Origin of the sequence: Inquilinus sp. Marseille-Q2685, assembly GCF_916619195.1 — a bacterium.
Lineage (GTDB): Bacteria > Pseudomonadota > Alphaproteobacteria > DSM-16000 > Inquilinaceae > Inquilinus.
The window spans coordinates 1,007,005-1,230,406 of sequence record NZ_CAKAKL010000002.1 but is presented as its reverse complement, the minus strand read 5'-3'; the positions used below and the strand labels follow the sequence as shown (position 1 = coordinate 1,230,406).

The window sequence follows — 223,402 nt, the reverse complement described above, 5'->3', positions numbered from 1 at the left end:
CCCGTCGGCCCTGGCGGCCGAGGCCGGGCGGCTGATCCGGCAGCTCGGCGTCCGGCCGCCCGACCCGCGCAAGCGCGTCGGCGATCTGTCCGGCGGCAACCAGCAGAAGGTGGTGATCGGCAAGTGGCTGGCGACGTGCCCGCGGGTGCTGCTGCTGGACGAGCCGACGCGTGGCGTCGATGTCGGCGCCAAGTCGGAGCTGCACGCGCTGATCGCCGAGCTGAAGGCCCAGGGCGCCGGGATCCTGATGGTGTCGAGCGAGCTGCCCGAAGTTCTGGGCGTCGCCGACCGCATCGTGGTGATGCATGAGGGCCGCACCGCCGGCGAGCTGCCGCGCGGGGCGACCGAGACCGAGGTGATGGCGCTGGCCTTCGGCCGCGGCGCCGGGGCGCAACGCCCGACGACACAGGAGAGGGTAGCGGGATGAGCAGGATGAGATTGGCCATCGTCGGCGCCGGCTTCATGGGGCAGTTCCACGCCCAGGCGATCGCCGGGCTGGAGACGGCGACCCTGTCGGCGGTCGTCGACCTGTCGGCGGAGCTCGGACGCAAGACGGCCGACCAGTACGGCGCCCGGCATTTCGCCGACATCGATGCGGCGCTGGCCGCCGATGCCGCCGACGCCTATGTCGTGGCGCTGCCGGACACGTTGCACCAGGACGTCACCTGCGCCTTGCTGGAGGCCGGCAAGCCGGTGCTGGTCGAGAAGCCGATGGCGCACACGCTGGAGGCGGCGCAGGCCATGGCGGCGGCGGAGAAGAAGGGCGGTGGCCGCCTGCTGGTGGCCCATATCCTGCGCTTCGACCCGCGCTACGCTCAGGCGGCGGAGGCGGTGCGGGCCGGCAAGATCGGCGACCCGATCCACGCCAGCTCCGGCCGGTTCACCGTGCGCGACATCGGCACCCGCATGAACGGCTCCTCCAGCGTCTGCTTCTATCTCGGCGTGCACGATGTCGACGCGCTGCAATGGATCAGCGGCGCCGACGTCACCCGGGTCTATTCCCGCGCGGTGTCCAAGCTGATGCCGAGCCTCGGCGTCCGGTCCGAGGACGCGATCTTCACCACCTGCGAGATGTCGAACGGCATGGTCGGCCAGCTCTATTTCGGCTGGTCGCTGCCGAGCGACATCCCGACCGGGATCTGGGCCCGGACCGAGGTGATCGGCACCAAGGGCGTGGTCGATCTCGATGTCCGCGACCACGGCCTCAGGGTGCTGTCGAGCGGCGCCTGGAGCTTGCCGGACGGGCTGCACTGGCCGACCGTCAACGGCCGGATCATGGGCGACCTGTACGAGGAGCTGCGCCACTTCGTGCAGGCGGTGCGCGAAGACAAGCCCTTCGTCATCTCGCTGCCCGAGGCGCTGCGCGCCGTCGCGGTCAACGACGCCATCCGGCGCAGCGTCGCCAGCGGCCAGCCCGAGGCGGTCGCCGACTGGCGCGGCTGACCGGAGCGGTCCGATGGATATCCGCCATCCCTGGCTCCGCCGCGCCCTCGACCTCGCTCCGCTGCTGCTGCTGGTCCTGCTGGTGGCGGCGTTCGGCCTGATCGATGCGCGGGTGGTGACGCCCGACAGCCTGCGCAACGTGCTGGCCCAGGCCACGCCGGTGGCGCTGCTCGGGCTCGGCGCCTTCTTGGTGCTGCTGACCGGGGGCATCGACCTCTCGGCCGGGGTGGCGGTCGCCTTCTGCAGCGTGGTGATGGCCGGGCGGCTGGATGCGGGCGACCCGCTGGCTTTGGCTCTCCTGGCCGGCCTCGCCACCATGGCCCTCCTGGGCCTGCTGAACGGCCTCCTGGTTGGCTATCTCCGCGTGCCGCCCTTCGTCGTCACCCTCGCCACCATGGTGGCGGTGCAGGGGGCGACTTTGTGGGTGGCGCAGAAGGGCGTGCTGATCCTGAAGAGCCCGACCCTGAAGGACATCGGCGTCGGGCAGACCGCCGGGGTGCCGAACTCCGTGCTGCTGGTCGGGCTGATCGCGATCGGCGCCTGGGCACTGATGCGCTGGACCCGCTTCGGCCTGCGCACCTACGCCATCGGCTCCGACCCCGCCGCGGCGCAGCTGGCCGGCGTGCCGCTGCCGCGGCAGCAGCTGCTGACCTATGTCGTCGCCGCCATCTTCACCTTCCTGACCGCGGTGCTGATGATCAGCCGGGTGCCGGTCGTCACCCCCAATCTCGGCGGCACGCCGCTGCTGCTCGACGCCATCGCCGCCGCGGTGCTGGGCGGCACCAGCATCTTCGGCGGCCGCGGCACGGTCGCCGGCGTCGTGATCGGCGCCGTGATCGTCAGCCTCCTGACCAATGCCCTGCGCGTTTTCGGCGTGGACCCCTCCAGCATCGATCTGTTCAAGGGCGCGATCATCGTCCTGGCGCTGATCGCCGATGCCGGGATCCGGATGCTGCGCCTGCGCCTCGATGAAGGACGTATCGGATGACCTCGCCCCCCTTCGCTCCCGGCCCCGGCCGCCTGGCCTGGAGCCCGTCGCCGGAGCTCGGCGAATTCGGCAAGGCCCGCGGCGCCGTGCTGGTGCCGACCGGCGCGGTCGAGCAGCACGGCCCGCACCTCGCCACCGGCGTCGATATCTGGCTGGCGACCGCGGTGGCACTGGGCGTCGCCGGCCGCGACCCGTCGATCCGGGTGGCGGAGCCGATCTCCTACGGCTCCTCGGCCCATCACCTGGCCTTCCCGGGCACGATCAGCCTGCGGCCGTCGACCTTCATCGCCGTGGTGGTCGATGTCTGCCGGTCCCTGGCCCGCGACGGCTTCTTTCCGATCGTGCTGAACGGCCATGGCGGCAACCGCGGCGCGCTGCAGGTGGCGGTGTCGGAGCTGGGCGCCGACGGCGTGCGCAGCGCCGCCTTCTCCTATTTCGACCTGATCCGCGAGGACGCGGCGGCGATCCTGCCGGACGCCGACCAGGGCTGCGGCCATGCCTGCGCGCTGGAGACCTCGCTGATGCTGCACCTGTTCCCGGGCTCGGCCCGGGCGGAGGCGATCCCGGCCGGCGGCACGCCCTCCTGCTGGCCCGATCCGCATCTCTACTCCCCCAGCCCGATCACGGTCTGGCGCGGCTTCGAGGAGATCAATCCGACCGGGGTGATCGGCCGGCCTTCCGATGCCACCTCGGAGGCCGGGGCGAAGCTCTACGAGGCCGCCGTGACCCGTTCGCTGGAGGCGGTGCTGCGCCTCCGCGACGGCTTCGCCAAGGCCTGACCCTCCCCTCCAACCGAGACGAACCCGATGAAGACGATCAAGGGCCTGAAGGTCACCACCGCGCCGTCCGGCGCCCCGGTCAGCCGCATGCGCATCGGCGGGCGGTGGGAGGAGGGTAGCTCCGGCGAGTTCCTGGAGGTCACCAGCCCGGCCACCGGCGCGGTGGTGGGCTTCGTTCCGCTCGGTACCCGCGCCGACGCGCAGCGGGCGATCGCCGCGGCCAATGCGGCCAAGCCGAAGATCGCCGGCCTGTCGGTGTGGGAGCGGGCGAAGCTGTGTTTCGCCGTCGCCGACGTGATCGAGAGCCGGAAGGAGGCGCTGGCCCGCACCCTGTGCCTCGAGCAGGGCAAGCCCTACCACGCCGAGGCGCTGGGCGAGGCCGGCGCCTCGGTCGCCGCCTTCCGCAATGCCGGCGAGCAGATCAAATGGCTGGAGACGGCGTGCTTCCCGGTCGAGGACCGCAACAAGCGCGCCTTCAGCTTCCTGCAGCCCAAGGGGGTGTTCGGCATCGTCACGCCCTGGAATTTCCCGCTGGCGCTGCCGTCGATCTACTACCTCGCCCCCGGCCTGGCCACCGGCAACGCCATGGTCTGGGTGCCGGCGCCGACCACCTCGATTATCGCCGAGAAGCTGATGGAGTGCCTGATCGAGGCCGGCGTGCCGGACGGCGTCGTCAACCTCGTGATCGGCGATGGGCCGGAGGTCGGCGACGAGGTGGTGTCCAATCCCGGCACCGACGCCGTGGCCTTCACCGGCAGCTCGGAGACCGGGCGGATCATCGCGTCCCGCGGCGCCGGCAAGCCGCTGATGGTGGAGCTGGGCGGCAATGGCCCGACCATCGTCCTGGCCGATGCCGATCTCGACACCGCCGCGGCGCGGGCGGCGGCCGGCTGCTTCGCCAATGCCGGCCAGATCTGCACCTCGACCGAGCGCATCCTGGTGGCCGATGCGGTGCATGACGCCTTCGTCGAGAAGCTGGTCGCGGCGGCCCGGGCGGTGCGGATGGGCGACCCGTTCGACCCCGCCACCACCATGGGCCCGCTGAACAACGAGCCGAATGCGCAGAAGGTCGACGCCCATCTGGCCGACGCCCGGCAGCGCGGCGCCTCGATCCTGTTCGGCGGCGGCCGCGCCGAGGGCCTGGCGACGCGGCTGCACTATCAGCCGACCGTGATCACCGACCTGTCGCCCGACAGCCTCTTGAACGTCGACGAGACCTTCGGCCCGGTGGTGCCGGTGCTGCGCTTCCGCGACGAGGAGGAGGCGCACCGCATCGTGACGAAGAGCCGGCTCGGCCTGTCCGCCGCGGTGTTCACCCAGACCATCCGCCACGCCTTCCGCTGGGCCGAGGCGCTGAAGGTCGGCATCGTCAACGTCAACGAGATGAGCCCCTATTGGGAGACGCACATCCCGGCCGGCGGAGCGGCGGGGACCAGCAGCGGCATCGGCCGCACCGGCGGCCGCCACACGCTGCTGGAGATGTCGGATCTGAAGACCGTGACCATCGACATCAGCCGGTGAGGCGGAGGCGGCCAGCCGCCGTCAGCCGGCTGCGGCCCATGCGGTCTTCGTCCAGGCGAGACGCGGCGGGCTTGCCGTTCCGGCCTGCGACGTCACGAGGCTGCCGAGCTCCGCCGCCATCCAGCCCATGCCGGGAAGACCGCCGGAACAGGTCCTGATCCAGCCGAGCATCGCCTGGGCCAGGGCAGGGTGCTGGTCGCGGAGCACGGAGGCGAAGGAGAGCTCGGCCCGCAGCGCCTGCTCGAGGACCGCCACGGCGCGAGCCGGCAGGTCCTGGGTGCAGTCCAGCGCGGTCTCGACGGGCTCGCGGCCCGGGACATGGATCCGCACGCCGCCCGTCGCCGGCGGGGCGTCGAAGATGAAGGCCGCCGGCTGCGGCCCGTCGGGGGCGGTCGCGGCGATCGCTTGGAACCGGCCGCTCACTGTCTCGGTGAACACCGTCAGGCTTGCCGCGGTGTCGTCGCGATAGTCGAGAGCGATGGTGGCGTAACCGTCCGAATGGATCCGGCGGGCCACGATCACCAGCTCGATTTGACGGAGAGGCCAGTCGAACCGGTCCGGGATGTGCAGCACATCGGCGCAGACGGTCACCAGGCGGGGGGCGAGATCGGCCGCCCGAAGCGCCTCCCGGACTGCGTCCAGGTCCAGGTACATGGCGCGGAAGGTGGCTTCGTCCGGTCCGATCGCCCGGCTCGACGCGCCGGGGACGACGCCGCGGGTCTCGATGGTGTCGAACAGTGCCGCCAACCGGTCCGCGGGGGACTCTCCCCCAAGGGCTATCCTGTCATGCATGGAGGCCTCCAGCTGTGTCGGCCGTCGATCGGCCCGTTGCCGTCCGGGCGTCCAGTCATGCGACGATATTCCACCGATTGTCGGGGAATCTGACGCAATATTGCGCGGATCAGCTTATGTTCCTGTATAGTCGCAGCAACGTTCAGTGCTGTGACTGGGATATGAACCACCATTCGCAAAGATGAGGCGGCGAATGACGGGTGCGGCGGCGAGATCCCGGCGGCCGCCGGAAACGACGACGGGCTTCGACCGCATCGATCGAAGCCCGTGTCCATGAAGATCCGAGAGAGGCCCGAAGCCGGGTCAGACCGCGACCTGCCCCCGGGCGCAGCGGCGCCGCAGCAGCACAGCCGAGGCCTGCTGCTGCATGCCGACGGTCAGCAGCACCAGGTTGTCGCGGGCGATCTCGGGATAGCGCGCCGCCAGCGTCACCGGCACCGAGGCCGAGGTCATGTTGGCGTATTCGGGCAGCGTCGTCAGATACTGTCCGGGCCGGATCGCCTTGCCCCAGGTCTCGCTCAGCACCGAGGAGCCCTGATGCGCGATCAGCGTGATCTCGTCGGCCGCCAGGCCGTTGCGGCGCAGCAGCCGGTCGACGATCCGCGGCGGGACCTTGGCGCCGAACTCCTGGAACGCCTTGGCCGCCTCGTCGCCGAAATACATCAGCGGGGTGGTGAAGCTTTCCGCCAGATAGGGCGGCGGCGGATCGATCGTGCCGACCGGCCGGGCGCTCAGATGCATGGCCCCGTAGAAGCCGGTGTCCGTGTCGGTCACCACGTCGACCAGGGCGAAGCGATCCTGGGCCTCGGTCACCGCCATCACCGCCGCGCCGGCGGCGTCGCCGGCGCCGATGCAGGTCGCCTCGTGGTAGCTGACGTGCCGGCTCCAGTTGCAGCCGCACACCACCAGGGCGTTGCGCAGGCCGCGGCCGGTGCGGATCAGCGCCTCGGCCAGCACCAGGCCGTCGTTGAAGATGGTGTATTCGGTGCCCAGCGGCAGCACCTGGCAGCGCGACGGCAGGCCCAGCGTCCGGTGCAGCGCCACCAGCGAATTCGGGGTGATGTAGTCGGAAACCGAGGCGACGCCGATCAGCAGGTCGATCTCGCCGGCGGCCAGCCCGGCATCGGCCAGGGCGCCGGCGGCGGCCTCGGCCATCAGCGCGACCAGGGTCTCGCCCGGCGCCAGCACCCGGCGCTGCTCGAACCCCTTGAACAGGTCGGAATGGGGCGGGTTGTGCGCCTTGATCCAGTCGAAGATCGGCGCGTCGTTGGTCCGGACCTGCTCCGGCACCGCGAAGCCGACGCCCGTGATGCGGGCGGTGTTGTCAACCATTCATGCGTCCTTCCGCGGAACGTCGGTCTGGGCTGCGGTGGGCATTCTCAGGCCTGCGGCGGGGTGCGGTAATAGGGCGGCACCTCCGACCGGTCGATCTCCAGCACGATCACCTGCGGCCGCCGCAGCAGCTCGGCCTGGCCGATCGCCTTGGTCAGGGCGGCGCGCAGCTGCTGCGGGTCGTGCACCGTGTAGGTCGTGGCACCCAGCCCCGTGGCGAAGGCCACCAGGTCCGGCGCACCCAGCTTGTAGTAGTCGGTCCAGGAGGGCTCGGGCGGCTTCGGGAAGAAATGCGCGTTGCCCTGGCTGACCATGGCCAGGTCGTTGTTGTCCATGACGATCCAGATGGCGCCGATGCCGTAGCGCACGGCGGTCGACACCTCGCTGCCATGCATCAGGAAGGCGCCGTCGCCGGTGATCGCGACGCAGGTCCGGTCGGGCGCGCCGAGCTTGCCGCCGACCACCGCGCAGACGCCGAAGCCGAGCGGCCCGGTGTCGAGCGACAGGTGGATCTGGGTCGGCGGGTCGATCGCCAGGTCGTTCAGCGACCAGCCGACGCAGTTGGCGCAGTCGATGAAGATGTGGCTGCCGGCCGGAACCACCTCGTTGATCACCCGCATCGCCGATTGCGGCAGGATCGGGCTGGCCAGGGAATCGCGCTTCTCCGGATCGTACCAGGGGGCGTGGTTGTCCCGGATCCAACGGATGTAGCCCTTCCGCTCCGCCACCGCGGCCTCGTCCGGCTGGCGCTGCTGCGCCAGCTCGCACAGGTCGTCGATGAACTGGCCCAGCTCGCTGACGATGCCGAGCTCGATCGGGAACACGCGGCCGATCACCGACTGGTCGGCATCGACCTGGATGAACGGCCCGTTCCCGTTCGGCAGCAGGGCGGTGTTCCAGTTGCCGGTGGCGAGGTTGCCCAGAACCGACCCCATCACCATCAACGCGTCATAGGCCGGGCCGCCGCCGGCGGCGGAGATGTAGAGGCTGGGCCAGATGCAGCCGGCCATGCCGTAGTTGCGCAGCGACAGCGGATGGTTCTCCGGGAACAGCGCCTTGCCGTCGGGCGAGGTCATCACCGGGATGCCGAAGCGCTCGACGAAGGCGATGAACTTGTCCCGCCGCTCGCCCTGCATGGCGAAGCGGTTGCCGTTGCCGAGCATGATCAGCGGCCGCTTCGCCGCCAGCAGCAGATCCAGCGCCCGGCCGGTGCGGGCACGGTCGCTGGCCTTCGGCACGGTGCGGTAGTTCTCCCAGCTCTTCGGGAACGCCACCGGCTTGCTCGGCGCCTCGTTCGAGACGTCGACCGGCAGGCTGATATGGGTGGCGCGGAACGGGATCGACAGCGCGTCGCGCAGCGCCTGGGTGAACAGGGTGGCGAAATCGTCCGGGCTGGCGATCATGGCGCTGTACTGCACCGAGGCCTGGTACACGGCGTCGACGTTCAGCGTGCCGTCGATGCCCTGCTGCAGATAGCCTTTGCCGAAATAGCTTTCGGCGACCTCGCCGGTGATGGTCAGGACGGCGGAGTGGTCGGCCTGGGCGTTCATCGCCCCGGTCAGGGCGTTGACCGCGCCCGGTCCGGTGGTGGCCAGGACCACGCCCAGCCCCCCGGTGACGCGGTGATACCCGTCCGCCATGTAGGCGGCACCGGTCTCGTGCCGGCAGACGATGTAGGTGAACTCGTCCTCGCGCAGCCGCAGCTCGTTCAGCAGATACATGATGCCGCCGCCGGGAATGCCGAACAGGTAGCGGACATCCTCGAGCTTCAGGTAGTCGAGCAGCAGCTGCGACACCGTCCGGTCGGTGACTGTGCGGTAGTAGGTCGTGGTCTGCTGCAGCATGCGCGGGGGTCTTTCCGGGCTGGGGGCCAGGCGAGGGGCGGTCAGGCGGCGGGGCTGCCGGCCGGGGCGGGGGCCAGGCCGAAATGCCCGGTCAGCATCATCTCGGCGGTCTGCAGCGCGCCTTCGACCCAGCCCTGATAGGTCGAGTAGGATTCGCCGCAGATATAGACCTCCTCGTCGGCGACCGGCTTGACAATGCGGGGCATCACCGCCGCGGTGTCGACGCCGATGTTCCAGGAGTGCCAGCCGCCGCCATAGGGGTCGTCGCCCCAGTCGCGGAACGCGGCGGCATAGGGCTCCGGCGCATCGGTCACGCCGTGCACCTCCAGCAGCTGGCGATGCGCCTCGGCCACCATCAGCGCGCTGACGTCGTAGATGTCGGGCAGCCGCGCCTCCCCGGCGGCGACGAAGGGATTGGGCCGGCCCTCGAAGCGCGGACCGCTGTGGCGGACGCCCTCCCAGAAGTCGACCGAGATGCCATCGGTATAGGCTGCGACCAGCAGCGAGTTCCGGTTGCCCGGGTCGCCGCCGGGCATGTCGCCCTCGGTCTCGAAGTAATAGATCTGGCGCAGCGGCAGGTCGGTGACCGAATCGCCGGACTCCAGATCCAGCGCGTGCCACCAGGGCTGCGGATAGGCCAGGGCGAATTTGTACAGTGCCTGGCCGGTGACGGTGGCCAGGAGGTCGGCCACGCCGGGCTTGGCGAAGAACTCGCTCGGGCCGGCGCGGTCGAGCGGATGCTCGGCGATGCGGTCCAACGACCGGCGCGGCATGGCCAGGACCAAGCGGCGCGCCAGCACGACATGGTCGCGGCCGACGCCGTGGTCGTGGATGGTCAGGGCGTACAGCCCGTCCTCGCGCCGGCTGAAGGCGATCAGCTCCCGCCGCAGATGGACGCGGCCGCCGGCCGCTTCGAACTCGTCGCACAGGCGCCGGGGCAGGGCCTCGTAGCCCTCGGGCAGATGGACATAGGCCGTCTGGTCCGCCGGGATCGACCAGTCCTCCATGTACCAGGGGATGGCCTCGGCCGCGTTCCAGTTGGTCAGCACCGTGTTGAAGCCGCCGCCGGCCAAGGCGAGGTTGTAGGCCTCGATGCTGAGCGCGTTCAGCAGCACCTGCCAGAAGCCGTGCTGGCGCAGCGGGAAGCCGTTCAGCGTGGCGGCGGCACAAGCCTTGCGCAGTTCCTCGTTGCTCATACTGCTGGCGCCGGGGATCACCGTCTCGATCGCCTGCACCACCAGCTTCGACGGCGGCTTGCCGAGCTCCTCCCCGGTCAGCCAGTACGGCACCACCGAGGCGTCGCCATACTGGCCGACCTGGAAGCGGTGGCTGCGCAGATAGGCCAGGTTCTGCTTGCCGCCCATCGGGAACGGCTCGGTCTTGAAGCCCAGTCGCTGGACCAGGCCCATGACCAGCGACTGCGAGGTCATGATCCGCATGCCGCCGAGCTCGGCCGGCACATGAGGCATGCCGGGCAGGCGGACGGTGTCGAGCCGGCCGCCGATCCGGTCGCTCATCTCGAACAGGTGGATGCCGGCCGCCGGGACCTTGGACTCAGGCGCGGTGGCCAGCCGCCAGGCGCTGTACACGCCGCCCATGCCGCCGCCGATGATGGCACAGTCGATGACGCCGTCGATCTCCGCGCCCATGATCATCACTCCTTCTGCGAGAGGTGCCGGCCGTCAGATGCTGACGATCTGGTCGACCGCCTCGAGCGAGGCGATCAGCGCGCCCTGGATCCAGGCCTGGTCGAGCGAGCAGTGCTCGCCGGCGAAGAACACCCGGCCCTCCGGCTTCTTGCCGTCGAGGAAGATCGAGCCGAGCTGGCCGGGCAGCAGGAAGGCGAAGGCCCCCGCCGACCATTTGTGCGACTGCCAGCAGATCGACGCGGAATCGACCACCAGCCTGTCGTCCAGGATCTCCGGATGGTACCGGGCGATGCCGCGCCGCACGGCCTCGACCTGTGCCCCCGGCTCCATCAGCCCGAGGCGCAGCGCGTCCGACCCCCAGCAATAGGCGCCGAGCAGCGCGCCGGGCATCGTGGAATCGGCGTTCGGCGCGGGGCCGGTGCGCTCGTCATGCGCCGGGCCGGTGTGCGGGTTGGACCAGGGCCGCGACGGCAGCGGGCCGCGCTCGACCTGCAGGTGATCCATCGGATAGTAGGTCTGGCGCTGCAGCCCATCCGAGACCGACCCGCCGCCATAGATGCCGTAGCGCGACTGCCAGAACCGCTCGCGGCAGTCGAGGATGACCTTGGTCGAGGCGGCGTAGGCCATCTGGCTGATCGACAGGCGCTTGGCGTAGCTGAAGCCGTCCAGCTGCAGCCGGCGCATGACCCCGAAGGGCAGGGTGCACAGCACATAGTCCGCGGCCAGAATCTGCGGGCCTTCCGGCCCGACATAGCCGATCTCGACGCTGGTCTCGGAGGTCAGGCTGATGCGGGTGACCTCGTGCTGCAGCATCACCGTGCCCGGCCGCAGCATCGCCGCCAGCGTGTCGGGCAGCTGGCTCATGCCGCCATGCAGCGTGGTCAGGTTGTTGCCGGTGCCGACGATGGTGTCGCGGATGAACATCGTCACCGCCTTGTCGAACCAGACGGCGAGGCTGGTATAGGCGCCGACCAGCTGCTTCACCGGCTGCGGCAGCACGGTGTCGAGGAAGGCGCCGAGAGACAGGCTGTCGAGATAGCGCAGCCTGTCGGTCGTCACCTCGCCCTTGAACAGGCTGTCCTGCTCGTACGGGGTCAGGGGCGCGATGGCGTTGGCCAGCACCCAGCCGAAGATGGCACCACCCGGATCCTGCGGATAGGCGCCGTCGGGCGAGGGCGCGGTCTCCGGCAGGCCGTAGCGCGGATAGATCCGGCTGCGGTCCTCTCCCAGCCGGCAGACCACGTCGTGGATGTCGAGGAAGTTCTGGGGGACGCTGTTGACGAACGGGATCAGCCGGCCCGTCAGGCCGGCGCGGTCGATGTAGTAGTGGGTGTAGTCGTGCGAGCCCGGGACGCGCATCGCCCCCAGCTCGTTGTAGCTGCCGTCCTTGAAATGGTGGGTCAGGATGCGGCCGCCGACGCGCTCGCTGCCCTCGAGGATCGTGGCGATGTGGCCGAGCTGCTGCAGCTCGTAGGCCGCCGCCAGGCCGGCGATGCCGGCCCCCAGGATCACCACGTGCTTGGTGCCGTGTCCGGTGTTGTCCTTCCGGATCCGCTGCAGCATCTCGGCGATCGGAACATGCGGGTAGGTGGTCTGCTGCTCGGACATGCTCGCCTCCTCGCCGGTCGAGCGGGGCCGGGCGGACCCACCCCGTTCTCAAGAATTTTAGGAAAAAACTCTCGAATCCTGCTCCGGCCGATGGCTGTTTCCTGCCACCGCGACACGTTCGGATGCCGAATCCTGCCGACTCTGGTAGCATGCCAAGCAGGGTGGGATGTAAACCAGATTTGAACGGCCGTTCGCATTCATCCGCTACGCGCCTCGACAAGGAACGGCTGCGGGGCAGGGCAGGATTTTTGATGAGCATCAGGACGACGGACGGGACAGGCAGCGCCGGACGGCGCGATCGCCTGATCGTGGTGGAGGACGACCCGGTCACGCGCACCATGATCGCGCGCTATTTCGCCGAGGAGGGCTTCGAGGTGGAGGAGGCGGCGACCGGCGCGGAATGCCGGCGGGCCCTGAAGCGCAGCCCGGCCGACCTGCTGTTCATCGACATCCAGCTGCCGGACGGCGACGGCCTCGACCTGGCCCGCGAGATCCGGTCGACCAGCGCGGTCGGCATCATCTTCGTGACCCAGAAGGACAGCGAGGTCGACCGCATCGTCGGGCTGGAGCTGGCGGGCGACGACTACGTGACCAAGCCGGTGAAGCTGCGAGAGCTGCTGGCCCGGTCCCGGGCGCTGCTGCGCCGCCGCGGGCTGGAGCGCGCCGCCGCGCGGCACAATTCCGTGATCACTTTCGACTCCTGGCTCCTGGACCAGACGCGGCGCGAGCTGACGACCCGGGACGGGACCCCGGTGCGGGTGACACGCGGCGAGTTCGACCTGCTGGCGGCGCTGGTGCAGGCCAACGGCCGGCCGCTCAGCCGCGACTACCTGGTCGAGGTGGTCAGCAACCGCGACACCGAGGTCGGCGACCGCACCGTCGACGCGCTGGTCGCCCGGCTGCGGCGCAAGCTGCAGACGCAGGACGGCGGGCCGCCGGTGATCGTCACCGTGACCGGGGTCGGCTACAAGCTGGGCGTCCGCACCGACGCGCGCGGCTGAGCCGCGGACCGCCGTATCTCCGCCATCAGGGCGTCGATCGACAGGCGGCGGAGCGGCACCAGCGCCGCCGCCATGTCCGCCAGGCCGTCGACCGGCACGTCGTCGCCGGCGCAAGCCTCGATCGTGGCCGCATGGCGGGCGAGGCGGACCAGGCCCAACGCGCCGGCCGAGCTGCTCAGGCGATGGGCCAGGCGGGCCAAGCTGCTGCGGTCGCCGCCGTCGGCCGCGGCCCCGATCGCCCGGACCATCGGCCGGGACACCCGGTGGAACATCAGGGCCAGCCGCGCCAGCTCGCGGATGCCCAGGATCTCGTGGCGCTCGTCATAGAACTCGCGGTCCACCAGGGCCGTCGGATCGGCCGACGCCGCCGGCTGCTCGACCGGCGGGCGCGAGTCGGAGATGGCGGCGAGCATGCGCTGCAGCGTGGCCAGCTGCAGCGGCTTGCCCAGGATGCGCTCGATGCCGGCCAGGGCGCAGCGCTGCCGGCTGCCGTCGGTCAGGTCGGCGGTCAACGCCAGGATGTGCGGCGGCTCGCGGTCGCCCGGCAGGGCCCGGATCCGCCGCGTGGCCTCCAGCCCGTCCATGCCTGGCATGTGCAGGTCCATCATCACGACGTCGAAGGTCCCGGCCGCCGCAGCCTCGATCGCGGCCTGGCCGCCATCGGCGAGGGTGACCCGGTGCCCCAGCCGGCCGAGCAGCCCCGCCGCCACGGCCCGGTTGATCGGGTCGTCGTCGACCACCAGCACCGACAGGGCCGGGCCGGCCGCGACCGGCGCCGGGGCCTCCGGCCTGGCCGTGCCCGGCGTCACCGGCACGGCCAGGCGGAAGGTGCTGCCGCGGCCGGGAGCGCTGTCGACCGTCAGCGTGCCGCCCAGCAGGTCGGCGATCCGCCGGCAGATCGCCAGGCCCAGCCCGGTGCCGCCGTAGCGCCGCGCGATCGATGAATCGGCCTGGATGAAGTCGCCGAAGATCCGCTCATGCATGTCGGGGGCGATGCCGATCCCGGTGTCCGTCACCGCCATATGCAGCGTCGACCGCGGCATCGCGCCCGACATCGGGTCGAGGCCGACGGTCACGGCGATGCCGCCCTCCGAGGTGAACTTGACTGCGTTGCTGAGCAGGTTGATCAGCACCCGGCCGAGGCGGCGGGGATCGCTGTGCAGGATCGCCTCCGGCGGCGCATCGATCGACAGGGTCAGGGCCAGACCCTTGGCCGCGGCCTGGGGGCGGATCAGCTCGATGGCGTCGGCCACCAGCCGGTGCAGGTCGAAATCGTGCAGGTCCAGCGCCTCCCGGCTGTTCTCCAGCCGGGCGTAGTCCAGGATGCCATCGATCAGGTCGAGCAGGGACCGGCCCGATTCCTCGGCGATCTCCAGATAGCGGCGCTGTTCCTCGGGCAAGGGGTCGCGATCGAGGATCTGCAGCATCCCGAGCACGCCGTTCATCGGCGTCCGGATCTCATGGCTGACGACCGCCAGGAAGCGGGACTTCGCCTGGTTGGCGACCTCGGCGGCACGCCGGGCCCGGCGCGCCTCGCGCTCCTTGGCGACGGCGCGGTTGCGGGCGGCGTCGAGTTCTGCGGTCCGTTCGCTGACCTTCTGCTCGAGTCCTTCATTGGCCCGCAGCAGCTCGGTGCGCGCGCCGTCGAGGGCGGTGAACAGCCGGGCATTCGCGAGCGCGATCGCCGCCTGCGCCGCGAGGACCTGCACGACCTCGAGCCGCCGGGGGCTGAAGACCCCCGCGGCGAGGTTGTTCTCGAGATAGATCAGGCCGTCGACCTGCCCCCGCTCGTCCAGCGGCGCACACAGGACCGAGGCGACGCGATTGGCGCGGATATAGGGATCCCGCAAGAACTCGGGCGAATGCTGTGCGTTGTCCAGGACCAGGGCCTCGCGGGTGCGCAGCACGTAGGACAGCACCGACTGCGGCAGGGCATCGCTGGCCTCCAGGCGTGCCGTCCCGTCGCCGGCGAGAACCGAGACCTCCCGGTCGCGCCCGACGGCCTCGACATGCAGGCCGTCCTCGCGCCGCAGGACCAGGACGCCGTAGGAGGCGCCGGCGCTTTCCTGGATCGCGCCGAGGACCCGCTGCACCAGGCGGGGCAGGTCGATCTCGCGCGAGATCGAATGCGCGGCGCGGAGCACGGCCCGGAAATCGATATCGTCCTCGCCGGCGGGGCTGCCGGGCTCGCGAAGCGAGGCGCGTCCCGTGCGCGACCGTGCGGCCAGCCGCGGGAACTCCTGCTCCAGGGCCGTCACCTTCGCGGATGCCCCCCAATAGCCGTATAGCGCCGCCGCCTCGCGCAGATGGGCCATGCCGGCGACCTCGTTCCCGAGGCCCAGGCAGCAGCGGCCGGCATATTCGTTGGCCAGCGCGGCGTAGTGGGTCAGCTTGCCGGCTTCGGCCCGGCGGATGGCGTCGCCGTAGAGACGGAGCGCGTCGCCGGCCCGGCCGTCGGCCCGTGCCAGCTCCGCCTCCACCAGGCTGTCCATCGCGCCGAAATTGTGGGGGTTCAGCGTGCTCCAGGCGCGCAGCCGGTCGCGCTGCGCCGCGAAATCCCCACCCCGGTCGCCGCCATCCGCCAACGCCGCCAGAAGCAGGGTGGTGACGCCGTCCGCCTCGATCACATTGGCGTCGACGCCGGGCAGGTTGGCCCTGGTGGGCGCGATCAGCCGCCGGGCGGCGTCGAGGTCCCGGAACAGCAGGGCCAACTGCAGCCGGCGGATCAGATAGCGGCTGCGCTCGGCGAAGCCCAGCGCCCGCAGATGGTCCTCTTCTTCCGCCTCGCTGCGGACCCGGTCGCGCGCCAGGCTGGTCGGCGCCGCGGTCCGGCCCATCAGGGCCGCGGCGAAATCCACCTCCAGCCGGCAATGCACGGCCGCCGTCCGGTTCTGGTCGCCGATCAGGCGCAGATGGTCCTCGCCGGCGCGGACCACCTCCGGCAGTGCTCCGCCATTGCAGGCCAGGTGGATCACATAGGTGGCGGCGTGATAGGCGGCGAACTGGATGTCGCCCATCTCGAAGCCGGCGCGGATGCCGTCGAGATTGAGCTGCAGCGCGTTCTCCAGCGGATGCAGCCAGTGCTGGAGGAAATAGCTGTAGACGAAGGTGACGCTGGCGGTCAGCGGATGGCCCAGCCGTGCGTCGAGGGCGATCGCCGTCCGCCCCAGCGCGTCGGCCGTCACGCTGTCGCCGGTCAGCCCCCGCAGGGTCAGGGCCAGCGTGACGATGATCCCCGGTGCCAGCGCGTCGCTGCCGTGCTGCAGCATCAGGTTGGCGTTGCGCAGCGCCATCAGCGCGAACAGCTCGGGCTGCAGCGTGTCGTGGGCGTCGGGGGCCAGGCGGAACAGGATCTGCATCGCCGCCGCCAGGCGCCGGTCGCGCAGGGGCGGCAGGTCCAGCAGCGCCTCGGCCGGCCGGCCGGCCATCAGCCGCTGGAACTCGGCGAACTCGGCGCCGACGGCTTCGCGTTGCTGCTCAACCGTCGCCGGCAGCTCGATGCCGACCAGGCGCAGCGCCTGGCGTCCGGCCTCGATCGCCTCGTGCCCCATCGAACGCGCATCGAAGGACAGCAGCCGCAGCATGGCCAGCTGCAGCCGATGCTCATCGGTCCTGAGCCGGGCCGCCAGCTCCTCCGCCTCACGGTCGAAGGCGGCGTGGTCCTGGGTCAGCATCCGGCACTCGGCCAGCAGCAGCGCCGCCTCGGCGATATCGGTGTAGCGGGTCTCCCAGAAACCGGGATCGGTCAGGCGCAGCCCGGTCTCGGCATAGTCGCGGGCGGGGGCGAAGGCTGCGGTCGCCCGCGCCTGCCGGGCCGCGATCAGGTTGATCTCGGCGCAGCGCGCCCGCAACGCGGGATCGTGATCCAGGTCGCCCGCGGCGTTCAGGTGCCGGGCGATGGCGAAGGCGGCGCCGGGCAGCTGGGCCTCGCCGGTCCGCTCCAGCAGCAGCAGGGCGATGCGGCGATGCAGGACCGCAGGTTCGGCGGCGAGCCGGTAGGCGGCCTCGCGGATCCGGTCATGGGCGAAGCCGACGCCGCCGTCGCGGACGACCATCAGCCCTTCCGCCACCGCGTCGCCGAGGATTCGCCGCAGATGCGCGTCGTCGAGGCCGAGCACGGCGCCGAGCACCTGCGCGTCGACCTGCATGCCGAGGCAGGCGCTGGTGGTCACCACGCGCTGCAGCTCCGCCGGCAGATGGCCGATGCGGTCGGCCAGGAAGCCGACCACGTTGTCGGTCGCATCCACCGCGGCGATGCGGTCCAGGTCCCAGTTCCCGGAAGGACCGATCGCGCCGGTCTCGCGCAGATGGCCCAGCAGCTGGCGGGCGAACAGCGGGTTGCCCAGGGTCTTGGCATGCACCAGGGCGGCTGCGGCCGTCGCCTGATCCGGCCTGCCGGGATAGGCCGCGGTCAGCATGGCCTCGATATCCTCCGGCGCCAGCGGCTGCAAGTCGATGCGGCGCAGCCCGCCGGGCTGTGCGTCGAGCGCCTCGAGCGTGTCCCGCAGCGCAGGGCCGGGGTCGCCGTCGCGGCAGGTACCGACCAGCAGCAGCCCGCCGCCGGGCGCGGCGGCGCAGATCGGGCCCAGCAGCTCCAGGCTCGCGGCGTCCGCCCATTGCAGATCGTCCAGCAGCAGCACCAGCGGATGGTCCGGCGTGGCGAAGACGGCGACCAGCTCGTGCACCGCCTGCGCCAGCCGGCGCCCGGCCTCGGCCGGGGCCAGAACGGCCGCCGGCGGCTGCGGCCCGATCAGCCGATCGAGTCCGGGCACCAGCTCGGCCAGCACGCTCGCGCTGCGGCCCAGCCGGTCCAGCAGGGCGGTCCGCCAAGCCGCGACCACGGCGTCGGGTTCGGTCAGCACACCGCGGACCAGCCCGGCGAAGGCCTGGACCAGGCCGGAATAGGGCTCGTCGCGCTGCTGCTCGAACTTGCCGGCGGCGAAATGCCCGCCGGCCTCGGCCACGCGGTCGCGCAGCCCGGCGGGCAGCGCGCTCTTGCCGAGGCCGGGGGCGCCGGTGATCAGGACGGCGCCGCCGCGGTCGCCGCGGGCCGTCTCGAACGCCTCCTGCAGCGCGGTCAGGGCAGCGGCGCGGCCGTACAGCTCGTCGCCGAAGCTGTCGCCACCCCTGCCGGCCGTGATGGCGAAGGGGGCGATGCGCCCCCCTGCGACCCCCGCCGGCGCGAAGCCGATGCGGCAGCGTCCCAGATCGGCCACGAGATCGGCGGCGTTGCCGTACCGGGCCGCGGCGTCCTTCATCAGCAGCGCCGCCACGATCTCCGCCAGCACCGGCGGAAACTCCGGCAGCAGCGCGTCCAGCGGCACCGGGCGCTGGGCCAGATGGGCGTGCAGCAGCTCCAGCCGCTCCTCGCCGGCGAAGGGCGGGCGGCCGGCGAACAGCTGGTACAGGACGGCGCCGAGCGAATAGAGGTCGGCACGATGGTCGACAGGCCGGTTCATCCGGCCGGTGCGCTCGGGGGCGACGGCGGTCAGGTCCTCCACGGCCGGCAGGGCCTCGGCCGGAATGGAGGCGCCGCGGTCCAGCGCCACGGCCCCGCCGAAATCGATGTAGTTGACCCGGCGCGTCGCCGGATCGATCACGATGTTGTGGGCGGACAGGTCGCCATGCAGCACGCCGCGCTCATGCACATGGGCCAGGCCAAGCGCCAGAGCCTCCGCGATCGCGATCCGGCCGGCGAGGTCCGGCGGCGCGTCGGCGATCCACTCCGACAGCGCGATCCCGCCGACATCCTCCAGCACCAGGGCCGGCCCCTCCGGGCCGTCGGGCTGCAGCCCGACCGGGCGGACGACGAGGTCGGACTCGAAGCGCGACAGGATCTCGTGCTCGCGCCGCAGCCGGTCCAGCAGGCCGACCGCCGGCTCGCCCAGGCCCTCCTTCAGGATCACGGGGCGGCCGTCCCCGAGCACCGCCCGGGTCACCGTGGTGGTGGGGGTGCGGTGGATCACCTCTCGGCGGCGGGGCTGATAGGGGTCGTCCGGCACGGCTGGCACCTTCCCGGCAGGCGTGGCGCTGCCCTCGATCGACCAACCCTATACCAGTTGCCCCGGCCTGCGTCGCGGGATCCGTGGAGACGCGCGGACGGCCGACCGGGCGATCGGGCAGGGCGCCGATTGTCCAGAATGTCGGACATCGGGCCGTGCCGGCGCGTTGACGGCGAAGCCGGGCGAACCTCATGCTTTCCAAAAATCAGAACCAGGGCACGAGCGTCAGCCACGAGCCCAGGCTGGGAGGAACGCATGCAAATCGGCTTCAACCTGCTGGTGGTGGGAGGGGCGATCTCGCCCGCCGACCGCCCGGTGCTCGAATCCCTGAAGCGCCATGGCTATGACGGCGTCGAAGTGCCGGTCATGGGTGGGACCGAGGCCGATTGCGCCGCCCTGGGCCGCGTGCTGGACGAGCTCGGCCTGGCCCGCACCACCACCAGCATCATCTCCGACCCCGGCTGCAGCCCGCTGAGCGGCGATCCCGCGATCCGCCGCCGTGCCCGCGACCGGCTGGCCTGGGCGATCGATTGCGCCCATGCGCTGGGCGCCACCGTGATCGGCGGCCCGTACCACTCGCCGCTCGGCGTGTTCTCGGGCTCCGGCCCGACCGAGGACGAACTGGCCAACCTGGCCGAAGCGATGCACTGGGCCGCCGGCCGGGCGCAGGAGGCGGGGATCCATCTGTCGATCGAGGCGGTGAACCGCTTCGAATGCTACGCCCTGAACACGATGGAGCAGTGCGAGCGGCTGCGCGCCCGGGTCGGGCACCCGAATTTCGGCTTCATGTACGACACCTTCCACGCCAACATCGAGGAGCGCGACCCGGTCGGCGTGATCGCCGCCCATGCCGCCGGCATCACCCATGTCCATCTGTCGGAGAACGACCGCGGCATCCCCGGCCGCGGCCATGTGCCGTTCGCGGCGACCCTGCGGGCCCTGCGCGGCATCGGCTATGACGGCTGGCTGACGGTCGAGGCCTTCGGCCGGGCGCTGCCGGACCTCGCCGCCGCCACCCGGGTCTGGCGCGACCTGTTCCCGGACCTTGACACGCTGTTCGCGGAGTCCATCGCCCTGATCCGGCGCGAGTGGGAGGCCGCGGCATGACCGGCGCCGCGCCGCGCTTCGAGATGCGCGGCATCCGCAAGGCCTTCCCCGGCGTGGTCGCGCTGGACGGCGTGTCCTTCGCCTGCCGGGCCGGCGAGATCCACGCGCTCTGCGGCGAGAACGGCGCCGGCAAGTCGACCCTGATGAAGGTGCTGGGCGGCGTCTACGCCCCCGATGCCGGCGAGATCCTGGTCGACGGCGCGCCGGCGCGCTTCGCCCACCCCGCCGCCGCCCGCGCCGCCGGCATCAGCATCATCCACCAGGAGCTGAGCCTGCTGCCCGACCGCACGGTGGCGGAGAACATCCATCTCGGCATCGAGCCGGTGCGCCGCTTCCGGCTCGACCGGGCGGCGATGCGGGCCGGCGCCCGATCGCTGCTGTCCCGCCTGGCCTCCGACATCGATCCGGACACGCCGGCGCGGGATCTGACCATCGCCGAGCAGCAGACGGTCGAGATCGCCAAGGCGCTGGCGGTCGACGCCCACATCCTGGTGATGGACGAGCCGACCGCGGCGCTGGACGACGTCGAGGCGGCCCGGCTGCTGCAGCTGGTGCGCGGCCTGAAGGCCGCCGGCGTCGCCGTGGTCTACATCTCGCACCGGATGCCGGAGGTGTTCGCTATCGCCGACACCGTCACCGTGCTGAAGGACGGGCGCCACGTCGCCACCCGGAAGCGGGAGGAGACGGGGCCGGACGAGGTGGTCCGGCTGATGGTCGGCCGGCCGCTCAGCGACTATTACCCGCCGCGGCCGGCGGACCCGCCGGGCGACCCGGTGCTGCGGGTCGAAGGCGGCGGCAACGCGGTGCTGTCCGACATCGACCTGGTGGTACGTCGCGGCGAGATCGTCGCCGTCGCCGGGCTGGAAGGCTCCGGCAAGACAGCGCTGGCGCGGGCCGTGGTCGGGGCCGAGCCGTTCGTCCGTGGCCGGATGTGGATCGGGACGAAGGAAACGAGGCCGGGCTCAGTGCGGGCGGCCCTGTCGCACGGGCTCGGCCTTGTCCCGGAGGATCGCAAGCGCGACGGCTTGGCGCTGATGCAGTCGGTGCGCGACAACGGCCTCCTGGCCCGCCGCGGCCTGGCCTCACTGCTGGCCCGGCCGCAGGGCAAGGCGGTGGGGGCGAGGGAGATCGACGGCATCCTCTCGGCGGTCGATGTCCGGGCGGTGAGCTGGGAACAGGAGGTCCGGCTGCTGTCCGGCGGCAACCAGCAGAAGGCGATCCTGGCGCGCTGGCTGGCCTGCGATCCGCAACTTCTGGTCTTCGCCGAGCCGACCCGCGGCGTCGACGTCGCCGCCAAGGCCGCGATCTACCGGCTGATGCGCGACTTCACCGGCCGCGGCCGGGGCATCCTGGTCGCGACCTCCGACCTGCCGGAAGCGCTGGGCCTGGCCGACCGCATCCTGGTGATGCGCGCCGGCCGCATCGTCGGCGAGCGGCCGGGCGGCGCCACCGAGGAGGAGGTCATGGCGCTGGCCACCGGCCACCGCTTCGACGCCGTCGCGGCGATGGGGGCGGCATGAGCGCGGTCGCCGCTGCCGGGCGGCCGCGCCGCCGCGCCGAGCTGCCGGTGCCGGCGATCCTGATCGCGGCCTCGGCGGTCGGCTTCGCCGCCACCGCGCTGGCCACCGGCCAGTCGGCGCAGCTCTCGGCCGGCGGCGTGATCGCGGTGCTGGAGCGGGTGGTGGCGCTCGGCCTGGTGGCGCTGGGCCAGACCTTCGTCATCCTCGCCCGCTCCATCGACCTCTCGGTCGCCAACCTGGTCAGCGTCGGCGCGGTGATGGCGTCCTGGCTGATGCAGGGCGACCCGGCGATGATGCTGCCGGCTGTGGCGGCGGTGCTCGCCATCTCGGCCGTGGTCGGGGCGGTGAACGGCCTCCTGGTGACGCGGCTCGAGATCAACCCCCTGATCGCCCCGCTCGGCGGCGGGCTGGGGCTGCAGGGGCTGCTCAGCGCCTCGTTCCAGAACTTCGCCGGGGCGGTGCCGGAAAGCTTCCAGGTGCTGGCCTACGGCCAGGTCGGGCCGGTGCCCTACCCGGTGATCGGCCTGTTCGTGCTCACCGGCTGCGCCGCCTTCGTGCTGCGCTCGACCCGCTTCGGCGCCCATCTCTACGCCACCGGGGGCAACCCGGACGGGGCCCGCCTGGCCGGGATCCACACCCACCGGGTGACGCTGGCGGCGCATGTGATCTGCAGCCTCGCCGCCGGGCTGACCGGGCTCTATCTCGCCAGCCGCCTGCGCTCCGGCGCCCCCTGGGTCGGGCGCGACGGCCTCTACGACCTCGAATCCATCGCCGTGGCGGTGATCGGCGGCACGATCCTGGCCGGTGGCCGCGGCGGCGTCTGGGGCACGCTGGCCGGGGTGATCCTGTTCGGCACGCTCGACGCCATCTTCACCATGGTCGGCATCGACGCGTTCGTGAAGCAGGTGCTGCGCGGCGGCATCGTCATCGCCGCGGTCGCGGTCTACGCCTACCGCACCCGGGGGCACGTGGCATGATCGAGACGACGGAGCCGCGCCCGATCAGCCCGCCGCAGGCCGCGCCGTCGCCGCTGCGCCGCCTGGCCGCGATCCGCCCGGCCTATTGGGTGCTGATCGTGCTGCTGGTCGCGATCGCCGTGGCCAGCCCGGCCTTCCTGGAGCCCCAGGGCTACATGAACTTCCTGCGCCGGGCGGCGCCGCTGGTGATCCTCGCGGCCGGGCAGCTCTTCGTCATCGTCGCCGGCGGCTTCGATCTCTCGGTCGGGTCGCTGATCACCCTGGTGGTGATGGCCTCGGCGCTGCTGATCCAGGGCGACCCGGCGCAGACCTGGTGGGTGATCGCCCTCGTCTACGGCATCGGCCTCGCCGTCGGCCTGTTCAACGGCCTCGTCGTCTCCTGGCTCAAGGTGCCGTCGATCATCACCACCCTCGGCATGCTGCTGTCGCTGAAGGGCATCGCGCTGGCCTGGTCCGGCGGGTCGCCGCAGGGCTACCTGCCCGATAATTTCCGTGACTTCGGCCGGCTGACCTGGCGCGGCTTGCCGGTCGTCGACCTGCTGCCGCTGGCGGTCGTGGTCATGGTCGTCGCGGTCGCCCTGCTGTGGTGGCTGATGCACGGCACCGTGCTGGGCCGCCTGCTGCTCGCCATCGGCGACAATCCGCGGGCGGCGGAGCTGGCGGGGACGCGGGTGCGGCTGGTGCGCACCATCGCCTTCGTGATCTCCGCTCTCTCGGCCGTCACCGCCGGCATCCTGCTCGGCGGCTTCGCCGGGGTGTCGACCAATGTCGGCGACGGCTACGAGCTGCAGGCGATCGCCGCCATCGTCATCGGCGGCGCCCAGCTGCTCGGCGGCCGCGGCACGGTGCCGGGCGCCGTGGCCGGGGCGCTCAGCCTCGCCGCCCTGTTCACCCTGCTCAACCTGATCGGCCTGCCCAAGCCGCTGCGCGACGCGGCCCAGGGCCTGATCCTGATCGCCGCCGTCGGCTGGAGCGTCTGGCGCCGCCGCAGGGGAGGGGCCTAGCTCCGTCACCATTCCAAGAACCAGAACGATAGGGGAGGAACGCCCATGCGTATCGGGATGATGATCGGCACCGCAGCCGTGCTGGCCCTGGCGGCCAGCACGGTCCAGGCGCAGAGCTTCGACGACCCCAAGGAGTTCGAGGCCCAGCGGGCGCTGATGTCGGCCAAGGCGGAAGGCCCGGCCGACAAGCCGTGGGAGCAGCACTACGGCAGCCAGATGGTCGACACCGCCAAGTACAAGAAGCCGGGGCCGTACAAGCTGTGCTTCTCCAACGCCGGGGTCGGCAACCCATGGCGCGTGGTCGGCTGGACCACGATGCAGGCCGAGGTCGACCTGCACAAGGATGAGATCGCCTCCTTCACCGTCGCCGATGCCGAGGGCAAGGACGACAAGCAGATCTCCGACATCAAGGCGATGCTGGCCAGCGGCAATTGCGACGCGCTGATCGTCTCGCCCAACACCACCGCGGCGCTGACCCCGGCGGTGGAGGAGGCCTGCAAGCAGGTGCCGGTCATCGTCTTCGACCGCGGCGTGCTGACCGACTGCCCGGTCACCGTGATCAAGCCGATCGGCGGCTACGCCTTCGGCATCGCCGCGGCGGAGTACATCGCCGCCAACGTGCCGAAGGGCGGCAAGGTGCTGGCGCTGCGCATCCTGCCTGGCGTCGACGTGCTGGAGAACCGCTGGGCCGCGGCCAAGCGGATCTTCGACGAGAAGGGCATCGAGGTGGTGGGGGCGGAGTTCACCGACGGCGACCGAGCCAAGACCAAGTCGATCGTCGAGGACACTCTGACCCGCGTCGGCAAGCTCGACGCCGTCTGGATGGACGCCGGGGCCACCAGCGTCGCCGCGATCGAGGCGTTCGAGGACCAGGGCATGGACGTGCCGATCGTCACCGGCGAGGACCAGCAGGACTTCCTGCAGAAATGGAAGCAGTCCGGCATGAAGGCGCTGGCGCCGACCTATCCGACCTATCAGTGGCGCACCCCGGTGATCGCGGCGCTGCGCATCCTGAAGGGCGAGAAGGTGCCGGGCCCGGCCTGGTCGCTGCCGCAGCCGACGATCACGGCCGAGACCCTCGACAAATACGTCAACGAGAAGATGCCGCCGCTGCACTACGCCATGTGCGGCTGCGAAGGGATGCCGGACTACCCGCAGCGGTGGATCGGCAAGTAGTCAACCCGCGGGAGGCGGGCCGGCCCGCCTCCCGCTCAGGGCGGAGGATCCCATGGGCGACTATCACATCACCGGCGCGATGATCTGGGACGGCAGCGGGCGCGACCCCTATCCCGGCCAGGTCGTGGTCCGCGGCGACCGCATCCAGGCCGTGGCCCCGGCTTCGGAGCGGCTGGACGCCGTCGGCTGCGAGGCGGTCGACGGCGGCGGCGCCACGCTGATGCCGGGGCTGGTCGAGGGCCACGCCCATCTCTCCTTCTGCGGTGCCGCCCGCAACACCGATCTCGGCGACATCCCGACCGAGGAGCATGTGCTGGAGACGATGTGGAACGCCGAGCTGCTGCTCGACCACGGCTTCACCAGCTGCTATTCGGCCGCCAGCGCGAAGACCCGGCTGGACGTTGTGATCCGCGACAAGGTCAACCAGGGCCGGCTGAAGGGCCCGCGGATCAAGGCGGCGAGCCCGGAGATCACGGTGACCGGCGGCCTCGGCGACGAGACCCGGCTGCACCTGGCCCGCGCCAGCTTCGGCATGGTCTGCGACGGGCCGGAGGAGGTGCGCCGCGCCGTCCGCATCTGCATCCGCGAGGATGTCGACAACATCAAGATCAACATCTCCGGCGACGATTTCGTCGACCCGGCCAAGGGCGGCATGTCGGTGATGTCGCAGGCCGAAGTCACCGCCGCGGTCGAGGCGGCGCATGATTTCGGCCGGCGGGTGAACTGCCACGCCCGCGCCAGCGAGGCGGTGAAGCGCGCCATCCGCGCCGGGGTCGACGTGATCTATCATTGCGAGCAGGCCGACACCGAGGCGCTGGACATGCTGGAGGCAGTGAAGGACCGGGTGTTCGTCGGCCCCGCCATCGGCCTGATCTACAACACCATCCATGAGGCCGGACCCTGGGGCATCGACGAGGAGAAGGCGCGCAAGCTGGGCATGCATCTGTGCCTGGAGGCCAGCCAGCGCACCTATGCCGAGATGCGCCGCCGCGGCATCCGCGTCGTCATCGGCGGCGATTACGGCTTCGCCTGGACGCCGCAGGGCACCAACGCCCGCGACGTCGAGCACTTCGTCAAGCTGTTCGGCTACACCCCGTCCGAGGCGCTGCAATGCGCCACCAGGATCGGCGGCGAGCTGATGGGCATGGGCGACCGGCTGGGCCAGGTGCGCGAAGGCTTCCTGGCCGACCTGATCCTGGTCGACGGCGACCCGCTGCAGGATGTCAGCCTGATCCACGACCACGGCGCCATCCGCATGGTGATGAAGGACGGCGCCATGCATCGCCTGTCGCCGCGCCGGGCGATGCGGGCGGCGGCCGCCGCCGAGTGACGGTGTGGAAGGCCACCGGCAGTCGGGCGTCGAGATCCTGCTCGGGGTCGTCGACCGGCTGATCGAGGCCCCGGGCGGCGCGGCGGTCGCGACCCTGGCCGAAGGCCTCGCCGTGCCGCGCTCCAGCCTCTACGCCGTGCTGCGGCCGATGCTGGCCGCCGGCTGGCTGGAGGCGCCGCGGCGCGGCATGGTCCGGCTCGGCGCCGCCTGGTTCGACCTGGCGGTGGCGCTGGAGGCCGAGGCGGCGCAGCCGGCCGCGCCGTCCCGGCCGCGGCTGCAGGGCATGACCGGCCCGGCCCGGTCCTTTCTGTGGAATCCCGGCTTCACCGAGCTGGTCGATGCCGCCCCTTTCGCCCGGCCGCCGCCCCATGTCTTCGGCTTCTCCAACGGGTCCCGCGCCAATCTGTGGCGCCAGGGGCTGATCCACGGCGTCCAGTTCGCCGCGGCCGAGCATGCCGACCGCATCGCCGCGCTGCGCATCGCCCATGCCGATGACGACCCGGCGGCCCAGGCGCGCGACATCGACGCCTTCCGGGCCATGGGCGTCGACGCCCTGATCGTCAGCCCGCTGGAGACCGAGGCGCTGCTGCCGGCCCTGGCCCGGGCCCGCGCCGCCGGGCTGCCCGTGATCATGGTCGACCGGCTGCTGGGCGACGCCTCGCATTCGCTGGTCCAGGTCGCCGGGCCGGACACGGCCATCGGCCGGCTGCCGGCGCAATGGCTGGTCGAGACGCTGGGCGGCCGCGGCAGCGTCGTGATGATGGTCGGCGACCCGGAGATCGGGCCGCTGCTGCGCCGCGCCCGGGCGGCGCGCGAGGTGTTCGCCCTGGCGCCCGGCATCCGCATCCTCGAGACCGTGCACACCGAGATGACGGTCGCTTCCGGCCGCCGCGCCATGGCCGGGCTGATCGGGCGCTGGGGCGACGCCATCGACGGCGTCTGGTGCGACAGCGGCCTGCACGGCGCCGGGTCGATCCAGGCCTGGGTCGATGCCGGCTATGACGGCCGCGTGCCGCCGCACACCGGCGGCGACCAGAACGCGGTCTACCAGCTGGCGATCCTGCACGGCGTCAAGCTGGCGGCGATGGACTTCCCGCCGGCCATGGGCATCCGCGCGGTCGAGGCCGGGCTCGACATCCTGGCCGGCCGCACCCTGCCGCGGCGGATCGAGGTGCACACGCCGCTGGTGATCAGCCGCGGCTGCGAGACCGCCTCGGTCCGCGCCGACGTCTTCGTCGAGGACCATGTGCGCTGGGACCGGCCGCCCAGCCTGATCCTGGGCCACGGCATGGGCGAGGACTACGACCCCACCACCTTCGCCGTCGGCAAGGGCGCGGCGGCCGATGGCGGCGCCCGCTCGATCCTGCGCACCCTCGATATCCTGGTCTGGCTCAAGGCGCATGGCGGCGAGGCCGGCATCGCCGACCTCCTGGAGGCGGTGGCGATGCCGCGCTCTTCGCTGCACGACCTGCTGGGGCCGCTGGCCGGGCATGGGCTGCTGCAGCGCGGCGGCCGCGGCCGGATCCTCGCCGGGCCGCGGGCCCGGGCCGCCGGCTTCGCCGCGATCGGCATCGCCGATCTGGCCGCCGCGGCCGAGCCGATGCTGGACCGGCTGGCGCGCACGACCGGCGGGGCCGCCGCGCTGGCGGTGCTGCATGGCGAGCGCTGTACCATCGCCCTCGGCCGCGCCGCGCCCGGGGTGCCGCCGATCGCGGTCGGCGGCCGCACGCCGGTGAACTGGACCCTGGCCGGGCGCCTGCTGGTCGCCGAGTTGCCGGAGCGGCGGCTGCGGTGGCTCCTGGCCGCCCATGCCCGGCCGCGGCGCGACGTCTGCAAGCCGCTGACGCTGCCCGAGCTGGTGGCGGCGATCCGGGCCGAAGGCGGCCAGCGCGTCGCCGCCCTCATCGGCGAGGCCGGGCCAGATCTCGGCGAGGCGGCACGGCCGATCCGCGGCGCCGATGGCCAAGTCCGCGCGGTGCTGCTGCTGCGTGTCGCGGCCGTGGACCTGCCGGCGGCGCGGGCGATGCTCGAAGCCCTCGACCTGCCGGATTCCGCCCCGCCCGTCGTTCCGACCGATCCCCTCACCGAGGCCGCCCTGCCATGACCGATCCCTTCATGATCCGCGCCCATGTGCCGGAGTTCGAAGCCCATCTCGCCGCCTATCGCCGGGCCAGCGAGCGCACCCGTCAGACCCTGCGCGGCGTGCGCGACCTGGCCTATGGCGACCATCCGGACGAGAAGCTCGACCTGTACCTGCCGCCGGGCGGGGAGGGGCCGTTCCCGGTCCATGTCTTCATCCATGGCGGCTACTGGCGCGCCTTCTCCAAGCTCGACTTCGCCTTCGTCGCCGACGCCATCACCGCGCATGGCGCGATCGCCGCGATCATCGACTATTCGCTGATGCCGAAGGCCCGGATGGCGACGCTGGTCGGCCAGGTGCGGCGGGCGGTGGCCTGGCTGGCCGCCCATGCCGACCGCTGGGGCGGCGACCCGGCGGCGCTCAGCGCCAGCGGCGCTTCCGCCGGCGCCCATCTCGCCAGCTTCCTGGCCTGCCGCGGGGCGGGGGAGGCGGCGGCACCGGAGCTGCCGGTACGGTCCCTGCTGCTGGTCAGCGGCATCTACGACCTCGACCCGATCACCGGCAGCTTCCTGCAGCCGGAGATCGGGCTGACGGCGGCGGAGGTGGCGGCCTGGTCGCCGCTGACGGCAGCGCCGATGCCGGGGCCGCTGGTCGACATCGTGGTCGGTGCCGACGAGACGCCGCCCTTCCTGTCCCAGGGCCGGGCCTTCGCCGAGCGACTGGCCGCGGCGGGCGTCGAGAGCCGCTTCGCGACCCTCCCGGGCGAGAACCACATGAGCATCGCCACGGCGCTGGGCACCCCCGGCTCGGCCCTGGCGGAGCGGCTTGGGCGGACGATCGCGGCCTCGCGCCCATCGCGGTAACGGCCAGGTTTCTCCGCGCCGTCGGGAATAGACCGCATCCCGCATTCGTCTCGGTATCGGCGCTCACCCCTCCGAGCGTCCAGCCCGACCCGGGGCCTATCCCCCACCACGCCCCGGGTCGGGCCTTTTCCGCCGAGCGGACATTCCCCAGCAAAGGATTTGACCACCCGGCAGGATCTCATTATTATCGCTGATAATACGTATTATCAAGGGTGAGGCGATGCCGGGAGGAGGTGCACGGCTGACGCAGCGGGACATCGCCCGGCTGGCGGGGGTCAGCCAAGCGACCGTGTCGCTCGTGCTCAACCGGCGCGGCGACGGCTCGGCCCGGATTCCGCAGGAGACGCGCGAGCGGGTGCTGGAGGTGATCCGTGCCACCGGCTATGTCGCCGATCCGGCGGCGCAGAAGCTGGTCGGGCGGCGCAACCAGCTGCTCGGCGTCTTCACCTACGAGCCGGTGTTCCCGACGCTGCAGGCCGATTTCTACACGCCCTTCCTGCTGGGCATCGAGGGGGCGGCGGAGCGGTTCGGCTACGACCTGCTGCTGTTCACCAGCGCGCCGGTGACGGACGGACGCCGCCGGATCTTCCACGAGAACAACCGGCTGCGCCTGGCCGATGGCTGCATCCTGCTGGGCCGGACGCTGGACCGGGACGAGCTGGGCCGGCTGGTCGCCAGCGGCTATCCCTTCGTCGCCGTCGGCCGCCGCGACGATGCCGGCGGACCCGTGCCCTATGTCGGCGCCGACTACGCCGCCGCCACCGCGGCGCTGGTCCGGCAGGCCGTGGCGCTGGGCCACCGCCGCCTCGCCTTCATCGGCCCCGGCTGCGGCGCCGAATCCTCTGACGACCGCTGGGCCGGCTTCCGCATCGCGGTCGAGGAGACGGGGGTGGGCTGGATCCACGAGCCTGCCCAGGACCGTGATCCCGGCGAAATCGTCGACGGGCTGTTGCGCGAAGGCGCGACCGCGGCGCTGGTCGAGGACCAGGCAGACGCGGTGGTGCTGGAGCGGGCGGCGCGCGACCGGGGCGTGGCGGTGCCGGGCGACCTGTCGCTGATCGCGCTGGGCAATCCGACGCGGCCGGTCGCGACCGACATCGCCTTCACCTGCTTCCGCATCCCGCGGGAAGAGATGGGCCGGCAGGCGGTCGAGATCCTGACCCTGGTGATGGGCGGGGAGGAGCAGGGGCGGCAGCGGCTGCTGCCCTGCGAGCTGGCCGAGGGGCAGACCCTCGGCCCGGTGCCGGACAGGATGCCGGACAAGCGGAAGGGACGACGGAATTGACCCGGGAATTCGATGCGGATGTGCTGGTGGTTGGGGGCGGCCTGGGCGGCGTCGCGGCGGCGCTGGCGGCGCTCCGGTCCGGCCGCTCGGTGATTCTGACCGAGGAATACGACTGGCTGGGCGGCCAGCTGACCAGCCAGGCGGTGCCGCCGGACGAGCATTCCTGGGTCGAACGCTTCGGCGTCACCGCCAGCTACCGGGCGCTGCGCGACGGCATCCGCGACCACTATCGCCGCCACTATCCGCTGACCGAGGGCGCGCGGGCCTGGCGCGACCTGAACCCCGGCGCCGGCTGGGTCAGCCGGCTGTGCCACGAGCCGCGGGTCGGCCTGGCGGTGATCGAGGCGATGCTGGCGCCGTGGCGCGGCTCCGGCCGCCTCCGCGTGCTGCAGCCGTACCGCCCGGTGGCCGCGGATGTCGACGGCGACCGGGTGCGCGCCGTCCGCCTGGCCCATCGCGACGGCGGCGCGGACATCGTCGCATCCGGCCGCTACGTGCTGGACGCGACCGAGACCGGCGCGCTGCTGCCGCTGACCGGCACCGAATACGTCACCGGCTTCGAATCCCGCACCGAGACCGGGGAGCCGAGCGCGCCCTGGGCCGCCCAGCCCCTGAACATGCAGGCGGTGTCGGTCTGCTTCGCCATCGACCATGTCGACGGCAACCACGTCATCGACCGGCCGGCGAACTACGCCTTCTGGCGCGACTACCGGCCGGAATTCTGGGGCGGGCCGCTGCTGGGCTGGCGGTCGCCGCATCCGCGCACGCTGGAGATCGTCGAGCGCAGCTTCACCCCGAACCCGGATGACAACCCGCTGGCGGTGAACGCCGACCAGCGGCTGAACCCGGGCGACGGCAACCTCTGGACCTTCCGGCGCATCGCCGCCCGCCGCAACTTCGCCGGCGGCACCTATGCCAGCGACATCACCCTCGTGAACTGGCCGATGATCGACTATTTCGAGGGGCCGGTGTTCGAGGTGCCGGAGGACGAGGCGCGGCGCCACCGGGCCGGCGCCGAGGAGCTGTCGCGTTGCGTGCTGTACTGGCTGCAGACCGAGGCGCCGCGGCCGGACGGCGGCGCGGGATTCCCGGGCCTCAGGCTGCGCAGCGACGTCACCGGCACGCTCGACGGCCTGGCCCAGGCGCCCTACATCCGCGAATCCCGCCGCATCCGCGCCGAGTACACGGTGGTGGAGCAGGACCTGTCCCTGGCGGTGCGCGGCGCCCGCGGGGCCGTGCGCTACCGTGATTCCGTCGGCGTCGGCATGTACCGGATCGACCTGCACCCCTCGACCGGCGGCGACAACTACATCGATGTCGGCTCCTGCCCGTTCGAGATCCCGCTCGGCGCCCTGCTGCCGCGGCGGATGGAGAACCTGCTGCCGGCCGGCAAGGCGATCGGCACCACCCACATCACCAATGGCTGCTACCGGCTGCATCCGGTGGAATGGAACATCGGCGAGGTGGCGGGCCATCTCGCCGCCTGGTGCCTGCAGCACGACCTGCCGCCGCGCGCGGTGCGGGCGCGGCCGGACCGGCTGGCCGCCTTCCAGGCCAGGCTGGAAGGGCAAGGTGTGGAGCTGCGCTGGCCGGATGTCGTCGGCTATTGACCGGCACTGCCGGATCCAACGGAAATAGGGGAGGAGAACGCCATGACGCTCGGACGCCGCATCTTCGCCATCGCCGCGGCCGGCCTGCTGGCTGCGGCGGCCCTCGGGACTCCGGCTCGGGCGGAGGGCATCGCGCTCCGGATGACGGTCTGGACCGGCAACAAGGCGCATCTGCAGTTGCTGGACGAGATCGCCGCCGCGTACCGGAAGGACCACCCGGAGGTGGCGTCGATCACCTTCGAGACGCTGCCCTTCGACGGCTACACCACGGCGCTGACCACCCAGATCGCCGGCGGCAATGCCCCCGACCTGGCCTGGATCTTCGAGAACTCGGCGCCGGACTTCGTCTCTTCCGGCGTGCTGCTGCCGCTGCAGGACATCCTGCGCTCGACGCCGGACTACGGTTATGAGGACCTCCTGCCCAGCGCCACTGCGCTGTGGCGCCGCGACGACGTGCTCTACGCCTATCCGTTCTCGACCTCGCCCTTCGGCGTCTTCGTCAATCTCGACCTGCTGAAGCAGGCCGGGGTGAAGCCGCCGGCCGAGCGGATCGCGGCGGGGGAGTGGACCTGGGACACCGCCATCGCCGACGCCGCCGCGGTGCGGGCCAAGACCGGCAAGGCCGGTCTGGTGGTGCGCGACTTCGACTACAAGCTGTGGGACAACCTCGCCACCATCTGGAATGGCTGGGGGGCGGCGCCCTGGAGCGCGGACGGCAAGGCCTGCGGCTTCGACCAGCCGCCGATGGCCGAGGCGATGCGCTTCCTGCACAAGGCGGTGTTCACCGACCAGGCGATGCCGGGGCCGGGCGCGCCGGCCGATTTCTTCGCCGGCGACGCCGCCATGACCATCACCCAGATCAGCCGGGCGGCCCTGCTGAAGGACGGTGCTTTCGCCTGGGACCTGGTGCCTCTGCCGAAGGGGCCGGCCGGCGAATACGCGGTGATCGGCCAGGCCGGCATCGGCGTGTTCAAGGCCGGGCCGAACGCGCAGGCGGCCGCAGCTTTCCTGGCCTTCCTGACCAATCCGGAGAACTCGGCGAAGCTGGCGCAGTTCTTCCCGCCGCCGCGCAAGAGCCAGCTCGGCGTCGACCTGTTGGCCAAGGCCAACCCGATGCTGAAGCCGGGCCAGATCGAGGCGGTGGTGGTGCGCGGCATCGAGATCGGGGCGGTGAAGCCCAGCCACACCGGCAACGCCCAGATCGCCCAGGTGGTGCGGGCGGGGCTGGACGCGCTGTGGCAGCCCGCCGCCGATATCGACGCGGCGCTGAGGGCGGTGTGCGGCCGGATCCGGCCGCTGCTGGCGCGCTGACGATGACGCGGGCCTCCACCATGCCGGCCGGTCCCGCCGACACCGTGGAGGCCGCCGCTCCGAACCGGCCGTTCTGGACGCTCCGGCGCCGCGACGCCCTGGCCGGCTATCTCTTCGTCGCGCCGCAGCTGCTGGGCGTCGCGCTGTTCGTGCTGATGCCGCTGACGCTGGTGGCCTGGTACAGCCTGCACGAATGGAACGTGCTGGCCGGCAGCTTCGACTACATCGGCGACGCCAACTACCGGCTGCTGCTGGCGGATCCGGAGCTGCCGGGGGTGCTGCGGGCCACCGCCCTGTTCTCGATCGGGCTCGTGGCGCTGAATCTCAGCCTGGCGCTGCTGCTGGCGGTGCTGCTGAACCAGCGCCTGCGCGGCATGACGGTGTTCCGGGCGCTGTTCTTCTCGCCGGTCGTGGTGTCGCTGGTGGCCTGGACCATCGTCTGGGGCTTCCTCCTGCAGAAGGACGGCGGCATCAACGGCATCTTGGCCGTGTTCGGCATCACCGGCCCCAACTGGCTGCGCGGCGAGACCACGGCGATGCTGTCGGTGATCGTGGTCCAGGTGTTCAAGAATGTCGGGCTGAACATGGTGCTGTTCCTGGCGGCGCTGCAGACCGTGCCGCGCGATCTGTACGAGGCGGCGCGGATCGAAGGCGCCGGCCGCTTCGCCCAGTTCCGCCGCATCACACTGCCGCTGATCAGCCCGACCATCCTCCTGACCTCGATCATCACCATCGTCGGGTCGCTGCAGGTCTTCGCCCAGATCGCGGTGCTGACCCAGGGCGGGCCGGGGATCTCGACCACCGTGCTGGTCTATTACCTGTACCAGCAGGCCTTCCAGTTCCACGCCTTCGGCTACGGTTCGGCCCTGGCGGTGCTGCTGTTCGCGATCGTCGCGGTGCTGACCTTCGCGCAGTGGCAGCTGCGCCGGCGGTGGGTGTTCCATGAGGGCTGATCTCTCCCCCCGCGCGCGCTTGGCGATCTACGGGCTGATGTGCGTGCTGGCCATCCCCTTCGTCTTCCCGACCTGGTGGATGGTCACCTCCTCCTTCAAGCCGGTGCAGGAGATCTTCGCCTTCCCGCCGGCGCTGCTGCCGCGCAGCTTCGACCTCGACGCCTACCGCCAGGTGTTCGCGCTGCAGCCCTTCGCCCTGCAGTACTGGAACAGCCTGTACATCGCCGCGGTGGTGACGTTCGGCACCATGGCGGTGGCCTCGCTTGCCGGCTACGCCTTTGCCCGCATCCGCTTCCCGGGCCAGAACGCGGTGTTCATGGTCGTGCTGCTGGCGCTCCTGGTGCCCAGCGAGGTGACGATCGTGCCGCTGTTCCGCTTCTTCCTGGGGCTCGGCCTAGTCAACACCCACTGGCCCCTGATCCTGGTGCCGATCCTCGGCGCGCCCTGCGTGCTGGCGACCTTCATCATGCGCCAGTTCTTCATCACCCTGCCGCCGGAGCTGGAGGAGGCGGGAAGGATCGACGGGCTCGGCCGCTTCGGGCTGTTCTGGCGCATCGCCCTGCCGCTGGCCCGCCCGGCGCTGGGCGCCGTCGCCATCTTCACCTTCCTGCACAGCTGGAACCTGTATCTCGAACCGATTGTCTTCCTGTCCTCGACCGAGAAGTTCACCCTGCCGCAGGCCCTGACCCAGTATGTCGACGCCTATGGCGGGCCGATGTGGAACGTGCAGCTGGCGGCGGTGACCCTGACGGCGCTGCCGGTGCTGATCGTGTTCGTCCTCGCCCAGCGCCAGTTCATCGAGGGCCTGGCCCATACCGGGCTGAAGGGGTGAGCCCTCCGGCGTCCGGCATGGGCGATCGTCACGCCATCAGATGCTCCGGCCGGATCGGCAGCTCGCGCACCCGCACGCCGGCGGCGTGGGATACGGCGTTGGCGATCGCCGCGCCGATGCCGATGGCGCCCAGCTCGCCGATGCCGCGGGCGCCGAGCGGGCTGGCATGCGGGTCGGGCGCCTCGACGAAGGCGACGTCGATCTCGCTGACATCGGCGTTCACCGGCACCAGATAGCCGGCCAGGTTCTTCGACAGGAACCGGCCGAGACGAGGATCCATCTCCGATCTCTCCAACAGCGCCTGGCCGATCCCCCAGATGATGCCGCCGGTCATCTGGCTACGCGCGGTCTTGGGATTGAGGATCCGGCCGGCGTCGTAGACGCCGACGACGCGGCTGACCCTCGGGATCGGGATGTCGCGGTCGACCCGCACCTCGGCGAACACCGCCCCGAAGCTGAAGATCGGCGGGGTCGTCTCATTGTCGGCCGGCGACCACTCGCCTTCGGCGGACAGCCGCTCGACGCCGAGCCGCGCCAGAGCGCCGGCATAGCCCTCGGGCCCGTTGGCGCCGGCCTCGACCAGCTTCTCTCTCAAGGCCGTAGCCGCGGCCTGGACGGCGGAACCGACGCTCATCGAGGTCGAGGAGCCGCCGGTGAACGTGGTCCGGGGCAGGGTGGTGTCGGCGATCGCCAGGTTCACGCGCTCGACCGCCACGCCGAGCGCGTCGGCGGCGATCTGCCGGAGGATGGTGCTCAGCCCCTGGCCGACATCGTGGGTGGCGGTCTCGACCAGCACCCGGCCGTCGCGGTCGATGCCGATCCGCGCCGTGGCCGGAAAGCGGAACGCCCGCAGCACCGCGGTCGCCATGCCCCAGCCGATCAGGTCCCGGCCGTCGCGTATCGACCGCGGCGCCGGCGGCCGGCCGGACCAGCCGAACCGTCGCGCGCCCTCCGCGTAGCACTCCCGCAGCCGCTTGGACGAGAAGGGGCGGCCGTCGGCCGGATAGGCCTCGGCGTAGTTGCGGAGCCGGAGCTCGAGCGGGTCCATGCCGAGGCGGTCGGCGAGCTCGTCCATCGCGATCTCGACCGCGACCAGGCCGACGCCGCCGAAGGGCGACCGCATCGCCGACGGGCTGGCGCGGTCCAGCCGCCGACGGCGATGGCTGATCTTGAAGTTTGGCGTGGCATACATCGCGGGCGTGTCCCAGCCCGCCGCCTCGACGTAGTGGCCGATATGGGAGCCTGCAGCCACGACGTCGTGATGCAGGCCGGTCAAGGTGCCGTCGGCCCGGGCGCTCAGGGCCACGGTCTGGCGGGTCGCCGATTGATAGCCCCAGGCCGTGTAGGACTGGGCCCGGGTCAGAACCAGCTTCACCGGGCGCCCCAGCTCCCGCGCCGCCATGGCTGCCAGCAGCTGGTGCGGCAGGCCCCAGAGCTTGGCGCCGAAGCTGCCGCCGATGAAGTCGTTCCGCACCCGCACGCGCTCCGGGTCGAGTCCGAGCGCCTGGGCCAGCGCGTCGCGCTCCTCCGCCACCCCCTGCGTCGAATCGTGCACGGTGAGCTGCCCGTCCTGCCAGACCGCCAGGATCGCCCCCGGCTCGATCGGGTTGTGGTGCCGATCGGCCGTGACATAGACGGCCTCCACCCCGGCATCGGACTCGTGCCGGGCCGCCGCCACGTCGCCCCAGGCGGTGTCGAGCGGCAGGCCGAAGAACTCGGTCACCAGCTCGGCCCGATCCGGATCGGCGAGGAAATCCGCGTCGAACGGCTCCTCGTCATAATCGACGCGGACGAGGCGTGCCGCCTCAGTCGCTTGCTCCGGCGTCCCGGCGACCACCAGCGCCACCGGCTGGCCTTCGTAGAGGACTCGGTCGCCCTGCAGCGGCGGCAGGTTGTCCTCCGCCAGCACCACGGTCACCTGGCCGAAGCGCGGTGCATTCTCATGGGTGAAGATGCGGATCACGCCGGCCGCGGCCGATGCCCGGCCGAGATCGATCGCCGTGATGCGGGCCCTCGGCCGGGTTGCCGGAACGATCACGGCATGGACGGCGCCGGCCGAGGGCGTGTCGGCGGCGTAGCGTGCCGCGCCGGTGACCTTCGCCGGACCGTCCCGGCGGCTGACCGCCTGCCCGATTTCGCCGCTCATGCCACGCCTCCTACGATCTGCAGCGCCCGGATGACGGCACGTTTGGCCAGCTCCACCTTGAAGCCGTTCCGGCGCAGCGGCCGCGCCTCGGCGAAGCCGGCGTCCAAGGCGCGCCGCAGGGCGGGTTCGTCCGCCTGCATAACGCCCCGCAGGGCTTCTTCCGCTTCTCTCAGGCGCCATGGCTTCGCCGCGACGCCGCCGAGCGCGATCCGCGCCTCGCGGATCACCGGGCCGTCGAGGTCGAGCCCGACAGCTGCCGAGACCAGCGCGAATTCGTAGGATGCCCGTTCGCGCAGCTTGAGGTAGTGCGACCGCCGCGCGGCGGCGGAGGCCGGCACCTCGATCGCGGTGATCAGCTCCCCGGGCTCCAGCACGGACTCTCGGATCAACCCGTGGTCGGGCAGGGGATGAAAGTCCGCGATCGGGATCGCGCGCGGCCCGCCGGGGCCGTCCACATGCACCACGGCATCGAGCGCGGCCAGCGCCACCGCCACGTCCGACGGATGGGTCGCGACGCACTGCTCGGTCCAGCCGAAGATCGCGCCCGACCGGTCCTCGCCCGCCAGCGCCGCGCAGCCGCTGCCCGGCCGGCGCCGGTTGCAGGGCAGCTCGACCTCGGCCCGGAAATAGGGGCAGCGCGTGCGCTGCATCAGGTTGCCGCCGATCGAGGCCATGGTGCGGATCTGGGCGGAAGCGCTCTGCAGCAGCGCCTGCGAGACGGCCGGCCAGTCGCGCCGGATCGCCGGGTGCTCGGCCAGGTCGCTCATCCGGGCCAGCGCCCCGATCCTGAGGCCGCTTGCGTCCGCCGTGACGCTGTCCAGGCCGGGCAGGTGGTTCAGATCGACGAGGCGCCGCGGCGCGGCGATGCCGTCCTTCATCCAGTTCAGCAGCTCGGTGCCGCCGGCGATCACCGCCGTGCCCGGCTCGGCCGCGGCCCCGATCGCTTGTGCGAGGGTCGCTGCCCGCTCATAGGCGAAGCTCTGCATGGGTCAGGCTCCGGTCGTGGCCGCCGCGGCCCGCACCGCGGCGACGATCTGCGGATAGGCGGCGCAGCGGCAGAGATTGCCGCTCATGAACTCACGGATCTCGTCGTCCGAGCCGGCATGCCCCTCGCGGATGCAGGCGACCGCCGACATGATCTGCCCCGGGGTGCAGAAGCCGCACTGGAACGCGTCATGCTCGATGAAGGCGGCCTGCACGGGGTGCAGCCGGTCGCTCTCGGCGAGGCCCTCGATCGTGGTGATCTCGCGGCCCTCGGCCATGACCGCGAGCGTCAGGCACGACAGCGCCCTGCGGCCGTCGATATGCACCGTGCAGGCGCCGCATTCGCCGCGGTCGCAGCCTTTCTTGGCCCCGGTCAAGCCGAGATGGTCCCGCAGCGCGTCGAGGAGCGTGACCCGAGGATCGATCCGGAGACGGCGCGTGCGGCCATTGACCCGCAGGGCCGCCTCCGCTGCCCCATCCTCGGGAGATTCAATGGTGTTGGGTTCGGCGTCCATATGTCTCGCCCTTCCTGCTGCGTCCGAGGCCGGGTTCGGCTCGTTCGGATGTCTGGAAGGTATGGGCTGCTTGATTTTGCTCAAGTACCTACTTAAAAGTCAGGTACTTACCGGAAGGTAAGAATTGCGGCATTGCAAGACCTTGACGCGAGGACATCATGAGGGGAGAGCAGCCCTACAGCTGCGGCCTGGGACCCGCCTTCGAGGTTATCGGCGGCAAATGGAAGGCTCTGATCCTGTGGGAGATCCAGGCCGAGCCCCGCCGGTTCGGTGAGCTGAAGAGGCTGGTGCCGGGGATCAGCGAGAAGATGCTGATCCAGCAGCTGCGGGAGATGGAGGCGGACGGCCTGGTCCACCGCGAGGTGTTCCATGAGGTGCCGCCGCGGGTGGAGTATTCGGTGACTGCGCTCGGCACCTCGCTCAACCAGGCGCTGGGCCCCCTGGCCGATTGGGGCGAGAAGCATGCGGAGGGGATCGGCGCGGTCCGGCAGCGTCGGGAACCGCACGGCATGTCGGAACCGGCATCGTAGGGAGGGGGCCGCCCATGGTGGTCACGGGCCCAAGACCAGGTTCGGCGCGGACAGGTCCGTCGACGGCAAGATGGCCGGCAGCAGTGTGATCAGCGGCAGGGCCCTCCAAGCCCTCGGGACAACGATGGAGGAAACCGGCACGCCGATCCCGCTGTTGGCCCGGCATGCCCGAGACGTTCGACGCTTCGGCCGTCGTCATCCTGGTCCTCGGCGCGCTGGTCCTGCTGTCGGCCTGGCTGCCGCTGGTGGTCCGCCGCCTGCCGCTGTCGCTGCCGATCGTCGCCGTCGGCATCGGCGTCGTCGCGCCGCACGGTCCCTGGATCGATCGCGCCTCCGCCTTCCTGCTCCAGGAGCGGGTGCTGGAACAGGCGGTGGAGTTCATCATCCTGGTGGCGCTGATGGGGGCGGGCCTCCGGGTCGAGCGTCCCTTCGGCTGGCGCCGCTGGCAGGCGACCTGGCGGCTGCTCGGCATCGCCATGCCGCTGACCATCGCCACGATGGCGGCGCTGTGCTGGGCGGCCCTCGGCCTGCCCTGGGCGGCGGCCCTGCTGGTCGCCGCCGCGCTGGCGCCGACCGATCCGGTCCTGGCGTGCGACGTGCAGGCCGGTCCGCCGGGGGAGGAGGAGGGCGGCGAGGTGCGCTTCGCCCTGACCTCCGAGGCCGGCCTCAACGATGGTTTGGCCTTCCCCTTCGTCGTGCTGGCGATGACGCTCGCGGCCACGCCGCTGGAGTCGGCCTGGGTCCATTGGCTGGCGGGCGACGTGATCTGGAGGATCGGCTGCGGCGCGCTGATCGGCTACGCCGCCGGCCGCGTCTTCGGCTGGCTGACCTTCCGGCTGCCGCGCCTGAAGCTGTCGCGCACCGGCGACGGGCTGGTCGCCGTCGGCGTCACCTTGATCTCCTTCGGCGTGACCGAACTCGCCGCCGGCTACGGCTTCGTCGCCGTGTTCATCGCCGCGGTGACGCTGCGGGCCACGGACCGCAGCAGCGACTTCCATGGCGCGATGGCCGAGTTCTCGGAACAGATCGAGCGCGTGCTGATGGTCGTCGTGCTCCTGGTGTTCGGTGCCGCGGTCGGGACCGGCGCGCTGGCCCGGCTGGAATGGAGGGACGTGCTGGTCGGCGCCGCCCTGCTGCTGGTCATCCGCCCGCTGTGCGGCTGGGTCAGCCTGATCGGCACGAAGCTGCCGCGCGCCGCCCGCGGCCTCATGGCCTTCTTCGGCATCCGCGGCCTCGGCACCTTCTACTACATGGCCTATGCGCTGGGCCGGGCGGAGTTTCCGGACGCCGGCCGGCTGTGGGCGATCACGTCCTTCGCGGTCCTCGGGTCGATCGTGATGCACGGCATCGCCTCGACGCCGCTGATGGCCTGGGCCGATCGCCGGCGCAGGGCGGCGGCACGTCCGACGCGGAGCGGACACAGCGAGCGCCGCCGAGCATAGGAGAGGCCGCGGGCGGGCGCTCTTGCAGGAACCGGACTCCCGTCTGACGCTGTTGTCCCCGCATGGCGAAGGACTCCGACAAGAGCGCCGGATGGACGGCGGAACAGGCCTGGGATGCCCTCGGGCGGATTCGCGTGGTGGTCGAGGCCAGCATCCCGCCCCGGCTGATCGGCGGCGGCGACGGGCCGGAGCCGACCCTAGACCGTGAGGTGCTGGCCCTGGTCCAGGCGATCCGCCTGATGGGCGCGCATATGCCCGACCAGCTCGACGAGGCCGTGCTGGCCGAAGCCCGGGCCTGGGGCGCGGATTCCAATGAGCGTGGCACAGCGTCTGTCGACGACGCCGATCCGAGCCCCGGGACGCGCGGGCTGCCGTAGCGGCGTCAGCCGCGCTCCTCGAAGGGCGCGCGGAAACTCGGCAGCCGGTCGGCGACGGCGGGCAGGGGCGGGAAGGGCTTGTGCGGCTCGGCCTGATACCAGAAGGCGGTGCTCGACACCTCGTCGTCGCGCCGGTTGGCGTGGCCGCGCTCGATGGTGACGCGGATCGACCGCTTGAACACCACCGGATCCTCGATGTGGAAGCGGTACAGCGTCACCGGCTCCTGCCAGTTCGGGCCGCCGCCGGCGATGATGCCGTGATAGGGGGCGGAATACTCCTGGTTCGGGCACCAGGCGGTGTTGAAATAGTCTTCGGTGCCGGTGCCGTGCAGCGTCGGCGGCCAGGCGTCGTTGGCGCCGGGCGCGCTCTCCGGCCGTTCGGCGATCACCGGCTGCGGCGCCTCGGCCGCGATCTGCCGCTTGCGGCCGGCATCGGGCACGGAGATGCCGGGCTCGCCGTCGACGAAGATCATGTCGTCGCCCTCGCCGTACCAGTCCCAACTGCGCGACCGGCGCAGCGAATAGACGCTCAGCAGGCAGCCGACATAGTGGCCGTGCCCGGCGGCGTCGAGGATGGTGTGGTTCTTCGCGCTATCGGTGGTGACGCCGCCGAACAGCACCTCCTCGTTGGAAAGGCCGGCCTCGTCGAAGGGCTGCGGCGCGGCCCGGCGCCACTGGGCGTGGAAACGGCCGAGGCCGTCCTCCAGCGCGTCGTGCAGCTCGAGGTCGATGTAGTAGTAGAACAGCAGCTCGTGCTCGGCCTCGTTGGTCACGGCGAAGCGCATGTAGCTGCCGAACGGCATCGGGAAGTAGCAGTTGAAGCCGCGGCCGTCCTGCGGGCTCATCTGCAGCGGCAGGCTGGCGAAGTTCCGGGTTTGGGCGTGGCCCATGCCGAAGAAGTCGCCCAGCGGGCATTCGACGCTGGGCTCGGCCTCGCCGTCCCACCAGGCGCGCAGCACGATCTTGCGCAGGGCATGCCGGCTGGCGCAGTTGATGGTGACCCAGATGTGGGTGACCACGCCCGCACCCGACGTTTCGGCGATCGTCACCGTCTCCCCCGGGGCGATGTGCAGCCGGTCGTCGTTGCCGCCGGTGCGGTCCCAGCTGGAGAAGCGGCGGGTGCGAGCCTGGCGCAGCTTGGCGAGGCCGCGCAGCGGCGACAATCCGGCATTGCTCTGCATGGGGCTTCCTCTCGTCTCGGCGGCTATTTCAGGCCGCCCGTCTTGATCGATTCCACGATCTGCCGCTGGAACAGCATGAACAGCAGCAGGGTCGGCAGCGCCACCACGGTGGAGGCGGCCATGATGTAGTTCCAGGAGGCCGAGTACTGCGCCTGGAAGCTGGCGACCGCGACCTGCACCACCCACAGCTTCGGGTCGGTGGTGATGGTCAGCGGCCACAGGAAGGCGTTCCAGTTGGCCAGGAAGAAGAAGATCGCCAGGGCGGCCAGGATCGGCCGCGACAGCGGCAGCACGATGCTCCAATACACCCGCCAGTGGCCGGCGCCGTCGATGAACGCCGCCTCCTCCAGCTCGCGCGGCACGTTCAGGTAGAACTGGCGCAAGAGGAATATGCCGAAGGCGTTGAAGATCGCCGGGATGATCAGCCCGCCATAGCTGTTCACCAAGCCGAGCTGCCGTACCAGGATGAACAGCGGCACGATGATCACCGGCAGCGAGATCAGGAAGGTCGCGAACATGCCGAGGAAGATCGCCTCCCGCCCCGGGAAGCGCAGCCGGGCCAGGGCGTAGCCGGCCATGGAGTGGAACAGGAGGGCGATCACCGTCACCGATCCGGCCACGACCAAAGTGTTCAGCAGGAAGCGCAGGAAATCGACCTCGGTGAAGACGTAGAGAAAGTTCTCCAGGGTCGGCCGCGCCGGGATCAGCCCGGGGTCGAAGATCTCCTCCGGCCCCTTGAAGGCGATCGACAGCATCCACAGCAGCGGCGCCACGGTCATCAGCGCCAGAATGGCCGAGGCCAGGAACCAGACCGTACCGGCCGGGCGGATGGCGCGGGAGGGGAGGGCGGCGTCAGTCATAGTCGAAGCGCCCGCCGCGCGTGGCCCGGAACAGGAGGGCGGTGAAGGCCAGCAGGATGATCACCAGCACCGAGGCCATCGCGGCCGCGTAGCCGTATTCGCCGAACTGGAAGGCCTGCTCGTAGATGTAATAGATCGCCAGCGAGGTCGAATTGGCGGGGCCGCCCTTGGTCATGACATAGACCAGGTCGAAGGTCTGGGCTCCCGCCACGGCGGCGACGGTCGACACCAGCAGCACGAAGAAGCTGGTCGGGCGCAGCAGCGGCAGGATGATGTGGCGGAAGGATGCCACCGGCCCGGCACCGTCGATCCGCGCCGCGTCGAGATACTCGCGCGGGATGTCCTGCAGCCCGGACAGGAAGATCAGCATGTAGTAGCCCATCAGGAACCAGACGCTGACGCCGACGATGGCGTACAGCGCCAGGCTGGGGTCGCCGAGCCAGGACAGGCCGCCGAGGCCGATTGCGGCCGAGACTCGGCTGACCACGCCGATCTTGTCGATCAGCAGCACCTGCCAGATCAGCCCGACCACCACCAGGCTGACCATGTGCGGCAGGAAGAACATGGTCCGGAACAGGCCGGAGAAGCGGCTGTGCCGATGCACCAGGAGCGCGAGGCCGAGGCCGGTGGCGTAGAGGCTGGGTACCAGCAGCACGACATAGAGCAGGGTGACCTTCAGGCTCTCCAGGAACAGAGGGTCGGCCAGCATCCGGCGGTAGTTGGCCAGGCCGACGAAGCGGTAGCCGCCGAAGCCGGTGACGCCGAAGAAGCCGAGGCTGAGCGACAGCAGCATCGGCCCGCCGACGAAGATCAGCAGGCCCAGCGCGTCGGGCAGCACGAGGAGGTAGCCGGCGATCCACTCCCGGTGCCGGGCCGAGAGGCGGCGGCGCTTGGCCGGCCCCGCCGCATGCGGGATCGCTGCTCGTGAGGCCATGCTCATGTCGCCGGCCATCTGTCTCGGAGCCTCCACTCTCGCGTTGCCTCTCCCGCTTGCGGGGCCGTTTCAGGATGCTGCCGCTCGGGTCGATCTATCCTCTGATCCTCCCCCTCCCCTTGCGGGAGGGGGTAGGGGGAGGGGTATTCGCGCCGACGGAATTGATGTCGAACGTCACCACCGTCCCGTGGAAATCCTGGCCAACTCCACGCCGGCTCTCGCCATCGACAACCCCCTCCCCCTACCCCCTCCCGCGAGGGGAGGGGGAGTGTGGAAAATATGCGTCGGTGGAGGTGGTCGAGTTCCGAAACGGTCCCGCAAGCGGGAGAGGCAACACGCCCTGACGTCGATACCTGTCCAGAAGCGCCATGCATCGCCAGGCTCACAGGATCGGCGCGCCGTCGTAGCCGGCCAGGAAGCTGTCGATCTGCTGCGCCGCCATCTCGGCGCGCTTGCCGGGATCCTCGCCGTTCAGCTGGCAGGCCTGGATCGCGTCGGAGATCGCCTTGTACACCTGGGGCGGCACGCGCGGCTCGCCGCGAGCGGTCGGGAACACCTGCTCGGCGAAGCTCTTCATCGCGCCGCTGCCATAGGCCTGGGCGGCCGTGGCCTCGGCGAAGGCCGATTTGCGCGGCGGCATGTCGCTCTTGGCCTTGGTGCACCAGTCGGCGACGCGCCGCACCGATCCCGGCTCCATCGACCCCAGCGCCCAGGCGCAGAACTTGCCCGACGCCTCGGTGTTGCGGCCGTTGGCGTTGGCGACGAAGGCCCAGCCGCCGGCCACGGTGCGGTCCTGGCCGCCCGGCGGCACCGGCAGCTTGAACACGCCGTAGTCGAAGTTCGGGTCGGCGTTGCGCAGGGCGCTGATGCCCCAGATGCCGACATTCTGCATGGCGCAGAAGCCGGAGCCGAGATTGGCGGCGATGTCGTTGGCGCCATAGCCCAGCGGCTTGCGCGGGGCGACGCCCCGGGCGACCGCGTCCTGCCAGAATTTCAGCGCGGCGCGGGCGGCGTCGGAGTTGAAGCCGCTCTTGCCGTCCGGGCCGACGATCTCCCCGCCGCCCTGCCACAGGAACGGGTACCAGGTGAAGTTCTGGTAATAGCCGGGATTGGTCTCGAACAGGATGCCGAAGCGCCGGTCGTTGGTCAGCGTCTTGGCGACGTCCAGCAGCTGGTCCCAGGTCTTCGGGATGTCGGCCTCGCCGAGGCCGGCCTCCTTGAAGGCCTTGACGCTGTAGTAGATCGCCATCGGCTCGACCTCCATCGGCAGGCCGTAGAGGCCGTCGTCGACCAGCCGGGTGGCGATGGCGGTGTCGTAGTAGTCGGCGCGGGCCTCGGCCGTGACATAGGGGGCGAGGTCCAGCAGCGCGCCGCCATTGTGGTAGCGCAGGAAGTCGCCGGGGCTGATCAGGAAGATGTCGGGCCCTTCGCCGGCGGCGAAGGCGGTCTGCAGCTTGGTGCCGTTGATGTATTGCGAGGTCGGGATGTATTCCAGCTCGACCTTCACCTCCTGGCTGTCGTTCCAGGCCTTGACCGTGTCCTGGAACCACCGCACCTGGCCGGGCACGGCGCCGCCCGGCGCGTAGAACTGCCAGAACTTCAGCGGCCCCTCCTGCGCCTGCGCCCGGGACAGGTAGGGCATCGGTAGCAGGCTGCCCCCGGCCAGGGCGGTGCCGGCGGCCAGGAGCTTGCGGCGTCCGAGCGTGGTGGTGCCGTTGCGGCGGGTCATGGCGGTCCTCCCCTTGTCGCGATGCGTCGGCCTGGGCCCTTGGGGAGCCCGGCGGATCAGGCGATGTCGCAGTCCGGCAGCGCCGCCCCCGATGCTTCGGAATTCAGCTGCTGCCGGCTTGTTTGAAACGTTTCAGAGAAGCTATCATCCGATTCGCGGCTTGGCAACGGCTTCGGGCGTCATGACGACTTTGCGGGATGTGGCGAACCGGGCCGGGGTGTCGATCGGCTCGGTCTCGGCGGTGATCAACCGGACGGCGCCGGTCAGTGCCACGCTGCGCCAGCGGGTGCTGGCGGCGATCGATGAGCTGGGCTACGCCCCGGACGGGGTGGCGCGCAGCCTGAAGACCGGCCGCACCCGCACCATCGGCCTGGTGATCCCGGACATCACCAATCCTCTCTTCGCCGCGCTGGCCGCGACGATCGAGCGGGCCTGCGACGCCGCCGGCTATGCCCTGGTGCTGTGCGCCACCGCCGACGACCCGGAGAAGGAGCTGCGCCACCTGCGGCTGATGCGCACCCAGCGCGCCGACGGGCTGGTCCTGGTGCTGAGCGGGGTCGAGCCCGGCAATGCCGAGGCGATCCGGCGTCTGGTCACCATGCCGGCCGTGCTGGTCGACCGCACGCTGCGGGGCCTCGCCGATTTCGATTCCGTCACCGTCGACAACCGGGCCGCGGCGCGGCTGGCGGTCGAGCACATGATCCGCTGCGGCCACCGCCGCATCGGCATCGTCACCGGCCGGCCGGGAATCTCGATCTCGACCGAGCGCTTCGAAGGCTATCGCGAAGCGGTGGCCGAGGCCGGCCTCACCCTCGACGAGGATCTCGCCGCCTGCGGCGACTTCCATATCGAGACCGCGATGCGGGCCACGGCGACGTTGTTGCAGCGGCAGCCACGGCCGACCGCGATCTTCTCGACCAGCAACCTGACCACGATCGGGGTGATGCGGGCGATCGCGGAGCAGGGCCTGCGCTGCCCGGAGGACGTGTCGGTCGCCGGCATCGACGATTTCGAATGGAGCACCGCCTTCTCGCCGCGGCTGACAGCGGTGGTGCAGCCGGTGCAGGCGATCGGCGAGCGGGCGGTGGAATGCCTGCTGGCGCGCCTCGCCGGCCCGCCGCCGGCCGAGCCGGTCCGCGACGTGTTCGCGCCGCAGCTGGTGGTCCGGGAGTCCTGCCGCGTGATCGGCTGACGCCTCACGTCACCGGCGCCGGGTTGAACAGCGTCAGCGCATTGAACAGGCCCCAGCGGTCGGACCAGGGCTTGGCGCGGCCGCTGGCGACGTCGAGGATCAGACGGAACAGGTCCCAGCCGACCTCTTCGATCGTCGCCTCGCCGCTGGCGATCCGCCCGGCGTCGAGATCGATCAGGTCGGACCAGCGCCGGGCCAGGTCGGTGCGGGTCGACATCTTGATCACTGGCGCCGCCGCCAGGCCGTAGGGCGTGCCGCGGCCGGTGGTGAAGACCTGCAGCGTCATGCCGGAGGCCAACTGCAGCGTGCCGCAGACGAAGTCGCTGGCCGGAGTGGCGGCGAAAACCAAGCCCTTCTTCCGCACCCGCTCGCCGGGCGCCAGCACGTCGACGATCGGGCTCGTGCCCGATTTCACCACCGAGCCGAGCGCCTTCTCGACGACATTGGCCAGGCCGCCCTTCTTGTTGCCGGGCGACGGGTTGGCGCTGCGGTCGGCCTCGCCGCGGGCGAGATAGGCGTCGTACCAGGCCATCTCGCGGATCAGGGCACGGCCGACCTCCTCGGTCGCCGCCCGCGGCGTCAGCAGGTGGATGGCGTCGCGCACCTCGGTGACCTCGGAGAACATCACCGTGGCGCCGGCGCGGACCAGCAGGTCGGCGGCGAAGCCCACCGCCGGATTGGCGGTGACGCCGGAGAAGGCATCGCTGCCGCCGCACTGCACCCCGACCACGAGGTCCGAGGCCGGGCAGGTCTCGCGGCGGCGCCGGTTCAGTACCTCCAGCCGCGCCTCGGCCATCCCCAGGATCGACTCGATCATGGCGCCGAAGCCGGCCTCCTCCTGAAGGCGCACGATGCCCGGAGGCATGCCGTCCGGCATCAGCCGCTCGGGCTGCAGCTTCTCGCAGCCCAGGCCGACGATCATCACCTCGCCGCCGAAATTCGGGTTCAGCGCCAGGTTCTGCAGGGTGCGGATCGGCACCGCCGCCTCGGGCGCGTTGATGGCGACACCGCAGCCGTAGCTGTGGTTCAGCGCCACCACGTCGTCGACGTTCGGGAAGCGGGGCAGCAGCTGCTCCTTGATCCGCTTCACCGCGAAATCCAGCGTGCCGGCCACGCATTGCACGCTGGTGCTGATCGCCAGCACGTTCTTGGTGCCGACCGACCCGTCGGGGTTGCGGAAGCCCTCGAAGGTATAGCCGTCGAGCGGCGGCAGCGGCGTCGCCGGCCGGGTGGCGAGCTCCAGCCGGTCGAGCGCCGGGGCGGCCGGCACCAGCACCGCCGCCTCCTCGACCCAGTCTCCGGCCGCGAGCGGCCGGGCGGCGCGGCCGATCACCTCGCCATAGCGCCGGATCTCGGCGCCCTCGGCGATGTCGGATAGTGCCACCTTGTGCCCCTGCGGCACGAACTGCCGCAGGGTCGGGCCGCCCGGAAGGCGCGTGCCCTCCGGCAGGCCGAAGGAGTTGACCACGATGGCGACGTTGTCGGCCTCGTGCAGCCGGATGGTGCGGGGGGCTTCGGCCGTTCCTGGCTCCGGCATCGTCGCTCTCCCGTTACGCCGCGGCGGCGAAGCTGCTCCGCGCCAGGCCCTGAACCAGGGCCGCCAGCTGCTCGATCCCCGCCTCGGTCAGGTCGTGCAGCGGCGCCCGCCCCGGGCCCGAGTCCCGGCCGATCCCCCGCATCCCGGCCTTGATGATCGAGACCGCATAGCCCTTGCGGCGGTTGCGGATCGCGATCAGCGGCAGGGTGAAGTCGCGCAGCCCCGCCTGGACCGTCTCGCGGTCGCGGCGGCGCACCGCGGCGTAGAACTTGGTCGCGAACTCCGGCACGAAGTTGAACACGGCCGAGGAATAGGTGGTCACGCCCATCTCCAGATAGGGCAGGGCGTAGGTCTCGGCCGTCGGCAGCCCGCCGATATAGGTCAGCCGGTCGCCCATGCGCAGATGGACCCGCGTCATCAGCTCGATGTCGCCGATGCCGTCCTTGTAGCCGACCAGGTTCGGGCAGCGCTCGCACAGCCGGGCCAGGGTGTCCTCGGTCACGATCGCGTTGTCGCGGTTGTAGACGATGACGCCCAGCCTGGTCGACGCGCAGACCGCCTCGACATGGGCCGCCAGCCCCTCCTGCTCGGAATGCACCAGATAGGGCGGCAGCAGCAGGATGCCGTCGGCGCTGGCCTTCTCCGCCGCAGCCGCCATCTGCCTCGCGATCTCGGTGCCGTAGCCGGCGCCGGCGATCACCGGCACCCGGCCGCGGGTCTCCTCGACCGCCGTCCTGACCACGGTCTCGACCTCGGACGGGGCCAGCGAGAAGAACTCCCCGGTGCCGCCGGCGGCGAACAGCCCGGCGACGTCGTAGCCGCACAGCCAGTCGAGGTTGGAGCGGTAGCGCTCCGCATCGAAGGCGTTGTCGCGGTCGAAGGGGGTCACGGGGAAGGACAGCAGGCCGGAGCCGAGCCGCTGCGCCATCTCGTTCGGGGTCATCCTGGCCATCCATCGTCCTCCCACGTCGAAATCAAGATCGACCCCGTTCTAGCGTCCGGATCAATTCCACTCCAACCCGATTGCTGGATCGATCGATGCGCTCTGTGCATCGTTCAGCCGATGCTGCTCCGCCACGTCGCGGGCGATGTCGAGCACCAGCGGCAGCAGCGGGTTGTCGTTGTCCTGCCGCCAGGCGATGTAGAGCTCGGCCGAGCGCGGCGCCGCCAGGTCGAGCGGCCGCAGCGCCACGCCGCGGATCTGCAGTTGCAGCGCCGCTTCGGGCACGATCGAGAGGCCGAGGCCGGAGCGCACCAGGGCCAGGATCGAATGGATCTGGCTGAGATGCTGGACATAGTCCGGCAGCAGGCCGGAGCGGGCGAACAGCTCGATCACCAGGTCGTGGAAGTACCGCGCCTCGTGCGGCGCGTACATGATGAAGGGCGCCGCCGCGAAGTCGCGCAGCGACAGGCTGGGGGCGGCGGCCAATGGGTGGTCCGCCGGCACCGCCGCCATCAGCCGCTCCTCGGCGACGCGGAAATTGGCGGTGCCGGCCTGCACCACCGGCGGCCGCAGCAGCCCGGCGTCGATCTGGCCGGAGGCGAGGGATTCGACCTGGTCGCCCGACACCATCTCGCGCAGCACCAGGGTGACATCGGGCAGCTGCCGGCGGCAGGCGGAGACCAGGTCGGGCAGGAAGCTGTAGGCCGAGGTGGCGGTGAAGCCGATGCCGATCGCCCCGGCCTGGCCGGCGGCGACGCGGCGGGCCAGCAGGGCCGCGCCCTCCGCCTGCTTCAGGATCCGCCGCGCCTCGGCCAGGAAGCTCTGCCCGGCCGGGGTCAGCCGGACCGACCGGCTGGTGCGCTCGAACAGCGCGACGTCGAGGATGCGCTCGAGGATCTGCACCTGCCGGCTCAGGGGCGGCTGGGTCATGTTCAGCCGGGCGGCGGCGCGGCCGAAATGCAGCTCCTCGGCGACGGCGACGAAGCAGCGCAGCTGGTTCAGGTCGAACATCGGTGCGAATCCCGCGGCGGTGAGGGGCGGATACTGCCCCGTCTGCCGTGGCAGGCGAAAGGGGAGGGGGTGGATCGCCCCCTTCACCGCTTCAGCTCGACCCGCCGGATCTCGCCGACGACGAAGAGATAGGCGGCCATGGCGACGAAGGCGTTGAGGCCGACGAAGACCAGCGCGCCGTTGAACGACCCGGTGGCGTGCAGGATGTAGCCGATGATGATCGGCGTGGTGATGCCGGCGGTGTTGCCGAACATGTTGAACAGCCCGCCGCTGAGCCCCGCGATCTCCTTCGGCGAGGTGTCGGAGACCACGGCCCAGCCCAGCGCGCCGATGCCCTTGCCGAAGAAGGCCAGCGCCATCAGCCCGACCACCAGCGCCGGGTCGTCGACATAGTTGCAGCCGATGATCGTCATCGATAGCAGCATGCCGCCGACGATCGGCAGCTTGCGCGCCAGGGTCAGCGATCCAGTTCGGCGGTACAGATGGTCGGAGATGACGCCGCCCAGCACGCCGCCGACGAAGCCGCACAGGGCGGGCAGGGAGGCGACGAAGCCGGCCTGCAGGATCGACATGCCGCGTTCCTTGACCAGGTAGATCGGGAACCAGGTCAGGAAGAAGTAGGTGATCACGTTGATGCAGTGCTGCGCCACATAGATGCCCAGCAGCATGCGGTTGCCCAGCAGCTGCCGGACATCGCTCCAGCGCGCGGCGGTGGCGCCGGTCCTGGCGCCGCTGATCGACATCACGGCGCCGCCCTGCGCGATGTGGTCGAGCTCCGCCCGGTTCACCGACGGATGCTCCTTCGGCCCGTGGATGGTCCGGTTCCACAGGAAGACAATGACGATGCCGAGCAGGCCCATCACGAAGAAGGCCCAGCGCCAGCCGTATTCCTGGACGATCCAGCTGGTCAGCGGGGCGAAGATCACCGGTGCGAAATACTGGGCCGAGTTGAAGATCGCCGAGGCCGTGCCGCGCTCGGCGCCCGGGAACCAGGCGGCGACGATCCGGGCGTTGCCGGGGAAGGACGGCGCCTCGGCCACGCCGACCAGGAGGCGGAAGACGAACAGCAGCACCACCGCGGCCCCGCCGCCGAAGAAGCCGGCCCAGCCCTGCAGGAAGGTGAAGACCGACCAGAACAGGATGCCGATCGCATAGACCCGCTTGGTCTCGAAGCGGTCGAGCAGCCAGCCGCCCGGGATCTGCGCCGCGACATAGGACCAGCTGAAGGCCGAGAAGATGTAGCCCATCGCCACCGGGTCGATGCCGAACTCCTTGGACAGCGGCGCGCCGGCGACGGAGATGATGGCGCGGTCGGCGTAGTTCAGCACCGTCACCACGAACAGCATCAGAAGGATCTGATAGCGGACGCGACTCCTGGCGACACGGTCGACGGCAGCGGTGACGGCCATCGGGTTCCTCCCGGTTTCGGCTCTGCGAGCCTTGATCTCGGGCGGAACCGTAGGAGCCGGTTCGATCCAGTTCTATTTCCGAATGGGCATCGATCGATCCAGGAATGGCATGGAAGGCCGCCTCAGTCCCAGACCGCCAGCATCTCCTTCTGCACATAGTCCAGATGCGCGGCCATGGCCGCCCGGGCGCGGTCGGGGTCGCCGGCGCTGATGGCGCTTGCGATGCCGTCATGGTCGGCCATGATCCGGTCCAAGAGGGCCGGCTGGCGCGACAAATGCTGGTGGAAGGCGGCGCTCAGCCCCTCCTCGCGGCCGCGCCACAGGGTCAGGGCGATCTCCTTCAGCGCCTGGTTGCCGCAATGCTCGGCGATCAGCAGGTGCAGGGCCCGGTCCGAGTCCGGCGCCCATCCCCGCCGCGCCGTCTGGCCGCGCATGGCGGCAACGATGCCGGCCAGCTCGGACCGGCCCTCGGCGGTGATGTGCCGGGCGGCCAGAGCCGCCAGTTCCGGCTCCACCAGCGCCCGGGCCTGCATGATCTCCAGTGCCGAATGGTCGGCCTCGGGAAGGGGGCTGCCGGGCCGGGCTGCAGTGCGGACGAAGGCGCCGACCCCGACCTTGACCTCGACCAGCCCCGCCACCTCCAGCGCGATCAGCGCCTCGCGCACGGTCGGGCGGCTGACGCCCAGCTCCTGCGCCAGATCGCGCTCGGAGGGCAGCTGCCGCCCCGGCTTGAACTCGCCCGACTCGATCAGCGCCGTGATCTGCTCGGCGATCTGGATGTAGAGTTTGCGATTGACGACCGCTTGAAGGGGCATCCTGCCCTGCCGCTCGAGGATCTCACTACCGGCCGGCCGGCGCCCAAAGAATCTTTCTCTAAATCCCATTTGAGCTGGCCTGACCACTTGACACCCTAGCCTGACCCGCCTCCTAATGCCAGGGCCTGCCGCCGAGATCGGCAGGAAAGCCGCCGGAGAAGCGGTTGTGGAACGTCGCTCGGCGCCGCCGCCTTGGCGCGCCGCTCTGGGACGGAGACACCCTTGAAAATCGACCGGATCAGCGTTCTCGACATCCGTTTCCCGACCGCGAAAAGGCTGGACGGGTCGGACGCGATGAATCCCGACCCCGACTATTCCGCCGCCTATGTGATCCTCTCGACTGACAGTGGTCAGGAAGGCCACGGCCTGACCTTCACCATCGGCCGCGGCAACGACATCGTCTGCGCCGCGATCGAGGCGCTGAAGCCGGCGGTGCTGGGCCGGGACCTGGCCGAATTCACCCGCGACATGGGCGCGACCTACCGCCACCTCACCGGCGACAGCCAGCTGCGCTGGCTGGGGCCGGAGAAGGGGGTGATGCAGCTGGCCACCGCGGCGATGCTGAACGCGATCTGGGACCTCTGGGCCAAGGCCGAGGGCAAGCCGCTGTGGCGCCTGCTGGCCGACATGACGCCCGAGGAGACGGTGCGCTGCATCGATTTCCGCTACATCACCGACGCGCTGACGCCGGCCGAGGCGGTGGAGTTGCTGCGCCAGCAGGAGGCCGGCAAGGCGGCGCGGATCGAGCGGCTGCTGGCCGAGGGCTATCCCGCCTACACCACCAGCGCCGGCTGGCTCGGCTACAGCGACGACAAGATCCGCCGCCTGGTGCGCGAAGCGCTGGCCCAGGGCTTCAAGGCGTTCAAGATCAAGGTCGGCGCCGACCGCGAGGCCGACCTGGCCCGCGCCGCTTTGGTGCGCGGCGAGATCGGCGACGACCTGACCTTCATGGTCGACGCCAACCAGGTCTGGGATGTCGGCCAGGCGATCGAGTGGTCGACCGCGCTGCTGCCGTTCAAGCCGCTGTGGGTGGAGGAGCCGACCAGCCCCGACGACATCCTCGGCCACGCCGCGATCGACCGGGTGCTGCGGCGCTACGGCACCCGGGTCGCCACCGGCGAGCATGTCCACAACCGGGTGATGTTCAAGCAGTACCTGCAGGCCGCGGCCATGGGCTTCTGCCAGATCGACGCCGCCCGGGTCGGCGGCGTGAACGAGAACCTCGCCATCATCCTGATGGCGGCCAAGTTCGGCGTGCCGGTCTGCCCCCATGCCGGCGGCGTCGGCCTGTGCGAATATGTGCAGCACCTGTCGATGTGGGACTTCGTCGCCGTCAGCGGCAGCAAGGACGGCCGCTTCATCGAATATGTCGACCATCTGCACGAGCATTTCGTCGACCCGGTGCGGATCGTGGACGGCTGCTACGCCGCGCCGGCCGCGCCCGGCTACTCCATCGCCATGAAGCCCGCCTCGCTCCAGGCCCACCGCTTCCCCGACGGCAGCGCCTGGCGCGACGACCAGGAGGCCGCCCGATGACCGCCGCCACCTTTCTGCCGGAGGAGAAGAAGGCCTGGTTCGTGCACGACCGCTTCGGCATGTTCATCCATTGGGGCCTCTACGCCCTGCCGGCCCGGCATGAATGGGTGAAGAGCCGGGAGGAGATCGGCGACGAGGCCTACCGCGCCTATTTCGAGCATTTCGACCCCGACCTCTACGACCCGCGCGACTGGGCGGCCCGGGCGAAGAAGGCCGGGATGAAATACGTGGTGCTGACCGCCAAGCACCATGAGGGCTTCTGCCTGTGGGACAGCAAGGTCACCGACTACAAGGCGACCAACACCCCTTACGGCCGCGATCTGATCAAGCCCTTCGTCGAAGCGTTCCGGGCCGAAGGATTGAAGGTCGGCTTCTACTACTCGCTGATCGACTGGCACCACCCGGACTTCACCATCGACGTCCACCACCCGCAGCGCAACCACCCGGAGGTCGCGGCGCTGAACCAGGGCCGGGACATGCGCCGCTACGCCGCCTATATGCGCGACCAGGTGCGCGAGCTGCTGACCGGCTACGGCAAGATCGACGTGCTGTGGTTCGACTTCTCCTACCCGGACCGGCCCTATAAGGACCTACCGGGCAAGGGCCACAAGGATTGGGAGAGCGAGCGGCTGCTGGCGCTGGTGCGCGAGCTGCAGCCGGACGCGCTGGTCAACAACCGGCTCGACCTGCTCGAGGTGCTGGGCGTGCCGCCGGACATCACCACGCCGGAGCAGTTCCTGCCGCGTCAGGCGCCGCGGGTGCTGGACCAGGCGGTGACCTGGGAATCCTGCCACACCTTCAGCGGCTCCTGGGGCTATCACCGCGACGAGACCAGCTGGAAGAGCCCGGAGCAGCTGATCCAGTTGCTGGTCGACAACGTCGCCATGGGCGGCAATCTGCTGATGAATGTCGGCCCGACCGGCCGCGGCACCTTTGACGACCGCGCCAAGGCGGCGCTCGAGGTCTATGGAAGCTGGCTGGCGCTGCACGGCCGCAGCATCTATGGCTGCGGCCCGGCAGGGGAGGGTATTTCCGTGCCACGCGACTGCCGGCTGACCCGCAACGGCAGCCGGCTCTACGTCCATCTCTTCGCCTGGCCGTTCCGGCACCTGCATCTCGACGGGCTCGGCGGCAAGGTCGCCTACGCCCAGCTGCTGCACGACGCCAGCGAGGTGAAGCGGCTGGAACCGAGGGATCCGGCGCTCGGCGGCAACACCCATGTGCCGCTGACCGCCGGCACGCTGACGCTGGAGCTGCCGGTGCGCCGGCCCGACGTGACCGTGCCGGTGGTGGAGCTGTTCCTGAAAGACGGCTGAGTCTCGGCCGCACACCCATCAAGCGCCCGCCCGGCAGAAGGCGGCCGCAGCAGGAGGATGAACGCCATGAAGACGCTGAGCACCATCCTGGCCGCGGCGACGGTGGCCGCATCGCTGTCCGCCGCCCCGGCCCGGGCCGAGCCGGTGACCCTGACCTGGCAGATGTGGGCCGGCACCGATGCCGAGATCGAAGCCTGGAAGCATGTCGCCGGGCTGGTCAACGCCCAGCATCCCGACATCAAGGTCGAGCTGCAGACCTCGCCCTGGCGCGACTACTGGACCAAGCTGCCGACGCTGGCGGCCTCGAACACGCTGCCGGACATCGTCAGCATTCAGTCGCTGCGCCTGTCCAACTTCACCACGCTGTTCGAGCCGCTGGACGAGCACGTGAAGGACGGCTTCGACCTCGGCCAGTTCGACAAATCGATCCTTGATGGCCTCAGCTATGGCGGCCATCTCTACGCGCTGCCCTACGATTTCGGGCCGCTGGTCGTCTACTACAACCGCGACCTGTTCGCGAAATACAAGGTCGAGCCGCCCAAGGCCGGCTGGACCCGGGAGGACTTCCTGTCCGCGGCCAAGGCGCTGACCCGGGACGGCAATTACGGTTTCGCCGTCACCGCCAGCGACTGGCTGGAATTCGCGCTGTCGGACGGGGCGAAGTACCTGACCGAGGAGGGCGGGCTGAACTTCAGCGACCCCGAGCTGCAGGCCGCCTTCCAGTCCTATGTCGACCTGGTGACCAAGGAGAAGGTGGCGCCGGTGATCGCCGCCAGCGGCCAGCCCTCCGGCGACATCGCCCGCGGCCGCTTCCTGGCCGGCACCGTCGCCATGTACGTCACCGGCCCGTGGGAGATGATCAACATCCGCAAATCCTCCAACTTCCCGGTCGGGCTGGCGCCGCTGCCCGCCGGCAAGGCCGGCAGCATCACCTTCTCCGCCGGCTCGGGCTTCGGCATCAACAAGGCCGGCCCGCACAAGGACCTGGCGTGGAAGGCGATCCAGGTGCTGACCGGTCCGGAGGCGGAGCAGTACCTGGCATCGCAGGGCCGCGCCTTTCCGGCCCGGATCGCGCAGCAGGGCTACTGGTATGAGGTGGCGGCGCAGGATGTGGCCAACGCGCGCGAGACCATCGACTTCGCGCTGAAGACCGCTCAGCCCTACCGCACCACGGCCAACTGGAACACGGTGTACGAGCTGCTGGAGCAGTATGCGCCGCTGGCCTATAGCGGGTCGCAGACCGGCGCCGAGGTGCTGGACACTGTGCAAGGGCTGGCCGCCGAATGACCGTGCAGGCCCAGGATCTCGGAACGCAGGCGGCGGCTGTCCCGCAAGCCCAGGGGGCTCGGCGGCGTCACCGGGCCTTCCGGGCGGAAGGGCGGGCCGCCTTCTGGTTCCTGCTGCCCAGCCTGCTCGGCTTCCTCGCCTTCCTGCTGTTCCCGCTGGTGGCGTCGCTGGCGCTCAGCTTCACCAACTGGCAGCTGCTGAACCAGCCGAAATTCGTCGGCCTCGCCAACTACACCCGGCTGTTCACGGTCGACCCCAGCTTCTGGCGGGCGCTGGTCAACACCGTCTTCTACACGACCGAGTACCTGGTGCTGAATATCGTACTGGCGGTCGGCATGGCGGTCTGGATCTCCAGCCTGCGGTGGGGCAAGCGGTTCTTCCGGCTGATCTTCTTCCTGCCGACCTTCACCCCGATGATCGGCGCCTCGCTGGTCTGGGTGCTGATCTTCACCCCGGGCGGGCTGATGGACTGGCTGGTGCAGTCGCTCGGCCTGCCGATCCCGAACCTGCTGGTCGACCCGGCCTGGGCGATGCAGGCGATCGTCATCGTCTCGCTGTGGTCGGGCTTCGGCTACAACCTGCTGCTGTTCGGCGCGGCGCTGGAATCGATCCCGCAGACCTATCTCGACGCCGCCCAGATCGACGGCGCCACCGCCTGGCAGCGCTTCTGGCGGATCAAGCTGCCGCTGATCTCGCCGACCCTGTTCTTCGGCACGGTGATGACCGCGATCACCGCGCTGCAGGTGTTCGACCAGGTCTATTCCATGACCCGCGGCGGGCCCGGCGCCGCCACCGCGACGCTCGGCTTCTTCATCTACCAGAACGGCTTCACCACCTACCGGATGGGCTACGCCTCCTCGATCGCCTGGGTGATGTTCGTGATCATCATGGCGCTCACGGCGCTCCAGTTCCGGCTGCAGCGGAAATGGGTGCATTATGACGACTAGGCGGAAGGACACCGGCCCTGTCACCGCCGGCACGCTGGTCTCGCAGGGGGCCATGGCGCTGGTGGCCCTGGCCTTCTTGTTCCCGTTCTTCTGGATGCTGACCAACGCCATCCGGCCGAACGGCGAGGTGCTGGCCCTGCCGCCGCGCCTGCTGCCCAGCGACTGGCAGTGGGGCAACTTCCTCGACGCCTGGGTCTATCTGCCCTTCGGCCGCTTCTTCCTGAACAGCGCGCTGGTTTCCGCCGCCGTCACCGTGATCGTGCTGACCGTCTCCAGCCTCGCCGCCTATGCCTTCGCCCGGCTGCGCTTCGTCGGCCGCGACACGCTGTTCCTGACCTATCTGTCGACGCTGATGATCCCGCAGGCGGTGCTGGTGATCCCGCTGTTCCTCCTCATCAGCAGGCTCGACTGGGTGAACACCTTCCAGGCGCTGATCCTGCCGGTGGCCTTCGGGTCCTTCGGCACCTTCATGCTGCGCCAGTTCTTCAAGACCATCCCGCGCGAGCTGGAGGAGGCGGCGCTGTGCGACGGCGCCTCGCGCCTGCGCATCCTGGTCAGCATCATCCTGCCGATGTCGCTGCCGGTGCTCGGCCTCTTGGCGCTGTTCACCTTCACCGCGCAGTGGAACAGCTTCCTGTGGCCGCTGATCATCGTCAACGGCACCGACCACGCCACCATCCCGCTGGGCCTGACCATGTTCCAGACCCAGCAGGGCGCGCAATGGAACTACCTGATGGCCGGCGCCGCGATCTCGATGATCCCGGGCTTGTGCCTGACCATCCTGCTGCAGCGCTACATCTTCAGCGGCATCGCCATGAATTCCGGGTTCGGCGGGCGGTGACGTTAAAGGGGATTTAGAGGGGCAGGCATATTGCTAAATCCCATTTAGAGTCGCATCATTGACGCACGAGCCATAGGCAGGGAAGGGACCGACCATGGACATGCATGTTCCGGCGCAGGCCGAGGCGCCGCGCCTCCTCACCGACGCGCAGATCCGGCAGTTCCTGGCGAACGGCTATCTGGTGCTGCAGACGGCGCTACCGAAGTCGTTCCACGACCAGATCTTCCAGCGCTTCGACGAGCTGATCGGCGGCGACCGGCACGAGAACCCGGGCAACAACCTGCTGCCGCTGGTGCCGGAGATCAACGCCGTGTTCGAGGACCCGGTGGTGAAGGGCGCCCTGACCAGCGTGCTGGGCCCGGACTACATCATGCACCCGCACCGGGCCCTGCATAAGAACCCGCCCGGCTCGCCGATCCAGCATTGGCACAAGGACAGCTACTGGGGCTACATGCGCCGGGTGCGGAACCACCGGCCGCGCTGGGTCATGATCATGTACTATCCCCAGGACACGCCGGCCGAGCTGGGGCCGACCGGGGTGGTGCCGGGCAGCCATCTGCTCGCCGCCGGGATCCAGGATCCGGACGCGCTGGAGAAGAACGGCTCCGGCCCCGCCGGCTCGGTGCTGATGATCCACTATGACATCTGGCACCGGAAGATGAAGAACCTGACCGCCGGCAAGCGGTTCATGATGAAGTTCGAGTTCATCCGCATGGCGCCAGTCAGCGCGCCGGCCTGGCCGCACGGCGACCCGGCCTGGCGGGCGCCGGAGCAGGTGCCGTCCTTCCCGATGGAGGCGGCGTGGAAGGCGCAGTGGCGCTGGCTGACCGGCGGCACCGCGGCCGGCGGCTCGGCCGATCTCGACGCCCTGCGCACGGCCCTGGCCGGCACCCCGGCGGAGGCGGCGGCCGCGATGTCGACCATCGCCGATCTCGGGCCTGCCGCCGCGGCGCTGGTGCCGGCGCTGCTGCCGCATCTCGATAGCGACGACGAGGCGCTGCAGCTCGACGCCGCCTATGCCCTCGGCGCGATCGGCGAGGCCGCGCTGCCGGCGCTGGTGCAGCGGGTCGAGGCCGACACGCGGCGCGACCCGGAGGACGGCACGCAGAAGAGCGATGCCGGCCGGCTGACGGGGAAGGACTGCATCGCCCTGTCCTCCATCTACGGGTTGGTCGAGATCGGCGCGCCGGCCGTGCCGGAGCTGCTGCGCCTGCTGCGCGGCGGCGCCGGCCGGTCGCGCAAGCTGGCCGCCTTCGCCCTGGGCGAGATCGCCGGGACGGGGCCGGAGGCGCGCGACGCGCTGATCGCCGCCACCCGCGACGCCGACCCGCATCTGCGCATCGCCGCGGTCGAGGCGCTGGGGCTGAAGCCGGCCGATGACGCGATCGTCGCCGCGCTGGCCCAGGCCCTCGAGGATGCGGACGAGGAGGTGCGCTTCGATGCGGTTCTCGGCCTCGCGCGGATGGGGCAGGCAGCGGCCGCGGCGGTGCCGGCGCTGGGCCGGGTGCTGACCCAGGACCCGAACCGCTATGTCCGCGGCTATGCGGTCGAGGCGCTGTCCCGCATCGGGGATGACGCCGCGTACCGGGTGCTGCTACCCTATCTGAAGCTTTCCCGCTGGTGTCCGATGACGACGTCGGCGAGCATTTTCTGACCTGTTTCCACGGCGCGGCATTGGCGGATCGGCGGCTCTCTCCCACCAGCGGACCTTCGGACCCCGAGGCATTGGCCGCCCCGCTGGAAAGCACCCTGTCCGGCGCGTCCGGCCGCTCGCTCGCGGGCGGCGCGGTGCGCCAGACGGGGCAGGCGCTGGGCCGCGCCATCGTCGCCGGCCGTTATGACGGCGATCGCCCGCTGCCGACCGAGACCGAGCTGGCCGCCGAATACGCGGTCGGCCGCAACGCCATGCGCGAGGCGATCAAGGTCCTGGCCGGCAAGGGGCTGATCCGCACCGCCCGGCGCTACGGCTCGCGCATCCGGCCGCGCGAGGAATGGTCGATCCTCGACCCCGACGTGCTGGCCTGGCATCTGCGCGAGCCGGACGGCATCGGCCGCTTCCTGGTCGAGATCTCCGAGCTGCGCGAGATCGTCGAGCCGCAGGCGGCCGAGCTGGCGGCCCTGCGCGCCACGGACGAGGAGGCGGATGCCATCGTCGTCCTGGCCGCGCGGCTGGCGGTGGAGTCCATGCCGCAGGTGCTGGACACCGATGTGGCCTTCCACCTGGCGGTGCTGAACGCCTCGCACAACCGGCTGCTCTCCGGCTTCGCCCGGCCGCTCGACGTGCTGCTGCGGGTGCAGTTCCTGGTCTCGGCCCACGGCATCGCGGCGGAATACGCCTACAGCCCCTCGGCCGACTATCATATGGCGATCGCCGAGGGCATCCGCGGCCGCGATCCGCAGAAGGCGCGGGACGCGGTGGTGGCGATGCTGACCCGCAACCGCGGCATCGCCGAGAAGGTGGCTGGGCCGAGCTAAGGCGGGGAGGGCGACATGGCGCGCGATCCGGGGCTTGAGGAGCTGGTGCGCGAGGCGCTGGGCACGGAGCCCGGCCTGGACGAGAAGCGGATGTTCGGCGGCCTGGCTTGGCTGCTGCACGGCAACCTGCTGTGCGGCGCCCGGGTCGACAGCATGCTGGTCCGCCTCGGCAAAGGGAATGACGGCTGGGCGCTGGAGCAGCCCGACGTCGCGCCGATGATCATGCAGGGCCGTCACATGCCGGGCTGGGTGCGGGCCGGCGCGGCCGCCTATGGCGACGACGCGCTGCGCCGGCGGCTGCTCGACGCCGCGCTCGCCTTCGTCCGCACCCTGCCGCCGAAATAGCTACGTCGCCAGGGTGGCCAGGACGAACTCGGCCCGTTCCGCCACGCCGGTCTTCGGCAGGATCACGACCTCGTAGCCCAGCGTCGGATAGTCCTGGAGCAGCCGCTCGTATTCCTCCAGGGCTGCGTCGAGGCCGTGGCGCCGTTCCGGATCGGTGCCGTAGATCTCCGGCCAGGGCGGGGTCAGGAACACGCGCCGGTGATAGGGGTTGGACCGGGCCAGAGTCTCCAGCGCCGGCTCGCCGGTCATGTGCTGCAGCGCGGACGCGGCGTCGACGAGGCCGCGGTCGAAGAACACCCAGCCGGGCCGGCCCTCGGCCGCGGCGCGGTCGGCCAACGCCAGGACGATGGCGCGGCGGGCGAAGGCCGGCCCGTCGACCCAGGGCAGGGCCCGGCCGCCGCTCTCCAGCTCCTCCTTGACGATGCGCCGCCCGGGCTCCTCGACCACGGCATGGCCGCGCCGGGCGAGCTCTGCCAGCAGCGTCGACTTGCCGCCGCCCGAGCAGCCGGAGATGACGACGAAACGGTTCATCGGGGCGTCTGCTGACATGAGCGTCTCCTTTCGAGGATAGCGAAACGACGTTATCGTCGGTGTGACATTCGGGGGTGACTGTTCCATCGGAGTCGCCAATTGGCGGTCGATCTCAACCACCTGATCCTGTTCTCGCGCGTGGTGCGGGCGGGGAGCTTTTCCGGGGCGGCACGGATGCTGGGCTTGCCGAAGGCGACCGTCAGCCGGAACATCGCGCGGCTGGAGGAGGAGATCGGGGCACGCCTGCTGCACCGCACGACGCGCAAGATCGAGCTGACCTCGCTCGGCCGGGCCTATCTCGACGAGGTCGATCTCGGCCTCCGGCATCTGGAAGCCGCGTCCGAGCGGGTCGCGGCGACACAGCGGGTGCCCAGCGGCACGCTGCGGCTGACGGCGCCCGTCTATTTCGGCGTGCGCTACCTGATCGAGTGGGTGGCAGAGTTCTGCACCCGGTTCCCGGACGTCAAGGTGGAGTTACACCTCAGCGACGACTATGTCGATCTCATCGAGAGGCGCATCGACATCGCCATCCGCACCGGCCGGCTGTCCAGCTCGAGCCTCGTCGCCCGCAAGCTCGGCCCGGCGAAGCGGATCGTGGTCGCCAGCCCCGGCTATCTGTCGCGCCGGGGAACGCCACGGTCTGTCGGCGACCTGCCCGCGCATGACGCCGTCGTGCTGGGTCCGTCCGTGGACAATGCCGCCTGGCGGCTCGACGGCCCGCAGGGGCCGGAGGAGGTCCATATGCAGGGCCGCATCGCCGTGAACAGCGCGCAGGCTGCGCTTCGCGCCGCGGTGGCCGGCCTGGGACTCGCCCTGCTGCCCACCGGCGTCGTCCAGGACGATCTCGATGCCGGGAGGCTCCGGCAAGTCCTGAAGCGGCACGGCGTCGACAGCGGCGGTCTGTACGCGGTCTATGCGAGCGGCCGCCATCCGACCGCCGCGCATCGGGCCCTGCTGGATTTCCTCGCCGCCAAGCTGCGCGTCCGGGCCGCCTGACGGCGCACCCAAGCCGGCGCGGCTGTTAGCGCAAGTGAGACAGTGTTTCCAAATTGTCGCTCCTACCACGACGCCTCCCCGCCATGTGATCCTGCCCGCCGTCGATGATCACGGGAGGGCATGTGATGACCGTGAATGACGAAGGCCGGTTGCGGACCGGGGCTAGCCGCCGGGTGTTGCTGCAGGCCGGCATGGCGGCAGGGCTGATGGTGATGGCCCGCCCGCTCCGGGCACAGGCGGCGCAGCCCCCGGTGGTCGTGATCACCGGCACCAGCTCCGGCTTCGGCCGATTGATGGCGGAAGGCTTCGCCCGGCAGGGCGCCTGGGTCTTCGCGACGATGCGCGATGCCGGCGGCCGCAACGCGCCGGCGGCCCGCGAGCTCGCCGCACTCGCGGAGGACGGCTTGAGCCTGGAGGTGGTCGAGATCGACGTGCTGAGCGACGCGTCGGTCGCCGCCGGCATCTCCCGCGCGGTTGCCGCCGCCGGCCGGATCGATGTGTTGGTCAGCAATGCCGGCATCGTCGTCCCGGGCCCGGTGGAGGTACAGACGCCGGCCTGGTTCGGCGCCAATCTGGAGACCAACCTGAACGGGGCGCTGCGCCTGTACCGCGAGGTGCTGCCGCAGATGCGCGCCCAGCGGGGCGGGACGATCATCCAGATGTCGAGCGCGCTCGGTCGCGCCATCGACCCGATGCTGGGCGGCTATTGCGCATCGAAGCTGGCCGTCGAGGCCGCCGCGGACGCGCTCGCCTACGAAGCCGCCGCCTCCAACATCGAGGTGGTCGTGGTGCAGCCCGCCGGCGCCTATCCGACGCAGCTGCAGGCCAATGCGGTGCGTCACTGGGAGCGGATGCTGGGCGAGCTTCCGGACGCCGAGCGCGCGCGGACGGAGCCTTATGCGCGCCATATCGAGGCGATGCTGGCCGATCTCGTTCCCGACCCGGAGCTCGACCCGAAGGAGGTCTCGGACGCAGTCGTCGCGCTGGCCGCGATGGAGTTCGGCGGGCGGCCGTCGCGGCTGACGGTCGGCCCCTACAGGGACGGCATCGACCCGGTCAACGCCGCCCACGAGCAGTTGCAGACGCAGATGATCTCGCACAACCGGATCGCGGACCTGCTGACGCTGCGGCCGCAGCCGCGCTGACCGGGCGCATCTCGTCCGTGCCTATCGCCCCGTCGTCGTCTCCCCACACGGGGGAGGCGAGGCGGGCGCCGCGGCCATACTGCCTTGGCGAGCAGCCCATCACCCGCTTGAACGCCGTGCTGAAGGCGCTTTCGGACTCATATCCGAGCGACGGGGCGATGGCGGAGACCGGATCGCCGGAATTCGCCAGCCTGTCCCCGGCCAGCAGCATTCGCCAGCGCGTCAGGTACTCCATCGGGGCCTCCCCGACCTTCTCCTTGAACTTCAGGGCGAAGACCGATCGGGACATGCCGGCGCGCGCCGCCAGCTCCTGCAAGGTCCAGCGATGCGCCGGATCGGCGTGCATGGCGCCGATCGCCGCGCCCATCTGCCTGTCCGCCAGGGCGAAGAACCAGCCGACGCCGCCGCTCCGTCCTTCCTCCAGATGCAGCCGCAGGGCCTGGACCAGCATCATGTGCGCGAGGTGCTGCGCGACCAGAAACCCGCCCGGCTGCCGCTCGTGCAGCTCCTGCATCATCCGCTCCACCGACCAGCGCAGCGCCGCCTGGTCCGGTTCCTTCCGGATGTGCACGATGGGCGGCAGCATCCGCAGCAGGATGCCGGCATGGTGGCCGCTGACGGCGAAGCGGCTGCCGACCAGAAAGAAATCCCCGCCGCCGTTGAAGGTGACGACGCCGCCATCCCGCGCGGGCGGAAAGACGGTGCCGGCGTCCACAGGCGTCAGGGCCAGGTCGCTGGCCAGGCGGAACGGCCGCCCGCTCGGCAGCACGAAGCAGTCCCCGGCCCTCAGGCGCACCGGTTCGGGAACGCCCTCCACAGCCAGCCAGCACGCGCCGGACGTCACGGCGTAGCATTTGATGCGGTCGTGCTGGTGGTCGAACTGGATCGACCAGTCCCCGCCCGCGTCGAAGCCGGCGGACACATAGCTGCGCGGCTTCAGCAGCGACAGCACGTCTGAAAGCGGGTCCATGGCAGTTCCGGACGATCGAGAAGATAACGCGGACGTTCCAGCATAGATCGTACGCCCTCGGACTCCTACCGTGGGGTATCCAGCGGAGGTGATCCAGGTGCGGCGCCTCCGAAAGCCTGTAACCGGGTGGAGAGAGCAGCCCTCATGACAGCGTTCACGATCAACGGGCGGGCGGTGGATGTCGCCGCCGGACCCGATACGCCGCTGCTGTGGGTGATCCGGGAGCATCTGAAGCTCACCGGCACCAAGTTCGGCTGCGGCATCGCGCAATGCGGTGCCTGCACCGTCCATGTCGACGGCGCGCCGGCGCGCTCCTGCGTCACCGCTCTTCAGGACGTGGCCGGCCGGGAGGTGACGACGATCGAAGGCCTGTCGCCGGATGCGAGTCACCCGCTGCAGAAGGCCTGGATCGCCGAGCAGGTGCCGCAATGCGGCTACTGCCAGTCCGGACAGATCATGCAGGCGGCCGCTCTCCTCGCCGACACCCCCAACCCGACCCGCGACCAGATCGTCGAGCACATGGACGGCAACATCTGCCGCTGCGGGACCTATCAGAGAATCATCAGCGCGATCCAGCGCGCCGCAAGGGAGGCCTGAGCCGTGACCGGGACCTTGCAGCTTCGCAGCCGCGCGCTGTCGCGGCGCAGCTTTCTCGTCTCGGCCGGCGGCATCGGCATCGCGGTCGCGTTCGGCGGCCCGCCTCGGGACGCCTCGGGCGCCGCCGTGGTTCCCGCGGTCGAGGGCGGTTACCGGCCGAACGCCTGGGTGACCATCGCAGCCGACGGCGCGGTGATCATCACGTCGCCCGCCTCCGAGATGGGGCAGGGGATCATGACGACGCTGCCGCTGCTGATCGCCGAGGACATGGATGCCGACTGGGACAAGGTGCGCATCGTCCAGGCTCCGTCCGACGCGGAGACCTACGGCAACCCCGGCTTCTACGGCATCCAGCTCACCGGCGGCAGCGAATCCACGCGGGGCTACTACGAGATGCTGCGCCTGGTCGGCGCCCAGACCCGCAAGATCATCCTGGCGAGTGCCGCCGGCCTGCTGAAGGTTCCGGTGGGCGAACTCGCGACCGAGCCCAACCGGGTCGTGCACGCGCCATCGGGCCGCTCGCTCGACTACGGCGCGATCGCCGCGACCGGCGAGCTTCCCGACCCGTTGCCGCAGGCGACCGCTGCCGATCTGAAACCGCGCGAGCGGTGGCGCTATATCGGCAATCCGGCCATCAACCGCGCCGACCTGCCGTCAAAGGTCGACGGCAGCGCGAGGTTCGGCATCGACGTGCAGCGCCCGGGCATGCTGTACGGGGCGGTCTTGCGGGCGCCCGTCCAGGACGAGACGCCGGAAGCCATCGACGACGCCGCGGCCAAAGCGGTACCGGGCGTCAGGCAGATCGTCCCGCTGCCTTACGGCGTCGGCGTCATCGGCGAGACGATAGAGGCGACGATGCGGGCCAAGGATCTGCTCGACGTGACCTGGAGCACGTCGTCGCGGGTCCGCCGCTACACCAGCGACCGGCTGCTGGAACAGTACCGCAGCGTCGGCCGCGACCTCGCCCGGACGGGGGTCGATGCTCTCGCCGAAGGCGATGCGCCGGCGGCGATCTCGGGGGCCGCGACGGTCATCGAGGCCGACTACCTGAGCGACCACGTCTGCCATGCGACCATGGAGCCGATGAACGCCACGGCGCTGGTGACCGGCGACACGGTCGAGATCTGGGCGCCGACACAGGGCCCGACGGGCACCCAGGGCTTCGCCGCGGAGGTGGCCGGTACCACCCCCGACAAGGTCAAGGTGAACACGATGCTGCTCGGCGGCGGCTTCGGCCGCAAGGCGGAGGCCGACTTCATCGTCGACGCGGTGTCGCTGGCCAAGGCGGAGCAGGGCCGCCCGGTCAAGGTCGTCTGGAGCCGCGAAGACGACGTCCAGCACGACAAGTACCGGCCGCTCGCGGCGCAGCACATCCAGGTCGGGCTCGACACCGGCGGGGCCATCCTCGGCTGGCGGCACCGCATCGTGGCGGATTCCATTTTTGCCCGGACGATGCCCCAGCTGCTCGAGAGCGCAGGAGGCCACGACGATGTCGTCACCGAGGGCGCGGAGTTCAACTACGCCGTCCCGGCGCATCGGATCGAGTATATCCGCCAGGACAACGGGCTGGACGTCGGCTTCTGGTTCGCGGTCGGAGTCGGCTACACCAGGTTCGCCATCGAATGCGTGGTCGATGAGATCGCAGCGGCCAGGGGCGTCGATCCCCTGGCGCTCCGGCTGGAGCTGCTGCAGGACCAGCCGCGGGCGCGCAGGGTCGTCGAGGCCGTCGCGCGGATGGCGGAATGGGACCGCCCGCGCGACGGGCGCGCGCTCGGCCTCGCCTATTCCGATGCGTTCGGCTCCCACTGCGCACAGATCGCCGAGGTGTCGCTCGACCGGCAGAGCGGCGAGATCCGCGTGCATTCGGTGTGGTGCGCGGTCGATCCGGGGGTGGCGGTCCAGCCGCGCAACATCGAAGCGCAGATGATGACCGGGATCACCAACGGCATCAGCCAGGCGCTGTTCGAACAGATCAACATCGTCGATGGCCGGGTGCAGGAGTCGAACTTCGACACCTATCGGGTGATCCGCATGTCCGAGGTGCCCGATATCGAGGTCGCCGTGATTCCGACGCCCGAGAGCCCGATCGGGGGCGTCGGCCAGGTCGGCCTGCCGCCGGTCGGTCCCGCGATCGCCAATGCGGTGGCGCGGCTCACCGGCGGCGTGCGGCTTCGGCACTATCCGTTCCTGCCGCAGCGGGTGAAGGCGGCGCTCGGCGCCTGAATTCGGTGATCAGGCCGGCGCGGCGCTCTGCGACCCGATGAGAGACCTGATCCGGTCGGCATCGTCCGGCGTCGCCGGATTGTAGACGATCATGCCGAGATCGGGCCGGCCGTCCACGCCGAAGGCCGAGAATTCGAAGGCGATCGGCCCGGCGAGCGGATGCCGCAGGCGCTTGATGCCCTCGCCGTAGCTGCGGACATCGTTGTCGCGCCACATCGCCTCGAATTCGGGGCTGAGCCGGCAGAGCTCGTCCACCAGGGCCTCCACTTTGGCCGTGGCCCCGGCCCGCGCCGCATCCGCCCGGAACGCGGCCACCACGAACCGGGCCACGCCGTCCCAGTCGAACTGGGCGGCCCGGACGCGGGGATCGAGGAAGATCAGGCGCAGGATGTTGCGCTGCTCGGGCGGCAGCGCTCCGTAGTCCGTCAGCACCGCCGCCGCGGCCCGGTTCCAGGCGACGACATCCCAGGTGGCGGTCTTCACCAGGGCCGGGCTGAGCGTCAGCGCGTCGAGCACGCGCTGCAGCCGCGGCGTGACGCCTTCGGTGGTCTGGTAGCGGACCGCGGGCGGGCGGCCGAGGCCGAGCAGGAAGAGGTGCTCGCGCTCGACATCCGTCAGCATCAGGGCGCGGGCGATCCGGTCGAGCACATCGGCCGAGGGCGCGCCGCCCCGGCCCTGCTCGAGCCATGTGTACCAGGTCGCGCTGATGTTGGCGCGCTGGGCCACCTCTTCCCGGCGCAGGCCGGGCGTGCGCCGGCGTGGCCCGGAGAGGCCGAAGGCCGCCGGATCGAGCTTCGCGCGGCGATCCTTCAGATAGGTTCCCAACGGATTGTCGTTCGCGACCGGCATGCCGAGCCTGTTAACAATTATACCAGTATAATGTCACGTCTTTACCAGGATACCACATGGGAGAGACGGTTGCCTCCGTCCTTCAACAAAAGGCTTTCCCATGCGTGTCTTCGTCACCGGCGCCACCGGCTTCGTCGGCTCCGCCGTCGTTCAGGACCTGATCGGCGCGGGCCATCAGGTTCTCGGCCTGACCCGCTCCGACGCAGGCGCCGAGTCCCTTCTCGCCGCGGGCGCCCAGCCGCATCGCGGCGACCTTCGCGACCCCGGCAGCCTGCGCCGGGGTGCCGCCGAGGCCGATGCCGTGATCCACACCGGCTTCATCCACGATTTCTCGAAGTTCCAGGAAAGCTGCGAGATCGACGGCCGCGCCATCGCGGCGATCGGCGACGCGCTCGCCGGCTCCGACCGCCCGCTGCTGGTCACCTCCGGCGCCCTGATCGTGCCGCGGGGCCCGGTCGGGACCGAGGAGGATCCGCCTCTCCCCAACTCGGCCACCTATCACCGCCTGTCCGAGGCGGCGGCCGCGGATCTGGTAGCGCGGGGCGTGCGGGCCGCGACGGTGCGGCTGCCGCCGTCGGTCCATGGCGACGGCGACCATGGCTTCGTGCCGATCCTGATCCGGCTGGCGCGGGAGAAGGGCGTGTCGGCCATGGTCGGCGATGGCCTCAACCGTTGGCCCGCCGCGCACCGGCTCGATGCCGCCCGGGTCTACCGCCTGGCGCTGGAGCGCGGCGTCACCGCCGGCGCCCGCTATCACGCGATGGCGGAGGAGGGCGTGCCGTTCCGGGAGATCGCCGCGGTGATCGGCCGCCGCCTGGGCGTGCCGGTGGCCGGCCTGTCTCCCGAGCAGGCGAGGGAGCATTTCGGCTGGTTCGCGATGTTCGTCGGGATGGACGTCCCGACCTCGAGCGAGCGGACCCGCGCGCTGCTGGGCTGGGCGCCGGAGCAGCCCGGCCTGATCGCCGATATCGCCCGGCCGGCCTATTTCGGGGGCTGACGGGCAGCGCGGCCGCTGGGGCCGCGCTCGAACATCCGCGGCGGGGAGGGGCGGGGCCTCATCCCCCCGCGTCCAGGCGGCCGGACTTGCTCGCCTGGCGCCCGTCATCGGCCCGGGCGCAGGCCTCGTTGGCGGCACGCTGGACGTCGGTGGGCGGCCCCTCCTCGGGGCCGTCGGTCCAGGTGATCTGAATGGCGCCCTGGCTGTTCTTCTTGTACCAGCCGCGATAGGCGCCGCAGCTCACCGATCCTCCGCCCTGGCCGGAGGGGAGGATGGTCCAGTCATGCGGATCTCGGCATTTCGTCATGCCCGGAAAACCGCATGGGGCGGGCGCCGGTTCCACGAACCAGACGGCTCCCGGTGCCCTTCGGCACGCTTCCGGGAGCCGTCTGGTCGAGAGTTCTTGTCTTCTGGGACTGGCCCCTCGACGCTCAGACCTGCAGGCCGCCGGCCACGTCGATCACGCCGCCGGTGATGTAGCCCCCGTTCGGCCCCGCCAGAAAGCAGACGAGGGCCGACACTTCCTCGAGCGTCGCGATCCGACGGATGGGGTGCAGGTCCATGATCGCGTCGGGGAGCTTGTCGCGCACCTCTGCCGCCATGTCGGTCGGCATGATGCCGGGCTGGATGACGTTGACCGTGATGTTGCGTCCGCCGAGATCGCGGGCGACGCCCTTCGCATAGCCGGCGATGGCAGCCTTGGTTCCCGCATAGTCGGCGACGCCGGCGAACGGGATGCGGCTGCCCAGGAGGGAGCCGATGAAGATGATCCGGCCGCCATCCGGCAGCACCGGTGCCGCCGCGCGCGTGGTCGCCACCGCGCCCATGACGTTGATCTGCCACTGGCGATCGAGATTGACCGTGTCGAGATCGGGGTCGTCGACCGTCTTGCCCTGCACCGCGATCGCCGCGTTGTTGACGAGGATGTCGAGCTTGCCGAAATGCGCCGACACCGTCTCGACCAGCGGCTTGGCCGCGGCCGTGTCGGCCTGGTCGCTCCGGATCGCGAGGGCTCGGACGCCCTTCGCCTTCAGCGTCTCGACCACGGCTTCGGCCTTCTCGGCCGACGCGACGTAGCTGATCGCAACGTCCGCCCCCTGGTCGGCCAGGGCCTCCGCCGCGGCAGCGCCGAGCCCGCGAGAGCCGCCGGTAACGAGAGCGACCTTACCCTTCAACATGTTGGACATGAGGATCTCTTCCGTGTGGCGATCAGGGCGCCGCCCGACCCGAGCGAGCGGCTGATTCGTAACAGCCATTACGATAACGGTTGGTATGAAATCTGGACGGGAGGCTGTCAAGCGGTTTAGTAATGGCCATTATGAAAAAGCTGGGCTGGGCTGATGGGCCGCCATCGCGAATTTGACGTGGAGAAGGCGCTCGACGCCGTGCTGTGCGTCTTCTGGCGCAAGGGCTACGAGGGCGCTTCCTACACCGACCTGACCGAGGCTGCCGGCGTGGAGAGGCCCGCCCTCTATTCTGCATTCGGCAACAAGGAAGCACTCTTCCGCCGGGCCCTGGCCCGCTACGAGGAGCGATTCCTGGGTTACATGCCGGAGGCGCTGCAACTCCCCACGGCACGCCAGGTTGCCGCGCACATCCTGTACAATGCAGCCGACCTCAACACGCGCTATCCCGACCATCCGGGGTGTTTCGGCATCAACGGGGCCCTGGCGGGATCGGATGAAGCGGAACCCGTGCGACAGGCGCTGATAGAGTTTCGCGCGGCGGGTCAGGCGCGGCTTCGTGAGCGCTTCGAACGGGCGAAGGCCGAAGGCGACTTGCCGGAGACGGCCAAATCCGATGCCCTTGCGGCTTTCGTGATGGCTGTCGCTCACGGCATGGCGGTGCAGGCCAAGGCCGGCTTCAGCCGCGACATGCTGGAGGCTGTCGCCGAGCAAGCGCTTTCCACGTGGCCAGCCGGTCGTTCCAGAGGGGCCGGAACGTCGGTCTGACTTTGGATGAGGAGGGCGCCCGGCGTCGCCGTGATTGCTGCGCTGGCGTACCCGCTGCGAGGTTGAGCCGGGAAGGCGGCATGCGGCGGGAAATGGCGGGCCACGCCCGATGAAACGGAGAACTACGTCTACGCTATAGCCCTACAAAATTAAGGTAAGAGCGAATGGCTACAATGGGGCGCTTGCTGATCGTCTTCTTTTAGCGATTCGATCACGTAATGAGCACAAGATGCGTGGGGGCCACGCATCAGTTGATGATTTCGCCTCGTTCGTCTGAGCGCAGTGCGGTCAGTCGTTCTCTCCACACCTGTAGTGCTTCGGGCGTCAATCTGGTCCAATGCGTGATTTCGCCAATGACCTTGAGCGGTGCGCTGCTGCGATATGACCGAGTGGGATTGCCGGGAAATTTCTTGTCGGTCACGTTCGGGTCGTTCTCGAATGTCCCGGTCGGCTCTACGGCGTAAACACGCTGAACCGCGCCGCCGCCGGTGAGTTCCGCCGCGATTTCAGCGGCAAGCCCGGCACCGTCCACAATGGCAGTGAAGTAGATGTGGTTCATCACTACTTCAGGACGATAGTTCGACCGATATCCTGCTGTGAGGAAATCACCCGCGCGCAAATCCGCGATTGTGCCGTGAAAGAACGGTCCCTCGTCCAGAACTACGGACATCGCCATCGCCATCGTCCTTATATTATATTGTGATTCTGCTTGTAGTCAGTGAGCCAAGCGGTGCCAATGTCCGCGATGAGGTCGCTTGCTACCGTTGCTGATCTTAAAGATATGTTAGGTCGTAGCGGTAGAATTATCGGCTTTCAGCGCCGCTCGATGATGCGGTGATCGGCGGCAATATCGCATCATAGAGGGCAACCGGCGGTGTTTGGCGGAGAGGGAGGGATTCGAACCCTCGGTGCCCTTGCGGACACAACGGTTTTCGAGACCGTCCTATTCAACCACTCTAGCACCTCTCCGCAGAGGCATGGCGGGGGTCTCCAGGACCCCCTCCGCGTGGCCGGCGCGGACCATAGTGGAGAGCGTTCCACCATGCAAGCGTCGATTGCGGAGGCAAAACTCCGGGCCTCGCATTCCGCCGTTGACACGCCGGCGCGCCTGACTATAGTGCCGCGTTCACGGACACGGGTGCTGGTTCCGGCTGGCACCCGTGCCTGTTTTTGATCACCTGAGGACGATCCGCAAGGGGCGTCCTCCCAGTCGACGGCAGCTTGACCATGTTCGCAGTCATCCGCACGGGCGGGAAACAGTACCGGGTTGCTCCGGACCAGCTTGTCACGGTCGAGCGTCTCGACGCCGAGCCGGGTGCCTCCATCACCCTCGAGGACGTGCTGATGGTCGGCGGCGACGGCGCCGTCAAGATCGGCACCCCCGTTCTGGCCGGTGCGTCGGTCACCGCCGAGGTGGTCGAGCAGACCCGCGGCCCGAAGGTCATCATCTTCAAGAAGAAGCGCCGCCAGAACTATCGGCGGAAGAAGGGCCACCGCCAGGACCTGACGGTGCTCAAGATCACCGCCATCGCCGGCGCGTAAAGAGGAGATCGACAGATGGCACATAAGAAGGCCGGTGGTTCGTCGCGCAACGGCCGCGATTCGGCGGGTCAGCGTCTCGGCGTGAAGAAGTTCGGCGGCGAAGCCGTCGTCCCGGGCAACATCATCGTGCGGCAGCGCGGCACCAAGTTCCATCCCGGCGTCAATGTCGGCATGGGCAAGGACCACACGCTGTTCGCGCTGGTTCCGGGCAACGTCCAGTTCAAGTCGGCCGGCGGCCGCACCACGGTGACGATCGCCCAGGCGGACGCCGCCGAGTAACGCCTCGCTCCCCAAGCCTTCACTGAAGGCGGGGGGCTTGCAGGCACGGATCTGGAGCGGGGGAATGGGCAACCATTCCCCCGTTTCCTATTTTGATGCGACAAGAAGAGGGCCGGCCCCGGAGCCGGCGGCACGGGGCGATTCGGCCATGAAGTTCCTCGACGAAGCCAAGATCTTCCTGAAGAGCGGCGACGGCGGGAACGGCTGCGTCGCCTTCCGGCGCGAGAAGTTCATCGAGTTCGGCGGCCCGAACGGCGGCGACGGCGGCCGCGGCGGCGACGTCTGGGTCGAGGCGGTGGACGGCCTCAACACCCTGATCGACTACCGCTACCAGCAGCATTTCAAGGCCGAGCGCGGCCATCACGGCATGGGCTCGGACCGCTCCGGCGCCAAGGGCGAAGACGCGGTGCTGCGCGTGCCGGTCGGCACCCAGGTGCTGGACGAGGAGAAGGAGGAGGTACTGGCCGACCTGACCGAGGTCGGGCAACGCATCCGGTTGCTCAAGGGCGGCGATGGCGGCTTCGGCAATGCCCATTTCAAGACCTCGACCAACCGCGCCCCGCGCCGATTCGATCCCGGCTGGCCGGGGGAGGAGCGCTGGGTCTGGCTGCGGCTGAAGCTGATCGCCGATGCCGGGCTGGTGGGCCTGCCCAACGCCGGCAAGTCGACCTTCCTGGCCGCCACCAGCGCCGCCCGGCCGAAGATCGCCGATTACCCCTTCACCACGCTGCACCCGAATCTCGGCGTGGTCCGCAGCGACGACCACGAATTCGTGCTGGCCGACATCCCCGGTCTGATCGAAGGCGCGCATGAGGGCGCGGGGCTGGGCGACCGCTTTCTCGGCCATGTCGAGCGCTGCAACGTGCTGCTGCACCTGGTCGACGGCACGCAGGAGGATGTGGCCGAGGCCTATCGCGTGGTGCGCGGCGAGCTCGAGGCCTATGGCGGCGGCCTGGCCGGCAAGCCCGAGATCGTCGGTCTGAACAAGACCGATGCCCTCGACAAGGACACGGCGGCGGCGCGGCTGAAGGCGCTGAAGGCCGCGGCCGGCCGCAAGGCCAAGGTGGTCGCCCTGTCCGGCGCCACCGGCGGCGGGGTGCAGGAGGTGCTGCGTCTGCTCTGGGCCCGCATCGCCGAAAGCCGCCCGGCCCCGGCCGAGGAGGAGGCGGCGCCGGCGGACATCACCCCATGGGCGCCCACCGACTCCGACTGAGCGGCCCGGCCGACCGGGAGGCGGTGGCCGCCTTCCTGACGGCGCATTGGGGCAGCCCGCAGATGGTGCTGTGCGGCCGGCTGTTCGACCTGCGGGACTTCCCGGCGATCGTCACCGAGCCGATGGGGCAGGGACTCGCGACCTTCGATCCGGAGACGGGCGAGCTGATGTCGCTCGACGCCGATCCGCCGGGCGCCGGCATCGGCACCTCGCTGGTCGAGGCGGTGGCGGCGGAGCTGAAAGCCCGCGGCCATGCCGTGATGCGGGTGACCACCACCAACGACAATCTCGATGCGCTGCGCTTCTACCAGCGCCGCGGCTTCCGCCTGATTGCGGTTCGACCCGGCGCGGTCGAGGTGGCCCGCCGGCTCAAGCCGTCGATTCCTCTGATCGGCGCCCATGGCATCCCGATCCGAGACGAGATCGAGCTGGAGCGGGATCTGGGCTGAACGATGATCGTCTCGGACCAGAGCTCAGGCGTCTCGCTTGACGGGTTGCCCCTCGCCGAGCTTGCAGCCCTGATTGGGTCGCGATCCACCTCCGCGACCATCGTCGAGGCCGGCCAGAACAACCGGGTGCTCGATTTCGGTGACCGGATCGTGCGCGTCCCGCGCCATGCCGGGGCGGAGGCGGCGCTGCGGCGCGAGGCCGGGCTGCTGGGACGCCTGCGGCCGGCCCTGCCGATCGCGATCCCCGATGTCCGGGTCATCGAGAGCGGGATCGGCGCCATCGCCGTCCATGACCGCCTTCCGGGCGAGCCGTTCCACTCCCTCGACGGCTTCGGCGAGGCGGACCGGGAGCGCCTGGCCTTGGCCCTGGCCATTTTCTTGCGCAGCCTGCACGGCCTGCCGGCCGAGGTGGTCGGCGACGGACGGCGGGAGGACACCTGGCAGGAGCTGGCGTCGCGGCTGCCGGCCGACGTGCTGCCGCGCCTGTCGCCGACCACGCGATCAGCCGTCGATGCGGCCTTCCGCCGTTTCGCCGGGCGCGCGGGCGACCTGCCCGTGGCGGTGATCCACGGCGATTTCGGCACCGGCAACATCCTGGCCGACCGCAGCCGCGTCACCGGCATCATCGACTTCGCCGGATGCGGCCTGGGCGACCCGGCCTACGATCTCGCCAGCCTGGCCGCTGGGCTGGGCGATGAGGTCCTGCGCCGATTGCAGCCGCACTATCCAGGCCTGCCGGCGATGGCCGGGCGGATCGCCTTCTACCGCGCCACCTTCCCGCTGCTCGACATCCTGTTCGGCCTCGATCACCGGAACGAGGGGGCGCTCGCCGACGGCGTGGCCGGGGCCGAACGGTATTTCGCCACAGCCTGATTCCATCGCCTGCCGGATGCGTTATCCTGCGGCTATGATGATTCTCTCCGCCATCCGGCTCCGTCCCCCCGGCCTCTGACAGCAGCCACGAGGAGGATCGGACAGCGATGCCGTCGAAGGGCGGCGGAGAGGAGCTTCTATGACCATCGAACAATCCGGCCCGGCGCTCGACGACGCGCAGGTGGAGCGGTTCATCGCGGACGGATTCGTCCGGATCGACCGGGCGTTTTCCCGAGACCTGGCCGAGCAGGGGCGCGCGATCCTGTGGCGGGACCTGCCCTGCGATCCGCAGGACCGGAGGACCTGGACCCAGCCGGTCGTCCGGCTCGGCTGGTACGGGCAGGAGCCGTTCCGGCAGGCGGCGAACACGCCGGTCCTGCGCGCCGCCATCGACCGGCTGGTCGGCAAGGGCCGGTGGCAGCCGCGCGCCGATCTCGGCACCTTCCCGGTCCGCTTCCCGGCGCGCAAGGCCCCGAAAGACGATGGCTGGCATGTCGATGTCAGCTTTCCCGGCAACAGCAGCGACCCGCATGAGCGGCAGGACTTCTCGTCCTGGCGTGTCAATGTCGGCTCGCGCGGCCGGGCGCTGCTGACGCTGTTCCTGTTCTCCGACATCGGCCCGGATGACGCCCCGACGCGGCTGCGGGTCGGCTCCCATCTCGACATGGCCCGGTTCCTGGAACCGGCGGGCGAGGCGGGCCTGGCCAGCCCGGATGTCCGGCGGGTCGGCGCCGGCCGGCCGGAGGCGCTGGCGACCGGCCCGGCCGGCACGGTCTATCTGTGCCACCCCTTCATGATCCACGCGGCGCAGCGGCATCGCGGCACCGAGCCGCGGTTCCTGGCGCAACCCTCGATCGGCCTGGCCGAGCCCTACCGGCTGGAGCGGCCGGACGGCGCCTATTCCCCGGTCGAGATCGCGATCCGCCAGGCGCTCGGCCGGGGCTGAGGGCGCCGTCAGGCCCGGACGTAGACCCAGGCCTCCAGGCCGGATTGCAGCGGCACCAGGATCCGCTTGTAGTCCGACACCTCATAGGCGTCGGCGGCGGCCAACTCGGCCTCGGTGATCCGGAACACCGTCCCCGCCACCTCGTCCGCCGCCTCGCCGCGCTCGACGATCGGGTGGAAGCGTTTGCCGCTGGTGCGGATCACCTCGGGGTCGGTGATCTCGATCTCGCCCCGGCGCCAGCCGGGCATCGCGTCGGGCGTGCCTTCGAGCCGGCGGCCGAAGGAGGAGAGCTGGACGTTCTCCTGCTGCAGCGTGCCGTAGGAGAACAGCAGGACGGTCGCGTCCCCGGTCATGGCTCTTCCTCTGAATCGGGCGTGGCGCCGGATCATAGCCGCCGTGCCGCGGCGAAGGGAGGGCGGGTCGCGGAACGGCTTGGCTCGGGTGGGGTCGGAAGGCTAGGAAGAAGCCTCTCTTCGTTCGTCGCCCACCCTTCTCCCGAATCCCCGTCATGACCGCTTCCCTCGCCCAGGCCCGCCGCATCGTCGTCAAGGTCGGGTCCGCCCTGCTGGTCGACCCACGCACGGGGCAGCTGCGCCGCGCCTGGCTGGACGCGCTGGCCGACGACGTCGCCCGCTGCCGCGCCCGCGGGCAGGAGGTGATCATCGTCTCCTCCGGCTCGATCGCGGCGGGGCGCGAGCATCTGGGCCTCAAGGGCCGGCCGCTGCGGCTGGAGGAGAAGCAGGCGGCCGCCGCCACCGGCCAGATCCGTCTGGCGCACGCCTATCAGGAGACGCTGGCCCGGCACGACATCACCGTGGCCCAGATCCTGCTGACCCTGCAGGACACCGAGGACCGCCGCCGCCACCTGAACGGCCGCGCCACGATCGAGACGCTGCTGCGCCTCGGCGCGGTGCCGGTGATCAACGAGAACGACACGGTGGCCACGGCCGAGATCCGCTTCGGCGACAACGACCGGCTGGCGGCGCGGGTGTCGCAGATGATCTCGGCCGACACGCTGGTGCTGCTGTCGGACATCGACGGGCTCTACACCGCAGCCCCGAAGCGCGCCCCCGCCGCGACGCTGATCCCCGAGGTGAACGAGCTGACCCCGGAGATCGAGGCGATGGCCGGCGAGGCGCTGCCCGGCTATTCCTCCGGCGGCATGGTCACCAAGCTGGTCGCTGCCCGCATCGCCATGGGCGCCGGCTGCCGCATGGTCATCGCCATGGGGAAAGAGGCGGCGCCGCTCAAGCGCATCGAATCCGGCGCGCCCTGCACCTGGTTCGTGCCGGGGGCGGAGCCGCGCACCGCCCGCAAGCGCTGGATTGCGGGCTCGCTCAAGCCGGTCGGGGCGGTGGTGATCGACGCCGGCGCGGCCAGGGCGCTGGCGGACGGCCGCAGCCTGCTGCCGGCCGGGGTCACCGCGGTCGAGGGCAGCTTCCGCCGCGGTGATCCGATCGCGGTCAAGGACGGGGACGGCCGGGTGCTGGCGCGCGGCCTCTCGGCCTATGATTCCGACGACGCCGACCGCATCCGCGGCCACAAGAGCCGCGAGATCGAGGCCATACTCGGCTATCGCGGCCGGGACGAGATGATCCACCGCGACGATCTGGTTCTTGGCTGAGAAGGCAAGTCTGGTCCTACCCCTCTTGTCATTGCCGGGCTTGACCCGGCAATCCAGTGGCTGTCGATAGTCTCTGGATGCCCGGGTCGAGCCCGGGCATGACAGAAAGAGGCTCGCGGAGTGAGTCGCGGCGACGGGTCCGCTACTTCACCAGATGATCCCGATACCGTTTCCGCAGCTCGGTCTTCTGCAGCTTGCCGGTGGCGGTGTGCGGCAGCTCCTCGACGAACACCACGTCGTCCGGCCGCCACCATTTCGCGACCTTGCCGTCGAACCAGGCCAGGATCTCTTCCTTGGTCGGGGCCGCGCCTTCGGCCGGCACGGCGATCAGCACCGGCCGCTCGTCCCATTTCGGATGACGGGCGCCGACCACCGCCGCCTCGCGCAGCTTCGGGTGGCCGACGGCAATGTTCTCCAGCGCGATCGAGCTGATCCACTCGCCGCCGGACTTGATCACGTCCTTGGCCCGGTCGACGATCTCGACATAGCCGCTGCCGTCGATGGTGGCGACGTCGCCGGTGCGGAACCAGCCGTCCGGCGTGAAGGCGGGGTCGCCGTCGCGGCCGAAATAGGCGGCGGCGACCCAGGGGCCGCGCACCAGGATCTCGCCGAAGGCGACGCCGTCCGCCGGCACGTCGCGGCCCTCGGCGTCGGCGATGCGCAGCCGGATGCCGGGGATCGGCCGGCCCTGCTTGCGCTTCAGCGCGCGCTGTTCCGCCTCGTTCCGCACCAGCGTCTCCGGCTTCGGCGCGTTGAACAGGCCGATCGGGCTGGTCTCGGTCATGCCCCAGGCGTGGCCGATCTCGACGCCGTATTCCTGCTCGAACGCCTCGATCAGCGGCAGCGGGCAGGCCGAGCCGCCGATCACCAGCCGCGGCGGGCGGCTGAAGCGTTGGCCGCTCTCGCGCAGATGGGCCAGGAGGCCGAGCCAGATCGTCGGCACGCCGGCCGAGAAGGTCACGCCGGTCGCCTCGATCAGCCGGAACAGCGAGGCGCCGTCCAGCCGTGGCCCGGGCAGCACCAGCGACGCCCCGGCCAGCGGCGCGACGAAGGGGATGCCCCAGGCGTTGACGTGGAACATCGGTACCACCGGCATGGCGGTGTCGGTGGCGCGCAGGCCGAAGGCATCCGGCTGGTTCGCCGCATAGGCGTGCAGCAGGGTCGAGCGGTGCGAGGACAGCACGCCCTTCGGCTCGCCGGTGGTGCCGGAGGAATAGCAGAGGAAGGCGGCCGTGTTCTCGTCCAGCACCGGCCAGTCGAAGGCGTCGGGATGGCCGGCGATGAGATCCTCGTAGTCCAGGATCTCGAAGCGGGCGGCGAGGGCGGGCGCTACCGGATCCGCCGGCGGCTCCAGCAGCACCAGCGTCTTGAGATCCGCCGGCAGCCGGTCCCCGATCCCGGCCAGGATCGGCAGGAACATCGGGTCGAGGAACAGATGGGTGTCGCCGGCATCGGCCAGGATATAGGCGATCTGGTCCGGGAACAGACGCGGATTGACCGTGTGGCACACCGCGCCGATGCCGCTGACGCCGTAATAGAGCTCGAGATGCCGATGGTCGTTCCAGGCCAGCGTCGCCAGCCGTTCTCCCGGGGCCACGCCGCGAGCCGTCAGGGCGTGGGCCAGCCGGGCGGTGCGGGCGGCGATCTCGGGATAGGAATGGGTGACGGTGCTGCCGTCGCGGCGCTGGGTGACGATCCGCGCTTCCTGGTGCAGCCGGGCCGCATGGTCGAGCAGCGATCCGATCTGCAAGGGTTCGTGCTGCATCAGCCCGAGCATCGCGTCCTCCCCTCGTCGCGGCAGCTCAGCTGCCTTTCACAGAGGATAAGGGGAAAGCTGTCGGCAGCTACAGGGAAAACGGGGGGAAAGCCGCCGCTTGACAGGCATGGACCGGTCCGGACACCGTTGCCGAAACCGCGGCGGCACGGACCGGGCGGTTGTCTCCGGGGAGGGCAGAGTCTAAGAACCGCGACAGCCGTGCGGCGCCCGACGCTGCGCGGTCGACAAAGATGCTGACAGGGATGTGGAGGCGAGTGATGCGGGTTCTGGGAGCGTTCGTTGCCGGCCTGATGGCCGTGGGAAGCCTGGCTGCCGCGCCGCAGGGGCACGCGGCCGATCTTCTGAGCCAGGTGAAGTCGTCCGGCGAGCTGGTCGTCGGCACCGAGATGCAGTTCGCGCCGTTCGATTTCTCCGAGGACGGCGAGCACAAGGGGCTGAATGTCGAGCTCTTCGCCGAGATCGGCAAGGAGCTCGGGGTCAAGATCACCTTCGTCGACCTGCCCTGGGACAGCGTCCTGCCGGGCCTCGAAGCCGGCAAGTTCCAGGTCGTCGCCGGGCCGGTGACGATCACCAAGGCGCGGATGGAGCGCTATCGCTTCACCGCGCCGATCGCCGACGCCTCGGTCGCCCTGCTCAAGCGCGCCGGCGACAGCTCGGTGGCGAAGCCCGAGGACATCGCCGGAAAGGTGGTCGGCGCCGGCAAGGCCTCCTCGCAGCTCGAGCAGCTCAAGGCCTATGCCGCGACCCTGCCGGGCGGCGCCGAGATCCGCGAATATGTCGACAACAACCAGGCCTATGCCGATCTCGCCGCCGGCCGGATCGTCGCTGTCGGCAACTCGCTGCCGAACATCGCCTATGTCGCGCAGCAGCGGTCGGAGACCTTCGAGGTGGTGCTGCCGCCCTTCGGCAAGAAGGTCTATTTCGGCTATCTCGGCCGCAAGGACGCCGACAGTGCGCCGCTGCTCGACGCGATCGACGCCGCCCTCGCCAAGATGAAGGCCGACGGCCGCCTCGCCGCGATCCAGAAGAAGTGGTTCGGCGTCGAGATGGACGTGCCCGCCACGGTGACCGACCCGAACGTCTGACCGGTTCGCCCGAGAGGTTGCCCTGTTCAGCACGGCCGTCATCCTGAAGAGCCTGCCGCTGCTCCTGAAGGGCGCGGTCACGACCCTCTGGGTCTCGGCCGCGTCGCTCGGGCTCGGCTTCCTGCTCGCGGTCGGCATCTGCCTGCTGCGGCTGTCGCACCGGCCCGGGCCGCGCCGGGCCGGCACGCTCTATGTCAGCTTCTTCCGCGGCGTGCCGCTGCTGGTGCAACTGCTGCTGGTCTTCTACCTGCTGCCCTTCATCGGCATCGACGTGCCGCCGCTGGTCGCGGCGATCGCGTCGCTGGCCCTCTGCACCGCCGCCTATATGGCGGAGATCCTGCGCGGCGGCTTCCTCGGCGTCGCCAAGGGGCAGTTGGAGGCGGCGCGGCTGCTCGGCTTCCGGCCGTCCCAGGTGCTGTGGCGCATCCGGGTGCCGCTGGCGCTGCGCCTGACCATGCCGGCGCTGGTCAACGAGTGCACCATGATCCTGAAGGCGTCCTCGCTGATCTCCGTGGTCGGGGTGGCGGAGCTGACCCGGGTCAGCCAGAACATCGTCGCCACCAGCTACCGGCCGCTCGAGATCTACCTCGCCGGCGGCGTGCTCTACCTCGTCCTGAACCTCGCTTTGTCCGGCCTCGGCCTGTGGCTGCAGCGGCGGCTGGGGGCCGGGCGATGAGCTTCGATCCCGCCGTCATCCTCGACCGTTGGGACGAGGTGCTGTCCGGCCTCGGCGTCACCCTCGGCACCTGGATCGTGGGCGTCGCCATGGGCCTCGTGCTCGGCTTCGTCCTGGCGCTGATGCAGCGCGGCCTCGGCCGGGTGGTCCGCGCCGCGGTGCGGATGGTGATCGAGGTCGTGCGCGGCACGCCCTTCCTGGTGCAGCTCTTCATCCTCTACTACGGCGGCCCCGGCTTCGGTCTGGTGCTCGACCCGAGCGAGGCCGGCCTTCTGGGCCTCGGCCTCTATGCCGGCGCCTATTTCGCCGAGATCTTCCGCGCCGGCTTCGAGTCCGTGCCCAAGGGCCAGGTCGAGGCCGCCGCCTGCCTCGGCATGGGCCGTCCCACCATTCTGGCGCGGATCGTGCTGCCGCAGATGCTGGTGGTGATCCTGCCGGCCCTGATCAACATGGTCATCCTCCTCAGCAAGGAGACTGCGATCCTGTCGATCGTCACCATTCCCGAGCTGACCTTCGTCATCCGCGGCATCGGCGCCGAGACCTTCGCCTTCGTCGAGACGACGCTGGCCCTGGCGCTGATCTATTGGGGGCTGGTCGAGGTCACCGCCGCCTTCGGCCGCTGGGCCGAACGCCGGGTCGGCCGCTTCCTGGTGCCGGCATGATGACCCGGCGGGCCCTGATCCAGCTCACCGGCGTCACCAAGCAGTTCGGGGCGACCCGGGTGCTCAAGGGCGTCGATCTCGAGATCGACCAGTCCGAGGTTGTCTGCATCGTCGGCCCCTCCGGCTCGGGCAAGAGCACGCTGCTGCGCTGCATGGTCTTCCTCGAGGAGCACGATGCCGGCGAGATCCGCATCGACGGCGAGCCGATCGGCTGGGTCACGGACAGGAACGGCCGGCGCCGGCGCATGGGCGAGGCCGGGATCCGCAAGGCGCGGCGCAATGTCGGCATGGTGTTCCAGCAGTTCAACCTGTGGCCGCACATGACCGCGCTCGGCAATGTCGCCGAGGCGCTGATCCGCGTCCGCCGGCTGCCGCGGGCGGAGGCGGAGCGGAAGGCCCAGGCCGCGCTCGACCGGGTCGGGCTGGCGGGGAAGGGCGGCGCCTACCCCTCGCAGCTCTCTGGCGGCCAGCAGCAGCGCGTGGCGATCGCCCGGGCGCTGGCGATGGAGCCCGAGATCATGCTGTTCGACGAGCCGACCTCCTCGCTCGACCCCGAGCTGGTCGGCGAGGTGCTGGAGGTGATGCGCGCCCTGGCGCGCGACGGCATGACCATGGTCGTGGTCACCCATGAGATGGGCTTCGCCGCCCAGGTCGCGACCTCCGTCGTCTTCGTCGACGAAGGCCGGATCCTGGCCAAGGGGCCGCCGCGGCAGATCTTCCTCGAGGATGGCCATCCCCGGATCCGCCAGTTCCTGGACAATTACCGACGGCGCAACGCCTTCTGGCAGGACGCGCCGGCCGAAGCAGTGGGAGGATGAGATGAGCGAGACCCTGCCGATCATCGACTTCGCGCCGGTGGTCGCCGGCGACGCGGCGGGCACGGCCGAAGCGGCGCAGCAGATCCATGACGCCTGCACGCAGGTCGGCTTCTTCTACATCCGCAACCACGGTGTGCCGCAGGATGTGATCGAGGCGGCGGTCGCCACCATGCGGCGCTTCTTCGACCTGCCGGTCGAGACCAAGCGCCAGGTCAAGGTGAACCAGCGCCATCGCGGTTTCCACGAGATCGGCGGGGCGCTGATGTACGGGGCCAAGAAGCCCGACTACAAGGAGTTCTTCTCGACCGGGCTGGAGCTGCCGGAGGACGATCCCGACGTGTTGGCCGGCCAGCCGCTGCGCGGCCCGAACAACTGGCCGTCCTTCATGCCCGAGGTGCAGCGCGACTTCTATCGCTACTACGAGGCGATCGGGATGTGCGGCGCCCATCTGCTGCGGGCCGTGGCGCTGAGCCTCGGCATCGCGCCGGACTTCTTCGCCCAGCGCTACGCCAAGCGCATGCAGCGCACCCAGGCCGTGTTCTACCCGCCGCAGCCGGCCGATCTCGGCGCCGAGCAGTTCGGCGTGGCGCCGCACACCGATTACGGCTGCATCACGCTTCTGTGGCAGGACCAGACCGGCGGGCTCGAGGTCCAGCGCAAGGACGGGCGGTGGATCGACGCGGTGCCGGTCGACGGCACCTTCGTGATCAATGTCGGCGACCTCTTGGCCCGCTGGTCGAACGACCGCTTCGCCTCGACCCCGCACCGGGTGGTGAACCGCAGCGGCCGCAAGCGCCTGTCGATCGCCACCTTCTACGACCCGACCTATACCGCTTCGGTCGATCCGCGCGACCTGAACCTGGGGCCGGGGGAGGAGCCGCATTATCCGCCGGTCGCCGCCGGCGACTACATCGTCGGCCGGATCAACGATTCCTTCAAATACCGCCAGAAGGCGTGACGCCCATCGCCTCCGCTCTCGGGATCGTCAAACCCGGGCGGCCACGTATTCGCGGTGAACCGAGGATGCGTGCACGCGGGGGTCGAAGCCGTAGATGTGCAGCGAGATCGCGATCGCGCCGCTGTCATTGACCATCTGGTGGATGTTGGGCCGGGTCGTCGCCAGGCACGCAATGTCGCCCGGTTGGTGCACGGCTTCCCAGGTCTTCGCCACCCGCACCTCGTCCAGGGCCCGGAAGCGGAGCTCGGTCAGGCGGCCTCTGACGATGCCGAAGGCGCAGGAGCAGTGGTGGTCGTGGATCGCCGTCCGGGCGCCGCCGTCCCACACCATGGCCCAGATGCTGGTCTCGGCATCGCTCCACAGCAGGGTGCGGGCGTAGCTGCCGGGCCTGCGCTCCAGGTCGAGATCGCAGACGAGCTCGGGATGGGCCGTGAGGTGCTCCAGCATCGCCTGCGGCGATCCGCCGAACTCCGGCAGGCTCTTCAGCATCGGCCACCGGGTGGTGGATGGGAAGGCCTCTGACATCGCTGCGTGATTCATGGCTCACCCTGCCTCTCGACCCGTCGGAGACAGGGTATGGCCGATCGGCCGGAACCGGTTTGCGTTGTTGCCGGAAATACGACGGGCATGAGGAATTGCTTTCCTCATATGGCCGTTTCAGAAGAATTTGCTTCTATTGTTGGCTTTTAGATCAGTTTCGTTTACCTGGAGGAGGCGCGCCGCCGCCACAGAAGGGACCCGGGCCATGGCTTCGCCGCCGCCCAAGCTCGACGAGATCGACCTCAGGATCCTGAAGGCCCTGCAAGCCGATGCGACGATCGCGCTGGCCGATCTCGCGGCGCAGGCCGGCATCTCCGCGACGCCGTGCTGGCGCCGGGTGCAGAAGCTCGAACAAGCCGGCATCATCCGCAAGCGCGTGGCGCTGCTCGACAGGGCGGCCCTCAATGTCGGCGTGACGGTGTTCATCGCGGTGCGGACGAACCAGCACACGGTCGAATGGCTGGAGCGCTTCAGCCGTGCCGTCCGCGATCTGCCGGAGATCGTCGACGTCTATCGCATGAGCGGCGAGATCGACTATCTGCTCAAGGCCCATGTCGCCGACATCGGCAGCTACGACGCGCTCTACAGGAAGATCATCGCGCGCATCGAGCTCGCGGACGTCACCTCCATGTTCGCCATGGAGGAGATCAAGTCGACGACCGAGATCCCGCTGACCTTCGTTGCTGCCTGAGGCCCGACATGCGCACAAAAACAAGCCGCGGGGGACCGCGGCTTGGTTGAGGTCGTTAGGAAGCGGAAGGGTGCAGAAGGTACTGCACGGCGAACTATACCATAAATTCAGCAAGTGTGGAGCGTTTTTCTAAAGGATCGGCGCGAGGCCATTGATCGGACAAAGAAAAATTGCCATACAATTCGGCTTGTATTTCTTCATCAATACTATATGCGGCGATCTTGATGTCGAAATACGAAGTGTCTCTCTACGCTCCTGATTCGGAACGATTTTAGGCGACGGCCTTCGGCAGCGGTACGGTCAGGGTGGTCCGGGTGCCGCCGTTCCGGGCGATGGTCAGGGTGCCGTCCAGGCGGCGGACCATGGCGTCGACCAGGGTCATGCCGAAGCCCCGCCGGTTGCCGTCGTCCGGCCGGCCGTCGTCGACGATCACCAGGGTCAGGCCGTCCGCGTCGGTGCGGTGCAGCGACACGGCGATGCTGCCGCCGCGGCCGTCCCGGAAGCCGTGCTTCAGGCTGTTGGTGATCAGCTCGTTCACGATCAGGCCGAGATGGATGGCGCTGTCCAGCGGGATCTGCTGCCGCGGCGCCTCGACCGTCAGCGCCACCGGGCCGGTGCTGGCGGCGAAGGCGGATTGCAGATGGGCGCACAGCTCCTGGACATAGTCGCCGGCGTCGATGTGGGACAGGTCGTCCGACCGGTACAGCTTCTGATGCACCAGGCTCAGCGACTGGATGCGGTGGCCGACCACCGCCAGCTCCTCCCGCACCGCCGCGTCGGTGGCGCGCGAGGCCTGCAGGTTGAGCAGGCTGGAGATGATCTGCAGGTTGTTGTTGACGCGGTGATGCACCTCCCGCATCAGCACGTCCTTCTCCTCCAGGCTGGCGCGCAGCGCCCGCTCCACCTCGCGCAGCTGGGCGTTGGCGGCGATCAGCTGTTCCTCGCGCTGGCGCAGTTCGGTCAGGCTGGCGATCTGCTCCACGGTCTGCCGGTGCACCTCCTCGAACGGGTCGACGCCGGTCTCGTCCGCCAGCGCCGCCATGGTCCGATGCGCCAGCGCCGTCGGTTCGCCGCCCGGGGCGGTCGCCGACAGCTCCTTGCGCATCACCAGCCGGACCACGCCGCGGGCGTGGCGCAGCTCGACCCAGTCCATCAGGGTACGGATCGCCGCGGTGTCCAGGCGCGAACGCTGCGGTGCCGTGCCCTGGCCCAGCGGCCGGCGCGGTGCGGCCAGCACGATCTCCAGCGCCATCGGCGGCCCGTCGGTGACCAGAAGCGACAGGTTGGCCTGCTCGAACCGGGCCAGGAAGCTGCGCGTCATCGCCGATGCGGCGGCGACGATCCGCACCCGGTCGCGGCCGTCGAAGCCCAGCTCGGTCGCCACCAGCCGGACACGCTGCCGGGCCGCGATCACGTCGCGTTCCTCGCGGGTGTCGATGGCTGTGATCAGCGCGCTGGCCATGGCGTTGGGCGCCGCTCAGCCCTGTCGCCGCGCCGCGATCACGCCGGCGCGAGCGGGGGATGCATCGCCAGGGCCTGGCCGATCACCGAGACCAGCGCTTCCGGCCGGAACGGCTTGGTGACGACGAAGGTCGGCTCCAGCCGCTCGCCGGTCAGGAGCCGCTCGGGGAAGCCGGTGACGAAGACCACCGGCACCGAGATGCCGGTCAGGATCTCCTGCACCGCCTCGATGCCGCTGTCGCCGCCCTTGAGCTGGATGTCGGCCAGCACGATGTGCGGCGACTCGCGCTTGAACAGGGCGACCGCCGCCGCGTGGTCGGCGGCGGTGCCGCAGACGGTGTGCCCCATCTCCTCGACGATGCGGGCGATGTCCATGGCGATCAGCGGCTCGTCCTCGACGATCAGGATCCGGGCCGGATGCTGGCGCTGCATCTCGCGCCGGGCGGCGTCCAGCTGGTCGCGCACCTCCGTCTCCGGCAGGTGCAGGATGAAGCCGACATCCTCGAAGGAGAAGCCCTCGAGCGACACCAGCAGCAGCACCTGGCGCTGCGTCGGCGTCAGCTGCGACAGCCGGGTCTCGACCGGCACCAGTCCTTCCAGCGTCGCCTCGGCAGCCTGCTCGTCGGTGGCGTGCAGCAGGGTGCAGACGTCGTGGAACACGGCGAACAGCTGGACCCGCAGGTTGCCGTCCGCCGGGACCCGCTGCGGATCGGCGAGGATCGCCTCCAGGAAGACCCGCATGTACTGGTCGCCCCGCTCCTGCGACCCGACCAGGGCCCGGGCATAGCGCCGCAGGTAGGGCAGGTGCTTCAGGATCTCCTGCGAAGTGCCGGTCATCGCGTCCACCTTCGGATTCGGAAGGGCTTGCCGTCGAGCGCTATGCTTAGCGGCCGTCGCCCCGGATCGCAATCCGTTCCAATGCCGCAGAACCTGTCCGCGGGCAAGGGGTGGCACAGGAACTTCCATCCCGGTCGGGGATTGGTAATGTAGCGCACCACCAGTGGCCGAAGCAGAGCGGGATCGAGTGTTGATGAACCGACGGCGGGGCGAGCGAACGCGGAGGCGGGAAGCGGGGGCGCGGCCGGCCGAACCCGGCCGGCCGGGACCGGACCGCCTGAAGCGGCCGCCGCAATTCGACAACTGGCTCTCGCAGCAGCTCCGGACGTTGTACGATCCGGTGCTGGAGGAGCCGTTGCCGGACGATCTGATGCGGATGCTCGAGAAGGGCGCCAAAGGCGCCGAAAAGCCGGAGGAGGATGAGGATCGCTGACCGAGACAAGCCGGGCGGATGGCGGATGGGCCGAATTTCTGCCTTATTCGGTGCCGACAGTTCCGGCCGCACCGCCATGGATCCCGCGTGGGCGGCACCGCCGTCGGCGTCAACAAGGAGGGGAATGTGCCATTCGACTTTCACGCCGAGCTGACCAAGGCGATCCCGCATCTGCGGGCCTTCGCCCGTTCGCTCAGCGGTGATGCGGATCGCGCCGATGATCTGGTCCAGGACGCGATCCTTCGCGCGCTCCGGGCCGAGAGCCAGTTCACGCCGGGCACGAACTTCCGGGCCTGGATCTTCACCATCCTGCGCAACCAGTACGTCAACCAGCTGCGGCGCCGCAAATTCGTGGCCGAGCCGAAGGACGGGGTCGACCTCGACCTCCTCTGGGTGCCGCCGTCGCAGGATTCGAAGCTGGAGTTCCAGGATTTCCGCCGGGCGCTGATGATGCTGACGCCCGATCAGCGCGAGATCCTGCTGATGGTCGGCGCCTCGGGCTTCAGCTACGAGGAGGCGGCGGAGATCTGCAACTGCGCCGTCGGCACGGTGAAGAGCCGCCTGTCCCGGGCCCGGCGCGAGCTGTCGAGGCTGCTCAGCGCGGGGCGAGGATTGGCGAGACGAGGCGACTTCGCAGGCGAGCGGCGCGGACGCGGAGCCGCCGCGGCGCCGGCGAAAATGACGCGCCCTCGTCTCGCCCTGCAGCCCGCGTCGCGGCGGACGGCGTAGCGGCCGTCGCTTGACAGTCCTGTTGCGGTGAAGCGGGCGGCCTTCGGGCCGCCCGATCCGTTTCAGGCCTTCGTGTCGCGTGGGGCGGTCATCTCGCCGACGATCGGGCTGGTCGCCGGCCGGTTGACGAAGGGCTCGCGCGCCTCCGCCGGCAGGGCCTGGCGGCGGGTCATGCGCCAGGCGGTGAAGATCGCGGTGACGGCGGCGATGGCGGCGCCGTGCAGGAACAGCCCCCGAGGGCCGACCCAGTCCATCACGACCGACGCCACCAGCGGCCCGGCGCAGGCGCCGACGCCCCAGCACAGCAGCAGGCTGCTGGACAGCGCCACCGCGGTGCCGCGCGGCGCCAGGTCGTTGGCATGGGCGACGCAGATGCCGTAGGTCGAGATCGAAGCCGCGCCCCACAGGCCGAACAGCACCCCCAGCAGCCAGTCCGAATCCGGCCGTGCCAGGGCCAGCGCCAGCGACACCAGGATGGTGACGACGCTGGCGCCGAGCATGACGCCGCGCCGGTCGATCCGGTCGGACAGCCGGCCCAGCGGCCACTGCGCCAGCAGGTTGCCGACCTGGGACATGGCCGGGATGGCGCCGGCGAGGCCGACGGTGAGCCCGACCTGCAGCCCCCAGATCGGGCCGATCGAGGCGACGGCGCTGTTGATCAGCCCGCTGGAGACGCAGCCGATCACCGCGGCGGGCGCGATCCGGTACAGCTGGCGCAGCGGCAGGGTGCGGATGGCGGCGATCGACGGCGTCGGCGCCCGGGTCATCGCCACCGGGATCAGCGACATCGAATAGAAGGCCGAGGCGATCATGAACAGCCCCAGCACCACGGGGCCGCCGGTGAACAGCAGCACGAACTGACCGCCGACCAGCGCCACCTTCTGGACGATGGTGTAGACCGAGAACACCCGGCCGCGATGAGCGTTCGGCGTCATCTCGTTCAGCCAGCTCTCGGCCACGGTGAACAGGCCGGCGGAGCAGAAGCCGGTGACCAGCCGCAGCGCCATCCACAGCGCCGGGTCGGGGGCGACGGTGAAGCTCAGCGCCGTCACCGATGTGGCGGCGGCATAGGCGGCGAAGGCGCGGATGTGCCCGACGGCGCCGATGATCCGGGTCGACAGCACGCAGCCCAGCAGGAAGCTCAGCGAATGCGCCGTCGCCACCGCGCTGAAGGCTTGGATCGAATAGCCCGCCTGGGTCAGCGAGATCGGCAGGATGGTGACCAGGATGCCGTTGGCGATCTGCAGGACGGAGATGCCGAGGATGATGGCGGCGACGGGCAGGTAGACGGCAGGCATGATCCGGGCGGCGTGTTTTCCGCAGCCAAGCGCGGCCCGGCCAGGCGTGTCAAACGGCGTGATCGAAGGGCAGCCCCGATATGTCCGGCATGGCCCGATCGGGGAGGTTCCGGCCGGGCCGGCATCGGGCTAGGGTGGCGGGTACAACCCTGGGAGGGGGCATGCGGGGCGTGGTTGCAACCGGGCTCGGGCCATGGAAGCTGCAGGTGGTGGTGGCGGCGGTGTTCGCCGTCATCGTCCTGGCGATCGCCGGCGGCCTGATCTGGTACAACAACGGCGAGGTGAGGAGGCTTGTCCGGGCCGATGCCAGCGCCCGCTTCGACCGGGTCGTCGACCGGGTGCGGGACGAGTTCCAGAAAGGGCTGCAACTGGCCCAGGTGGTGCTGGACACCTCCACCCTGACGATCGAGACCGACGTGCCCGAGGACCATCTGGGCACGGTGATGGTCGGCACGCTGCGAGACCTGGAAAAGGTGCTGCCGGCCGCCTCCTCCTTCTTCGCCGCCTGGAGCGACGGCCGCTTCGTCATGGCGCAGTCGCTGGCGACGGCGCGATTGCCTCAGATGGACGCTGCGGCGCTTCCCGGGGCGACATATGTGCTCGAATTCATCGACCGCCGCCCGGGCGGTGCGATGGTGCGCTGGGTGGTGACCGATGCCCGGGGTGGGCCGATAGGCGAGCCGCAGATGGCGTCGACCGATTTCGATCCTCGCACCCGGCCCTGGTACAAGCAGGCCTCGGCCGCCACCGGGGCAGTGGTCACCGAGCCCTATCGCTTCGCCAACATGAACCAGGTGGGCCTCAGCCTGGCGCGGAAGTCGCGCCTGACCGGCGACGTGGTGTTCGGGATCGATATCGGCCTGGCGAGCGTCGACCACACCCTGGACGATCTGCGCCGGGAACACGGCCTCGACCTGGTGGTGTTCAGCCGGTCCGGAGAGCTGATCTCCCATCCCGACGGCGTCCGCTTCCGCACCGAGTTCCGGGAGGCGCGGGCGGAGCATCTGCCGCGACTGACCGAACTGGCATCGCCGATCCTGGCCGAGCTGTACCGCAGCTTCCAGGCCGTCGGCACGGGCCGGAACTTCACCGGCCAGCTCGGGGACGAAGCCTATCTCGAGCGCTTCGAGCTTATCGCTTCCAACATGCCCGACGTGGTGCTCGGCATCGCCTATCCCTACGACCTGGTGGTCGGGCCGGCCGACCGCATCCGCTACATCTCGCTGCTGATCGGCGTCGGCGCCACCATCCTGGCGCTCGGCATCGTCCTGGCCGCTTCGCGCGCCCTGGCCCGGCCGCTGCGACGGGTGACGAGGGACCTGGGCCGGATCATGCGCTTCGACTTCCACGGCCACGGCTCGACAGGGTCGCGGATCGAGGAGATCCGGTCGCTCTCCTCCGCCATCGACGTGCTCGGCCTCACCCTGCGCAGTTTCGCCGCCTATGTTCCGGGCCAGATCGTCCGCGGCATCCTCGGCCAGACGCTGGTGCCCGCGCTGGGCGGTCGGCGCCAGCCGGTGACGGTGCTGTTCTCGGACGTGGCCGGCTTCACCGCCCTGGCCGAAGGCCTGCCGCCGGAGGAGCTGATGGAGCGCACCTCGCGCTATTTCGGCGCGCTTGGGGAGGAGCTGATCGCCGGCGGCGCCACCATCGACAAGTATATCGGCGACAGCGTCATGGCGTTCTGGAACGCGCCGGAGGAGCAGCCCGACCATGTCCGCCTGGCCTGCCTCGGCGCGCTCCGGGCCACGGCGCGGATCGACCGGCTGAACGCCGAGTTCGAGGCCGAGGGCCGCCTGCCGATGCCGACCCGCTTCGGCCTCCACACCGGCGAGGCTGTGGTCGGAAATGTCGGATCGGTCGACCGCATGAACTACACCGCGCTCGGGCACACGGTGAACGTGGCGGCGCGGCTCGAGGCGCTGAACAAGATCCACGGCACCACCATCCTGGTCAGCGAGGCGGTGCGGCAGGAGGCGGGGGAAGAGTTCGAGTTCCGCTTCGTCGGCAACGAGGTGCCGCGCGGCGCGCGCGAGCCGGTGCCGATCTACAGCCTGGTCGGGCTGCGGGGCGAGGACGCCCCATCTGGTGCCAATCGCCTTGAGGCTTAACCTTCCCGTCATGGCGAGCCCCGAAGGGGCGTGGCCATCCAGGGCCGCTCGCGCCGGCCCCTGGATCGCCGCGGCGCTGCGCGCCTCGCGATGACGAAATGAGGGTTCGGGCAGCGAGAGGCGGCGAACCCTAAGGCTGCGGGCCGATATAGCGGGCGCGGGGTCGGATCAGCCGGGCCGCGGCGTACTGCTCCATCACATGCGCCATCCAGCCGACGCTGCGGCCGAGGGCGAAGACCGCCAGCGGCGCCTCCGGCGGCAGGCCGGTCAGCCTGGCCGCCAGCACCAGGGCGAAGTCCATGGTCGGGCGCTCGCCGGTCAGGTCGAACACCGTTTCGACCAGGGTCTCGGCGACCGCCAGCTCCGGCGCGTCCGGCACGGCGGCGACGATGCGGTCCAGGAGGTGCTGGCCGCGCGGATCGCCGTCGGGATAGAGGGGATGGCCGAAGCCGGGCAGGTCCTCGCCGCGCTGCAGCCGCTCCACCACCATGCGGCGGGCGTCGGCGGCGCTCAGCACCAGCTCCAGGAAGGCGCCGGTGCGGGCGCTCAGGCCGCCGTGCAGCGGGCCGTTCAGCGCCGCCAGGCCGGCGGCGACCGCGGCATGCGGCGAGGCGCCGGTCGAGGCGGCGATGCGGGCGGCGAAGGTCGAGGCGGTCAGCTCGGGGGCGGCGCACAGCACCAGGGCCCGGCGCAGCAGGTCGGTGCCGGCGGGTGCCCCCCAGGCCTCGGCCAGGGCTTCATGCGCCGGCGCGGCCGAGGCCGGGCGCCGCAGCATCACCGCGGTCAGCCAGCGCAGCAGGCGCGCCCCGGTGCGCTGCAGCCCGGCGGCGGAGCGGGCGAGGGCGCGGTCGTCCCCGACGCTCAGCGCCGGCAGCACCGCCATGGCCCGCTCCAGCGGCGGCCGGCCGGCCGCCTCGGCCGCGATGCGCGCGGCGGCCGGCGGCAGCGGCGCGGCCGGGACGGCGAAGGGGTCGTCGGCGGCGACGGACCACAAGAGGCCGGCCACGCTCTCCAGCGTCGCGCTCTCGGCCAGCCGCGCCGCGTCCCGGCCGCGATAGTAGAGCCGCCCGCCGGACACCAGGGTGATCGCCGATTCCAGCACCGGCTGGCCCCAGTAGAGCGGCGGCGGCGCCGTCTCGGGCTCGGATTTCCGGGCCAGGCGGCGGATGTCCGCGGCGGCGTAGCGGCGCTGGCGGCGGCCGGGCTCGGCGATCGACCGGATCATGCCGCGGCTGACATAGGCGTACAGCGTCGCCAGGCTGACCCCCAGCTCCGCCGCCGCCTCGCTCGCTGACAGGGTGGGCTCCTGGATCATGGGAGGCGGGCGCAGGTCGTGCACCGACTTTTCCCTTCATTGTCATTGCCGGGCTTGACCCGGCAATCCAGGATTCTTACCGCCTTCTGGGAACCCGACGGATGTACCACGTCTACATCATGGCCAGCGGACGGAACGGGACGCTCTACATCGGCATCACCGGCAATCTGGCCCGGCGCGCCTATCAGCACCGGATGGGCGAGGTTGACGGCTTCACCAAACGCTACGGCGTCAAAATGCTGGCTCATGTGGAAGCCTTCGATTGGATCGAGGAAGCGATCCGGCGGGAGAAAACGCTCAAGAAATGGCCGCGCCGTTGGAAGCTCGCGCTCATAGAACGTGAGAATCCGGAATGGCGGGATCTGTATACGGATCTTGCGTAGGTCGGCTCGCGCGGCGGCAGCCCCTGGATCGCCGGGTCAAGCCCGGCGATGACATCAAAGGGGAATGTTTCAGAAAGCTCACCATCCAAATACATTGACCGCATCTATCAAGATTGACAACCTACCTCCCCGGCCAGACTTCTTGTGCACCTGCGAAGAAGGAGGTCGAGATGACGACAGGACTGGACGGCGTCGTCGCCGCCGAAACGGTGATGAGCCTGGTGGACGGGCAGCGCGGCGTGCTGGTGATCCGCGGCCTGCCGGTCGAGGAGGCGGCGCGGACGCTCGATTTCGAGGGCGTTCTGGCGCTGCTGTGGGACGGCTTCGCCGATACCGCGGATCTCAAGGCCCGGCTGGGCGCTGCCCGCGTCGCCGCCTTCCGTCACGTCCCGCGGCTGCTGCCGGCGGCGGCCGGCCTGCCGCCGATCGACGGGCTGCGGGCGATGATCGCCGGCCTCGCCGATGACGAAGACGGCACGCCGCTCGGCCTGGTCGCGGCCATGCCGGTGTTCCTGGCGGCGCTGGTACGGCAGGCCCGGGGCAAGGCCCCGGTCGCGCCCGACCCGAAGGCCGGCCATGCCGCCGACCTGCTGCGCATGCTGGCGGGCAAGCCGGCCGATCCCGCGCTGTCGCGGGCGCTCGACGCCTATCTCGTCACCGTGTCCGACCACGGCCTGAACGCCTCCACCTTCGCTGCCCGGGTGGTGGCCTCGACCCTGGCCGGTACGGTGGCCTCGGTCACCGCCGCGCTCTGCGCCCTCAAGGGGCCGCTGCATGGCGGCGCGCCCGGGCCGGTGCTGGACATGCTCGACGCCATCGGCAGCGCCCGGGCCGCGCCCGGCTGGATCGAAGCGGAGCTCGCGGCCGGCCGCCGGCTGATGGGTTTCGGCCACCGGATCTACCGCACCCGCGACCCGCGCGCCGACGTGCTGAAATCGGTGGTGGCACGCCTGTCCAGCCCCCGCATCGCCCTGGCCGAGGCGGTGGAGAAGGCGGCGCTCGTCGCGCTGCACAAGCACAAGCCGGACCGGCCGCTCGACATCAATGTCGAGTTCTACACCGCCCTGGTTCTGGACGCCGTCGGGCTCGACCGGTCGCTGTTCACCCCGGCCTTCGCCGTCGGCCGCGTCGCCGGCTGGACCGCCCATATCCTGGAGCAGGAGCAGTCCGGCCGGCTGCTGCGGCCCGACAGCCGCTATGTCGGCCCGCAGCCCAGCCTGGCGGCCTGAGGCGGGATCCGAGCTCCATCGTCTGCTGCGACGCATACTTTCCACTCTCCCCCTCCCCTCGCGGGAGGGGGTAGGGGGAGGGGGTGTCGATCGAAGAGAGCCGGTGCGAGCTTATCCAGGATCGCTGCTGGGTTGCGGCGACCAGTCGACATCAGTTCCGGCGGCGCCAAACCCCTCCCCCTGCCTCCCTCCCGCAAGGGGAGGGGGAGGATGACAAGCCAACGCCGGCGATATCCCGCAAGCGGGAGAGGCAATGCAAACCGCTCGTCATTCTCACACGAACGCGAAGTCGTTCGCCTGCAATGCTGCACGATCGACACCGAGGAGGATCAGCTTGTTCCCGGCGTCGAGCGTGATCACGGTGCCGTCGGCGCCATAATCGGCGGCGTGCGCCACGACCTCGGCGAAGCCGGCGAAGACGTCGCGATCGAACAGGATCACGTCGCCGCCCGCGCCATCGAAATCGGTGACCACGTCGCGGCCGAACCCGGGCTGGACCACGATCGTATCCGGCCCGGCGCCGCCGGCGATGCGGTCGTCCCCGGCGCCGCCATAGATCCGGTCGCTGCCGCTGCCGCCGGCGATCACGTCGGCGCCGTCGCCGCCGACCAGCCGGTCGTCGCCGCCCAGCCCGCCGAGACGGTCGTCGCCCGCCCCGCCGCGTAGGGCATTCGCCGCGGCATCGCCCTCGAGCCGGTCGGCGAAGGCGCTGCCCAGCAGGTTCTCGACGCCGGCATAGCTGTCGCCGGCCGCATCGCCGGTGTTGCCGGCCGGCCGGTCCAGGCTGGCCTGCACTCCGGCGAGGCTGGTGGCATAGCCCGCGGCGTCGATGCCCTCGCCGCCGTCCAGGCTGTCCGCCCCGGCGCCGCCTTCCAGCAGGTCGTCACCAGCGCCGCCGCTCAGGCTGTCGTCGCCCAGGCCGCCAGCCAGGTAGTCCTTGCCGGCGCCGCCATCGGCGATGTCGTTCGCCGCGCCCAGCAGCAGGGCGTCCGGCCCGGCGGTGCCGTCATGGGTCGGGGCGCCGTTCTCCTGCAGATAGACGTCGGACCCGTTGTTGGTATCGCCGGGCGTCAGCGCATCGTCGGTGGCGACCACGGTGACGCTGCCGTCGGCCGTGGTGTCGGTGGCCAGCGGCCCGCTGACCGACCGCTGCCCGGTGGTGTCGTCGTCGACCGTCAGCTGGCCGTCGACGACATGCACATGGTAGCGCGGGCCGTCATATTCGGGGCTGCTTGACCCGAGATAGGTGTTGGTGCCGGTGTCGAGGTCGCGCAGATACCAGCCGTTGTCCGAGGCGAGAGTCGAGTCCTGCCGGTAGACGGCATATTTGGCGTCGTCGGTGACCGTGACATCGTATGCGTCCCGGAGCGTGGTCCAGTCGCCCGCTTCCGTCCGGTAAAGGACGACGGGATGAAATTCGTATCCCTCGATGCCGGAATAGCGCTCGGCGAACCAGGCGGCCTTGCCGTTCGCCAGCATCACCGGGCCGCCGTCGAACTGATAGGCATCGCCATGGGTGCTGCCGAGGCTGACGGTGGTGCCGTCGACCAGATTCTTCAGCGTGACGCCGTAGCCGCTGTAGATCTCGTTGTAGGCGTCGGCCCAGGCCACCCATTGGCCGTCGGCGGAGATCAGGGGACCTTTGCGGGTGATCTCCGGCTCCTCCGGATCGCCGGAGACGCGGGTGTAGGCTTCATCCGCCCCGACGAAGACGTTCAGCGTGGTGCGTTCGTCCGGCACCCCCGGGGCGGCGGCGCGGATCGCGATGGTGCCGGCCGCGGGGCCGGCATAGGCATGCGACAGATGGATCGAGTTGCTGCCCGGCTCGACCTGATAGACCTGCAGCGGCGAGCCGTCGCCCCAGCTGACCACGAGCCGGGTGGCGCCATCCACGGCGACGTCCAGGCCCAGCGCCTGGCCATCGGTCGGGTCGGGCGAATAGGCGACATTGGTGATGAGCGGCATTTGAACCCTCCGGAATGGACATCGGGTTCACGTCCTCGCAGACGGGCGCGCCTCCAGCTGTTCCGTTTTTGGGAAAGTTATCAGATCGGCGCCGGGTCGGACATCCGCGCCGGAGGTTTCGATCGAAAAAGAAGGTTTCGTTCGCTTGTGCCGGAGGGCGGATGAAGATTCCGTTGGGCCGGCGGGTGCCAAGCCCGGATGCGGCCGGTTGCCCATGGCGGGGAAGGGGAGGGCAAGCTGGCGAATGCGGTGCTCCGGTGCCGGGCGGATGCGGCCGCGGCTCGGGCACAGCTCCCGCACCGGGCAGCTGCCGCAGCGCGGCCGCCGGTCGGTGCAATGGTCGTGGCCCAGGCGCTTGACCAGCCAGTGGTGGCGCTCGATCCGGTCGTTGTCCCAGTCCGGCGGCAGCATCGCCAGCAACGGGCCGTGCGCGGCCTCGGCGCCGGCGCGGCGCGAGATCAGGCCGAGCCGCTTGGCGATACGGTGATGGCCGGTCGAGACCGGCAGGGCGCGCAGCCGCAGCCGGCTGAACAGCAGCACCGCCGCGGCGGTCTTCGGCCCGACGCCGGGCAGCGTCCGCAGCCAGGCGACGGCATCCTCGGCGCCGAGCCCGGCCAGGAAGTCCAGCTCCAGCCGGCCGCGGGAGGCCTGCAGCGCCCGCAGCGCCTGCTGCAGGGTCTGTGCCTTGCGGTCGGGCCAGGTGGTGCGGCCGACCAGCCGCTCGATCACCGCCGGATCGGCCTCCAGCAGGTCCTGCCAGCGCGGGAAGCGCACCCGCAGCACCCGGTGGGCGGCCATCGCTATCTCGTCCCGGGTGCGCGCGGAGAGCAGCGCCAGCACCAGCATCTCGACCGGATCCGGATACAGAAAGCGCGGCGCCGGCCCGAAGGCGGTGGCCAGGGCAGCGTCGATCCGGATCAGGCGGGTGGTGGCGGGCATGGCGTCGACCATGCCCGCAGATTAGAACATAAAGAGAACATACGCGAATCGAATCACGCGTGGACGGGTCTTCTCAATCCAAACCGTCATGGCGAGCCCGAAGGGCGTGGCCATCCAGGCGGCACGGCTCCCTGGATGGCCACGGCGCTGCGCGCCTCGCCATGACGACCTTTGTCCGAGGCGGGACTGGCCTCACCAGGCCGTGTATCCGCCATCCGGCCCGAGAATGGCGCCGGTGAAGAAGCCGGAGGCGTCGGCCGCCAGGAAAAGGGCAGTGGCGGCGATCTCCCAGGGCTCGCCGCAGCGGGCCATCGGCGTCATCTCGATCCACTGGTCGTACCACTCCTTCTTGGTGCGGCCGGCCAGGGTCATGTCGGTGGCGATGTAGCCCGGGGCGATGGCGTTGACCCGCACCCCGTGCGGCGCCCATTCGCAGGCCAGCGACTTGGTCAGCAGATGCACCGCGGCCTTGCTGGCGTTGTAATGCGCCTGGCCCTGCGGCTTGTTGACGATGATGCCGGACATCGAGCCGATGTTGATCACGCTGCCGCGCTTGGCCGCCACCATGTGCCTGCCGAAGGCGCGGGCGCACCAGAAGACGGCGTTGACGTTCAGGTCCATGACCTTGCGCCATTCCTCGTCGCTGGTCTCCAGCGCGTCGCTGTTGCGGGCCATGCCTGCGTTGTTCACGAGAATATCGACCCGGCCGTGCCTGGCCTGGACGCCGTCGGCCGCCTTGGTCACGGCGTCGGGGTCGGTGACGTCCAGATGGATGAACTCCCCGCCCACCGCCTTGGCCGTCTCGGCGCCGATATCGGCCAGGATCTCGGCCACCACCACCTTGGCGCCGGCCTCGGTCAGCGCCTCGCAAGTCGCCCGGCCGATGCCGCGGCCGCCGCCGGTCACCACCGCCACACGGCCGGAAAGGTCAAATTTCTCGCGGTACATGGTCGTCTCCATCAACGGACAGGAACTAGTTCGGAATGAGATCGACGGCCCGGTCGGCCACCGCCAGCACCGGGGCGTTGGTGTTGCCGCTGGTCACCCGCGGCAGGATCGAGGCGTCGACGACGCGCAGCCGCTCCACCCCCCGCACGTTGAGCGTCCGGTCGACCACCGCCATCGGGTCGTCCTCCCGCCCCATGCGGCAGGTGCCGACCGGGTGGTAGTTGGTCTTGACCGTCCGCCGGCAATGCGCCGCCAGGTCGTCGTCGCTGGTGAAGGCGTCGCCGGGGAAGATCTCGCCGGTCACCATCCGCCGCACCGGGTCGGCCGCCAGCACCCGGCGGGCGTAGCGCAGCCCGGCCACCGACAGGCGCAGATCCTCCGGGTCGCCGAAGAAGGCGCAGTCGATCAGCGGCGGGTCGGTCGGGTCGGCGGAGCGCAGGGTCACCGATCCGCGCGCCTTCGGCCGCATCAGGCAGGCATTCAGCGTCACCCCGTCGGTCGGCGCCACGCCGGTGACGTCGCGGTCGAGATAGACGGTCGGCACGCAGTACAGCTGCAGCTTCGGGTCGCTCTGGTCCTCGCCGTCCGGGTCGATGAAAGCGCAGGCCTCGACGCCGGTGGTGGTCACCGGCCCGGACTTGAACAGCAGGTACTGCAGCCCGGCCAGGACCATCGGTAGGCCGCGGTCGCGGCCGAAATAGCCGTAGGCGCCGTTGGTGGCGGCCACCACCGGCACCTCGTGGTGGTCCTGCAGGTTGGCGCCGACGCCGGGCAGGTCGGCCTTCACATGGATGCCGTGCTTACCCAGCGCCGCCGCCGGGCCGATGCCGCTGAGCATCAAGAGCTTCGGCGAGGCATAGGCGCCGGCGGCCAGGATCACCTCGGCGCCGGTGGCGCGGCGGCTCTGCCCGTCCTTGACGTAGTCGACGCCGGTGGTGCGGCCGCCCTCGACCAGGATACGGGTGACGGCGGCGCCGGTCTCGACCGTCAGCTTCGGGTCGCGCAGCACCGGCGCCAAGAAGGCGGCGACGGCGCTGCAGCGGGTGCGCGTCGCCGCGTCGATGGTGTGCTGCATGAAGCCGACGCCGGCCTGCTCGCCGGCGTTGAAGTCCGGGCGGTAGGGCACGCCCATCCCCTGCAGCGTCTGGACGAAGGCGCGGCTCATCGCGCAGTGCTGGCCGAGATGCGAGACCTTCAGCGGCCCCCCGGTGCCGTGGAACGGGGCGCCGAGATGGTCGTTGCCCTCCTGCTTGACGAAATAGGGCAAGAGGTCGGCCCAGCCCCAGCCGGAACCGCCGCCCAGATCGGCGTCCCAGCCGTCATAGTCCTGCGGCCGGCCGCGCATATAGACCATGGCGTTGACCGCGCTGCCGCCGCCCAGCAGCTTGCCGGTCGGGATGATCGGAGCGCGGCCGCCCAGCTGCTCCTGCGGCACCGTCTCGTTCAGGGTCAGGTAGGTGTCCTGGTTCAGGAACTTCATGTAGCCGGCGGGCATGTCCAGCAGGCGGCTGCCGCGCCGCCCCCCGGCCTCCAGCAGCAGCACCCGGGCCCGCCGCTCGGTCACCAGCCGGCTGGCGACGACGCAGCCGGCGCTGCCGCCGCCGACGATGATGAAGTCGTAGCCTGAACTCACTTCACCGCCCCGAAGGTCAGGCCGCGCACCAGCTGGCGCTGCGACAGCCAGCCCAGCACCAGGATCGGCGCGATGGCGAGCGTCGAGGCGGCGGAGAGCTTGGCCCAGAACAGCCCCTCGGGGCTGGAGAAGGAGGCGATGAAGGCGGTCAGCGGCCCGGAATCCGGCCCGGTCAGGTTGATGCTCCAGAACGCCTCGTTCCAGCTCAGGATGATGGTCAGCAGCGAGGTCGAGACGATGCCGGGCAGGGTGGTGGGCAGCAGGATGTACAGCATCTCCTGCCAGGATCCGGCGCCGTCCACCCGCGCCGCCTCCAGGATCTCGCGCGGATAGTCGCGGAAATAGGTGTACAGCATCCACACCACGATCGGCAGGTTGACCAGGGTCATCAGCAGGACCATGCCGGTGACCGTGTTCAGCAGGCCGACATCGCGGAAGCCCATATACATCGGCACCAGCACGCCGACCGCGGGCATCATCTTGGTCGACAGCATCCACAGCAGCGTGCCTTCGGTGCGCCTGGTCGGGAAGAAGGCCATGGAATAGGCCGCCATGCCGCCGATGATCAGGCACAGCAGGGTGGAGCCGAAGGCGATGTAGACCGAGTTCAGGGCATAGCTGACGTAGTTGATGCGCGAGTTGACCGCGACGTAGTTCTCCAGCGTCGGGGTGAAGAACAACGACGGCGGGGTGGCGAAGGCCTCGATCTCGGTCTTGAAGCTGGTCAGCACCATCCAGCCGATCGGGAAGAACAGGATCAGCCCGACCGCCCAGCCCAGGAGGGTGACGCCGATCGCCTGGCTGCGGCTGCGTTGCACGGCCATGGTTCAGCCTCCCTTGCGCAGGGTGCGGGCCAGGGCGCGCACCAGGAAGAAGGCGACGATGTTGGCCAGGATCACGGCGATCACCCCGCCGGCCGAGGCGCCGCCGACATTGAACTGCTGCAGGCCGTTCCGGTAGACGAGATAGGTCAGGTTGGTGCTGGCGGTGCCCGGCCCGCCGTTGGTGGTGACCAGGATCTCGGCGAAGATCGACAAGAGGAAGATGGTCTGCACCATGATGACCACGCCGATGGCGTGCATCAGATGCGGCAGCACGATGTAGAAGAACATCGCGATCGGCCCGGCGCCGTCGATCCGCGCCGCCTCGCGCTGCTCATGGTCCAGCGACTGCAGCGCGGTCAGCAGGATCAGCACGGCGAAGGGCAGCCACTGCCAGGCGACCATGATGATGATGGCCGCCAGCGGCGCCTGGCTCAGCCAGTCGATCGGCTCGAGCCCGACCGCGCGCGCCACCCAGGTCAGGACGCCCGAGACCGGGTGCAGCATCATGTTCTTCCAGACCAGCGCGCTGACCGTCGGCATCACGAAGAAGGGCGCGATCACCAGCACGCGGACGATGCCGCGGCCGGGGAAGGGCTGGTCCAGCAGGAGGGCGATCAGGGTGCCCAGCACCACGGTGATCGCCAGCACGGCGCCGACCAGGACCAGCGTGTTCTGGATCGCGTCCCAGAAGGCGGGGTCGTTGACCAGGTAGATGTAGTTGTTCAGCCCCGCGAAGCCGCGCCGCAGCGGGTTCATCAGGTTGTAGCGCAGGGTCGAGAAGTAGATGGTCGCCGCCAGCGGCACGAAGGCCCAGAGGGCCAGGACCGTGACCGAAGGGGCGAGGAGCAGCGTCGCCTTGCGCCGGGTCGAGGCGATGGCGGCCATGGCGTGCGTCCTTTCCTTGCGCGGGTGGCGCGAGCGGAGCCTTCCATCCTCCCCCTCCCCCCGCGGGAGGGTAGGGGGAGGGGGCTGTCGAAGCTGGAACCGGCCGAGGAAGCCTGGCACCGGGCCGACCCCTCCCCCCGCCCCCTCCCGCAAGGGGAGGGGGAGGTTCAAAAGCGGGCGGCCGGATCAGCGCCTTACTTGTACCCGCCCTGGGTCACGGCCCGGTCGGCGGCTTCCTGCGAGGCCTTCAGCGCGGCGTCGACGGTGACCGAGCCGGCGAGGGCGGCGGCGATCTGCTGGCCGACCTCGGTGCCGATCGCCTGGAACTCCGGGATGCCGACGAACTGCACACCGGTGTAGGGCACCTTCTCGACCGTCGCGTCGTTCGGGTCCGCGGTCTCGATCGCCTTCAGCACGAAGGCGGCGAAGGGCGCGGCCTTCTGGTACTCGGGGTTGGCGTAGGTCGAGGCGCGGGTGCCGGGCGGGACCACGGTCCAGCCGTCGCTCTTCGCGACCTTCTCGATATAGGGCTTGGACGTGGCCCAGGTGATGAACTTCTTGGCGGCGTCCGGCGACTTGGTCGATTTCGGCACGGCCAGCGCCCAGGACCACAGCCAATGGTTGCCCTTCGGCGACTTGGCGATCGGCGCCTGGGCGAAGGCGACCTTGTCGGCCACCGTCGAGTCCTTCGGGTTGTACAGGTAGCCGGCGGCCGAGGTGGCGTCGATCCACATCGCGCATTTGCCGCTGGCGAACAGCGCCCGGTTCTCGTTGTGGCCGTTCGACGGCGCGCCCGGGGGGCCGTAGTTCTTCAGCAGGTCGACATAGAAGGTGATGGCCTCCTTCCATTCCGGCGTGTCGATCGTCGGGTTCCAGTCCATGTCGAACCAGCGGCCGCCATAGGTGTTCACCAGCGGGTCGACGAAGGCCATGTTCTCGCCCCAGCCCGGCTTGCCGCGCAGGCAGATCCCGTAGATCTCGTGCGACGGGTCGTGCAGCTTGGACGCGAACTCCTTGATCTGCTCGTAGGTCGGCTGGTCCGGCATCTTCAGCCCGGCCTTGTCGAACAGGTCCTTCCGGTAGAAGGTCATCGAGCTTTCGGCATAGAAGGGCAGGGCGTACAGCTTGCCGTCATGCGAAAGCCCGTCGCGCACCGGCTTCAGCACGTCGTTCAGGTCGTAATCGGCCGGCACGTCGTCCATCGGCAGCAGCCAGTCCTGCGCGCCCCAGATCGGCACCTCGTAGGTGCCGATGGTCAGCACGTCGAACTGGCCGCCATTGGTGGCGATGTCGGTGGTGACGCGCTGGCGCAGCACGTTCTCCTCCAGCACCACCCAATTCAGCGCGATGCCGCTCTCCTTCTCGAAGTCCTTCGACAGGCGCTGCATGATGATCATGTCGGCGTTGTTGACCGTGGCGATGGTCAGCTTCTGCTGCGCCATCGCCGATCCGGACGCCAGCGCCAGGGCCAGCGCGCCCGCTCCGGCCAGGGCCGTCATCTTCCAGGACATGGGGGCCTCCTCGGGTTGTTCCTCCACAGCCGCGTCTGCCGCGGTCTCGCTCTAGTGCCGGCGGGAAGCCTACGCCGATGCGGGCGGCGGCGCCTGACGGTCGATCGGGTGAGGGTGTGAATCTGCTCAACCGATGAACAGATGTTCATCCCGCAGCCGGCCGGAGTCAAGCGGAGAGGTGCGGCCCGTCCCGCGCCGTGCGAGCCTTTCGCTCCCGCGACTCGGAAAGGGATCGGTTCCCATGCCCCGCTGGCTGCCCGCCGCGCTCGACTACATCCCGCGCTGGCTCGATTTCCAGATGCGGCTGACCGAACAGCCCGGCTGCGCCGTCGCCGTCGCCGAGCACGGGAAGATCGTGCTGGAGCAGGCCTTCGGTGTGGCCGAGCTCGGCCGCCGCGCGGCCCTGACGCCGCGCCACCGCTTCCGCGTCGCCTCGCATTCCAAGACCTTCACCGCCGTCGGCATCCTCAAGCTGCGGGAGCAGGGGCGGCTCGGCCTCGACGACCCGGCCGGCCGCCATGTCGACGGGCTGCCTCCGGCGGCGGCCGCCGCCACGATCGGCCAGCTGCTGTCGCACGCCGCCGGGCTCGGCCGCGACGGCGACGACACCGACCACTGGATGGACCGCAAGCCCTTCCCGAACGAGGAGGAGCTGCGCCGGGTGCTGGCCGCCCCGGCGCCGGTCCCGGCCAGCACCCGGTTCAAATATTCCAATCTCGGCTTCGGCCTGCTCGGCCTGGTGATCGAGGCGGTGACCGGCGAGGCCTATGCCGACTGGATCCACCGCGAGGTCGTCGCCGCGGCCGGGCTGGAGGAGACGGTCCCCGACCTGCCGTCCCCCGGCGCCGCCCCGCTCGCCACCGGCCACAGCGGCAAGCAGCCGCTCGGCCGCCGGGTGCCGATCCCCGGTACGACTCCGACGAACGCGCTGGCCGCCGCCACCGGCTTCGTCTCCACCGCCCGCGACCTGGCCCTGTTCTTCGGCCGGCTCGACCCCGAGGCGAGGGACGGCCTCCTGTCCCCCGCCAGCCGGCGCGAGCTGGTGCGGCCGCAATGGCGCAACCCGGATGCGGAGGTGGAGCGGCATTACGGCCTCGGCACCATGATCGGCCGCACCGGCGACCTCGCCTGGTTCGGCCATGGCGGCGCCTTCCTGGGCTACATCACCCGCACCGTGGTGCTGCCGGGCCAGGGGATCGCCGCCTCGGTCGTGACCAACGCGGTGGACGGCCCGGCCAACCCCTGGGCCGAGGGCATCGTCCACATCCTCTCCGCCCTGGCCCGGCACGGCGCACCGACGGCGAGGACGAAGGACTGGACCGGCCGCTGGTGCAGCACCTGGCGCGCCATCGACCTGGTGCCGGCCGGCAGCCGCGTCCTGGTCGCCGACCCGGCGCTGCCGACGCCCTTCCTGGACGCGCCGGAGATCACGCCGGACGGGCCGGACCGCGGCCGCATCACCCGGGCCCAGGGCTACAACAGCTACGGCGAGGCGGTGGAGCTGAAGCGCGACCGCAAGGGCGCGGTGGCGGAGATCCGCTACGCCGGCAGCCGCCTGCTGCCCGAGGCGAAGCTGGCGGCGGAGCTGAAGCGGCGCTACGAGGCCGGCTAGCCCCGCTCGGCCCGCGCCCGCAGCCGGGCGCGGTGGCGGCGGGCCTTGGCGCGGTTGCCGCAGTCGCCCATCGAGCACCAGCGCCGGTTCTGCGCCCGGCTCTCGTCGATGAACAGCCAGCCGCAGCCCTGCTCGTCCTGGCACTGCCGCACCCGGCGGGCGCGCGGGCCGGTCAGCAGCGCCGCGGCGGACAGCGCGACCGGCCGCAACAGGCCGAGCGGATCGGCCGGGGCGGCGCGCCAGGCCACGCCGCCGCCGGCCGGCGCGATCTCGGCGCCCATCCCCGATGGCGGCCCGGCCAGCCGGGCGTGGAGCAGCGCCAGATCGCCCGCCGTCGGCGCCTCGCCCGCGGCCACCGCCAGCAGCGACCGGCAGATCGCCTCGCGCAGCGCCAGCGCCGCGTCGTGCAGCGCCGCCGCGCGGTCCGGCGCGATCCCGGCCGGGTCCAGCCCAGCGGCGCCGAGCCAGCGCAGCAGCGCGTCGGGCGTCGGCAGCCGCTCCTCGCCGGGCTGCCGCCGCCGCCAGGCCATGGTGTTGACGAAGCGGATGCACAGTTCGTCCTGGGAACCGGCGGCTTCGGCCACGCGTTGCCTCCTCAGTAACCCTTCATAAGGTTATCATCAGAGACACGGATGGCCAGCATGCGGTTCCGCCTCGCGGCGGCCTTCGCGGCGATCTACCTCGTCTGGGGCTCGACCTATCTCGCCATCGCCCTGGCGCTGCCCGCGATCCCGCCCTTCGCCCTGATGGGCTCGCGCTCGCTCGCCGGCGGGCTGGTGCTGCTCGCCCTGGCCCGCGCCCGCGGCCACGCGGTCGGCCGGCGCGGCTGGCTGGTGGCGCCGCCTGCGGCCTCCTGTTCTTCGTCCTCTGCCACGGCGTGCTGGCGGTGGCGGAGCAGCGCGTGCCCTCCGGCCTCGCCTCGATCCTGCTGGCCACCATCCCGTTCTGGACCGTGCTGGTCGGCCTCGTGCTGCCGCTGGACAAGCCGGCGCGGCCGCGCGCGCTGCTGCTGCTGGCCCCGGGCTTCGCCGGCGTGGCGCTGATCGCCTGGCGCGCCCTCGCCGGCGCCGGCGCCGCCGACATCCTGCTGCTGCTCGGCGCCAGCCTGTCCTGGGCGCTCGGCACGGTGGTGTCGGAGCGGCAGGCCGGCGAGACCCGGGCCGACGCCCTGGCCGGCGCCGCGCTGGTCAGCGGCGGGCTGGTGCTGCTCGGCCTCGCCGCCGTGACCGGCGAGCTGCCGCGGATCGCCCCCGCCGGTCTGATCGGCGTGTCCGGCCTGGCCTGGCTGCACCTGACGCTGCTGGGCACGGTCGTCACCTTCGGCGCCTATGTCTGGCTGCTGGAGCGGGTGTCGCCGCCGCTGGTCGCGACCTACACCTTCGTCAACCCGATCGTCGCCGTGGCGCTCGGCTGGGCCGTGCTGGGCGAGGCGCCGACGGTCGAGATGCTGGCCGGCGGCGCGCTGGTGCTGGGCTCGCTGGTCGCCCTGCTGGTGCTCGACCCGCCCGCCGCCGGGAAGCCCGAGCAGAAGGAGCAGAGCCATGTCCCCCTCGGCGCCCGCTGCCCCGCCGCCCGTTAGGCTCGGCGTCAGCGCCCCCCTGTCCGGCCGCGGCGCCGCGCTGGGCCGCGAGATGGCCCAGGCCGTCCGCCTCGCGGTCGAGGAGGCCGCCGGCGGCCCGCCGGTCGAGCTCGTCGAGCGCGACGACCGCGGCGAGGAGCAGGCCGGCCTCGCCGCCGCCCGCGCCTTCGCCGCCGACCCTGCGGTGCTGGCCGTGATCGGCCCCTACAACAGCAACGTCGCCCTGGCGGCGGCGCCCGTGTATCGCGACGCCGGGCTGGCGCTGGTGGGGCCGATCGTCTCCAACCCGGCGCTGACCGAGTCCGGCTGGGACAACGTCTTCCGCTTCACCGCCCGCGACGACGACACCGCGGCGGCGATCGCCGCCCACCTCGCCGGCCCGCTCGGCAAGCGCCGCGCCGTGCTGGTGGCCACGGCCACCGCCTATGGCCGCAGCATGGCCGGCCGCTTCGCCGACGCCTTCGCCCGCGCCGGCGGCGCCGTGCTGGCCCGGCACGAGGCGGCGGAGGGCGAGACCCGCTTCGACGCCCTGGCCGGCGCCCTGCCGGCGGCGGCGGATGTCGTCTTCTACGGCGGCACCTATGAGGGCGCGCCGCTGCTCTCCGCCCTGCGCCGGGCCGGCCGGTCGCTGCTCTTCGCCGCCGGCGACGGCTGCTGGGACCGGCCGAACTTCCTCGACCCCGCCGGCGCCGCGGCGGAGGCGGGGGAGGGCGTGCTGGTCCTCTCCGCCTGCCCGGAGCCGGGCGTGGTGCCCGGCGCGCGGGAGATGGCGGCGCGCTACGGGCGGCGCTTCGGCCCGGTGGTGAACTATGCGGTGAATGCCTACGACGCGGCGGCCCTGACCCTGGCCGCTGTGCGCGACGCCGCCGCCACGGCGCCGGGCCGGCCGCCCGGCCGCGATGCCGTGCTGGCCGCCCTGCGCCGGGCGGAATGGCGCGGCATCGCCTATCCCGACCCGGTGCGCTGGGACGCCCGCGGCGACAACCGCGCCGCCGTGACCGCGCTGCATGTCGTGCGCGGCGGCCGCTTCGTGCAGGTGGCGCTGGTGCCGAAGGGGCGCGCCGCCGGCTGACCCGCCCTGGCCTCCGCGCGGCTTTGCGCTATCCTCGGTTCGGACGGACCCGAGGAGGGGGAGGGATGACGACCGACCAATCCGTGCTCAACCGGATCGAGAAGCTGGTGGCGGAGGAGGAGGCGCTGTGGGCCCGCGGCCGGCCCAGCGACGCCGAGCTGAAGCGGCTGAAGGAGATCGAGGTGGAGCTCGACCGTGCCTGGGACCTGCTGCGCCAGCGCCGCGCCCGCCGCGAATACGGCCAGGACCCCGACGACGCCCACATCCGCCCCGCCGGCATCGTCCGCACCTATCGCGACGAGTGAGCGGCGCGCCCGGCTATCTCCGCCCGCGGTAGTCGACCTGCGGCGCCGCCCGCAGCTGGTCCTTGGTGGCGTCCAGCGTCACCTGCCAGTCGTCGCCCTCGCGCCGGAGGTCGAGCGCGGCGGGGTCGATCGCGACATAATGCTCGTCCATGCCGAGGAACCCGCCGACCGACACGATGACGCCGCGGATGGTGGATCTGTTGGCGATGATCACGTCCTCGATCTCGCCGATGGTCTCGCCGCCGCGGTTGCGGACATCGGCGCCGACCAGGCTCGATCCCATGACGTCGCTGGGCTGGGGCGTGACGAAGTTCTGTTTCTCCTGCGCCACGGCCGCGCCCGGGACGGCCGCGAGGAGGACGAGGCTGAGGGCCAGACGACGCATACCGGATCTCCTCATGAGGGGAATGGCGGGCGGGCCGGCCGGGCCGTGCCGCCGCGGTCCGGCGGTGTCGTCTCGCGATGGCGCATGGCCGTCTCCGCGCGCTGATGCACGTGCAACGGGAACATCCGGCCTTCCGGTTCCACCACGGATCGCCGGACCCGGGCCCCGGCGGTCTTCGCGGCGGATCTTTTCCAGTCCCCCTCCCCTCGCCGGAGGGGGGCAGGGGGAGGGTCTCCCAGCCCGCGCCGGCCCCACCTCGACGCTTCTCCCCTCTCCTTGGGGAGAGGGAGGGGCCCGTCGCGTCGGCGACGGGAGGGTGAGGGGGCGGCTCCGGCCTATCCTTCCACTCTCCCCCTCCCCTCGCGGGAGGGAGAGAGGGGCCCATCCGCTGGAGCCGCCCTCGGGACGAGCCCCCATCGTCATGGCCGGCCCCGCAGGGGCGTGGCCATCCAGTGCCTTCAGGTGAGGGCCGACCCCGGCCTCGACGAAGGGCAAAGACTCGTTTCAGAACGCGTTGGCGCGAGTCGGATGGCGGCGGCGTCGAGACCCGGCGCGCGGCGGACAGTGGTCCGGGAGCACCGGAAGCGGAGACGCCGCCGTCAGCCGGCCGCGCCGGCGCGTCATGAGACGGGCCGGGCGACCGCCCAGATCTCGTGCCCGCCATCCCACATCATCTTGATCGCGACGTAGAGGATGATCAGCAGCCCGACATAGGCGATCCAGCGGTGGCGGTGCAGCAGCCGGGCGACGAAGTTGGCGGCCAGGCCCATCAGCGCGACGGAGAGGGCGAGGCCGACGATCAGCACCTCGATGTGGTCGCGCGCGGTGCCGGCCACGGCCAGCACGTTGTCCAGCGACATCGACCCGTCGGCCACCACGATCGGGGTGGCGGCCGGGCGGAAGGTCTGGGGGGGGGGGGGGGGGCCGTTGCCCGCCCCGCCGCCGGCGGCCGCCCCGTCCCCGGCCAGCGCCGCGGCCCCGGCGGCGTGGTCGGCGCGGATCTCGCGCCACAGCTTCCAGCACACCCACAGCAGCAGGATGCCGCCGGCGAACAGCAGGCCGACGATCTGCAGCAGCTGGGTGGTGAACAGGGCGAAGACGATGCGCAGCACGGTGGCGGCGACGATGCCCCACAGGATGGCGCGGCGCCGCTCCTCGGCCGCCAGGCCGGCCGCGGCCATGCCGACGACGATGGCGTTGTCGCCCGCCAGCGCCACGTCGATGATCACGACCTGGACGAGGGCGGTGAGCTCGGCGAGCGAGAACCAGTCGGGCATGGCGGGGTCCGATGCAGAGGAAGTCCGGAGCGGCCGGAAGGCGGTGCCGGTTTAGCGCAGGACGGCGGGGGAGGGAACCCAGCGCATCACGCCAGCTTGGCCATGAGGTGGTTGCCGGCTCGCGCTACTGCTTGAAGCAGTGCTCCCGATGCCATTGCAGGAAATGTGGATGCGGCCGATCCAACGCCCGCTGAGGCGGATACGCCCGACCGGTCCTGTTGATGAAGGCTCGGATGCTGTCCTGGTCGTTGGCCTGCCGCGAGATCAGGATCTCCAGGTCGTCGCCCAGACTGATCAGCCCGCGATCGAACATCCAGTGCGCCGTGCCGGAAAGGGCAATCCCGTTGCTGATAATGTCGGGGCCATTCGCCTGGACCGGCCGGATATGGGCGGCAGCGACCTCCGCCCGGCCGCCGCCATTGATCAGCCTGAGTCCTGTGATTGCGCAGCGCTGGTCATAGGCCCGCAACACGATCTGGCGGAACACACGATCGCGAACGGCCCGCGAGGTAATGACGCTTATCCTCTCACGGCTCTGCTCGAATTCCATCGGCGCTTGCTCTTCCTGAAGGCCGATCGGGGGCATAGGCTCGCCGACGCGCGGCAACATGGGCTCGGCAAGATCCAGGCCCAGCGTGACGATACGATTGAAATCGGCCGGAGAGATCGGGCGGACGGCCGATTGGGCGCGGCCCGAGATCTGCCCTTGCTCGTTCAACACGCCTCGCTCGACCACGCCGCCGGCATCGCTGAACGGAACGGGATTGGCGAAGTCGAGATAGCTTCCGGGCTCGATCAGGGCGAGGTACATGCCAGGGGCGCCGGGATCGCGAATGACCTGCTGGACCTTCGCCACGGCGAAGTAGCCGCGCGTCGCGGCGACCTTTCGGGGTTCGTAGTAGATGATCCAGTCGCCGACGCAGGCCTGAACCCGACCGAGATACTGGCTGGGAAACTGGTATCGCTCAGCGGGGCTGTCGTCGTAGATCGAATCTGAGCGGTGGATGAAGATCCCGAATCCCATAGCTATCTTAGATATTTGTCTCTGCCATCTGAATATCTATATTCTTCTCTGCATCAGGATAGTAAATGCGAGCTCTTTTTTTCGAAAGAATTTCGTCGGCTCTTATGTTTATGGTGATGAGTGATTCTTGTGTAGTGGATCTATAATTTTTTTTTGCCGAAAGTACACTGTGACGTTCAAGTGGAGTTATTTCCGCGAATGGCTCATATATACAGGAAATTGAAGTATGATAAGCATTGGTCATTACAATTTTTACTCCTCTTTGGCTAGCTCTAAGAATGCAATCTCGAAGTCTTATCTGGTCATCCCAAGAAAATATCTTCTCATTGTACTTTAAAAATCCATTTCGATTGTGCTTTACTGTATATGGAGGATCCGCAAAAATCAAATCTCCTTCATTAGACTTTTCGATAACAGCTTCAAAATCATCAGAATAAAGTTCAGCATTTTTAAGTGCCATACTCGCCGATATAAAATCATCATCTGGAAATATTACCTTATCTTTTGTCCCTTTCGGAACATTGAATTCGCCAAATTTGTTTTCTCTATAAAGACCATTCCAGCATGTTCTATTTAAGTAGATGAACTGTGCCGCCTTCTCTTCCATTTTTTCCATACGTTTATTTCTTATGTTGTAATAATATTCAGCACTGTGGCATTTCTGATGTGACTCAAGGATCGAAACAACCTCATTAACGTTATCTCTAATTGCTTTGTACGTATTGACTAAGTTTTTATTGAAATCATTCAATATAGAATTTTCAGGTTGGAAATGAAAAAAAATAGCACCACTGCCCACAAATGGTTCGATATACTTCTTTACACCATCCAATTTCGAAATGCCAAGACGATAGGCAAGCCAGCGTTTGCCGCCGGCCCATTTAAGAAACGGTTTCATCAGTTTCTACCTGCAATAACACCGCGCCTATGTAGCTCGTTGAAGACAAATTCAATAGTACTTACTTCTTCGTCAGAATAACCTCGATTATATGGGTGAGCCGAAACTCGTCGCGCTTTGTTTATCTCGTCGAACCATGCTACGTATTTGGCCTTTCCTTTGCGTTCAGATGGAAGCTGTATATTTAGAGAGTCAGAAAAGAATGACCAATTTCTTTGTGATTCAACAATTTTTCTTAAATCTAGAAAATCAAGATAAGTCGCCATATCTTTCTTGTCATCACCATCTGCATCAAGCCTCTTGTCAAACGCCTTTTTAAGTATTTCCTTATTATCGATTCCCTTTTCTAAATAGTCATCGCCTGGCCCATATTCTCTTCGAAGCACTTCAACTACGTGTCTATGAACCTCCTCTTGAACGGCTCTCACCCAGCGATCAGCTGTATCCGTTCTCTCTGCATCGTACTTTCTTAAGTCGTCACGGAAACCCGGCGGTTCGAAATCGGAAAATTGCTTACCCACCAACTCGCGAAGGCGGTGCTGAAAGATGCGAGGGCCGCCGCTACCGAATGGGATTTGGAATCTCTGCTCTACCTCCAGATCAGTGGCGGTCTGGAAGTATGATATAGCGGGCTTTGCGAACTCCTCTATCTCCTCCACCAGGACCTTGGGGTGCAGCGAACGTGTATCGACGTGGCGCTTCAGGCAAAGGTGCGAAATGAGATCACCGGCAAAGCGGATTAATCCGGCAACTCCAGGATTGGATGCGAACTTGCCGTTCTTCCCCGCTTCCCAACGATCGAGATTGGCCAATCTAAAAAGGTTCAGATATTCAGATAGGAAAATCATAAGATGATCGATGGCTTCTCGTGGCTCTGTCCAATATATAGAACCATGGACGTAAGTATTTCGACCATCCTTTTGTGTTATTCTGCCCATAATTCCCGATTGTATGACGGCGTCAACAAGGTATGGTATAGTTAGTATGCTGTATTCATTCTGCTTTACTTCAACTCCTGCGATTTTTCCGCCGAGAGGTCCGTCGTCATCTTCACGCATCATATCAAATGCTCGAGATGAAATAGCTCTGATTTGCTCCCGTTTGTCAGATGATTCCAATTTAATTTCGCCTGTGATCTCATCTAGAAGCTTTTTTTCAACTCTCTTTTGTTTGCTATTGATATCGCTAAAAAGTTTAGTCTCTTCTGATATACTTATGTTCTCAAATGCTAGAAAAGGTAAAAGAGATTGAGGAGTATCATCTTCTAGCTCACTGTATCCATAGATACGATGTTGACCGTCTATAATCCAAGCCGACTTATAAGTATTTGGAAGAGTTAAAATTCCGCTGGTAACTCCGTCATCATCTTCCGACTTAACAACATCAAATTGAACCTTTTGCTTGAAATTTAAAATAATGGTATTGGGAAAAAAGCCACCTGACTTGACAAAATCGGTTATTTGTCTAAGACGAGGGCGCTGAAGCAATCTCTGATATGAAGGTGCTGCACTAGGATCTCGCAGATCTCGATGATTTACGAATGAAATTGGCAAAATCTTTGACGCAGGCGCAAAAAAAGTAAAAACTTTGTGAGCTCCTAATCTAGTTCTAATAGCATATACTTTTACATTGTCTAAAGCAGCTACTTTTGTCTTTGCTAAAAACTCTGCATGGAACTGAAATCGGGCCGAATGACCAATGCGCTTTGCAATTTCCTTATAATAAAAGATTTCTCGTTCTGTCAAAATATTGATATTTCCATCATGTGCTCGCTTTATATCACTTTCTGACCACTCTAGATTCCGAGTAACTATAAGCCAAATTATCTTTTGAGGAAAATTTCCTTCAAAATGCGATCGGAGAGATTGGGCAATATTTCTTTGATTTGTGATAAGGTCGTTGATTTCATTTTGAAGAGATTGTTTTGTTCTCTTTTCATAGGCGATGCATTCCGCCACTATGATGGTTTCGTTGTCATATGCAAAAACATCTATATTTTTGGTTAATTCAATGTCGGGTTTCTTAGAAACCAAAACGTTAAAATTTCTTCCGACACTTAGTTTCGGATAACCAAAGTCGTAAAGGAGTCTCCAAAACTCATTTTCTAGCTGTTCATCGGCATCTCTTATTTTTCGATAGCGAAGCGATGCCTTATTTTCCCGAACAAGCTCCCATCCTTGGGAGAGCGCGTCTTCCTGCTCGTCCAATTGGAACGTCTGTTCTATATAGGGTTTGCGGCGTCTTTTATATTCAGCAATGCGCTTCGCGGACGTATCAGTCAGTTCCCCAATCATGTCCTAAGAACCTCAGAATCAATGAGAGGAGTAAACTTCGTTTGGGGCAATTAGGCAACTGTGCATGCACTGCGGACGAAAAGCTCACGATGCGCAGACCGATGCCTGGTCACGGTCTGACCGCCCGATCGGTGGGAAACACAATGTTCATTGCCTTAACTCGCGACTCTTGTTCATGATATGTTCCATGGACGAGGCGCAATCCGATTCTGACGAGATCCGGCCGACCGATCCCGACATGCATTGGACGGGGTGGGCGCTGGATACGCTGCGCGAGCTGGTCGCGATCGACGTGCGCACCAAGCGCATGACCGAGACTCAGCAACTGCAGACGCCGGCGGGGCCGGACGCGCCCGATTTCGACCTGAAGCAGTCGCGGCTCTCCCGCTCCGTGCGGCTGTCGATCGCCATGACCGAGCGGATCCGCGCCGACCATCTGATGCGCCGGGAAGAACGCAAGGAGTCGGGCGAGGAGCAGCGGCGCCGGCAGCGGCGGGACCAGGCCGTCGAGGACGCCGTCCGGGCGGCCGCGAAACCCGATGAGGACGACATCGAATATGTGCGGTCGGCGGTGCGGGAGAGGCTGGTCGAGGACGAGATCCTGGACGCCCAGCTCGATTCGCTGACCGCGGAGGAGTTCGTGCGCGAGGTCTGCCGCAAGATCGGCCGCCCGCCGAACCCGGCCTGGCTGCCGCGCGGCTGGGCCGATGCCGCCGGTACCGTCGACACGATCAGCCTGCCCGACAGGCGCATGGATCTCGCCGCCGCGGGCCCAGCGGGCCTCGCAGGCCCCGCGGGCTTCGCAAGCCCTGCGGCCGGGGACGGCTGGTCCGAACTGCCGGACGAGTCTGGAGACGGCTGTCCGCTGCCCCGGCTGCCGAAGCCGGACAGCAGCTGAGCGCCGCTGCGGTCGCGACATGCCTTCTTTTCCCGACAGATCGACGTGCTTCGCCTCTCCTCCCCGGGCTTGACCCGGGGACCTCGGGCGGGGCTGGAGGCGCTTGTGCGGGCGAGGGGAGGGGCCGGTGCCGGCCCGCGCTCACCCCGCCGTCCAATCCTCCGTCCTCAGCCCCGGCACCCGCGCGAACTCTCCGGTGTTCGCCGTGACCAGCACCGCTCCCCGCCGCCGCGCCTGGGCCGCGATCAGGAGGTCGTACGGACCGATCGGCGTTCCCGCGCGCTCCAGCGCCGCGCGGATCTCGCCCGCCTCCTCGGCATCCTCCGGCTCGAACGGCCAGACGGAGAGATCCAGGGCCATGAAGGCGGCCAGGATGGCCCGGTTCTCCTGCGGCCGGGCGCTCTTGGCGATGCCGTAATGCAGCTCGTACAGCACAATGGTGGGGATGCCGACACCTGTGCCCTCGGCCAGGGCGGCTTCCACCCTTCGCCGGGCCCCGGGCCTGCGCCGGTTGACCGCGGCGATGACGGCGTTGGTGTCGAGGCTGAACATTCGCCCGGTCACTCGTCGAGGGATATTTCGCCGGCCGGGGGCATCGGCGGCTGCTCGGGCCGGCCCTCGGGCAGGAAGTCGCCGCTGCCGCGCAGCCGATCGATCTCGGCGAAGAGCGCCCGGATGTCCTCAATGCTCCGCTCCATCGGCTCCAGCAGCACGCCGCGCCCGACGCGCCGCACCCGCACCGCCTTGCCCGGAAGGCGGAACTCCTTCGGCAGTCGCACGGCCTGGCTGCGGCCGGTCTGGAACAGCTTGGCGATGGCGGTGTCGCCCATGGCGTCCTCGCTCGTCGATCGAATGATATGTACCAGTGATATATATCATCCGGAGTGGCGGGCGCCAACCGGTCCCCGGGAATCCTCGTCAGAAGCTCGGCGGGGTGCAGGCCGAGACGATCTCCGCCGGCTCCTCGCCGACCACGCGGAAGCGGTGCGGCAGGCGGCTCTGGAAGTAATAGGCGTCGCCGGGGCCCAGGATGCGGCGGCGCGGGCCCACCGTCAGCTCCACCCGGCCGCGGATCACCACGCCGCCCTCCTCGCCGGCATGGCTCAGCGCCGTCGGGCCGGTGTCGGCGCCCGGCGCCAGCCGCTCGTGCAGGATCTGCAGCGCCCGGCCGGGCTGGCAGCCCACCTGGCGGTAGGAGATCAGGCCGGGCCCTTCGGGTCCTTCGCCGCCGCCGCCCCCGTGCCCGCCCAGCCGGCCGGCGATCTCGACGAGGTCCGCCGCCGCGAAGAACACCGGGTCCTCCGGCCCCTCGGGCAGGGCGAAGAACTCGGCCAGGCTCAGCGGCAGCCCGTCCAGAACGCGCTTCAGCGAGCCGATCGAGGGGCTGGCGCGGTTCTGCTCGATCAGCGAGACGGTGGCGTTGGAGACGCCGGCGCGCCGCGCCAGCTCGCGCTGGCTCAGGCCGTGCTCCTCGCGCAGCCGCCGCAGCCGGCCGCCGATGTCGATGCCGGGATCGTCGGCGGCCGGCGACACCCCCTCACCCTCCCGGCCCAAGCGGGCCGGGCCCCTCCCTCTCCCCGAGGAGAGGGGATCCGAGCGCTCCTCCTTCACCTCTCCTTGGGGAGAGGTCGAAATCGCGTTAGCGATTTCGGGCGAGGGGGTGGCGGCCATGGGTGTTTTCCTGTTCGAAATCCCGAACGCCGGCATCGGGGCGGCCTCCGGCGGCGCTTTTCCCATTCTCCCGGGCGCGCGCCCGCTTGTCCAGCCATCGGGGCGGTCCTAGGCTCCCTTCCGGCCCTTCACGATCTCGGGACGGACCGGCGCCGGGCGCCCGGCTTGTTCGGTTCCCTCCACACGGAGTTGCGATCCATGGACGATAGCGTGCCCCGCGGCGACCTGCGCGCCCCGAACAACCTCGAATCCTTCTGGATGCCGTTCACCGCGAACCGGTCGTTCAAGGCGGCGCCGCGGCTCTACGCCTCGGCCAAGGGCATGTACTACACCACGGTCGACGGCCGCCAGGTGCTGGACGGCACCGCCGGCCTATGGTGCGTCAACGCCGGCCACTGCCACCCGAAGATCGTCCAGGCGATCCAGGACCAGGCGGCGGAGATGGACTACGCCCCGTCCTTCCAGATGGGCCACCCCAAGGCGTTCGAGCTGTCCTCCCGCGTCGCCCAGCTGCTGCCGGGCGACCTCGACCACGTCTTCTTCGCCGCCGGCGGCGGGTCCGAGGCGGTGGACAGCGCGCTGAAGATCGCGCTGGCCTATCAGCGCCAGATCGGCCAGGGCACCCGCACCCGGCTGATCGGGCGCGAGCGCGGCTATCACGGCGTCGGCTTCGGCGGCATCTCGGTCGGCGGCATGGTCGCCAACCGCCGCACCTTCGGCACCATGCTCAGCGGCGTCGACCATCTGCGCCACACCCACGACCTGGCGCGCAACGCCTACAGCCGCGGCCTGCCGGAGCACGGCGCCGAGCTGGCCGACGACCTGGAGCGGATCGTGGCGCTGCACGACGCCTCGACCATCGCCGCGGTGATCGTCGAGCCGGTGGCGGGATCGACCGGCGTGCTGCTGCCGCCCAAGGGCTACCTGCAGCGGCTGCGCGAGATCTGCGACCGGCACGGCATCCTGCTGATCTTCGACGAGGTCATCACCGGCTTCGGCCGCCTCGGCGCCGGCTTCGCGGCCGACTGGTTCGGGGTACAGCCGGACATGGTGACCATGGCCAAGGGCCTGACCAACGCCGCCGTCCCGGCCGGCGCCGTCGGCGTGCGCAAGCACATCTACGACGCCTTCATGACCGGGCCGGAGCACATGATCGAGCTGTTCCACGGCTACACCTACTCGGCCCATCCGCTGGCCATGGCCGCCGGCCTGGCGACCCTCGACGTGTACCGCGAGGAGGGGCTGTTCGAGCGCGTGGCCGGCCTGGCGCCGTACTGGGAGCAGGCGCTGCACAGCCTGAAGGGCACCCGCCACGTCATCGACATCCGCAACCTCGGCCTGATCGGCGCGGTGGAGCTGGAGCCGATCGCCGGCCGCCCGACCGCCCGGGCCTACGACCTGTTCGTCAAGTGCTTCCAGAAGGGGGTGGGCATCCGCACCACCGGCGACATCGTCGCCCTGTCGCCGCCCTTCATCATCGAGAAGGCCGAGATCGACCGCATCGTCGACACCCTGCGCGAGACCCTGCAGTCGCTGGACTGAGGAGCGCTTGGAGAGGCCGGAGCCGCCCCCTCACCCGAAATCGCGATGCGATTTCGACCTCTCCCCGAGGGAGAGGTAAGAGGGGCGCGGCTCCTGTTCCTTCTCCTCGGGGAGAGGTAAGGGGCGCAGCTCTTGTTCCCCTCTCCCCGGGGAGAGGGAGGGGCCCGTCGCGTTGGCGACGGGAGGGTGAGGGGGAGAGCTGCCGCCAGACTTGTAGTCCCGCGCGTCCCCGGCGAGAATGGAACATATCCTGAACCGCCCGCCGACGCTTTGACCCATGGACACCCAGCCCGGCTTCCAGCTTCCGCCGCTCGCCGCGGTGCGGGTGTTCGAGGCCGCGGCCCGGCACCTCAGCTTCACCCGCGCGGCGGCGGAGCTGGGCATGACCCAGGCGGCGGTCAGCTACCAGATCCGGCTGCTCGAGGACCGGGTCGGCGCGCCGCTGTTCCACCGCCTGACCCGCAAGGTGGCGCTGACCGACGCCGGGGCGCGCCTGGCCCCGGTGCTGACCGAGGCGCTGTCGCGCATGGCCGGGGCCTTCGCCGCGCTGCGCGACGACGCCGGCGGGCTGCTCTCGGTCACCACCGTGCTGACCATGGCCTCGAACTGGCTGGTGCCGCGGCTCGGCCGGTTCCAGGCCGCCCATCCCGGCTACACCGTGCGGGTCGACACCGGCACCCGGATGGTCGATTTCACCCGCGGCGAGCACGACCTCGGCATCCGCGTCGGCAAGGGCGTGTGGCCGGGCCTGGCCGCGCACTGGCTGCTGCCGGTCGACTTCACGCCGATGTGCAGCCCGGCGCTGCGCGACCGCGCCGGCGGCCTGCGCCAGCCGCGCGACCTGCTGCGCCTGCCGCTGCTGTGGGACGACGCCGACGCCTGGCAGCGCTGGTTCGCCGCGGCGGGGGAGGCGGTGCCGGCCTCGATCGCCGATGAGGGGCTGCGGCTCGACACCCAGCAGATGATGGGCCAGGTGGCCAAGGCGGGGCAGGGCGTGGCGCTGCTCAACCCGTTGCTCTTCGCCGAGGAGCTGGCCGCGGGCCAGCTGGTCCAGCCCTCCCCGACGCTGCTGCGCGAGGACAGCGCCTATTATGTGGTCTACCTCGAGCCCCGCCGCGACGTGCCCAAGATCGCCCTGTTCCGCGACTGGCTCCTGGCCGAGGCGGCGGAGGCCATCGCGGGGCAGGGAGGCCGCACCGCATGATCGCCGGGCCCATGCCTTTCATCCTGCCGCGGGAAGGCCGCGCCCTCTTTCACTCTCCCCCTCCCCTCGCGGGAGGGGGTAGGGGGAGGGGGCTGTCGATGCCGGGAGGCGGCGCTCAGCTCCTGTCGAACCCCAGGTCCCGCCGCATCTGGTTAGACAGTGCGTTCGGGTCGAGCACGCGGCCGGCGGCCGGGCGCAGCATCCGCCGGGCGGCGGCGCGCAGGGTGGAGATCAGGCCTCGGCGAGGGCGAAGCCGGGGGATCGGGCGCGCGGGCGCCCGCTGGACGATGCTGGTCATCTCGGTCTCCGGATGGCCCGGAACGCATCAGCTCTGTTGATGGGTTCGACGGGCCGTTTCGTTGTATGAGAGGAATATCGGCGGTCCGCGGGCGTCTGACCAACGCGTTCTCGATAAGCAACGGATAAACTGCCCTTATGGATGAAGGTTCAGCCTCGCGCCTGCCGCCGCTGCCGGCCATCCGGGTGTTCGAGGCCGCGGCGCGCCACCTCAGCTTCACCAGGGCGGCGGCGGAGCTGGGCATGACCCAGGCGGCCGTCAGCTATCAGATCCGCCTGCTGGAGGACCGCGTCGGCGCGCCGCTGTTCCGCCGCCTGACCCGCAAGGTCGAGCTGACCGAGACCGGGGAGCGGCTGGCGCCGGCGGTGACCGAGGCGCTGGCCCGGCTGGCCGGCGCCTTCGCCGCGGCGCGCGACGACACCGGCGGCATGCTGTCGATCACCTCGATCCACACCTTCGCCACCAACTGGCTGGTGCCGCGGCTGGGCCGGTTCCAGCTGGCCCATCCCGGCATCGCCGTGCGGCTCGACACCCGGACCAAGCTGGTCGACTTCACCCGCGGCGACAGCGATGTCGGCATCCGCCACGGCCTGGGCGTCTGGCCCGGCCTGGCGGCGCATCCGCTGATGCCGATCGAATACACCGCCCTGTGCAGCCCGGCGCTGCGCGACCGCGCCGGCGGCCTGGCCCATCCGCGCGACCTGCTGCGGCTGCCCTTGATGTGGGACGGCGGCGACTCCTACTGGCAGCGCTGGTTCGCCGCCGCCGGCGTGGCGGTGCCGGAATCGGTGTCCGATGGCGGCCTGCGGCTCGAGAACCAGCAGATGATGGGCCGCGCGGCGCAGGCGGGGGAGGGGGTGGCGCTGCTGAACCCGACCTTCTTCCTCGACGAGCTCGCCGCGGGCGAGCTGGTCCGGCCCTTCCCGGTCAGCATCCGGGACGAGGGGTCGTACCACCTCGTCCATCTCGACAGCCGTCGCGACGTGCCGAAGATCGCCGCCTTCCGCGACTGGATCCTGTCCGAGCTCGCCGCGGACGAGAGGCAGGGCTCCACGGCGGGGTGAGTACAGCTATGCCTCTTCTCACACCGTCATTGCGAGGAGGCGAAGCCGACGAAGCAATCCAGGGGCCGGTGCGGGCGGCCCCTGGATTGCTTCGCTGCGCTCGCAATGACGGTGTGAGCGAGGCCGATCACAGGCCCGTCGGCTCAAGCCGGCCGCGTCACGCCGTCATAGGTCAGGATCGGGCCGTACAGCTCCGGCCGGCGGTCGCGGAACACGCCCCAGCTGGCGCGCTGGGCCCGGATGGCGTCGAGGTCTAAGCTCGCCACCAGCACCTCCTCCTCGGTGCGGCCGGCCTGGGCCACCAGCTCGCCGGTCGGGCCGGCGATGAAGGAGGAGCCGTAGAAGGTCTGGCTGAAGCGCTCGCCCTCCTCGGTGCCGATGCGGTTCGAGGCGACCAGCGGGATCAGGTTGGCGCCGGCATGGCCCTGCATCACCCGGGTCCAGTGCGCCTGGCTGTCCAGGCCGCCGTCCTGCGGCTCGCTGCCGATCGCGGTCGGGTACAGCAGCACGTCGGCGCCCATCAACGCCATGCAGCGCGCCGCCTCGGGGTACCACTGGTCCCAGCAGATGCCGCAGCCGACCGCGCCGTAGCGGGTCTGCCACACCTTGAAGCCGGTGTCGCCGGGGTTGAAGTAGAACTTCTCCTCGTAGCCCGGCCCGTCCGGGATGTGCGACTTGCGGTAGACGCCCAGCACGCTGCCGTCGGCGTCGACCATGGCGATGGTGTTGTAATAGGCGTTGTTGGCGCGCTCGAACACGCTGACCGGCATCGCCACCTGCAGCTCCGCCGCCAGCCGGCGGAACCGCTCCACCACCGGGTGGCCGTCGATCGGCTGGGCCAGGGCGAAGTGCTTCTGCAGCTCGTCGCGGCAGAAATACGGGGCGGCGAACAGCTCCTGCGGCAGCACGATCTGGGCGCCCTGGGCCGCGGCCCGGCGCACCAGCGCCTCGACCCGGTCCAGGGTCTCGGCCTCGTTCCAGGTGCAGTATGTCTGGGTGGCGGCGACGGTGACGGTGGTCATCGGGTTCTCCTAGACGCTCTGCATCTGGCGCCGGCGCGGCCGACCGTCGGCGGCGCTGGTGCGGCCGCGGGCGCGGCGGCGCTCCTTCAGCCGCTGCAGGGTGGCCAGGCGCCAGCCGTTGTCGGCGTCGCGCCAGGCCGCGATCTCGTCCGCCGTGCGCAGGCAGCCGGCGCACAGGCCGGTCTCGGCCTCGAGCGTGCAGACGCCGATGCAGGGCGAGACAATGGGGGGCAGGTCGGAGACCATGGCCCTCTCCAGGTAACCCGGCGGCGGGCCGGGTTCAAGGCGGCGCGTGCGGGGCGCGGCGGTGGTGTCGTGGGCGAGCGAGGCCGGGTCGCAGGCGCGATGGTCGGCATGGCCTCGCGGCGTAGCATCGGCCCATTGCGAGGAGGAAGCGCATGACCGAGCCTGCCCCGACCCCAACGGACCAGACCGCCCCCGAGGAAACCGGCGGCCGGGCCGGCCGGCGTGGCCGCGGCGGGGCCGAGGCCCGGCGGGCCCTGCGCCGCGGCGGCGGGCTGCAGCAGCTGAAATACATCTCCCGCAAGATCCCGCTCTACGAGGTGCTGAAGACCGACGGGCTGGAGCTGATCGAGCACAACGCCGACACGGTGCTGGAGGAGATCGGCCTCGAGTTCCGCGACGACGAGGAGACGCTGGAGCTGTGGCGCGCCGCCGGCGCCGACGTCCAGGGCACCCGCATCCGCTTCCCGCGCGGCCTGTGCCGCCAGCTGGTGCAGGCGACCGCGCCGCGCGAGTTCACCCAGCATGCCCGCAACCCGGAGCGCAACGTGCAGATCGGCGGCGGCAACACGGTCTTCGCCCCGGTCTATGGCCCGCCCTTCATCCGCACCCTCGACGAGGGCCGCCGCTACGCCCGGATCGAGGACTTCCGCAACTTCGTGAAGCTCGCCTACATGACGCCGGCCATGCACCATTCCGGCGGCACCGTGTGCGAGCCAGTCGACCTGCCGGTGAACAAGCGGCATCTCGACATGGTCTATTCCCACATCAAATACTCCGACAAGCCGTTCATGGGCTCGGTCACGGCGCCGGAGCGGGCGGAGGACACGGTCGCCATGGCGCGGCTGGTGTTCGGCGAGGAGTTCGTCGACCGGAACTGCGTGCTGATCAGCCTGATCAACGCCAACTCGCCGATGGTGTGGGACGGCACCATGCTCGGCGCGCTCAAGACCTACGCCCGCGCCAACCAGGCGGTGATCGTCACCCCGTTCATCCTGGCCGGCGCCATGGCGCCGGTGACCAGCGCCGGGGTGCTGACCCAGACCCTGGCCGAAAGCCTGGCCGGCATGGCCACGGCGCAGCTGTGCCGCCCCGGCGCGCCCGTCGTGTTCGGCTCCTTCGCCAGCTCGATCTCGATGCAGTCGGGCGCGCCGACCTTCGGCACGCCGGAGCCGGCGCTGGTGCTGTACGGCGCCGCCGCCCTGGCCCGGCGCCTGGGCGTGCCGTTCCGCTCCGGCGGGTCGCTCTGCGGCTCCAAGGCCCCGGACGCGCAGGCGGCGTTCGAGAGCGCCCAGACCCTGCTGCCGACCATGCTGGGCGGGGTGAACTTCGTGCTGCACGCCGCCGGCTGGCTCGAAGGCGGGCTGGTCAGCTCCTACGAGAAGTTCATCCTCGACGCCGACCAGCTCGGCATGATGCAGGTGATGGCCGAGGGCATCGACCTCAGCGAGAACGGCCAGGCGATGGATGCGATCCGCCAGGTCGGCCCGGGCAGCCACTATCTCGGCTGCGACCACACCCAGCGCAACTTCGAGACCGCCTTCTACCGCTCGACCGTCGCCGACAACAACTCCTACGAGCAATGGGAGGCCGAGGGCCGGCAGGACGCGGCGCAGCGCGCCAACACGCTGTGGAAGCGGATGCTGGAGGAATACGAGGCGCCGGCGATCGACCCCGCGGTGGACGAGGCGCTGCAGGACTTCATGCGGCGCAAGAAGGACAGCATGCCCGACGCCTTCACCTGAGGCCTATCCGGGGCTCCAGGCGAACAGCTCCAGCGGCTCGGCGAAGCCCTTCAGCGGATGCGGGCCGATGCTGCGGCTGCCCGGCCGGTCCAGCAGCGCCGCGAAGCGCGGCGACATCAGGAGGGGCTGGCCGGTGGCGGCGCAGGCGGTCTGGATCCGGCTGACCAGGTTGACGTCGCGGCCGATCACGGTGAAGTCCAGCCGCCCGCCGGAGCCGATGTTGCCGTAGGCGACCTCGCCGTGATGCAGCGCCACCCCGGCGCTCAGCGGGGTTCCGGCCTGTGAGGCGGAGTGGATGCTGGCCAGGGCCTGGCGGGCCGCGTCGAACGCCGCGGCGCAGCTCGCCGCCGGCCCGGCCTCCAGGTGGAAGAAGGCCAGCACGGCGTCGCCCATGAACTTCAGCACCTCGCCGCCGGCGGCCTCGATCGGCGGCACCAGCTGGTCGAAGTAGAGGTTCAGCCGGTCCAGCATCTGCTCGGCCGGCAGCCGGTTCGACAGCACGGTGAAGTCGCGCAGGTCGCACAGCAGCAGCGCCGCCTCCAGCGTTTCGACGTCGCCGCGCCGGATGTGCCCCTCCAGGATGCGCCGGCCGGTGATCGGGCCGACATAGGTGTCCAGCAGCGTCGCCTCGGTCAGCCGCAGCAGGCGAACCTCGCAGGCGCTTCGGAAGGCCGGGACGATGCGCTGCAGCAGCGCGCGGCCGTCCGGCCCGAACCCCTCCGGCCGCCGGGTGGCGAAGACGGCGGCGCTGGCCGGGCCTTGGCCCATCACCAGCGGCACCACCTCCGCCACCGCCAGCCCGCGGCCGTGGAAGAAGTCCAGCTCCTCCAGCCCGGCCATCCCCTCCGGCGTCGTCAGGCTCAGCCAGGTCCGGCTCTCGGTGGTCCTTCGGATCGGATTGCCGGCGAAGAAGGGCTGGCGCTCGATCGAGTTGTCGCGGTCGCGCAGCTCCACCGGCTCGCCCTCGCTCCAGGCCAGGGTGCGGGCCAGGATCTGCGGGTGCAGTGTGCGCAGATGCAGGCTCAGCCGGTCGACCGGCAGCCCCAGCGCGCGCAGCCGCCGGCCGAGCCCGGCCAGCATCGCCGCATCCGTGGCGTCGTGGCATTCGTCGCCCGACAGCCATTCGATCAGCCCGGCGACGCCGGGATCGGGGTTGGTCATCATCCGATCAGCCTGACAGGGTCTGCGCCTTGCGCAGGGCGGGGAACAGCCGCATCCACAGCAGCGCGACCACGACCGTGCCGACGCCGCCGATGATGCCGGCCGGCACGGCGCCGAGCAGCCCGGCGGCCATGCCGGATTCGAACTCGCCGAGCTGGTTCGAGGTGCCGATGAACAGCGAGTTCACGGCGCTGACCCGGCCGCGCATCTCGTCCGGCGTCAAGAGCTGCACCAGCGAGCTGCGGATCACCACGCTGACGTTGTCGGCGGCGCCGAGCACGGCCAGCGCCACCAGCGACACGGCGAGGCTGGTGGAGGCGGCGAAGACCACGGTGGCGGCGCCGAACACGATCACCGCCGCGAACATCTTATGGCCGACGGCGCGGCGCAGCGGCACCCGGGTCAGCACCGCCGACATGACCAGCGCCCCGGCGGCGGGGGCGGCGCGCAGCAGGCCCAGGCCCCAGGGGCCGGTCTGCAGGATGTCGTGGGCATAGATCGGCAGCAGCGCCGTGGCCCCGCCCAGCAGCACGGCGAACATATCGAGCGAGATGGCGCCGAGGATCATCGGCTGGCCGCGGATGAAGGCGATGCCGGAGAACACCGAGCGCAACGTCGCCGGCTCGCGCCGCGGCGCCGGCCGCTCCAGTCGCATCAGCAGCATCAGCCCGCAGGCGCCGAGGAAGCAGGCGGCGGCGACGGCGAAGGGCGCGGTGGTGCCGACGGCGTAGAGCAGCCCGCCGATCGACGGGCCGACGATCGTCGCCGTCTGCCTCGCGGAGGAGGAGACGGCGAGCGCCCGGGGCAGCACCGTCGCCGGCACCACCCCCGGCAGCAGCGCCGCCATGGTCGGCTGCTCGAAGGCGCGGGCCGCGCCCAGCACCAGCACCGCGGCGAAGATGCCGGGCACGGTCAGCCAGCCATCCAGGATGCCGAGCGCCAGCACCACCAGGGTCGCGCCCTCGACGAACACGCAGACCTGGACGATCCGGCGGCGGTCGTAGCGGTCGGCGACATGGCCGACCAGCAGCGTCAGCACGACCATCGGCAGGAACTGGAACAGCCCGACCAGCCCCAGCGTATAGGCGCTGCCTGTCAGGGCATAAGCCAGCCAGCCGATGGCGACGGCCGACATCTGGAAGCCGATGGCGGACAGCACCCGCGCGCCCCAGAACACCAGGAAGGAGGGGTGGTCGAGCAGGCGGTCGCTGCCCAGGGTTGTGGTCGTCACGGGATCGCGGTCTCGGATGCGGAGGGCGGCAGATTAGCGGCCGAGTTGCGGAGGACCAATCGAAACGGCGCCGGGCTGATCCGCTTGCGGCGAGGGCGGATGCGTCCGATAACCATGCGTTATCAAGCCGCATCCCGGAGGCCCGATGGTCATCCGCCAGCTCGAATATCTCGTCGCGCTCGCCCGCGAGAAGCACTTCGCCCGCGCTGCCGAGGCCTGCCGCGTGTCGCAGCCGGCCCTGTCCACCGCCCTGCGCCAGCTGGAGGAGGAACTGCAGGTGCCGATCGTCGAGCGCGGCCACCGCTTCCAGGGCTTCACCCGCGAAGGCGCCTGCGTGCTCGACTGGGCCAAGAAGATCCTGGCCGACCGCGACGGCCTGGCGCAGGAGCTGGCGATGCTGCAGCAAGGCCTGGCCGGCAAGCTGCGGATCGGCGCCGTGCCCTCGGCGCTGCCGATCGTGTCGCTGATCACCTCGCCCTTCGCCCAGACTCACCCGGCCGTCACCGTCTCGGTGCTGTCGCAGACCTCGATCCAGATCGAGGCCGGGCTGGAGAATTTCGAGATCGATGTCGGCGTGACCTATCTCGACAACGAGCCGCTGCGCCATGTCCGCAGCCTGCCGCTGTACCAGGAGGACTATGTCCTGCTGATGCCGGCGGACCAGGCGCCGCCGTCGCGCCGGACCATCCCCTGGACCGAGGCGGCCGAGCTGCCGCTGTGTCTCCTGACCCCGACCATGCAGAACCGGCGGATCATCGACGGCATCTTCCGCTCGGTCGGCTGCTCGCCGCATGCGGCGGTGGAGACCGACAGCATCATCAACCTGTGCTCGCATGTCCGGTCCGGCTTCTGGTCCAGCGTCATGCCGCGGGCGCTCCTGCACCTGTTCGGGGTGCCGGCGGGCACCCGCGCCCTGCGCCTGGTCGATCCAGCCGCGACCCGCACCGTCGGCCTGGTGATGGCCGACCGCGACCCGCCGTCCCCGCTGGCCCGCGGCCTGTTCGACACGGCCCGCACCCTCGACCTCGACGCCGAGCTGCAGGCCACGCCGCTCCAGCCGGTTTCTTGATAAACATTTCTTATCAATTCATCCGGGCTTTGTATTTGAATCTGGTATACGCCCCCGGCCATCCTAAATTATCGGGTGGCAGCCAAGGGCCGCCCGGACCAACGAACCCGAAAAGGGAGTGGGACGGATGCCCGAACACCGGGGCTGGGACGCCGAGGTGGCGCGTGACGTGATCGCATCGCATGGTGCGACCGAAGGGCCGTTGCTGCCCATCCTGCACGACCTGCAGTCGATCTTCGGCCATGTGCCGCGCGAGGCGGTGCCTCTCTTGGCCGACGCGCTGAACCTGTCCCGCGCCGAGGTGCACGGGGTCGTCACCTTCTATCACGATTTCCGGGCCGAGCCCGCGGGGCGCCATGTGCTGAAGCTGTGCCAGGCCGAGGCCTGCCAGTCGATGGGCGCGCGCGACTTGGCCGAGCATCTGCGGCGGCGGCTCGACATCGGCCTGCACGAGACCACGGCGGATGGCAGGATCACGGTCGAGCCGGTCTACTGCCTCGGCAACTGCGCCTGCGCCCCGGCGGCGATGGCCGATGGCGAGCTGGTCGGCCGTATCGACGCGAGGCGCCTCGACCGCATCGTGGATGCCATGGAGGCGGCGCGATGAAGGTCTTCGTCCCCCGCGACGCCGCTGCGATCTCGGTCGGGGCCGACGACGTTGCCCGCGCGATCCAGGCCGAGGCCGCCGCCCGCGGCATCGCGCTGCAGCTGGTCCGCAACGGCTCGCGCGGCCTGCTGTGGCTGGAGCCCTTCGTCGAGGTCGAGACGCCGGCCGGCCGTATCGGCTACGGCCCGGTCGCGCCAGAGGACGTGCCCGGCCTCTTCGCCGCCGGATTTGCCGAGGGCGGCGACCACCCGCTCCGCCACGGCCGGCCGGAGGAGATTCCCTATCTCGCCAGGCAGCAGCGCCTGACCTTCGCCCGCTGCGGCATCACCGACCCGCTGTCGCTGGACGATTACGAGGCGCATGACGGGCTGAAGGGCCTGCGCGCCGCCCTCGCCATGGAGCCGGCGGCGATCGTCGAGACGGTTGTGGCCTCCGGCCTGCGCGGCCGCGGCGGCGCCGGCTTCCCCACCGGCATCAAGTGGCGCACCGTGCTGCAGGCCGAGGCCGACCGGAAGTACATCGTCTGCAACGCCGACGAGGGCGACAGCGGCACCTTCGCAGACCGCATGATCATGGAAGGCGACCCGTTCCTGCTGGTCGAAGGCATGATCATCGCCGGCATCGCCACCGGCGCCACCAAGGGCTTTGTCTACATCCGCTCCGAATACCCGCATGCGGTGGCGGCGATGAACGCGGCGATCGACATCGCCTATCAGCGCCGCGTGCTGGGCCCCAGCGTGTTGGGCAGCGGCAAGCGCTTCGATCTGGAGGTCCGGGTCGGCGCCGGCGCCTATATCTGCGGCGAGGAGACCTCGCTGCTGGAGAGCCTGGAAGGCAAGCGCGGCATGGTCCGGCCGAAGCCGCCGCTGCCGGCGCTGAAGGGCCTGTTCGGCCGGCCGACCGTGATCAACAACGTGCTGTCGCTGACCTCGGTGCCGATCATTCTCGACAAGGGCGCCGCCTTCTACGCCGATTACGGCACCGGCCGGTCGCGCGGCACCCAGCCGCTGCAGCTGGCCGGCAACGTCAAGCGCGGCGGGCTGGTCGAGGTCGCCTTCGGCCTGACCCTGCGCGAGCTGATCGAGGGCTTCGGCGGCGGCACCGCCAGCGGCCGGCCGCTGCGTGCGGTCCAGGTCGGCGGCCCCCTCGGCGCCTATTTCCCGGAGAGCCTGCTGGACACGCCGCTCGACTACGAGTCGATGGCGGCGAAGAAGGGCATGCTGGGCCACGGCGGCGTGGTGGTGTTCGATGACCGTGTCGACCTCGCGGTCCAGGCCCGCTTCGCCATGGAGTTCTGCGCCATCGAGAGCTGTGGCAAGTGCACGCCCTGCCGCATCGGCTCGACCCGCGGCGCCGAGACGATCGACAAGATCATCGCCAACCGGGACACCGGCGGGCGCGAGCTCGGCCGCAACCTGACGCTGATCGAGGACCTGTGCGAGACCATGCTGGACGGGTCGCTCTGCGCCCTCGGCGGCCTCACCCCCTATCCGGTGCTCAGCGCCCTGACCCATTTCCCCGAGGATTTCGACCGCGCGCCCGCCCCGGCGCAGGCGGCGGAGTAAGGAGTCCATCCTATGGCTCTCGTGACGGAACAGGATTTCGGGACCCCGGCCCGGACGTCGACCAGCCTGGTGACGCTGGAGATCGACGGCCAGGTCGTGACCGTGCCCGCCGGCACCTCTGTGATGCGCGCGGCGGCGGAGATCGAGACCGCGATCCCGAAGCTGTGCGCGACCGACAGCCTGGAGCCCTTCGGCTCCTGCCGGCTCTGCGTCGTCGAGATCGAGGGGCGGCGCGGCACGCCCGCCTCCTGCACGACGCCGGTCGAGCCCGGCATGAAGGTCCGGACGCAGACGCCGAAGCTGGCGAAGCTGCGCCGGAACGTGATGGAGCTGTACATCTCGGACCACCCGCTGGACTGCCTGACCTGCGCCGCCAACGGCGACTGCGAGCTGCAGGACATGGCCGGCGTCGTGGGCCTGCGCGAGGTGCGCTACGGCTATGACGGCGCCAACCACCTGGTCGGCGAGAAGGACACCTCCAACCCGTATTTCACCTTCGACCCCACCAAGTGCATCGTCTGCTCGCGCTGCGTCCGGGCCTGCGAGGAGGTCCAGGGCACCTTCGCCCTGACCATCGACGGGCGCGGCTTCGCCTCCTTCGTCTCGGCCGGCCAGGATGATGGCTTCAAGGAGAGCGAGTGCGTGTCCTGCGGCGCCTGCGTCCAGGCCTGCCCGACCGCGACGCTGATGGAGAACAGCATCATCAATGCGGGCCAGCCCGAGCATTCGGTGGTCACCACATGCGCCTATTGCGGCGTCGGCTGCGCCTTCAAGGCCGAGATGCAGGGCACCGAGGTGGTGCGGATGACGCCGTACAAGGACGGCAAGGCCAATCACGGCCACAGCTGCGTCAAGGGCCGCTTCGCCTGGGGCTACGCCACGCACAAGGACCGGATCACCAAGCCGATGATCCGGAAGAAGATCACCGATCCGTGGCGCGAGGTGTCGTGGGAGGAGGCGATCGCCTATGCCGCCTCCGAACTGAAGCGGATCCAGGCCACCTACGGCCGGGATTCGATCGGCGGCATCACCTCGTCGCGCTGCACCAACGAGGAGACCTATCTCGTCCAGAAGATGATCCGCGCGGGCTTCGGCAACAACAATGTCGACACCTGCGCCCGGGTCTGCCATTCGCCGACCGGCTACGGCCTGGGCCAGACTTTCGGCACCTCGGCCGGCACCCAGGATTTCGACAGCGTCGACGAGACCGATGTGATGGTGGTGATCGGCGCCAACCCGACCGATGCTCATCCGGTGTTCGGCAGCCGGATGAAGCGCCGGCTGCGCGAGGGCGCCCGGCTGATCGTGGTCGATCCGCGCCGCATCGACCTGGTGAAGTCGGCCCACATCAAGGCCGACCATCACCTGCAGCTGAAGCCCGGCAGCAATGTCGCGGTCATCAATGCTATGGCGCATGTGATCGTGACCGAGGGGCTGGCGGCGGATGACTACATCCGCGAGCGCTGCGACCTGGCCGAGTTCTCGCGGTGGGCCGAGTTCATCGCCGATCCGCGCCATTCGCCGGAGGCGGTGGAGCAGATCACCGGCGTGCCGGCGGCGGAGGTGCGGGCGGCGGCGCGGCTCTACGCCACCGGCGGCCGGGCCGCGATCTATTACGGCCTCGGCGTCACCGAGCACAGCCAGGGCTCGACCATGGTCATGGGCATGGCGAACCTGGCGATGCTGACCGGCAATATCGGCCGGCGCGGAGTCGGCGTGAACCCGCTGCGCGGCCAGAACAACGTCCAGGGCTCCTGCGACATGGGGTCCTTCCCGCACGAGTTCCCGGGCTACCGTCACGTCTCCGGCGACGAGGTGCGCAAGATCTACGAGGAGATGTGGGAGGTGTCGCTGTCGGCCGAGCCGGGCCTGCGCATCCCGAACATGCTCGATGCCGCGGTCGAGGGCACCTACAAGGGCATCTACATCCAGGGCGAGGACATCGCCCAATCCGACCCCGACGTGAAGCACGTCACCGCCGGCCTCGCGGCGATGGAATGCGTCATCGTCCAGGACCTGTTCCTGAACGAGACCGCCAGCTATGCCCATGTGTTCCTGCCCGGCTCCTCCTTCCTCGAGAAGGACGGCACCTTCACCAATGCCGAGCGGCGGATCAGCCGTGTCCGGCGCGCCATCCCGCCCAAGGCCGGCTATGCCGACTGGGAGGTGACGATGATGCTGTCGGAGGCGATCGGCTACCCGATGCGCTACAACCATCCGAGCGAGATCATGGACGAGATCGCCCGGACCACGCCGACCTTCAAGAACGTCTCGTTCCAGCGGCTGGACGAGCTCGGCTCGGTGCAGTGGCCGTGCAACGACGCGGCGCCGGAAGGCACGCCGATCATGCATATCGACCGCTTCGTCCGCGGCAAGGGCCGGTTCATGATCACCGAGTTCGTGCCGACCGAGGAGCGCACGGGCCCGCGCTTCCCGCTGGTGCTGACCACCGGCCGCATCCTCAGCCAGTACAATGTCGGCGCCCAGACCCGGCGCACCGACAACATCGCCTGGCATGACGAGGACGTGCTGGAGATCCATCCGTCCGACGCCGAGAACCGCGGCATCCGCGACGGCGACTGGGTGGCGCTGGCCAGCCGGTCGGGCGAAACCAGCCTGCGGGCCAGGATCTCCGACCGGATGCAGCCCGGCGTCGTCTACACCACCTTCCACCACGCCGAGACCGGCGCCAACGTGGTCACCACCGACTATTCCGACTGGGCCACGAACTGCCCGGAATACAAGGTGACGGCGGTGCAGGTGCGGCGGGTGAACCGCCTGTCCGACTGGCAGATCGCCTATCGCGAGCTGCGCGAGAAGACGATCCGGATCGAGCGTCCGCAGGAGGCGGCGGAGTAATCATGGCTCTGCCTCCGACGGATCTGCGCCTGCCGGCCCGGCGGCTGACCCGGGACGACCGGGCCGAGCCGGTGGAGGAGGTGGTCGCGGCCGAGGTGCCGGTGGCGCTGGTCTACAACGGCATGTCCTATGCCGTGATGATGGCATCGCCGGCCGATCTCGAGGACTTCGCCCTCGGATTCAGCCTGACCGAAGGCTTGGCCGAGGCGCCGGCCGATCTGACGGTCGAGGAGGTCGCGGCCGACGAGGAGCGCGGCGTCGAGGTGCGGATGGCGCTGCGCGGCGCGCAGTTCTCGCAGATGCTGCAGAAGGTGCGGAACATCACCGGCCGCACCGGCTGCGGCATCTGCGGCACCAGCGATCTCGACACCCTGCACGGCCGCAATCGCCGCGCGCCGAAGCCGATCGAGGTGGAGCGGGCGGCGATCCGCCGGGCGCTGCGCGATCTGGACGGTCTGCAGGACATCCGCAGCCGCACCGGCGCCGTCCACGCTGCCGCCTGGGCCGACCGCGATGGACGGATCCGGCTGGTGCGCGAGGATGTCGGCCGGCACAACGCGCTCGACAAGCTGGTCGGCGCTCTGGCTCGCGCGGACATCGACGCCGGCCAGGGTTTCTGCGTGATCACCAGCCGCTGCAGCTTCGAGATGGTGCAGAAGTCGGCGGCGGCGGGGATCCCGATCCTGGTCGCGATCTCGGCGCCGACCACCCTGGCCATCGACACGGCGAAGGCGGCCGGCGTCACCCTGATCGCCTTCGCCCGCGGCGACGGCATGACCGCCTACACCGATTTCTCCCCCCTGCTTCCAGCCAAGGTCGAAGCATGAGCGGCAGCGCCGACAAGATCATCCGGATGGCGAACCAGATCGCCACCTTCTTCGCCTCCTATCCCAAGGAGGAGGCGGTGGCCGGCGTGCGCAAGCACATCAAGGATTTCTGGGAGCCGCGGATGAAGGACCAGATCCGGGCCCAGGTCGCGGCGAAGAACGCCGCGCTGAACCCGCTGGTGGTGGAGGCGGTCGAGACGCTCCCACGCTGAAAAGACCGCTCCGGCAGCGGAGCCATGCGTGACGGTGGACGGCGGGCCGCGGCCGATTATGATGGCCGCGGTGCAGCGCCGGGGTCTCCATGGGGTCCATCACAGCGTCGGTCAAGCGCTACGAGGTCTGGCTCGAGGACCAGCTCGGCCGGCAGCTCGTCCAGGCCGATCTCGACCGCAAGCATCGCCGGATGGAAGAGAGCGACTTCCTTTTCCTTCGCGCCACCTGCTTCCGCTGGACCGAGACGGCGCATGAGCTGTGCCCCGGCCTGATGGAGGCGCCGCGCGTGATCGCGGTGGGCGATGCCCATATCGGCAATTTCGGGCTGTGGCGCGATGCCGAGGGACGCCTGGTCTGGGGCGTCAACGATTTCGACGAGGCGGCGGAGACGCCCTATGCGCTCGACCTCGTCCGCCTGGCCGCCAGCGCGGTGCTGGCGCGCGGCCGCGACCGCTCGGTCTCCACCGACGAGATCTGCGCCGCCATCCTCGGCGGCTATGTCGAGGGGCTGCGCGTGCCCGGCGCCTTCCTGCTGGAACGCCGGAACCTGTGGCTGCGCGATCTCGTCCTGGCCAGCGACGAGCAGCGCGAGCGGTTCTGGTCGGCGCTGGAGGACCTGCCGCGCGAGTCGCCGCCGCGCAGCTACCGCGAGGCGCTGGCCGCGGCGATGCCCGAGCCGGATCTCGCCCTGGCCACCGCGCGGCGGACGGCGGGGATCGGCAGCCTCGGCCGGCCGCGCTGGGTCGCTCTTGCCGATTGGCATGGCGGACCGGTCGCTCGCGAGGCCAAGCCGCTGCTGCCTTCGGCCTGGTCGCTGGTCCGGGGCGGGGACCGCAAGCTGCGCTGCGCCGAGATCGCCGCCAGCCGGTTCCGCGTCGCCGATCCCTGGCTCAAGGCGCGCAAAGGCGTCATCGTCCGCCGTCTGGCGCCGAACAGCCGCAAGCTCGATGTCCCGACCCTGGCCGATCCCGGGCTGCTGCGCCGCCTGCTGACGGCGATGGGGGCCGAGCTCGCCAATCTGCATTCCGCCCGCCGCTCGCGCGCCCGTGCCGTCGCCGACGATCTCGCGGCGCGCAAGCCGGCCTGGCTGCGCGACGCCGCCGGCAAGGTGGTCGAGGCGACGCGGCAGGACCGGGTGGCCTGGCGAGGGCGGCGCTGAGAGACCGTTCGGAAATGCTACTGGCGTGGCCGTCTGACGGCGGTTTCTGCGCTTCCGGTGCTCACGGACTATAACGTCCGCTGCGCTCCGGTTCTTGAAACCACCACCGCCTGACTCACGCCAGCGCATTTCCAAACGGTCTCTGAGGATAGGACGAGGAGAGGGCGATGCAGCGCATGGGCATGTGCATCCGGCTGAAGCCGGAGGCGGTGGCGGAGTATCTGCGGCTGCACCGGGCCGTGTGGCCGGAGGTGCTGGCCATGATCAGCGCCTGCCATATCCGGAACTACTCGATCTTCCTGAAGCAGCCGGAGAACATCCTGTTCGGCACCTGGGAGTATCACGGCCCGGATTTCGCCGCCGACATGGCGCGGATGGCGGCCGACCCGAAGACTCGCGAGTGGTGGGCGCTGTGCTCGCCCTGTCAGGAACCCTTCGAGACCCGGCAGGAGGGGGAATGGTGGGCGATGATGCCGGAGGTGTTCCATCACGACTGACAAGCCGGCCCGGCGCCTGCCGTGAATCGCTCGTGAACGGCGCAATTCCGCGTCGCGGAATTCCGACTCGGCCCTCCCAAATGGGGGTGTCGGGGCGGTGCCGGATCACGGAGACTTCAGCTACCGCCTCGACCCCGTCGGGGCGGCCGGCGAAGGCTTCGCCGGACTGACTCCATTGCTCCACTTCAGGGCCGGCCCGCACCGCAACCGGGCCGGCCTCTTTTATCTCCGGGGCGGGGTGCAAAAACAAAAGCGGCGCCTCGGGAGGGCGCCGTCGAACCGGTTGGAAATGGTCGGAGTGAGAGGATTCGAACCTCCGGCTTCTACGTCCCGAACGTAGCGCTCTACCAGGCTGAGCTACACTCCGTCGCACCGGCGGATGGGCTTATAGCGAGACTGGCGGGGGGCTGCAAGGCCTGTGTCGCAGTTCCGTCAGAAATCTCGCTCGACCACGAACTCGACCACGTCCTCCAGCGCCTTCCGCATCGGCGAGGCGGGCAGGAGGCGGATCGCCCGGATGGCATTCTCGGCATGGGTGCGCGCCGCCGCCATGCTGTCGGCCAGCGCGTCGTGGCGCTGCAGCAGGGCCACGGCCTGGTCGAGATCCTGCTCGGCCTGCTCGCCGTCCTCCAGCGTCCGGCGCCAGAAGCCGCGCTCCTCCTCGCTGCCGCGCTCCATGGCCAGGATCACCGGCAGGGTGATCTTGCCTTCGCGGAAATCGTCGCCGATGGTCTTGCCCAGGCGGGCCTGGCGGGCGGAATAGTCCAGCACGTCGTCGACGATCTGGAAGGCGATGCCCAGCTCGGTGCCGAAGCTGCGCATGGCGGCGCATTCGGCCGGGCTGCGGTCGGCCACCACGGCGCCGATCTCGCAGGCCGCGGCGAACAGCTCCGCCGTCTTGGCGCGGATGATCCGCAGATAGGTGTCGCGGCTGGTCACGGTGTCGTGCGCCGCCGACAATTGCAGCACCTCGCCCTCGGCGATCACGGCCGAGGCGTTGGCCAGGATGCGCAGCGTCTCCAGCGAGCCGTCCTCGACCATCACCTGGAAGGCGCGGGAGAACAGGAAGTCGCCGACCAGCACGCTGGCCTGATTGCCGAACACGACATTGGCCGAGGCCTGGCCGCGGCGCAGGTCGCTCTCGTCGACCACGTCGTCATGCAGCAGCGTGGCGGTGTGTATGAACTCGACGGCGGCGGCCAGGCCGACATGGCGCTGGCCTCGATGGCCGCACAGCCGGGCCGAGGCGAGGGTGAGCACCGGCCGGATCCGCTTGCCGCCCGACGCGATAAGATAGCCGGCCAGCTGCGGGATCAGCTCGACCGAGCTCTGCATCCGCTCCAGGATCAGGGCGTTCACCGCCTCCAGATCCCCGGCGACGAGGGCCGTCAGGCGGTCGAGCGCGCCGGCGTCGGTGGTCGGCTCCGGCGGCAGGGACTCGGCTCTCGTCGCTCCAAGACTGGCGGTCAAGCCCGGCTCCTCAACATCCACATTCCGATCTCCGGCACCGGCCTGCAGCGGGGCAGCGATCCGGACCGGATTGTGTCACCATGACCCTTGTGTGCGCTGCATAAACGAGAAACTGGCCCCGTGAAAGAGCTTCTGCGAACCAATGACCCGGTCCGGCTGTCCTTCCTGACGGCGTTGCTGGCCGATGCCCGGATCGAAACCGTCATCCTTGATATGCACACATCCGTGCTGGAAGGAAGCTTGGGCATCTTGCCGCGCCGCCTGATGGTGGCGGCCGAGGACTGGGTCCGGGCGCGGTATGTCCTTCAATCCGCGGGGGAAAGCCTGCCGGATGCCTGAGGCCGCGAACCGTGCGGCCAGTGAGGACCGGCTGCTCGACGGCCGGGTCCGGCTGCGGCAGCCGCGGGACGGCTACCGCGCCGCGATCGACCCGGTGCTGCTGGCGGCCGCCGTGCCCGCCGCGCCCGGTGAGCGGGTCGCCGATCTCGGCTGCGGCGTCGGCGCGGCACTGCTCTGCCTCGCCGCACGCTGCCCGGAGGTCTCGGTCACCGGCGTCGAGCGCGATCCCGGGCTGGCGGCGCTGGCGCGCGAGAATCTCGGGCTGAACGGCCTCGGCGGACGCGCCGCGATCGTCGAAGGCAGCGTCGCCGATTCGATCCCGGGTGCCCCCTTTGACCGGGTGATGATGAACCCGCCTTTCCTGCCGCCCGGCCGCGGCCGGGCTTCCGCCCATCCGGTCAAGGCGGCGGCGAATGTCGAGGACGGGCTGGATCTCGCCGGCTGGGTCGTTGCCGCCGCGCGAGTGCTGAAGCCGCGCGGCTGGCTGACCCTGATCCATCGGGCCGACCGGGTCGACGAGATCTGCACCGCGCTGCGGCCCGGCTTCGGCTCCTTGACCCTGTTCCCGCTCTGGCCCCGGGCCGGGGAGGCGGCCCGGCGGGTGCTGGTGCAGGCGCGGCGGGGCGGCCGGGCGCCGGCGGTGCTGGCGGCCGGGCTGGTGCTGCACGAGGCCGGCGGCGGCTTCACCCCGGCGGCGCAGGTGGTGCTGCGCGACGCGGCGCCGCTGACGCTCTGAAGCACCGCACCTTTTGAAATCGAAGCCCGGCTGGCCATATCCTGCCGACGGAAACCGATCGAGAGCGCGACCATGGGCCTTCTGTCCCGACTTCCCCTGCTCGGCCGCGGCGACGCGCCGCTGGTGACCGTTCTGCCGCTGCGCGGCGTGATCGGGGGCGGGCGCGGCTTCCTGGCCCAGGGCCTGTCGATGGAGAAGCTGGCGCGGCCGATCGCCGCCGCCTTCAGCCCCAAGCGCCTGGCCGCGGTTGCCCTGCTGGTGAACTCCCCCGGCGGGTCGCCGGTGCAGTCCTCGCTGATCGCGCGCTGCATCCGCGACCTGGCGGAGGAGAAGAAGGTCCCGGTCTACGCCTTCGTCGAGGACGTCGCCGCCTCGGGCGGCTATTGGCTGGCCTGTGCCGGTGACGAGATCTGGGTCGACGACAGCTCGATCATCGGCTCGATCGGCGTGATCTCCGCCGGCTTCGGCTTCCAGGACGCGATCACCCGCATCGGCGTCGAGCGCCGGGTGCACACCGCCGGCACGCGCAAATCGATCCTCGATCCGTTCCAGCCGGAGCGGCCGGAGGACCTGGCCAAGCTGGAGGAACTGCAGCGCGAAATCCATGCCGCCTTCATCGCCCATATCCGCGCCCGGCGCGGCGGGCGGCTGACGGCAGACGACGCCACCCTGTTCAGCGGCGAGTTCTGGACCGGCGCGAAGGGCCGCGCCCTCGGCCTGGCCGACGGCATCGGCCATGCCCATGGCGTGCTGCGCGCCAAGTTCGGGCCGAAGGTGCGGCTGAAGCTGGTGCAGCAGCCGACCGGCTGGCTGCGCCGCCTGACCCGGGCCGACAGCCTGGCCGCCGCCGCTGTGGACAGCGCCGTCGGCGCGGTGGAGGATCGGCTGCTCTGGTCCCGCTACGGGCTGTAAGGACTCCGATGCTCGGCAAGATCCTCGTCGCGATCGCCCTCCTGGTCGGCGTGCTCTGGCTGATGGGCATGGTCCGCCGCGTCGGCGTCGCCCGCGAGACGGCGGCGCGGCGGGACGCGCTGTCGCAGCAGCACCGGGCCCGCAAGGCGGGGAAGGGCGCCGAGGATCTGGTCCGCTGCTCGAACTGCGGCGCCTACCACGCCGACGGCCTGAGCCACCGCTGCGAGGGGTAGCGGCTCCCGAGCGTTCATGGGCGTTTGACGCCCCGCGCGCTTGAAGCCTCCCGCCCGGCGCCCTATGGTGCGCCGCCTTCCTTCAGCGCCAGCCCGAGACATGCCGACGGTCGCCCCACCCCCGAAGAGTTTCCAGGAGATCATCCTGCGGCTGCAGACTTTCTGGGCCGCCCAGGGATGCCTGATCCTGCAGCCCTACGACATGGAGGTCGGCGCCGGCACCTCGCACCCGGCGACGACGCTGCGCTCGCTCGGCCCCGACCGGGTCTGGAACTGCGCCTATGTCCAGCCCTCGCGGCGCCCCAAGGACGGACGTTACGGCGAGAACCCGAACCGGCTGCAGCACTATTACCAGTTCCAGGTGCTGATGAAGCCGGCGCCGGCCGACGCCCAGGACCTGTACCTGCAGAGCCTCTATGCCCTCGGCATCGACCCGGCGCTGCACGACATCCGCTTCGTCGAGGACGACTGGGAGAACCCGACGCTTGGCGCCTGGGGCCTCGGCTGGGAGGTCTGGTGCGACGGCATGGAGGTCACCCAGTACACCTATTTCCAGCAGGTCGGCGGCATCGAATGCGACCCGGTGCCGGTCGAGTTGACCTACGGGCTGGAGCGGCTGGCGATGTATCTGCTGGACGTGAAGAGCGTCTACGACCTGCCGTTCAATGATCCGCAGACGCCCGGCGCCAAGCGCTACGGCGAGGTGTTCCTGCGGGCCGAACGGGAATACTCGGCCTACAATTTCGAGCACGCCGACACGGCCATCTTGCTGCAGCACTTCAAGGATGCGGAGCAGGAATGCCGGGCGCTGCTGGAGCGCCGCCTGGCGCTGCCGGCCTATGACCAGTGCCTCAAGGCCGGCCACACCTTCAACCTGCTCGACGCCCGCGGCGTGATCTCCGTGGTCGAGCGCGCCGCCTATATCGGCCGCGTGCGCGACCTCGCCCGGGCCTGCTGCCGACTCTGGCTGGACGCGGCCTGAGGGGGGCTGACATGGCTGAATTCCTGCTCGAACTCTTCTCCGAGGAGATCCCGGCCCGCATGCAGGCGCGAGCCGCGGAGGACCTCAAGACCCTCGTCACCTACGCGCTGAAGGCGGCGGGCCTGACCTTCGACCGGGCCGAGGCCTTCGTCACGCCGCGGCGCCTCGCCCTGGTGGTCGACGGCCTGCCGGCGGCCCGTCCCGACGTGGTGGAGGAGCGCAAGGGGCCGAAGGTCGACGCGCCGCAGCAGGCGATCGACGGCTTCCTGAAGTCGACCGGCCTGACCCTCGACCGGTGCGAGCAGCGCGACACGCCGAAGGGCAAGATCTGGTTCGCCAATCTCACCATCCCCGGCGGCCCGACCGCGGAGCTGCTGCCGGAGGTGATCCGCAAGGCGATCCTCGGCCTGCCCTGGCCGAAGTCGATGCGTGCGGCGGAGGAGGTGGTGCGCTGGGTCCGCCCGCTGCACCACGTGCTGGCGCTGTTCGACGGCAGGCTCGTGCCGTTCCGCTACGACCTGAACAAGCCGGACATCGACGGTTCGGGCGAGGGCGCCAAGACAGCGGTCGATTCGACGGTGGGCCACCGCTTCCTGGCGCCCGGCCGGATCACGGTCGCTGGATTTGCCGACTACAAGGCGAAGCTGCTCGACGCCTATGTCGTGCTCGACCGCGAGGAGCGGAAGGCGCTGATCCGCGAGCAGGTCGAGGCGCAGGCGAAGGCGGCGGGCCTCGCGCTGCGCGACGATCCGGGCCTGCTGGAGGAGGTGGCGGGGCTGGTCGAATGGCCGGTGGCCCATCTCGGCCGCATCGACGAGGCCTTCATGGAGGTGCCGGAGGAGGTGCTGGTCACCTCGATGCGCACCCATCAGCGCTACTTCGCCCTGGAGGGGGCGGACGGCAAGCTGGCGGCGCGCTTCGCCGTCGTCGCGAACACCGAGACCAGGGACGGTGGCGCGACCGTGGTCGCCGGCAACGAGCGGGTGCTGCGCGCCCGTCTATCGGACGCCAAGTTCTTCTGGGACCAGGACCGCAAGGCCCCGCTGGAGAGCCGGGTCAAGGACCTGGAGCCGATCATCTTCCACGCCAAGCTCGGCAGCGTGGCGCAGAAGGTCGAGCGCATGGCGGCGCTGGCCGCCTGGCTGGCGCAGAAGCTCGGCGCCGACCCGTCGCGGGCGGACCGGGCCGCGCGGCTGGCGAAGGCCGACCTGACCTCCGGCATGGTCGGCGAGTTCCCGGAGCTGCAGGGGCTGATGGGCCGCTACTATGCCCTGGCCCAGGGCGAGGCGCCGGACGTCGCCGAGGCGATCGCCGACCACTACAAGCCGGTGGGGCCGAGCGACCGCTGCCCGACCGCGCCGGTGTCGATCGCCGTGGCGCTGGCCGACAAGCTCGACACCCTGGCCGGGTTCTTCGCCATCGACGAGAAGCCGACCGGCAGCCGCGACCCCTATGCGCTGCGCCGCGCCGCGCTCGGCGTGATCCGGCTGGTGATCGAGAACCGCGCCGCCCTGCCGTTGCGCGAGGCTTTCGCCACCGCTCATCGGCTGTACGAGAGCGGGGCCGCCCCGGGCTATGCGCGCCTGGAGCAGTCGCGCGACGGAAGTGGCCGTGTTCCCGAAGCCGTCCCGGGCAGTCGTCCGCCGGCGACGCCGCTGCGCGACCAGGTCACGGTGGTCGAGGAACTGCTGTCCTTCATCGCCGACCGGCTGAAGGTGGCGATGCGCGAGAAGGGCGTGCGCCACGACCTGATCGACGCGGTCTTCGCCGTCGGGGCCGAGGACGACCTGCTGCGCCTGCTCGGCCGGGCCGAGGCCCTGGCCGGCTTCCTGGGCAGCGAGGACGGCGCCAACCTCCTCACCGCCTATCGCCGCGCCGGCAACATCGTCCGGATCGAGCGCAAGAAGGACGGGGTGGAGGGCTTCGGCTCGGTCGACCCCGCCCGCTTCGCCATGGCCGAGGAGCGGGCGCTGTTCGAGCGGCTGGAGGCGGATGTGCAGCCGCTGAAGACGGCGCTGGCGGCCGGCGATTTCGCTGGGGCGATGAGCACGCTGGCCGGCTGGCGGCCCGCGGTCGACGCCTTCTTCGACGCCGTGCTGGTCAACGATCCGGATTCGGCGTTGCGCCGCAATCGCTTGGCGCTGCTGGAGGATCTGGCGCGCTCGATGGATGCGGTCGCCGACTTCTCGAAGGTGGAAGGGTAGGGGCGGTCGGGTTCACATTTGCGCGAACCCGACCTCTGCTCCATCGTCGTCGAAGCTGCGCCTAAGGGGCAGCGCCGTGGCATTCCGTTACCCTGCCGAACAATACCACGATCGGGCAAATTGTCGGCTGGTCGCGCCTGTGAGACAGATTCGTTCGTGTTTCCTGGTGGATGCGACGGCATCGGCATATCGATGCGGAAGCCCTCGAACGACCGTTATCCGATATGTCCACTTATCAAATGCGTGCAGATTTCCATCTTCGCCCATAGCAACTCCAGAATCGATGATGTTGCATCGCAAACGGATAAAACTCTGAGGAATTCCGCGGCTTTTCCGCGCTTGACTTCGTTGTCTCGCTGCGCTGCAAGACAGGGAACACGCACGGGGATCGAACCGTTGTTCCCGCTGCGCTGGATCGAGGCGGAGGTACCATGATTCCGACCGCAAGGGCTCTGGAAGGCGGCTGTCTGCCCGTCGCCCGCCCGAACGCCCGGTCCGGGGTCGGCGTACCGCTTCCGCCGTTTCGGGTCTAAGATCCGACTCAATCATCTCCCACGAACGCCAAGGCGGAGAGAAGAACGAAATGACCAAATGGGTCTACGGCTTCGGGAACGGCAAGGCCGATGGCCGCGCCGACATGCGCAACCTGCTCGGCGGCAAGGGGGCCAATCTCGCCGAGATGAGCGTCCTGGGGCTGCCGGTGCCGCCCGGCTTCACCATCACCACCGAGCTGTGCTCCTACTACTACGACCACGGCCGGACCTATCCGGACGAGCTGACGGAGCAGGTCCAGGCCGCGCTGGCCGCGATCGAGGGCCTGGTCGGCGCCAGGTTCGGGGACAAGGCGAACCCGCTGCTGGTCTCGGTCCGCTCCGGCGCGCGCGCCTCGATGCCGGGCATGATGGACACGGTGCTCAATCTCGGCCTCAACGACGAGACCGTCCAGGGCCTCGCCGCCCGCACCGGCGACGAGCGCTTCGCCTATGACAGCTACCGCCGCTTCATCCAGATGTATGGTGACGTCGTGCTGGGGGTGGAGCACTACCGTTTCGAGGACGAGCTCGAGGGCATCAAGCGCGAGCGCGGGGTGGCGCTCGACACCGAATTGACGGCCGACGACCTGAAGACGCTGGTCGAGCGCTACAAGGGCGTGGTCCGGACCGATCTCGGCCAGCCCTTCCCGCAGGATCCGAAGGACCAGCTGTGGGGCGCGGTCGGCGCCGTGTTCGGCTCCTGGATGAACCAGCGCGCCATCACCTACCGTCGCCTGCACGACATCCCGGCCAGCTGGGGCACGGCGGTCACCGTCCAGGCCATGGTGTTCGGCAACATGGGCGACGACTGCGCCACCGGCGTCGCCTTCACCCGCAACCCGTCGACCGGCGAGAACGCCTTCTACGGCGAGTATCTGGTCAACGCCCAGGGCGAGGACGTGGTCGCCGGCATCCGCACGCCGCAGAACCTGACCAAGGTGTCGCGCGAGGCGGCGGGCAGCGACCTGCCGTCGATGGAGGAGACGATGCCGGAGACCTTCCGGCAGCTCTGCGACATCCGCGACCGGCTGGAGAGCCACTACCGCGACATGCAGGACATCGAGTTCACGGTCCAGCAAGGCCGGCTCTATATCCTGCAGACCCGCAACGGCAAGCGCACCGCCGCCGCGGCGCTGCGCATCGCGGTCGAGCTGGCCGAGGCCGGGCTGATCGACCAGCGCGAGGCGGTGCGCCGGGTGGAGCCGCAGGCGCTCGACCAGCTGCTGCACCCGACCCTCGACCCGAAGGCCAAGCGCGAGGTCATCGCCAAGGGGCTGCCGGCCTCGCCCGGCGCCGCCTCGGGCAAGATCGTGCTGACCGCGGACGAGGCCGAGACCCTGGCCCAGATGGGCGACAAGGTGATCCTGGTGCGCGAGGAGACCAGCCCCGAGGACATCCACGGCATGCACGCCGCCGCCGGCATCCTGACCACCCGCGGCGGCATGACGAGCCACGCGGCGGTGGTGGCCCGCGGCATGGGCCGGGCCTGCGTCTCCGGCGCCGGCGAGCTGCGCATCGACCCGAAGGCGAAGACCGTCTCGGTCGGCGGTATCACGCTGAAGGCCGGCGACGTCATCACCTCGACGGCGCCGCCGGCGAGGTGATGAAGGGCGAGGTGCCGACGGTTCAGCCCGAGCTGTCGGGCGACTTCGCCACGCTGATGGGCTGGGCCGATGCGGTGCGGCGGATGAAGATCCGCACCAATGCGGAGACCCCGCTCGACGCCCGCACCGCGCGCAAGTTCGGGGCCGAGGGCATCGGCCTGTGCCGGACCGAGCACATGTTCTTCGAGGCCGACCGCATCACCGCCGTGCGCCGCATGATCGTGGCCGAGACGGTGGAGGCGCGGAAGGCGGCGCTGGCCGAGATCCTGCCGATGCAGCGGCAGGACTTCGTCGAGCTGTTCACCATCATGAAGGGACTGCCGGTGACGATCCGGCTGCTCGACCCGCCGCTGCACGAGTTCCTGCCGCGGACCGAGGAGGATCTGGAGGAGGTCGCCCGCACCGCCGGGGTCGATCTCGGCCGGGTGCGGCACCGCACCGCCCAGCTGCACGAGAGCAACCCGATGCTCGGCCATCGCGGCTGCCGCCTCGGCATCTCCTTCCCGGAGATCTACGAGATGCAGGCGCGGGCGATCTTCGAGGCGGTGGCCGAGGTCAAGGCCGCGACCGGCGAGACGGTGACGCCGGAGATCATGATCCCGCTCGCCTTCTCGAAGAAGGAGCTCGACATCCTCAAGGCCGCGATCGTGGCGGTGGCCGCCGCGGTGGAGCAGGAGAAGGGCATCAAGCTCGACTTCCTGGTCGGCACCATGATCGAGCTGCCGCGCGCCGCCCTCAGGGCGCATGAGCTGGCGGAGACGGCGGAGTTCTTCTCCTTCGGCACCAACGACCTGACCCAGACCACCTTCGGCATCAGCCGCGACGATGCCGGCACCTTCCTGCCGGACTACACCCGCGCCGGGATCCTGGAGCAGGACCCCTTCGTCACCCTCGACCGCGACGGGGTGGGCGAGCTGGTGTCGCTGGCGGCGGAGCGCGGCCGCAAGACCCGCTCGGGCATCAAGCTCGGCATCTGCGGCGAGCATGGCGGAGACCCGGCTTCGATCCATTTCTGCGAATCGGTCGGGCTCGACTACGTCTCCTGCTCGCCCTACCGGGTGCCGATCGCCCGCCTGGCCGCGGCGCAGGCGGCGCTGAAGGCCGAGGTCAAGGCCGAGTGACCTGATGGACCTCGCCGCCGCGCCCCGCACGGATGTCCTGACGACGCCGGACGGGGCGCGGCTGCGCTGGGGCGCGTGGCCGGAGCCCGAGGGGCGGGTGCGCGGCACCGTGCTGATCCTGAACGGCCGCAGCGAGTTCATCGAGAAGTACCGCGAGACCGCGGGCGAGCTGATCGCCCGCGGTTTTCGCGTCTTCGGCTTCGACTGGCGCGGCCAGGGCCTGTCGTCGCGCACGCCGACGGGCGACGAGACCGGCCATTACGACAGCTTCGACCCGCTGGTGCGCGACGCTGCCCTGATCGCCGACCGGGTGGTCCGGCCGGCGGGGGAGGGGCCGCTGATCCTGCTCGGCCATTCCATGGGCGGGCATCTGGCGCTGCGGCTGCTGGCCGCCCGGCCCGATCTGGCGGCAGGCGCGATCCTGACCGCGCCGATGGTGATGCCGATCACTCTGTCCTATGTCCGCCAGGCTGCGCGGCTGCTGTCGCCGATGGCGGCTGCCCTGGGCCGCGGCCGCGGCTACGCGCCGGGCGAGGGGGGCTACGATCCCGACCGCATGCTCGACCCGCGGCGGCTTCTCTCCAGCGATCCGGTGCGCAACCGCATCCATGCCGATTGGTTCCGCGATCATCCGGAATATCGCGTCTCGGGGATCACCTGGGGCTGGCTGGCCGCGGCCTTCCGCTCGGCCGCGGCGATCCGGCAGGGCGCGTCCGGCATCCGCGTGCCGGTGCTGATGCTGCTGGCGGGGCGCGAGTCGCTGGTCGACAACGGCGCCGCGCGCCAGGTCGCCCGACGGATGCCCCATTGCCGGGTCAGCGTCTATCCGGACGCCCTGCACGAGATCCTGATGGAACGCGACGACATCCGAGGCGCCTTCTGGCGCGACGCCGACGGTTTCCTGGCGACGCTGGCGCCATGAGGCGGCGGCACTTCGCCGGCTGGCTGACGGGTGCCCTGCTGGCCCGGCCGCTCCTCGCCCAGAGTCCGGCGCCGCAGCCATCGCCAGAGCCCAAGCCAGCGCCGGCGGGAGAGCCGGCCGATCTCGAGCTGGTGCTGCTGGTGGACGCCTCGGCCAGCATCACGACCGGCGCGCTCGACTTCCAGTTGCGCGGCCATGCCGCCGCCTTCCGCGACGAGAAGGTCAAGGCGGCGATCGCCGCCGGGCCGCGGGGCGGCATCGCGGTGACCGTCGCCCGCTTCGACGGGCCGCGCAGCCTGAAGGTGCTGCTGCCCTGGCGACGCCTGGCCAGCGCCGCCGACGCCGACGCTTTCGCCGAGGCCGTTCTGGCGGCGCCGGCGGGACAGGAGGCCGGGTCGACCGCAATCGGCAGCGCCGTGCTGGACGCGCTCGACCTGTTCAAGGGCAGCGGCTTCGACAGTCCGCGCCGGACCATCGACATCGTCTCGAACGGCTTCTCGAATGCCGGGATCGATCCGACGCTGGCGCGCGATGCGGCGGAGGCCGCCGGGGTGACGGTCAACGCGCTGGTCATCCTCGACGAATACGACTGGCTCGAAGGCTACTACCGGCAGCAGGTGATTGGCGGCATCGGCGCCTTCGTCCGCGCTGCCGAGGGCCGGGACACCTTCATCCAGGCGCTGATCGCGAAGCTGATCGACGAGATCGTGTAGAGCCACCTGAACGATCTTTCTTCTTGTCATTGCCGGGCTTGACCCGGCAATCCAGGGGGCCTCGACATCTTCTGGATGCCCGGGTCAAGCCCGGGCATGACAGACTGAAGATGGCCCTCGTTCCGAAGTCGCCTGATGTACCAGATCCTGACCGACCACCCGCTGCAATCCGCCAACAGCTTCGGCATCGCTGCGCGCAGCCGCTTTGCGATCGAGATCCGCGACGAGGCCGAGCTGCCGGCGGTGCTGGCGGATCCGCGCTTCGCCGGGCTGCCGCGCCGGCTGCTGGGCGGCGGCAGCAATGTCGTGCTGACCGGTGATTTCGACGGGCTGACGCTGCTGATGCGCATCCCCGGACGCCGGCTGGCGGGGGAGAGCCCGGAGGCGGTGCTGGTCGAGGCCGGGGCCGGCGAGGTCTGGCACGACCTGGCGGCCTGGACCATCGCCCAGGGCCGGCCGGGGCTGGAGAATCTGGCGTTGATCCCGGGCACCGTGGGCGCCGCGCCGATCCAGAACATCGGCGCCTATGGCGTTGAGCTGGAGGAGCGGTTCGAGAGCCTGCGCGCCTTCGACACCGCGACCGGCGGCTTCGTCACGCTCAACCGCGCGGCCTGCCGCTTCAGCTATCGCGACAGCCTGTTCAAGCGCGAGCCCGACCGCTGGATCGTCACATCCGTCACCCTGCGCCTGCCGCGGCCCTGGGCGCCGGTGACGGCCTATCCCGACCTGGCCCGCGTGTTCGGCGACAGGACGGACGTCACGGCGGCGGAGATCTTCGACGCCGTGGTCGCGGTGCGGCGGCAGAAGCTGCCGGACCCGGCGGTGATCGGCAATGCCGGCAGCTTCTTCAAGAACCCGATCGTGCCGGGGGAGCAGTATGACGACCTGTCCGCGTCCTTCCCGGGAATCGTCGGCTATCCGCAGCCGGACGGCCGGGTGAAGCTGGCCGCCGGCTGGCTGATCGACCGCTGCGGCTGGAAGGGGCGGGCGGTCGGCCGCGCCGCGGTCCACGACCGGCAGGCTCTGGTCCTGGTCAACCGCGGCGGCGCCACCGGGGCCGAGATCCTCGACCTGGCCCGGCAGATCCAGCGTGACGTCCGCGCCACCTACGGCGTGGCGCTGGAGCCCGAGCCGGTGATCCTCTGAGGCGGCGCCTTACGGCATCGCCCTGAGCGCGTCAGCGAAGAAGTCCGGGCCGCCGAAATTGCCGGATTTCAGCGCCAGCACCATCGGCGGCTCGCGGCCGACCGTATAGAGCACCGGCACGCCCGGGGCGATCTCGGCGCCGATGCGGAAGGCGGGCAGGGCCAGGGCATCGACCACGGCGCCGGAGGTCTCGCCGCCGGCCACCACCAGCCGGCGGACGCCGGCCTCGACCAGGCCGAGCGCGATCCGCGCCATCGCCTGCTCGATGGCGTGGCCGGCGGCCTCGCGGCCGAGCTTCCGCTGCACCGCCGCCACCTGCTCCGGCGGGGCGCTGCTGGCGATCAGCACCGGCCCTTCGGCGCGATGCCGCTCGGCCCAGGCGAGCGCCCGCCCGACCTCGCCGGGATCGGCGGCCAGCGCCTCCGGGTCAAGGCGCAGCACGGGCATGCTCCGCTCCGCCGCGGCGATCTGGCCCAGCGTCGCCTGCGAACAGCTGCCGGCCAGGATCGCGGCCGGGCCGCCGGTCGGGGTCGGCGCCTCGGCCCCGTCCGCGGCCATGATCCGGCCGGCGGCGACCAGCGCCCGGGCGATGCCGAGGCCAAGGCCGGAGGCGCCGGTCGACACCGGCTGGTCCAGCGCCACCACGCCCAAGGTCTCCAGATGCCGGTCCAGCACCGCGTCGGCGATCACCGCGCCGGCGCCTTCCACGGCCAGTTGGCGGAGATAGGTTCGCACCGTCTCCGGCCCGGCCTCCACCGTGGCCAGGGGCAGCAGGGCGACCGGCGCCTTGCTCTGCCGGCCCAGAACGCGGACCAGGTTCGAATCCCGCATCGGGTTCAGCGGGTGGTCCTTCAGCGGGCTCTCGTGCAGCGGCGCGGTGCCGACGAAGAGATGGCCGAGATAGACGGTCCGGCCGGTCTCCGGGAAGGCGGGAGTGACCAGGGCCGGCCCGGCGCCGATCTCGGCCCGCAGCGCATCGGTCACCGGGCCGATGTTGCCGGCATCGGTCGAATCGAAGGTCGAACAGATCTTGAACAGCACATGGCCGGTGCCGCGGCCGCGCAGCCAACGGGCCGCGGCCAGGCTGCGCTCCACCGCATCGGCGGCCGGGATCGACCGGCTCTTCAGCGCCACCACCACGGCGTCGACCGCGGGCAGCTTCAGGTCGTCGCGCGGCACGCCGATGGTCTGGACCGTGCGCAGCCCGGCCTTGGACAGGGTGTTCGCAAGATCCGACGCGCCGGTGTAGTCGTCGGCGACGCAGCCGAGCACGAGGGTCATCGTCTCCTCCTCATCCTTCCTTGCGGCCGGCATAGGGCGCGAACCAGCCGAGGCCTTCGAGCGTGCCGGCGCGGGGCCGGTACTCGCAGCCGATGAAGCCGGCATAGCCCAGCCGCTCCAGCTCCTGGAACAGGAACGGGTAGTTCAGCTCCTCGATATCCGGCTCGTGCCGGCCCGGCACGCTGGCGATCTGGACATGGGCGGTGATCGGCAGCAGTGCCCGCAGCGCCATGGCCACGTCGCCGTGCAGGATCTGCCGGTGGTAGCAGTCGAACTGCAGCTTCAGGTTGGGCAGCCCCAGCTCCTGGATCAGCGCCGCGGCCCGGTTGAAGTCGCCCAGGAAATAACCCGGCATGTCGCGCGTGTTCAGCGGCTCCAGCAGCACGTCGATGCCCTTGGCGGCGAAGGCCTCGGCGGCGAAGGATGTCGCCTCGCGCCAGGCCTGCTGCGCCCGCGGGTCGGCCGGGTCGGCATTGCCGCTCATCATGTGCACGCGGCCGACGCCGGTGGCCTCGGCGTAGGTCAGGGCGGTGGCGACGGAGGCGCGGAACTCCTCCGCCCGTTCGGGCAGGGCGGCCAGGCCGCGCTCGCCCTTGGCCCAGTCGCCGGGCGGCAGGTTGAACAGGGCCTGGGTCAGGCCGTTGCGGGACAGCCGTTCGGCGATCGCCTCGGGCGGATGCTCGTAGGGGAACAGGTACTCGACCGCGGTGAAGCCCGCCCCGGCCGCCGCGTCGAAGCGGTCGAGGAAGTCCCACTCGGTGAACATCAGGCTGAGATTGGCGGCGAAGCGCGGCATCGATCCTATCCTTCCTTCGGCGCGCCGGGCAGGTCGAGGCCGGCGATCTGGGCGTAGAGCCGGGCGACGGAGGCGTCGTCGTCCCGGCCCATACCCGCGGCGGCGGTCATCAGGAACATCTGCAGCGCGGCGCCGGCCACCGGCACCGGGAACTTCCCGCTGCGCGCCATGTCCATCACGATACCGAGATCCTTGGTGAAGATGTCGACCGCGCTGCGCGGCGCATAGTCGCCGTCCAGCACATGCGGGATGCGGTTCTCGAACATCCAGGAATTGCCGGCCGAGGCGGTGATCACCTCATAGACCTTGCGGATGTCCAGGCCCTGGCGGGCGGCGAAGGCGATCGCCTCGCAGGCGGCGGCGATGTGCACCCCGGCCAGCAGCTGGTTCACCATCTTGAAGGCGGCCCCGGTGCCGGGCGCGTCGCCGAGCTCGTAGAGCTTCGCCGCCATGGCGTCGAGCGCCGGCCGGGCCGCGGCGAAGGCTGCGGCGCTGCCGGAGGCGAGGATGGTCAGCGCGCCCTCGGCCGCGCGCTGGGCGCCGCCGCTGATCGGCGCGTCGAGATAGTGCCGGCCGGTCGCCTCCAGCCGCTCGGCCAGGCTGCGTGCCGCTTCCGGCGCCATGGTGGCGGACGAGACGAAGACCGCTCCCTGCGGCATCGCGGCGGCGCAGCCGGACTCGCCGAACAGCACCGATTCGGTCTGGGCCGCGTTGACCACGACCGAGATGACGATGTCGGCGCCCGCCGCGGCCTCGGCCGGGGTGGCGGCGCCGGTGCCGCCGGCGGCGACCAGGCGCTCGACCGCGGCGGTGGACAGGTCGCAGCCGGCGACCTCGAAGCCGGCCCGGCGCAGCGACAGGGCCATGCCCAGACCCATCGAGCCCAGCCCGATCACGGCAGCACGTTTGGTCATTTCGATCCTCCTCGTCCGATCCTAGCGGTTGACGAGCTTCGCGGGGGTGGTCAGGACGGCGGCGGCGCCCAGCACCAGCATGACCGCCAGCATATACATGCCGAATTCGGTGCTGCCGGTCAGGTCCTTCAACAGGCCGATGGCATAGGGGCTGACGAAGCCGGCCAGGTTGCCGATCGAGTTGATCATGGCGATGCCGGCCGCGGCGGCTGCGCCGTGCAGGAAGGCGGTGGGCAGCGACCAGAACAGCGGCGCGCAGGTCAGGACGCCGGCCGCGGCCAGCGACAGGAAGGCGATCGCGACCGCGGTGTCGCTGGCGGTCGCCGCGACGACGAAGCCGACCGCGCCCATGGCCGCCGGGATCACCAGGTGCCAGCGCCGCTCGCGGCGCCGGTCGGCGCTCTGCCCGAACAGGATCATGGCGACGACAGCGCACAGGAAGGGGATGGCGCTGATCAGGCCGATGTTGAGGTTGCCGGTGACGCCGGTGGCCTTGACCAGGGTCGGCATCCAGAAGGTCAGCCCGTACTGGCCGCTGACGAAGGCGAAGTAGATGAAGCAGGACAGCCAGACCCGGCCGTCACGGAACACGGCGCCGAGCGAGGCGGGGCTGTCCTTGCCCTTGGCGTCGGCCGCGATCTCGCGCTCGATCACCGCCTTCTCCTCGTCTGTCAGCCATTTCGCGTCGCGGACGCTGTTGTCGAGCACCAGCAGCACGGCCAGGCCGATCAGCACGGCGGGAATCGCCTCGATCAGGAACATCCACTGCCAGCCGGCCAGGCCGTGCGTCTCGTGGAAGGCATCCATGATCCAGCCCGACAGCGGGTTGCCGAAGATGCCGGACACCGGGATCGCGGCCATGAACACGGCGATGATCTTGGCCCGGCGATGCGACGGGTACCAATAGGTCAGGTACAGGATGATGCCGGGGTAGAAGCCGGCCTCGGCGAGGCCCAGCAGGAAGCGCAGGGCGTAGAACCACGGTGCCGAGGGCACGAACATGAAGGCGGCGGAGACGATGCCCCAGGTGATCATGATCCGGGCGATCCAGACCCGGGCGCCGACCCGGTGCAGGATGACGTTGCTCGGCACCTCGAACAGGAAATAGCCGACGAAGAAGATGCCGGCGCCCAGGCCGAACACCGCCTCGCTGAAGCCGAGGTCCTGCGACATCTGCAGCTTGGCGAAGCCGACATTGACGCGGTCGAGATAGGCGATCACGTAGCACAGCATCAGGAACGGCACGATGCGCCAGAACACCTTGCGGTAGACCCGCTTCTCGATCGCTCCCGCCGTTTCGCGCGGCAACGGCATGGCTTGGACGCTCATCCTTCCTCCCTCGGCTCGTCCGTGACGGATATTGACACCGGTATCATCATCGGGCCGTGGCCGATCTCCTCAAAGGCTTTGGATCTCGTTGCGCTATGATGATATCGGTATCAATACTCTTGGGCGAAGCCGGCCGCGGCGTCAAGGGCGAGGCTGCCCGGGGGGCCGGAGCCGGGCGGAACGAGGGCTTCCGCTCGCACCGGGGATGCGGGGATGATGGAGGCCGAGTCGACGCAGAGGATCCCGATGGCGCGCACGAGACGGCCCGATCCCAGGGGCATCACGCTGGCGGATGTCGCGCGCGGCGCCGGGGTCAGCAAGATCACCGCGTCGCGGGTGCTGCGCGGCGGGCCGGTGGCCGGCGAGACGCGCGAGCGGGTGCTGGAGGTGGTGCGGCGCCTCGGCTACGTGCCGAACCGCCTGGCCGGCACCCTGTCCTCCGCCGGCTCGAACCTGGTCGGGGTGATCATCCCGTCGCTGGCCAACATCGTCTTTCCCGACGTCTTGCGCGGGGCTGAGGACGTGCTCGACGCCGCGGGGTACCGGCCGGTCGTCGGTGTCACCGACTACGACCCGGAGCGGGAGGAGGGGCTGATCGAGGCGATGCTGGCCTGGCGCCCGGCCGGGCTGATCGTCACCGGGCTGGAGCACACCGACCGCGGCCGGGCGATGCTGGCCAATGCCGGGATCCGCGTGGCCGAGCTGATGGATCTCGACGGCGCCGGGCTCGACATCGTCGTCGGCCTGTCGAACCGGGCGGTCGGCCGGGCCAGCGCCCGGCACCTGGTCGAGCGCGGCTATCGCCGCCTCGCCTATGTCGGCCACGATCTGGGCCACGACCGGCGCGCGGCCAAGCGCTTCGAGGGCTTCCGCGAGGCGCTGGCGGAGAGCCCGGCGGCCCTGGTCGCGACCGAGCTGCTGCCGGGCCGGTCCTCCGCCGCCTCGGGGCGGGAAGGGCTGGCCCGCATCCTCGACCGCGACGACCGGGTCGACGCGGTCTATTTCTCCAACGACGACATGGCGATGGGCGGCTGTTTCCTGTGCCTCGCCCGCGGCCTCGCGGTGCCGGGCCGGGTGGCGCTGTTCGGCTTCAACGGGCTCGACCTGGGCCAGGCGTTGCCGCAGCCGCTGTCCACCATCCGCTCGCCGCGGGTGGAGATGGGCGAGGTCGGGGCGCGGCTGGTGTGCGGCCGCGAGCCGCCGGCCGTCGTCGATCTCGGCTTCGAGCTCATCGCCGGCGCCACCGCCTGACCGGCATAGAAGGAAGGATCCATGGACGAGACCAGGCTGCGCGAGGACATCTGCCGCTTCGGCCGCTCGCTGTTCGAGCGCGGGCTGACGCCCGGCTCCTCCGGCAACATCAGCGTCCGGCTGGACGATGGCGGCTGGCTGGTGACGCCGACCAACGCCTCGCTCGGCTTCCTCGACCCGGCGCGGCTGTCGCGGCTCGACGCCGAAGGACGCCTGCTGTCGGGCGACAAGCCGACCAAGGAGATCCCGCTGCACGGGGCGCTCTACGAGACGCGCGGTTCGGCCCGCGCCATCGTGCATCTGCACTCGACCCATTCGGTCGCGGTGTCGATGCTGCCGGGCATCGATCCGAAGGCGGTGCTGCCGCCCCTGACCGCCTATTACCTGATGCGGGTCGGGGCGACGGCGCTGGTGCCCTATTACCGGCCGGGCGACCCGGCGGTGGCCGACGCCATCCGCGGCCTGGCCGGCCGCTATTCCTCGGTGCTGCTGGCCAATCACGGCCCGGTGGTGGCGGGGGAGAGCCTGGAGGCGGCGGTCTACGCGACGGAGGAGCTGGAGGAGACGGCGAAGCTGCACCTGCTGCTGCGCGGCCTCAACCCGCGGCTGCTGTCGCCGGGCCAGATCTCAGAGCTGAAGGAGGCGTTCAAGCTGGAACTGCCGGAGGACGACCATCGGCACGGGTAGATCGTGTTGACATTTGCTATACGTCATCCATCTTGTATAGCAATTGTGTATGCGAGCGTGAGGTGGGCCATGCGTGATGCCGCCATCAATCTGCGCGCTCTGCCCGAGCAGCGCGATCTGATCGACCGCGCTGCGGACCTGCTGGGCAAGAGCCGCTCGGATTTCATGTTGGAGACCGCCTGCGAGCGGGCGCAATCGATCGTGCTCGATCAGGTCTTTTTCAACCTGGACGCGGAAAAGTTCCGGCAGTTCGCGAGCATGCTCGACGCTCCGCCGGCCGCCAATCCGGGCTTTGAACGCCTGATGGCCGTCAAGGCTCCCTGGCGCACCGGCAAGGCGTGAGCTTGCAGCTCTCGGCGCCGCAGCCCCTGGCTGCAGCCCATCACCTCGACGCCTTTGATTGCGGCGAACCGTCGCTCAACGACTGGCTGAAGCGCCGGGCGCTGGCCAACCACTTGAACGGAGCCAGCCGCACCTTCGTCGTGGCCGACGCCGAGCATCGCGTTTTCGGCTATTACGCATTGTCTGCAGGGGCGGTCGCGCATCGGGATGCGACCGGTGCTGTCCGACGAAACATGCCCGATCCGGTGCCTGTGATGGTGCTGGCGAGGCTCGCGGTCGATCTCCACGCCCAGGGCATCGTACTGGGAGCAGCGCTGCTGCAGGATGCGGTGCTCCGTGTCCAGGCCATCTCGCAGAATGCCGGGGTCCGTGCCCTGCTCGTCCACGCGCTGCACGAGCGGGCCAAACGATTCTACGAGCACTACGGATTCCAGGAATCGCCGGTGCAGCCCATGACCCTGATGCTGCGGATCAGGTCTGAAATGCCGTGACTCAGTCCTCATCCACCCCGGACGTCGCGGCCCGTCGTGCGGCGACGCCGGCATAGCGGCGCAGGCTCCAGAGCAGGGGGGAGGCGTCGCGGGTCTCGACCTCGGTGACTAGGCCGACGAACAGGATATGGGTGGTCACCTCGGTCAGCCCGATCAGGTGGCAGTCGATCACGGCGACCGCTTCCTCCAGCTTCGGCCGGCCTGAGGGCCAAGCGGACCAGGTGCCGCGGGTGAAGCGTTCGGAGCGGGCGATCGGCAGCTTGCCGGCGAAGGCGTCGGCGACCTCGTCCTGGTGCTCGGCCAGCATGGCGACAGAGAATCCCTCGGTCGCCTCGATCACCCCGGCCATGGCGCTGGTGCGGTCGATCGACACCAGCATGGTCGGCGGATCGGCCGCCAGCGACATCACCGCCGTGGCGGTGCGGCCGTGCCGGGTGCCGTCGGGCTCCGTCGCCCCGACCACGCAGATGGTCGCGGTCAGGCGCGACAGCGCCTCGGCGAAACGGTCGCGGGGCACCGCCGGTGGGTGGTGCGGGTCCGGGTTGTAGCGAAGCGAGGTGCGCGCGACCAAGGTCTGTCCCTGAGGGCCGTCGGAAAAGGGCGCCCGCCAGCCCGATTCCCTTGAAGGATACCGGACTGGCGGGCGGGATCGGCGTCAGGCGGCCTTGAGCTGGGCCTCGGCGAACTCGTAGTTGGCGAGCTTGTCGAGGAAGTTCTGGGCGTAGTCCGGACGGCGGTTGCGGAAGTCCAGATAGTAGCTGTGCTCCCACACGTCGAGGCCGAGCAGCACCTTGCCCTCGCCGGTGGCGAGCGGGTTGGAGCCGTTCGGGGTCTTGGTGATCTTCAGCTTACCGTCCTTGCCCAGCACCAGCCAGGCCCAGCCGGAGCCGAACTGGCCGATCGCAGCCGCCTTGAAGGCGTCCTTGAAGGCCTGCACGCCGCCGAGATCCTCGGTGATCTTCTTCTCCAGCGCGCCCGGGATGGCGCCGCCTTTCGGCGACAGGTTCTGCCAGAACAGGATGTGGTTCCAATGCTGGCCGGCATTGTTGAACACCGGCGCTAGGTTGTCCTTGCCGTAGGCGAAGGTGACGATCTCCTCGAGCGACTTGCCCTTCAGCGAGTCGTCCTTCTCGACGAAGCCGTTCAGCGCCGTGACGTAGGCCTGGTGGTGCTTGCCGTGATGCAGCTCCAGCGTCTCCTGGCACATGCCGCGCTCGGCGAGGGCGTTCTGCGAGTAGGGCAGCTGGGGAAGTTCAAACGCCATGGTGGTGCTCACTTTCTGATCGGCTTGGTTGCGGAAGGATGCGGTAGGCGCAACGGCGCGCCCCCGCCTGGATGTGCTCCGTGCGCTCCACCCGGGCCTCCGGCCCGAGCACGCGGCGGAACAAGTCGAGCTCGGAGCGGCAGAAGCCCTGGCAGGCCGCCGCCGCGGCGCAGATCGGACAATGATTCTCGACCAGAAGGAAGCCGTTTTCGTCTTCCTCCCACCCAGCCATGTAGCCCTCGCGGGTGCGAAGGCCAGCCAGGGTGGCGATGCGGTCGCGCAGCGTCGTCGCGCCGGCCACGGCGTCCGCATAGCGGGCGAAGGTCTCGGCCTCGCGCGCGGCGATCAGGCGGTCGAGCGCGGCGTCGCCCAGCTCGCGCCGGACGCCGGCGATCAGCCCGGCCACCATCTCGGCATGGCCGTCGGGGAACCGGGCATGGCCGGCGGCGGTGAGGGACCAGAGCTGGACCGGCCGGCCGACTCCGGCGCGCTGCGGCGCGGACTCGACCAGCCCGCCCTCGGCCAGCTTGACCAGCTGCTGGCGCGCCGCCTCTCCGGTGGTGCCGAGCGCGGCGCCGAGTGCCGCGGCGCTCTGGCTGCCGCGCGTCTTCAGCAGCAGGAGCAGCCGCTCCGCTGCCGTCACCGGCCCCCGGGAAAGATCATTGTCAAAGTCCATGCTTTGAAAATAACCACCCGATCCGGCGCCTGCAAGCATCATGCGCCGCCGTCCCATGGCTGGCGCGTCGCCGCGGCCCCTTCCGCTGCGCTCGGGATCGGGGCCAAGGTGGCGTGGTGCTCCTGCAAGCCGAGTCGACCCGCATGAACCTCCTCTCCTCCTGGCAGCTCTGGGCGCTGCTCTCCGCCGTCTTCGCCGCCCTGACCGCGATCTTCGCCAAGATCGGGATCGAGGCGATCAACTCCGACCTCGCCACCTTCATCCGCACCATCGTCATCCTGCTGGCGATCGGCGGCATCGTCGCCGCCACCGGGCAGTTCCAGCCGACCTCCTCGATCTCCGGCCGGACCTGGCTGTTCCTGGTGCTGTCGGGCCTGGCGACCGGCGCCTCCTGGCTCTGCTATTTCCGGGCGCTCAAGCTCGGCCAGGCGGGGCAGGTGGCGCCGATCGACAAGCTCAGCGTCGTGCTGGTGGCGGTGTTCGGCGCGGTCTTCCTGGGCGAGTCGCTGTCCGGGATCGCTTGGCTGGGCGTCGCGCTGATCGGCGGCGGCGCCGTGCTGGTGGCGGTCGGATGACGCCGGTCTGCCGCCGGATGCGGCCGGAGGAGGCTGAGGCGCTGGCGGCGCTGCTGGGCGCGGCCTTCGGCAATCCGCGCTTCGGGCCGGTCGTGGCCCGGTTGTCTCGCATGCCCAACGCCGCGATCCATGTGCTGGAGGCCGACGGCGCGCTGCGTGCCGCCGCGGCGGTGGTCGATTATGGCCGGGTGGCCTATCTCGGCATCGTCGGCACCGATCCGGCGATGCAGGGGCGCGGCCTCGGCCGCCGCATCGTCGAGGCGGCGCTGGCCCCGGTGCCGGCCGGCCGCGTGATCCTGCTCGACGCCTCGCCCTCCGGCGCGCCGCTGTACGAGAAGCTCGGCTTCATCGATGTCGACGCCTCGGTGGTGCTGGAGGCGAAAGGGCCGGTCGAGGCGCCGCCGGTGCCCGGCCTGGCGCCGATGGCGGAGGCCGACCTGCCGGCGGTCGCGGCCTATGACGCGGCGGTGTTCGGCGCCGACCGCACGACCGGGCTCTCCGCACTCTTTCGGGAGCATCCGATCGGCATGGTCTGCCGCCGCGACGGGCGGCTGATCGGCTATGGGCTGCGCCACCCGGACCGGGTCGGCCCGGTTGCGGCCGAGGACCAGGAGGCCGCGGCGGCCCTGGTCGCGGCGCTCTCCGCTCTCGCGCCGGCGGGGCCGATGACGATCACCGTGCCCTCCAGCCATGCCGCGATGCTCGACCATCTGCGCCGCAGCGGGGTGCCGGAGCTGCGGCGGCTGCGCCACATGCGCCGCGGCGGCGACCGCCACCCGAGCGACCGGGGACGCATCGCCGCCATGGCCAGCTTCCACCTGGGGTAAGGGCCTACTTCTCCGCCAGTGCCGCCAGGATCCGGGCCCAGGAGCGGATGCCCTTGTGGAAGCTGGTCAGGTCGTATTTCTCGTTCGGGCTGTGCACCCGGTCGTCCTCCAGCGCGAAGCCGACCAGCAGCGAATCCATGCCCAGCAGGCGCTTGAACGACCCGACAACGGGGATCGAGCCGCCGCATCCGGCCAGCGCCGCCGGGCGGCCCCATTCCTCTTGCAGCGCGGCCCGGGCGCGGGTCAGGGCCGGGCTGTCGATCGCCAGCGCCAGCGCCGGGCTGCCCTTCTCCGACTGGAACTCCGCCGTGCAATCCGCCGGCAGGCGGGCGCGGACGAAGGCGTAGAAGGCGTCGCGGACCTTGACCGGATCCTGGTCGCCGACCAGCCGGAACGACACCTTGGCCGACGCCTTGGCGGCGATCACGGTCTTGCTGCCCTCGCCGGTGTAGCCGCCCCAGATGCCGTTGACGTCGCAGGTCGGCCGCGCCCAAAGGCGCTCCAGCGTCGTCCGGTCGCGCTCCCCGGCCGGGATCGACAGGCCGATCTGGCCCAGGAAGGCGGCCTCGTCGAAGCCCATCGACTGCCACTGCGCCTTCAGTTGGGTCGGGGTCTCGGGCACGCCGTCGTAGAAGCCGGGGATGGCGATGCGGCCGTCCTCGTCGTGCAGCGCCGCCAGGATCTTCGTCAGGACGTGGATCGGGTTGCGGGCCGAGCCACCATACATGCCGGAATGCAGGTCGCGGTTGGCCGCGGTGATCGTCACCTGCTCATACACCATGCCGCGCAGGCTGGTGGTGATCGCCGGGGTCTTCGGGTCCCACATGCCGGTGTCGCAGACCAGCGCGATGTCCTTCGACAGCTCCTCGCGGTTGGCCTCCAGGAACGGGTTCAGGCTGGGGCTGCCGGATTCCTCCTCGCCCTCGCAGAACACGGTGACCGGCAGGGGCAGGGAGCCGGTGACTGTCTTCCAGGCGCGGCAGGCCTCGAGGAAGGTCAGCAACTGGCCCTTGTCGTCCGAGGCGCCGCGGGCGTGGATGCGCTTCACCCCGTCGGCGCCGGTCTCGATCCGCGGCTCGAAGGGCGGGTGGTCCCACAGCTCCAGCGGGTCGATCGGCTGCACGTCGTAATGGCCGTAGAACAGCACCGACGGGTCGGCCCCGGCGCCGGGCGCGTGGCCGACCACCATCGGATGGCCCGGAGTCGGCCGGACCTCGGCGGCGAAGCCGATCTCGCCCAGGCTGCCGGCCAGCCACTCGGCGGCGGCGCGGCACTGCTCCTTGTAGGCGGGGTCGGTCGAGATGCTGGGCTGGCGCAGGAAGGCCATCAGCCGGTCGAGGCTGGAATCGAGGCCGGCGTCGATCGCCGACAGGACCTGGTCGAGCGTGCTCACGGGGGAGAATCCTCTCGAAATCGCTGGCACGACCCTAGAGCAGATCCGGTGCCGGCGGAAACGGGGAAGGGGCCTCAGCCCTTTCGGCCTGCCATGTGGCGGAGATAGGCGATGACCTGCTCGATCTCGCGGTCGCTCATCTGCTCCGGCGTGAAGCCCTGCATCTTGCGGTCCGGCCAGTCGCGCACCGAGGCCGGGTCGCGGATCAGCGCGTGCAGCGCCGCCGGCGCCAGGTATTCGGTCGGGTTCATCGGCCGGTTCAGGTCCGGCCCGACCTCGGCCGACCCGGCGCCGTTCAGCTTGTGGCAGACCAGGCACTGGGTGACGAACAGCGTCTGCCCGCTGCGGATCGGGTCGGCCGCCGGCAGGGCCGGGTCGACCGCCAGCTCGGGCCAGCGCGCGGCGGGGGAAGGCTGGGTCGCCAGCCTGGCCATCTGGTAGGGCCACTGCTCGCTGCGCACCGTCGCCGCCTGCTCGCCGGTCCAGACCAGGTAGAAGGTGCCGGCGCTGACCGTCTTGTCCGGAAGGGCGGGCCAGGGGGCGTCCGCCGGCTCGATCGCCACCCAGGCGATCACGGATTTCGGGTCGGTGCCGAGGAGCTGGTCGACCGGCAGCTGCGCCGCGTAGCCGTCCGTCGCCACCGCCTCGATCACGGTGTCGGGCGGTGGCGTCAGCCCGGCGATCAGCCCTGCCACCGGCACGGCGCGATAGGTCATGGCGCGGCCGTAGATGGCGTCCTTCGTCACCTCGATGGTGGTGGCGTCGGGCCGGGCCAGCAGCTGGTCGCGGGTGAAATGGCGGGTCTCGCCGCCGATCGTCAGGTCGAGCGCCGGCTCGGCCGCACCGGCGGTGGCGGCCCACAGCAGCAGGCCGATGGCAGCGAAGATGCGCATGATCACTCCCCCTCGCGGCGAGAATGCACCGCAAGGGATAGGAAACCATGCGGCGGGGGTGAGTCGCCAGCGCGCGGAGGGTCAGGCCGCCTTTCCGGCGGGCGACGTCGGCCGAACCGGCGTCTGGCCGGCCAGCAGCGGCCCGGCATCGCCCCCCAGCGCCTCCAGCCGCAGCAGCGCCAGGCCGATGCCGTCGCGGCTCGACCGCATCTCGCCGGCCTCGCGGCCGTCGCGCAGGATCGGCGTGCCGGGCTCCGGCGCCGGCCCGTCCAGCAGCACCGGCGCCAGCCGCTTCTTCAGCAGGCCGCGGTAGCGGGTGCGGGCGGTCAGCTCCTGGCCCATGTAGCAGCCCTTGTCCCAGGCGATGGCGTTCAGCGAATCGTAGTTCGCCTCCAGCAGCACCGTCTTCTCCGGCACCAGGTCGCGGCTGCCGTCGGGCACGCCGAGGGACAGGCGAAGCCGATCCCAGGTTTCGGGGCCGGTCTCGGTGAGGCCGAGGCCCTCCAGCGCTGCTTTCGCCGCCGCCTTCGGCAGCAGCGCCCGGGCGCCGAGCGCCGCCGTCCGGGCATCGACATGGGCGATGCCGTCGGCCAGGGCTCGCGCGGCGCCCGGTTCGTCGGGCAGGCCGAGGGCCGCGGTGCCGACCTCGCCGGGGATCGCGGCCACCGCCCAGTCGGCGGTGACGTCGGCCAGCTCGACCTTGGAGCGCAGCTTATACATCCGCAGCCGCCGGAACAGGTCGGCGCCGCGCCCGGCCTCGCAGTCGATCAGCCAGGCATCGCCCAGCGCGACCACGTGGAAATCGTGCAGATACTTGCCCTGCGGCGTCAGGAAGGCGGCGAAGACGGCGCGGTCGGGCGCCACCTTCCGCATGTCGTTGGAGACCAGCCCCTGCAGGAAGGCGGCGCGGTCCTCGCCCGTCAGGCGCAGGACATCGCGGTCCAGGAGGGTGAATTCGGCCATGGCGTCGCCCGGTTGCGGATCGGCATCTGCCCCAAGAGGTGGGCCAAGTGCCGGGGTCGCGCAAGCGCCTGCGGGTCTGACTTGCGACGGAAGCGGAGGGCTGGGTCGTGAAGGGACCATAAGGCACCCATGGCGGTGCGCAACGTCGAGAGCATCATGAAGACGAAGTGGATTGTCGGTTCCGCGCTGCTCGCCCTCGTCGCCGGCACGGCCCTGGCGGCCGCCCAGGAGGGGGCGCCCCAGGGCGGCTGGCGCGGCGGCTTCTTCCGCCAGCTCGACACCAACAAGGATGGCAAGGTCGAACGGACGGAGGTCCAGGCCTGGTCCGAGGCGCGGTTCAAGGCGCTCGACGCGGCAGGTGACGGCGCGCTGACCAAGGAGCAGTATGTCGACGCCATGATCGCGCAGATCCGCCCCCGCCTGGAACAGCGTTTCGACAAGCTCGACGCCGACAAGGACGGCAAGGTGACCGCGGCCGAGTTCGAGGCGCCGGCGCTGGCCCGCTTCGACCGCCGCGACACCGGCAAGACGGGTGCTCTGTCGATCGATGACCTCAAGACCCACCGCAACTGAAGCGTGGCCGAGAGCGACGATGCCCTGGTGGCGGCGGTGGCGGCGGGAGACGCCGCCGCCTGCCGCCGCCTGGTCGACCGGCATCTCGGACGCCTGCTCGCCTTCGCCCAGCGCATGCTGGGCAGCCGCGCCGATGCCGAGGACGTGGCCCAGGACGCATTCCTGGCCCTGTGGAAGGAAGCCGGGCGCTGGCGGCCGGACGGCAGCGCCACGGTCTCGACCTGGCTCACCCGCGTCACCTACAACCGGGCGATCGACCGGCTCCGGCGGCAGCCTTCGGTCGCGCTCGACGCGGTGCCGGAGCCGCCGGACCCCGGTGCCGGCGCCGAGGCCGGGCTGCAGCGTGCCCGGGTCTCGCGCCGGGTCGCCGAGGCGCTGGCCCAGCTGCCCGAGCGGCAACGGGCGGCGATCCTGCTCAGCCACTATGAGGGCCAGGGCAACCGCGAGATCGGCGAGACCCTCGGGGTCGGAGTCGAGGCTGTCGAATCGCTCCTGGCGCGCGGCCGGCGCGCCCTCCGCCAGGCCCTGGCGGCGGAACGGGCCGATCTGATGGGAGAGGTGTGACATGGCCGAGATGATGCTCGATCGGTTCCTCGATCTGCTCGACCGGCACGGTCCGGTGATCGACCGATGGCCTGCGCCCGACCAGGACGGTGCGGAGGCGCTGCTGGCGGCCTCGGACGAGGCGCGATCCGCCATGGCCGACGCCCGGGCGGTGGCCGCGATCCTCAACGACCTGCGGGTGGCTCCGCCCTCGGCGGCGCTGCTCGGCCGGATCCTCGACGCGGCGCCGCGGCCGCGCCGCTGGATATCCGAGATCCTGTCGTGGCGGCCGGCCGTGGCCTTCGCCGCGGCGCTGGTGGTCGGCATCTATCTCGGCGCCATGGTGCCGACGGTGCAGGCCAACGACGACGACTGGTCCTCGACCCTCGGCTATGCCCTGGCCGACGACGTGTCGCCCTTCGGAGGAACGCCGTGAAGAGTGTGAGACATGCGGGCTAATACCTGGCGCTGGGCGTTCGTCGCCTCGCTGGCGCTCAACCTCCTGCTGCTCGGCGTGACCGGCACCTGGTTGTGGCGATCGGATTCGCGGTCCGGGCCGTCGGCGCTGGCCGAGGCGGTCGCGACCCTGCCGGAGCCCGACCGCGCCACGCTGGGACAACTGCTCGACCGGCGCCGGGCCGAGGCCGACGCGATCTGGAACGATATGCGCCGGCTGCGCTCGTCGGCGAACCAGGCGCTGTCGGCCGATCCTTACGACCCCGACAAGGCGGCGGCAGCGCTGGCGGCGGTGCGTGACAAGTTCAAGGAGTTGCGCGACGTGGTGGAGGGAACGGCGCTCGAGATCATGCCCAAGCTGCCGGCCGAGCAGCGGCGGAAGCTTCTGGAACGGCGCAGCGCGCTCTGGCGGCTGTAGGTCTGCGGGCTCTCACCGGGCCAGGCTCGGCCGCAGGATCAGCACGTTGAGGTCCGCGTCGGGGGTGAAATCGGTCTTGCGGACCTCGAACTGGGTCGGCGAGATCTTCTTCACCCCGTCGCCGCAGAAGCTGACCAGGTTCCGGGCGTCGCCCTTGTCGACCACCAGGCGGAAATCCTTGATCGGCGCCGCCCAGTTGGCACCGGTGGTCAGGATGTAGGCGACCCGCTGCTCCATGAACGGCATGCCGTCCGGGCCCGCCTTGGCCTGCGCCCGCTTGACCGCGGCGAGGAGGTTCTGGTCGACGCAATAGGTCCGCAGGTCTTTCGCATACTCCGTGCTGCCGGCGGCGTAGGTCGAGCCGATCACCGACCCGACGCTCGACCCGGTGGCGGGCGTGTAGCGATGCTCGATCACCACCTCGCGCCCGGCGGGAAAGGTCTGCTGGAAGTGGTAGGTGGTCTTCAGCGTCCAGCTCGGGACCACATGCTGCTCCCATCCCTGGCCGGAATCGAACTCGTTGACGGCGGCGAGGCCGAGCGCGATCAGCTCGTCCCGCTGCGCCTTCGGCAGCCCGGTCAGCCCGTCGTAATCGACGTCGGGATACAGCGGCACGCCCAGCCTGCGCAGCAGCGCCGTCTGGTCGACGCCGTTGCCGAAGGCCTTGACCTCGACCTCGGTCGCCACCGGCTTGCCGTCGGCCTTGGTCGAGAAATCCAGGAAGTTCTCGGTGCCGGGATGCGGCACCGCGGTCATGCCGTCGATGAAGTCGAGCGTCACGTCCGGCATCGGGAAGGCGACCGTCACCGTCCGGTCCTGCGCCGCCCGGTTGAAGAAGCGGTAGGTGACCCGGATCTCCTCCGCCGAGACATACAGGTCCTCGGACCGCATCTCGATGTCGGCGGTCTTGGTCAGCACCAGCCCGCCGGCCGCCAGCTCCGCCGTCGAATCATTGGCCCGGGCGGCGACGCACGGGGCGAGGAGGGCGGCCAGGCCGATCGAAAGGGCAGCGAAGGACGTGTTCACGATCGGCTCCCGGCTGTCGATTTCGCCGCACCCTCGCACGGCGGATCGGCATTTCCAAGGCATCGGGCCGCGGCGTGTGCAGGCGGTTCGCAGATCGAGAGCGTTCGACGCAGCCGGGCCGAACCGCATCCGGCGGGCCCGATGAAGCCGGTTCCCGCAGGGCTTTTCGTGGCGCGCAGGGCCGATCGGAATTTCGCCATACTCTGATCCCCTTGCGTTCCCGCCCCGTTCGGCGGTATCAGGGCGCCGCATGCCGCAATGTGCCGACCGGTCCGCAGCCGGTGGCCGCTGCGGCACCCCGATGCCGCGAGGCGAAGCGGCGTCCGGGGGCGACGGATCTTGTGCGGTCGTTAAAGCCCAACAAAATCAGCGGGTTGCAAAACGCGACCGGCACATCGTTTCGATTGTTTCCGTTCCGGCGTCTCCCTATACTCCGCGCCGCCCAGGCTTCGGAAGAAGGCCGGCACGTCAGACAGTGAGTGGTTGTTGCGATGACAGCGATGCTTCTGCCTCCGGATTATCGGCCGTCGGATGATGAAGACTTCATGAATCCGATGATGCTGGAATATTTCCGGCGCAAGCTTCTGAAGTGGCGGGCCGACCTCCTCGCCGAATCCAACGCGACCCTGAACAGCCTGCAGGATGGCGGCATCCAGGAGCCGGATCTGACCGACCGGGCCTCCGCCGAGACCGACCGTTCGCTCGAGCTCAGGACCCGCGACCGTGAGCGCAAGCTCCTGTCCAAGATCGACGCGGCGATGCGGCGGATCGAGGACGGCTCCTACGGCTTCTGCGAGGAGACGGGCGAGCCGATCGGCGTCAAGCGGCTGGAGGCGCGGCCGACCGCGACCCTCAGCCTCGAGGCGCAGGAGCGCCACGAGCGGCTGGAACGCACCCACCGCGACGATTGACCGACCCACGGCGCCGGAAGGCGCCGTTCTCGTCTGTGGTCTCGGCCGAAAGACGTGGTTTCGTCCGCCTGGTGCCATCTTTGGCCGAAGGCGCCGTTCTCGTCTCCGCCTCGCTGCGCGTCCGTGCTAGGGTGGCGCCGAGGGGCTTTCAGATCGAGGTTATTCGATGCTTCGTGGCGCAGCGCTTTTCGCCGCCGTTCTCGCCGTCTCGGGCTGCGGGATCGATCCGGTGACGCCGAAGGAGACCCGTGTCGACTATGCGGGTTTCATCAACAGTGCGGATCAGGCCGCCATCTACGCCAACGCGCAATGCGCCCAGATCAACCGGCTCGCCGTGTTCAAGGCCGAGGACGTGGTCGACGGCCGCAAGGGGGCGACCTTCCAGTGCCTGCCGGTGCCGAACTGCTATCCGGCCGAAGCGGCCGCCTCGGGGCAGCCGGTCGCGCTGACGCCGGCCGCGGTCCCCGTCGCCGCGCCGGCCGCCTCGACCTCGGCCGCGCCGGGGCAGCCCTACACCGTTCCGCCCGCCGCGGCGGCGCGGCTGCCGGGCCCGATCGTGGCCATGGCCCCGGTCTCTTCGGCGCGCGACCGCCGCGCCGCGCGTCGCGCGGCGGCCGGACCATCGATCGAGGATCAGTCGGACGACACCTACATTCCCTTCGCCGCGGTCCCGGTCGCTGCCGGCGAGCAGCCGCAGCGCGTGCCGTCCTATGAGACGATCAACGTGCCGACCGGCCCGAACCCGGTCTCGGCCGAGGCTCCGGGCCCGATGCCCGAAGGCTCCTACGCCACCGCGGCGGCGCCGAGCTGGCGGCGGGCGGTGACCTGCAAGCCCAACGCCACGCTGCCGCTGGCCGTCAACCGGCTGCCGACCGGCGACGCCTACCCGTTCTGAGGTCTGACGGGACGAGCGTGGAAGGCCGGATCATCCCTGATCCGGCCTTCCGGCGTTCTTACCTTTGTCCCTCCGGAATCACCCGGACCGGCAGGGGGATGTCGGTGATCAGCTCCGCCGGCGGGGGGCTGCGCGGATCATTGACATACTCCTCGAAGATCGGCGCTTCCGCCGGTTCGGCGCCGCTGGTCGGCAGCCAGGTCCGGTACAGCCAGGCATAGGACCGCTCCAGCTCGGCATAGGGGCCGGTGTGGCGCAGCACCGCATGCGGCCCGCCGGCAATGGTGCGGATCGCGATCTCGCCCTCGCCGGCCACGCCCTCCGGCACCTCCAGGCAGGCGTCGGAGCGCAGCGTGGCGGGTGCTATCGCGGCCGGATCGTCGTAGTAGACGCCGAGGCTGCGGGCGCCTGGGCGCAGCAGCTGGCGGGCACGGGCCCAGGACATCAGGATGTCGAAGCTACGGCCGACCTCCATATAGGGGCCGGTGTGGCGGACGGCGGCGACGCGGATCGGCGCCAGGGTGCGGTAGGTCACGTCGGGCATAACTGTCTCTCCTTCGGGTGAGTCGAAGGGGAACGACCGGCGCGTATCGCGATAGGCTCCCGGCGGGCGGCCGTAGCGCTCGGCGAAGGCGCGGCTGAAGGCGGCCGTGCTGCCGTACCCCGCCCGCCGTGCGATGCGGGCCACCGCCGTCTCGCTCTCCAAGAGGGTGCCGGCGGCGCGGTGCAGGCGCAGCCGGCGCACCGTGTCGGCCACCGTCTCGCCCAGCAGGTACCGGTAGGCCCGGTGGAAGTGATAGGGCGAGAAGCAGGCCACCTCCGCCAGCCGGTCCAGGTCGATGGGATCGTCGAGATGGGCGACGATGTGGTCGATCACCCGCTGGATGCGGGCGAGGTGGCGGTCGAGCGTCGCGTCCTTGGGCATCGGTTCGTTCTCCTGATCCCGTACTAGCCCGAAGCGGATTGATCCTGCTTGCGAAGCTGCGGCCGCGGAAGGGGCGTTGCGCCTCGGCTCTTGCTTGATAGGAACAAAACGTGTACAAGAGCTGCATTGACGCGGCGTATGGCGCCATGCAACTGGAAAGGACAGGTGATGTCGATCCCGACTCTCCGTGTTGTGGAAAGAGCCCCGATGGACAAGACCAAGGCGCTGGAAGCCGCCCTGACTCAGATTGAACGGGCCTTCGGCAAGGGCTCGGTGATGAAGCTCGGGGCGCGGCCCCAGATCGAGACGGAGGTGATCTCGACCGGGTCGCTGGGTCTCGATATCGCGCTCGGCATCGGCGGCCTGCCGAAGGGCCGCATCGTCGAGATCTACGGGCCGGAAAGCTCGGGCAAGACCACGCTGGCGCTGCATGCGGTGGCCGAGGCGCAGAAGGCCGGCGGCACCTGCGCCTATGTCGATGCCGAGCATGCGCTCGACCCGACCTATGCCCGCAAGCTCGGCGTCAACATCGACGAGCTCCTGATTTCGCAGCCCGATGCCGGCGAGCAAGCGCTGGAGATCACCGACACGCTGGTCCGTTCCGGCGCGATCGACGTGGTGGTGGTCGATTCGGTGGCGGCGCTGGTGCCGCGGGCCGAGCTCGAGGGCGAGATGGGCGACAACCAGCCCGGCCTGCAGGCCCGGCTGATGAGCCAGGCGATGCGCAAGCTCACCGGCTCGATCGCGCGCTCCAACACCCTGGTCATCTTCATCAACCAGATCCGCCTGAAGATCGGCGTGATGTTCGGCAACCCGGAGACGACGACGGGCGGCAACGCGCTGAAGTTCTACTCCTCGATCCGGCTCGACATCCGCCGCATCGGCGCGATCAAGGACCGCGAGACCGTCACCGGCAACCAGACCCGGGTGAAGGTGGTGAAGAACAAGCTGGCGCCGCCGTTCCGCGCCGTCGAGTTCGACATCATGTATGGCGAGGGCGTGTCGAAGACCGGCGAGCTGCTCGACCTCGGCGTCCAGGCCGGGGTGGTGGAGAAGTCGGGCGCCTGGTTCTCCTATGACGGCCAGCGCATCGGCCAGGGCCGCGAGAACGCCAAGGTCTTCCTGCGCGACAATCCCGAGACGGCGAAGGCGGTCGAGGCCAAGATCCGGGCCAATGCCGGCCTGGTCTCCGACCGCATGATGACCGCCGGCGGCGGTGCGGAGAATGACGGCGACGGCGAGGAGTGACCGCCGCCGGAACTGACCTGACTCAGTCTGCGCGACGGAAAGGCCCGGGAGACCGGGCCTTTTCCGTTGCCGGCCGGATCGTGCTATCTCCCCGCCCCATGACCGACGTGCCGACCTCCGCCCCGATCATCACCCGCTTCGCCCCCAGCCCGACCGGCCTGCTGCATGTCGGCAACGTCCGCACCGCGCTGGTCTGCTGGCTCGCCGCCCGCGCCACGGGCGGCCGCTTCCTGCTGCGCCTCGACGACACAGACACCGAGCGGGGCAGCGCCGAGTTCGCCGCGGCGATCGAGCAGGACCTGCGCTGGCTGGGTCTTCACTGGGACGGCTTCGCCCGCCAGTCCGACCGCACCGATCGCTACCGGGCGGCGCAGGACCGGCTGAAGGCGGCCGGCCGGCTCTATCCCTGCTACGAGACGGCGGAGGAACTGGAGCTCAAGCGCAAGAGCCTGCTGGCCCGCGGCCTGCCGCCGCTCTACGACCGCGCCGCGCTGGCCCTGACCGACGCCGACCGCGCCCGGCTCGAGGCGGAAGGGCACCGGCCGCATTGGCGCTTCAAGATGGCGGACGCGCCGATCGAGTGGGACGACAAGGTCCGCGGCCGGGTGCATTTCAACGGCCGCGACATCTCCGACCCGGTGCTGGTGCGCGAGGATGGGCGGGCGCTCTATCACATCGGCTCGGTGGTCGACGACATCGACATGGGCGTCACCCTGGTGGTGCGCGGCGAGGACCATGTCGCCAACACCGCCATGCACATCCAGCTGGCCGAGGCGCTGGGCGCCGCGCCGCCGGGCTATGCCCATCTCTCGCTGATCGCCGATGCCGAGGGCCACGGCCTGTCCAAGCGCCTGGGCAGCCTGTCGCTGCGCAGCCTGCGGGAGCAGGGGATCGAGCCGCTGGCGGTGACCAGCCTCCTGGCCAAGCTCGGCACCTCCGATCCGATCGAGCCGCGGCATTCGCTCGACGACCTCGTCGCCGAGTTCGACTTCGCCAAGTTCTCCCGCACCATCCCGCGCTTCGACCCGACCGAGCTGGAACGGCTGAACGGCCGCATCCTGCACGAGACGCCTTACGCGGCGGTGCGGGACAGGCTGGCGGCGCTCGGCCTCGGCGCCGTCGACGAGGCCGCCTGGGCGGTGCTGCGTCCGAACCTGCAGCGGCTCGAGGACGCCGCCGGCTGGTGGCGGGTGGTCACCGGGCCGGTGACGCCGGTGGTCGCCGATGCGGGCCTGCTGGCCGCCGCGGCCGGGCTGCTGCCGCCCGAGCCCTGGGACGACGCCACCTGGGGCGCGTGGACGGCGGCGGTGCGCGACCGCACCGGGGTCAAGGGCAAGCCGCTGTTCCTGACCCTGCGCCTGGCCCTGACCGGCCTCGATCACGGCCCGGAGCTGCGCGGCCTTCTGCCGCTGATCGGGCGCGAGCGGGCGCTGGCCCGGCTCGCCGGCCGTGTGGCCTGAACACCCCACCCGCTAAAACTTGCATAAAACTTAACCTTGCCCCTCTTGGCGCCGACCCGCGGTCCGGAGTAAGAAGCCCGATATGACCGACGAGATTTCGCCTGTCCTGGACACCCCGGCGCTGCCGGTGGCCGCGGTCTTCCTCGACGTCGCGTCGCTGCCGGGCGACGAGCCGGAAGATCTCGCCCGCATCCTCGGCGCGCTCGGCACCGTCTGCCGCCCGGCCCGCCGCATCGCCTATGCCGACTGGGCGGCGCTGTCCGACCTGCGCGGCGTGGCGCACCGTCACGGCTTCGACCAGGTGCAGACCACCGAGATCGAGCCGGGCCGCGACGCGGCCTCGCTGCGCCTCGTGGTCGACGCCATGGAGCTGGGGTTGCTGGAGCGCGGCATCGACACCGTGGTGCTGGTGACCGGCAGCGCCGCCTTCCTGCCGCTGGTCCGCAGCCTGCGCCGCCACGGCAAGCAGGTGATCGCCATCGGCCCCGCCCGCCGCATGGACCCGCTGTTCCAGTCGGAATGCGACCGCTTCTTCGACAGCGCCGCGCTCGGCCGCCCGGCCCCGGCGCCGACGCGAACTGAGATCCGCCCGGCCGCCGCGATGCCGGCCGCCCCCGCGCTGCGCCCGGAGCCGGCGCCGGTCCAGCCCCGTCCGGCGGCGGAGCCGGCGCCCCGCCTGCGCGTCCGGCCGCCGGCCGAGCCTGCCCGGACCACCCGGCTGGGCCCGGCCGCGGCAGAGCCGCCGCGGCCCTCGGCGGCGGCGCGGGCGCATCGCCCGTCGCTGACCGCCCAGTTCGAGGAGCCGGAGGGCGCCCCCGCCGGCCCGCCGCTGATGGCGGGCACGCCGGTGGTGCCGCAGCGCAAGGGCTGGTTCGGCAAGCGTCGCTGACCGGGCTGCCCTGCGGCCTCAGGCCTTGGACGGCATGGTCCCGATCTGGTAATCGTCGCGGTCCCGACCGAACCGGCCCGACCGGGCCCACCTAGGATTGCGACCGTGGCGCTGACCCTGCACAACACGCTCACCCGGACGAAGGAGACCTTCGTCCCGATCGATCCGAGCCATGTGCGGATGTATGTCTGCGGCCCGACGGTCCACGACTATGCCCATATCGGCAACGCCCGGCCGGTCGTCGTCTTCGACGTGCTGTCCCGCCTGCTGCGGACGCTGTATCCGCGGGTGACCTATGTCCGCAACATCACCGATATCGAAGACAAGATCATCGATCGGGCGAAGGCGAACGGCGAGTCGATCGAGGCGCTGACCCGGCGCACCACCCAGGCCTTCCTGGAGGATATGGCGGCGCTGGGCGCGCAGGCGCCGGACATCCAGCCCCGCGCCACCGAGCATATCCCCCAGATGCTGGCGATGATCGGCACGCTGGTCGACAAGGGCCACGCCTATGCCGATCAGGGCCATGTCATGTTCAACGTGCCGTCCATGCCGGATTACGGCCAGCTGTCGCGCCGCAACCGCGAGGAACTGATCGACGGCGCCCGGGTCGAGGTCGCGCCCTACAAGCGCGACCCGGCGGATTTCGTGCTGTGGAAGCCCTCGGCCGACGACCAGCCGGGCTGGGACAGCCCCTGGGGCCGCGGCCGGCCGGGCTGGCACATCGAGTGCTCGGCCATGGCGGCGGCCCATCTCGGCGACGAGTTCGACATCCATGCCGGCGGCCTGGACCTGATCTTCCCGCATCACGAGAACGAGATCGCGCAGAGCCGCTGCGCCCACGGCACGCCTGTGATGGCCCGCTACTGGCTGCACAACGGCTTCGTGCAGGTCGAGGGCGAGAAGATGTCGAAGTCGCTCGGCAACTTCTACACGCCGCACGACCTGCTGGAGGAGTTCCCGGGCGAGGCGCTGCGCTACACGCTGCTGTCCGGCCATTACCGCCAGCCCTTCGACTTCACCAAGGAGGGCGTGCGGCAGGCCCGGGCGGCGCTTGATCGGCTGTACGGCGCCCTGCGCGCGGTCGAGGCGGTGCAGGCGGGCGAGCCGCCGGATGCGCCGCATGTGGTGCAGAGCGCGCTGGAGGACGACCTCAACACGCCGCAGGCCCTGGCGGCGCTGCACGACCTGGCCGGCGCGCTGAACAAGGCGGGCGATCCGGCCGTGCAGGCGCGGCTCAAGGGCGAGCTCCTGTCCGGCGCCCGGCTGCTCGGCCTTCTGGACCAGGCTCCGGAGGACTGGTTCCGCTGGCGTCCGAAGGCGGCGACGGGCTTGAGCGACGCCGAGATCGACGCGCTGGTGGCGGACCGGCGGGCGGCGCGCGCGGCGAAGAACTTCGCCGAGGCCGACCGGATCCGCGACCAGCTGACCGCCGCCGGCATCGCGCTGGAGGACAAGCCGGACCGCACCCTGTGGCGCCGGGTGGGGTGAGGCGATGAGCGAGCGGATCTGGCTGTTCGACACCACCCTGCGCGACGGCGCGCAGACCCAGGGCGTGGACTTCTCGGTGGCCGACAAGATCGCCATCGCCCGGAAGCTCGACGCGCTCGGCATCGACTATGTCGAGGGCGGCTGGCCGGGCGCCAACCCGACCGACGACGCGCTGTTCCGCGACCCGCCGAAGCTGGCCCAGGCCCGCTTCACCGCCTTCGGCATGACCCGGCGGCCGGGCCGCAGCGCCGCCAACGATCCCGGCCTGTCGGCGCTGCTGAACAGCGACGTCGGGTCGATCTCGATCGTCGGCAAGACCTGGGACTTCCACGTCGACGTCGCGCTCGGCATCCCGCGCGAGGAGAATCTCGAGCTGATCCGCGACAGCGTCGCCGAGGTGGTCGGCCGCGGCCGCGAGGTCGGCTTCGACTGCGAGCATTTCTTCGACGGCTGGAAGGCCAACCCGGACTACGCCCTGGCCTGCGCCAAGGCGGCCTATGAGGCCGGCGCGCGCTGGGTGGTGCTGTGCGACACCAATGGCGGCACCCTGCCGCATGAGGTGACCGAGATCGTCTCCGCCGTGGCCCGGCACATCCCGGGCGACCGGCTGGGCATCCACGCCCATGACGACACCGGCAACGCCGTCGCCAACAGCCTGGCGGCGGTGCGGGCCGGGGTGCGCCAGATCCAGGGCACGCTGAACGGCCTGGGCGAGCGCTGCGGCAACGCCAACCTCGTCACCCTGATCCCGACCCTGGTGCTGAAGATGGGCTACGAGACCGGGGTGACGGAGGCCGGCCTCGCCTCGCTGACCGATCTCAGCCACTGGTTCGACGAGCGGCTGAACCGCTCGCCGCTATCCGGCGCGCCCTATGTCGGCGGCCGCGCCTTCGCCCACAAGGGCGGGCTGCACGTCTCCGCCATCGCCAAGGACCCGCGCTCCTACGAGCATGTGGCGCCGGAGCGGGTGGGCAACCGCCGTCATCTCGTCGTCTCCGACCAGGCCGGGCGGGCGAACATCCTGGCGCGCTTCGCCGAGATCGGCGTCGCCATCGACCCGAAGGACCGCAATGTCGAGCGGCTGGTCGACCTGGTGAAGCAGCGCGAGTTCGAGGGCTATTCCTACGACACCGCCGCCGCCAGCTTCGAGCTGCTGGCCCGGCGCATGCTGGGCCAGGTGCCGGCCTATTTCGCCATGGACCGCTTCACCGTGGTCGACGAGCGGCGCTTCAACGCCCGCGGCGAGGTGGTGCAGGAATCCGAGGCCACGGTGCTGGTCCGCGTCGGCCAGAAATCCCTGCATGAGGTCTCCTTCGGCAACGGCCCGGTCAACGCGCTCGACAACGCCATGCGCAAGGCGCTGGAACCGATCTATCCCGGGTTGAAGCCGCTGCGGCTGGTCGACTTCAAGGTCCGCATCCTGCGCTCGAACGAGGGCACCGGCGCCATGCCGCGCGTGATGATCGAGACCGAGGACGCCGACGGCACGCGCTGGTCGACGATCGGCGTCTCGACCAACGTCATCGACGCCTCCTTCGAGGCGCTGGGCGACAGCTTCACCTATGCGCTGCTGCGGGCCGGCGCCACGGCACCCCAGTGATGGACCAGTTCTGATGGCCGGCACCGACCAGACCCGCGACCCGCTGCTGGGCGGCCCGGCGATCATCCTGATCGAGCCGCAGATGGGCGAGAACATCGGCACCGCGGCGCGGGCGATGCTGAATTGCGGCCTGACCGACCTGCGGCTGGTTCGGCCGCGCGACGGCTGGCCGAACCCGAAGGCGGTGCCGACCGCCTCCGGCGCCGCCGCCGTGCTCGACAATGTCCGGGTGTTCGAGCGGACCGAGGACGCGATCGCCGATCTCGGCGCCGTCTACGCCACCACGGCGCGGCTGCGCGACCAGCTGAAGCCGGTGGTGACGCCGCGCCGGGCGGCGGCGGAGATGCGGGCGCATCACGCCGCGGGCGTGGCCGCGGGCATCCTGTTCGGGCCGGAGCGCACCGGCATGACCAATGACGACATCGCCTTGGCCGATGCCGTGGTCAACGTGCCGCTGAACCCCGCCTTCTCCTCGCTGAACCTGGCCCAGGCGGTGCTGCTGGTCTCCTATGAATGGTTCACCGCCGGCGACGCGACGCCGGAGCGGCGGCTGGACTACGAGGAGGACGCGCCGCCGGCGAGCAAGGAACAGTTGCTCAACCTGTTCGAGCATCTCGAGGACGCGCTCGACGCCGGCCATTTCTTCCGGGTGCCGGAGAAGAAGCCGAGCATGCAGCGCAACATCCGCGCCTTCCTGCAGCGCGCGCAGCTGTCGGAGCAGGAGGTGCGGACTTTGCACGGCATGATCGTCGCCCTGGCCGGCCGGCGAAAGGGCGGGGAATAGGGATCAGGCGATCCGTCCGGCCCAGTCCGCGACGGCCGTGGCGACGGTCCGCAGATGGTCGGCGGCGGTGAAGCCGGAGACGCTCTTGCGCGGCTTCAGGTCGTGGTCGCCGTCCTCCAGCCACAGCAGCTCGATCCGGTCCGACAGGGCGTAGCCCGCGACCTCGTCGCAGGTGCCGAACTCGTCGCGCGTGCCCTGGCAGATCAGGGCCGGCGTCGCGAGCCCGGCGAGATGCGCGGTGCGCAGCTGCGCCGGCTTCCCTGGCGGGTGGAACGGATAGCCGAGGCACAGCAGCCCGGCGATCCGGCCGGTCGCGTGCATCTCGTCCGCGACCATCGATGCCACCCGCCCGCCCATCGACTTGCCGCCGATGATCAGGGGCCCCGTGGCGCCAAGGGCGTCGACCGCCGCCCGATACTCCGGGATCACGGTCTCGGCGCGCGGCGGCGGCTTGCGCTGGCCGTCTCGGCGCGCCGCCATGTAGCCGAACTCGAAGCGCGCGACCCGGAACCCGGCCTCGGCCAGCGCCTTCGCCGCCGCGGTCATCGAGGCCGAATCCATCGGCGCCCCGGCGCCATGGGCCAGCAGGATGGTGAAGCGGGCCTCCGCCGGCCCGTCGATCAGGAAGCTCTGTGCCATCGGCCGACCCTAGCCCGAGTCAGTGCGCCCCGCCGCCCTCGTCGAGCAGCCGCCGGTACAGGGTGCTGCGGTGGATGCCGAGACGCCGCGCGGCGCGCGAGACGTTGCCGCCGCTCGCCTCCAGGGCGGCGCGCATGGCCGAGAGGGTGATGGCGTCGAGATCGTCCGCGGCCATCGGCGCGGAGGCGGCAGGCCTCCGCACATCCGGCGGCAGCGCGTCGACATCGACCGGCCGGCCGGGCTCCGCCAGGGCCAGCAGCGCCCTCAGCGTCCCGGTGAGCTGGCGGAAATTGCCCGGCCAGTCATGGCCGGCCAGCCGCGCCTCGCAGTCGGGCGTCAGGGCCACGCCCGCCTCCGGCCCGCCGAGCTCCCGCCACAGGCTGCGGACGATGCCGGCCCGGTCCGGCAGCTGCCGCAGCGGCGGAAGCTCCACTGTGTACTGCGCGATCCGGAAATACAGGTCCTGCCGGAAGCCGCCTTGGTCGACCAGCCGCGGCAGGGTCCGGTGCGTGGCGCAGATCAGCGCGAAATCGACCGGCACCGCGGCGCTGCCGCCGAGCGGCGTGACGGCCCGGTCCTGCAGCACCCGCAGCAGCCGGGCCTGCAGCGGCAGCGGCATGTCGCCGATCTCGTGAGGAACAGCACGCCGCCATCGGCCTCCCGCAGCAGGCCCCTGGCGCCGCGGCGCCGGGCCCCGGTGAAGGCGCCCTCCTCATAGCCGAACAGCTCGGCCTCGATCAGCCCTTCCGGCAGCGCGGCGCAGTTCACCGCGACGAAAGGGGCGGCAGCGCGGGTCCCGGCGGCGTGGACGGCGCGGGCGAACACCTCCTTGCCGCTGCCGGTCTCGCCCTGCAGCAGCACCGGGATCTGGGCGTCGAGGAGGCGGACGGCGCGGTCGAGGGACGTCCGGGTCGCGGCGTCGAAGATCGGCGCCGGCGTCCGGCGCGAGGGGGCCGGGCGCGGCTTCGACATGGTGACGGCCGCCGACGGCGCCGGCCGGCGCTCGCCGCGCAGCAGCATCCCCGTCCGGGTTCGCAGAATGCCGGTGCTGGCCTGCCGCGCGAAGCCGGTCTCGAAGATCTCCTCGAAGCGGCGGACGCCCAGCGCCTGCCAGTCGAGGCCCAGCTGCTCCAGCCCGGTGCGGTTGGCGGCGACCAGGCGCCGGTCGGCGAAGGCCAGGATGCCCTCCCGCGCGGTCCCCAGCAGCGCCGGGTCGCGGTGGATCCGGATCACCTCATGGTCCTCGAAGCCGTGCTCGAACAGCCGGTGCTCGATCTGGTCGACCGCGAGCCGGACCAGCCCCAGGGCGTGGCGGTGGTCGCCCGCGGCATGGCCGGACAGGTCGAGCGCCCCGACCAGCCGGCCATGCGGATCGAGGATCGGCATCGCGGCGCAGCTCAGGATCCGGTGCATCTCGAAGAAGTGCTCGGCGCCGTGCACCGCGATCGGCCGGCGTTCGATCAGCGCGGTGCCGATCGCGTTGGTGCCGGTGGCGTCCTCGCGCCAGGGCACGCCCGGCCGCAGCGCCACCCGGGCCGCCTGCTCGGCGAAGTCGGCGCTGCCGACCGTGTCGATCACCAGGCCGTCGGCATCGGTCAGGATGACGATGCTGTCGGTGGCCTGGGCGTCGGCGTGCAGCGCCTCGATCTCGGGCCGGCAGATCCGCCGCAGCGCCTCGCAGCGCTCGTGCAGGCTGCGCATGTCCTGGGCCGTCAGCGGCTCGATCCGCGGCCGCGACCGCATCTCCAGCCCCAGCGTGGCGCAGCGCTCCCAGGACCGCAGGATCGGGGCAGGGACCATGTCGCCCGGCGGGACGCCGCCGTCGATGAAGTGACGGCGGGCGGTCAGGACCGTCTGCGCAGTCGCCATGGTCTCCTCCCGGAGTGTCGCAATCTGCGACACCTGTCGCTGTTCTGTCGCATGATCATACACCCGCACGGTGCCGGCGCGGAGGCCGACCTCGCGACCGGCGCGTGCCGCCGGGCTGACACTTCTGTTCTTTCAAAGGCTTATCAGCCGTGCCACCGAAGCTGGCATGCGCGATGCAGGGGAAGGGGCATCCAACACAAGGGAGGACCCCATGAACAAGATCGAACCCCTGGCCCGGGAAGCGCGCTCGCCCTTCAAGGCCCGCTACGGCAACTTCATCGGCGGCCGCTGGCTCGAGCCGGTCGAGGGCCGGTACTTCGACAACCTGTCGCCGATCAACGGGCAGCCGATCTGCGAGATTCCGCGGTCGACCGCGGCGGATATCGAGCTGGCGCTCGACGCCGCCCATGCCGCGAAGGACGCTTGGGGCCGCACCCCGCCGGCGGAGCGCGCCCGCATCCTGAACGCCGTCGCCGACCGGATGGAGGCCAATCTCGAAACCCTGGCGCAGGCGGAGACCTGGGACAACGGCAAGCCGATCCGCGAGACGCGGGCCGCCGACATCCCGCTCGCGATCGACCATTTCCGCTACTTCGCCGGCTGCATCCGGGCGCAGGAGGGGTCGATCGGCGAGATCGACCACGACACGGTCGCCTATCATTTCCACGAGCCGCTCGGGGTCGTCGGCCAGATCATCCCCTGGAACTTCCCGATCCTGATGGCGGCGTGGAAGCTGGCCCCGGCGCTCGCCGCCGGCAACTGCGTCGTGCTGAAGCCGGCGGAGCAGACGCCCGCCGGCATCCTGGTCTGGGCCGAACTGGTCGGCGACCTGCTGCCGCCCGGCGTCCTGAACATCGTCAACGGTTTCGGCCTCGAGGCCGGCAAGCCGCTGGCCTCCAGCCCGCGCATCGCCAAGATCGCCTTCACCGGCGAGACCACGACCGGCCGGCTGATCATGCAGTACGCCAGCCAGAACCTGATCCCGGTGACGCTGGAGCTCGGCGGCAAGTCGCCGAACATCTTCTTCGCCGATGTCTGCGCCGAGGACGACGACTTCCTCGACAAGGCGGTCGAGGGCTTCGTCATGTTCGCGCTGAACCAGGGCGAGGTCTGCACCTGCCCGAGCCGGGCGCTGGTCCAGGAATCGGTCTATGACCGCTTCATGGAGAAGGCGCTGGCGCGGGTCGCGGCAATCCGGCAGGGCCATCCGCTCGACCCGGAGACGATGATCGGCGCCCAGGCCTCGGGCGAGCAGCTGGAGAAGATCCTCAGCTACATCGACATCGGCCGGCAGGAGGGGGCCGAGGTGCTGGCCGGCGGCAGCCGCGCCATCCTGGGCGGCGACCTGGCCGGCGGCTACTACGTCAAGCCGACGGTGTTCCGCGGCCACAACCGGATGCGGATCTTCCAGGAGGAGATCTTCGGCCCCGTCGTCTCGGTGACGACCTTCAAGGACGAGGAGGAGGCGCTGGCGATCGCCAACGACACCCTCTACGGCCTCGGCGCCGGGGTGTGGACCCGCGACGGCAGCCGCGCCTACCGCTTCGGCCGGGCGATTCAGGCGGGCCGGGTGTGGACCAACTGCTACCACGCCTATCCGGCCCATGCGGCCTTCGGCGGCTACAAGCAGTCCGGCATCGGCCGCGAGACCCATCGCATGATGCTGGACCACTACCAGCAGACCAAGAACCTGCTGGTCAGCTACAGCCCGAAGGCCCTGGGCTTCTTCTGACATGACCGGCGCCTTGGTCACATAGGCGCCAATAGGATGGGCCGGAGCCACCCCCTCACCCGAAATCGCTGCCGCGATTTCGACCTCTCCCCGAGGAGAGGTGAAAAGCCCCTCTCCTCGGGGAGAGGGAGGGGCCCGACGCCGAAGGCGGCGGGAGGGTGAGGGGGGATCAGCCTCGCCGATGGAGGGCTCCGACCCGGTCTTGAGCGGGCATTTCACCGGAACCGACGATGACCCACGATCCCGTGCCGCGCGTCCTCGCCACCGCGGCGGCGCTCGACCTGATCGGCCGCCTGCGCGAGGCGCACGGCCCGATCCTGTTCCACCAGTCCGGCGGCTGCTGCGACGGCTCGTCGCCGATGTGCTTTCCCGCCGGGGAGTTCCTGATCGCCGATGCCGATGTCCTGCTGGGCGAGATCGGCGGTGCCCCGTTCTACATCAGCCGGCCGCAGTTCGAGTACTGGCGCCACACCCAGCTGATCATCGATGTGGTGCCGGGGCGGGGCGGCATGTTCTCGCTGGAGAACGGCCGCGACCTGCGTTTCCTCACGCGGTCGCGCCTGTTCACCGATGCCGAGCTGGCGGCGCTTCCCACGCTATGACGGTCGGGCCGGGCTCGGCCAGCGGCGCGTCAGGATGCAGCTTCTCGACCTCCAGCTCCATCCGGGCGCGCAGCAGCCGGTAGCCGAACTGGCGCAGCACGTCCGCCAGGGCGGCGCGCAGCTGGACGTCCCCCAGCGTCAGGGTCTCCACCGGCATCGCCGGCTCGGCGGCCGGGCCGACGGCCAGGCGCTTCGGCCTGTCGTCGCGCCAGCCGGCGATGCCGCTCCGGCGCAGCGCCGCCAGGAAGCGGTAGACCGTGGCCAGGCTGATCCGCGGGTCCAGCCGGCGCGCCCGGCCCAGGATCTCCTGGGCGTCAAGCGCGCGGTCGGCCTCGGCCAGCACCGCCAGCAGGATGCGGCGCGGCCGGGTCGGCCGCAGCCCGGCGTCGCGCAGCCGGGACAGGGCCAGGGCAGGGAGGGCGGGGCTCATGCCGCCGCCCTCAGCCGCGCCGGATCTCGGCCGCCGCCCGGGCCAGGATCTCGACGATCCGGGTCTCGGCGTCCGCATCCTCGGCCAGCTTCTGCTCGGTCGCCTCGCGCAGGTTGTCTAGCGCCGCGACCACCAGCGACGGCAGCCGGCTCGACCGCTCGCGCTCGCGGTCCCGCTCGCCGCCCATCATCTTGTTGACCCAGGCGATCTTCTCGCCGGCCGCGGCCAGGCGGCCCAGCACGGCGTCGACGATGCCGCGGTTGGCGTCGAGATAGGCGCGGCCCTCGTCGGTGATCCGGTACAGCTTCTTGCTGCCCTCGGCCTCGACCGTGACGTAGCCGGCCTCTTCGAGGTAGGTCAGGGTGGGATAGACGGTGCCGGGGCTCGGGCTGTACCAGCCGCCGGTCTTCTCCTCGATCAGCTTGATGATCTCGTAGCCGTGGCGCGGCTGCTCCTCGATCAGCGCCAGCGCCAGCAGGCGCAGGTCGCCCTGGGCCAGCATCCGGCCGGCGCGCATCAGGTCGCCGCCGCCGCCGAAGCCCCCGAAGCCGCGGCCGCCGAACCCGCCGCCGAAGCCGTGGCCCCACCGGCCGCCGCGGCCTCGGCCGCCGGCCCACATCTCGTCATCACCACAGTGCCCACGATGGTGTCGTCCGAACATCGAACTCGCTCCATTGGTTTCGATATATCGTAAGATATGCCGATCGCCGATCGGTTTCAAGATATATCTTAAGATGTGACGAAGCGATGCGCGACCAGTGCCTTGCCGCACCGCGGTGATCGCCGCGGGTGGGCGCGATGTTTCAGCGACACCTGCCGCTGCATGAGTGAACGCGACGGCCTATTGCGTTAACATGCAATTATGTTCATGATATGTTCCATGAACATGGCGCAGCCCGATACCGCAGCCGACGAGGCCCGCGATCCCGACCGGGAGCGGAACGAGCGGCATGGCCGGATGCTGGCGCGGCTGGGCGAGCTCGCCCTCGGGCTGGCCGAGGCGGTGCAGGGCCAGGCCGTGGTGGCCGCGCGCCGGCCGCCGGAGGACGACGCCGCCGACCGCACCCGCGGGCTCGGCCTGGTGTTCGCCCGCCTGTCCTACGAGGTGCGCCAGACCGTGGCGCTGGAGGCCCGGCTGGCGGCGGACAGTCAGAAGACGGCCGCCGAGCGGGACACCGCCGCGGCGCAGGACCGCTGGCGCCGGCGGCGAAACCTGGTCCGGCGCATCCTGAAGGAGGCGATCGAGGCCGAAGAGGCTGCCGAAGCCGAGGCCTGCGAGCTGGACGTCGCCGAGCAGGACCGGCGCGACGACCTGCTGCACGAGCTGGACCGCCGGCTGCAGGACGAGGCCGCCGAGGACATCGGCGACCTGCCGGTCGGCGAGGTCGTCGCCCGGTTCTGCCGGGAGCTCGACATCGCGCCGGACTGGAGCCGGTGGCAGGCCGAGACCTGGGCGGTCGAGGAGAGCGGGCATCCCCAATCACCCTATGCCCAGCCGCCCTTCGCCCGGCCGCCCGACGCCAGGCCCGAAGAAGCGGACGCCCCGGCGGAACCCGGGCACCCCCGACCTTCGGCCGCCGGACCGCCGCCCGAAAAGCCGGACAGCAGCTGAGCGCTGCCGGGATGCCAGGGCAATCGGGCGAAGGGATTGGGCTATGCCACTGCTGTCATTGCCGGGCTTGACCCACGGGTGTCCGGTTAAGGTTGGTTGACAATCGGAGAGAGAATTTCAGAGCTCAATCCTCTATTTATAGCTGTCATGCCCGGGCTTGACCCGGGCATCCAGGACTGTCGATGCCGTTCCGGGTGGCCCCTGGATCGCCGGGTCAAGCCCGGCGATGACAATAAAAATTGAGTCCACTCCTCTTCCGCATCCCGAAAAGGCTCAGCCGGACAGCCGCGGATCAAGCACGGGCATGACAAGAGGGAGGAATCACTCCTTCATCCGATTGCCCCCACCCGGAACGTCTGCCTCGATTGACCGGCTCTCGGCCGCGCTGATACACATCGCGGCGACGGTTCCCGCATGGGATCAAAAGGGAACACGGTGGCGCCCCCCGATCAGGTGCAAGGGGGCGGAATCCGTGGCTGCCCCCGCAACTGTCAGCGGATCGCCGAGCGTCCCCGTGGCCCCTCGAGGGCCAGGCCACTGCCCGATGCCGGGTGGGAAGGCCGGCGCGAAGCCATGATCCGCGAGCCAGGAGACCTGCCGTCGCCGCGCAATCCGTTTTCCGGGCGGGGTGGCCCGGGCAGGAGGCTTCATGACGGTTTTCCGGTCCTTCCCTTCGCGTGCCCTGGCCCTGGCCGGGCTGGCGCTCCTCGTCCTGTCGCCGGCGGTGCGGGCCGAGCCGACGCAGTACCCGCTGACCATCCGCAACTGCGGCGTCGACGTCACCTTCGCCAAGGCGCCGCGGCGCGCCGTGTCGATCGGGCAGAGCAGCACCGAGATCCTGCTGTCGCTCGGCCTGGCCGACCGCGTCGTCGGCACCGCCGTCTGGTTCGGCCCGGTGCTGAAGGCGTATGAGGCGGCGAACGCGACGATCCCGCGCCTGGCCGATAACGACCCCAGCTTCGAATCCGTGGTCGGGAGGGAGCCGGAGCTGGTGACGGCCCAGTTCGAATGGCATGTCGGGCCGCAGGGCTCGGTCGGCACGCGCGAGCAGTTCGCCGGCCTCGGCATTCCCACCTACATCTCGCCGGCCGATTGCGTCGCGAAGGACAATTCCGGCGGCGGCGACGGCGTGCGCAGGCAGCTCTTCACCATGGACCTCGTCTATCAGGAGATTCGCGACCTGGCGCGGATCTTCGACGTCGCCGATCGGGGCGAGGCGCTGGTCGCCGACCTGCAGCGGCGTGAGGCCGCGGCCATCGCCTCGGTGGCGGGCCGGCAGGCGAGGGGCGTGCCGGTGGTGTTCTGGTTCTCCAGCAAGGAGGTCGCGGGTGAGGCCTTCGTCGCCGGCCGGAACGGCGTGCCGGCCTACATCCTGCAGCAGCTCGGCGCCCGCAACGTCATCACCACGGAGGAGGAGTGGCCGCTGGTGAGCTGGGAGCGCATCGCCGCGGCCGACCCCGCGATCATCGTCCTGGGGCAGATGAGCCGCCGCCGCTACCCGGCCGACGACACCGCGGTGAAGCTCGATTTCCTCACCACCGACCCGGTGACGAGCCGGCTGGAGGCGGTGAGGGACAAGCATTTCGTGGTGATGGACGTGCAGGCGATGCAGCCCTCGATCCGCGCCGTCGACGGCATCGAGGCGCTGGCGAGCGGCATCAAGAGCTTCGGGCTCGGGGGGTGAGAGGCGGGGCCCTCCTCGATGGCGGCTGGGGCGTCCGCGCCCTGCTGGCCGCGCTGTCCCTGGCGGTGCTGGTCGCCGCCATCGCGCTCGCCGTGTCGATCGGCGAGATGCAGGTCCCCCTGGCCACCACGGTCCGGGCGCTGGCCAACCGGCTGCTCGGCGCCGGCTTCGCCGTCAGCCCGATCCAGGAAGGGGTGATCTGGGACTACCGGCTCAGCCGCGCCCTGGTGGCGGCCTGCTGCGGCGCCGCGCTGGCCCTGTCCGGCGCGATCCTGCAGGCGCTGCTGCGCAACCCGCTGGCCGAGCCTTATGTCCTCGGCATCTCCGCCGGGGCGTCGACCGGCGCCGTCGCGGTGCTGATCGCGGGCGTCGGCGGCGGCGCCGTCTCGCTGTCCGGCGGCGCCTTCATCGGCGCCGTCCTCGCCTTCGCCCTGGTGTCGCTGCTGGCGGCCGGGGTGGGCGGCGGCATCGACCGCGTCATCCTGGCCGGTGTCGCCGGGTCGCAGCTGTTCAACGCCGTGACCTCCACCATCGTCACCACCTCGGCCGATGCCGAGCAGGCGCGCGGCGTGATGTTCTGGCTGCTCGGCAGCCTCGGCGGAGTGCGCTGGCCGGATGTCCAGGTCGCGGTCCCGGTCGCGGCGGTCGGCTTCGTCCTGTGCATCCTGCACGCCCGTGCGCTCGACGCCTTCACCTTCGGGGCGGATGCCGCGGCCTCGCTCGGCATCGACGTGACCCGGGTGCGCGTGGTGCTGTTCGCGGCGACCGCGGCGATGACGGCGACCATGGTCAGCATCGTCGGGTCGGTCGGCTTCGTCGGCCTCGTCATCCCGCATGCGGCGCGCTTCCTGGTCGGGCCCGGCCACGCCCGGCTGCTGCCGGCCTCGGCGATGATCGGCGCCATCTTCATGGTGCTGGCCGACATCGTCTCCCGCATCATCATCCCGCAGCAGATCCTGCCGATCGGCGTGGTCACCGCCCTGTTCGGCGCCCCGGCCTTCGCCCTGCTGCTGTATCGGGCGAGGCGGGCGGCATGACCATCTCGACGCATGACGTGCGCTGGGCCGCCGGCGGCCGGATGATCGTCGACGGCGTGACGCTGGAGGCGGCGCCCGGCCGGATGCTGGGCCTCCTCGGTCCGAACGGCGCCGGCAAGTCCACCCTGCTGCGCCTGATCTGCCGGCTGCGGCGGGTGGAGAGCGGCGTGATCACGCTGGGCGGGGCGGATATCGCGGACCTGTCGCGCGCAGCCATCGCCCGCCGCGTCGCGCTGGTCGAGCAGCAGGCGGCGACCGACGCCCGGGTGACGGTGCTCGACGTCGTCCGGCTCGGCCGCACGCCGCATCGCGGGCCCCTGTCGCCCTGGACCGCGCAGGACGACGCGGCGGTGGAGGAGGCGCTGCGCCGGGTCGGGCTCGAGGGCAAGCGCGGCCAGCCCTGGCACACCTTGTCGGGCGGGGAGCGGCAGCGGGTGCAGATCGCCCGCGCCCTGGCCCAGACCCCGACCGAGCTGCTGCTGGACGAGCCCACCAACCATCTCGACGTGCAGCACCAGCTCGAGATCCTGGCCCTGGTCGGCCGGCTGCCGGCGACCAGCATCGTCGCCCTGCACGACCTCAACCTGGCCGCCATGTTCTGCGATGCCGTGGCGCTGCTGCGGGAGGGGCGGGTGGTCTGCGCCGGCGCGCCGGGGGGGATCCTGACCGAGGCGCGGATCCGCGAGGGGTTCGGCGGGCGCGCCCATGTCGAGCGGTCGCCGCATCACGGCCGGCCGCATATCCACTATCTGCCGGGATAGCGGAAAGCGGCTTCGGGCTTGACATCCGGCGGGAAATCGCGTTTCTCACCGCTTCCATTCCTGGGAACGCGGGTCCGGTGCGTGAGCCGGCGCCCCGCCTTGCCTTTGGCAGGGCCTACCGGGACAACATGAGAGAAGGACCGCGCGCGTGAGCAAGCGCCAGAATTCGAAGCACAAGATCGACCGCCGCCTTGGCGTCAACCTCTGGGGCCGTCCGAAGAGCCCGCTGAACAACCGCGAATACGGCCCGGGCCAGCACGGCCAGCGGCGCAAGAAGCCGACCGATTTCGGCACCCAGCTGATGTCCAAGCAGAAGCTGAAGGGCTACTACGGCAACATCGGCGAGAAGCAGTTCCGCCGCCTGTTCGACGAGGCCGTGCGCCGCAAGGGCGACACCGGCGAGAACCTGATCGGCCTGCTGGAGCGCCGCCTGGACACCGTCGTCTACCGGATGAAGTTCGTCCCGACCGTGTTCGCCGCCCGCCAGCTCGTCAACCACGGCCATGTCCTGGTGAACGGCAAGCGCCTCAACATCGCGTCGTACCAGGTCAAGGACGGCGACGTGATCGAGATCAAGCAGAAGTCGCGCGAGATGGCCCTGATCCTGGGCGCCATCGCGTCGTCCGAGCGCGAGGTGCCGGAGTACATCGAGGTCGACCACGGCGCCTTCAAGGGCAAGGTCGTGCGCACCCCGGCCCTGGCCGACGTGCCGTACCCGGTCCAGATGGAGCCGAACCTGGTGGTCGAGTTCTACAGCCGCTGATCCAGCCGGCTCGGTGATGTGGAAAGGGCGCCCTCGGGGCGCCCTTTCTGTTTCAGCGCGCGACCGCCCGGGCCGAGACCAGCTTCGCCCGGCCGGCGCCGATGCCGGCGAGGGCTGCGGCGAGGCCGATGGCGAGCACGAACAGCCCGGCCGCGGCCCAGCCGCCGGTCCAGTCGTGCAGCAGGCCGATCAGCAGCGGGCCGCCGGAGGCGAGCGTGTAGCCCACGCCCTGCGACATCGAGGAGAGATGGGCCGCGACATGGGCGTCCGGCGTGCGCAGCACCACCAGGGTCAGCGCCACGGCGAAGGCGGCGCCCTGGCCGATGCCGAGCAGCACGATCCAGAGCCAGACCGTGCCCAGCGGCGCGAAGATGCAGCCCAGGAACCCGACGAGCGAGAACGCCATGCACAGCAGCGCCGCCAGTCGCTGGTCGCGGCCGCGGGTCGCCAGCGACGGCGCCACCAGCGCGGCGGCGACCTGGACCATGATCGAGACCGACACCATGATCCCGGCGGCCACGCCGTCGACGCCGCGGTCGCGCAGGATCGGCGCCAGCCAGCCGAAGACGCTGTAGGCCAGCGAGGATTGCAGCCCCATGAACAGCGTGACCTGCCAGGCCAGCGGATCGCTCCACAGGCCGCGGACGGTGAAGCCGGCATGGGCGGCCGGACCATGGCGGGGCGGGATCTGGGTCAGCCAGACCAGGGCGGCGATGATCGCGGGGATGGCCCAGAAGGCCAGGGCCGCGGCCCAGGACCCGTCGGCCGCCTGGGCGATCGGCAGGGTGGCGCCGGCGGCCAGGGCGGCGCCGGCGCACAGCGCCATGGTGTAGACCCCGGTCATCAGCGGCGCCCTGTCCGGGAAGTCGCGCTTGACGATGCCCGGCAGCAGCACGTTGGTGACGCCGATGCCGGCGCCGGCCAGGATGGCGCCCAGCAGCAGGGCAGGGGGCGTGCCCAGGCCGCGCAGCGCGGTGCCGAGCGCCAGCACCAGCAGCAGCGCCAGCACCGCGCGCTCGGTGCCCAGCCGCCGGCTGATCCGTGGGGCCAGCACGCCGAATAGGCCGAGGCAGACCACCGGTGCCGTCGTCAGCAGGCTCGCCGTGCCGGCGGAGATGCCGGTGTCGGCGATGATCTCCTTCAGCACCGGCCCCAGGCTCGACAGCGCCGGGCGCAGGTTAAGCGCGATCAGGACCAGGCTGACCACCAGCAGCCACCCGGCCTTGAGCGGCGTCGTCGGCGCCGGGATGTCGTCGACCTCGGCGTCGATCAGCAGCTCGTCGGCCAGGCCATGGGGGACGTGGGCAGAGGGCACGGCTCGGTCGTCCCGATCCGGCTCGGCGGTCGACACCACGGGGTTCCTCCGGGCCGCGAAACGATATCCGCCCCGGTGGGCTGCGGGGCGGTTGGCCGCCATTCTGGACCGGACCGGGCCGTCATCGCCCGCCCCACCTCGTCATGCCTGGGTCCAGGGCTCGGCATGGCCGGGCGCGAGGCGCAGTTGGCCGTCATTCATCGGACAACAGTCTGCTAGACTGCCGCCCCGTGGGAGAGGGGTCATGGCGGCGTCTCCGATCGTCAAGCTGGTCACGCCACGGCCGAGCCACATCGTGCGGCGGGGCCGGGGTCTCGACGCCATCGACCGGGGCCTGCGCTCCGGCCGATGCTGGCTGGCCGCGCCGGCGGGCTATGGCAAGACCACGGCCGCCGTCGACTATCTGCAGGGCCGGCGGGAGCCGCGTCTCTGGTATCGGGTCGACGAGGGCGACCAGGACATCGCCGCCTTCTTCCACTTCCTCGGCCGGGCCCTGCCGCCGGCGCAGGCCGGCCGTCTGCCGGTGTTCGGGCCGGAATACGCCGACCAGCCCGAGGCCTTCGCGCTCCGCTTCCTGCAGGCCTTCTTCGCACGGCTGCGGCCCGGCACGCTGCTGGTGCTCGACGACCTGCACGCCGCCGACGCGCCCGGCTTCCGCGGCGTCCTGGCGGTGCTGTTGGGCGAGCTGCCGCCGACGCTGCGCTGCCTCTGCCTGGCGCGCATCCTGCCGCCGGGCGAGCTGGCCGGGCTCGGGCGCGACGGCCGGCTCGCGGTGATCGACCAGGCCGAGCTCGCCTTCTCGGATGCCGAAGCGCGCGACCTCGTCACCGCCCACATGCTGCGCGCCGCATCGGCCCTCGACGTCAGCGCGGCGCGGGGCTGGGCCGCAGGGCTGGTGCTGCTGGCGGAATCCGGTGCCGCCGCCGATGCCCGCATCGAGGCGCTGGCCGCGGACCCGCTGCAGAGCCGCGAGGGCGCGATGTTCGACGTGCTCGGGGCGCAGCTGTTCGAGACCCTGCCGGTCTCCGAGCAGGACATGCTGCTCAAGCTGAACCTGCTGCCGGAGATCACCGCCGGCCTCGCCGCGGCCATGGCGGAATCCGGTCAGGCGCGCAGCCTGCTGGAGCGGCTGCACCGTCGGCAGCTGCTGGTCGCGCGCGGCGAGGCGGCCCGGCCGGTCTTCATCCTGCACGACCTGCTGCGCGGCTTCCTGCGCGACCGCTTCGCCCGATCCGTGCCGGAGGCGGAGCAGGCGCGGCTGCGGCGGCGGGCGGCGACCGTGCTGGCGGAGGCCGGGCGCACCGACGACGCCATCGACCTCGCGCTGCAGGGCCGGGCCTGGGATCTGGCGCGCCGGCTGATGGCCGACCGTGCCGAGGCGGTCCTGGCGCAGGGCCGGCGCGCCACCTTCGCCGACTGGTGTGCGCAGCTTCCCGACGACGCGTTCGACGGCTGGCTGTGCTACTGGGCCGGCGTCGCCGCCATGCCGGACGACGACGCGGCGGAGGCGTGGCTGTCCCGGGCCTGGGCCGCCTTCGAGCACGACGGCAATGCGCGCGGCTGCTGCCTCGCCGTCGCACGCGCGGCCCTGGTCAAGACCGACAGCTGGCGCACGCATCACGGATTGGCCGACTGGACCCGGCGGGCCTTCGTGCTGCTGGACCAGGGGCTGCCGACCCTGCCGCCCGACGAGCATCTCCTGGTCCGGGTCGGGCTGCTGCGGGCCTGCGTCTATGCCGACGACTATCGCCGCGGCATGCAGGCGGCAGGGCGTCTGGTGGATCAGCTGGTGGTCCGGCTGGCGACGCGCCATGCCGGCGACGCGCCGATGTCGCGCGTGCACGCCAGCCAGATCCTGATCTCCTACGCCGGCTCGACCGGCAATGCGGCGCTGTTCGAGACCGCCGTCGACAGCGTCGCGGACGAGCTGCACGATCCCGGCGTCTCCCCCTGGGTGCTCGGCCTCTGGCTGGTCGATTTCGGCGCGGTCAGGGGGCGCTACTTCTTTCCCTATGCCCGGCGCGGGTTCCCTTATGCCGATGCCGAGCAGGCGCTGCGCGCCGCCATCGCCATCGGCGAACGGGAGGCGCTGCGCGGGGTGGAGTTCGGCGCCCTCTACCATCTGCAACTGCAGAAGAAGCTGCGCAACGACTGGGAGGAGTTCGCCGGCCTGGTCGACCGCTTGGCTCAGATCGCCGACAGCCGCTACACCACGCAGGTCGCCGTGGTGGCGGACTGCCAGGCGGCCATGCACACCCGGCAGGGCCATCTCCCCGAGGCGTATCGGGCCTGCGATCGCTTCATGGCTGCGATCGAAGCGGCGAACGAGCCCCCGATCGAGCGCTGGCCGCATTTCATCACCCTGTTCCAGGTGCTGCTCGCGGACCGCAGGCCGGCGGAGGCCGCCCTGTTCCTGGAAACGCGCCTGCCGCTGTTCGACGGGGCGGTGCTGCGGCGGACCGAGGCCTGCGTGCTGATCGCCCGGGCCATGGGCGACAAATGGGTCGGAGAGGCCCGATATCCCGAACGGCTCGCGGCCGCGCTCTCGGCCCTGCGGGCGGTCGGCTGGTCGGCGGTGCTGCCGAATCTGCCGTCGCTGCTGGCGGAGCTGTGCGCCGACGCGATCGACGGTGAGGTCGAGGCCGAATTCTGCCGTGCGCTGATCGGGCAGCGGCGGCTGCCGCCGCCGCCACGCCGCCCGGCGCGCTGGCCCTGGGCGCTCGCCGTGCATGTGCTGGGCGGGTTCCGGCTCGAGCGGGAGGGCACGCCGCTTGATCCCGGGCCGAAGCCGCCGACGCGGTCGCTGGACATCCTGCGCGCCCTGGCCCTGGCCCGCGACCACAGCTGCCGCCTCGAGGACCTGCAGGACTGGTTCTGGCCGGATGCGGATGGCGACCGGGCGAGGGCGGCCTGCGAGCAGGCGCTGCACCGGCTGCGCCGGCTGCTCGGGCGGGCCGATCTGGTGCTGCAGCGGGAGGGCAGGCTGCGTCTGGCGCCGGACAAGGTCTGGGTCGATCTGGACGATTGGGAGGATCGTCTGCGGCGGGGAACGGCCGACGACGGCGCCGGGCCGGATCTCGACCGTCTCGTCTTCGACTTCCCGGGGCCGGTGCTGTCGCGCGGCGGAGAGGCTGCATGGTCGGCGCCGGCAGCGGGCCGCCTGCGCGACCGCTTCCTCGACCTGGTGCTGCGTCTCGGCCATCGGCACGAGCGGGGAGGCGATGCCGAGCGCGCCCGGATGCTCTATCTGCACGGGCTCGACCTGTACCCGGATTCGGTCCGGATCCATGAGGCCCTGATCCGCAGCCGGCTGGCCCGGGCCGATACGGCGGGCGCCCTCGACGACTATGGACGCTACGAGCGGATGCTCCGGACGACACCGGGCGCAGCCCCCTCCGCCGTGATCCACAGCCTGGTGAAGCCGCTGCTGCGGCCGGCCTAGTCCAAGCCGAATCGGCAGAAAAAGCCGCATAAGATACACGCCCGCGCGACGACGCGCACCCTCCGTTCGGCTGATGCTGAACACGGCGTTTCAAAGCAGGCTAGGGTTCCTCTTCGGTCTCGGCGATCCGTGCGCAACTCTGGCATCGGACGCGTGACGTTGCGCCGGGGCGGCCGAAGATCATGCGATTTGAACAGAAGGCATAGTCACGATGGCGACCATCCCAGGAACCCCCGGCAACGATTCCCTGAACGGGACCGCCAGCGCCGATACCATCGACGGTCTGGCTGGCGACGACACGCTGCAGGGATATGCAGGTAACGATATTCTCCGCGGCGGTACCGGCCGGGACTACATGTACGGCGGCGAGGGCGACGACCGGATCGAGACCGGGGGCGGTGGCGGCGATTACGGCTCGGGCGGGGGCGGCAACGATACCCTGATCGGCCCGGCCGACGCCGAGAGCCCGTACGGCGACGCCGGCAACGACGGCATCACCCGGGCGGCCGGCAACGACACGCTCTATGGCGGCGCCGGCAACGACAACCTCGGCGGCGGCGACGGCGACGACTACATCAACACCGGCATCGGCGTCGACATCGTCGATGGCGGCGCGGGAACCGACACGCTCTATGTCGACCGCAGCAGCACCACCACGGGCGTCAGCTTCACCCTGAACGGCGCCGCCGGCAGCGACGGCAGCCGCGCAATCAACATGGAGGTGATGACCTATTACGCCGGGTCGGGCAACGACACCATCACCGGGGCTGGCGGCAATGACACGATCTACGGCTATGACGGCACCGATGTCCTGAACGGGGCGGCCGGCAACGACAGCCTCAACGGGGGCAACGGCACCGACACGCTCGGCGGTGGCGATGGCGACGACAGCCTGTCGGGAAATGACGGCAACGACATCCTCCGCGGCCTCTCCGGCCGGGATTACCTGTATGGCGGCCTGGGCGACGACCGGATCGAGACCGGGGGCGGTGGCGGCGACTACGGTTCGGGCGGCGACGGCAAGGACACCATGGTCGGCTCGGCCGATGCCGACACCCTGTACGGTGACGCTGGCAACGACACGATCAACGGCTATGCCGGCAACGATTCGCTTTATGGCGGCGCCGACAGCGATGGGATCAGCGGCGGCGATGGCGACGACTATATCGCCACCGGCATCGGCGCCGATGTCGTCGACGGCGGCGCCGGCACGGACACGCTCTATGTCGACCGCAGCACCGCCACCGCGGGCGTCAGCTTCACCCTGAACGGCGCCGCCGGCAGCGACGGCAGCCGGGCGATCAACATGGAGGTGATGACCTACTACGCCGGGACGGGCAACGACACCATAACCGGGGCCGGCGGCAACGACGCCATCCATGGAGGCGACGGGACCGATGTCCTGAACGGGGCGGCGGGCAACGACAACCTCAACGGGGGTGCCGCCAACGACACGCTCGGCGGCGGCGATGGCGACGACAGCCTGTCGGGGAACGACGGCAACGACATCCTTCGCGGCCTCGCCGGCCGGGATTACCTGTATGGCAACGCCGGCGACGACCGGATCGAGGCCGGGGGCGGTGGCGGCGACTACGGCTCGGGCGGCGACGGCAAGGACACCATGGTCGGGTCGGCCGATGCGGACAGCCTGTACGGCGACGCCGGCAACGACACAACCTACGGATATGCCGGCAATGATTCACTCTATGGCGGCGCCGACAACGATGCGATCAGCGGCGGTGACGGCGACGACTACATCAGCACCGGCATCGGGGTCGACGTCGTCGATGGCGGCGCCGGCGTCGACACGCTCTATGTCGACCGCAGCACCACCACGGTCGGTGTCACCTTCGTCCTGAACGGCGCCGCCGGCAGCGACGGCAGCCGGGCGATCAACATGGAGGCGATGACCTACTACGCTGGGACGGGAAGTGACAGCATCGCCGGGGGCGCCGGCAACGATGCCATTCATGGCGGTGACGGCACGGATACCCTGAACGGGGCGGGCGGCAACGACAGCCTCACAGGCGGGGCGGCCAACGACACGCTCAGCGGCGGCGATGGCGACGACAGTCTGTCCGGGAACGACGGCAACGATACCCTCCGCGGCAGCGCCGGCCGGGACTACATGTATGGCGGCGCGGGCGACGACCGGATCGAGACCAATGGTGGCGGCAGCGATTACGGGTCGGGTGGCGACGGCACCGACACCCTGATCGGCTCGGCCGATGCCGAGAGCCTGTATGGCGATGCCGGCAACGACACCATCACCGGGGCGGCCGGCAACGACTATCTCTATGGCGGCGCCGACAGCGACATCCTTCGGGGCGAAGCGGGGGCGGACTACCTGAATGGCGGCGACGGCATCGACACCGCCAGCTACTACACCAGCTCGGTCGGCGTGTCGGTCAGCCTCGCCGCCGGCACCAGCAGCGGCGGGGATGCCACGGGAGACACCCTGACCGGCATTGAGAATCTCGCCGGCAGCCAGGGCAACGACATCCTGGTCGGAGACAGCGGCGCCAACGCCTTGAGTGGGAGCGGTGGCAACGACGTGCTCAATGGGCTCGGTGGCAAGGACACGCTCTCCGGCGGCGCCGGGGCCGATCGCTTCGTCTACGGCAGTATCGCCCACAGCCCAGCAGGCGCGGGGGCCGACCGGATCACCGATTTCAGCCATGCTCAGGGCGACCGCATCGATCTTTCGGCGATCGATGCCAATACCGGCGCGGCCGGCAACCAGGCCTTCAGCTTCATCGGCACCGCCGCCTACACCGGCGTGGCCGGCCAGTTGCGCTACGTGTCGGTCAATGGCGTGACCACCATCGGCGGCGATGTCAACGGCGACAAGGTCACCGACTTCCACATCCAGCTCACTGGCGCCATCCCGCTGGCGACAGCGGATTTCGTGTTATAGCGGCCGATAGCGTATCGATATGACAATGCCCGCCCCGGAAGGGGCGGGCATTCTTGTCTGGTCCGGACGGCTCGAAGAGGCCGGAGTCAGCCCTGGGCGGCGACGGCGACGCCCTTGCTCTCGAGCAGCTCCTGCAGCTCGCCGGTCTGGTACATCTCGCGGACGATGTCGCACCCGCCGACGAACTCGCCCTTGACGTAGACCTGCGGGATGGTCGGCCAGTTTGAGAAATCCTTGATGCCCTGGCGCAGGCCGGGATCGGTCAGGATGTCGATGCCCTTGAAGGGCACGCCGAGATGGGTCAGCACCTGCACCACCGCGGCCGAGAAGCCGCATTGCGGAAACACCGGGGTGCCCTTCATGTAGACGACGACGTCGTTGCCGGCGATGTCGCTGCGGATGCGCTCGAAGACGGGGTTGTCCATGGGTTACTCGCTGGCTGAGGGTCAGGCTTCGGCGGCGGAGGTGTGCAGCATCAGCGCGTGCAGCTCGTTGCCCATCCGGCCGCCCAGGGCCTGATAGACCATCTGGTGCTGCTGCACGCGGCTCTTGCCGGAGAAGGCCGGGCTGGTGACATAGGCGGCATAGTGATCACCGTCGCCACGCAGATCCTCGATCCGCACCTCGGCGCCGGGCAGGCCATCCTTGATCAGGCGGACGATCTCCGCCGGGTCCATCGCCATCTTACGCCTCTCCAGCCTGGACGATATCGGTCATGTATCCGGGCAGCCACGCCTCATTGATGCGGCGCAGCTCAGCCACGGATATGGCACCGCCGTCCTTGCGCTTCAACACGTCGCCGCCGGTGCGGCCGATGATTTGCGCCGGGACGCCGGCCGCCCGGGCCCGCTCCAGCAGCGCCTCGCCGTCGGCGGTGGTGACCAGATAGCGGCCCTGATCCTCACCGAACAACAACCCGGCCTCGGCCGCAAGGTCGACCGTGGCGCCGATCCGGCCGGTCATCGCCATCTCCGCCAGGGCGACGTAAAGGCCGCCGTCGGAGAGATCGTGGCAGGCGGTGGCCGAGCCGTCCTGGATCAGGGCCCGCACGAAATCGCCGTTGCGGCGCTCTGCCGCCAGATCGACCGGCGGCGGCGCGCCGTCCTCGCGGCCATGGATCTCGCGAGCGTAGAGCGAGGCGCCGAGATGGCCCCTGGTTTCGCCAATCAGGACAACGGCTTCGCCTTCGGTCTTGAAGCCGAGTCGGACGTGGCGCCCGCCGTCCTCGACCAGCCCGACGCCGCCGATCGCCGGGGTCGGCAGGATGGCCTCGCCCGAGGTCTCGTTGTAGAGCGAGACGTTGCCGGAAACGACCGGGAAATCAAGCGCCAGGCAGGCTGCCTTCATGCCCTGGATGCAACCGACGAACTGGCCCATGATCCGCGGCTTCTCGGGATTGCCGAAGTTCATGTTGTCGGTGATGGCCAGCGGCCGGGCGCCGGTGGCGGTCAGGTTCCGCCACGCCTCGGCCACCGCCTGGGCGCCACCGGCCTCGGGATCGGCGAAGCAATAGCGCGGCGTGCAGTCGGTGGTGATGGCCAGGAGCTTGCCGGTGCCGTGCACCCGCACCAGAGCCGCATCGGCCTGGCCGGACAGGGCAACGGTGTCGGCGCCGACCTGGCTGTCATATTGCTCCCAGATCCAACGCTTGGAGGCGAGGTCGGGGCAGGCCAGCAGGCGCGTCAGCACCGCCTCCGGCGTCTCCGGCAGGGGCAGGGACGCGGCCGGGATCTCCGGCTGCTTCGGCGTCGGTTCCCACGGCCGGGCGTAGTTCGGCGAGGCGTCGACCAGCTCCGCCACCGGCATGTCGGCCCAGACCTTGCCGTGCATCTTCAGCACCAGCCGGCCGGTGTCGGTGACTCGGCCGATCACAGCGAAATCCAGCTCCCATTTGCGGAAGATCGCCTCGGCCTCGGCCTCGCGACCGGGCTTCAGCACCATCAGCATCCGCTCCTGGCTCTCCGACAGCATGATCTCGTAGGGGACCATGCCGGTCTCGCGCTGCGGCACGTGGTCGAGGTCCAGCTCGATGCCGCAGCCGCCCTTGCTCGCCATCTCGACCGAGGAGGAGGTCAGGCCGGCCGCGCCCATGTCCTGGATGGCGACGATGGCGTCGGTCGCCATCAGCTCCAGGCAGGCCTCGATCAGCAGCTTCTCGGTGAAGGGGTCGCCGACCTGAACGGTCGGGCGCTTCTCCTCCGACGCCTCGTCGAACTCGGCCGAGGCCATGGTGGCGCCGTGGATGCCGTCGCGCCCGGTCTTCGAGCCGACATAGACCACCGGGTTGCCGATGCCGCCGGCCGCCGAATAGAAGATCTTGTCGGTCGAGGCCACGCCCACGGTCATGGCGTTGACCAGGATGTTGCCGTTGTAGGAGGCGTGGAAGTTGGTCTCGCCGCCCACGGTCGGCACGCCGACGCAGTTGCCGTAGCCGCCGATGCCGGCGACGACGCCCGCCACCAGATGCCGGGTCTTCGGATGGTCCGGGCTGCCGAAGCGCAGCGCGTTCATGTTCGCCACCGGCCGCGCGCCCATGGTGAACACGTCGCGCAGGATGCCGCCGACGCCGGTCGCGGCGCCCTGATACGGCTCGATGAAGCTCGGGTGGTTATGGCTCTCCATCTTGAAGATGGCGGCCTGGCCGTCGCCGATGTCGATCACGCCGGCATTCTCGCCCGGGCCGCAGATCACCCAGGGCGCGGTGGTCGGCAGCTGCTTCAGCCAGCGGCGCGACGATTTGTAGGAGCAGTGCTCCGACCACATCACCGAGAAGATGCCGAGCTCGGTCAGCGTCGGCATCCGGCCCATGATCTGCTGGGTCAGGGCGAATTCGTCGGCGGTCAGGCCGAATTCCGCCGCCAGCGCCTGGGTGACGTCCGGTTCCGCTGGGAGGTTGAGGGCGTTGGACGGTGCGGTCATGAAAGGATCTGCGCCAGGCCTTCGAACATGGCGCGGCCGTCGGTGTTGCCGTGCTCCGGCTCCGCGGCGCGCTCGGGATGGGGCATCATGCCGAGCACCCGCCGGTTCTCGGACAGGATGCCGGCGATGTCGTTCAGGCTGCCGTTCGGGTTGCCGCGGCCGTCCTCGTCGGCGATGTAGCGGAAGGCGACGCGGTCCTCGTCCTCCAGCCGCTTCAGCGTGTCCGGGTCGGCGAAGTAGCAGCCGTCATGGTGCTGGATCGGGATGCGCACCGTCTGGCCGGCGTTGTAGCCGCGGGTGAACGGGCTGTTCGAGGTCTCGACCCGCATCGCCACGGTGCGGGAGACGAATTTGAGGCCGGCGTTGCGCAGCAGCGCGCCGGGCAACAGCCCCGCCTCGGTCAGGATCTGGAAGCCGTTGCAGATGCCGACCGTCGGCACGCCGCGGGCCACCGCCTCGCGGATCGCGCCCATGATCGGCGATTGCGCTGCCATGGCACCGGAGCGGAGATAGTCGCCGTAGGAGAAGCCGCCGGGGATGGCGATCAGATCGGTCGGCGGCAGCTCGGTGTCGCGATGCCAGACCATATGGGTCGGCCGTCCGGTCGCGTGGGAGAGTGCCACGGCGAGGTCTCGGTCGGCGTTCGATCCCGGAAAGACGATGACGGCGGCTTGCATGGCCGGGATGTAGCGGTCCCGCCGGGGCTTGGCAAGGGTGCCGCGGGCTGTGCTGGCATGCGTGGCGGCGCGGCCTCGGCGCTGCCGCGCGCGGACAGGAAAAAGGCCGGCTCCGCAAGGTGGCGGAGCCGGCTGGCAAGGCCAGTCGCAGGGAATGACGTTACAGGCGGAGAAGCAGGTCGCGCGGGTCGCTGGCGGGGGCTGGGCCGTCGACGCCGATGTCGCGCAGCATATGGTCGTCCAGCGCCTCAACCGGCAGCCGGGCGGCGCGGCGGGCGCCCAGCGTCGCCGCGGCAGCGCCGATCAGGGCGCGCAGGCCGGAGCGGCTGGCCGCCACGGTGGCGCGATGCTGGATGTGGTCGGTGCAGGCTGTCGTCATGGCATACCCTTCCGTCGGCGGCGTGATCGGTCATCGGGAACACCCTGAACATCGGATTCTGGAGAACAAACCGCAAACAGGATATTCTCGTGGATGGGATAAGAGAATCTATCGAGCCGACGAGGGAACCCATGCGCCGTCGCCTGCCGCCGCTGAACGGCGTCCGCGCCTTCGAGGCCGCGGCCCGCCACCAGAGCTTCACCCGCGCCGCCGAGGAGCTGGCCGTCACCCAGGCCGCGGTCAGCCAGCAGGTGCGCCGGCTGGAAGACTGGCTCGGCGCCAAGCTGTTCAATCGCACCGAAGGCGGGCTGGAGCTGACCGAGACCGGCCGCAGCTACCTGCCGGTGCTGCGCGACGCCTTCGATGCCATCGCCGAGGCCACGGCCCGGATCCGGCCGCCGCCGCATTCCGGCATCCTCACCGTCTCGTCGATGCCGTCCTTCATCCGCAAATGGCTGGTGTCGCGCATGCCGCTGTTCGCCGAGCAGCACCCGGAGATCGACGTCAATCTCGATGCCGAATCCCGGCTGGTCGATTTCAGCCGCGACTCTGTCGACTGCGCCATCCGTTTCGGCAGCGGCGCCTGGGAAGGGGTGGTGGCGGAGAAGCTGTTCTCCGAGGACACATTCCCGGTGTGCAGCCCGGCGCTCGTCGAGGCCGGGCTGCGCAGCATCGAGGATCTGCGCCGCTTCCGGCTGCTGCACGACGAGACCCTGGTGCAGTGGAAGCACTGGCTGCGGGCGGCGGGGATGGAGGATCTCGGCTGGGTCCGGGGCCCGCGGACGCAGGATTCGGCCCTCCTGATCCAGATGGCGATCGAAGGTCAGGGCGTGGCGCTGGCGCAGCGGGTGCTGGTGATCGACGATTGGCGCGCCGGCCGGCTGGTGCGGCCCGTCGAGCTGTCGCTCAAGAGCGACTTCCTGAAGAGCGATTACGCCTACTATTTCGTGGCGCCGCCCAACGCCCTCAACCGGCCGCTGGTGCGGGCGTTCCGCGACTGGCTGTTCGCCGTCGCCGCGGAGGGCGAGGCGTCGCCGGACGAGCCGATGGCGCTGCCGGCGGCTTGAGAGCCGCCGGCACGGCCGGGGCTACGCCAGCGCCTCGTCGAAGAAGGTCAGCAGCCGCTTCCAGTGCCGCTCGGCGCCGGTCTCGTTGTAGACGGTGTGGTCGGGCACCGCCCAGCCATGCCATGCGCCATGCCGACATAGTTCTCGATGATGTGGTCGACGCCGCCGCGCCGCAGGGCCTCGGCCAGCCGGGCCGATTGCTCCGGCGGGAAGCTGTTGTCGACCTCGGCGACGCCGATATAGACGCGGCCTTTGATCCTGTCGGCGAGCAGATACGGGCTGTCGGGCGCTTCGCCGGCGAGGTTGCCGCCATGGAAGCTCGCCGCCGCGCCGATCCGGTCGGCATAGGCCGCCGCCGCCGTCAGCGCGCGGGCGCCGCCCATGCAGTAGCCGACGACGCCGACCGGGCCCGTAACACTCTCGGCGTCAAAGACGTCGAGGAAGGCGGCGGTGTCCTGCCGCGTCATCTCCTGGCTCGTCTCGCGCAGCATCGTCAGGATCTGGGCGCGGGCCGCGTCGTCGCCGAAGGAGGCGCCGGTGAACGGGCCGTATGCGCCGAACCGGTAGAACAGGTCCGGCAGCAGCACGACGTAACCCGAATCGGCCAGACGCTGCGCCATGCCGGACAGAGAGGCCCGCGGGCCCATCGCATCCATGTAGAGAATGACGCCGCGCAGTGCATTGCCGGTGGCGGCGGCGCCACCGGGGTGGAACAACGCCGCCTTGGCCGTTCCGTCCGACGTCTTGATCTGAAGGTCGCGCCTCATCAGCCATTCCTTGTCGTTCGCCCCGGCCGCGAGGGCACACATGCGTCGCCGGTCCGGACTGCCCGGACCGGCGACGCAATCGGAGAATCGGCCGTGCCGGGATGATACCCGTCATTCCCGCCAGAACGGCTTGCGGCGCATGGTCTCGACCTGGTCGCGGCGCAGGCCGAGGTCGAGCAGGGTGTCGTCATCCATGCGTTGCATCCGGCCGCGCGCCTCGATCCGGGCGCACCACAGAGCCGGCAGGGCCGCGACGCGGCGGAGCAGGACAAGGATGGGGTTCCGCCGCTTGCTGGGTGCGGAGCGGCGCTCGTCGATGCAGCAACTGGTCATGATACGGTCCTGATCGAGGGGGGATCAGGGGTCGACCCGTGCCTCCAAGATCGGTCCTGGCGGCCCCGGCCGCAAACGGGATAGTCTGGCCCTAGCCCAATAAAAACTTGGCCTGGGGACTCGGAATGGGATGGCGTCTGCCCCCGCTGAACGGCGTGCGGGCCTTCGAGGCGGCGGCGCGGCACCGCAGCTTCACCCGCGCCGCGGCCGAGCTGTCGGTGACCCAGGCCGCGGTCAGCCAACAGGTGCGCCGGCTGGAGGACTGGCTGTCGGTCAGGCTGTTCCACCGTCGCGAGAACAGCCTGGAGCTGACCGAGGCCGGCCGGATCTACCTGCCGCTGGTCAGCGCCGCCCTGGCCGGCATCGCCGACGCGACGGCGCAGATCGCGCCGGGCCGCGCGGCCGGCGTGCTGACCATCAGCACCACCCCATCCTTTGCCGCGAAATGGCTGACGGCCCGTCTGCAGGGGTTCACCGCGGCGCATCCGGATCTCGACGTGAATGTCACGGCAGCGCTCCACCGGGTGGACCTCGAGGGCGGCGAGGCGGATTGCGCCATCCGCTGGGGCCAGGGCGGCTGGGAGGGGCTGGCCTGCGACCGGCTGTTCGCGGAGGACTACTTCCCGGTCTGCAGCCCGGCACTGCGGGACGGGCCACCGGGGCTGAGCACGCTCGACGACCTGCGCCGGCACACACTGCTGCATGACCAGTCCTTGGCACCCTGGCGCGACTGGCTGCGCGCCGTCGGCATGGCGGATGTCGACTGGGTGCGCGGACCGCGGGTCAGCGATTCCTCCCTGACCATACAGGCGGCAGTGGAAGGACAGGGGGTGGCGCTCGTCGTATTCTCCCTGGTGGCCGACGACCTGGCGGCCGGGCGGTTGGTGCGCCCACTCGATCTCTCGGTGCACAGCCCGGCCAGCTATCACTTCGTCGCGACCGTGGGGGCGATGCGGCGCCCGATGGTGCGGGCCTTTCGCGACTGGATCGTCGCCGCCGCGGCCGAGACCGTCCTGGCGCCGCTGGAACCGGTCGCATCGCCGCGCCCGGCCGATTGAGCCTCTGCCGGCCTTGTCGGGCGCCCCCCTCCGGACCATCTGCCATCCGGTGCAACGATCAAAGGAGAGGCGCGTGATCGATCCGAAGAAGCTGTTCGAGGACTTCCTCGGCGGCGGTGCGAAGCAGCCCGGCGGCAAGAGTCCCGGCTTGCCCGGCAATCTCGGCACGCTGGCCACCGGCGCGGTCGGCGGCGGGTTGATCGGTCTCCTCCTCGGTTCGAAGAAGGTCCGCAAGTTCGGCGGCAAGGCGCTCGGCTATGGCGGTGCCCCGGTGCTCGGCGGCCTGGCCTACAAGGCGTGGCAGGACTGGTCGGCCAACCGGGCGCCGGCCCCGGCCCAGCCCCCGGCGCAGCAGCCGATTCCCCTGCCGCCGCCGCGCAGCCCGTTCGACCTGGAGACCCAGAGCGCCGCGGGCGGCGGCGACGCGCGCATCGCCGTGGTGCGGGCGATGATCGCCGCGGCCAAGGCCGACGGCCATATCGACGCGACCGAGCAGCGGGCGCTGTTCGACCGCATCGGCCAGCTCGAGCTCGACACCGAGGAGAAGGCCTTCGTCATGGACGAACTGGCGAAGCCGCTCGACATTGCGGCGATCGCGGCCCTGGCGGCGACGCCGGAGCAGGCGGCGGAGATCTGGCTGGCCTCACGCCTGGCGATCGATCCGGACGACCCGCGTGAGAAGGCCTATCTCGACGATCTCGCGGCGCGTCTGAAGCTGCCCCAGGGGCTCACCGCCCATCTCGAGGCGCAGGCCGCCGCGGTCGGGTGATGCCCCTCACTGTCATGCCCGGGCTTGACCCGGGCATCCAGAGAATGCCAACGCCGCTTCGGGTGGCCCCTGGATTGCCGGGTCAGGCCCGGCAATGACAGGAAGGCGGCGGCGTCTCAGGCGACGAGGTCGATCGTGTAGCTCTCGGTGACCGGGTTGGCCAGCAGCTTGCGGCACATCTCGTCGAGGCGCGCCTTGGCCTGGGCGGCGTCGGCGGCGGCGATCTCGACCTCGATCACCTTGCCCTGCCGCACCTCGCCGACCTCGTCGAAGCCGAGGCCCTGTAGGGAATGACCGATCGCCTTGCCCTGGGTGTCCAGGACACCGGGCTTCAGCATGACGTGGATGCGGGCTTTCATGGGGCGACCTGGCTCTCACGGATGTCGACGACACTTCCTTCCGGCAGGATGCCGAGGCGCCGGGCCACTTCCTGATAGGCCTCGAGGACGCCGCCGAGGTCCTGGCGGAAGCGATCCTTATCGAACTTCTCGTTGGTCTGCACGTCCCACAGACGGCAGTTGTCCGGGCTGATCTCGTCGGCCAGGACGATCCGCATCTCGTCGTTCTCGTCGTACAGGCGGCCGAACTCCAGCTTGAAGTCGACGAGCTTGAGGCCGATGCCGAGGAACAGGCCGGTGAGGTAGTCGTTCACCCGAAGCGACAGCGAGACGATATCGTCGAGGTCCTGGGCGTTGGCCCAGCCGAAGGCGGTGATGTGCTCCTCCGACACCATCGGGTCGTTGAGCTCGTCCGACTTCAGATAGTACTCGATGATCGAGCGCGGCAGCGGCGTGCCCTCGGGCACGTTGAAGCGCTTGGAGAACGAGCCGGCGGCGATGTTGCGCACCACCACCTCGAGCGGGATGATCTCGACCTCGTGGATCAACTGCTCGCGCATGTTCAGGCGGCGCATGAAATGCGTCGGCACGCCGATCTCGGACAGCCGGGTCATCAGGTACTCGGAGATGCGGTTGTTCAGCACCCCCTTGCCCGAGATCACAGCCTTCTTCTGACCGTTATGCGCCGTCGCATCGTCCTTGAAGTACTGGACGATCGTGCCCGGCTCCGGCCCTTCGTACAGGACCTTGGCCTTGCCTTCGTAGATGCGCCTGCGGCGGCTCATGTGGAAGCGTCCATGGAACGGGTGATGCCAACAGCAAAAAGGGTCGGGACGTCCCGGAAAGGCCGTCCACGCCCGCGCACATATAGCAAGCGTGGCTCTGGTAAACAATTGCGCGCTCCCGTCCGCCTCCGGGCGTGACCCGGACGGCCGGAGACGCTATATCCTCCGCTATGGGATGCGCCCGCTGCTGCGGGCAGGTGGAAGGATACGGCATGACGACGTTCGACTCGCGGGGCCAGGCGTTCGAGGCGGAGTTCCAGCACGACCAGGAGCTCCTGTTCCGGATCCAGAACCGGCGCAACAAGCTGCTGGGCCTGTGGGCGGCCGAGCTGATGGGCCTGACCGGCGCCGATGCCGAGGCCTATGCGAAGGAGGTCATCATGTCCGACTTCGAGAAGCAGACCGACGAGGACGTGCACGACAAGGTCTATGCCGATCTGAAGATCCACGACGTCGACCTGTCCGACCACCGGCTGCGCAAGAAGATGGACGCGCTGCTGGCCGTGGCGCGGCAGCAGATCATGACCGAGGCGACGCCGAAGTAAGGCCGGTCTCCTCGCTGAACGAAAAAGGGCGGCTGAGGCCGCCCTTTTCTTTTGCTGAGCGCCCGGTCAGCCCTTGACCGCCCCGGCCGTCAGCCCGCTGGTCATGGCGTTGCGGAAGACATAGTAGATCACCGCCGGCGGCACGGCGTAGATCAGCCCGGTCGCCATCAGCAGGTTCCAGGGGGAATCGTCGGCCGACAGGAACATGCCGAGCCCGACCGACAGCGGCGCCGCCTGCTCGCTCGACAGCAGCAGGAAGGCGTAGAGATACTCGTTCCAGGCCAGCAGCAGGGCATAGATGCCGATCGCCACCAGCGACGGGCGCATCAGCGGCAGATAGACCATGCGGAAGATCTGCAGCGGCTTGGCGCCGTCCATGATCGCGGCCTCGTCCAACTCGCGCGGCAGCTTGTCGGAGGCCTGCTTCAGCACCCAGATGGCATAGGGCGAGGCCAACGCGATCATCGCCAGGATCAGCGCGGCCTGGGTGTTCAGCAGGCCGTAGGAGCCCATGGTCTTGTACATCGGCACGGCCAGGAAGGCGGCCGGGATCAGGTAGGTGGCCAGCGCCAGATTCATCACCTGGCGGCCGCCCCGCGCCCGCAGCCGGCTGATGGCGAAGGCGGCGCAGGTGGCGACGAACAGGGTCGCCACCCCGGTGGTGACCGCGATCAGGAAGCTGTTGCCGAGCTGCAGCCAGAAGTTGCTGAGATAGTAATGCTGCTGCCGGAACACGGTGAGGAAGTTGGAGAAGGTCGGGTGCTCCGGCCACAGCGCGCCGGCCAGCACCGCGTCCTGCGGCGAGATCGCCAGGACGAACAGGTGGTACAGCGGCACCAGGGTCCACAGCACCACCGGGACGGCGATCAGGATCAGGGCCGCCTCGTTGAGCCAGCGCTTCATGCTTCGCCTCCCTTGGACAGGCGTTTCACCATGACGAAGACCAGCGGCAGGACCAGCGGCATGGCGACGATGATCGAGGCGACGCCGAGGTCGAGGGCGTTGTTGCGCAGGTAGCGGATGCCGAGCGTGGCCAGCACCTGGGTGCTATCGTTCGGGCCGCCGCCGGTCAGCAGGTAGACGCTGTTGAAGTCGCCCAGCGTCCAGATCGTCGACAGGATCACCGAGGTGACGTAGAGCGCCGCCACCGACGGCCAGGTGACGAAGCGGAAGCGCTGCCAGCGCGAGGCGCCGTCGACCGACGCGGCCTCGTAGAGGTCGCGGGCGATGGCCAGGCGCCCGGTCAGCAGGATCAGGGTCCAGAACGGCAGCGACTTCCAGATGTGGACCACCACCGCGCCGAAGAAGGCCAGCCAGGGATCGGTCAGCCAGGGCGGCCCCTCGAAGATGCCGAACAGCTGGAACAGCTGCTGGTTGATCATGCCCGTCTCGGGGTTGAGCATGACCCGGAAGGACAGGATGGTCGGGATCGACGGCACCGCCCAAGGCAGGATGAACAGCACCAGCAGCAGCCGGATCCACCAGCGCGGCACCGCGAAGAATCCCGACAGGCCGAGCGCGATCACCATCTTCACGTTCACCGCGATCAGCAGGAACAGGATGGTATTGACCGCCGCGGTCAGGAAGATCGGATCGGCGAACAGACGCCGGTAGCTGGCCGGGTTGGCGCCGAGATAGAGCCCGTAGCCGACCGGGTAGGCCACCAGCACCAGGAACACGGCGATGTAGGGGATGAGCAGGATCGCCCCCCAGGTCGCCCAGGTGCGGCGGTGGCTGCCGCCGGAGGCGGCCGGGATCGCATGGATCGTGGTCGCGGTCATCGGCTGGGTCCTCTCTCGAAAGGGCTGCGGCCCGGCCCGCACGGCGTCACGCGGGACCGGGCCGGCAGGCCGGTCCTAACCGGCGATTTCCTTGATCCGGGCGATCATCTCATCAACCGCCTGGTCGGGCGAGACCCCGTCCTGGACCACGCGGTTCAGCGCCTTGGCCCAGACATTCTCCGCATTCACCGTGGTGAAGTGGTAGTTGTAGACGAAGGGGAAGGGCACGGTACCCTCGGTGAACTGCTTCGACACCACGGCGCGGTGCGGGTCGCTGCCGTCGGTCCAGAACGGCCGGGCGGCGCCGGACTTGGTCACCGGGTACCAGCGCCCGACCGAACCCTCGACGAAGGGCGTCAGGTTCTCGTCCTTCATCATGAAGGCCATGAACTCCTTGGCCCGGGCCTTGTTCTTGGAATCGGCGAAGATCACCGCGGTCTTGGTCGCCGCCAGGTTCGGCAGCGTCCCGCCGTCCGGCTTCTTCGGGAACAGGGTGGTGCGGATGTTCTCCTCGTAGTTCTTCTTCGCCTGGGCCCGCTGCTCCTCGCTCAGCGACGGGTTGGTCGAATCGTCCAGATGCTTGCTGGGGATCGAGATCGTCGCGTTGTGGGTCAGGACTGTGGTCTTGTTGTGGAAGTTGACGTTGTTGTCGGTGTCGAGCCAGTTGACCGAGGAGGGCGGGGTGCAGCCGCGGCTGAAGATCGAGCTGTAGCCCTTGACCGCCTCGATCATCGCCGCCCGGTTCTCCGGCTGGTCGAGCACGATCTTGCCGTTCTCGTCGACGATCTTGACGTTGTAGGCGTTGGCCCAGGTCAGGAAGCTGAAGAAGGTGTCCGAGGCCGCGACGCTCATCGGATGGCCGATGGCGTAGATGCGCTTGCCCTTGCTGCGCAGGGCGTCCTGCACCTTGCCGCACCAGAAGTCCCAGTACTCGTTCCAGGTGCCGGGGATGTCGGCCTCGCTGAAGCCGGCGTCCTGCAGCATGTCCTTCCAGTAGAAGATGTGCATGGTCTGGCGTTCGATCGGGAAGGCGTAATAGGCCTTCTGCCCGGTCTTGCCGTTCGTCAGGAAGGTGGTGGCCAGCGCGTCGGGCTGGAACTGGTCCTTGATCGGGGTCAGGACGTCGCTGACATCCTCCAGCCGGCCCTCATAGGCCCACTGACCGGTGGTGCGGAAGTCGAAGGTGGTGCAGTAGCCGACATCCGGCGGCGTGCCGGCCTCGACCGCGGCGACCGACTTCACGATGCAGTCCTCGGTCGAGTAGAGCGACAGCTCGACCTTGACGCCGGTCGCCTTCTGGTACCGGTCGATCAGGGCCAAAAGGGCGTCGTCCTCGCCCTTGTAGAAGCCCTTGGTGAACCAGACGGTGAGCGTGTCCTGCGCCTGGACGGGCGCGACAGCGGCAAGGCCGAGGGCCAGGGCACAACCCGCCGTGAGATGGCGGAGACCGATCTTGGGCATGAGACTTCTCCCAGAGCTGAGGAATGGGTGGCGGCTTGCGCCGTCTTGCTGGTGGCTTCCGGGCGGCCGGAAGCGGGGTGTCAGCCGGGGCGCGGCCGTCTGGCGGTGGAGCCCCGTTCGACGATCTCGAAGCCGACATCGATCACCCGCGGCGGGGCCGGGGCGTCGTCCTTGGCCTCCAGGATTCGCAGCAGCAGCTCGCCGACCCGGCGGCCGATGCCCGCGGCATCGATCCGCACCGTCGACAGCGCCGGCACGCATTGTCCGCCGATCTCGAAATCGCCGAAACCCAGGATCGAGACCTGCCCGGGCACGGCGATGCCGCGGCGATGGCACTCCATCAGGGCGCCGACGGCGGCGAGGTCCGAGACCGCGAACACGGCGTCGATCGGCCCGGCGGTGTCGAGCAGCTGGGCCATGGCGGCGGCCCCGCCGGCGAAGGACAGCGGCACCAGGCCGCGATGGACCATGGCATCGGTCGGCAGCCCGGCCTCGCGCAGCACCTCGGCGAAGCCGGCCAGGCGGGCGCCGCCGCGAAAGTCGCGGGAATCCCCGTCGACCGCCGGGCCGATGCCGCCGATCCGGCGGTGCCCGAGCGCGATCAGATGCCGCGCCGCAGCCCGGCCGGCCTCGATGTTGGAGAAGCCGACGGCCCGGTCGATCGGATCGGCCGCGCCGCAATCCCAGATCTCGACCACCGGGATACCGGCGCTGCGCAGCATGGTGCGTGCCGCCTCGGTGTGGTGCATGCCGGCCAGCACGATCGCCTCGGGCCGGCGCTCCAGCATCGCCCGGACCAGCGCCTCCTCCTCGCTCATGCGGTAGAGGGTGTAGCCGATCAGCAGCTGGTAGCCGGTTCGGCGCAGCACCTCCGACAACCCGTGCGCGGTGTCGGCGAAGTTGGAGTTGGTGATGGTCGGCACCAGCGTGGCGATGAAGCCGGTGCGGCGCGACGACAGGGCGGCGGCGACCTTGTCGTCGACATAGCCGAGCTGATCGATGGCGCGGCGGATCCGGTCCCGCGTCTCCGGCGCCACCCGGCTGCTGCCGGCCTGCACCCGGGACACGGTCATCGGCGAGACCCCGGCGAGACGGGCCACGTCCCGCATGGTCGGGCGGAGGGAACGCTTGGGCATGGCTTGGCTCCCGATCGGCCGCGCGGCGCTCCTGCGCCCAGCCGCACGCCGACGGGGCCGCGCATCCCGGCGCGTCCGGACCGCGGTGGCGGGGCAGGGCCGCGCGAAGGCGCGGCAGGCCGCGGAACGCGTCATCGGCGGGACCGGAGGGTCCCTGCGCTCGGTTGGATGAGATCGATGGCAAGCATGGTGTCGGCCCTCCCCATGGCCTTGAGGTCGATTTGTCGTTCTTATTGATGTGACCGGTAACATGGACGGCTGTCGGCACGCAAGAGCGAGGCGGCGGGGGAGGGCGGTCCTCCCGGCGGTTGCATCCCGCCGCCGGATCGACGCAGAGTGCGGCGATGATCGAGACCCAGACGCGCAGACGCCGGCCGGCCGCGGCGGAAGCAGGGGCGGCCAGGCCGCGGACCAAGCCGTCGGAGGTGCGCCGGCGCGAGCTGCTGGACGCCGGCGAGGCGCTGGTGCTGAAGAAGGGGATCGCCGGCACCAGCATCGACGACATCGTCGCGGCGGCCGACGTGGCCAAGGGCACCTTCTATCTGTATTTCGCCGGCAAGGAGGCGTTGGTCGAGGCGCTGCGCGAGCGGTTCTCCGAGCGGTTCAGCGCCCGCATCGCCGCGGCCCAGGCGAAGCTCGACCCGGCCGACTGGTCCGGCCGGCTCGCCGCCTGGCTGGAAGGCGGCGTGCACGGCTATCTCGACCAGGTGGAGCTGCACGACGTGCTGTTCCACACGCCGGACTTCCTGCCGCGCCAGCGCCGCGTCGATGGCCATATGGAACCGGTCCGCGGCCTGGTCGAGCTGCTGCGCGACGGCGCCGCGGCCGGCGCCTGGGCGGTGGATGACCCGGAGATGACGGCGGTGCTGCTGTTCTACGCCTTCCATGGCGGCGTCGATCACGCCATCGCCGACGGCCGCACCGACGACGCCGCTGGGCTGGTGGACGAGCTGCAGGCCTTCGTCCGCCGGGCGCTGGGGCTGGGCTGACCAAGCCCGATGAAGGGGATGCCTCGTAACGGGGACGCTTACCGCTCGACCGTACGGTTCCAGCGGTCGTTCCACTCCGGCCGGTGGGCGTTGATCTGGTCCCAGTCGACCGTGACCGCGTGCTCGAGATAGCCGCGCATCTCCTTCACCATCGCCGCCGTCTCCGGCGTCGGGCCGTCGACCTTGGCGTTGGAGGGGATCTGGTTGCCGTATTGCAGCGCCTTGGCCTGCGCCTCCGGCGTCAGCAGGTACTGCGCCAGCTTCTGCGCCAGCGCCGGCTCGGAATTCCCGGCGACGACGCATTCGGCGACCATCAGCACCACGGCACCTTCCTTCGGCTGGGCGTAGGCGACCGGGATGCCCTTGTCCTCGAAGCTGGCGACGGCGGTCGGCGTCAGCGGGAAGATCGCCGCCTCGTCGGTCTGCACCATCTCCGACAGCTTGGCCGAACTCGGGATGTATTCCAGCACGTTCGGGCCGACGGTCTCGCCCCACTTCGCGAAGCCGGGGTCGACATTGTCCTCGCTGCCGCCCTGGATGCGGTTGAACATCAGGAAGCCGTGCAGCCCGTAGGTGCTGCTGGACAGCGACTGGAACACGACCTTGCCCTCGAATTTCGGATCGGCGAGGTCCATCCAGGAGGCGGGGGCGGCCCAGCCCTCCTGCTCGAACATCCTGGTGTTGTAGGCGAGGCCGGTCACCGTGAGGGTGACGCCCAGCGCCATGTCGTCCTTGATCCGCGCGGCGGGGTAGAGATCGGCCATCACCGGTGCCGTCTCGGCCTTCTGGCACAGCCCCATGCCGATGGCGCGGACCATGACGCCGTCGTCGAGGAAGGCCAGGTGCATCTGCGGGTTGTCCTTGGCCGCCTGCAGCTTGGCCAGCACCTCGGAGGAGGTGCCGGGGACGACCACCACCTTGACGTCGTTCGTCTTCTCGAAATCCGGGAAGACGTGCTGGGTGTAGGCCTTCTCCATGTCGCCGCCGTTCATGCCGACATAGAGGGTCTTGGTCTCCGCCATCGCCGCGCCCGAGGCCAGCAGCGCGGTGGTGGCCAGCAGCGCCGTCGTGGTCCGTCCGTTCATGTCGCTCTCTCCTGTTTCCGGTTGTTGATGCTCAGGCGGCCGCCGCCGTTCCGGCGAAACGGCCGATGTCGAAGGCCTCGATCGGGGTGGGGCTGCGGCCGTCGCGCGCCAGCTCGGCCAGCACCTCGCCGACCGCCGGCCCGATCTGGAAGCCGGCGCCGGAGAAGCCGAAGCCGTGGATCAGCCCGGGGGTGGTGCGGCTCGGCCCCAGCACCGGGTTGCGGTCGGGCGTGTCGCCCTCGACCCCGCTCCAGAACCGGATCACCTGGGCACCGCGCAGGGCCGGAAACAGCTCCGCCGCCTGGCGCAGCAGAGATCCGATGGCGCTGCGGCCGGGCCGGGCGCGGTCGGCATCCAGCGCGACGCCGCGGCCGCCGCCCATGACGCAGTTGCCGCGCTGGACCTGGCGGGCATAGATGCCGCCGCCTTCGACCCCGACATTGACGTCCATGAAGCGCGGCAGCGGCTCGGTCACCGCCATGTTGGGATGGGCCGAGACCAGCGGCACCGGTTCGCCGAAGGCGGCGGCGAAGCGGCCGGACCAGGCGCCGGCGCAGTTCAGCAGCAGGCGCGACCGCACCTCCAGCCCGTCGCCGGCCAGCAGGCGGAAGCCGTCGCCGTCGCGCACCGCCTCCTGCACCGCGGTCTGCTCGCGGATATCGGCCCCGGCCTTGCGCGCGGCGCGGGCGAAGCCCGGCGACACCAGTCGCGGATTGGCATGGCCGTCGGCCGGGCACCAGGATCCGGCGATGGCCCGGTCGCCCAGCCAGGGCCAGCGGGCGCGGAAGGCGTTGCCGGCGACGATCTCGAGCCCGAGGCCGAGGTCGCGCACCCGGTCCTGATAGGCCTCCAGCGACGCCAGGTCGGCCTCGCTGCGCGCCAGCTTGAGATGGCCGGAGCGGATGTATTCGCCGTCGATGCCGATCGTCTCGGGCAGCCTCTGCCAGATCGCATGCGCCCGCTGTGCCAGCGGGATCTGCTCCGGCGGCCGGCCCTGGCGACGGACGCCGCCATAGTTCACGCCGCTGGCCTGGGCGCCGCAGAAGCCGCGCTCCAGCAGCAGCACCGTCATGCCCATGCGGCGCAGCGCCAGGGCCGCGGCGGCGCCGGCGATGCCGCCGCCGATGATGGCGACATCGGTGGTGATGCGCTCAGTGGAGCTCATGTTGCGTCCCGGCCATTGCGCGGTGACGAGACGGAGAGGCCTGAGCCACCCCCTCACCCTCCCGTCGCCTGCGGCGCCGGGCCCCTCCCTCTCCCCAAGGAGAGGGAAGAAGAGCGGCCGCCCTACACCTCTCCTCGGGGAGAGGTCGGGATCGCGCAGCGATTCCGGGTGAGGGGGTGGCTCCGGCCCCTCCCATCCAGCACATCTCGGCGACCGCACAGGATTCCCGGGTCAAGTCTGTGATGCGCCCCATCATGCCGCTTCCTCCGGCGCGTCCTCGATCGCGACCGGGATCGGCTTGACCGGGGCCTGGCCGCGCAGCCGCCCCACCGCTTCGACCGGCACGCCGCGGTGGGCGGCCAGGATCTCCGCCGCCGCGGCGCCGCACATGCGGCCCTGGCAGCGGCCCATGCCGACCCGGCACAGCGCCTTCAGCCGGTTCAGCTCCGGCGTGTTCCAGCGGGTGGCGGTGGCGCGCAGCGTGCCGGCCGACACCTCTTCGCAGCGGCAGACCACGAGATTGTCCGGCGCCTGAGCGGCCCAGCCGGCGGGGAAGGGGAAGGCGCGCTCCAGGCCCTGGCGGAACCGGCCGATCGCGGCCAGCTTCGCCTCCAGCCGCGTGGCGCGGGCGCGGTCGAACGACCGGCCGAGATCCTGCAGCAGCGCCAGGGCCGCGCGCTCGCCAGCCAGCTCGGCGGCATCCGCCCCGGCGATGCCGGCGCCGTCGCCGGCCAGGTAGACACCGGCCACGCTGCTGCGGCCGGCGGCGTCGCGCTCCGGCAGCCAGGCGCGGTTCAGCGGGTCGAAGCGAAAGCGGCAGCCGGCCAGATCCGCGAGTTGTGTCTCAGATCGCAGGCCGTAGCCGAAGGCGACGGCGTCGCAGTCGATGCGATGCTCACGCTCGCCATCATGCCAGGCGAGGCCCTCGACCCGCTCGGTCCCCAGGATGCGCAGCGGCCGGGCCCCATGCCGGACTGGGACACCGCCGGCCTTCAGCGCCGCCAGCAGGCGCAGACCCTTCGCCAGCACCGTGGGGCCGCGCAGCAGGCCGGGCAGGGCGGCCAGCTTGTCGGCCTGTCGCGCGGTGTCCAGCACGGCCGCGACCTCAGCCCCGGCCTTCAGGTACTGCGAGGCGACCAGCGGCAGCAGCGGGCCGGTGCCGATGAAGGCGACGCGCCGGCCGATGCCGCAGCCCTGGTATTTCAGCGCCACCTGCGCCGCGCCCAGGCTGTAGGCGCCGGGCAGGGTCCAGCCGGGGATCGGCAGGATCCGGTCGGTCGCGCCGGTGGCCAAGATCAGGTGGCTGTGGGGCAGACGCTCGGTGCGACCGTCGCGCAGCAGGTCCAGCGCCCCGGCCTCGATGTTCCAGACCAGAGTGTTCGGCCGGTGATCGATGGCGAGCCCGTCGATGGTGCGGTGCAGCGCCTCGGCCTTGGCAGCCTCGGTGCCGTAGAGGGTTTTGGCGCCGCGGGTGAAGCCGTCGGGCTGGCGGCGATAGATCTGGCCGCCGCCCTTGGCGGCCTCGTCCACCAGCACCGGCCGCAGCCCGGCCGCCGCGAGGGCCTGGGCGGCACGGATGCCGGCCGGGCCGGCGCCGACGATGACCGGCCTGATCTCGCCGCTCATGCCGCCTCTCCCGGGCCGATGACCAGGCGCATGCCCTCGGCGATGAAGGTCGAGCAGGCCCGGAAGCGCTGCCCGTCCTCGGTCGCCACCCAGCAATCCTGACAGGCGCCCATCAGGCAGAAGCCGGCGCGGGGACCGCCGCCGAACTCGGACCGTCGCAGCCGGTCGGCCGTGGTCAGGATCGCGGTCAGCACCGTGTCGCCGGCCAGGGCCGTGGCCGGGCGCCCGTCCAGGCGGAAGCGGATTTCGGGCCGGCCGGTCTCGGCCAGGCGGGTCAGGATGGGCATGAGGGGGATCCGGTCACTGGCGGCCGACCAGGATGCGGTCGAGGCCGTAGATGCGGTCGAGCACGACCATGGCGACGGCGGTGACGGCGACCATCAGGGCCGACACCGCGGCCATCATCGGGTCGATCGATTCCGTCGCGTACATGTACATCCGCACCGGCAGGGTGACGGTGGCGGGCGAGGTGACGAAGATCGACATCGTCAGCTCGTCGAAGCTGTTGATGAAGGCCAGCAGCCAGCCGCCGGCGACGCCGGGCAGGATCATCGGCAGGGTGATGCGGCGGAACACGGTGAAGGCGCCGGCGCCCAGTGACGCCGCCGCCTGCTCGGTCGACCGGTCGAAGCCGACCAGGGCGGCGATCACCAGCCGCAGCGCGTAGGGCGTGATCACCACGCTGTGCGCCAGCACCAGCCAGAAGAAGCTGCCGGCGGCGCCGAGCCGCGAGAACAGCTGCAGCAGCGCCACGCCCAGCACCAGATGCGGGATCAAGAGCGGCGACAGGAACAGGGCGTTCAGCGCGTCGCGGCCGCGGAAGGCGTAGCGCGTGGTGGCGATGCCGGCCGGCACCGCGATCGCGGTCGACAGCGTCGCCGACAGGGTCGCCAGCCACAGGCTGTTCCAGAAGGACTGCAGGAAGTCCGGGTGGTCGAACACCGCCGCGAACCAGCGCAGCGAGGCGCCGGCGGTCGGCAGGCTCAGCGTGCTCTCCGGCGTGAAGGCGACCAGGCAGACGATCGCCAGCGGCGCCAGCATGAAGATCACGACCAGCGTGTGGAAGACCAGGGCGAGAGGGCCGTTGCGGGACATCGGCGCCTCACCCAAGGGTTTGCCGGTATCGTCCTTCGACGATCCGGTTGTAGCCGAGCATGATGGCCAGGTTGGCGACCAGCAGGATCACCGCGATGGCGGCGCCCAGCGGCCAGTTCAGCGAGCTCAGATATTCGTCATAGACCACGGTCGCGACCATCTTCAGCCGCCGACCGCCGAGCAGGCCGGGGATGGCGAAGGAGCTGGCGGCCAGGCCGAACACGATCAGGCTGCCGGACAGGAGGCCGGGCAGGATCTGCGGCAGCACCACCCGGCGCAGCACGGTGGCGGGGGACGCGCCCAGCGACAGCGCCGCCTGCTCGGTCGCCGGGTCCAGCTTCTGCAGCGAGGTCCAGACCGGAATGACCATGAAGGGCAGCATGATGTGCACCAGCGCCACCACCACCGCGGTCTCGGTGTAGAGCAGCCGGACGCGGCCGATGCCCAGCGCCTGCGTCGCCTCGCTCACCAGCCCGGTCGGGCCCAGCAGCATGCTCCAGCCGAAGGCGCGGACCACGACCGAGACCAGGAGCGGCGCCAGCACCACCAGGAGGAAGACCGACCGCCACGGGCTGCGCATCCGGCTCAGCACATAGGCCTCGGGCGCGCCGACCACGATGCAGATCAGCGTGGTCAGGGCCGACAGGCGGAAGGTGCGCAGGAAGATCTCGTAATAGTAGGGGTCGGTCAGAACGGTCAGGTACTGGCCGAGGGTCCATGCGTCCTGCACGCCGGTCGTGTGGTCATAGACGCGGAAGGACAGGATCAGGGTCAGGGCCAGCGGCGCCAGCACCAGCCCGGCGAACAGGATCGTCGCCGGCAGCACCATCGCCGCGGGGGCCAAGCGCTCCTCGATCGTGGCGCTCATCGGACGGCCTCGGCCGCTTCGGCGTCGCACAGCACCCGGACCATGTCCGGCGCCCAGTCGATGCCGGCGTGCGCGCCCTCGGCCAGCGGCTCGCCGCCGAGGTTCGGCGCAGCGGCCAGCAGCTCGCCGGCCGGGCTGTCCAGGTGGTACAGCCACTGGCTGCCCAGGAAGTAGCGGCGCGACACCGTGCCGGGCAGCCTTCCGGTGCCGGGCGCGCCCAGCGACAGCTTCTCCGGCCGCAGGCACAGCAGCACGCGAGCGCCGGCGGGCAGGCCGTCGCCCGGCACCTCCAGCGTCGCGTCGCCGACCGTCACCCGGGCCGTGGCGCCGGCCTGGGCCACCACCCCGTCCAGCAGGTTGGCCTTGCCGACGAAGTCGGAGATGAAGCGGCTGCGCGGATGCTCATACATCCGGTAGGGCTGATCGATCTGGGTGATGCGGCCGCGCTCCATCACCACCACCCGGTCGCTGATCGACAGCGCCTCGGCCTGGTCGTGGGTGACCATGATCGTGGTGGTGCCGGTGCGGCGCTGGATCTGGCGCAGCTCGAACTGCATCGCCTCGCGCAGCTTGGCGTCCAGGTTGGACAAGGGCTCGTCCAGCAGCAGCACCGGCGGCTCGATGACCAGGGCGCGGGCCAGGGCGACGCGCTGGCGCTGCCCGCCGGACAGGGCCCGCGGATAGCGGCCGGCGAGGTGGTCGAGATGGACCAGCGCCAGCGCCTCCTCGACCCGCTTCGCCCGCTCCGGCTTCGCGATGCCGCGCATCTCCAGGCCGAAGGCGACGTTGTCGGCCACGGTCATGTGCGGGAACAGGGCGTAGCTCTGGAACACCACGCCGAGGCCGCGGCGGTTCGGCTTCACCCGGGTCAGGTCCTGCCCGTCCAGCACGATCCGCCCGGTGGTGGCCGGGACGAAGCCGGCGACCATCTGCAGCGTCGTGGTCTTGCCGCAGCCGGACGGGCCGAGCAGAGAGACGAACTCGCCGCGCTCCACGGTCAGGTCGAGATCGGCGACTGCGGCGACGTCGCCATAGAGCTTCGAGATCCGCTCGAGACGGAGAAAGGTCACTGCCGGCTCCCTGGCATCCCTGTCGATGACCGCCGTTCCGCGCTGCCGCGCATCGGCCCCGCCGGTCTTGCTTCCGTGGAACGGAAGGTGCCGGCGCGTCTTCTCACAACACCGTTTCGAAACGACGAGTCAAGGAGACATTCCGTTTTATCAGGAGTAATCTCACATACATTCCGAAATACGGAATCAATCAGTGTGATGTGGATCTGGAGTTTCCGAAAATGGCGAAAGAGAGCGAAGCCCCGGGCAAGAGCCTGCAGCGCGGCTTCGCCATCCTGCGGGCCCTGGCCGAGGCGGGCGGGGAAGGAGCGAAGCTGATCCGCATCGCCGAGGCCACCGGCCTGACCCAGGCGACGGTCCATCGACTGCTGCAGGCGCTGCTGGCCGAGGGGGTGGTCGAGCAGGACGGGCGCAGCCGGCTGTACCGGCTCGGCATCGACTTCTTCGCCCTGGCGGCGCGGGCCGGGAACCCCGGCAACTTGCGCGACCTGTGCCGGCCGGTGCTGCAGCGCCTGTCCGCGATGCTCGGAGACACCGTGTTCCTGCTGGTGCGCAGCGGCTTCGACGCGCTGTGCCTGGATCGCTGCGAGGGGCCGTTCCCGATCCGCTCCTTCACCGGCGACATCGGCGGCCGGGTGCCGCTCGGGGTCGGCCAGGGGGCGCTGGTGATCCTGGCTTTCCTGCCGGAGGCGGAGCGCGAGGAGGTGATCCGCTTCAACGTCCCGCGCCTGGTCGGCCAGGGCTTCATGGACGAGGTCTATCTACGCGCCGAGATGGCGAAGGCGCGGGAGGCCGGCTTTGCCGCCCGGCGCGACTTCGTGCTGCCCGGCATGGGCGGCGCGGCGGTGCCGATCCTGGACCGGGAAGGCCGGGCGGTGGCGGCGCTCAGCATCGGCACGATCTCGGAGCGGCTGGGCGAGGACCGGCTGCCGACCGTGGTCGAGATCCTCAAGCGCGAGGCGGCGGCGATCGGCCCGCGCCTCAACCCGTTCGACCCGGCCCTGCGCCGGCCGGCCCAACTGCTGGGCAGCGCCGGCCGGGGCGGGTAAGCCCGCCCTTCCGTTTTCGGCGTCGATATGCCAGGGAGGCCGGCATGACCGACGATCCCGCGCTCGACACCCTGTTCCTGCCGTTTCGAACCGATGCCCTGGCGTGGCCGGTGGACGGTCGCGCCCTGCTTCTCGGCGCCCGCGCCGGGGCGGCTCTGGCCGAGTTCGCCTCGCCGGCTCTGGTTTGCGAGCAGAGCTTCCGGCCACGGGCCGCGGCGCTGGAGGCGACGGGGCTGACGGTGTCGACGCATGTGGAAGGCCGGTTCCCGCTGGTGCTGGTGCTGCCGCCGCGCCAGCGCGAGGCGGCGCGGGCGTTGCTGGCCCGGGCGCTGGAGCAGGCCGAACCCGGCGGGACGGTGGTGGTCAGCCTGGCCAACGCCGACGGGGCGCGCTCGGTCGAGGAGGATCTGGGCCGCCTGGCCGGCAGGGTCGACAGCCTGTCGAAGAACCGCTGCCGGGTGTTCTGGGCGCATGCCGGCGCCGGCGATCCGGCCTTGCAGGCGGAATGGAAGGCCCTGGACGAACCGCGGCCGGTGGCCGACGGCCGCTTCCTCAGCCGTCCCGGCCTGTTCGCCTGGGACCGGATCGACCCCGGCTCGGCCCTGCTGGCCGCCCATCTGCCGCCGGATCTGAAGGGGCAGGGCGCGGATCTCGGCGCTGGCTTCGGCACATTGTCGGCCGAAGTGCTCGACCGCTGCCCGGAGGTCACGGCGCTGGATCTCTACGAGGCCGAGGCCCGGGCGCTGGAGCTGGCGCGTCGCAACCTGGAGCCCTATGCCGGCCGGGCCGAGCTGGATTACCTCTGGCATGATGTCGCTGCCGGGTTGCCGCGGGACCGGCGCTATCATTTCGTCGTGACCAATCCGCCCTTTCACGAAGGCGGGCGGGCCGACCGGCACGATCTCGGCCGTGCCTTCATCACCGCGGCGGCGGCGGCGCTGCGCCAGAAGGGCCGGCTGTTTCTGGTGGCGAACCGGCACCTGCCCTACGAGGCGACGCTGGAGCAGGCCTTCACCATGGTCCGCCGCGTCGCCGACGACGGCGCCTACAAGGTGATCGAAGCCTCGAAGGGCGTGCGATGAAGCTGGTCCGCTATCTCGCCAATCTCGGCTACGGCAGCCGCAAGCAGGTGGAAGCATTGCTGCGCGACGGCCGCGTCACCGATGCCGAGGGCCGGCCGCTGGGTGCCGAGACGCAGCCGGAGCACGAGGCGATCCGGATCGACGGCCGGCCGCTCGACCCGCCGCCGGGCGCGGTGCTGATGCTGAACAAGCCGGCCGGCTACACCTGCTCGACCAGCGATCCGGGACGGGTGGTCTATGAGCTGCTGCCGCCGCGCTTCCGCCTGCGCAACCCGATCATCGCCCCGGTCGGGCGGCTGGACCGCGACACCACCGGCCTCCTGCTGCTGACCGATGACGGGCCGCTGCTGCACCGGATCATCTCGCCGAAAAGCCGGATCCCGAAGATCTATGAGGCGGAGCTGGCGCGCGATCTGAGCGGGGAGGAGGCGGTGGTCTTCGCCTCCGGCACGCTGATGCTGCGGTCGGAGACAACGCCGCTGGAGCCGGCGGTGCTGGAACCGCTCGGGCCGCGGCGCGCCCGGCTGACTGTGACCGAGGGCCGTTACCACCAGGTCCGGCGGATGTTCGCGGCGGTCGGCAACCATGTCGAAGCCCTGCATCGGGCCGGCATCGGCGGCCTCGGCCTCGAAGATCTGGCAGAAGGCCGGTGGCGGTTGCTGGTCCCGGCGGAGGTGGCGGCAGTGTTCAAGCCGACGGCGTCGTGAACATATGTTCGGCCGTCCAGATCTCGCGACGTCATAGGAATGTAATATTATATCATCGTTGATGATTTTCCTTGTCGGGGCGTCCCTGCTGGCGCAGAGTGCCCACCCTGCAGGTCGGAGATCGACCGCGAGTGCGTCGCCCACGATTTGCCGATAGCCTCGCTGGCCCGTGTGTTTGTCGGTTTGGCGCCGTTCCCCCGGCGCCGATGCGCTTCACAGGATCGTCGCATCGCCGATGGACATGCAGTGATCGATCTTCTCCTGCAGGAACCACGGCGCGCGGCGGGCCTCCGGGGCCGCCGAGGGCCGCAACGACAAAAGCCGCTGGAGGAACCGCCATGGCTGGTCAGCACCGCAGGCGTCCCAGGACGAATCCGGCCCCGCTTCGGGCGGATGAGCACAAGCTAGCTTCCCTTCCGCCGAAGGCCGCGAACGATACCGACGCTGTGGTCCCGATGAGGGAGATCGCGGATATGGACCTTTCGGCCGAGACCCCCCGTTCCGCCGCGCCCCGGCAGTCCCGGGTGCAGGCGGCGCTCCGGGCCGAGATGCTGTGCCGCGGGCTGCGCCTGTCCCAGGCGGAGTTCGCCCGCCGCTACGGTCCCGCCAGCTCCGTCGTGCGCAACTGGGCGCCGCGCCACGCGCAGCCGGGCGGCATCAAGCTGTAGGTTTCTCCCGACGATCCTGAGCGATCAAGCCGGCGGCCGCCGACGCGGCCCGCCGGTTTTCGCGTGCCCGCGCCTGCGCCGCGGGTGACAGCCCGCCGGGTTCGGTGCTACCCGGAACAGGGCGGAGCGGCAGGTGATCGAAGGGGACCGGATGCGCTGGGAGGGACGGACGGCGATGGCGCGGGCCTGGGTCCGGCTGCCGTCGGGCAAGCGGCTGGATCTGCTCAACCCCACCCCGTTCGACTGGGACGACCGCGACCTGGCGCTGGGCCTCGCCCGGACCTATCGCTGGGGCGGGCATTCGGCCTGGCCGATGCCGCTCTCCGTCGCCCAGCACTCGCTGGCCGTGCTGGCGCTGTGCCGGGCCTGGGCGCCGGCGCCGCTGTCGCCGCTGGCCGAGTTGCGCGAATTGCTGCACGACGCCGATGAGGGGCTGCTGGGCTTCGACCCGCTGTCGGTGATCAAGCCGTTTCTGGGCCAGGAATTCCGCGACCTGACCTCACGGCTCGAGGACACGGTGTTCCAGCGCTACGGCCTGCCGCGCTGGACGGCGGAGCAGAAGGCGTTCCACAAGCGGGCCGACCGGGTGGCCGCGGCCAGCGAGGCGATCCACGTCGTCGGCTGGACCCGGGAAGAGGTCTCGAAGGTGCTGAAGATCCGGTTCCGGCCGGTCGATGACGATCCGCTGTTGCCGGTCTATGGCGGCACGCCCTGGGAGCCCTGGGCGCCCGATCTGGCGGCGGAACGGTTTCTGGAGGAGCTGGGCCGGCTGAAGACAGCGGCCAGTTGATCTCTACGAAGCGGCGTGCGGGGACCGCCGGGCAATGAAGCGCGCCACCGCCGGGCCCAGCAGCACCACCAGAAAGAAGCGCACGGTCTGCAGCGCCATGACGAAGGGCAGGTCGACGTCGCTCGACGCGGCGATGATGGCGATCGAATCCATGCCGCCGGGGCTGGTCGCGAGATAGGCCGTCAGCGGATCGACGCCGAGCGTCCGCACCAGCACATAGGCGAGGCCGCTGCAGAAGGCGATCAGCGCCGCGATCGACAGCAGGATCTGCGGCAGCGCCCGGGCGGCATGCACCAGCACCGACCGGGTGAAGCCGAGGCCGATGTTCCAGCCGATCAGCGCATAGGCGAGGGCGAGCAGCCATTCCGGCAGCTCGATCTCGATCAGGCCGAGCGCGTGCAGCACCGACCCGACCACCAGCGGCAGCAGCATCGAGCCGGCGGGGATGCGCAGCCGCCGCCCGAGCACGGCGCCCAGCGCGGCCAAAGCCAGCGTCGCCGCGAAAGGGCCGGCATCGATCGGCGGGAACCAGTCGATCGCCGCCGGGCCGGCATCGCCCGTGTCCACCCAGAAGCGCGCGATCAGCGAGGCGGCGGTGGCGACGCAGACGACGCGTAGATACTGCATGAAGGCGACCAGCCGGGCGTCGGCGCCGAAGGCCTCGGCCATCAGCACCATGGCGGTGGCGGCACCGGGGGAGGAGCCCCAGACGCCGGTAGTGCCGGGCAGCACCTGCCAGCGGCTCATCATCCAGCCCAGCACGCTGCTGGCGGCCAGCGTCGACAGCACGATCACCAGGAACAGGGGCCAGTCCCGCAGGAACGACACCAGGATCGTCGGCGTGATCGCCCCGGCGATCAGGCAGCCGATGATCGCCTGGGCGCCGAGATAGGGTTGGCGCGGCACCCGGATGGTGCCGCCGCCGACGCCGACCAGGATGCCGGCCGCCATCGGGCCCAGCAGCAGCGCCGCGGGCAGGGCGGCGACCTCCAGCAACGCCGCGAGTGCGGCCGAGACGGCCAGCAGCACCGCCCATTGCCCGGCACGCGGAAGCCTGGCCAGGGCCGGCAGGGCCGGGCCGTTCACGGTCACCACAGCAGCCTCGCTTTCCGCCTCAGGACCGGCCGAGCGCGATGTCCGCGGCCTGGGAGACAATTCCGATGCGCGGCAGGATAGACTCGATCGCGAAGCCGTGCATCTCCGCCGACAGGCTGGTCATCGCATCCTCGGCGAAGACGACGGCGTAGTTCAGCTCCCAGGCGCTGCGGGCGGTGGATTCGACGCCGAAATTGGTGGCGATGCCGGCCAGCACGATGGTCGTGACGCCGCGCCGGCGCAGCTGCAGGTCGAGCTCGGTGCCGGTGAAGACGCCCCATTGCCGCTTGGTGACGACGATGTCGCCCGGCTCGGCCACGCCCTCGACGAGGTCGCTCCAGCCTGCCGGCAGGCCGCCTGGCGGGCGGGGCATCGGCCGGTCGACCGGCTGCCGCGGCGCATCGGCGTAATCGGCGGCCCAGCCGACACGGACCGGCACCACCAGGGCGCCGGCGGTGCGGAAGCGGCCGGCCAGCGTCTTCGCCGTGGCGAGGACCTCCGCCCCGCTGCGGGGCGCCAGCGGCATGGCCAGGATTCCGGCCTGCAGATCGATCAGGACCAAAGCGGTGCTGCGCGGGTCGAGGGTGGGCATGATCGACACCTTTCTGGACAGGCCGCACTCCTCCGTTCCCGGCAGCGGACCGGGCGGATGGACGGGGGCGGGCACATGTGAAAATATGAGGATAGCCTCGCAAATAGTTTTATGAGCATGTCCTCACAAAAGTCAACCGCCTCCGTTGCCGTCGCGATGCGCGAGCCCAGGCGCCAGCGCGGCCGCGACCGTGTCGCCGCGCTGCTGCAGGCAGGCGCGGCCGTGTTCGCCGAGAAGGGCTACGAGGCGACGACGATGACCGAGGTCGCGGCCCGGGCCCGCGCGTCGATCGGGTCGCTCTACCAGTTCTTCCCGAGCAAGGAGGCGCTGGCCGATGCATTGCTCGCCGGCTATGGCGAGCAGGTGCTGGCGGGGCTGCAGGCGATCGAGACACGGGCGGCGCAGCTTGCCATCCCGGCCCTGGCGGATGCGCTGATCGATCTGCTGCTCGGGCTGAAGGAGGAGCGCGCGGCGGCGCTGGCGCTGATCGAGGCGCGACGGGACGCCGTCGCACAGCCCTTGCGGCTGCGCGATGCCTTGCGCGAGGGCGTGGCCAGGATCCTGGCCCTGCGTGCGCCCGGGCTGCCGCCGGACCGCGCCATGGCCACGGCGATCGTCGTGCTGCTGCAGATGAAGGCGGCGGCGGCGCTCGGCACCGAACCGGGATTGAAGGCGCGCGCCGCCGCCCTGACCGAGCTGAGGCGGATGACCCGGCTCTACCTCGCCGAAGCGCTCGGTCAGGCCTGACGCGGCGGCAGGACGACCAGGCGCAGGGCGATCAGCAGCGCCGCCAGGGCCAGGGCGCCGATCATCAGGGTGACGCCGGGCCAGCCCCAGCCGGCCCAGGCGATGCCGCCGAGCGAGCCGGCGACGCTGGAACCGAGATAATAGAAGAACAGATAGAGCGAGGAGGCCTGGGCGCGGGCGTGCAGCGCCCGGCGCCCGACCCAGCTGCTGGCCACCGAATGGGCGCCGAAGAAGCCGAAGGTCAGCACCGCGACGCCGGCGACGATCGCCCAGAGATCATCGCCGCGGGTCAGGGCGATGCCGGCCAGCATCAGCGCGATCGGGGCCCAGAACACCTTGCGGCGGCCGAGCACGCCGGCGAGATGGCCGACCCAGATCGAGGCGCCGATGCCGACCAGATAGACCACGAAGATCGCCGCGACCGCGGTCTGGCTGAGCCCGAAGGGCGGCGCGAGCAAGCGGAAGCCGGTGTAGTTGTAGAGGGTGACGAAGGCGCCCATCAGCAGGAAGCCTTCCAGGAACAGCCAGCGCAGCCCCGGGTCGCGCAGATGGTCGGCGAAGGCGGC

At 70.2% G+C, this 223,402-nt stretch carries 213 protein-coding genes, 2 tRNA genes, 1 pseudogene and 1 riboswitch (2 of these 217 running past the window's edge); of the genes and pseudogenes, 120 read left to right on the top strand and 96 right to left on the bottom strand.

The window, feature by feature from the left end; translation table 11 throughout:
- The 5 genes in view from LG391_RS14990 to LG391_RS14970 are tightly spaced (at most 27 nt apart) and all read left to right on the top strand, a layout consistent with a single transcriptional unit that may run on beyond the window.
- A protein-coding gene (locus tag LG391_RS14990; RefSeq protein WP_225768801.1) for an ATP-binding cassette domain-containing protein crosses the window boundary here: on the top strand, positions 1–427 show its 3' end. Its footprint begins 2,147 nt before the window's first position; 427 of the gene's 2,574 nt are visible here — the last part of the coding sequence; the start codon falls outside the window, past its left edge; its stop codon occupies positions 425–427.
- The gene (locus LG391_RS14985) at positions 424–1,443 is read left to right on the top strand and encodes a Gfo/Idh/MocA family protein (RefSeq protein ID WP_225768800.1); all 1,020 of its coding nucleotides are present in this window, start codon (positions 424–426) and stop codon (positions 1,441–1,443) included. The genes LG391_RS14990 and LG391_RS14985 overlap by 4 nt, the downstream gene beginning before the upstream one ends.
- A 13-nt stretch (positions 1,444–1,456) precedes the next feature.
- Positions 1,457–2,431, top strand: coding sequence for an ABC transporter permease (locus LG391_RS14980; RefSeq protein ID WP_225768799.1), 975 nt, complete (start codon positions 1,457–1,459; stop codon positions 2,429–2,431).
- Positions 2,428–3,210, top strand: a complete 783-nt coding sequence (locus LG391_RS14975) for a creatininase family protein (RefSeq protein WP_225768798.1) — start codon at positions 2,428–2,430, stop codon at positions 3,208–3,210. Before LG391_RS14980 ends, LG391_RS14975 begins: the two co-directional genes overlap by 4 nt.
- 27 nt (positions 3,211–3,237) lie before the next feature.
- Positions 3,238–4,731 carry an aldehyde dehydrogenase gene (locus LG391_RS14970; RefSeq protein ID WP_225768797.1) on the top strand — a complete coding sequence of 498 codons (1,494 nt, stop codon included), beginning with the start codon at positions 3,238–3,240 and terminating at the stop codon, positions 4,729–4,731.
- A 21-nt stretch (positions 4,732–4,752) separates the two neighbouring features.
- On the opposite strand, the gene LG391_RS14965 is transcribed toward LG391_RS14970, so the two are convergent.
- The 5 genes from LG391_RS14965 to LG391_RS14945 form a co-directional block, all read right to left on the bottom strand.
- The gene (locus tag LG391_RS14965; RefSeq protein ID WP_225768796.1) at positions 4,753–5,523 is read right to left on the bottom strand and encodes a hypothetical protein; all 771 of its coding nucleotides are present in this window, start codon (positions 5,521–5,523) and stop codon (positions 4,753–4,755) included.
- 303 nt (positions 5,524–5,826) lie between these two features.
- Positions 5,827–6,855: a hypothetical protein gene (locus tag LG391_RS14960; protein WP_225768795.1), complete on the bottom strand. Its 1,029-nt coding sequence runs from the start codon at positions 6,853–6,855 to the stop codon at positions 5,827–5,829.
- 47 nt (positions 6,856–6,902) lie between these two features.
- Positions 6,903–8,699: a thiamine pyrophosphate-binding protein gene (locus LG391_RS14955; protein WP_225768794.1), complete on the bottom strand. Its 1,797-nt coding sequence runs from the start codon at positions 8,697–8,699 to the stop codon at positions 6,903–6,905.
- A 41-nt stretch (positions 8,700–8,740) separates the two neighbouring features.
- Positions 8,741–10,348 carry an FAD-dependent oxidoreductase gene (locus LG391_RS14950; RefSeq protein WP_225768793.1) on the bottom strand — a complete coding sequence of 536 codons (1,608 nt, stop codon included), beginning with the start codon at positions 10,346–10,348 and terminating at the stop codon, positions 8,741–8,743.
- A gap of 33 nt (positions 10,349–10,381) precedes the next feature.
- Entirely contained in the window at positions 10,382–11,956 is a 1,575-nt protein-coding gene (locus tag LG391_RS14945) for an NAD(P)/FAD-dependent oxidoreductase (protein WP_225768792.1), read from the bottom strand.
- A gap of 251 nt (positions 11,957–12,207) precedes the next feature.
- On the opposite strand from LG391_RS14945, the gene LG391_RS14940 reads away from it, so the two are divergent.
- Positions 12,208–12,957, top strand: coding sequence for a response regulator (locus LG391_RS14940; protein ID WP_225768791.1), 750 nt, complete (start codon positions 12,208–12,210; stop codon positions 12,955–12,957).
- On the opposite strand, the gene LG391_RS14935 is transcribed toward LG391_RS14940, so the two are convergent.
- Entirely contained in the window at positions 12,921–18,959 is a 6,039-nt protein-coding gene (locus tag LG391_RS14935) for an AAA family ATPase (protein WP_225768790.1), read from the bottom strand. The two genes, LG391_RS14940 and LG391_RS14935, sit on opposite strands and share 37 nt — an antisense overlap.
- Before the next feature lie 255 nt (positions 18,960–19,214).
- Between LG391_RS14935 and LG391_RS14930 the strand changes: the two genes are divergently transcribed.
- The 13 genes from LG391_RS14930 (at position 19,215) to LG391_RS14870 (ending at position 35,007) form a co-directional block, all read left to right on the top strand.
- Complete coding sequence (locus tag LG391_RS14930) at positions 19,215–20,066, top strand: sugar phosphate isomerase/epimerase (RefSeq protein ID WP_225768789.1); 852 nt, start codon at positions 19,215–19,217, stop codon at positions 20,064–20,066.
- Entirely contained in the window at positions 20,063–21,586 is a 1,524-nt protein-coding gene (locus LG391_RS14925) for a sugar ABC transporter ATP-binding protein (RefSeq protein WP_225768788.1), read from the top strand. Before LG391_RS14930 ends, LG391_RS14925 begins: the two co-directional genes overlap by 4 nt.
- On the top strand, positions 21,583–22,563 hold the full coding sequence (locus tag LG391_RS14920) for an ABC transporter permease (RefSeq protein WP_225768787.1): 981 nt from the start codon (positions 21,583–21,585) through the stop codon (positions 22,561–22,563). The genes LG391_RS14925 and LG391_RS14920 overlap by 4 nt, the downstream gene beginning before the upstream one ends.
- The gene (locus tag LG391_RS14915; RefSeq protein ID WP_225768786.1) at positions 22,560–23,567 is read left to right on the top strand and encodes an ABC transporter permease; all 1,008 of its coding nucleotides are present in this window, start codon (positions 22,560–22,562) and stop codon (positions 23,565–23,567) included. Before LG391_RS14920 ends, LG391_RS14915 begins: the two co-directional genes overlap by 4 nt.
- 45 nt (positions 23,568–23,612) lie before the next feature.
- Positions 23,613–24,743 carry an ABC transporter substrate-binding protein gene (locus LG391_RS14910; RefSeq protein ID WP_225768785.1) on the top strand — a complete coding sequence of 377 codons (1,131 nt, stop codon included), beginning with the start codon at positions 23,613–23,615 and terminating at the stop codon, positions 24,741–24,743.
- Positions 24,744–24,795: 52 nt separating this feature from the next.
- Positions 24,796–26,073: an amidohydrolase family protein gene (locus LG391_RS14905; protein WP_225768784.1), complete on the top strand. Its 1,278-nt coding sequence runs from the start codon at positions 24,796–24,798 to the stop codon at positions 26,071–26,073.
- A 4-nt stretch (positions 26,074–26,077) separates the two neighbouring features.
- Positions 26,078–28,177 carry a substrate-binding domain-containing protein gene (locus LG391_RS14900; protein ID WP_225768783.1) on the top strand — a complete coding sequence of 700 codons (2,100 nt, stop codon included), beginning with the start codon at positions 26,078–26,080 and terminating at the stop codon, positions 28,175–28,177.
- Positions 28,174–29,016: an alpha/beta hydrolase gene (locus LG391_RS14895; protein WP_225768782.1), complete on the top strand. Its 843-nt coding sequence runs from the start codon at positions 28,174–28,176 to the stop codon at positions 29,014–29,016. The genes LG391_RS14900 and LG391_RS14895 overlap by 4 nt, the downstream gene beginning before the upstream one ends.
- 220 nt (positions 29,017–29,236) lie before the next feature.
- Positions 29,237–30,301 (top strand): LacI family DNA-binding transcriptional regulator, encoded by a 1,065-nt coding sequence (locus LG391_RS14890; RefSeq protein WP_225768781.1) that lies wholly within the window; start codon positions 29,237–29,239, stop codon positions 30,299–30,301.
- Positions 30,298–31,911 carry an FAD-dependent oxidoreductase gene (locus LG391_RS14885; protein WP_225768780.1) on the top strand — a complete coding sequence of 538 codons (1,614 nt, stop codon included), beginning with the start codon at positions 30,298–30,300 and terminating at the stop codon, positions 31,909–31,911. Before LG391_RS14890 ends, LG391_RS14885 begins: the two co-directional genes overlap by 4 nt.
- A gap of 42 nt (positions 31,912–31,953) precedes the next feature.
- A complete protein-coding gene (locus LG391_RS14880; protein WP_225768779.1) occupies positions 31,954–33,222 on the top strand; it encodes an ABC transporter substrate-binding protein in 1,269 nt (422 codons plus the stop codon).
- Positions 33,223–33,224: 2 nt separating this feature from the next.
- Entirely contained in the window at positions 33,225–34,175 is a 951-nt protein-coding gene (locus tag LG391_RS14875; protein WP_225768778.1) for a carbohydrate ABC transporter permease, read from the top strand.
- The gene (locus tag LG391_RS14870) at positions 34,165–35,007 is read left to right on the top strand and encodes a carbohydrate ABC transporter permease (RefSeq protein ID WP_225768777.1); all 843 of its coding nucleotides are present in this window, start codon (positions 34,165–34,167) and stop codon (positions 35,005–35,007) included. Before LG391_RS14875 ends, LG391_RS14870 begins: the two co-directional genes overlap by 11 nt.
- Before the next feature lie 28 nt (positions 35,008–35,035).
- Here the strand turns inward: LG391_RS14870 and LG391_RS14865 are convergent, their stop codons facing one another.
- From LG391_RS14865 to LG391_RS14855, 3 genes are read right to left on the bottom strand one after another with little or no spacing between them, the layout of a single operon-like run.
- Entirely contained in the window at positions 35,036–37,153 is a 2,118-nt protein-coding gene (locus tag LG391_RS14865; RefSeq protein ID WP_225768776.1) for a xanthine dehydrogenase family protein molybdopterin-binding subunit, read from the bottom strand.
- Positions 37,150–38,139, bottom strand: a complete 990-nt coding sequence (locus LG391_RS14860; protein ID WP_225768775.1) for a xanthine dehydrogenase family protein subunit M — start codon at positions 38,137–38,139, stop codon at positions 37,150–37,152. The genes LG391_RS14865 and LG391_RS14860 overlap by 4 nt, the downstream gene beginning before the upstream one ends.
- A gap of 3 nt (positions 38,140–38,142) precedes the next feature.
- A complete protein-coding gene (locus LG391_RS14855) occupies positions 38,143–38,652 on the bottom strand; it encodes a (2Fe-2S)-binding protein (RefSeq protein ID WP_225768774.1) in 510 nt (169 codons plus the stop codon).
- 158 nt (positions 38,653–38,810) lie between these two features.
- On the opposite strand from LG391_RS14855, the gene LG391_RS14850 reads away from it, so the two are divergent.
- The 3 genes from LG391_RS14850 (at position 38,811) to LG391_RS14840 (ending at position 41,001) form a co-directional block, all read left to right on the top strand.
- Positions 38,811–39,182 (top strand): helix-turn-helix domain-containing protein, encoded by a 372-nt coding sequence (locus LG391_RS14850; RefSeq protein ID WP_225768773.1) that lies wholly within the window; start codon positions 38,811–38,813, stop codon positions 39,180–39,182.
- A gap of 164 nt (positions 39,183–39,346) precedes the next feature.
- Positions 39,347–40,624, top strand: coding sequence for a sodium:proton antiporter (locus tag LG391_RS14845; protein ID WP_225768772.1), 1,278 nt, complete (start codon positions 39,347–39,349; stop codon positions 40,622–40,624).
- A gap of 62 nt (positions 40,625–40,686) precedes the next feature.
- Positions 40,687–41,001 (top strand): hypothetical protein, encoded by a 315-nt coding sequence (locus LG391_RS14840; RefSeq protein ID WP_225768771.1) that lies wholly within the window; start codon positions 40,687–40,689, stop codon positions 40,999–41,001.
- Positions 41,002–41,006: 5 nt separating this feature from the next.
- Here the strand turns inward: LG391_RS14840 and LG391_RS14835 are convergent, their stop codons facing one another.
- The 4 genes from LG391_RS14835 to LG391_RS14820 form a co-directional block, all read right to left on the bottom strand.
- Entirely contained in the window at positions 41,007–42,182 is a 1,176-nt protein-coding gene (locus LG391_RS14835) for a glycoside hydrolase family 172 protein (protein WP_225768770.1), read from the bottom strand.
- A 23-nt stretch (positions 42,183–42,205) separates the two neighbouring features.
- A complete protein-coding gene (locus tag LG391_RS14830; protein ID WP_225768769.1) occupies positions 42,206–43,042 on the bottom strand; it encodes a carbohydrate ABC transporter permease in 837 nt (278 codons plus the stop codon).
- A complete protein-coding gene (locus LG391_RS14825) occupies positions 43,035–43,976 on the bottom strand; it encodes a carbohydrate ABC transporter permease (RefSeq protein ID WP_225768768.1) in 942 nt (313 codons plus the stop codon). The genes LG391_RS14830 and LG391_RS14825 overlap by 8 nt, the downstream gene beginning before the upstream one ends.
- A 382-nt stretch (positions 43,977–44,358) precedes the next feature.
- Positions 44,359–45,705, bottom strand: coding sequence for a sugar ABC transporter substrate-binding protein (locus tag LG391_RS14820; RefSeq protein WP_225768767.1), 1,347 nt, complete (start codon positions 45,703–45,705; stop codon positions 44,359–44,361).
- A gap of 181 nt (positions 45,706–45,886) precedes the next feature.
- Here LG391_RS14820 and LG391_RS14815 point away from each other — a divergent pair, with 181 nt between their 5' ends.
- The gene (locus tag LG391_RS14815; RefSeq protein ID WP_225768766.1) at positions 45,887–46,897 is read left to right on the top strand and encodes a LacI family DNA-binding transcriptional regulator; all 1,011 of its coding nucleotides are present in this window, start codon (positions 45,887–45,889) and stop codon (positions 46,895–46,897) included.
- Between the two features lie 4 nt (positions 46,898–46,901).
- Here LG391_RS14815 and garD read toward each other — a convergent pair whose 3' ends face one another.
- From garD to LG391_RS14790, 5 genes are all read right to left on the bottom strand, one after another.
- The gene (gene garD / locus LG391_RS14810) at positions 46,902–48,434 is read right to left on the bottom strand and encodes a galactarate dehydratase (RefSeq protein ID WP_225768765.1); all 1,533 of its coding nucleotides are present in this window, start codon (positions 48,432–48,434) and stop codon (positions 46,902–46,904) included.
- Between the two features lie 13 nt (positions 48,435–48,447).
- Positions 48,448–49,386, bottom strand: a complete 939-nt coding sequence (gene kdgD / locus LG391_RS14805; RefSeq protein ID WP_225768764.1) for a 5-dehydro-4-deoxyglucarate dehydratase — start codon at positions 49,384–49,386, stop codon at positions 48,448–48,450.
- 51 nt (positions 49,387–49,437) lie between these two features.
- Complete coding sequence (locus LG391_RS14800) at positions 49,438–50,388, bottom strand: LysR substrate-binding domain-containing protein (protein WP_225768763.1); 951 nt, start codon at positions 50,386–50,388, stop codon at positions 49,438–49,440.
- Between the two features lie 83 nt (positions 50,389–50,471).
- Positions 50,472–51,797, bottom strand: coding sequence for an MFS transporter (locus LG391_RS14795; RefSeq protein ID WP_225768762.1), 1,326 nt, complete (start codon positions 51,795–51,797; stop codon positions 50,472–50,474).
- 122 nt (positions 51,798–51,919) lie between these two features.
- Positions 51,920–52,612 (bottom strand): FadR/GntR family transcriptional regulator, encoded by a 693-nt coding sequence (locus tag LG391_RS14790; protein ID WP_225768761.1) that lies wholly within the window; start codon positions 52,610–52,612, stop codon positions 51,920–51,922.
- 222 nt (positions 52,613–52,834) lie between these two features.
- On the opposite strand from LG391_RS14790, the gene LG391_RS14785 reads away from it, so the two are divergent.
- The 8 genes from LG391_RS14785 (at position 52,835) to LG391_RS14750 (ending at position 61,359) form a co-directional block, all read left to right on the top strand.
- Positions 52,835–54,148, top strand: a complete 1,314-nt coding sequence (locus tag LG391_RS14785) for an L-fuconate dehydratase (protein WP_225768760.1) — start codon at positions 52,835–52,837, stop codon at positions 54,146–54,148.
- Positions 54,145–55,464: an alpha-L-fucosidase gene (locus LG391_RS14780; RefSeq protein ID WP_225768759.1), complete on the top strand. Its 1,320-nt coding sequence runs from the start codon at positions 54,145–54,147 to the stop codon at positions 55,462–55,464. Before LG391_RS14785 ends, LG391_RS14780 begins: the two co-directional genes overlap by 4 nt.
- A 66-nt stretch (positions 55,465–55,530) precedes the next feature.
- On the top strand, positions 55,531–56,751 hold the full coding sequence (locus tag LG391_RS14775) for a sugar ABC transporter substrate-binding protein (protein ID WP_225768758.1): 1,221 nt from the start codon (positions 55,531–55,533) through the stop codon (positions 56,749–56,751).
- Complete coding sequence (locus tag LG391_RS14770) at positions 56,748–57,698, top strand: carbohydrate ABC transporter permease (RefSeq protein WP_225768757.1); 951 nt, start codon at positions 56,748–56,750, stop codon at positions 57,696–57,698. The genes LG391_RS14775 and LG391_RS14770 overlap by 4 nt, the downstream gene beginning before the upstream one ends.
- On the top strand, positions 57,688–58,539 hold the full coding sequence (locus tag LG391_RS14765; protein ID WP_225768756.1) for a carbohydrate ABC transporter permease: 852 nt from the start codon (positions 57,688–57,690) through the stop codon (positions 58,537–58,539). Before LG391_RS14770 ends, LG391_RS14765 begins: the two co-directional genes overlap by 11 nt.
- Positions 58,540–58,633: 94 nt before the next feature.
- Complete coding sequence (locus tag LG391_RS14760) at positions 58,634–60,193, top strand: HEAT repeat domain-containing protein (protein ID WP_225768755.1); 1,560 nt, start codon at positions 58,634–58,636, stop codon at positions 60,191–60,193.
- 71 nt (positions 60,194–60,264) lie between these two features.
- Positions 60,265–61,014 carry a FadR/GntR family transcriptional regulator gene (locus LG391_RS14755; protein WP_225768754.1) on the top strand — a complete coding sequence of 250 codons (750 nt, stop codon included), beginning with the start codon at positions 60,265–60,267 and terminating at the stop codon, positions 61,012–61,014.
- Between the two features lie 15 nt (positions 61,015–61,029).
- The gene (locus LG391_RS14750) at positions 61,030–61,359 is read left to right on the top strand and encodes a TfoX/Sxy family protein (RefSeq protein WP_225768753.1); all 330 of its coding nucleotides are present in this window, start codon (positions 61,030–61,032) and stop codon (positions 61,357–61,359) included.
- Here the strand turns inward: LG391_RS14750 and LG391_RS14745 are convergent, their stop codons facing one another.
- Positions 61,360–61,908: an AAA family ATPase gene (locus LG391_RS14745; RefSeq protein ID WP_225768752.1), complete on the bottom strand. Its 549-nt coding sequence runs from the start codon at positions 61,906–61,908 to the stop codon at positions 61,360–61,362.
- Positions 61,909–61,989: 81 nt separating this feature from the next.
- On the opposite strand from LG391_RS14745, the gene LG391_RS14740 reads away from it, so the two are divergent.
- Positions 61,990–62,886 carry a LysR family transcriptional regulator gene (locus tag LG391_RS14740; protein ID WP_225768751.1) on the top strand — a complete coding sequence of 299 codons (897 nt, stop codon included), beginning with the start codon at positions 61,990–61,992 and terminating at the stop codon, positions 62,884–62,886.
- Between the two features lie 125 nt (positions 62,887–63,011).
- Positions 63,012–64,031, top strand: coding sequence for an SDR family NAD(P)-dependent oxidoreductase (locus tag LG391_RS14735; RefSeq protein WP_225768750.1), 1,020 nt, complete (start codon positions 63,012–63,014; stop codon positions 64,029–64,031).
- Here LG391_RS14735 and LG391_RS14730 read toward each other — a convergent pair.
- Positions 63,943–65,001 (bottom strand): AraC family transcriptional regulator, encoded by a 1,059-nt coding sequence (locus LG391_RS14730; RefSeq protein WP_225768749.1) that lies wholly within the window; start codon positions 64,999–65,001, stop codon positions 63,943–63,945. The genes LG391_RS14735 and LG391_RS14730 overlap by 89 nt on opposite strands.
- 144 nt (positions 65,002–65,145) lie before the next feature.
- On the opposite strand from LG391_RS14730, the gene LG391_RS14725 reads away from it, so the two are divergent.
- Both LG391_RS14725 and LG391_RS14720 read left to right on the top strand, forming a co-directional pair.
- Entirely contained in the window at positions 65,146–65,598 is a 453-nt protein-coding gene (locus tag LG391_RS14725; protein WP_225768748.1) for a (2Fe-2S)-binding protein, read from the top strand.
- A 3-nt stretch (positions 65,599–65,601) separates the two neighbouring features.
- Positions 65,602–67,821, top strand: a complete 2,220-nt coding sequence (locus LG391_RS14720; RefSeq protein ID WP_225768747.1) for a xanthine dehydrogenase family protein molybdopterin-binding subunit — start codon at positions 65,602–65,604, stop codon at positions 67,819–67,821.
- 9 nt (positions 67,822–67,830) lie between these two features.
- On the opposite strand, the gene LG391_RS14715 is transcribed toward LG391_RS14720, so the two are convergent.
- Complete coding sequence (locus tag LG391_RS14715; protein WP_225768746.1) at positions 67,831–68,670, bottom strand: helix-turn-helix transcriptional regulator; 840 nt, start codon at positions 68,668–68,670, stop codon at positions 67,831–67,833.
- 100 nt (positions 68,671–68,770) lie between these two features.
- Here LG391_RS14715 and LG391_RS14710 point away from each other — a divergent pair, with 100 nt between their 5' ends.
- Complete coding sequence (locus LG391_RS14710) at positions 68,771–69,667, top strand: SDR family oxidoreductase (protein WP_225768745.1); 897 nt, start codon at positions 68,771–68,773, stop codon at positions 69,665–69,667.
- 58 nt (positions 69,668–69,725) lie between these two features.
- On the opposite strand, the gene LG391_RS14705 is transcribed toward LG391_RS14710, so the two are convergent.
- A complete protein-coding gene (locus LG391_RS14705; protein ID WP_225768744.1) occupies positions 69,726–69,974 on the bottom strand; it encodes a hypothetical protein in 249 nt (82 codons plus the stop codon).
- Between the two features lie 124 nt (positions 69,975–70,098).
- Positions 70,099–70,854: an SDR family NAD(P)-dependent oxidoreductase gene (locus LG391_RS14700; protein ID WP_225768743.1), complete on the bottom strand. Its 756-nt coding sequence runs from the start codon at positions 70,852–70,854 to the stop codon at positions 70,099–70,101.
- 153 nt (positions 70,855–71,007) lie between these two features.
- Here LG391_RS14700 and LG391_RS14695 point away from each other — a divergent pair, with 153 nt between their 5' ends.
- A complete protein-coding gene (locus tag LG391_RS14695) occupies positions 71,008–71,619 on the top strand; it encodes a TetR/AcrR family transcriptional regulator (protein ID WP_225768742.1) in 612 nt (203 codons plus the stop codon).
- Between the two features lie 247 nt (positions 71,620–71,866).
- Here LG391_RS14695 and arr read toward each other — a convergent pair whose 3' ends face one another.
- Both arr and LG391_RS14685 read right to left on the bottom strand, forming a co-directional pair.
- On the bottom strand, positions 71,867–72,295 hold the full coding sequence (gene arr, locus LG391_RS14690) for an NAD(+)--rifampin ADP-ribosyltransferase (protein ID WP_225768741.1): 429 nt from the start codon (positions 72,293–72,295) through the stop codon (positions 71,867–71,869).
- 203 nt (positions 72,296–72,498) lie between these two features.
- Positions 72,499–72,588, bottom strand: a tRNA-Ser gene (locus LG391_RS14685).
- Between the two features lie 258 nt (positions 72,589–72,846).
- On the opposite strand from LG391_RS14685, the gene rplU reads away from it, so the two are divergent.
- From rplU to LG391_RS14655, 6 genes are all read left to right on the top strand, one after another.
- Positions 72,847–73,161: a 50S ribosomal protein L21 gene (gene rplU / locus LG391_RS14680; protein WP_225768740.1), complete on the top strand. Its 315-nt coding sequence runs from the start codon at positions 72,847–72,849 to the stop codon at positions 73,159–73,161.
- A gap of 15 nt (positions 73,162–73,176) precedes the next feature.
- A complete protein-coding gene (gene rpmA / locus LG391_RS14675; RefSeq protein WP_225768739.1) occupies positions 73,177–73,440 on the top strand; it encodes a 50S ribosomal protein L27 in 264 nt (87 codons plus the stop codon).
- A gap of 148 nt (positions 73,441–73,588) precedes the next feature.
- Entirely contained in the window at positions 73,589–74,653 is a 1,065-nt protein-coding gene (obgE, locus tag LG391_RS14670; RefSeq protein WP_225768738.1) for a GTPase ObgE, read from the top strand.
- A complete protein-coding gene (locus LG391_RS14665) occupies positions 74,629–75,102 on the top strand; it encodes an N-acetyltransferase (protein ID WP_225768737.1) in 474 nt (157 codons plus the stop codon). The genes obgE and LG391_RS14665 overlap by 25 nt, the downstream gene beginning before the upstream one ends.
- Before the next feature lie 3 nt (positions 75,103–75,105).
- On the top strand, positions 75,106–75,975 hold the full coding sequence (locus tag LG391_RS14660; protein WP_225768736.1) for a phosphotransferase family protein: 870 nt from the start codon (positions 75,106–75,108) through the stop codon (positions 75,973–75,975).
- A 139-nt stretch (positions 75,976–76,114) separates the two neighbouring features.
- The gene (locus LG391_RS14655; protein ID WP_225768735.1) at positions 76,115–76,921 is read left to right on the top strand and encodes a hypothetical protein; all 807 of its coding nucleotides are present in this window, start codon (positions 76,115–76,117) and stop codon (positions 76,919–76,921) included.
- 8 nt (positions 76,922–76,929) lie between these two features.
- Here the strand turns inward: LG391_RS14655 and LG391_RS14650 are convergent, their stop codons facing one another.
- Positions 76,930–77,274, bottom strand: a complete 345-nt coding sequence (locus LG391_RS14650; protein ID WP_225768734.1) for a gamma-glutamylcyclotransferase family protein — start codon at positions 77,272–77,274, stop codon at positions 76,930–76,932.
- A gap of 155 nt (positions 77,275–77,429) precedes the next feature.
- Here LG391_RS14650 and proB point away from each other — a divergent pair, with 155 nt between their 5' ends.
- A complete protein-coding gene (gene proB / locus LG391_RS14645) occupies positions 77,430–78,545 on the top strand; it encodes a glutamate 5-kinase (protein ID WP_225768733.1) in 1,116 nt (371 codons plus the stop codon).
- Positions 78,546–78,687: 142 nt separating this feature from the next.
- Here proB and LG391_RS14640 read toward each other — a convergent pair whose 3' ends face one another.
- Positions 78,688–80,322: a long-chain-fatty-acid--CoA ligase gene (locus LG391_RS14640; protein ID WP_225768732.1), complete on the bottom strand. Its 1,635-nt coding sequence runs from the start codon at positions 80,320–80,322 to the stop codon at positions 78,688–78,690.
- A gap of 257 nt (positions 80,323–80,579) precedes the next feature.
- On the opposite strand from LG391_RS14640, the gene LG391_RS14635 reads away from it, so the two are divergent.
- From LG391_RS14635 to LG391_RS14615, 5 genes are read left to right on the top strand one after another with little or no spacing between them, the layout of a single operon-like run.
- Positions 80,580–81,407 carry a transporter substrate-binding domain-containing protein gene (locus tag LG391_RS14635; RefSeq protein ID WP_225768731.1) on the top strand — a complete coding sequence of 276 codons (828 nt, stop codon included), beginning with the start codon at positions 80,580–80,582 and terminating at the stop codon, positions 81,405–81,407.
- A gap of 22 nt (positions 81,408–81,429) precedes the next feature.
- A complete protein-coding gene (locus LG391_RS14630; RefSeq protein ID WP_308013055.1) occupies positions 81,430–82,083 on the top strand; it encodes an amino acid ABC transporter permease in 654 nt (217 codons plus the stop codon).
- Positions 82,080–82,745, top strand: a complete 666-nt coding sequence (locus LG391_RS14625; protein WP_225768730.1) for an amino acid ABC transporter permease — start codon at positions 82,080–82,082, stop codon at positions 82,743–82,745. Before LG391_RS14630 ends, LG391_RS14625 begins: the two co-directional genes overlap by 4 nt.
- Positions 82,742–83,563: an amino acid ABC transporter ATP-binding protein gene (locus LG391_RS14620; protein WP_304608473.1), complete on the top strand. Its 822-nt coding sequence runs from the start codon at positions 82,742–82,744 to the stop codon at positions 83,561–83,563. The genes LG391_RS14625 and LG391_RS14620 overlap by 4 nt, the downstream gene beginning before the upstream one ends.
- Position 83,564: 1 nt before the next feature.
- On the top strand, positions 83,565–84,521 hold the full coding sequence (locus LG391_RS14615) for an isopenicillin N synthase family oxygenase (protein ID WP_225768729.1): 957 nt from the start codon (positions 83,565–83,567) through the stop codon (positions 84,519–84,521).
- Between the two features lie 27 nt (positions 84,522–84,548).
- Here LG391_RS14615 and LG391_RS14610 read toward each other — a convergent pair whose 3' ends face one another.
- Positions 84,549–85,046, bottom strand: a complete 498-nt coding sequence (locus tag LG391_RS14610) for a cysteine dioxygenase family protein (RefSeq protein ID WP_225768728.1) — start codon at positions 85,044–85,046, stop codon at positions 84,549–84,551.
- A gap of 220 nt (positions 85,047–85,266) precedes the next feature.
- Between LG391_RS14610 and LG391_RS14605 the strand changes: the two genes are divergently transcribed.
- The gene (locus tag LG391_RS14605) at positions 85,267–85,752 is read left to right on the top strand and encodes an Lrp/AsnC family transcriptional regulator (protein WP_225768727.1); all 486 of its coding nucleotides are present in this window, start codon (positions 85,267–85,269) and stop codon (positions 85,750–85,752) included.
- Between the two features lie 271 nt (positions 85,753–86,023).
- Here the strand turns inward: LG391_RS14605 and LG391_RS14600 are convergent, their stop codons facing one another.
- Positions 86,024–87,214 (bottom strand): sensor histidine kinase, encoded by a 1,191-nt coding sequence (locus tag LG391_RS14600; protein WP_225768726.1) that lies wholly within the window; start codon positions 87,212–87,214, stop codon positions 86,024–86,026.
- Between the two features lie 38 nt (positions 87,215–87,252).
- Positions 87,253–88,050: a response regulator gene (locus LG391_RS14595; protein WP_225768725.1), complete on the bottom strand. Its 798-nt coding sequence runs from the start codon at positions 88,048–88,050 to the stop codon at positions 87,253–87,255.
- Between the two features lie 193 nt (positions 88,051–88,243).
- On the opposite strand from LG391_RS14595, the gene LG391_RS14590 reads away from it, so the two are divergent.
- A complete protein-coding gene (locus LG391_RS14590) occupies positions 88,244–88,483 on the top strand; it encodes a NepR family anti-sigma factor (RefSeq protein ID WP_225769354.1) in 240 nt (79 codons plus the stop codon).
- A gap of 126 nt (positions 88,484–88,609) precedes the next feature.
- Entirely contained in the window at positions 88,610–89,212 is a 603-nt protein-coding gene (locus tag LG391_RS14585; protein WP_225768724.1) for a sigma-70 family RNA polymerase sigma factor, read from the top strand.
- A 62-nt stretch (positions 89,213–89,274) separates the two neighbouring features.
- Here LG391_RS14585 and LG391_RS14580 read toward each other — a convergent pair whose 3' ends face one another.
- Entirely contained in the window at positions 89,275–90,510 is a 1,236-nt protein-coding gene (locus LG391_RS14580) for an MFS transporter (RefSeq protein ID WP_225768723.1), read from the bottom strand.
- A 161-nt stretch (positions 90,511–90,671) separates the two neighbouring features.
- On the opposite strand from LG391_RS14580, the gene LG391_RS14575 reads away from it, so the two are divergent.
- Positions 90,672–92,621, top strand: a complete 1,950-nt coding sequence (locus LG391_RS14575) for an adenylate/guanylate cyclase domain-containing protein (RefSeq protein ID WP_225768722.1) — start codon at positions 90,672–90,674, stop codon at positions 92,619–92,621.
- A gap of 130 nt (positions 92,622–92,751) precedes the next feature.
- On the opposite strand, the gene LG391_RS14570 is transcribed toward LG391_RS14575, so the two are convergent.
- Entirely contained in the window at positions 92,752–93,936 is a 1,185-nt protein-coding gene (locus LG391_RS14570) for a citrate/2-methylcitrate synthase (protein ID WP_225768721.1), read from the bottom strand.
- Between the two features lie 101 nt (positions 93,937–94,037).
- On the opposite strand from LG391_RS14570, the gene LG391_RS14565 reads away from it, so the two are divergent.
- A complete protein-coding gene (locus tag LG391_RS14565) occupies positions 94,038–94,319 on the top strand; it encodes a GIY-YIG nuclease family protein (RefSeq protein ID WP_225768720.1) in 282 nt (93 codons plus the stop codon).
- A 170-nt stretch (positions 94,320–94,489) separates the two neighbouring features.
- Positions 94,490–95,548, top strand: a complete 1,059-nt coding sequence (locus LG391_RS14560; RefSeq protein WP_225768719.1) for a citrate synthase/methylcitrate synthase — start codon at positions 94,490–94,492, stop codon at positions 95,546–95,548.
- 273 nt (positions 95,549–95,821) lie between these two features.
- Here LG391_RS14560 and LG391_RS34870 read toward each other — a convergent pair whose 3' ends face one another.
- From LG391_RS34870 to LG391_RS14520, 7 genes are all read right to left on the bottom strand, one after another.
- Positions 95,822–97,513, bottom strand: coding sequence for a calcium-binding protein (locus tag LG391_RS34870; RefSeq protein ID WP_304608471.1), 1,692 nt, complete (start codon positions 97,511–97,513; stop codon positions 95,822–95,824).
- A gap of 27 nt (positions 97,514–97,540) precedes the next feature.
- Entirely contained in the window at positions 97,541–98,452 is a 912-nt protein-coding gene (gene nth, locus LG391_RS14545) for an endonuclease III (protein ID WP_225768718.1), read from the bottom strand.
- A 192-nt stretch (positions 98,453–98,644) separates the two neighbouring features.
- The gene (locus LG391_RS14540) at positions 98,645–99,400 is read right to left on the bottom strand and encodes an SDR family NAD(P)-dependent oxidoreductase (protein ID WP_225768717.1); all 756 of its coding nucleotides are present in this window, start codon (positions 99,398–99,400) and stop codon (positions 98,645–98,647) included.
- A gap of 25 nt (positions 99,401–99,425) precedes the next feature.
- A complete protein-coding gene (locus LG391_RS14535; RefSeq protein ID WP_225768716.1) occupies positions 99,426–101,033 on the bottom strand; it encodes a GMC family oxidoreductase in 1,608 nt (535 codons plus the stop codon).
- Complete coding sequence (locus LG391_RS14530; RefSeq protein WP_225768715.1) at positions 101,030–101,857, bottom strand: carbohydrate ABC transporter permease; 828 nt, start codon at positions 101,855–101,857, stop codon at positions 101,030–101,032. Before LG391_RS14530 ends, LG391_RS14535 begins: the two co-directional genes overlap by 4 nt.
- A gap of 3 nt (positions 101,858–101,860) precedes the next feature.
- Positions 101,861–102,742 (bottom strand): carbohydrate ABC transporter permease, encoded by an 882-nt coding sequence (locus LG391_RS14525; RefSeq protein WP_225768714.1) that lies wholly within the window; start codon positions 102,740–102,742, stop codon positions 101,861–101,863.
- 194 nt (positions 102,743–102,936) lie between these two features.
- On the bottom strand, positions 102,937–104,253 hold the full coding sequence (locus LG391_RS14520; protein WP_374200747.1) for a sugar ABC transporter substrate-binding protein: 1,317 nt from the start codon (positions 104,251–104,253) through the stop codon (positions 102,937–102,939).
- Between the two features lie 241 nt (positions 104,254–104,494).
- On the opposite strand from LG391_RS14520, the gene LG391_RS14515 reads away from it, so the two are divergent.
- Complete coding sequence (locus LG391_RS14515) at positions 104,495–105,865, top strand: serine hydrolase (protein WP_225768713.1); 1,371 nt, start codon at positions 104,495–104,497, stop codon at positions 105,863–105,865.
- Here the strand turns inward: LG391_RS14515 and LG391_RS14510 are convergent.
- Positions 105,862–106,449, bottom strand: a complete 588-nt coding sequence (locus tag LG391_RS14510) for an ABATE domain-containing protein (RefSeq protein WP_225768712.1) — start codon at positions 106,447–106,449, stop codon at positions 105,862–105,864. The genes LG391_RS14515 and LG391_RS14510 overlap by 4 nt on opposite strands.
- Positions 106,450–106,766: 317 nt before the next feature.
- On the opposite strand from LG391_RS14510, the gene LG391_RS14505 reads away from it, so the two are divergent.
- From LG391_RS14505 to LG391_RS14495, 3 genes are all read left to right on the top strand, one after another.
- On the top strand, positions 106,767–107,444 hold the full coding sequence (locus LG391_RS14505) for a DMT family transporter (protein WP_225768711.1): 678 nt from the start codon (positions 106,767–106,769) through the stop codon (positions 107,442–107,444).
- The gene (locus tag LG391_RS14500; protein ID WP_225768710.1) at positions 107,407–108,516 is read left to right on the top strand and encodes a branched-chain amino acid ABC transporter substrate-binding protein; all 1,110 of its coding nucleotides are present in this window, start codon (positions 107,407–107,409) and stop codon (positions 108,514–108,516) included. The genes LG391_RS14505 and LG391_RS14500 overlap by 38 nt, the downstream gene beginning before the upstream one ends.
- Before the next feature lie 65 nt (positions 108,517–108,581).
- Complete coding sequence (locus LG391_RS14495) at positions 108,582–108,821, top strand: DUF2630 family protein (protein WP_225768709.1); 240 nt, start codon at positions 108,582–108,584, stop codon at positions 108,819–108,821.
- A 13-nt stretch (positions 108,822–108,834) separates the two neighbouring features.
- Here the strand turns inward: LG391_RS14495 and LG391_RS14490 are convergent, their stop codons facing one another.
- The 5 genes from LG391_RS14490 to LG391_RS14470 form a co-directional block, all read right to left on the bottom strand.
- Positions 108,835–109,206, bottom strand: coding sequence for a PRC-barrel domain-containing protein (locus LG391_RS14490; protein WP_225768708.1), 372 nt, complete (start codon positions 109,204–109,206; stop codon positions 108,835–108,837).
- A 620-nt stretch (positions 109,207–109,826) separates the two neighbouring features.
- Positions 109,827–110,483, bottom strand: coding sequence for a TerC family protein (locus LG391_RS14485; protein WP_225768707.1), 657 nt, complete (start codon positions 110,481–110,483; stop codon positions 109,827–109,829).
- Positions 110,484–110,607: 124 nt separating this feature from the next.
- On the bottom strand, positions 110,608–111,507 hold the full coding sequence (locus LG391_RS14480) for an HNH endonuclease (protein ID WP_225768706.1): 900 nt from the start codon (positions 111,505–111,507) through the stop codon (positions 110,608–110,610).
- Between the two features lie 7 nt (positions 111,508–111,514).
- Positions 111,515–112,405 carry a Dam family site-specific DNA-(adenine-N6)-methyltransferase gene (locus tag LG391_RS14475; RefSeq protein WP_225768705.1) on the bottom strand — a complete coding sequence of 297 codons (891 nt, stop codon included), beginning with the start codon at positions 112,403–112,405 and terminating at the stop codon, positions 111,515–111,517.
- The gene (locus LG391_RS14470) at positions 112,405–114,699 is read right to left on the bottom strand and encodes a DGQHR domain-containing protein (RefSeq protein ID WP_225768704.1); all 2,295 of its coding nucleotides are present in this window, start codon (positions 114,697–114,699) and stop codon (positions 112,405–112,407) included. Before LG391_RS14470 ends, LG391_RS14475 begins: the two co-directional genes overlap by 1 nt.
- Before the next feature lie 187 nt (positions 114,700–114,886).
- Here LG391_RS14470 and LG391_RS14465 point away from each other — a divergent pair, with 187 nt between their 5' ends.
- Positions 114,887–115,597 (top strand): hypothetical protein, encoded by a 711-nt coding sequence (locus LG391_RS14465; RefSeq protein WP_225768703.1) that lies wholly within the window; start codon positions 114,887–114,889, stop codon positions 115,595–115,597.
- A gap of 141 nt (positions 115,598–115,738) precedes the next feature.
- Here the strand turns inward: LG391_RS14465 and LG391_RS14460 are convergent, their stop codons facing one another.
- The 3 genes from LG391_RS14460 to LG391_RS14450 form a co-directional block, all read right to left on the bottom strand.
- Positions 115,739–116,149: a type II toxin-antitoxin system VapC family toxin gene (locus LG391_RS14460; RefSeq protein ID WP_225768702.1), complete on the bottom strand. Its 411-nt coding sequence runs from the start codon at positions 116,147–116,149 to the stop codon at positions 115,739–115,741.
- Between the two features lie 8 nt (positions 116,150–116,157).
- Entirely contained in the window at positions 116,158–116,427 is a 270-nt protein-coding gene (locus LG391_RS14455; RefSeq protein WP_225768701.1) for an antitoxin, read from the bottom strand.
- An 88-nt stretch (positions 116,428–116,515) separates the two neighbouring features.
- On the bottom strand, positions 116,516–117,130 hold the full coding sequence (locus LG391_RS14450) for a cupin domain-containing protein (RefSeq protein ID WP_225768700.1): 615 nt from the start codon (positions 117,128–117,130) through the stop codon (positions 116,516–116,518).
- Positions 117,131–117,466: 336 nt separating this feature from the next.
- Between LG391_RS14450 and LG391_RS14445 the strand changes: the two genes are divergently transcribed.
- Positions 117,467–118,810 (top strand): aspartate aminotransferase family protein, encoded by a 1,344-nt coding sequence (locus LG391_RS14445; protein ID WP_225768699.1) that lies wholly within the window; start codon positions 117,467–117,469, stop codon positions 118,808–118,810.
- A gap of 277 nt (positions 118,811–119,087) precedes the next feature.
- Complete coding sequence (locus LG391_RS14440; protein ID WP_225768698.1) at positions 119,088–120,014, top strand: LysR substrate-binding domain-containing protein; 927 nt, start codon at positions 119,088–119,090, stop codon at positions 120,012–120,014.
- Positions 120,015–120,129: 115 nt separating this feature from the next.
- Here LG391_RS14440 and LG391_RS14435 read toward each other — a convergent pair whose 3' ends face one another.
- Positions 120,130–120,312, bottom strand: a complete 183-nt coding sequence (locus LG391_RS14435) for a hypothetical protein (RefSeq protein WP_225768697.1) — start codon at positions 120,310–120,312, stop codon at positions 120,130–120,132.
- Positions 120,313–120,449: 137 nt separating this feature from the next.
- Between LG391_RS14435 and gcvA (LG391_RS14430) the strand changes: the two genes are divergently transcribed.
- Positions 120,450–121,376, top strand: a complete 927-nt coding sequence (gene gcvA / locus LG391_RS14430; RefSeq protein WP_225768696.1) for a transcriptional regulator GcvA — start codon at positions 120,450–120,452, stop codon at positions 121,374–121,376.
- Positions 121,377–121,519: 143 nt separating this feature from the next.
- On the opposite strand, the gene aguB is transcribed toward gcvA (LG391_RS14430), so the two are convergent.
- Entirely contained in the window at positions 121,520–122,398 is an 879-nt protein-coding gene (gene aguB / locus LG391_RS14425) for an N-carbamoylputrescine amidase (RefSeq protein WP_225768695.1), read from the bottom strand.
- 9 nt (positions 122,399–122,407) lie between these two features.
- Complete coding sequence (locus tag LG391_RS14420; protein WP_225768694.1) at positions 122,408–122,644, bottom strand: DUF1289 domain-containing protein; 237 nt, start codon at positions 122,642–122,644, stop codon at positions 122,408–122,410.
- Between the two features lie 152 nt (positions 122,645–122,796).
- Between LG391_RS14420 and LG391_RS14415 the strand changes: the two genes are divergently transcribed.
- The gene (locus LG391_RS14415) at positions 122,797–124,386 is read left to right on the top strand and encodes a trimethylamine methyltransferase family protein (RefSeq protein ID WP_225768693.1); all 1,590 of its coding nucleotides are present in this window, start codon (positions 122,797–122,799) and stop codon (positions 124,384–124,386) included.
- A 3-nt stretch (positions 124,387–124,389) separates the two neighbouring features.
- Here the strand turns inward: LG391_RS14415 and LG391_RS14410 are convergent, their stop codons facing one another.
- Entirely contained in the window at positions 124,390–125,550 is a 1,161-nt protein-coding gene (locus tag LG391_RS14410) for an adenylate/guanylate cyclase domain-containing protein (RefSeq protein ID WP_225768692.1), read from the bottom strand.
- Between the two features lie 4 nt (positions 125,551–125,554).
- The gene (locus tag LG391_RS14405; RefSeq protein ID WP_225768691.1) at positions 125,555–126,778 is read right to left on the bottom strand and encodes an MFS transporter; all 1,224 of its coding nucleotides are present in this window, start codon (positions 126,776–126,778) and stop codon (positions 125,555–125,557) included.
- 145 nt (positions 126,779–126,923) lie between these two features.
- Between LG391_RS14405 and LG391_RS14400 the strand changes: the two genes are divergently transcribed.
- The 8 genes from LG391_RS14400 to LG391_RS14365 all read left to right on the top strand — a co-directional run bounded on the left by LG391_RS14400 (position 126,924) and on the right by LG391_RS14365 (position 135,574).
- On the top strand, positions 126,924–127,847 hold the full coding sequence (locus tag LG391_RS14400; protein ID WP_225768690.1) for a LysR family transcriptional regulator: 924 nt from the start codon (positions 126,924–126,926) through the stop codon (positions 127,845–127,847).
- Between the two features lie 127 nt (positions 127,848–127,974).
- Positions 127,975–128,454, top strand: a complete 480-nt coding sequence (locus LG391_RS14395; protein ID WP_225768689.1) for a formate dehydrogenase subunit gamma — start codon at positions 127,975–127,977, stop codon at positions 128,452–128,454.
- Positions 128,451–130,019, top strand: coding sequence for an NADH-quinone oxidoreductase subunit NuoF (locus LG391_RS14390; RefSeq protein ID WP_225768688.1), 1,569 nt, complete (start codon positions 128,451–128,453; stop codon positions 130,017–130,019). Before LG391_RS14395 ends, LG391_RS14390 begins: the two co-directional genes overlap by 4 nt.
- 12 nt (positions 130,020–130,031) lie before the next feature.
- Positions 130,032–132,878 (top strand): formate dehydrogenase subunit alpha, encoded by a 2,847-nt coding sequence (fdhF, locus tag LG391_RS14385; protein ID WP_225768687.1) that lies wholly within the window; start codon positions 130,032–130,034, stop codon positions 132,876–132,878.
- A 2-nt stretch (positions 132,879–132,880) separates the two neighbouring features.
- A complete protein-coding gene (gene fdhD, locus LG391_RS14380; RefSeq protein ID WP_225768686.1) occupies positions 132,881–133,705 on the top strand; it encodes a formate dehydrogenase accessory sulfurtransferase FdhD in 825 nt (274 codons plus the stop codon).
- Positions 133,702–133,917: a formate dehydrogenase subunit delta gene (locus LG391_RS14375; protein ID WP_225768685.1), complete on the top strand. Its 216-nt coding sequence runs from the start codon at positions 133,702–133,704 to the stop codon at positions 133,915–133,917. The genes fdhD and LG391_RS14375 overlap by 4 nt, the downstream gene beginning before the upstream one ends.
- An 89-nt stretch (positions 133,918–134,006) precedes the next feature.
- Complete coding sequence (locus LG391_RS14370; protein WP_225768684.1) at positions 134,007–135,077, top strand: DUF2252 family protein; 1,071 nt, start codon at positions 134,007–134,009, stop codon at positions 135,075–135,077.
- Between the two features lie 167 nt (positions 135,078–135,244).
- Positions 135,245–135,574, top strand: a complete 330-nt coding sequence (locus LG391_RS14365; protein ID WP_225768683.1) for an L-rhamnose mutarotase — start codon at positions 135,245–135,247, stop codon at positions 135,572–135,574.
- Positions 135,575–135,864: 290 nt separating this feature from the next.
- Here the strand turns inward: LG391_RS14365 and LG391_RS14360 are convergent.
- Both LG391_RS14360 and LG391_RS14355 read right to left on the bottom strand, forming a co-directional pair.
- Positions 135,865–135,941 (bottom strand) — tRNA-Pro (locus tag LG391_RS14360).
- A gap of 65 nt (positions 135,942–136,006) precedes the next feature.
- Positions 136,007–137,044 (bottom strand): polyprenyl synthetase family protein, encoded by a 1,038-nt coding sequence (locus LG391_RS14355; RefSeq protein WP_374200746.1) that lies wholly within the window; start codon positions 137,042–137,044, stop codon positions 136,007–136,009.
- Between the two features lie 120 nt (positions 137,045–137,164).
- Here LG391_RS14355 and LG391_RS14350 point away from each other — a divergent pair, with 120 nt between their 5' ends.
- The 10 genes and pseudogenes from LG391_RS14350 (at position 137,165) to murB (ending at position 148,489) form a co-directional block, all read left to right on the top strand.
- Positions 137,165–137,383, top strand: coding sequence for a DUF2007 domain-containing protein (locus LG391_RS14350; RefSeq protein WP_225768682.1), 219 nt, complete (start codon positions 137,165–137,167; stop codon positions 137,381–137,383).
- The gene (locus LG391_RS14345; protein ID WP_225768681.1) at positions 137,376–138,119 is read left to right on the top strand and encodes a tRNA1(Val) (adenine(37)-N6)-methyltransferase; all 744 of its coding nucleotides are present in this window, start codon (positions 137,376–137,378) and stop codon (positions 138,117–138,119) included. The genes LG391_RS14350 and LG391_RS14345 overlap by 8 nt, the downstream gene beginning before the upstream one ends.
- Positions 138,120–138,191: 72 nt before the next feature.
- Positions 138,192–139,031 (top strand): S49 family peptidase, encoded by an 840-nt coding sequence (locus LG391_RS14340; RefSeq protein WP_225768680.1) that lies wholly within the window; start codon positions 138,192–138,194, stop codon positions 139,029–139,031.
- Between the two features lie 8 nt (positions 139,032–139,039).
- Positions 139,040–139,264 carry a hypothetical protein gene (locus LG391_RS14335; protein WP_225768679.1) on the top strand — a complete coding sequence of 75 codons (225 nt, stop codon included), beginning with the start codon at positions 139,040–139,042 and terminating at the stop codon, positions 139,262–139,264.
- A 100-nt stretch (positions 139,265–139,364) separates the two neighbouring features.
- Positions 139,365–140,246 (top strand): glycine--tRNA ligase subunit alpha, encoded by an 882-nt coding sequence (locus LG391_RS14330; protein ID WP_225768678.1) that lies wholly within the window; start codon positions 139,365–139,367, stop codon positions 140,244–140,246.
- Between the two features lie 11 nt (positions 140,247–140,257).
- Positions 140,258–142,450, top strand: a complete 2,193-nt coding sequence (glyS, locus tag LG391_RS14325) for a glycine--tRNA ligase subunit beta (RefSeq protein WP_225768677.1) — start codon at positions 140,258–140,260, stop codon at positions 142,448–142,450.
- A gap of 583 nt (positions 142,451–143,033) precedes the next feature.
- Positions 143,034–145,708: pseudogene (ppdK, locus tag LG391_RS14320) on the top strand (pyruvate, phosphate dikinase).
- 4 nt (positions 145,709–145,712) lie between these two features.
- Positions 145,713–146,630: an alpha/beta fold hydrolase gene (locus tag LG391_RS14315; protein ID WP_225768676.1), complete on the top strand. Its 918-nt coding sequence runs from the start codon at positions 145,713–145,715 to the stop codon at positions 146,628–146,630.
- Entirely contained in the window at positions 146,627–147,343 is a 717-nt protein-coding gene (locus LG391_RS14310) for a DUF1194 domain-containing protein (protein WP_225768675.1), read from the top strand. The genes LG391_RS14315 and LG391_RS14310 overlap by 4 nt, the downstream gene beginning before the upstream one ends.
- Positions 147,344–147,478: 135 nt before the next feature.
- Positions 147,479–148,489, top strand: coding sequence for a UDP-N-acetylmuramate dehydrogenase (gene murB / locus LG391_RS14305; RefSeq protein WP_225768674.1), 1,011 nt, complete (start codon positions 147,479–147,481; stop codon positions 148,487–148,489).
- A gap of 9 nt (positions 148,490–148,498) precedes the next feature.
- Here the strand turns inward: murB and otnK are convergent, their stop codons facing one another.
- Genes otnK through LG391_RS14285 form a run of 4 tightly spaced genes read right to left on the bottom strand, consistent with a single transcriptional unit; the run spans position 148,499 to position 152,809 of the window.
- Entirely contained in the window at positions 148,499–149,770 is a 1,272-nt protein-coding gene (otnK, locus tag LG391_RS14300; protein WP_225768673.1) for a 3-oxo-tetronate kinase, read from the bottom strand.
- 10 nt (positions 149,771–149,780) lie between these two features.
- Positions 149,781–150,566 carry a 2-oxo-tetronate isomerase gene (gene otnI / locus LG391_RS14295; protein ID WP_225768672.1) on the bottom strand — a complete coding sequence of 262 codons (786 nt, stop codon included), beginning with the start codon at positions 150,564–150,566 and terminating at the stop codon, positions 149,781–149,783.
- A 5-nt stretch (positions 150,567–150,571) separates the two neighbouring features.
- A complete protein-coding gene (gene ltnD / locus LG391_RS14290; protein WP_225768671.1) occupies positions 150,572–151,480 on the bottom strand; it encodes an L-threonate dehydrogenase in 909 nt (302 codons plus the stop codon).
- A gap of 21 nt (positions 151,481–151,501) precedes the next feature.
- Entirely contained in the window at positions 151,502–152,809 is a 1,308-nt protein-coding gene (locus LG391_RS14285; RefSeq protein WP_225768670.1) for an MFS transporter, read from the bottom strand.
- A gap of 246 nt (positions 152,810–153,055) precedes the next feature.
- Here LG391_RS14285 and LG391_RS14280 point away from each other — a divergent pair, with 246 nt between their 5' ends.
- The 4 genes from LG391_RS14280 to LG391_RS14265 all read left to right on the top strand — a co-directional run bounded on the left by LG391_RS14280 (position 153,056) and on the right by LG391_RS14265 (position 155,580).
- Positions 153,056–154,060: a LacI family DNA-binding transcriptional regulator gene (locus tag LG391_RS14280; protein ID WP_225768669.1), complete on the top strand. Its 1,005-nt coding sequence runs from the start codon at positions 153,056–153,058 to the stop codon at positions 154,058–154,060.
- Positions 154,061–154,081: 21 nt separating this feature from the next.
- On the top strand, positions 154,082–154,747 hold the full coding sequence (locus tag LG391_RS14275; RefSeq protein ID WP_225768668.1) for an aldolase: 666 nt from the start codon (positions 154,082–154,084) through the stop codon (positions 154,745–154,747).
- Between the two features lie 69 nt (positions 154,748–154,816).
- Entirely contained in the window at positions 154,817–155,089 is a 273-nt protein-coding gene (locus LG391_RS14270; protein WP_225768667.1) for a DUF1778 domain-containing protein, read from the top strand.
- Entirely contained in the window at positions 155,086–155,580 is a 495-nt protein-coding gene (locus LG391_RS14265) for a GNAT family N-acetyltransferase (protein WP_225768666.1), read from the top strand. The genes LG391_RS14270 and LG391_RS14265 overlap by 4 nt, the downstream gene beginning before the upstream one ends.
- Before the next feature lies 1 nt (position 155,581).
- On the opposite strand, the gene LG391_RS14260 is transcribed toward LG391_RS14265, so the two are convergent.
- The 3 genes from LG391_RS14260 to LG391_RS14250 all read right to left on the bottom strand — a co-directional run bounded on the left by LG391_RS14260 (position 155,582) and on the right by LG391_RS14250 (position 157,520).
- Complete coding sequence (locus tag LG391_RS14260) at positions 155,582–156,151, bottom strand: flavin reductase family protein (protein WP_225768665.1); 570 nt, start codon at positions 156,149–156,151, stop codon at positions 155,582–155,584.
- Positions 156,152–156,235: 84 nt separating this feature from the next.
- Positions 156,236–156,844: a superoxide dismutase gene (locus LG391_RS14255; RefSeq protein ID WP_225768664.1), complete on the bottom strand. Its 609-nt coding sequence runs from the start codon at positions 156,842–156,844 to the stop codon at positions 156,236–156,238.
- Positions 156,834–157,520: a metalloregulator ArsR/SmtB family transcription factor gene (locus LG391_RS14250; protein ID WP_225768663.1), complete on the bottom strand. Its 687-nt coding sequence runs from the start codon at positions 157,518–157,520 to the stop codon at positions 156,834–156,836. Before LG391_RS14250 ends, LG391_RS14255 begins: the two co-directional genes overlap by 11 nt.
- A 143-nt stretch (positions 157,521–157,663) precedes the next feature.
- Between LG391_RS14250 and LG391_RS14245 the strand changes: the two genes are divergently transcribed.
- The gene (locus LG391_RS14245; RefSeq protein ID WP_225768662.1) at positions 157,664–158,095 is read left to right on the top strand and encodes an EamA family transporter; all 432 of its coding nucleotides are present in this window, start codon (positions 157,664–157,666) and stop codon (positions 158,093–158,095) included.
- Positions 158,092–158,922, top strand: a complete 831-nt coding sequence (locus tag LG391_RS14240; protein ID WP_225768661.1) for a GNAT family N-acetyltransferase — start codon at positions 158,092–158,094, stop codon at positions 158,920–158,922. The genes LG391_RS14245 and LG391_RS14240 overlap by 4 nt, the downstream gene beginning before the upstream one ends.
- 4 nt (positions 158,923–158,926) lie before the next feature.
- On the opposite strand, the gene LG391_RS14235 is transcribed toward LG391_RS14240, so the two are convergent.
- The 3 genes from LG391_RS14235 to LG391_RS14225 all read right to left on the bottom strand — a co-directional run bounded on the left by LG391_RS14235 (position 158,927) and on the right by LG391_RS14225 (position 162,171).
- Positions 158,927–160,315, bottom strand: coding sequence for a dipeptidase (locus LG391_RS14235; protein ID WP_225768660.1), 1,389 nt, complete (start codon positions 160,313–160,315; stop codon positions 158,927–158,929).
- A 74-nt stretch (positions 160,316–160,389) separates the two neighbouring features.
- Positions 160,390–161,208 (bottom strand): c-type cytochrome, encoded by an 819-nt coding sequence (locus tag LG391_RS14230; RefSeq protein WP_225768659.1) that lies wholly within the window; start codon positions 161,206–161,208, stop codon positions 160,390–160,392.
- 81 nt (positions 161,209–161,289) lie between these two features.
- Positions 161,290–162,171 (bottom strand): folate-binding protein YgfZ, encoded by an 882-nt coding sequence (locus LG391_RS14225; protein ID WP_225768658.1) that lies wholly within the window; start codon positions 162,169–162,171, stop codon positions 161,290–161,292.
- 129 nt (positions 162,172–162,300) lie between these two features.
- On the opposite strand from LG391_RS14225, the gene LG391_RS14220 reads away from it, so the two are divergent.
- The 4 genes from LG391_RS14220 to LG391_RS14205 are packed head-to-tail and all read left to right on the top strand — an operon-like array spanning position 162,301 to position 164,161.
- A complete protein-coding gene (locus LG391_RS14220) occupies positions 162,301–162,744 on the top strand; it encodes an EF-hand domain-containing protein (RefSeq protein WP_225768657.1) in 444 nt (147 codons plus the stop codon).
- 3 nt (positions 162,745–162,747) lie between these two features.
- Positions 162,748–163,308: an RNA polymerase sigma factor gene (locus tag LG391_RS14215; protein WP_225768656.1), complete on the top strand. Its 561-nt coding sequence runs from the start codon at positions 162,748–162,750 to the stop codon at positions 163,306–163,308.
- Position 163,309: 1 nt separating this feature from the next.
- The gene (locus tag LG391_RS14210) at positions 163,310–163,723 is read left to right on the top strand and encodes a hypothetical protein (RefSeq protein WP_225768655.1); all 414 of its coding nucleotides are present in this window, start codon (positions 163,310–163,312) and stop codon (positions 163,721–163,723) included.
- A 12-nt stretch (positions 163,724–163,735) separates the two neighbouring features.
- A complete protein-coding gene (locus tag LG391_RS14205; RefSeq protein ID WP_225768654.1) occupies positions 163,736–164,161 on the top strand; it encodes a periplasmic heavy metal sensor in 426 nt (141 codons plus the stop codon).
- Between the two features lie 12 nt (positions 164,162–164,173).
- Here LG391_RS14205 and LG391_RS14200 read toward each other — a convergent pair whose 3' ends face one another.
- Positions 164,174–165,187, bottom strand: a complete 1,014-nt coding sequence (locus LG391_RS14200; RefSeq protein WP_225768653.1) for a DUF4424 domain-containing protein — start codon at positions 165,185–165,187, stop codon at positions 164,174–164,176.
- A 491-nt stretch (positions 165,188–165,678) separates the two neighbouring features.
- Here LG391_RS14200 and dksA point away from each other — a divergent pair, with 491 nt between their 5' ends.
- The gene (dksA, locus tag LG391_RS14195; protein ID WP_225768652.1) at positions 165,679–166,098 is read left to right on the top strand and encodes an RNA polymerase-binding protein DksA; all 420 of its coding nucleotides are present in this window, start codon (positions 165,679–165,681) and stop codon (positions 166,096–166,098) included.
- 166 nt (positions 166,099–166,264) lie between these two features.
- On the top strand, positions 166,265–166,993 hold the full coding sequence (locus LG391_RS14190) for a hypothetical protein (RefSeq protein WP_225768651.1): 729 nt from the start codon (positions 166,265–166,267) through the stop codon (positions 166,991–166,993).
- Between the two features lie 58 nt (positions 166,994–167,051).
- Here the strand turns inward: LG391_RS14190 and LG391_RS14185 are convergent, their stop codons facing one another.
- On the bottom strand, positions 167,052–167,918 hold the full coding sequence (locus tag LG391_RS14185; RefSeq protein WP_225768650.1) for a GyrI-like domain-containing protein: 867 nt from the start codon (positions 167,916–167,918) through the stop codon (positions 167,052–167,054).
- A gap of 168 nt (positions 167,919–168,086) precedes the next feature.
- Here LG391_RS14185 and recA point away from each other — a divergent pair, with 168 nt between their 5' ends.
- From recA to LG391_RS14155, 6 genes are all read left to right on the top strand, one after another.
- The gene (gene recA, locus LG391_RS14180; protein WP_225768649.1) at positions 168,087–169,166 is read left to right on the top strand and encodes a recombinase RecA; all 1,080 of its coding nucleotides are present in this window, start codon (positions 168,087–168,089) and stop codon (positions 169,164–169,166) included.
- A gap of 98 nt (positions 169,167–169,264) precedes the next feature.
- Entirely contained in the window at positions 169,265–170,626 is a 1,362-nt protein-coding gene (gltX, locus tag LG391_RS14175) for a glutamate--tRNA ligase (protein ID WP_225768648.1), read from the top strand.
- 82 nt (positions 170,627–170,708) lie between these two features.
- Positions 170,709–171,515, top strand: a complete 807-nt coding sequence (locus LG391_RS14170; RefSeq protein WP_225768647.1) for an NYN domain-containing protein — start codon at positions 170,709–170,711, stop codon at positions 171,513–171,515.
- Between the two features lie 105 nt (positions 171,516–171,620).
- Positions 171,621–173,006, top strand: coding sequence for a cysteine--tRNA ligase (gene cysS, locus LG391_RS14165; RefSeq protein WP_225768646.1), 1,386 nt, complete (start codon positions 171,621–171,623; stop codon positions 173,004–173,006).
- Positions 173,007–173,010: 4 nt separating this feature from the next.
- Positions 173,011–174,606, top strand: coding sequence for a citramalate synthase (cimA, locus tag LG391_RS14160; protein WP_225768645.1), 1,596 nt, complete (start codon positions 173,011–173,013; stop codon positions 174,604–174,606).
- 13 nt (positions 174,607–174,619) lie between these two features.
- Positions 174,620–175,390 carry an RNA methyltransferase gene (locus tag LG391_RS14155; RefSeq protein ID WP_225768644.1) on the top strand — a complete coding sequence of 257 codons (771 nt, stop codon included), beginning with the start codon at positions 174,620–174,622 and terminating at the stop codon, positions 175,388–175,390.
- Positions 175,391–175,393: 3 nt separating this feature from the next.
- On the opposite strand, the gene LG391_RS14150 is transcribed toward LG391_RS14155, so the two are convergent.
- From LG391_RS14150 to LG391_RS14140, 3 genes are read right to left on the bottom strand one after another with little or no spacing between them, the layout of a single operon-like run.
- Positions 175,394–176,029 (bottom strand): alpha/beta family hydrolase, encoded by a 636-nt coding sequence (locus LG391_RS14150; RefSeq protein WP_225768643.1) that lies wholly within the window; start codon positions 176,027–176,029, stop codon positions 175,394–175,396.
- A gap of 19 nt (positions 176,030–176,048) precedes the next feature.
- Complete coding sequence (locus tag LG391_RS34725; RefSeq protein WP_255646614.1) at positions 176,049–176,648, bottom strand: sigma-54-dependent Fis family transcriptional regulator; 600 nt, start codon at positions 176,646–176,648, stop codon at positions 176,049–176,051.
- Positions 176,549–177,898 carry a sigma-54-dependent Fis family transcriptional regulator gene (locus LG391_RS14140; protein WP_255646612.1) on the bottom strand — a complete coding sequence of 450 codons (1,350 nt, stop codon included), beginning with the start codon at positions 177,896–177,898 and terminating at the stop codon, positions 176,549–176,551. Before LG391_RS14140 ends, LG391_RS34725 begins: the two co-directional genes overlap by 100 nt.
- A 211-nt stretch (positions 177,899–178,109) precedes the next feature.
- Between LG391_RS14140 and adh the strand changes: the two genes are divergently transcribed.
- Together adh and LG391_RS14130 are read left to right on the top strand one after the other, a co-directional pair.
- The gene (gene adh / locus LG391_RS14135) at positions 178,110–179,630 is read left to right on the top strand and encodes an aldehyde dehydrogenase (RefSeq protein WP_225768642.1); all 1,521 of its coding nucleotides are present in this window, start codon (positions 178,110–178,112) and stop codon (positions 179,628–179,630) included.
- A gap of 230 nt (positions 179,631–179,860) precedes the next feature.
- A complete protein-coding gene (locus LG391_RS14130; RefSeq protein WP_225768641.1) occupies positions 179,861–180,232 on the top strand; it encodes a DUF779 domain-containing protein in 372 nt (123 codons plus the stop codon).
- Here the strand turns inward: LG391_RS14130 and LG391_RS14125 are convergent.
- Complete coding sequence (locus LG391_RS14125) at positions 180,195–180,662, bottom strand: Fur family transcriptional regulator (protein WP_225768640.1); 468 nt, start codon at positions 180,660–180,662, stop codon at positions 180,195–180,197. The genes LG391_RS14130 and LG391_RS14125 overlap by 38 nt on opposite strands.
- 10 nt (positions 180,663–180,672) lie before the next feature.
- The gene (locus LG391_RS14120; RefSeq protein ID WP_225768639.1) at positions 180,673–181,323 is read right to left on the bottom strand and encodes a PadR family transcriptional regulator; all 651 of its coding nucleotides are present in this window, start codon (positions 181,321–181,323) and stop codon (positions 180,673–180,675) included.
- Between the two features lie 219 nt (positions 181,324–181,542).
- Between LG391_RS14120 and LG391_RS14115 the strand changes: the two genes are divergently transcribed.
- The 5 genes from LG391_RS14115 (at position 181,543) to rpsD (ending at position 186,519) form a co-directional block, all read left to right on the top strand.
- Positions 181,543–182,274, top strand: coding sequence for a hypothetical protein (locus LG391_RS14115; RefSeq protein ID WP_225768638.1), 732 nt, complete (start codon positions 181,543–181,545; stop codon positions 182,272–182,274).
- 387 nt (positions 182,275–182,661) lie between these two features.
- A riboswitch (cobalamin riboswitch) is annotated at positions 182,662–182,891 on the top strand.
- 32 nt (positions 182,892–182,923) lie between these two features.
- Positions 182,924–183,958: an ABC transporter substrate-binding protein gene (locus LG391_RS14110; RefSeq protein ID WP_225768637.1), complete on the top strand. Its 1,035-nt coding sequence runs from the start codon at positions 182,924–182,926 to the stop codon at positions 183,956–183,958.
- On the top strand, positions 183,955–184,995 hold the full coding sequence (locus tag LG391_RS14105) for an iron ABC transporter permease (RefSeq protein WP_225768636.1): 1,041 nt from the start codon (positions 183,955–183,957) through the stop codon (positions 184,993–184,995). Before LG391_RS14110 ends, LG391_RS14105 begins: the two co-directional genes overlap by 4 nt.
- Entirely contained in the window at positions 184,992–185,756 is a 765-nt protein-coding gene (locus tag LG391_RS14100) for an ABC transporter ATP-binding protein (protein ID WP_225768635.1), read from the top strand. The genes LG391_RS14105 and LG391_RS14100 overlap by 4 nt, the downstream gene beginning before the upstream one ends.
- Positions 185,757–185,904: 148 nt before the next feature.
- A complete protein-coding gene (gene rpsD, locus LG391_RS14095; RefSeq protein ID WP_034845276.1) occupies positions 185,905–186,519 on the top strand; it encodes a 30S ribosomal protein S4 in 615 nt (204 codons plus the stop codon).
- Between the two features lie 52 nt (positions 186,520–186,571).
- Here rpsD and LG391_RS14090 read toward each other — a convergent pair whose 3' ends face one another.
- A complete protein-coding gene (locus LG391_RS14090) occupies positions 186,572–187,873 on the bottom strand; it encodes an MFS transporter (protein WP_225768634.1) in 1,302 nt (433 codons plus the stop codon).
- 205 nt (positions 187,874–188,078) lie between these two features.
- Here LG391_RS14090 and LG391_RS14085 point away from each other — a divergent pair, with 205 nt between their 5' ends.
- Together LG391_RS14085 and LG391_RS14080 are read left to right on the top strand one after the other, a co-directional pair.
- Entirely contained in the window at positions 188,079–191,276 is a 3,198-nt protein-coding gene (locus tag LG391_RS14085; RefSeq protein ID WP_225768633.1) for a hypothetical protein, read from the top strand.
- 211 nt (positions 191,277–191,487) lie between these two features.
- Positions 191,488–194,193 (top strand): calcium-binding protein, encoded by a 2,706-nt coding sequence (locus LG391_RS14080; RefSeq protein WP_225768632.1) that lies wholly within the window; start codon positions 191,488–191,490, stop codon positions 194,191–194,193.
- Between the two features lie 86 nt (positions 194,194–194,279).
- Here LG391_RS14080 and grxD read toward each other — a convergent pair whose 3' ends face one another.
- From grxD to LG391_RS14055, 5 genes are all read right to left on the bottom strand, one after another.
- Positions 194,280–194,618 carry a Grx4 family monothiol glutaredoxin gene (gene grxD, locus LG391_RS14075; RefSeq protein WP_225768631.1) on the bottom strand — a complete coding sequence of 113 codons (339 nt, stop codon included), beginning with the start codon at positions 194,616–194,618 and terminating at the stop codon, positions 194,280–194,282.
- A 21-nt stretch (positions 194,619–194,639) separates the two neighbouring features.
- Positions 194,640–194,876, bottom strand: a complete 237-nt coding sequence (locus LG391_RS14070) for a BolA family protein (protein WP_225768630.1) — start codon at positions 194,874–194,876, stop codon at positions 194,640–194,642.
- Position 194,877: 1 nt separating this feature from the next.
- A complete protein-coding gene (gene purL / locus LG391_RS14065; protein WP_225768629.1) occupies positions 194,878–197,112 on the bottom strand; it encodes a phosphoribosylformylglycinamidine synthase subunit PurL in 2,235 nt (744 codons plus the stop codon).
- Positions 197,109–197,789 (bottom strand): phosphoribosylformylglycinamidine synthase subunit PurQ, encoded by a 681-nt coding sequence (gene purQ, locus LG391_RS14060; RefSeq protein WP_225768628.1) that lies wholly within the window; start codon positions 197,787–197,789, stop codon positions 197,109–197,111. Before purQ ends, purL begins: the two co-directional genes overlap by 4 nt.
- A 160-nt stretch (positions 197,790–197,949) precedes the next feature.
- Complete coding sequence (locus LG391_RS14055; RefSeq protein WP_225768627.1) at positions 197,950–198,168, bottom strand: hypothetical protein; 219 nt, start codon at positions 198,166–198,168, stop codon at positions 197,950–197,952.
- A gap of 131 nt (positions 198,169–198,299) precedes the next feature.
- On the opposite strand from LG391_RS14055, the gene LG391_RS14050 reads away from it, so the two are divergent.
- On the top strand, positions 198,300–199,235 hold the full coding sequence (locus tag LG391_RS14050; RefSeq protein WP_225768626.1) for a transcriptional regulator GcvA: 936 nt from the start codon (positions 198,300–198,302) through the stop codon (positions 199,233–199,235).
- A 47-nt stretch (positions 199,236–199,282) separates the two neighbouring features.
- Here the strand turns inward: LG391_RS14050 and LG391_RS14045 are convergent, their stop codons facing one another.
- Both LG391_RS14045 and LG391_RS14040 read right to left on the bottom strand, forming a co-directional pair.
- Positions 199,283–200,002, bottom strand: coding sequence for a dienelactone hydrolase family protein (locus LG391_RS14045; protein ID WP_225768625.1), 720 nt, complete (start codon positions 200,000–200,002; stop codon positions 199,283–199,285).
- 111 nt (positions 200,003–200,113) lie between these two features.
- The gene (locus LG391_RS14040) at positions 200,114–200,335 is read right to left on the bottom strand and encodes a hypothetical protein (RefSeq protein WP_225768624.1); all 222 of its coding nucleotides are present in this window, start codon (positions 200,333–200,335) and stop codon (positions 200,114–200,116) included.
- 125 nt (positions 200,336–200,460) lie between these two features.
- On the opposite strand from LG391_RS14040, the gene gcvA (LG391_RS14035) reads away from it, so the two are divergent.
- Positions 200,461–201,393, top strand: a complete 933-nt coding sequence (gene gcvA, locus LG391_RS14035) for a transcriptional regulator GcvA (RefSeq protein WP_225768623.1) — start codon at positions 200,461–200,463, stop codon at positions 201,391–201,393.
- A 73-nt stretch (positions 201,394–201,466) separates the two neighbouring features.
- On the top strand, positions 201,467–202,162 hold the full coding sequence (locus tag LG391_RS14030; protein ID WP_225768622.1) for a tellurite resistance TerB family protein: 696 nt from the start codon (positions 201,467–201,469) through the stop codon (positions 202,160–202,162).
- A 116-nt stretch (positions 202,163–202,278) separates the two neighbouring features.
- Here the strand turns inward: LG391_RS14030 and purS are convergent, their stop codons facing one another.
- Positions 202,279–202,521 (bottom strand): phosphoribosylformylglycinamidine synthase subunit PurS, encoded by a 243-nt coding sequence (gene purS / locus LG391_RS14025; RefSeq protein WP_225768621.1) that lies wholly within the window; start codon positions 202,519–202,521, stop codon positions 202,279–202,281.
- Positions 202,518–203,285, bottom strand: a complete 768-nt coding sequence (purC, locus tag LG391_RS14020) for a phosphoribosylaminoimidazolesuccinocarboxamide synthase (RefSeq protein ID WP_026870296.1) — start codon at positions 203,283–203,285, stop codon at positions 202,518–202,520. The genes purS and purC overlap by 4 nt, the downstream gene beginning before the upstream one ends.
- Positions 203,286–203,497: 212 nt before the next feature.
- Here purC and LG391_RS14015 point away from each other — a divergent pair, with 212 nt between their 5' ends.
- Positions 203,498–203,830 carry a DUF1476 domain-containing protein gene (locus LG391_RS14015; protein ID WP_225768620.1) on the top strand — a complete coding sequence of 111 codons (333 nt, stop codon included), beginning with the start codon at positions 203,498–203,500 and terminating at the stop codon, positions 203,828–203,830.
- A gap of 66 nt (positions 203,831–203,896) precedes the next feature.
- Here LG391_RS14015 and LG391_RS14010 read toward each other — a convergent pair whose 3' ends face one another.
- The 4 genes from LG391_RS14010 to LG391_RS13995 all read right to left on the bottom strand — a co-directional run bounded on the left by LG391_RS14010 (position 203,897) and on the right by LG391_RS13995 (position 208,208).
- Entirely contained in the window at positions 203,897–204,733 is an 837-nt protein-coding gene (locus LG391_RS14010) for a carbohydrate ABC transporter permease (RefSeq protein WP_225768619.1), read from the bottom strand.
- Positions 204,730–205,611 (bottom strand): carbohydrate ABC transporter permease, encoded by an 882-nt coding sequence (locus tag LG391_RS14005; protein ID WP_225768618.1) that lies wholly within the window; start codon positions 205,609–205,611, stop codon positions 204,730–204,732. The genes LG391_RS14010 and LG391_RS14005 overlap by 4 nt, the downstream gene beginning before the upstream one ends.
- Positions 205,612–205,686: 75 nt before the next feature.
- Positions 205,687–207,072, bottom strand: coding sequence for an ABC transporter substrate-binding protein (locus LG391_RS14000; RefSeq protein ID WP_225768617.1), 1,386 nt, complete (start codon positions 207,070–207,072; stop codon positions 205,687–205,689).
- 80 nt (positions 207,073–207,152) lie between these two features.
- On the bottom strand, positions 207,153–208,208 hold the full coding sequence (locus LG391_RS13995; protein WP_225768616.1) for a LacI family DNA-binding transcriptional regulator: 1,056 nt from the start codon (positions 208,206–208,208) through the stop codon (positions 207,153–207,155).
- A gap of 344 nt (positions 208,209–208,552) precedes the next feature.
- Here LG391_RS13995 and LG391_RS13990 point away from each other — a divergent pair, with 344 nt between their 5' ends.
- Positions 208,553–209,197 carry a TetR/AcrR family transcriptional regulator gene (locus LG391_RS13990; protein WP_225768615.1) on the top strand — a complete coding sequence of 215 codons (645 nt, stop codon included), beginning with the start codon at positions 208,553–208,555 and terminating at the stop codon, positions 209,195–209,197.
- A gap of 38 nt (positions 209,198–209,235) precedes the next feature.
- Here the strand turns inward: LG391_RS13990 and LG391_RS13985 are convergent, their stop codons facing one another.
- The 7 genes from LG391_RS13985 to LG391_RS13955 form a co-directional block, all read right to left on the bottom strand.
- Positions 209,236–210,282 carry an ABC transporter substrate-binding protein gene (locus tag LG391_RS13985; RefSeq protein WP_225768614.1) on the bottom strand — a complete coding sequence of 349 codons (1,047 nt, stop codon included), beginning with the start codon at positions 210,280–210,282 and terminating at the stop codon, positions 209,236–209,238.
- A 31-nt stretch (positions 210,283–210,313) separates the two neighbouring features.
- Positions 210,314–211,447, bottom strand: a complete 1,134-nt coding sequence (locus tag LG391_RS13980) for an FAD-binding oxidoreductase (RefSeq protein WP_225768613.1) — start codon at positions 211,445–211,447, stop codon at positions 210,314–210,316.
- A gap of 252 nt (positions 211,448–211,699) precedes the next feature.
- On the bottom strand, positions 211,700–213,073 hold the full coding sequence (locus LG391_RS13975) for an NAD(P)/FAD-dependent oxidoreductase (protein ID WP_225768612.1): 1,374 nt from the start codon (positions 213,071–213,073) through the stop codon (positions 211,700–211,702).
- Entirely contained in the window at positions 213,070–213,360 is a 291-nt protein-coding gene (locus LG391_RS13970; RefSeq protein ID WP_225768611.1) for a (2Fe-2S)-binding protein, read from the bottom strand. The genes LG391_RS13975 and LG391_RS13970 overlap by 4 nt, the downstream gene beginning before the upstream one ends.
- Before the next feature lie 13 nt (positions 213,361–213,373).
- On the bottom strand, positions 213,374–214,168 hold the full coding sequence (locus tag LG391_RS13965; RefSeq protein WP_225768610.1) for an ABC transporter permease: 795 nt from the start codon (positions 214,166–214,168) through the stop codon (positions 213,374–213,376).
- Between the two features lie 7 nt (positions 214,169–214,175).
- On the bottom strand, positions 214,176–215,036 hold the full coding sequence (locus tag LG391_RS13960; RefSeq protein ID WP_225768609.1) for an ABC transporter permease: 861 nt from the start codon (positions 215,034–215,036) through the stop codon (positions 214,176–214,178).
- A complete protein-coding gene (locus LG391_RS13955) occupies positions 215,033–216,106 on the bottom strand; it encodes an ABC transporter ATP-binding protein (RefSeq protein ID WP_225768608.1) in 1,074 nt (357 codons plus the stop codon). Before LG391_RS13955 ends, LG391_RS13960 begins: the two co-directional genes overlap by 4 nt.
- Before the next feature lie 221 nt (positions 216,107–216,327).
- On the opposite strand from LG391_RS13955, the gene LG391_RS13950 reads away from it, so the two are divergent.
- The 5 genes from LG391_RS13950 to LG391_RS13930 all read left to right on the top strand — a co-directional run bounded on the left by LG391_RS13950 (position 216,328) and on the right by LG391_RS13930 (position 220,402).
- Positions 216,328–217,155 carry an IclR family transcriptional regulator gene (locus tag LG391_RS13950; RefSeq protein ID WP_225768607.1) on the top strand — a complete coding sequence of 276 codons (828 nt, stop codon included), beginning with the start codon at positions 216,328–216,330 and terminating at the stop codon, positions 217,153–217,155.
- A 44-nt stretch (positions 217,156–217,199) separates the two neighbouring features.
- A complete protein-coding gene (locus LG391_RS13945) occupies positions 217,200–218,237 on the top strand; it encodes a class I SAM-dependent methyltransferase (RefSeq protein ID WP_225768606.1) in 1,038 nt (345 codons plus the stop codon).
- On the top strand, positions 218,234–218,944 hold the full coding sequence (locus LG391_RS13940) for a pseudouridine synthase (RefSeq protein ID WP_225768605.1): 711 nt from the start codon (positions 218,234–218,236) through the stop codon (positions 218,942–218,944). The genes LG391_RS13945 and LG391_RS13940 overlap by 4 nt, the downstream gene beginning before the upstream one ends.
- Before the next feature lie 473 nt (positions 218,945–219,417).
- Positions 219,418–219,612, top strand: a complete 195-nt coding sequence (locus LG391_RS13935; protein WP_225768604.1) for a hypothetical protein — start codon at positions 219,418–219,420, stop codon at positions 219,610–219,612.
- Positions 219,613–219,745: 133 nt separating this feature from the next.
- A complete protein-coding gene (locus LG391_RS13930) occupies positions 219,746–220,402 on the top strand; it encodes an HD family hydrolase (RefSeq protein ID WP_225768603.1) in 657 nt (218 codons plus the stop codon).
- 3 nt (positions 220,403–220,405) lie between these two features.
- Here the strand turns inward: LG391_RS13930 and LG391_RS13925 are convergent, their stop codons facing one another.
- Both LG391_RS13925 and LG391_RS13920 read right to left on the bottom strand, forming a co-directional pair.
- A complete protein-coding gene (locus tag LG391_RS13925) occupies positions 220,406–221,494 on the bottom strand; it encodes an AbrB family transcriptional regulator (protein ID WP_225768602.1) in 1,089 nt (362 codons plus the stop codon).
- 22 nt (positions 221,495–221,516) lie between these two features.
- Complete coding sequence (locus tag LG391_RS13920; protein WP_225768601.1) at positions 221,517–222,089, bottom strand: hydrolase; 573 nt, start codon at positions 222,087–222,089, stop codon at positions 221,517–221,519.
- A 156-nt stretch (positions 222,090–222,245) separates the two neighbouring features.
- Here LG391_RS13920 and LG391_RS13915 point away from each other — a divergent pair, with 156 nt between their 5' ends.
- Complete coding sequence (locus LG391_RS13915; protein ID WP_225768600.1) at positions 222,246–222,836, top strand: TetR/AcrR family transcriptional regulator; 591 nt, start codon at positions 222,246–222,248, stop codon at positions 222,834–222,836.
- Here LG391_RS13915 and LG391_RS13910 read toward each other — a convergent pair.
- On the bottom strand, positions 222,827–223,402 hold the end of the coding sequence (locus LG391_RS13910; protein ID WP_308013048.1) for an MFS transporter. It continues 708 nt past the right edge of the window; 576 of the gene's 1,284 nt are visible here — the last part of the coding sequence; its start codon lies beyond the right edge, outside the window — the gene reads right to left on this strand; it ends in the stop codon at positions 222,827–222,829. The two genes, LG391_RS13915 and LG391_RS13910, sit on opposite strands and share 10 nt — an antisense overlap.

What these genes read in the sequence shown, in the direction of transcription:
- LG391_RS14985 (WP_225768800.1), top strand. Translation starts at nt 424, where the DNA reads ATGAGCAGGATGAGATTGGCCATCGTCGGCGCCGGCTTCATGGGGCAG.
- LG391_RS14980 (WP_225768799.1), top strand. Translation starts at nt 1,457, where the DNA reads ATGGATATCCGCCATCCCTGGCTCCGCCGCGCCCTCGACCTCGCTCCG.
- LG391_RS14975 (WP_225768798.1), top strand. Translation starts at nt 2,428, where the DNA reads ATGACCTCGCCCCCCTTCGCTCCCGGCCCCGGCCGCCTGGCCTGGAGC.
- LG391_RS14970 (WP_225768797.1), top strand. Translation starts at nt 3,238, where the DNA reads ATGAAGACGATCAAGGGCCTGAAGGTCACCACCGCGCCGTCCGGCGCC.
- LG391_RS14965 (WP_225768796.1), bottom strand. Translation starts at nt 5,523, where the DNA reads ATGCATGACAGGATAGCCCTTGGGGGAGAGTCCCCCGCGGACCGGTTG.
- LG391_RS14960 (WP_225768795.1), bottom strand. Translation starts at nt 6,855, where the DNA reads ATGGTTGACAACACCGCCCGCATCACGGGCGTCGGCTTCGCGGTGCCG.
- LG391_RS14955 (WP_225768794.1), bottom strand. Translation starts at nt 8,699, where the DNA reads ATGCTGCAGCAGACCACGACCTACTACCGCACAGTCACCGACCGGACG.
- LG391_RS14950 (WP_225768793.1), bottom strand. Translation starts at nt 10,348, where the DNA reads ATGGGCGCGGAGATCGACGGCGTCATCGACTGTGCCATCATCGGCGGC.
- LG391_RS14945 (WP_225768792.1), bottom strand. Translation starts at nt 11,956, where the DNA reads ATGTCCGAGCAGCAGACCACCTACCCGCATGTTCCGATCGCCGAGATG.
- LG391_RS14940 (WP_225768791.1), top strand. Translation starts at nt 12,208, where the DNA reads ATGAGCATCAGGACGACGGACGGGACAGGCAGCGCCGGACGGCGCGAT.
- LG391_RS14930 (WP_225768789.1), top strand. Translation starts at nt 19,215, where the DNA reads ATGCAAATCGGCTTCAACCTGCTGGTGGTGGGAGGGGCGATCTCGCCC.
- LG391_RS14925 (WP_225768788.1), top strand. Translation starts at nt 20,063, where the DNA reads ATGACCGGCGCCGCGCCGCGCTTCGAGATGCGCGGCATCCGCAAGGCC.
- LG391_RS14920 (WP_225768787.1), top strand. Translation starts at nt 21,583, where the DNA reads ATGAGCGCGGTCGCCGCTGCCGGGCGGCCGCGCCGCCGCGCCGAGCTG.
- LG391_RS14915 (WP_225768786.1), top strand. Translation starts at nt 22,560, where the DNA reads ATGATCGAGACGACGGAGCCGCGCCCGATCAGCCCGCCGCAGGCCGCG.
- LG391_RS14910 (WP_225768785.1), top strand. Translation starts at nt 23,613, where the DNA reads ATGCGTATCGGGATGATGATCGGCACCGCAGCCGTGCTGGCCCTGGCG.
- LG391_RS14905 (WP_225768784.1), top strand. Translation starts at nt 24,796, where the DNA reads ATGGGCGACTATCACATCACCGGCGCGATGATCTGGGACGGCAGCGGG.
- LG391_RS14895 (WP_225768782.1), top strand. Translation starts at nt 28,174, where the DNA reads ATGACCGATCCCTTCATGATCCGCGCCCATGTGCCGGAGTTCGAAGCC.
- LG391_RS14890 (WP_225768781.1), top strand. Translation starts at nt 29,237, where the DNA reads ATGCCGGGAGGAGGTGCACGGCTGACGCAGCGGGACATCGCCCGGCTG.
- LG391_RS14880 (WP_225768779.1), top strand. Translation starts at nt 31,954, where the DNA reads ATGACGCTCGGACGCCGCATCTTCGCCATCGCCGCGGCCGGCCTGCTG.
- LG391_RS14875 (WP_225768778.1), top strand. Translation starts at nt 33,225, where the DNA reads ATGACGCGGGCCTCCACCATGCCGGCCGGTCCCGCCGACACCGTGGAG.
- LG391_RS14870 (WP_225768777.1), top strand. Translation starts at nt 34,165, where the DNA reads ATGAGGGCTGATCTCTCCCCCCGCGCGCGCTTGGCGATCTACGGGCTG.
- LG391_RS14865 (WP_225768776.1), bottom strand. Translation starts at nt 37,153, where the DNA reads ATGAGCGGCGAAATCGGGCAGGCGGTCAGCCGCCGGGACGGTCCGGCG.
- LG391_RS14860 (WP_225768775.1), bottom strand. Translation starts at nt 38,139, where the DNA reads ATGCAGAGCTTCGCCTATGAGCGGGCAGCGACCCTCGCACAAGCGATC.
- LG391_RS14855 (WP_225768774.1), bottom strand. Translation starts at nt 38,652, where the DNA reads ATGGACGCCGAACCCAACACCATTGAATCTCCCGAGGATGGGGCAGCG.
- LG391_RS14850 (WP_225768773.1), top strand. Translation starts at nt 38,811, where the DNA reads ATGAGGGGAGAGCAGCCCTACAGCTGCGGCCTGGGACCCGCCTTCGAG.
- LG391_RS14845 (WP_225768772.1), top strand. Translation starts at nt 39,347, where the DNA reads ATGCCCGAGACGTTCGACGCTTCGGCCGTCGTCATCCTGGTCCTCGGC.
- LG391_RS14840 (WP_225768771.1), top strand. Translation starts at nt 40,687, where the DNA reads ATGGCGAAGGACTCCGACAAGAGCGCCGGATGGACGGCGGAACAGGCC.
- LG391_RS14835 (WP_225768770.1), bottom strand. Translation starts at nt 42,182, where the DNA reads ATGCAGAGCAATGCCGGATTGTCGCCGCTGCGCGGCCTCGCCAAGCTG.
- LG391_RS14830 (WP_225768769.1), bottom strand. Translation starts at nt 43,042, where the DNA reads ATGACTGACGCCGCCCTCCCCTCCCGCGCCATCCGCCCGGCCGGTACG.
- LG391_RS14825 (WP_225768768.1), bottom strand. Translation starts at nt 43,976, where the DNA reads ATGGCCTCACGAGCAGCGATCCCGCATGCGGCGGGGCCGGCCAAGCGC.
- LG391_RS14820 (WP_225768767.1), bottom strand. Translation starts at nt 45,705, where the DNA reads ATGACCCGCCGCAACGGCACCACCACGCTCGGACGCCGCAAGCTCCTG.
- LG391_RS14815 (WP_225768766.1), top strand. Translation starts at nt 45,887, where the DNA reads ATGACGACTTTGCGGGATGTGGCGAACCGGGCCGGGGTGTCGATCGGC.
- garD (WP_225768765.1), bottom strand. Translation starts at nt 48,434, where the DNA reads ATGCCGGAGCCAGGAACGGCCGAAGCCCCCCGCACCATCCGGCTGCAC.
- kdgD (WP_225768764.1), bottom strand. Translation starts at nt 49,386, where the DNA reads ATGGCCAGGATGACCCCGAACGAGATGGCGCAGCGGCTCGGCTCCGGC.
- LG391_RS14800 (WP_225768763.1), bottom strand. Translation starts at nt 50,388, where the DNA reads ATGTTCGACCTGAACCAGCTGCGCTGCTTCGTCGCCGTCGCCGAGGAG.
- LG391_RS14795 (WP_225768762.1), bottom strand. Translation starts at nt 51,797, where the DNA reads ATGGCCGTCACCGCTGCCGTCGACCGTGTCGCCAGGAGTCGCGTCCGC.
- LG391_RS14790 (WP_225768761.1), bottom strand. Translation starts at nt 52,612, where the DNA reads ATGCCCCTTCAAGCGGTCGTCAATCGCAAACTCTACATCCAGATCGCC.
- LG391_RS14780 (WP_225768759.1), top strand. Translation starts at nt 54,145, where the DNA reads ATGACCGCCGCCACCTTTCTGCCGGAGGAGAAGAAGGCCTGGTTCGTG.
- LG391_RS14775 (WP_225768758.1), top strand. Translation starts at nt 55,531, where the DNA reads ATGAAGACGCTGAGCACCATCCTGGCCGCGGCGACGGTGGCCGCATCG.
- LG391_RS14770 (WP_225768757.1), top strand. Translation starts at nt 56,748, where the DNA reads ATGACCGTGCAGGCCCAGGATCTCGGAACGCAGGCGGCGGCTGTCCCG.
- LG391_RS14765 (WP_225768756.1), top strand. Translation starts at nt 57,688, where the DNA reads ATGACGACTAGGCGGAAGGACACCGGCCCTGTCACCGCCGGCACGCTG.
- LG391_RS14760 (WP_225768755.1), top strand. Translation starts at nt 58,634, where the DNA reads ATGGACATGCATGTTCCGGCGCAGGCCGAGGCGCCGCGCCTCCTCACC.
- LG391_RS14750 (WP_225768753.1), top strand. Translation starts at nt 61,030, where the DNA reads ATGGCGCGCGATCCGGGGCTTGAGGAGCTGGTGCGCGAGGCGCTGGGC.
- LG391_RS14745 (WP_225768752.1), bottom strand. Translation starts at nt 61,908, where the DNA reads ATGTCAGCAGACGCCCCGATGAACCGTTTCGTCGTCATCTCCGGCTGC.
- LG391_RS14735 (WP_225768750.1), top strand. Translation starts at nt 63,012, where the DNA reads ATGACCGTGAATGACGAAGGCCGGTTGCGGACCGGGGCTAGCCGCCGG.
- LG391_RS14730 (WP_225768749.1), bottom strand. Translation starts at nt 65,001, where the DNA reads ATGGACCCGCTTTCAGACGTGCTGTCGCTGCTGAAGCCGCGCAGCTAT.
- LG391_RS14725 (WP_225768748.1), top strand. Translation starts at nt 65,146, where the DNA reads ATGACAGCGTTCACGATCAACGGGCGGGCGGTGGATGTCGCCGCCGGA.
- LG391_RS14715 (WP_225768746.1), bottom strand. Translation starts at nt 68,670, where the DNA reads ATGCCGGTCGCGAACGACAATCCGTTGGGAACCTATCTGAAGGATCGC.
- LG391_RS14710 (WP_225768745.1), top strand. Translation starts at nt 68,771, where the DNA reads ATGCGTGTCTTCGTCACCGGCGCCACCGGCTTCGTCGGCTCCGCCGTC.
- LG391_RS14705 (WP_225768744.1), bottom strand. Translation starts at nt 69,974, where the DNA reads ATGACGAAATGCCGAGATCCGCATGACTGGACCATCCTCCCCTCCGGC.
- LG391_RS14700 (WP_225768743.1), bottom strand. Translation starts at nt 70,854, where the DNA reads ATGTCCAACATGTTGAAGGGTAAGGTCGCTCTCGTTACCGGCGGCTCT.
- LG391_RS14695 (WP_225768742.1), top strand. Translation starts at nt 71,008, where the DNA reads ATGGGCCGCCATCGCGAATTTGACGTGGAGAAGGCGCTCGACGCCGTG.
- arr (WP_225768741.1), bottom strand. Translation starts at nt 72,295, where the DNA reads ATGGCGATGTCCGTAGTTCTGGACGAGGGACCGTTCTTTCACGGCACA.
- rplU (WP_225768740.1), top strand. Translation starts at nt 72,847, where the DNA reads ATGTTCGCAGTCATCCGCACGGGCGGGAAACAGTACCGGGTTGCTCCG.
- rpmA (WP_225768739.1), top strand. Translation starts at nt 73,177, where the DNA reads ATGGCACATAAGAAGGCCGGTGGTTCGTCGCGCAACGGCCGCGATTCG.
- obgE (WP_225768738.1), top strand. Translation starts at nt 73,589, where the DNA reads ATGAAGTTCCTCGACGAAGCCAAGATCTTCCTGAAGAGCGGCGACGGC.
- LG391_RS14665 (WP_225768737.1), top strand. Translation starts at nt 74,629, where the DNA reads ATGGGCGCCCACCGACTCCGACTGAGCGGCCCGGCCGACCGGGAGGCG.
- LG391_RS14660 (WP_225768736.1), top strand. Translation starts at nt 75,106, where the DNA reads ATGATCGTCTCGGACCAGAGCTCAGGCGTCTCGCTTGACGGGTTGCCC.
- LG391_RS14655 (WP_225768735.1), top strand. Translation starts at nt 76,115, where the DNA reads ATGACCATCGAACAATCCGGCCCGGCGCTCGACGACGCGCAGGTGGAG.
- LG391_RS14650 (WP_225768734.1), bottom strand. Translation starts at nt 77,274, where the DNA reads ATGACCGGGGACGCGACCGTCCTGCTGTTCTCCTACGGCACGCTGCAG.
- proB (WP_225768733.1), top strand. Translation starts at nt 77,430, where the DNA reads ATGACCGCTTCCCTCGCCCAGGCCCGCCGCATCGTCGTCAAGGTCGGG.
- LG391_RS14640 (WP_225768732.1), bottom strand. Translation starts at nt 80,322, where the DNA reads ATGCTCGGGCTGATGCAGCACGAACCCTTGCAGATCGGATCGCTGCTC.
- LG391_RS14635 (WP_225768731.1), top strand. Translation starts at nt 80,580, where the DNA reads ATGCGGGTTCTGGGAGCGTTCGTTGCCGGCCTGATGGCCGTGGGAAGC.
- LG391_RS14625 (WP_225768730.1), top strand. Translation starts at nt 82,080, where the DNA reads ATGAGCTTCGATCCCGCCGTCATCCTCGACCGTTGGGACGAGGTGCTG.
- LG391_RS14620 (WP_304608473.1), top strand. Translation starts at nt 82,742, where the DNA reads ATGATGACCCGGCGGGCCCTGATCCAGCTCACCGGCGTCACCAAGCAG.
- LG391_RS14615 (WP_225768729.1), top strand. Translation starts at nt 83,565, where the DNA reads ATGAGCGAGACCCTGCCGATCATCGACTTCGCGCCGGTGGTCGCCGGC.
- LG391_RS14610 (WP_225768728.1), bottom strand. Translation starts at nt 85,046, where the DNA reads ATGTCAGAGGCCTTCCCATCCACCACCCGGTGGCCGATGCTGAAGAGC.
- LG391_RS14605 (WP_225768727.1), top strand. Translation starts at nt 85,267, where the DNA reads ATGGCTTCGCCGCCGCCCAAGCTCGACGAGATCGACCTCAGGATCCTG.
- LG391_RS14600 (WP_225768726.1), bottom strand. Translation starts at nt 87,214, where the DNA reads ATGGCCAGCGCGCTGATCACAGCCATCGACACCCGCGAGGAACGCGAC.
- LG391_RS14595 (WP_225768725.1), bottom strand. Translation starts at nt 88,050, where the DNA reads ATGACCGGCACTTCGCAGGAGATCCTGAAGCACCTGCCCTACCTGCGG.
- LG391_RS14590 (WP_225769354.1), top strand. Translation starts at nt 88,244, where the DNA reads ATGAACCGACGGCGGGGCGAGCGAACGCGGAGGCGGGAAGCGGGGGCG.
- LG391_RS14580 (WP_225768723.1), bottom strand. Translation starts at nt 90,510, where the DNA reads ATGCCTGCCGTCTACCTGCCCGTCGCCGCCATCATCCTCGGCATCTCC.
- LG391_RS14575 (WP_225768722.1), top strand. Translation starts at nt 90,672, where the DNA reads ATGCGGGGCGTGGTTGCAACCGGGCTCGGGCCATGGAAGCTGCAGGTG.
- LG391_RS14570 (WP_225768721.1), bottom strand. Translation starts at nt 93,936, where the DNA reads ATGATCCAGGAGCCCACCCTGTCAGCGAGCGAGGCGGCGGCGGAGCTG.
- LG391_RS14565 (WP_225768720.1), top strand. Translation starts at nt 94,038, where the DNA reads ATGTACCACGTCTACATCATGGCCAGCGGACGGAACGGGACGCTCTAC.
- LG391_RS14560 (WP_225768719.1), top strand. Translation starts at nt 94,490, where the DNA reads ATGACGACAGGACTGGACGGCGTCGTCGCCGCCGAAACGGTGATGAGC.
- LG391_RS34870 (WP_304608471.1), bottom strand. Translation starts at nt 97,513, where the DNA reads ATGCCGCTCATCACCAATGTCGCCTATTCGCCCGACCCGACCGATGGC.
- nth (WP_225768718.1), bottom strand. Translation starts at nt 98,452, where the DNA reads ATGCCCGCCACCACCCGCCTGATCCGGATCGACGCTGCCCTGGCCACC.
- LG391_RS14540 (WP_225768717.1), bottom strand. Translation starts at nt 99,400, where the DNA reads ATGTACCGCGAGAAATTTGACCTTTCCGGCCGTGTGGCGGTGGTGACC.
- LG391_RS14530 (WP_225768715.1), bottom strand. Translation starts at nt 101,857, where the DNA reads ATGGCCGTGCAACGCAGCCGCAGCCAGGCGATCGGCGTCACCCTCCTG.
- LG391_RS14525 (WP_225768714.1), bottom strand. Translation starts at nt 102,742, where the DNA reads ATGGCCGCCATCGCCTCGACCCGGCGCAAGGCGACGCTGCTCCTCGCC.
- LG391_RS14520 (WP_374200747.1), bottom strand. Translation starts at nt 104,253, where the DNA reads ATGTCCTGGAAGATGACGGCCCTGGCCGGAGCGGGCGCGCTGGCCCTG.
- LG391_RS14515 (WP_225768713.1), top strand. Translation starts at nt 104,495, where the DNA reads ATGCCCCGCTGGCTGCCCGCCGCGCTCGACTACATCCCGCGCTGGCTC.
- LG391_RS14500 (WP_225768710.1), top strand. Translation starts at nt 107,407, where the DNA reads ATGTCCCCCTCGGCGCCCGCTGCCCCGCCGCCCGTTAGGCTCGGCGTC.
- LG391_RS14495 (WP_225768709.1), top strand. Translation starts at nt 108,582, where the DNA reads ATGACGACCGACCAATCCGTGCTCAACCGGATCGAGAAGCTGGTGGCG.
- LG391_RS14490 (WP_225768708.1), bottom strand. Translation starts at nt 109,206, where the DNA reads ATGCGTCGTCTGGCCCTCAGCCTCGTCCTCCTCGCGGCCGTCCCGGGC.
- LG391_RS14485 (WP_225768707.1), bottom strand. Translation starts at nt 110,483, where the DNA reads ATGCCCGACTGGTTCTCGCTCGCCGAGCTCACCGCCCTCGTCCAGGTC.
- LG391_RS14480 (WP_225768706.1), bottom strand. Translation starts at nt 111,507, where the DNA reads ATGGGATTCGGGATCTTCATCCACCGCTCAGATTCGATCTACGACGAC.
- LG391_RS14475 (WP_225768705.1), bottom strand. Translation starts at nt 112,405, where the DNA reads ATGAAACCGTTTCTTAAATGGGCCGGCGGCAAACGCTGGCTTGCCTAT.
- LG391_RS14470 (WP_225768704.1), bottom strand. Translation starts at nt 114,699, where the DNA reads ATGATTGGGGAACTGACTGATACGTCCGCGAAGCGCATTGCTGAATAT.
- LG391_RS14465 (WP_225768703.1), top strand. Translation starts at nt 114,887, where the DNA reads ATGGACGAGGCGCAATCCGATTCTGACGAGATCCGGCCGACCGATCCC.
- LG391_RS14460 (WP_225768702.1), bottom strand. Translation starts at nt 116,149, where the DNA reads ATGTTCAGCCTCGACACCAACGCCGTCATCGCCGCGGTCAACCGGCGC.
- LG391_RS14455 (WP_225768701.1), bottom strand. Translation starts at nt 116,427, where the DNA reads ATGGGCGACACCGCCATCGCCAAGCTGTTCCAGACCGGCCGCAGCCAG.
- LG391_RS14445 (WP_225768699.1), top strand. Translation starts at nt 117,467, where the DNA reads ATGGACGATAGCGTGCCCCGCGGCGACCTGCGCGCCCCGAACAACCTC.
- LG391_RS14440 (WP_225768698.1), top strand. Translation starts at nt 119,088, where the DNA reads ATGGACACCCAGCCCGGCTTCCAGCTTCCGCCGCTCGCCGCGGTGCGG.
- LG391_RS14435 (WP_225768697.1), bottom strand. Translation starts at nt 120,312, where the DNA reads ATGACCAGCATCGTCCAGCGGGCGCCCGCGCGCCCGATCCCCCGGCTT.
- gcvA (WP_225768696.1), top strand. Translation starts at nt 120,450, where the DNA reads ATGGATGAAGGTTCAGCCTCGCGCCTGCCGCCGCTGCCGGCCATCCGG.
- aguB (WP_225768695.1), bottom strand. Translation starts at nt 122,398, where the DNA reads ATGACCACCGTCACCGTCGCCGCCACCCAGACATACTGCACCTGGAAC.
- LG391_RS14420 (WP_225768694.1), bottom strand. Translation starts at nt 122,644, where the DNA reads ATGGTCTCCGACCTGCCCCCCATTGTCTCGCCCTGCATCGGCGTCTGC.
- LG391_RS14415 (WP_225768693.1), top strand. Translation starts at nt 122,797, where the DNA reads ATGACCGAGCCTGCCCCGACCCCAACGGACCAGACCGCCCCCGAGGAA.
- LG391_RS14410 (WP_225768692.1), bottom strand. Translation starts at nt 125,550, where the DNA reads ATGATGACCAACCCCGATCCCGGCGTCGCCGGGCTGATCGAATGGCTG.
- LG391_RS14400 (WP_225768690.1), top strand. Translation starts at nt 126,924, where the DNA reads ATGGTCATCCGCCAGCTCGAATATCTCGTCGCGCTCGCCCGCGAGAAG.
- LG391_RS14395 (WP_225768689.1), top strand. Translation starts at nt 127,975, where the DNA reads ATGCCCGAACACCGGGGCTGGGACGCCGAGGTGGCGCGTGACGTGATC.
- LG391_RS14390 (WP_225768688.1), top strand. Translation starts at nt 128,451, where the DNA reads ATGAAGGTCTTCGTCCCCCGCGACGCCGCTGCGATCTCGGTCGGGGCC.
- fdhF (WP_225768687.1), top strand. Translation starts at nt 130,032, where the DNA reads ATGGCTCTCGTGACGGAACAGGATTTCGGGACCCCGGCCCGGACGTCG.
- fdhD (WP_225768686.1), top strand. Translation starts at nt 132,881, where the DNA reads ATGGCTCTGCCTCCGACGGATCTGCGCCTGCCGGCCCGGCGGCTGACC.
- LG391_RS14375 (WP_225768685.1), top strand. Translation starts at nt 133,702, where the DNA reads ATGAGCGGCAGCGCCGACAAGATCATCCGGATGGCGAACCAGATCGCC.
- LG391_RS14370 (WP_225768684.1), top strand. Translation starts at nt 134,007, where the DNA reads ATGGGGTCCATCACAGCGTCGGTCAAGCGCTACGAGGTCTGGCTCGAG.
- LG391_RS14365 (WP_225768683.1), top strand. Translation starts at nt 135,245, where the DNA reads ATGCAGCGCATGGGCATGTGCATCCGGCTGAAGCCGGAGGCGGTGGCG.
- LG391_RS14345 (WP_225768681.1), top strand. Translation starts at nt 137,376, where the DNA reads ATGCCTGAGGCCGCGAACCGTGCGGCCAGTGAGGACCGGCTGCTCGAC.
- LG391_RS14340 (WP_225768680.1), top strand. Translation starts at nt 138,192, where the DNA reads ATGGGCCTTCTGTCCCGACTTCCCCTGCTCGGCCGCGGCGACGCGCCG.
- LG391_RS14335 (WP_225768679.1), top strand. Translation starts at nt 139,040, where the DNA reads ATGCTCGGCAAGATCCTCGTCGCGATCGCCCTCCTGGTCGGCGTGCTC.
- LG391_RS14330 (WP_225768678.1), top strand. Translation starts at nt 139,365, where the DNA reads ATGCCGACGGTCGCCCCACCCCCGAAGAGTTTCCAGGAGATCATCCTG.
- glyS (WP_225768677.1), top strand. Translation starts at nt 140,258, where the DNA reads ATGGCTGAATTCCTGCTCGAACTCTTCTCCGAGGAGATCCCGGCCCGC.
- LG391_RS14315 (WP_225768676.1), top strand. Translation starts at nt 145,713, where the DNA reads ATGGACCTCGCCGCCGCGCCCCGCACGGATGTCCTGACGACGCCGGAC.
- LG391_RS14310 (WP_225768675.1), top strand. Translation starts at nt 146,627, where the DNA reads ATGAGGCGGCGGCACTTCGCCGGCTGGCTGACGGGTGCCCTGCTGGCC.
- murB (WP_225768674.1), top strand. Translation starts at nt 147,479, where the DNA reads ATGTACCAGATCCTGACCGACCACCCGCTGCAATCCGCCAACAGCTTC.
- otnK (WP_225768673.1), bottom strand. Translation starts at nt 149,770, where the DNA reads ATGACCCTCGTGCTCGGCTGCGTCGCCGACGACTACACCGGCGCGTCG.
- otnI (WP_225768672.1), bottom strand. Translation starts at nt 150,566, where the DNA reads ATGCCGCGCTTCGCCGCCAATCTCAGCCTGATGTTCACCGAGTGGGAC.
- ltnD (WP_225768671.1), bottom strand. Translation starts at nt 151,480, where the DNA reads ATGACCAAACGTGCTGCCGTGATCGGGCTGGGCTCGATGGGTCTGGGC.
- LG391_RS14285 (WP_225768670.1), bottom strand. Translation starts at nt 152,809, where the DNA reads ATGAGCGTCCAAGCCATGCCGTTGCCGCGCGAAACGGCGGGAGCGATC.
- LG391_RS14280 (WP_225768669.1), top strand. Translation starts at nt 153,056, where the DNA reads ATGGCGCGCACGAGACGGCCCGATCCCAGGGGCATCACGCTGGCGGAT.
- LG391_RS14275 (WP_225768668.1), top strand. Translation starts at nt 154,082, where the DNA reads ATGGACGAGACCAGGCTGCGCGAGGACATCTGCCGCTTCGGCCGCTCG.
- LG391_RS14270 (WP_225768667.1), top strand. Translation starts at nt 154,817, where the DNA reads ATGCGTGATGCCGCCATCAATCTGCGCGCTCTGCCCGAGCAGCGCGAT.
- LG391_RS14255 (WP_225768664.1), bottom strand. Translation starts at nt 156,844, where the DNA reads ATGGCGTTTGAACTTCCCCAGCTGCCCTACTCGCAGAACGCCCTCGCC.
- LG391_RS14250 (WP_225768663.1), bottom strand. Translation starts at nt 157,520, where the DNA reads ATGGACTTTGACAATGATCTTTCCCGGGGGCCGGTGACGGCAGCGGAG.
- LG391_RS14245 (WP_225768662.1), top strand. Translation starts at nt 157,664, where the DNA reads ATGAACCTCCTCTCCTCCTGGCAGCTCTGGGCGCTGCTCTCCGCCGTC.
- LG391_RS14240 (WP_225768661.1), top strand. Translation starts at nt 158,092, where the DNA reads ATGACGCCGGTCTGCCGCCGGATGCGGCCGGAGGAGGCTGAGGCGCTG.
- LG391_RS14230 (WP_225768659.1), bottom strand. Translation starts at nt 161,208, where the DNA reads ATGCGCATCTTCGCTGCCATCGGCCTGCTGCTGTGGGCCGCCACCGCC.
- LG391_RS14225 (WP_225768658.1), bottom strand. Translation starts at nt 162,171, where the DNA reads ATGGCCGAATTCACCCTCCTGGACCGCGATGTCCTGCGCCTGACGGGC.
- LG391_RS14220 (WP_225768657.1), top strand. Translation starts at nt 162,301, where the DNA reads ATGGCGGTGCGCAACGTCGAGAGCATCATGAAGACGAAGTGGATTGTC.
- LG391_RS14210 (WP_225768655.1), top strand. Translation starts at nt 163,310, where the DNA reads ATGGCCGAGATGATGCTCGATCGGTTCCTCGATCTGCTCGACCGGCAC.
- LG391_RS14205 (WP_225768654.1), top strand. Translation starts at nt 163,736, where the DNA reads ATGCGGGCTAATACCTGGCGCTGGGCGTTCGTCGCCTCGCTGGCGCTC.
- dksA (WP_225768652.1), top strand. Translation starts at nt 165,679, where the DNA reads ATGACAGCGATGCTTCTGCCTCCGGATTATCGGCCGTCGGATGATGAA.
- LG391_RS14190 (WP_225768651.1), top strand. Translation starts at nt 166,265, where the DNA reads ATGCTTCGTGGCGCAGCGCTTTTCGCCGCCGTTCTCGCCGTCTCGGGC.
- LG391_RS14185 (WP_225768650.1), bottom strand. Translation starts at nt 167,918, where the DNA reads ATGCCCAAGGACGCGACGCTCGACCGCCACCTCGCCCGCATCCAGCGG.
- recA (WP_225768649.1), top strand. Translation starts at nt 168,087, where the DNA reads ATGTCGATCCCGACTCTCCGTGTTGTGGAAAGAGCCCCGATGGACAAG.
- gltX (WP_225768648.1), top strand. Translation starts at nt 169,265, where the DNA reads ATGACCGACGTGCCGACCTCCGCCCCGATCATCACCCGCTTCGCCCCC.
- LG391_RS14170 (WP_225768647.1), top strand. Translation starts at nt 170,709, where the DNA reads ATGACCGACGAGATTTCGCCTGTCCTGGACACCCCGGCGCTGCCGGTG.
- cimA (WP_225768645.1), top strand. Translation starts at nt 173,011, where the DNA reads ATGAGCGAGCGGATCTGGCTGTTCGACACCACCCTGCGCGACGGCGCG.
- LG391_RS14155 (WP_225768644.1), top strand. Translation starts at nt 174,620, where the DNA reads ATGGCCGGCACCGACCAGACCCGCGACCCGCTGCTGGGCGGCCCGGCG.
- LG391_RS14150 (WP_225768643.1), bottom strand. Translation starts at nt 176,029, where the DNA reads ATGGCACAGAGCTTCCTGATCGACGGGCCGGCGGAGGCCCGCTTCACC.
- LG391_RS34725 (WP_255646614.1), bottom strand. Translation starts at nt 176,648, where the DNA reads ATGCCGCTGCCGCTGCAGGCCCGGCTGCTGCGGGTGCTGCAGGACCGG.
- LG391_RS14140 (WP_255646612.1), bottom strand. Translation starts at nt 177,898, where the DNA reads ATGGCGACTGCGCAGACGGTCCTGACCGCCCGCCGTCACTTCATCGAC.
- adh (WP_225768642.1), top strand. Translation starts at nt 178,110, where the DNA reads ATGAACAAGATCGAACCCCTGGCCCGGGAAGCGCGCTCGCCCTTCAAG.
- LG391_RS14130 (WP_225768641.1), top strand. Translation starts at nt 179,861, where the DNA reads ATGACCCACGATCCCGTGCCGCGCGTCCTCGCCACCGCGGCGGCGCTC.
- LG391_RS14125 (WP_225768640.1), bottom strand. Translation starts at nt 180,662, where the DNA reads ATGAGCCCCGCCCTCCCTGCCCTGGCCCTGTCCCGGCTGCGCGACGCC.
- LG391_RS14120 (WP_225768639.1), bottom strand. Translation starts at nt 181,323, where the DNA reads ATGTTCGGACGACACCATCGTGGGCACTGTGGTGATGACGAGATGTGG.
- LG391_RS14115 (WP_225768638.1), top strand. Translation starts at nt 181,543, where the DNA reads ATGAACATGGCGCAGCCCGATACCGCAGCCGACGAGGCCCGCGATCCC.
- LG391_RS14110 (WP_225768637.1), top strand. Translation starts at nt 182,924, where the DNA reads ATGACGGTTTTCCGGTCCTTCCCTTCGCGTGCCCTGGCCCTGGCCGGG.
- LG391_RS14100 (WP_225768635.1), top strand. Translation starts at nt 184,992, where the DNA reads ATGACCATCTCGACGCATGACGTGCGCTGGGCCGCCGGCGGCCGGATG.
- LG391_RS14085 (WP_225768633.1), top strand. Translation starts at nt 188,079, where the DNA reads ATGGCGGCGTCTCCGATCGTCAAGCTGGTCACGCCACGGCCGAGCCAC.
- LG391_RS14080 (WP_225768632.1), top strand. Translation starts at nt 191,488, where the DNA reads ATGGCGACCATCCCAGGAACCCCCGGCAACGATTCCCTGAACGGGACC.
- grxD (WP_225768631.1), bottom strand. Translation starts at nt 194,618, where the DNA reads ATGGACAACCCCGTCTTCGAGCGCATCCGCAGCGACATCGCCGGCAAC.
- LG391_RS14070 (WP_225768630.1), bottom strand. Translation starts at nt 194,876, where the DNA reads ATGGCGATGGACCCGGCGGAGATCGTCCGCCTGATCAAGGATGGCCTG.
- purL (WP_225768629.1), bottom strand. Translation starts at nt 197,112, where the DNA reads ATGACCGCACCGTCCAACGCCCTCAACCTCCCAGCGGAACCGGACGTC.
- purQ (WP_225768628.1), bottom strand. Translation starts at nt 197,789, where the DNA reads ATGCAAGCCGCCGTCATCGTCTTTCCGGGATCGAACGCCGACCGAGAC.
- LG391_RS14055 (WP_225768627.1), bottom strand. Translation starts at nt 198,168, where the DNA reads ATGACGACAGCCTGCACCGACCACATCCAGCATCGCGCCACCGTGGCG.
- LG391_RS14050 (WP_225768626.1), top strand. Translation starts at nt 198,300, where the DNA reads ATGCGCCGTCGCCTGCCGCCGCTGAACGGCGTCCGCGCCTTCGAGGCC.
- LG391_RS14045 (WP_225768625.1), bottom strand. Translation starts at nt 200,002, where the DNA reads ATGAGGCGCGACCTTCAGATCAAGACGTCGGACGGAACGGCCAAGGCG.
- LG391_RS14040 (WP_225768624.1), bottom strand. Translation starts at nt 200,335, where the DNA reads ATGACCAGTTGCTGCATCGACGAGCGCCGCTCCGCACCCAGCAAGCGG.
- gcvA (WP_225768623.1), top strand. Translation starts at nt 200,461, where the DNA reads ATGGGATGGCGTCTGCCCCCGCTGAACGGCGTGCGGGCCTTCGAGGCG.
- purS (WP_225768621.1), bottom strand. Translation starts at nt 202,521, where the DNA reads ATGAAAGCCCGCATCCACGTCATGCTGAAGCCCGGTGTCCTGGACACC.
- purC (WP_026870296.1), bottom strand. Translation starts at nt 203,285, where the DNA reads ATGAGCCGCCGCAGGCGCATCTACGAAGGCAAGGCCAAGGTCCTGTAC.
- LG391_RS14015 (WP_225768620.1), top strand. Translation starts at nt 203,498, where the DNA reads ATGACGACGTTCGACTCGCGGGGCCAGGCGTTCGAGGCGGAGTTCCAG.
- LG391_RS14010 (WP_225768619.1), bottom strand. Translation starts at nt 204,733, where the DNA reads ATGAAGCGCTGGCTCAACGAGGCGGCCCTGATCCTGATCGCCGTCCCG.
- LG391_RS14005 (WP_225768618.1), bottom strand. Translation starts at nt 205,611, where the DNA reads ATGACCGCGACCACGATCCATGCGATCCCGGCCGCCTCCGGCGGCAGC.
- LG391_RS14000 (WP_225768617.1), bottom strand. Translation starts at nt 207,072, where the DNA reads ATGCCCAAGATCGGTCTCCGCCATCTCACGGCGGGTTGTGCCCTGGCC.
- LG391_RS13995 (WP_225768616.1), bottom strand. Translation starts at nt 208,208, where the DNA reads ATGCCCAAGCGTTCCCTCCGCCCGACCATGCGGGACGTGGCCCGTCTC.
- LG391_RS13990 (WP_225768615.1), top strand. Translation starts at nt 208,553, where the DNA reads ATGATCGAGACCCAGACGCGCAGACGCCGGCCGGCCGCGGCGGAAGCA.
- LG391_RS13985 (WP_225768614.1), bottom strand. Translation starts at nt 210,282, where the DNA reads ATGAACGGACGGACCACGACGGCGCTGCTGGCCACCACCGCGCTGCTG.
- LG391_RS13980 (WP_225768613.1), bottom strand. Translation starts at nt 211,447, where the DNA reads ATGAGCTCCACTGAGCGCATCACCACCGATGTCGCCATCATCGGCGGC.
- LG391_RS13975 (WP_225768612.1), bottom strand. Translation starts at nt 213,073, where the DNA reads ATGAGCGGCGAGATCAGGCCGGTCATCGTCGGCGCCGGCCCGGCCGGC.
- LG391_RS13970 (WP_225768611.1), bottom strand. Translation starts at nt 213,360, where the DNA reads ATGCCCATCCTGACCCGCCTGGCCGAGACCGGCCGGCCCGAAATCCGC.
- LG391_RS13965 (WP_225768610.1), bottom strand. Translation starts at nt 214,168, where the DNA reads ATGTCCCGCAACGGCCCTCTCGCCCTGGTCTTCCACACGCTGGTCGTG.
- LG391_RS13960 (WP_225768609.1), bottom strand. Translation starts at nt 215,036, where the DNA reads ATGAGCGCCACGATCGAGGAGCGCTTGGCCCCCGCGGCGATGGTGCTG.
- LG391_RS13950 (WP_225768607.1), top strand. Translation starts at nt 216,328, where the DNA reads ATGGCGAAAGAGAGCGAAGCCCCGGGCAAGAGCCTGCAGCGCGGCTTC.
- LG391_RS13945 (WP_225768606.1), top strand. Translation starts at nt 217,200, where the DNA reads ATGACCGACGATCCCGCGCTCGACACCCTGTTCCTGCCGTTTCGAACC.
- LG391_RS13940 (WP_225768605.1), top strand. Translation starts at nt 218,234, where the DNA reads ATGAAGCTGGTCCGCTATCTCGCCAATCTCGGCTACGGCAGCCGCAAG.
- LG391_RS13935 (WP_225768604.1), top strand. Translation starts at nt 219,418, where the DNA reads ATGGACCTTTCGGCCGAGACCCCCCGTTCCGCCGCGCCCCGGCAGTCC.
- LG391_RS13920 (WP_225768601.1), bottom strand. Translation starts at nt 222,089, where the DNA reads ATGCCCACCCTCGACCCGCGCAGCACCGCTTTGGTCCTGATCGATCTG.
- LG391_RS13915 (WP_225768600.1), top strand. Translation starts at nt 222,246, where the DNA reads ATGCGCGAGCCCAGGCGCCAGCGCGGCCGCGACCGTGTCGCCGCGCTG.